Genomic DNA, 169,978 nt, shown 5'->3' with positions numbered 1-169,978 from the left:
GCAAACTCGTCGAACGACCCACCGCCGAGCCCGTCACGAGCACGGCCACGGCTGCCTAATCAAGATTTCTCATCCACAACTCTTGACTATTGCTCCGGCTACCAGCAGCAGGTCACTGTCGGCCAGGCCCAGCCCGGTGTCCGTGGGCGGGCCGAGATACAGCAGCTCGCCGGGGCGTACGTCGTGGACCAGGCTGGTGGACACTGTGCCGTCGGGGACGGCGCGGACGTGCAGCTCGATGGTGCCGTCGGGGCGCGGGGCGTTCGCGGGGCAGTACCAGCGCCACCGGCCGGGCCGGCGCGGCGTGCACACCGGCACCGCCTGACCCGGCAGGTACCGCAGCCGTCGCCACGGCCGTACCGTCAGCACCGCGACCCCACCGGCGGCCAGGTCGTGGTCGAGGACCTCGGCCGGCCACCAGGCCGGGCCGTCACCCACCCGCGCGGCGGCCCGCTCCACCTCCTCCCACGGCACCCCGGTCTGCAACGCGTCATCGATGACTGTGTGGTGGTCGGGGCGCAGGCCATAGCGGCGGTACGCGGCGCCGAGCACCGCCAACAGCGCCAACCTGTTCGGGCGGTCATCTTGGATCGCGAGCTGGTACAGGGCGGCCTGCAACAGCGGCGCCGCCGACTCGGGCAACAGGCCCCGGTAACGGTCCTCGACGAACTCCCAGAAGTCAGCGGCGCTCGGCCTCCGATACGGCCTCAGGACCCCCATCAGGTAGTCGACCGCCCGCCGGTGCTGCGCCTCCGACCAACCCAGACACGCGACCTCCGGCTCGCCGGTGGTCGCGCTGGTCACCGCCCGCGCCAGGTGCGCCTTCAACCGGTCCCAGTCCACCCCGATCAGGTACGCGGACAGCTCAACGTCCGCCGCCACCAGACTCAACCAGCGGGCGACCGCCTCGCGTATTTGCGGCTCGGTCATCGCGCCCGGTCCTTGGCCTCGCTCCTTTTTCCATTTGGAAAACGCTCCCCGGTGAGCTGCTCGGCGGTGAGGCCGGCGGCTTCGAGGGTGGCGTGCCCCCAGCGGGCCAGCCGACACGGGTACGGGACCCGCTCACTACGACACAGCACCCCCTGCGGCCACGGCTCAGGCGCGTGGACCCGGACCGCCTTCGCGGTGAGGGACAGGTCCTCGTCGGTGACCGGGGTGAGAACGGGAAAATCGGCGAGTACGACAGACATCAGCGGGCGCCTCCAGCGGTGCGATGCATGGAGCGGCACCGAGGCGGGCGGGGACGGCGAATCCACGACGGGGAACGCGGAACGACCGGGACCCAGCACCCGCCCCGGGCCATGCGCCCAGCTTTCGTGAGGAGTTGACCAGGAACTACAGCGCCGAAGAAGCCTGCATGAGGCAGAAATGAGGCGTCTGCGTACCCGCATCATGAACGGGCTGTTACTACAGTGGCGGCAAGACGAAGGGAGATCGGACGTGGCCCTGAAGCGACACCGGCTCTGTCAGCGACGCAAGGCCCTCGGGTACAGCCAGGAGCGGCTGGCCGAACTCCTCGGCGTCGAGCGGTCGACCGTGGTGCGCTGGGAGAACGCCGAGACCGATCCGCAGCCATGGCATCGAACCCGAATCGCCTCCGCGTTGGGGGTTACGCTCGAACAGCTCGACGGCATGCTCGTCGACGTGTCGGTGGCAGCGCATCGAGGGCAGGCCATGGGAAATGACGCTCGGAATCCCGCTTCCGCTGCTGCTCGTCCTGAGCTTCTGAGCGGCCTCCGGACGTTCCTCACCAACTACCTGGCGGCTTCCGATCGGCCGGCTCAGTCGTATGCCGAGGTTCGGCGATCGGTGGGCCGGGTCCACAACCTCTACCAGCGGGCGAGCTACACATCCGCTGCTCGGCTGCTGCCGGACGTGCTCAGCCAGGCAACGGACCTATCTAGCCGGTCGACTGGACTACATCGCTGCACTGCCTTTCGGCTGCTCGCCGCCGCGTACATCGCGGCGTCGAAGCTCGCCGCCAAGGTCGGTGACGGCGACACCGCCCTGCTCACCGCAGACCGAGCCTGCACCGCCGCCAGGCTCGCGGACGACCAGCCGCTGACTGCCGTCACGGCCTACCAGGCGGCTTGCGGTCTCAGGCGAGTGCCGGGGCGCGAGAGCGAAGCCGAGCACATCGTGCGGAGCAGCCTTGACCGCTTGGCCTCTACTGGCCCTGCCACCGATCCTGACCTGCTTTCCGCTCAGGGAGCATTGGTGCTGCTGGCCGCAGTGATGACGGCCCGGCAAGGCAAACCGAAGGAGGCAGCGCAGTTCCTGGCGCAGGCCGAGGGGTTGGCCTCGACGCTGGGCGGTGACCGCAACCGACTGTGGACCGGCTTCGGCCCAACGAACGTCGTCATCCACGCGGTCTCCGCTGCGGTTCGGGCAGGCAATCCGGACCAGGCCCTGGAGATCGGAACGCGCCTCGACACCTCGCGGCTGCCGACGGTGCTGGTTGGCCGCAGGGCACAGGTACACGTCGACCTTGCGGCGGCGGCGCTGATGTCGGCCGGCGACAGATCCGTATCAGTGCTGCACCTTCTGGAAGCCGAGCGGGTAGCCGCCGAGGTCGTGCACGCCAACGTTCAAGCCCGCACGCTCCTGCTCGACCTGCTGGCGAAGGAGCGGCGAGTGGCGACGCCGGGGCTGCGGCCACTGGCGGAACGGGCTGGGCTGCTGGCATGAGTCAGCGACGCGTCCTGGCCCTGGTCGTCTGTGCCGCACCTCCGGTGCTCCGCATCGGCGAACTGATCGAGCTATTGCAGGAAGACGACTGGACCGTCTGCCTCACCGCCACGCCGACCGCCGCGACCTGGATCGATCGCGAGGCGCTGGCACGGCAGACCGGCTACCCGGTCCGAGTCGAGTGGCGAATGCCCGGCGACCCCGAGCCGCACCCCCCGGCGACCACCGTCGCCGTTGTACCAGCCACGTTCAACATCATCAACAAGTGGGCCCAGGGCATCAACGACACCCTCGCGCTCGGCATCCTCAACGAAACACTCGGCGCTGGCATCCCGGTTCACGCCTTTCTGAACGTCAAGGCGCAGCTTGCCAATCACCCGAGCTATGGCCGACATCTGCGGCTGCTGCGGGGCACAGGCGTCATTGCGATACCACTGACGGCAGAGCTGGATTGGCGGATGGTCGCGGACCAGTTCCTAACTTCGCGCACGGTTGAAGAGCCGTAAAATCTGTGTGTGGCCCAGCCCCACCTGGCAGAGAGCTGCGGCGTTGACTCCCCCGCATTCGTCATTCGCCGAGATCTGCCCGACGCCGGGCTGTACCCGGTGTTCGAGCAGGTCTTCGAGTCGCAATGGCAGCGAGGGCGGGTCTTGTGACTGACTACCGGGGTCTGCTGCCGATTGCGGCGGAAGCCGTGAGTCGCGCGGCCAAGGCGATGCGGCAACAGTCACCGGGCACGCTGACGGTGAAGGGTGACCGCGACGTGGCCTCGCAGCTGGATTACGCGATCGAACGCGATGTGCAGACGTTCCTGGCTGCGGAGACGCCTGAGATCGGATTCCTTGGCGAGGAGCAAGGAGCCACCGGCCCGTCAGAGATGCGATGGGTCCTCGATCCGATCGACGGTACGGCCAACTTTGTGCGCGGGCTGCCAATGTGCGCCGTCTCGCTCGCCCTCGCGCACCGAAACGAGGCCGTTCTCGGCATCATCGAGTTGCCCTTCCTCGGCTTGCTCTACCGGGCTGCCAAGGGCGGTGGTGCCTACGCGAACGGACGCGAGATCAGGGCCAGCAGCACTAGCCACTTGAACGACGCGATCGTCGCCATCGGCGACTACGCAGTAGGCCCGGACGCCGAGGCCAGGAACCGGCTGCGGCTCGCCCTCACCGCGCAGCTCGCTGCCGAGGTCAACCGGGTACGCATGACCGGCAGCGCTGCGCTTGATCTGGCCTGGCTCGCAGAGGGCAGGCTGGATGCGGCACTGACCCTGTCAAACAATGCCTGGGACATGGCGGCAGGCGTAGTCATCGCACGGGAGGCAGGAGCGGCGGTCATCGACCAGAATGGCGCTGCCCATGATCTCGACTCCACCGTCACACTCGCAGTCGCGCCCTTGCTCGTGGAGGCGGTTCTAGGGGGCTACCGAAAATCCGTCGCGAAAGCTACAGAGGTTCGAATCCTCTACCCGCCACCAGGTGCGAGAACGGCCCCTGACCAGCACGAATGCTGATCGGGGGCCGTTGTCGTTTGTCCGGCGGAGTCCGGCTGCGTCCAGCGGTTGACGACTGGTTGTGGGCAGATCGTGGGCGGGTCGATCTTGCCCTCTGAGGGCACTTCTGAGGCTCTGAATTCTGGGGTTGGTCCTTTGTCGGGTCGCCTCGGGCCGTGCTTGTGGCGGCCGGCTGAGGGCTTCGCGGTAGGGCCCGCGCGGCTGTGGGAGATGGGCCGGGGGCAAGCCAGTCCCGGGGTTGGACTGGCGCGGCAGTCGGAAGCCCTGACCGGCGACCAGGCCGACCCGTTCGGCTTCCGTACGGCCTGGCGGTGATCGTGCTGCTCAGTGGATCAGCGGCTTTGGGGGCGGCGGTCCGGCGGCAGTCGGTGGCTCTCCGCCCCGGTGCCGAAGGCAGCCGGGGCGGCTTGCCGCCGGCCGGCTCACCGCCCCGCGCCGCGCGAAGCGCGGCGCCTTGATCCAGAACAGAAGAAATCGGCAACAGAGCAGGCCAGGTGGGGCGAGACATCTCGTTTACAAGTTCTGGATGCTTGGTTTGGCGGGATCCGTCCGCATCCGCGACCTCGGGTGGCTGTCTGTGCCAGACCACCGACTGCCCGCCTTGTTTCGGACGGTTGCCGTCGTTGCTGTCGACAGCCTCGATGACGTCTTCATCGGCGGCTGCGATACAGAGCAGATGGCTAGGTACTACGGAAGGATAGGCAGCCCTGGGTCATATTCTGGGTAGTGCGCTGGGCAAACCCAGAGCAGTTCCCCAGATGGCGCTTGCACTCGGCGTAGGCCACCAAAACCCTGCTGCGGGTCAGTTTTCAGTAGCCAGTATCTGAAGTTCCTGAGGGCAGCGCCTTGAGCGGGCGTCAGCTGGCCTGATGCCTCCGAAGTCGGAGCATCCTGCTCTAGTCGAATATCCGTGGGCAACTGATCGGTAAGAGCCTTCATTAATTCGAGGTCTTTTTGCGCCTGGGAACTCAGCTGTTCGTTCCATGTTGCGCCAGCCGCCGCTCCCGCGACAGGAACAACGAGGCATAGAGTCTTGGCGATCAAGTTTAGGTATGGGGCGACTTGGACCAGCCATTTTCGCGACTGCTGCATTGTGTACCCAGCATCCGGACAGATATGCCATTGTGCAGCATGCTCACACCAAAGCGTGAGTCGGTATGTGTCGTTCCAAAAGTTCAGCTTGTTGAGACCTGTGGGGGAGGCTTGCCGCAAAGTGAAAAGTCGTGGACAGTCAGCAACCTCGGTGTTAACGGCCTTAATTACGCGCCTTAGCGAACCGGCCGACTCAAGGGCTATGCGCTCAAGCTGCTTTATGTCCTCGGCTACATCGGCCAACTGCTCTTGGATCTGCTCAATCTCGTCAGAGACACCTGGTGGCGCGAACCCTGTCAAAAGAGTTGAGACATCATGCTCTGCATCGCATTCCAGGCAGTCGCACTCGCGCCTGTTGCGCTCGCGTAGGCGGATTAACCCTTCCAGGGGAAAGGAGTTGCCGCATGGCCCATCCGGCCCGACGGTAGGACACGGTACCTTGAGCCGGTATTCGAGCCCAGGCCAGCGCCGAGTTAAAAGGTCCTCCACGCTGTCACGGATCACATTGAAGAGCAGATCCGGCGAAGGCGCGCGTACTTCGATTGCTAGTTGGCGTTCCGACTGGAGTTCGATCAGAGCCTCGGCGTCGTACTCCTCGATGTTGTGTCGGAGGAATACCCCTGATCTCCAGTGCTTCCCGATGGAAAAACGATGATGCCGGACCGTTAGCCAGGCGATCACTCCTGGCACGGGATCACTAAGCTCGCATATAAGAGAGAGTTTACGCAGGGATTCCGCAAGGGGAGTCAGGTGCTGCCATTTCAAAGTCGGCCGTTCATGTGGAACCAGCTGCGCAACAAGACTGCTGTCTTCATCCGCTAACCGGTACGAGACGTCGAACTTCTCCATTAACCGGAGAAAGTAGGGGTGATACTTGGTTGGGTAGCTTCCGCCGTCTGGCCCGTTTAGCCAGATCTCCTTGAGTCGCCGATGCTCCAAGACGCCATGCTGTTCCCGCGTTATCCTGTCTTCGAGGACATATCCGATTGCCTTGGTGAGCCACTCGGGGTTAAGTACAACCACATCCCTTAGGCCCAGATCGTCGCCGTAGTAGACGATCAGTCCTAGGTCATGCAGCAGCTCGGCGAGCGTGTTTGCTTGATCCGCAGAAAGCCCGTTAATCTCGCAGACCTCGGCGTATTCCTCAAACGTGATCTGCGGCTCGCGCTGCGCCATCGAAAGGATCTCGTCGCGGGCGGCGATCCATCGCGAGTTCATGGCTAGACCCATTTGGGGAAGGCGGGCGGCCTCCGCTGCTATTGCTTTCCGGAGCGCCGATACCCCTTCAAACGTATAACTGTCGACGGCATAGTTGCCCTGAAGCATTTCTGGAAACATCGCCCGTAGCTTGGGATAGTCCAACTCCGGGTGACGCTCAGCACTATGCGTGGCAACGAGGAGTGTCGAGGCATCCTTTCCTACTCTAAGGCAGATCCTTCTGATCCAGCCTTCCACTTCATTCTGCTCCTGCCCTTCGCGGGCATTCCAGACCACCAAATAGAGTGCACGGCGACCGAAGAAGAATTGGTGGGTTATGCGATAGACCTCCTGGCCGCCGAAGTCCCAAGTCCGAAGGGTCAGCTGGAGGTCCTGCTTCGGGTGACGGACTTTGAGCGTCCGAATTTCGATACCGTGCGTTGTCGCCCTGTTGTGAACGAACCTTTCCCCTCTAAGAACGGCGGCGAGAGACGTCTTGCCAACGTTTCCCTCACCCAACAGCATGACCTTCGCCTCATACTGCGGTATGCCTTCTCGAAGGCTTTCCAGATATGCAGCAAGGTCCTTACTGCTCCGGCGTTGAAGCAGTTCGGGAAGAGGCGCCGCTAGAGGGTTAAGTTCCACGTCCACGAGCGTGCCTTGGCGCAACAGGATAGCCATCTCTGGTGGGAGGCTAATTATTCTATTGGCGCTCAGGTCGAGCTCTTTTAGGTTTCGCAGTGCTTCTAGGGCACCGGGCACGTACGTCAGTCTGTTAGACCGCATATCAAGGCGTTCAAGCTTCGTCAGCCTAAATACCTCGGTGGGGATGTGCTCGAAGGCGTTGTGGCTGAGGACGAGGACGGCAAGGTTGGGGATATCCCTCGCCTTGAAGGGAAGTTCCCTCAGATCCCTGCCGGCAAGGTTCAGGAAGCCAGTCCGCCTAGCATGACGTATCTCGTCGCTGTCAAGCCTGTTTGTCATCAACGGTTCTCCCACGTAACCGTCCCTATCTGATCCAAGGCATCAAACACGAGACCTGGCGACAACGTCGACTCCCGGACATCGGATGTCAAAAAGACGACAGCTGAAGTGGCTGTAATCCGACTAGAAGCGGCGATAAGGCATCGAATCGGTGCTACGTGTAGTCGTTCTGCCACCCCCGGAAGTTAGTTCATGCCCATGTCCATGGATCCTGCGCTCGCCGCGTGCGGCCGAGTCCTTGACCAAAAGGTTCGCGCCCCTCGCCTTGAATGACTGGTCTGTCAACAGCGCTGTCATTCTGGGCGGCCCTCAGGGCTCCCCACGTTCTGCACCAGCCGCCGGGCATCATGCGTTGACGGCCGCAGAGCGACAGCGGCGGCGGCCAGCGCGCGCCCAGGCGGCGGTGCGTGCGGCTCGTCAAGGGCCCGCCTTGAGGATGTAGTGAAAGTGCGCACGGAGTCTTACTGGCCAGCTGCGTTTACTGCCTAGTCCGGAATAGCCGGTAGGTCCTGACGACCTCCCCGATGGCGCCATTCGTCCGGATGGCGCTCTCTTGCTCGATCAAGGTCGTGCCCACCTCGACCGCAAAGAGGGCAGCAAGCTGCGGGTCTGCGGCCACTTGGCGCTGTCGCGTTTCCGGTTCGGAACGCTTGTCTGGCCCGCTCGCCTGCATGCGAGGGTTTGCGAAGGTGCCGCGGCCATGTTCGGTAGCGACCAAGCCCTCTTCACGTAAGAGTGCAATGGCCTGGCGGATTGTGCCGCGACTAGCCCGGAACTCGGCGGTGAGCGCGCTCTCGGTCGGCAGGAGGGCGCGGGGCGGGATGGCGCCGCTCTCGATGCGTTCTCTCAGCTCGTCGGCGATCACGCGGTAGCGGGGCTGTCCGTAGTGCGGGCGGGTGATCAAGCTCCCGAACGGGCAGCTTCGGGTTCGCCGGTCGGCGCTCGGGCAGTGGCTCGGTGAGCTGGAGCAGGACGCGGTGTGAAGAGCTACGAGGTCCAGATCTGGGAGATCGGCAAGCGCGCTGACCGGAAGGCTCGGCCCTGGCGGGTCCGCTGGGCGATAGCCGGCCGGCGCTTCGAGGAGATGTTCCGTACCAAGGCCCTGGCGCACTCGTTCCGCGCCGAGCTGGTCCAGGCGGCCAACGCGGGGGAGCCCTTCGACCCGGCAACCGGCCGCCCGGTGTCCGAGGCGAGAACCAAGAACCCCACCACCTGGTACGCGCACAGCCGCGCGTACGTCGAGATGAAGTGGCCCCGGGCGGCGGCCAAGACCCGGCGGTCGATCGTCGAGGCGCTGACCTCCATCACGGTGACCCTGACCCGGCAGACAAAGCGGGGCCGACCGGATGACGCCCTGCTCCGTGAGGCTCTTTACCTCTACGGGCTCAACCCGCGTCGCTGGTCCGAGGAGATCCCGGCCGAACATGTGGCGGCGCTGGCCTGGCTGGAAACCGCGTCCCTGCCGGTCGTCGAGCTGGACTCACCCGCGATGGTCCGCCGGGTCCTCGACAGCCTGTGCGTACGCCTCGACGGCAAGCCCGCGGCTGCCTCCACCGTCCAGCGGAAGCGGGCCACCTTCTATAACGCGCTCGGGTACGCAGTCGAGCTGGAGCTGATCGACTCCAACCCGGTCGACCGGGTTCAGTGGACGGCTCCCGAGGTGGCGCAGTCCATCGACCGGCGGGTGGTGGCGAGTCCCGCCCAGGTCGCCACGCTGCTGGAGGCGGTGAAGTCTCTCGGCAAACGGGCCGACAAGGTGACGGCGTTCTTCGGCTGCCTCTACTACGCGGGCATGCGCCCCTCCGAGGCGGCGGACCTACGGCGGGACGACTGCGACCTGCCCGGCCGGTGCGTCGAGTGCGGGACCGACTTCGACGACCTGGCGGCGGTCAAGCCGTCTGGGACCTGCGACCACGAGAAGATCGAATACCGCTGGGGTCGCCTGGTGCTCGCCGGCACCTCGCCGCGCGCCGGCTCGCACTGGACCGATGACGGCGGCTCGCACGAGCGGCGCGGCCTCAAGCACCGGGCGCGGCAGGAAACCCGAACGGTTCCGATCCCGCCCCGGCTCGTCGAGCTGCTCTTCGCGCACGTCGAGAACCACGGTGTTGGCCCGGATGGTCGCTTCTTCCGGGGTCTCCACGGCGGACCGCTATCCGAGTCGGTCTACGACCGGTGGTGGAAGCTCGCCCGCGAGAAGGCGCTGACCGAGGCTCAGGCAGCCTCGCCGCTGGCCCGTCGCCCCTATGACCTGCGTCACGCGGCGGCCTCGCTCTGGCTGAATGCCGGCGTCCCGCCGACCGAGATTGCCCGGCGCTTGGGCCACGGTGTCGCCGTCCTGCTCCGGGTCTACGCCAACTGCATCGACGGCGGCGACAACGCCGTGCTGGTGGGGCATGTGGACTCGACACCATGAACGACAAGATCGGCGAGGCTCTCGGCTGATGTTGAAGCGTTCTGCCAACATCGCTGGTATGGCAGGGAACCTCAAGCGCCGACGGAGAGTTGCCCGTGCCCCTCGTTGCGGCGGGCGGGACGTGGACGGCAGTGTCCGCTGGCTTCGCGGAAAGGCCATCAACGTTTCAACCGATCATGTCAAGTGTCGCTGCACTTTTGCTGCTGTGGCTTACTCCTCGGTTCTGATTGCCACCGCATGGTGTCAACTCCAAAAATTTCGATACTGCAAGGAGGGTGCTGCATGCCGGTATTCGTCTGAGGCTGAAGCGAAGACCCAGGTTGTGCAACAGCGCGTCAGTGCCAAGCTTGGACTGGCCGCATGGCGCGGTCCGACCCATTCGCTAGTTACAGCCGAAACTGGCCATCCTGGCAGGAGGCGACCCTGAAGGCGCTTTCCTACTCGCTCGCCTTTGCCGTCGCCATGCCTTTGGCAATCATGATTTGCGTGCTTCCGGCGCTGTTCTTCGCGCGCATCTACTTTTTCGTCGGCATGGAGCGGTTCCTGGAATACCCAGTCAATGTGCCGCTCGTGTTCGTTGCCAACATTCCCGCAGCGGTTCGGCGAGACTGGATTATTCGGTCCACCGTATGGCGCGTGATCTACACGGGCGCACTTGCGGGATCCACCATCTTGGCGGATGTGGCAATTACGGCTCTGTTCGGGGAAGTTCGGGTCACATTTTTTCCCTGGGTGTTCATCTTTCTGGTCATCTCCACGGGCTCCGCCCTAACCTTGAAGGCCGACGCGTACTGGATTGGCGATAAGGCGTGCCAAGAGCTCGACAGCAGTAGCGGAAATGACTGGCGGCGGGACTCTAGCAGGCTATGCCGGATGGCCGCCACGGACTGCGTTGTTCACGTAATTCTAGCCGTGCTGTTCAGCGCCGGGGTGCTCTCCTTCCTGAATTTGGCCGTATTTTCGAGTAGCTTCGATGGCGCCCCGGCGGGATTTATTGACAATGACTTACTCTTGGTGTATGCCGGAATAGCCTTCGAAATCTCTCTGCTGATTGGCAACAGGATAGTTTCAAGGTACCCCGAGTTCTTAGTGGTCGCTGAAATCGCCAAGATTCGCAATGGCCGGCGGGCACTCCTCCGAACCTCCCCGTATGATCCGCTAGGTGCAAGACGTAGGGACATATTTATGTTAGCGCGCTACGTCGAACGGGCAAGCGCGAAGCTCGAACGATCGATTTCAAGAGACGCTACATTCGCGCCATCGGTAGTATTGCGTGCCGGGGCGGCGGAGTTGCTCCGATTTTTGGCTAGTCGAGACTCGCTGGATGTCAACCCGCCGAAGAAACTCGATCGCAATCTGAAGTCCCTATTTGCGCTGGTGGTTGATACGCCGTCGCGTAGCTTCTACGACAACTTGGCTTACGAATGGAAAGCCTTCGACGAGAGTGGCCGGCCTGCAGGCCAGCCCGACCGCAGCGCGCCTAGGCGAATCGAAGAGTTCTTCTTGCAATATAGTCAACCGAGTGCCGCGTCATTGCAATTCCTGATTCAGGGCAGCCTCGCCGCGATTATTGTGGCACTTGCGCTGTTCGGGAGAGTCGATGTTATCGACTTTGTCAAAACGTTTATAAAGTAATGTTTGTCGAGTGGGTGCGCCCTGGCGAGTTGGTCTCTTTATCTCAACGCGTACCCTACGTCGGCGCATCTAGCCGATTGAGCCCGTCGCCTCAGGGCACTCGCCTTCGGCAACTCGGGACCAGCCAAGGATGGAGGGCTCGCCTGACTGGGGTTCCAGATGGATGGAAGCGTCCGCCCCGACCTCGCCCAGGTGCCGTTCGGTCCCAAGGCCTGCGATACCGCCAGTGCGGGCGTGGGCAGATGGTGGGCGGTCGGAACGTCATTGGGCAGGTTTCGAGGTAAAAGCGTAGCTCAGGCTACCTGTAGGCGGTGGGAGTTCGGACGCCCTGTAAATCCGTCTCGACGGTGGAGATCAGCCAGTGAGCGGCTAGCGGGCCGGAAGCCAGGACCACGTCGGCCCGCCGCGAGGGTTTCGACAGTGCTTCAGGACGAGAAGGGCCGACGATGCCTACCAGGCTGCAGGCATGACTCCGCCTCACGTGCTGTCCTTGGTCGTTTTGCGCCACCCCTCCCGTGCTGCGGGTCGGCGAGCTGATCGAGCTGCTCCAAAGAAGACGGCTGGACCGTATGCCTAACCACTACGCCAGCCGCTGTCTACTGGATAGACCGAGAGGCGCTGGCGCGGCAGACCGGGTATCCGGTTCGGGCCAAGTGGCGGATGCCCGGTGACCCGGAGCCGCATCCTCCGGCGACCGCCGTTGCCGTCGTACCGGCCACGTTCAACGTCATCAACAAGTGCTTACCGGGCCAGGAAGTGCCAGCCGAGCCAGAGCCAGACGCCCAGCACCAGCGCCCGGCCGGCGGTGGTGCGGATCGCGGCGGTCAGCGCCTCGCCCAGCGGCGCGCGGGCCGGCCCGACGCCCCGCCGCCCGGCCACGTCCACCACCAGCATCACCAGCAGGATCGCCAGGAAGCCGGCGGTGATCACGGCGCGCGCGGTCACCGGGTCACCAGCCAGGCGCCGGTGCCGAGCCACAGTAGGTAGCCGACCACCCGGCCCGGATAGGTGTCGAGCAGCGGATCGGTGAAGATGCTGAACGTCGGGTGCGCCTCGTCGTTGCCGGCCAGGAGCGCGCCCAGCTCCCACAGGCAGAACAGCACCCCGAGACCGAGCCAGACGACGGCGGCGCGTGGCCCGACCTGCCGCAGCCGGTCGGGCACGCGCCGCAGGCCCACGGCGAGGAGCGCACCGCCGGGCAGCAGCACGGCGCCCGCCGCCGGTCCGGTGAGCGGACGGGCGACGGCCGCGACGAGGGCGTACCCGATGACGGCCGGCCAGAGCAGCCGAACCCGGGCGACGGGAGCCGGCTCGTCCACCGGCCGGGGCGTCGGTGTCATGCCTTCCAGTGTGGAACGCCGGAGCGCCCGAGGCGAGGCCTGCCGCAGCGCCCGGCTCAGCCGAGCGGGCCGACCTCCCGTTCGATCGCCGTACGCAGCTCGGGGCCGCGCACCGTATCCCGAGCGGCCTCCATCAGCGGGGCGAGGAACACGTCCGGCCCCGGCTCGCCCACCGCGTCCGCCAGGGCGGCCAGCGCCGCCCGCCCGGCCGGCGACGGGGTCAGCGGGGCCCGCAGCTGGAGCCCGCGTACGGCGGCCAGCAGTTCCACCGCGAGGATGCTGGTCAGGTTGTCCAGCACGGTCCGCAGCTTCTTGGCCGCCGCCCAGCCCATCGAGACGTGGTCCTCCTGCATGCCGCTGGTGGGCAGCGAGTCCACCGACGCGGGCGCGGCGAGCCGCCGGTTCTCGGCGACGATCCCGGCCGCCGTGTACTGGGCGATCATCAGCCCGGAGTTGACGCCGGCGTCGGGGGAGAGGAACGCGGGCAGGTCCCGGGAGCGGGTGACGTCGAGCAGCCGGTCGACCCGGCGCTCCGCGATCGCGCCCACCTCGGCGGCGGCGATGGCGAGGTAGTCGGCGGCGAAGCCGAGCGGCGCGCCATGGAAGTTGCCGGTCGACTCGACCCGCCCGTCCGGCAGCACCACCGGGTTGTCGACCACGGACCGCAGCTCCCGCCCGGCCACGGTCTCGACGAAGTCGAGGGTGTCCCGGGCCGCGCCGGCCACCTGCGGCGCGCAGCGCATCGAGTACGCGTCCTGCACCGCGTGCGTGATGTCGTGGCGATGCGAGTCCATCACTGCCGAGTTCTGCAGCAGCTTGTGGATGTTCGCCGCCGAGGCCGCCTGGCCGGGGTGCGGCCGGATGGCGTGCAGCTCGGGCAGGAACGGCCGTTCCGAGCCGAGCATCGCCTCGATCGCCAGGGCGGCGGTCACGTCGGCCATGGCGAACAGGTGCTGGGCGTCGTGGACGGCCATCAGCAGCATGCCGAGCATCCCGTCGGTGCCGTTGATCAGCGCCAGCCCCTCCTTGGCGGCCAGCTCGATCGGGGCCAGCCCGACCCGGCGCAGCGCCTCGCCGCCGGGGATCCGCTCCCCGGCCGGGCCGAGCACCCAGCCCTCGCCGAGCAGCACCAGCGCGCAGTGGGCGAGGGGCGCCAGGTCGCCGGAGGCGCCAAGCGAGCCGTGCTCCGGCACCCACGGGGTGACCTCGTGGTTGAGCAGGTCCACCAGGGCCTCGGCGACCAGCGGCCGGACTCCGGAGCGGCCCAGGGCGAGCGAGCGTACCCGCAGCAGCATCATCGCCCGGACCACCTCGCGGGGCATCGGCGCGCCCACCCCGGCGGCGTGCGAGCGGATCAGCGCGTGCTGCAGCTCGGCCCGGCGCTCGGGCGCGACGAAGGTGTTCGCGAGGGCCCCGAACCCGGTGGAGACGCCGTAGACGGGCCGGCCGGCCGCCTCGATGCCGTCCACGATGGACCGGCTGGTCGCCATGGCGTCCACCGCTGCCGGGTCGAGGACGACCTTGGCGGTGCCGCGGGCGACGGCGAGCACGTCGGCGGGGGAGATCCCGGTGGGCTGGATGGTGACGGTCATGAGGGCACTCCGTTGTGCAGAACCTGGCGGATCAGGGGCACACCGGGCCGGTAGGCCAGGTGCAGGTGGGAGGGGGCGTCGAGGATCATCAGGTCGGCGCGCGCGCCGGGCTGTAGCCGCCCGACGTCGTCGCGGTGCAGGGCCGCCGCGCCGCCGGCGGTCGCGGCCCAGACCGCCTCCGCCGGGGTCATCCGCATCTCGCGTACGGCGAGCGCGATGCAGAACGGCATCGACGACGTGTACGACGACCCGGGGTTGCAGTCGGTGGCCAGGGCCACGGTGACGCCGGCGTCGAGCAGCCGCCGGGCGTCCGGGTACGGCGACCGGGTGGAGAACTCCGCCCCGGGCAGCAGCGTGGCGACGGTCTCCGACCCGGCCAGCGCGTCGACGTCGGCGTCGGACAGGTGGGTGCAGTGGTCGACGCTGGCCGCGCCGATTTCCACCCCGAGCTGCACGCCCGGCCCGGGGCCGAGCTGGTTGGCGTGCAGCCGTACGCCCAGACCGGCCGCCTGCCCGCTGGCGAGGATCGCCCGGGTGTGGTCCGCGTCGAAGGCACCCCGCTCGCAGAACACGTCGATCCAGCGGGCGTACGGGGCGGCGGCGGCCAGCATCGGACCGCAGACCATGTCGACGTAGTCGTCGGGGCGGTCCGCGTACTCGGCGGGCACGACGTGCGCCCCGAGGAATGTGGTGTCCGCGGTGAACTCGGCGGCGATCCGCAGCGAGCGGGCCTCGTCGGCGACGGTGAGCCCGTACCCGCTCTTGATCTCGATGGTGGTGGTGCCCTGCCGCATCGCCTCGGCGTGCAGCCGGCGTACGGTGGCCCGCAGCTGTTCGTCGGAGGCGGCGCGGGTGGCGCTGACGGTGGTGCGGATGCCACCCCCGGTGTACGGCTCGCCGGCCATTCGGGCGGCGAACTCGGCGGCCCGGTCCCCGGCGAAGACCAGGTGGGCGTGGCTGTCCACGAAACCGGGCAGCACTGCTGCCTGCTCGGCGTCGATCCGCCGGTCGGCGGCCGGGGCGTCCCGCGTCGGGCCGACCCAGGCGATCACGCCGTCCTCGACCAGCAGGGCCGCGTTCCGCTGGATGCCCAGCGGCCCGTCCCCGATCGGGGAGTTGGTGACCAACTCCCCGATGTTGTCCACCAGCAGACTGCTCATGGGTGGGTCACCTCCTCGATGGCCGCGTGCAGCTCGGCGGGCACGTCGACGGTCAGGTGCCGGCCGTCGGCCACGATCGTGCGCCCGTCGACCACCACGTGCGTGACATCGGCCGCGGTGGCCGCGAAGAACGCGCCGACCGGCGGCACCCCGGCCGTGCGGGCGCTGTCCAGCCGTACGGTGACCAGGTCGGCCCGGTCGCCGACCGACAGCCGGCCGGCGTCGTCCCAGCCCAGCGCGGCGTGCCCGCCGACGGTGGCGGCGGTGACCAGCTCGGCGGGGGTGAAGTGCCCCCGCTTGCGGGTCCGTAGCCGCTCGTCCAGCTCCACGGCGCGGGCTTCCTCGAACAGGTCGATTACCGCGTGGCTGTCGCTGCCGAGGCTGAGCGGGCTGCCCGCCTCGGCCATCCGGCGGGCCGGCCCGATCCCGTCGGCGAGGTCCCGCTCGGTGGTGGGGCAGAGGCAGACCCCGGTCCGGCTGTCCCCGAGCAGGGCGACGTCGGCGCTGGTCGGGTGGGTGGCGTGCACCGCGGTGGTGCGCCGGCCGAGCACCCCGTGGTCGGCCAGCAGCCGGGTCGGGCTGCAGCCGTGCACGGCCCGGCAGGCATCGTTCTCGGCCGGCTGCTCGGACAGGTGCACGTGCAGCGGCACACCGGCACGGTCGGCCAGATTGGCGACGGTGGCGAGCTGCCCCGCCGGCACGGCACGGACCGAGTGGATGGCTGCGCCGACGCGGGCGTGGTCGTCCTCCGGACGGAAGGCGGCCACCCGCTCCGCCCAGCGCAGCGCGTCCCCGTCGCCGAACCGCCGCTGCGGCCCGACCAGTGGGTCCCCGGCCACGGTCGCGGTCAGGTACGCGGTGTCCAGCAGCGTGATCCGGATGCCCGCGTGCGCGGCCGCCTCCACCAGCGCCGCCGACATCGCGTTCGGGTCGGCGTACGGGGTGCCGTCCGGGCCGTGGTGCAGGTAGTGGAACTCGCCCACGCAGGTGATCCCGGCGAGCGCCATCTCCGCGTACGCGGCCCGGGCCAGGGCCAGGTACGAGTCCGGGTCGAGCCGGGCGGCCACCGTGTACATGACGTCCCGCCAGGTCCAGAAGTCACCCCGACCGCCGTGGGTACGCCCGCGCAGCGCCCGGTGAAAGGCGTGCGAGTGGGCGTTGGCCAGGCCGGGCAGGGTGAGCCCGGGCAGCCGAACGGTGTCGCGCAGCACCTCCACCCCGGCGCTCGGGCCGCCCGCGCCGACCAGCGGGGTGACCGTGGTGATCCGGCCGCCCTCGGCCTCGATCAGCACGTCCGGCGTGGGTTCGGCGTGCTCGGGCAGCCAGGCGTACTCGGCCAGCCAGCGGGTGGCGGTCACCTCCCTCGCCTCCTTTCGAGCTGAGTCGTTCGCGATATCGCCCGGTCCCGGGTGGGCGGCCGACGGGTCGTCGCCACCACTCGACCATGCGACGGCTGAGTCGGCTGCGCCATCAGCTCGAAAGGCGTCGCGGACCCTCGTGTCGCCGTCGCCGTCGCCGCTGTCCGGACTGGCGCCGCTGTCTGGACCGGCGTCGCTGTCCGGACTGGCGCCGGCGTCGTCCTGCTCAGCGGCATGCCAGCTCCTCCAGCACCCGGGCCAGCGCGGTCACCCCGGCCGCGCAGTCGGCGTCGGTGGCGGATTCGGCGGGGGAGTGCGACACCCCGGTCGGGTTCCGGACGAACAGCATCGCGGTGGGCAGGTGTGCGGCGAGCACCCCTGCGTCGTGTCCCGCCCCGGTGGGCAGCACCGGCGCGTCCAGCAGCGTCGCCAGCCGGTCGGCCAGCCCGCCGTCGAACGCGACTAGGGGGGTCGCCGACTCCTCGGTGCAGGTCAGTTCGGTGCGGTCCCGCTTCGCCCGCTCGGCCGCCTTGGCCCGTACCGCCTCGACCAGGCCGTGCAGCGTCTCCGGCTCGGCCGCCCGGGCGTCCAGCCAGCCGGTCACCTGCCGCGGGATCGCATTCGTGGCGTTCGGCTCCACCGACACCCGGCCGACGGTGGCGTGCGCGTCGCGCAGCCGGGCCTCCTTGTTGGCCGCGAGCACCGTGAACGCGTACGTGAGCATCGGGTCGCGGCGATCGGCCATCCGGGTCGTACCCGCGTGGTTGCCCTCGCCGTGGAAGTCGAAGCGCCAGCGGCCGTGCGGCCAGATCGCGCTGGCCACCGCGACGGGCGCGGCGAGGTCGACAAGCGCGCGACCCTGCTCGACGTGCAGCTCCACGAAGGCCGCGAAGCGGCCGAGCAGCCCCGGGTCGGCGCCCGCCGGGCGCTCACCCAGCGCCTCGGCGAAGCTCACCCCGGCCGCGTCGCGCAGCCCGGCCGCGCGGTCCACCGCGATCTCCCCGGTGAGCAGCCGCGACCCTAGGCAGGGTACGCCGAATCGGGCGCCTTCCTCCTCCACGAACGCGGCCACCGCCACCGGCCGGGTCGGGGTGACCCCGGCCGCCCGTAGCTCGTCCACGGCGAGGAAGGCGCTGACGATGCCGAGCGGCCCGTCGTACGCGCCGCCGTGCGGCACCGAGTCGAAGTGGCTGCCGGTCAGCACCGCGTCCCCGGCATCCGGGTCGCCCCACCAGGCGAACAGGTTGCCGTTGCCGTCGCCGTGCACCGGCATGCCGCGCCGGTCGGCCTGCTCCCGGAACCACTCCCGCAGCGTGTTCTCCGGCTCGGTGAACGCGTACCGCAGGTAGCCGCCGCTGCCCGCGTCCCGCCCGACCGGCGCGATGTCGTCCCAGAGCTTCCGGAACCGGGCGACCAGGTCTGTCACGCCGCACCTCTGATGTTCGCGACTGCGGGGCTCCGCTGCGCTGCACTCCTCGCGCTCACGCCGTACCCTCCGCCATCGGCACCCGGACGCCGGTGCGGGCGGCGACCTCGCGGGCGTCGTCGTAGCCGGCGTCGACGTGCCGGATGACGCCCATCGCCGGGTCGTTGGTGAGCACCCGCTCGATCTTCTGCCCCGCGAGGGCGGTGCCGTCGGCGACGCAGACCTGGCCGGCGTGGATCGACCGGCCGATGCCCACCCCGCCGCCGTGGTGGATGGACACCCACGACGCCCCGCTGGCGGTGTTGACCAGCGCGTTCAGCAGCGGCCAGTCGGCGATCGCGTCGGAGCCGTCGGCCATCGCCTCGGTCTCCCGGTAGGGGCTGGCCACGCTGCCGCAGTCCAGGTGGTCCCGGCCGATCACCACCGGCGCGCTCAGCTCGCCCGAGGCGACCATCTCGTTGAACCGCACCCCCGCCTTGTCCCGCTCGCCGTAGCCGAGCCAGCAGATCCGCGCCGGCAGGCCCTGGAAGGCGACCCGCTCACCGGCCATCCGCATCCACCGGGCGAGGGACTCGTTCTCGGGGAACAGGTCGAGGATGGCCCGGTCGGTGGCGGCGATGTCGGCCGGGTCACCGGAGAGCGCCGCCCAGCGGAATGGGCCCTTGCCCTCGCAGAACAGCGGCCGGATGTACGCCGGCACGAAGCCGGGGAACTCGAAGGCCCGCTCGTAGCCGCCGAGCTTCGCCTCGCCCCGGATCGAGTTGCCGTAGTCGAAGACCTCCGCGCCCGCGTCGAGGAAGCCGACCATCGCCTCGACGTGCTCGGCCATCGACGCCCGGGCCCGGTCGGTGAACTCGGCCGGCTTCGCCGTCGCGTAGTCGCGGGCGTCGGCCAGCTCCACCCCCTCCGGCACGTATGACAGCGGGTCGTGCGCGCTGGTCTGGTCGGTGACGATGTCGATGGCGACGCCTCGGCGCAGCAGCTCCGGGAAGAGGGTTGCCGCGTTGCCGACCACGCCGACGGAGAGCGCCCGGCGGTCCCGCTTCGCGGCCAGCGCCCGCTCGACCGCGTCGTCCAGCGAGTCGGCGATCTCGTCCAGGTAGCGGTCGTGCGCCCGGCGCTCCAGCCGGCTGCGGTCGACGTCCACGATCAGGCAGGCGCCGCCGTTCATGGTGACCGCGAGGGGCTGCGCCCCGCCCATGCCGCCGCATCCGGCGGTCAGCGTCAGCGTGCCAGCGAGGGTGCCGTTGAAACGCTTCGCGGCCACGGCGGCGAACGTCTCGTAGGTGCCCTGCAGGATGCCCTGGGTGCCGATGTAGATCCACGAGCCGGCGGTCATCTGCCCGTACATGGTCAGGCCGAGCTGTTCGAGGCGGCGGAACTCCGGCCAGGTGGCCCAGTCGCCCACCAGGTTGGAGTTGGCCAGCAGCACCCGGGGCGCCCACTCGTGGGTGCGCATGACGCCGACCGGACGGCCGGACTGCACCAGCATCGTCTCGTCGTCGCGCAGCTCGGTCAGCGTCCGGACCAGCGCGTGGTACGACGGCCAGTCCCGGGCGGCCTTGCCGGTGCCGCCGTAGACCACCAGGTCCTCGGGGCGCTCGGCCACCTCCGGGTCGAGGTTGTTCATCAGCATCCGCAGCGCGGCCTCCTGTGGCCACCCCTGGGCGGTGCGTGCGGTGCCGCGGGCGGCGCGGACGGGCTGGTGCATCTCGTACTCCTCTCAGCTGAGGAACAACTGACGGCGGGCGGCGGACGACTCGAACGCCTCGAGTCGGGTCTGGGTCTCGGCCGGGGCGGCGTCGCAGATCGCCTGGAGCACCACCATGGCCAGGGTCATCGGGGCGGTGTGCAGGTCGAACACCAGGTCGGTGCCGACGGCGGCGGGTAGCACCACCTCGGCGTACTCGGTGGCGGGGCTGACCGGCGAGTCGGTGATCGCCACGACGGTGAGCCCGGCGTCGCGGGCCTCGCGCAGCGTATCGAGGGTCTCCCGGGGGTAGCGGGGTAATACGAACGCGAGCAGCGCGTTCGCTCCGGCGGCGGCGGCCTGCTCGAGCCGGTCGGCGAGGAGGCTGCCGCCGTCGTCGAGCACCCGCACGTCCGGGTGCACCTTCGCCGCGAAGTACGCGAAGTACGCGGCCAGGGGCGCGGCGGCGCGCAGCCCGAGGACCGGCAGCGGGCGGCTGGCCGCCAGCAGCTTCCCGACCTCGGCGATCCGGCCGGCGTCGGCGAGCTGCCCAGCGAGCCGGTCGAGGTTGCCCAGCTCGGCGCGGACCGCCCGTTGGAGGGCGTTCCCGCCGTCGGCCGGGTCGGCGCCGCTGGTGGCGGACAGTTCCCGCAGCCGGCGGCGCAGCGCGGGGTAGCCGTCGTGCCCGAGCGCCATCGCGAACCGGGTCACCGACGGCTGGCTGACCCCGGCCAGCTCGGCGACCTCCGCCGCGGACAGGTACGCCGCCGCGCCCGCTTGCTGCACCAGGCAGTGCGCGATCCGGCGCTGGGTGGGGGTGAGCCGCACGCCGTGGAACAGGTCGAGCAGGCGGTCGGGGGGTGCCGCACCGCTTTCATTCATGGCGGAACTCTATGCATGAAAACTTTCAGAACGCAACACCCGGCCGGTCCCGCCCACCGACCGGAGGACGTCTGGGCATGCTTCCTCTCTGTACTATCCGCACGGCGGGTGAGCAGAGGAGATGGGTCATGCAGTCGGTTGGTCCGTACAGGTTCACCGAGGTGCTCGGCGTCTGCCAGGTGGGCACGGCGTGGTGGGCCATCGACGGGCAGGACCGGCTGGCCACCGTCGCCGTGCTCGATCCGGCGGTGGCCCAGGACCCGGCCTGGCGACAGGCCTTCGCCGGCATGGCGGACACCCTCGCCTCGCCCGGCGGCAGCGGCCAGCCCTACCTGGCCGCCGACTTCGCGGCTCCGGCACCCTGGGTCGCGTACGCCGCCGACGGCGGGCCCGGGGCTGATCACCTCTTCTTCGCGCTCGGCCAGGAGATCCGTAGCGAGCAGGCGGACGAGGACGGCCCGACCGCCACGTCCCAGCCGCCCGCCGAGCAGCAGCCGCAGCTCGCGCCCTGGGCGTTGCAGGGCGACCCGAGGCAGGCGCAGCAGTTCACCTCGCCCCAGCAGCCGGCGGCCCCGCCGCACGAGCCCGCGCCGCCGCAGCCTGTGCTGCCGCAGCCGGTGTCGGCCCCGCCGCAGCCCGTGTCGGCTCCACCGCAGCAGGTTTCCGCGCCGCCGCAGCCGGTGTCGGCTCCACCCCAGCCGGTGTCGGTCCCGCCGCAGCAGGTCTCCGCGCCGCCGCAGGAGGCATACCCGCCCGCCGTGCAGCCGGTCAGTCCTCCGCCCGGGGATCCGTTCACCTCTCCGGTGCGCCGGATCCAGCCCTCCCCGCCGCGACCCCGGCGGCAGACCGGGCTCTGGGCCGCGCTCGCCGTGCTGCTGTTGGTCGCCGCCGTGACCGGCGGTGTGGGCATCTGGGCGGTCTCCGGCGACGACGCCGACGGCCGCACGACGCAGTCCACCGCCTCCCCCAGCCCCGCCGCGATCAACCCCGGCCTGAAGCCCTGGGCGCAGGCCGCCCTGCGCAGCCCGGAGGAGCGGGCCCTGGCGACCGTCGGACCGTCCATGGTGTTCGTCGAGGTCATCGTCACCGGGTATGTCCGCAACAGGCAGGACAACAGCCTGCTGCGCAAGACGCCGATCACCGTCAACCGGCGCTGTAGCGGTGTGGTCGTCAATCCCGACGGTCACGTCCTCACCAACACACAGTGCGTCCGCCCCACCCAGGACATCCTGCTCCGCAACGCGCTGGGTGCCCTGGCCAACGCGCTCGTCGCCGAACGCTCGCTCAACAACAAGGACGTCCCCGAGTTCACCAATACGCGGATGAAGACCGCGATCTTCACCGGCGCCGAGCCCGATGCGGAGCCCGAGGCCACGCTCTACGGCCAGCTGAACGTGGCCAAGGGGGCCGTCACGGACAGCCCAGCCATCCCCGGCAACGTCGTGCAGACGCTTGCCCTCGAAGCGGGGAATCTCGCCCTGGTCAAGCTTGAGCAGGGCAACCTTCCGGCTGCGGAGCTGAACCCCGCCGCCGACGTGGCCGTGGACACGCCTCTGCTCATCCTCGGCTACAGCACCACCGACACCAGCTACCGCTCCGCCAGCTACACCGTGGTTTCGAAGTCGGTGACCGTGACCACGATGGACACCCAGTCGCCGGTGAAGCCGTACCGGATCAACGACGACCTCGGCCTCTACTCCTGGGGCGGGATCGTCATCGACCCGAATGGCCGTGTCGTCGGCATGCTGGACAATGACAACCTGCGACCCGACAAGGCGAACCGGCTGGCCGTGCCGGCGTCCACGATGGCCGGTCTGCTCTCCACCGCCGAGGTGCCGAACACCCTCGGCGAGGCCGACAAGGTGTATCGCAGCGGGCTCGACGCGTATTTCGCCGGCCAGAACTCGACTGCGGCCGAGCGCTTCGGCAAGGCGGCCGAGAAGTCCCCCAGCAACCTGCTGGCCCAGGTCTACCGCCAGGCCGCGATCGACAGCGGTGGCGGCGGGAACTCGTCCGCCTCCCCCGGTTACGCGCTGCCGCTGTTCGGCACGGCCGCCGGGGCGCTCGCCGTCGGGCTCGTCGTCCTGGTGGTGATCCTGGTCAGGCGGCGTAGCACCACGGCGTAGCCCGTAGGCGGCGGCCGGTCACCGGCGACCGCCCCCGTTCGCGCCGAGCAGGTAGGGGCTGGCCGGGGTCCGGAGCGCCACCAACGCGAAGGCCCAGGGCGGCACCAGGGCGGCGGCCAGGTGCGACCAACCGCCGCTCGACGGGGTGTGCAGCACCCAGAGCACCGCGGCGTGGCTCAGCACCACCGCGATGCCACACACCGACAGCCGGTTGATCGTCCGGGCGGCCCCGCCGCCGATCCGGGTGTCCAGCGCCTCGGCGAGGAGGATCAGCCCGCCGCTGATAAGGACGGCGGTCAGCACCCCGAACCCGGGCGCACCGAAATTACCGGCCTTGATGTCCAGCGGGGTGCCCAGGCCGCTGACCACCAGCGCCGCACCGAGCGCGAGCAGGACCGCGCCCGCGCCCACCGACAGGTGCGGGCGCAGTTGGCGCAGCAGGCGGCCGGACAACACGAAGATCAGGCAGGCGGGAACGAGGAACAGACCGAGCGGCCCGGCGGTCACCAGCGGCGGTGCGAGGTAGGCCACGAGGAGTCCCACCAGGGCGACCGCCCAGGCCACCCCGGCCGGGAACCGCTCCAGCGCCCGGTATGCCAGCGCGAGCAGGAACAGCACCGAGACGAACCAGAACGCCGAGAACGGCCGGACTGCGGCAGTGCCCCCGTAGAGGGCGTCGCCGAACGTGCCGTCGGCGACCTCGCCGGTCACCGCGTCGGCGACCACCAGCAGCGCGATCAGCAGCGCGAGCCAGGTGAGGTACGGGACTCCCAGCGACCGCCAGCGCTTGCGGAACTCGTCGGCCATCGGTCGGCCGCGGGTCCAGAAGTATCCCGTCAGGATGAAGAAGAGCGGAACGTGCCAGGTGTAGATGGCGGCGCGGGCGATGCTGCCACCCCACACATGGCCGACGACCACCGCGGCGATGCCGATGATGCGAAGGAGGTCGATGCCGGCGGACCGGGTTCCCACCGACGCCGTTGTGCTCGTTACCGCCATGGCGCGCATCATGGCAGACAGCCGACGCCCGACACATCCCGCCCCGGCCCCCGCATTTCGGGCGCCCACTCTGCGGATCACCCATGGCATAACCTTTCCCGCGACGAGGCGGCGACCAGTATGGAGGTTCGAGGGTGACGCGAGCTCCCTCCGTGACGGGGCGCCTTCGGTCCGTGCCGCGTACGGCCTGGGTCGCTCTGGGATTGGTCGTTCTGCTGCTGCTTTCGATCGCCGTGGCCGTCTGGCCGTCAACCAGGTCGCCGAGGCCGGAGGCCGCCTGGTCGGCGCCGGAGGCGCGGCGCTCGACGTCGCCGGTCGTGCCCGTGGACGGCACGAGCTGCGCGGCCAACGTGGCCGGCATGGCGGGCTTCACCCCGGTCGCCGCGCTCGACCTGCCCGCTCAGGGGAACTGGCAAGCCCAGGCCCCGGCGTACGCCTTCGACGACACCACCGCGGTCGCCGGTGGCTTCGACCGGGTCGGCTACTGCCTGGAGCTGACCGGTCCCGCCGGCCCGCAGTGGGTCTGGACCGCGATGGAGCCCTTCACCACCGACGCCCGTCGGCTCGGTCCACCCACCCGGGCCGGGCAGATCGTCCAGCAGCGGGTCAACGACGTGGAGGTCGCCACCAACGTCAAGGGCCTGACCACGGGGACCGGCCTGCCCGGCTACCTGGAGATGTGGCCGAACAGCTACGGGCCGGACGGCACCGGCCAGATCTCCGGCGCCGTCGCCGACCGGTACGACGCGGACGACGAGATACACCCGGCCCTGGCGTACGGCTCGTTCCAGGTGCACCTGGTCGGGGGCACGCGCCCGTCCCCGACACCACCGCAGACCGTGTTGGCCATCAACGGCTTCACCTCGCCGAGCGGCCCGCTCTCGCTCGGCATCGGCTCCGCGCCCACCGGCAATCCCGACTGGACGCTCGCCGGGAACGCCGCCGAGTTCAGCCGGCGCCACCTGACCATCTACGCCCGTTCGTCAGTGCTCACCCTGACTCGGCATCCCCTTGATCGTCAGCTCTTCCCGAGGGACGCCGGAAACGGCGCCGTGGTCACCGTCGCCGGGGAGGTCAAGGACGCTCGGGTGCGCGCCGTGCAGCTCAAGGTGACCAGCGGCGCCGACGGATGGGAGTACAGCTCGCCGGCCACCGACGGGCGGGACTTCTCGTTCCGGTACCGGATCACCGCGGCCCTGCGGGAGTACCGGTTCGAGCTGCGTGTGCTGGGCGACGGCGTGAACCGCCGGGTCGGCCTCTGGGAGGGTGTCGTCGCCGGAGACGTCTACGTCATCCAGGGCCAGTCCAACGCCCTGGCCACCATGCAGCAGGGCTCGTCCGCTGCCGAGGAGTCACCGTTCATCCGCAGCTACGGCTCGCCCACGGACGACCCCACCCTCTCCTCCGGCCGGGGATGGAACTACGCGACCGGCGACCTGGTCCGGCAGCCGGGCTCGGTGGGCCAGTGGGGGATCCGGATGGCCCACCGGATCATGGACACCTACCAGGTGCCGGTGGCCGTCATCAACGGTGCGGAGAAGAGCCGGCCGATCAGCCACTTCCAGCGCGTCGCCGCCCGCCCGGACGACCCGCACACGAACTACGGCCGGCTGCGGCAACGGCTCACCGCCGCCGGCGTGATCGGCCACGTGCGCGCCGTCCTCTGGTACCAGGGCGAGTCCGACAACGACAACGTGACCGCCCACGTCGCCGGGTTCACCGCGCTGCTGCGGGACTGGCACGCCGAGATCGGCGACCGGAACACCCGCTACTACGTGTTCCAGGTGCGTACCTCGCCCTGCGACAACAGCACCACCGGCCGGCTGCGTGAGGCGCAGCGGCGGATGGGCGACACCCTCGGGGTGACCGTGCTGTCGACCAACGGGCTCTCCGGCCACGACGGGTGCCACTACGCCTGGGAACAGGGCTACCGCGAGCTGGGCGACCACACCTTCGCGGTGGTGGCCCGTGACCTGTACGGAGGCCCGAGCGGCGGCGTGGCGCCCCCCAACCCGCGGTCCGCCGCGTTCACCGACGCTCGGCGCAGCGAGGTGGTGGTCCAGCTACGGTCCGACGACCCGCTCACCGTGGACCCAGGCGTCGCCGGCGACTTCCGGATCGAGGGCAGTCCCGTCACCGTCGTCGGCGTCGCCTACCGGCCCGGCGGACAACTGGTGCTGGCCCTTTCCGGCCCGGCGGACGGGGCCACCGGCGTGAGCTACCTCAGCCACGTGGGAGCCGGGCCGTGGATCGTGAACGCGGCCGGTGCCGGCCTGCTGGCCTTCGCGAGTCTGCCGATCCGTGCCGCGCCGTGAGCCCGTGCCGATCGCCCGGGCAAACCGGGTAGGGGCGGGTCAGCCGCGCGGACCCGCGACCCGGTTGCCCCAGCGGGCGGTCAGCCGGCGTAGCGGGGCGAACCCGTCCGGCCGGGATACGGCGTCGACCGGGCCGGGGACGGGCAGCGGGTTGGCAGAGGCGGTGGCCGACCGGGTCAGCATCAGCGCCAGGAAGATCCAGGAGAGCCCGTCCACCGACAGCGGGTTCCAGACAACCTCGGTGAAGGAGTAGACGAGCAGCAGCACCATGGGCGTCTTCGCGGAGAAGGCCCGGCCGTCGAGAACGGCCCCGTGCAGCAGGCTGGCCGCCCAGGCGCTCCAGATCGCGAGCGCGATGAAGCCACCGGCGAAGATGGCCAGCACATAGCCGGAGTGGAAGAAGTGCGTCGGGGCCTCGCCGACGTCCCGCAGGTGGTACCACTTCGACACCCCGACTCCGGTCGCCTGCATGCCGGCGAGGTATTCCCGGGCGTGGATCCAGATGTTGCCCCGGTTGCTCAGCGTGGTCTTCGTCGCACTCCACATCAGGTAGGTGGCCGCCGTGACGGAGACCAGCACCAGGCCGGCGCAGACGGCGAGGTGGATCCGCTCGTACCGCCGCCGTCGCTCGATCAGGAAGCTGCCGAGCGCCCAGGCGCCGGCAGCGGCGACGGCGAGATAGCTGGTTCGCGAGCCGGTGGCCACGATGATCAGCAGGCAGAAGGCGCTCGCCCCCACCAGTTCGGCACGCCGCATCGCGACGAGGCAGGCGGCCAGGGTGAACGAGGCGACCATGGCGATGTAGTTCTCGGACTCGTAGAAGCTCTTGAACAACGCCCCGGCCACCGAGCACTTCTCGAGCTGCCCATCCGTGCAGGCCCGCCACGCCTGCCCGGAGAAGATGGTCGGAACGGACAGGACGGACAGCACGGTCAGCCCGGTGTACGCGAGGGCGCGTACGCTCAACGCCGCCCGCGCGGCGAGCAGCGCCCCGGCGAGCAGGAGCAGCGCGGCCGCCACGTATGCGACCAGCCGCGACCCGTAGAGCCCCGAGCCGACTAGGACGTCCACGCCGAGACACCAGACCAACAGCGCGGCGGCGGCCAGCCAGGAGATGCGCAGCCAGCGATCCGACGGGCCGAACCGGACCGGGCGACCGGCGCGGACCACCCAGGCCAGCAGGGCCAGCACCAGCACGCCGATCAGTGCGGAACTGCGTTCCCCGGCGAGCACCGGCGCGAGGTTGGCCAGCACCGCGAAGCCGACGAACACGAGCGCTGTCCTGCCACCGCCGAACGCGGTCGCGACCGTGCGCCGGACGGACAACAGCCAGATGCCCGTGGCGGCGGCGCTCGCCGTCACCAGGAAACCGAAGAGGCCGGTCAACTCATGCCCTTTCTATGGTGGTCGTCGGGTGCGGCAAGGAAACGGCAACGGGCGACGGATCACGCCGGATGGCGGCGATGAGGCAACTCCACAGCAGGACGCCGAGAAGCGCGTCGCAGACCAGGCTGGACGCGACCGCGCCCTGCCAGCCGTAGGCCGGGATCAGCCAGACGTTCAGCCCCGCGTTGACCACACCGACCGCGATCTGGCACACCGTGCGACGGCCCTGCAACCGGCTGCCCGACAGGGTGTCGGCCGCCAGGTAGTGGATCGCCTTCAGCACCAGCAGCGCGCTCAGCCCCTGCAATGCCGTGGTCGCCGGCGCGTACTCGGCGCCGAAGACGATCGGCATCAGCCAGGAGAAGGCCACCAGCAGCAGGGCCGCCGGCACGCTGAACATCAGGTACCGCGGTAGCAACCGGCGGGTCAGCCGCAGGGCGGCGCGCGGGCCGTCGCGGCCGGCCTCGAAGAAGCGTGGGTAGGCGACCGCCGCCATGGCGCGCCCCGGCGTGTACGCGAAGTCGACCACCCGGTACGCGGCGGCGTAGACGGCCGCGGCCTCCGGGCTGCCCAGCCTCGTCAGCATCACCTTGTCGAGGTCGTTGTAGACGGTCTGCGCCGAGAGCCCGACGGCGAAGAGCATGCCGGTCCGGACCTGCCCGAACGAGCCGCGTACGGCGGCCCGGCGCAGGCGCGCCCCGCGAAGGCCGTACCCAATCGCCAGCAGACAGACCACGGCGGAGAGCAGCATCGCGGTGATCGCCCACCCGTGCAGGGTCACCGGCCCGGCCGAGGCGGCCGCCAGCGCCACCGCCCCGGCCAGTCGGCACACGTGCAGCACGGCCGGTACCGCCGAGGCGACGAAGATCCGGCCGCGCGCCTGAACGGAGGCGGCCACGGCCTCGATCAGCCGCCAGGCCACGAGGTCGGCCACGGCGAGCGCGGCCACGTCGAAAAGGCTGACCTCTCCGGCCCAGATCGCCGCCCCGGCGGCTGTCACGAGTACGGACGCGCCGAGCCCGAAGGTGACCGTCAGCACCAGCCCCCGGGCGAGGTGCCGGCCCCAGTCCGCCGGCCGGTCGGCATGGCTCTGGAAGATCAGGCTCGGCGCGCCGGCCGACGAGAACGGCGAGACCACCGCCACGAGCGCGGTGACGCCAACGAACAGGCCGTACTCCTCGATCGGCATCTCCCGCGCCAGCAGGACGAACAGCGCGCCCTGGGCGACCGTACGCAGCAGGGTTCCGATCAGGAACGTGCCGGACTTGCGCAGGAAACCGTCGCCGCGGCCGGCGGAGGAACGGGCCGGCCGCGCGGAGGAAGGCTCCGTACCCGTCGGGTCGGCGGCGCGGTCCGCGAGCGTCACCGGTCCAACACCTCCACCCACCGGCGGCTCACCCTGGCCGGGTCGAGTGCCTCACACCGCGCGTGCCAGGCCTTCTCGAAGTCGGCGTGCGTGGGACGCGCATCGCCGGTCATCCGCAGGATCGCCTCGGCGAGCGCCTCCGGCGTCGGCTCGGCGGCCAACATGCCGGGCACCAGGGCCGGGATCAGCTCGTCCATCGCGGGCATCGGGAGGGTGGCGACCGGCAGACCGGCCTCGGCCGCCTCGACGAGGCTGAACCCGAAGGTCTCGGCACGGGACGGGTGCACCAGCAGGTCCGCCTCCGCGAGCAGCCCGGCCACTCCGGGCACCCGGCCCAGGAACGTCGTCCGATGCACGATGCCCAGCTCGCGTGCCCGGGCCTCCAGCATCCCCCGCTCCTCACCGTCACCGGCGAGGGTCAGGTGGTAGTTTTCCGGCAGCCGGGCCAGCGCCGCCAAAGCGCAGCGGTGATTCTTGTAAGGGCGGAATGCCGCGGTCGTGAGCAGCCCGACCCGCGACTGGTCGGCGACCTGGCGCGGCGGGACGAAACCGGTGAGTGGCATCGGATTGGTGATCGTGACGACGGATTGCCCCGGTGCCTGTTGCCGTACCGTCCGCGCCACCCCGTCGGAGACCGCGACGACCAGCCGGGGACGCAACGCGCCGACCCGGGTCATCCTGGCCAACGCGCGAACCCGCCGGTCGATGCGAAGCCGCTCGGGTAGCAGTGAATGCTCCCAGGCGACGAAGCCGCGCCCGGTGCCGGCCAGCGCGGCGCTGACGGGAACCGTCCCCCAGAGGCCGCTCGAAACTACCTGCGCGTCGGCCGGCAGGGCCCGCAACCGCCGGCGCAGCGGCGGAACGGCCTCCACCAGGCGGGTGATCCGGGTGCCCATGTCGAGGTGGTCGATGTCGAGGTCGTCGAGGCCCGGCGGGACGCCTCGGGACAGGACGGTAGCGGAGACCGCCACACCGTGTGCCCGCAGCCCCCGCATCAGGAGCACCGCGGCACGCTCCATGCCGTACAGCGGCTCCAGCTGGGGCAGTACGAAGTGCAGGCGCATCAGCGGGACCGGTCCGTCAGTCGGGGAGTGGTGGAATCGGTGGCGGCCCGCGACCGCCGCATCGCGACGCGCTCGAGGGTGGCCCGTGGCACCATACCGAGCGCGGCCAGCGCGGCGTTCCGGGCGGAGGGGGGCGAGTTCCGCCGGATCGCCCGTACCAGCTCCCGAACGCCGGCCCAGTCGCGGGCCTGGAGCGCGTACCGGAGGGTCTGCGCCGCGATGAAATCGGCGAAGGTCTCCCGGGCCCAGACGCCCTCCCACCGCTTCGCCCACTCCCACGAGGTACGCCAGTCCGCGCCCGCCGAGACCGACCCGGGGCTGCCGACGGTGTAGACGGCGGTGGCCTCCGGCACCTGGGTGATGGTGACGCCGGGCAGGCGGGCCGCGCGGACCAGCCAGTCCCAGTCCTGGTGCCGGGGCAACGTCTCGTCCCAGCGGCAGGCGGTGGCCAGCTCCCCGGTCGTCAGCAGGGTCGAGGTCGGCAGCGACTGGCGGCCGATGCCGAGCCGACGCCGGCGGAAGAGGTAGTCCTCGGGCCGGACGCCGTCGGCGATCAGGGTCTCCGGCGTCGCCGTCGGGAGCGGTTCGCCGCCCGCCGTCCGCTGCAGGATCCGGGACGACACGACGGGCCGGAAGCCCTGGGCGGCCAGCCGTTCCAGCACCGGCACCTGGGCGACCAACTTCCCCGGCAACCAGGCATCGTCGTCGTCCAGGAACGCCACGTGGCTGCCCGGGGCGGCGTGCGCGACGCCGAGGTTGCGCGCGTACGAGCCACGCCGACCCCCGCCCGTGCAGACCACCTCGTCCACCTCGCCACGCAGTTCCCGCACGGTGGCGGGCACCTCGGCGAGGTCGCAGACGACCACGACGTGCACGGACACCCCGCGCTGAGCGCGAGCGCTGCGCACCGCCTCGACGAGGCTGGGCCGGCCCGTCGTAGGGATGACGACCGAAACATTCGGCAAGGGATGCTCCAAGGGATGAGGGGTTCGTCGGGGCGCAGTAGATCCTCGTCCCGGCCGGCGTGGACCGGTCAGCGACCGCCGCCGCGGAACACCTCCCCGACCGTACGCAGCAGCACCTTGGCGTCCAGCCACAGCGACCAGTTCTCGATGTAGTAGTTGTCGAACCGGGCGCGGTCCGAGATTGGGGTGTCCCCCCGCAGGCCACTGACCTGTGCCAGCCCGGTGAGCCCCACCGGAACCCGGTGCCGCATGGCGTAGGCCGGGTATTCCGCGGAGAACTTCTCCACGAAATACGGGCGCTCCGGCCGCGGCCCGACCACGCTCATGTCGCCCCGCAGGACGTTCCACAGCTGCGGAAGCTCGTCCAGCGAGGTACGCCGTAGGAAGCGGCCGATCGGGCCGACCCGCCGGTCGTGCGCGATCGACCAGTTCGTCTGCGACTCGTGCTCGTCCGCTGGGCGCATCGACCGGAACTTGATGATGTGGAACGGCTTCCCGTGCCGGCCGATCCGCACCTGCCGGAAGAACACGCCAGGCCCGCCGTCGATGAGCACGGCGAGCGCGCAGAGCAGCAGGACAGGGCTCAGCACGAGCAGCGCCACCAGGGCAAAGATCACGTCCGAGGCGCGCTTGAGCGCCCACCGGGGGCCGGAGAGCGTGGTATCGCCAATCTTGACGATCGGAAACGCTCCAATATGGTCGCCGTGCGATCGGGAGCCCCAGAGCCGGGGCACCGCCCAGAGGTCGCAGGCTGCGGTCGCGGGTCGGCGCAGCACCTCCATCAGCATCGGCTCCGGGCAGTTCGGGTCGGCGATGATGAGGACCTCGCACTCGACCATCGCCACCAACTGCTCCAGCTCGTTCAGACCACCGATCAGCGGGTGAGTCGCCGTCCCGGTGCCCGGCGAGGTGTCGACGCAGCCGACGAAGCGCAGGCCGTACTGCGGGTAGCGGCGCAGCAACCGGGCAAGCTCCACGGCGGTCGGCCCGCCGCCGATGATGATGGCGTTGTGCTCCACCCACCTGCGCTTACGGGCGATGATGGCGAACTCCCGGGTGACCACCCGCCCCACGATCACCAGCCCGGCGGCGAAACCCACCCCCCGCACGAAGCCCAGGACATACTCCGCCGACTCGTGCCGCAGGGCCGCAATCATCGCCACCACCGCCGCCGAGGCGAGCAGTCGCCCGCAAAGACTCGGCAGCTCGTCCAGGATGCTCACGTGACGCCGCGCGTGGTAGAGCCCACCGGCCGTGAAGAAGGTGACCGTCAGGCCGGCCATGACCAGGGTCCCGTGCCAGTACCGATGCGTCGTCAGCAGCGGAGCCAGCAGTGCGGCGACATCGACCGGCCCGGTCATCATCCACGCCCGTAGCGCCCGGGTGCGCCGGGAGGCCCGGGATCCGGCGTACGGCAGTACCGCCGTGGTGTCCAACCCTGGCCTGGCGGAGCGGGGCGCGGACGACCTCCCTCGGGCCGCCGGGATCACCGGTGTGAGGCTTCGACTCTGGCCGTCGCCGCTCCCGGTCGACAGCGGCTCCTCGCCAGGTTCCTCCGTGCCGACTATGTGGTCGCCCACCGCCGGTTGCTGTGACACTGGTGTTCCTTCCCCCGTGGTGCCCTGGCTCGGCCATTCCCGCTGCCGGGGCGAACGCAGGATACGGCCGGGCAGACGAGGGCACCAGAGCCGGCCAGCCAGTCCGATGCCCTACTTCCCGCCGCTTATGATCATGGTGCGATGCCGACGGAAACGGGGCGGTGGATCGTTCGACCCGCCGCCCCGTCACGCCTCCGATCCGCCGTCTGGCGGGGTCACTTCCGGGCGTACAGCTTGATCTCCTCGACCGAGTCCCGGCGCACCGCGTCGTAGCAGGTCTTCACCCGGCCGGCGTCGGCGAACACCACGCTCTGGTCGCCGACCCAGCCGGTGCCCTTGGTCGGGCTGGTGAGGAACGACAGGTTGTTGCCCCGCACCCCGCGCATCTGGCTCGCCATGTCCAGCAGAGACATGTTCTTGTCCACCGACACCGACTTCGACGTCGCCTTGAGGAAATCGTTCAGCTTGGTGGGGCTGGTGAGAAGCCCGCCGGAGGCGGCCTTGTCCAGGATCGCCTTGATGACCTGCTGCTGGTGCCGAATGCGGGCGAAGTCGCCGTCCGCGAACTGCTTGCGCTGGCGGGAGTAGTCGAGTGCCTCCTCGCCGTTCATCAGCTGCGGCCCGGCCTTGAAGGCGCGGTACGGCGGGTGGATCGAGGTGAACGACTTCTCCACATCGACGTCCACACCGCCGAGAGCGTCGATGATCTCCTTGAAGCCGCCGAAGTCGATGAGCGCCACGTGGTCGATCCGGACCCCGGTGAACTTCTCCACCGTCTGCACCATCAGCGGAGTGCTGCCCCAGGCAAAGGCGGCGTTGATCTTCGCATCCTGGCCGCCGTGTCGGCCGTCCGCCGAGCGAGGGATCGGCACCCAGGTGTCGCGGGGGATCGAGATCAGCTGTGCGCTCGACCGATCCGCCGGGAGGTGGGCCACGATGATGGTGTCGGTCCGCGAACCGGCGGTTTTCTCCGGATCGCGGGAATCGCTACCCAGGATGAGCAGGTTCTGTGCTCCCGTGGCCCCGACCGCGGGGCGCTCCTCCTCCGGGACACCGGTGAAGGCGTCAACCCGGTCGATGCCCGACTCCACCGACTTCAGGTAAAACCCACCGGCGATGACGCCGCCACCGACGAGCAACACCACCACCAGCAGCACGATCAGGGCGATACGCCGGCCGCGGCGGCGACGCGGAGCCGGGGCGGACGACTGCTCCGTGCCATCGGGATCCACTTCGGACGCCGAGCGGTGCGTGTCGTAGTCGGCGAGCTGCTGTCCATCTGACATGTGCGCGATGCTACTGACTCGGCCGCCAGCCCGGTGACCCTCGTCCGGTCGGACAGCCCGACCATCCGACCGGAACCTGGCCCGCTCGCTGGCGGGGGCCCGCCCCGGCGGCACGCAGCAGCCAGAGCTTCCGCTCAGCCCGCTTGTCCGACGCTGTCTCGTCCGGCAGCATCGACCGGCGTGACCGAAGGTAGCGCTCGCAGCGGCCCGCCGCCCCCCGCCGTGGATGGCAACCGGCCCGCGCGGGTCGGGCCGGGCCGCCGCCGCGCCGCCCCCCGCCCCCGCCGCCGCTGGCTCGCCGCCGGCGCGGTCGGCGCGCTCGCCGCCCTGCTCGGCGTGGCTCTCGCCGTACGCGGTGGCGCCGCCCCCGCCTGCGCCGCGCCCCGCGCGCTGCCCGCAGCCCTGCCCGGGGCGCTCGCCGGACCGCCGCTCGGCGACACCGTGCGGACCGGCAAGGCGACCTTCTACGACTCCAACGGGGCCGGCGGCAACTGCTCGCGACCAACCGCGCCCGCCAACCAGCTCTACGTCGCCCTCGGCCCCAACGAGTACGCCTCCGGCGCGGCCTGCGGCGGCTTCCTCGACGTCACCGGCCCGAAGGGCACCGTCCGGGTCCTCGTCATGGACCAGTGCCCCGAGTGCGAACCCGGCCACCTCGACCTCTCCGCCCAGGCGTTCGCGCGGATCGCCGACCCGGTGCAGGGCATCGTCAAGGTCACCTACCGCGCGGTGGTGAACCCGCCCCTGCCCGGCCCACTCACCTTCCGCATGAAGGAGGGTGCCTCGCAGTGGTGGTTCGCCGTCCTCGTCGGCGACCACGGCAACCCGCTGCGCTCCGTCGAGGTACGGCAGGGCGGCAACTGGCGCGCGGCCGTCCGGCAGGACTACAACTACTGGCTGATCGACTCCGGCGCCGGCCCCGGGCCGTACACCATCCGGGTCACCGACGTGTACGGCCACCGCGCCACCGCCACCGGCCTCCGGATGCTCCCCGGCCAGGTCCAACACAGCACCGTCCGGATGTACGGCGGCGCCTCCGCCACCCCGTCCCGGTCGGCGACGCCCACCCGCTCGCCGTCCGCCCGGCCGAGCCCCCGGCCGTCCGCGTCGACCAGCCCGCCGACCCTCGCCGCGTCGGCCGTGGTGGACCCGCCCGTCGCCTCACCCACCGCCGCCGAGGTGGTACGCGCCGGCTGCTGAGGGTGTGCCGCCGGTGTCCTATGGACCTGATGGCGTAGCCGACTCACGCCGCATTCAGGTCGAGCCACATGAATACCTCGTCCCGGTCGTCGCCGGGGGCGAGGCGCAGCGCGGCGGGCAGCCGGCCCACCTCGCGGTAGCCGAGCCGGCCGTAGAAGGCGCCCAGGCCCAGGCCGTCCCGGACCGTCACGTGCAGCGCCGCCAGACCCAGCTCCCGGCCGATTCGCTCGGCCTCGCGCATCAGCGCGGCGCCGTACCCGCGGCCCTGCGTGTCCGGGTGCACCATCACCCGCTTGAGCGTCCGCCAGTGCGTCGTCAGGTGGAACCGGTTGTCGCAGATGACCAGGATGCCGACGAGGCGATCCCCCTCGTAGCCGACGAGCAGCCGGTCCGGGCCGTCGGCGATGCCCGCGAAGGCCTCCTCGGCGACGGGACGGACCTCGGCCGCGGTCACCGGGGCGACGAAGCCCACCGCGCCGCCGGCGTTGGTGACCTCCACCCAGAGGGCGACGATCTGCTCGCGCAGCTCGGGGGTGAGTACGGGGTCGAGGACGAAGCGCAGGTTCACGCCGGCCATCCTGGATCAGCCTGGTCCCGACGTCATGGGATCGTGACGCTCACGACAGGGCTGCTCTGGTGCGGGAGAGGGGATTCGAACCCCCACGTCCTTTCGGACAATAGGACCTAAACCTACCGCGTCTGCCCTTTCGCCACTCCCGCAGACCCGCTGATTCTAGAGCGTCGGGCCTCGGCGGTGGCGAGGCCCGCCTCCCGCAATATCAGCTGCACCGTCTGGTGGCTGATCACCGGCCCATCGTCCGACGCCTCCGTCAGTCGTCGCGCGATTTTCCGCGCACCAGACTCTGGGTGAGCGAGAGCTAAGCGGACGACAGCCTCCCGGAACCGTCGCCGGACCGGGCGGTCAGGAACGCGTGGTGGGGGCGCAGTGCTTCCCGTCGCCTCCCAGCGCCGTCGCATCCTGCTGACGATGTCGCGGGAGATTCCGAGGCGCCGGGCGGCCTCCGCTGAGGTGAGGTGGCCCGCCGCGACCTGGCTGATCAACGAGGCCACCTCCTGCTCGGCAAGTGGCGTGCTGGGCCTGGCCGGCCGGGTTAGCTCCCTCGTGATGTCATCCGCTTCCGAGTCAGGAGCATCGTGAGGCGGGTTCTGCGTCGCCAGATCCCAATTCTTTTTCCGCCCGGCATACGTGGCTGTCTGGCTGTGGCAGTTCGGGCAGAGCAGGCGCAGGTTGGGTGGGCGATTGTCGAGAAAGTCGCCGTTGATGTGGTCGACGTGCAGGACCAGCGGGGCCCCTTGCCACTCCGTGTCGACACCGCAGACCTCGCATTGCTCGGGAAGGCCGATGGACGCCAGCGCTCGCTTCAGGCGGAATCCCGGGGTCCTGCGGGCATCGGGTTCGAGTTTTCCCAGCACCGCCGCGGAGGGCCGGCGTGCTCCTATGCGCCCCTTGTTGTGCACGCTGCCGGTGAAGTGTGATGTGTCGATGCCGAAGAACTTGAGCTGTCGGCTGATGTGTGCATGGGACCCACCGCTGATTCGCACACCGAGCGCGCGCATCACTCCGGTGATGCTGTGTGCTTCGGCGGCAGCCTGGGCGAGCGCCTCCGGCGTGTACTTGTACCGAACCACGCACGGAACGTAGCGGCCCGGTGTGACAAGTTCAGTCCAGGCCGAGGTCGCGGCGGAGCTTGGCGACGTGCCCGGTGGCCTTGACGTTGTAGAGCGCCCGTTCGATCTTCCCGTCCTCGTCGATGACGAAGGTCGAGCGGATCACCCCGGTCACCGTCTTGCCGTAGAGCTGCTTCTCGCCGTACGCGCCGTACGCGGTCAGCACCGCCTTGTCGATGTCGGCGACCAGGGGGAAGGTGATGACGTCCCGGTCGCGGAACTTGGCCAGCTTCTCCGGCTTGTCGGGGGAGATGCCCACCACCTCGTAGCCGGCGGCCTGGAGTGAGGCGAGCGAGTCGCGGAAGTCGCACGCCTGCTTGGTGCAGCCGGGCGTCATGGCGGCCGGGTACGCGTACAGGATGACCTTGCGGCCGCGCAGGTCGGCCAGGGTGAGCGTGCCGCCGCTGTCGGTCGGGAGGCTGAATTCGGGGGCGGGGTCGCCGGGGCTGAGGCGGTCGGTCATGGCGCAGACGATACCGCCATGCCGCCGTCCAGAGGCGGTGGCGACGCGCCGCCCGCGTGATGATCACCATGGCTTGTTGCAAGGGATTGGCAACAACGGTCGGCCACAAATAAGCTCACCGGTGTCGGCGTGGAACGTCCCGCCGCGCCCCGGGAGGTCGCGTGGAAACCCTGGCGATGCACATCTCGAACGGGATCATCGACGGTCCCGTCGCCGCGATCTTCGCGGCGCTGGCGCTCGCCGTGCTCGCCTTCTGCGTACTGCGCGGGCGTCGCGACCTCGACGACCGGCTGGCGCCGATGGCCGGTCTGGTCGCCGCGTTCATCTTCGCCGTGCAGATGCTCAACTTCCCGATCTTCACCGCCGGGGTCAGCGGCCACCTGCTCGGTGGCGCCCTCGCCGCGCTGCTGGTCGGCCCGTGGGTCGGGGCGCTCTGCGTGGCTGTGGTCCTGGTCGTGCAGGCCCTGATCTTCGGCGACGGCGGGGTGGCCATGCTCGGCCTCAACATCACCAACATGGCGCTCCTCGGCACCGCCGCCGGCTACCTGCTGATCGCGCTGCTGCTGCGGGTGCTGCCGCGTACCCCGGCCGGCCTCGGCCTCACCGCTTTCGTCTCCGCGCTGGTCAGCGTGGTGGTCGCCAGCCAGGGCTTCGTCGTGGAGTACTGGCTGGGCGGCACCACCGACCTGGGCGGCAACCTGGTCGGGCTGGCCGGCACGATGGCCGGTGCCCACCTGTTGATCGGCATCGGCGAGGGCCTGATCACCGCGACCACCGTGGTCACCGTCGCCAAGGTCCGCCCCGACCTGGTGTACGCGCTGCGTGCCTTGAAGCCGGCCGCGCCGGCTCCCGTCGTCTCGGTCGCCGGAGGTGCCCGATGAGCAAGCGTTCCTGGCCCTTCCTTCTCGGCGGCCTGCTGGTCGCCCTGCTGCTCGCCGGCGTGGTCAGCAACTACGCGTCGTCGCACCCCGACGGGCTCGACGCGTCCCTGTTGAAGGGCTGCACGGTGAACGCCGACGACGAGATCACCGGCGGCAGCTGCCCGGCCCAGCAGGCGAAGGAACACGAGCTGGGCGGCCCGCTGGCCGACTACGGCGTCCGGGGCGTGACGAACGGCTTCCTCTCCACCGGCCTGTCCGGCGTGATCGGAGTGCTGCTCACCTTCGCCCTGGCCGGCGGCCTGTTCTGGCTGACCCGCCGCCGTGGCGCCGGCCCGCGGGCGACGTCCGACGCCGGTTCCGACGCGATGCCGCACCCGGCCCGCGCCAACCAGGCCGGCTGAGGAGGTACGTCGTCATGGGTGCCGGGCATGCGCACGTGCTCTACCGCGAGGCGACCTCCCCGGTGCACCGCCTCGCGCCCGAGGTGAAGATCGCCGCGATGGTGCTCTTCACCGTCGTCGTGGTCGCCACCCCCAGGGAGGCGTACTGGGCCTTCGGCGGGTACGCCCTGCTGGTCGCCGTCGTGGCGGCGCTGGCCCGGGTCGGGCCCCGCTGGCTGCTCAGCCGGGCGCTGATCGAGCTGCCGTTCGTGCTCTTCGCGTTCGCGCTGCCGTTCCTCGGCGCCGGGGAGCGGGTCGAGGTGGCCGGGCTGAGCCTGTCCGTGGACGGTCTGCACGGCGCGTGGAACATCCTGGCCAAGGGCACCCTCGGCGTACTGGCGTCGCTCCTGCTGGCGGCGACCACGACGACGCGGGACCTGATCGTCGGCCTGGACCGGCTGCGCTGCCCGCAGATCCTCACCCAGATCGCCACCTTCATGCTGCGCTATCTGGACGTGCTGGTGGGCGAGGCCCGGCGGATGCGGGTGGCCCGGGTGTCCCGGGGTGACGACCCGCGGTTCCTCTGGCAGCTGCGGGGCTTCGCCGCCGGGGTGGGTGCGCTGTTCCTGCGGGCCTTCGAGCGCGGCGAGCGGGTCTACCTGGCGATGGTCTCCCGCGGCTACACCGGGCGGATGCCGGCGGTTTGGCAGGGCGCGGGGGCGGCCACCGCCGGGCAGTGGGCCCTCGCCGCGACGGTGCCGCTGGCCGCGGCCACCATCGCCGCCGTCGCGGTCGTCCTGACATGATCGGAGATGTGCACCCGCCTGCCTCCCTGGACGTACGCGGCGTCCGGTACGCGTACCCGGACGGTCATGTCGCCCTGCACGGGGTGGACCTGAGCGTGGCGCGCGGGGACCGGGTCGCGCTGCTCGGGCCGAACGGCGCCGGCAAGACCACGTTGGTGCTGCACCTCAACGGCATCCTCACCCCGACCGAGGGCACGGTCAGCGTCGGCGGGCTGACGATCAGCCGGGACCGGGACACCCTCGCGGAGATCCGCCGCCGGGTCGGCATCGTCTTCCAGGACCCGGACGATCAGCTCTTCCTGCCCACCGTCGCCGAGGACGTCGCGTTCGGGCCGGCGAACCTCGGGCTGCGCGGGGCGGAGCTGGCGGCCCGGGTCGACGAGGCGCTCGCCGCCGTGGGGATGAGCGAGCACCGGGACCGGGCGCCGCACCACCTCTCCTTCGGTCAGCGCCGCCGGGTGGCGGTGGCCACCGTGCTCGCCATGCGTCCGGAGATTCTGGTTCTGGACGAGCCGTCGTCCAACCTCGACCCGGCGGCCCGGCGGGAGCTGGCCGAGATCCTGCGCGCCCTGCCGGTGACCCTGCTGATGGTCACCCACGACCTGCCGTACGCGGCGGAGCTGTGTGACCGTTCGGTGATCCTGGACGCGGGCCGGATCGTCGCCGACGCCCCCACTCCCGACATCCTCACCGACGAGTCCCTCCTGGCGAAACACCGCCTGGAACTCCCCTACGGCTTCGACCCCCGCACCGCCGCGCGCCCCTGCTGAGTGCCCGGGGCCTCAGGATTCCGACAACTTCACGGAACCTGCTGGCTCACCGGTTCGGGAGGCAGCATCTTCCCGGAACTTGCGCGGATCTTGAGCGCGCGCTGCGCGGGCGGGGCGGGCGGCGCGGGCGGCCGCGTGGAGGCGGAGGAGGCCGGCGGCGAGCGCGCCGGCGCCGGTGGCGAGCGCCAGCGTGACCATGACCCGGGCCAGGGGTGCCGGGCCGGCAACCGGGGCCACCGAGCGGGACAGCACGGCCAGGTTCGCCACTCCGGCGAAGAGGAGCAGCGCGGCCCCGGCCAGGGCGAGCGCGAAGTCGGCGGCTCCTCGGCGGGCCAGCGCGTACCCGCCGGCGGCCAGCGCGCCGAGCCCGGTGAGCAGCGTCCACAGCTGCCCGCCGACCAGCCCGAGCAGCACCCCGCCCACGCCCTCGGCGCCGGCGTCCAGCGCCCGGCCCACGGTGAGCGCCACCGTGGCGGCCCCGCCGAGGGCGAGCAGCGCGCCGGCCGCGCGCAGCGCACGTACGCCGGCCGTCGTGCCGGCCGGGACCGGCCCGGCCGCGCCGATGAGCAGGAAGCCGAGCGTGGCGGCCACCCACCAGGGGTACGCGTCCGGCGGCGGCACCCAGTCCAGGGTGCCGCGTACCTCGATCGTGTCGTCGCCGGCGCGCACCGGCACCACCCAGTCGCGGATCCGCTGCTGCCGGGTCGGGTCGGCGCTGACCTGCGCCGGGGGCGTCGACTCCAGCCAGAGCGTCCGCTGGTCGTGCCAGCGGGCCGTCGGCCCGTCGGAGATCCGCCGCCAGACCGGCGTCGCCGCCGGGTCGGCCTCCGGCGGCAGGATGTCGCCGGCGATGGTCCGGTTCAGGTACGTGGCGGGGGAGCGGCTGTTCTCGTAGACCCCGCCGGGTCCGATCCGCAGGTACGGCTCTCCGGAGTAGCCGTATACCTCGACGTCCCGCCCGGTGCGGTTGGTCAGCTCCAGCCGGGCCCCTGCCTCGATCATTCGGGCAGTGAGCCCGGGCGGGGCGGGGCTGATCGCGGTGACCTCGGCCCGGTAGTCGGTGCCGTCGGGGGCGTCCGCGGCGTGTGCCGCGGCCGGCGTGGCGGGGACGAGGAGCGCGGCGAGCGCGGCGGCGACCGCCAGCCCCGCCCGCCGCAGTGGGGCCGGGGTCACTTGCCGGCCGCCGCCACCGCCGCCTTGATCCCGTCGGGGTTGCGCTCGGTGTCCGAGAGTTCTCTGCCGTTGACCTTGATGGTCGGGGTGCCGGTGACCCCCGCCCGGCTGGCGTCGTCGGTGACGTGCGCGGTCCACGACTTGTAGGTGCCGGCCTTCACGCAGGAGCTCATCGCGTCCCGGCTCACCCCGACGCTCGCGCCGATGTCGATCAGCTCGTCGTCGCTCAGCCCGGCGCTGTTCTCCGGCGGCTGCTTCGCGAAGAGCGCGTCGGTGAACTCCTTGAACCGCGCGCCCTCGGCGGCGCAGCCGGCGGCGGCCGAGGAGCGGGTGGAGTACTGGGTGGTGGAGAAGCGGTTGAGGTAGGCGACCGGGTGGAAGATCACCCGCACCTTGCTTTCGTTGATCAGGTCAGTGAGGGTCGAGCCGTTGGTGTCCTGGAAATTCTTGCAGGCCGGGCACTGGTAGTCCTCATAAAGGTCGATGGTGACCGGGCCCTGGCCGATGACGATGCCGGTGCCCTCGTGGTTGGCGCCGGCCGGCGCGGTGTAGCTCTTCGACTGCTGGCTGTGGTAGACGGTCCAGCCGATCAGCCCGGCGACCACCAGCAGCGCCGCCGCGGCGACCGAAGTGATGATGGTGCGGGTGCGCCGCTTCTCCCGAGCGATCTGCTCGCGGACCACACGGGACGCGTCTTTACGCCCCTTGCGACTACTCATCCTCGTCCTCCACGGGTGGTTCGCCCGCCAGCCAGCCGTCCAGCGCGAACGGGGTGCGGGGCCAGATCAGCAGGAACCCGGCCAGCGCCAGGAATCCCAGGTCCCGGAGAATCTCCGGGAGATAGCTCGGGGCTTGGCCGGCGCCGAGTTGGCCGCCGCTGCCGAAGCACCCGCAGTCGATGGCCAGGCCACGGGCCCAGGCCGAGACGATGCCGGTGATGAAGATCACCAGCAGCGCCGCGGAGACGCCGGCGGCCAGCCGGGTGGCCAGGCCGACGAGCAGGAGTACGCCGAGCGCCAGCTCCACGAAGGGCAGCGCGGCGCCGATCACCTTCGCCACGTCGTACGGCATCACCTGGTAGGCGTTGACCGCCCGGCCGGAGGCGCCCAGGTCGCCGACCTTGCTGGCGCCGGCGAACAGCCAGACGGCGGCCAGCCCGAGCCGGACGGCGACGCCGAGCCAGGGCCGGAGGGCGGGCCAGCGGCCGGCCCGGGTGCTCGCTGCGATCATGATCATTAGTCGTCCCGGCTCCGAGGAAAGTTCCGTCAACCGGCCAGCGTGAGGTCCGTCGCCGGACCCCGTCCAGCGTCGTGCCCCACGGGAGCGGGGCCGGTGGAGGTGTCGCGCGGGACGGGGATCACGACAGACGAGGTTACGCGGCGTACCGGGGTCCGGCAGGGCCCTTCGGCCCTTTCTATGGTCCCGCCCACGTCGGGAACTTTTTCCCACCGCCCCGCGACTACCCCGTCATGACGTGCGACGACATACCCGTGGCGCGATCGGCGCGACGCCAGGTGCGGTGGCTGCCGGTCGCCCTCGCCGTGGGCCGCGGATGATCCGGGCTCGCCGATCGCCGCATGCGTCAGGAAGCATGTCGGTCATGACTGCTGCCGTACCCCCCCGGCCCGTGGCCGCCGCCGACCGTCGCCGGGCCGCCCGGTGGGCGACGCTCGCCGGCCTGCTGGTCACCCTCGTCGCACTGCTGCTCGCCCCGGCCACGCCGGCCAGCGCCCACGCGGTGCTGGCGAGCACCAGCCCCACCGCTGCCTCGGTGGTGTCCAGCGCGCCGTCGGAGGTGGTGCTGACCTTCAGCGAGGGCGTACGCCAGGTCCCCGGCAAGATCCGGGTGATCGCTCCCGACGGTTCCCGGGCCGACCGGGGTGAGCCGACGTTCAACGGCGCGGTGGTGACCATCCCGGTCGACTCGTCCGGCGCCCGCGGCACCTACCTGGTGAGCTACCGGGTGATCTCGGCCGACAGCCACCCGGTCTCCGGCGCGTTCACCTACTCGGTGGGCGCGCCCTCGACCCCGCCGACGGACTCCGGTACGGACAACCGCGCCAACCCGGTGGTCGAGAACGCGGTCAAGGTGATGAAGGGCGTCGGCTACCTGGGCCTGTTGCTGCTGGTCGGCCCGGCCCTGGTGCTGGCCGCGCTCTGGCCGCGCCGGCTGTCCCGACGGGCGCCGGTCCGGCTGGCCTGGTCGGGGCTGGGCCTGCTGGTCGCCGCCACCCTCGCCGAGCTGTGGCTGCAGGTTCCCTACACCGTCGGGGGCGGCCTGTTCGCCGGAACCGGCACCGCCTTCGGTGACGTGCTGGGCAGCCCGTACGGCATCGCGCACCTGGTCCGGCTCGGCCTGCTCGCCGCGGCGGCGTTCCTGCTCCGGCCGCTCTTCGCCGGAGCGGTCAGCCGTACCGACGGGATCATCCTGGCCATCCTTGCCGGGGCGACGTTGTTCACCTGGCCGCTGGCCGGTCACCCGGCCGCCTCGCCCGCCCCGGCGGTCTCGGTGGCGGTGGACGCGGTGCACCTGGGCAGCATGGCCGTCTGGCTGGGCGGCCTGGTGATGCTCGCGGGCTTCCTGCTGCCCCGGGCCGACGAGCGGGAACTGGACGCCATTCTGCCGATCTGGTCCCGCTGGGCCACCCTGGCGGTCGCCGCGCTGCTGCTCGCCGGCACCGTGCAGGCGCTGATCGAAGTGGCCACCCCGGCGGCCCTGGTCGACACCACGTACGGGCGCCTGCTGCTCGCCAAGATCGGGCTGTTCGTGCTGGTCATCGCGGTGGCGGCGTATTCTCGGTCCCTGGTGCGGCGGCGCGCCGCCGCGGGCCGTCCAGGGTCGATGCGGCGGGCGGTGGTGGCCGAGCTGGCGATCACCGCGGTGGTGCTCGGGGTCACGGCGACCCTGGTGCAGACCACCCCGGCCCGCACCGCCGCCAACGTGGCCGGCTCGTCCGACAACTACTTCGCCGCCACGCTGACCAGCCCGCTCTATTCGTTGCAGGTGGAGCTGGACCCGGCCCGGCGCGGCAGCAACTCGGTCCACCTGTACGCGTACACCTCCGATAATCGACCGCAGCCCGTGAAGGAGTGGAAGGCCACCATCGCGCTGCCGTCGGCCGGGATCGAGCCGATCGACATCCCGCTGCTGGCGCTGACCGACAACCACGCCTACGGAGAGGTCAACCTCCCCGCGGCGGGGGAGTGGCAGGTCCGCTTCACCCTCCGCACGTCCGACATCGACCAGGCCACGGTGACCGCCACCGTGCCGATCAAGTAACGGAAGGCACTAGATCCATGATCCGTCTCCGGCGTCCCGCCGCCGTCGCCACGCTCACTCTCGCGGCCGTCGCCACGGCTGTGCTCGGCCTCGCCGGACCGGCCTCGGCGCACGTCACGATCAACCCGAAGGAGGCCACCCAGGGCGGCTACGGCCGCTTCGCCTTCCGGGTGCCGAACGAGAGCGACACCGCGTCCACGGTCAAGGTCGAGGTGGTGCTGCCGGAGAACGCCCCGGTCGGCTCGGTCTCCACCATGCCGGTGCCCGGTTGGACGGTGCAGGTGGAGAAGCGCAAGGTCGACCCGCCGCTGGAGGTGCACGGCAGCCAGCTCACCGAGGCGGTCGCCAAGCTGACCTGGACCGCCTCCGCGAACAGCGGGGTCAAGCCGGGCGAGTTCCAGGAGTTCCCGGTCTCGATGGGGCCGCTGCCCCAGGTCGACCAGATGGTGTTCAAGGTCCTCCAGACCTACTCCGACGGGAATGTGGCCCGCTGGATCGAGGACCCGACGCCCGGCGGCGAGGAGCCGGAGAACCCGGCCCCGGTGCTCACCCTGACCGCCGCGTCGGCGTCCACGGCGCCGGTCGCGGAGGCTCCGGCGGCCGCCCCGGTCGCCGCGCGCGGTGACGACGACTCCGACGGCGGTGCCGGCACGGCCCTCGGCGTGGCCGGTCTGGTCGCCGGCCTGGCCGGTCTGGCGCTGGGCGGGGTCGCCTTCCTGCGTACCCGCCGGGAGCCCGCGTCGAAGTCCTGACCAGCCGACGTTCGCCGGCCCGACGGATCTTCCGTCGGGCCGGCGCGCTTTCTGCGGTCCTTTGGGTGCTTGCCGTGGATATCCGGCGTTCGTGCGGTTCGCGTCGGTAAGGTCGGCCGGGTAATTGGCTACCGAAGGGGACTACACGAATGCGGTTCGTGCGAACGATCGCCGGCATCCTGCTGTTGACCATGGGCATTCCGGCGCTGCTGGTGGGGGCCGTCCTCTGGACCGCCGCCCGGCACAGCGACCCCAACGGCGGCTTCGGCGCCCGCTTCGAGACGGTTCGCACCCCCGGCCAGGGCATCGTGGTCACCGACGTGGACGACCTGCTCCGCGCGGAGGCGCCCTTCGCCCGTACCGGGCAGGCCCACCTGCGGCTGACCGCGCGTACCCCCGACGGCCCGGCCTTCCTCGGCCTGGCCTCAACCGACGAGGTCGAACGCTGGCTGCGGGACGTCCCGCACGCCACCGTGCGCCGGGTCGCGCTGGCCCGTGGCCCGCTGCCGGTCCGCCTGGAGCCCGCCGGTCCGGCCGCCGCCGGTCCGGCCGCCGCCGTCCCCGCCGGGCAGAGCTTCTGGGTACGCGAGGGGACCGGGGCGCTGGACTGGACCCCGGCCGAGTTCGCCGGCCGGTCGCTGAGCCTGGTGGTGATGCGACCGGACGGTCGCGCCGACCTGACCCTGGACGTGCGCGCCGAGCTACGGGCCGGCTGGCTGCCCGAGATGACGTGGGCGCTGCTCGCCGGCGGCATATTGCTGGTGGTCTTCGCCGTGGTGCTGCTGCTGCGCCCGATCCGCCCGCGCGAGGTGGTCTTCGTGGTCGAGCCCGACCAGGTCCCGGTGCTCGCCGGGCGGCTCGGGGTCACCTCGCTCAGCGGGCTGGGCGCCAGCGCGGCACCGCGCACCCTGCCCGAGCGGCAACTGGTCTCCGTCGGATCGGCAGCCGCCGAGCGAGCCCGGCCGGCGATCGGACCGGTGCCCAGCCGGCGCGCGGAGACCCTCGCGGACCTGCCGGTCCAGCCGGCCTGGTCCTGGCCGTCCGCCTCGACGCCCGAGACACCCCGGCCGGTGGACGATCCCGCCGACGCCTGACGATCCCCGCCCGCGCAACGGCGGATGGCCCTCCGCGCTGCCGACGCGGAGGGCCACTGCCACCGGGGGAATTCGGTGCTACCTGGGAGAAAAATGAGGTAGTTGAGACCAGATTAGCGCCGAACCCGGCTAGTCGCGAGATCTGTCCATTTGGTGAAAGTTTTAGGAGATGCCGGCGCGATCCCCGTCCGGCCGCCGCGCCGGCAGCGCCACCAGCAGCAGCAGACTGAGCAGCACGTACGCGTTGCGGGCGACGAACTCGACGACGTTGCCGGTACGCGTCGGGGTGACCCCCCAGTCCAGGAACGTGACCACCCCGTAGATGCTCACGAAGCCGGTGCCGGCCGCCAGCGTGAACAGCCAGCGCCGCCGCCGGGCGCCCTCCACCGTGTCCCGCCGCTCGTCCAGCCCGGCGCCGACCAGCACCACCACCGCCGGGACGAACCAGTAGACGTGATGGGTCCAGGTGATCGGGCTGAACAGCCCGCCGACCAGACCGGTCAGCGTGAGGCCGGCCAGGGCGTCGCCGGCACGGGCGACGCGCGTGGCCCGCCACAACCCGTATCCGACGACCAACCCGACCAGCAGCAGCCAGGGCAGCTGGCTCGGCCGCTCCGGCGCGGTGAGCCGGCTGAGCAGGCCGAACAACGACTGGTTGCCGGTGTAGTCGGTGCGCCCCACCCGGTCCGTCGCCCACAGCTCGTGGGTCCAGAACCGCCACGAGTCGGCCGGTGCGACCGCCGCGGCCAGCAGGGTGGCCAGCGCCGCGGTCGCCGAGGCGATCACCGCTGCCCGCCAACGTCGGGTGGCCAGCAGGTACAGGATGAAGATGCCGGGAAAGAGCTTGAGCGCCGTCGCCAGCCCCACCCCCACCCCGGCCCAGCGCCGCCCTCCCGGTACGACGAAGAGCAGGTCCGTCAGGATCAGCACCACCAGCAGCATGTTGATCTGGCCGAAGGTGATCGTCTCCCGGGTGCTCTCCGCCGCGAAGACCAGCAGCACGGCCACGGTGACGCTGAACAACGGGGGCAGGTCGTGCCGCTCCACCACGGGCTTCAGCAGCCAACGGGTCGTCACCACCACGCCGAGCACAGTCAGCGCCGTGAAGATCGCCACTGTGGCGCCGAGCGGCAGCAGGGCGAACGGCCGCAGGAACAGTGCCGCGAACGGCGGGTAGGTGAAGTAGAGCGCCCCCTGCACCCGATCCGGCTGGACGTAGTCGTAGAGCGGGTGGCCGGCCGCCCACCAGTCCATCGCCCGCATGTAGATCTTCAGGTCGAAGAAGTCGTGGCCCAGGTTGGGGTGATAGAGCGCCGGTAGCAAGGCCGCGAGCGCCACCACCGTGACCAGGCGACGAGCCGTACGACCGCCCGGATCGTCCTCGGTGACGGCGGGTGGCGCGACGGGTTCGGCGGACACGCAAGAACAACGACGCTCCACCTCCGTCGGGTGCTCCAGGCGCGGGCGGTTCGGCGACGCGTAGTCTGTTCCGGTGGCTGATCTTCTCGTCTGGATCGATTGTGAGATGACCGGGTTGGACCTGGGTCGGGACGCCCTGATCGAGGTCGCCGCGCTCGTCACCGACCCCGACCTGAACGTGCTCGGTGAGGGCGTGGACGTGGTCATCCACGCCGACGAGGCGGCGCTGGACGGGATGCCGGAGATCGTCCGGACCATGCACGGCAAGTCCGGCCTCACCGAGGAGGTACGCCGCTCCACGGTCACCCTCGCCGAGGCCGAGGACATGGTGCTCGACTACGTCACCACGTACGTCAAGGACGCCCGCAGCGCGCCGCTGTGCGGCAACTCGATCGCCACCGACCGGGGCTTCATCGCCCGGGACATGCCCCGCCTCGACGCGCACCTGCACTACCGGATGATCGACGTCTCCTCGATCAAGGAACTGTGCCGACGCTGGTACCCGCGGGTGTACTTCGGGCAGCCGCAGAAGGGGCTGGCCCACCGGGCCCTGGCCGACATCCGGGAGAGCATCCGGGAGCTGGAGTACTACCGGCGCACCATCTTCGTCCCGCTGCCCGGCCCGGACATCGACAGCGCCAAGGCCATCGCCGCCCAGCTCTGAGCCGCCGCCGGCCAGCCCGGCCGAACCCGGTGGACGGGGCTCCCAGAGGTGTGGCTATTATTAGTCCGCGCCCGCCCGGGTCGACCGGCGCGGAGAGCATGGTGGCTGTAGCTCAGTTGGCAGAGCACCGGGTTGTGGTCCCGGGTGTCGTGGGTTCAATTCCCATCAGTCACCCCAGCAGTCAGGCCCCCTCACTTGAGGGGGCCTGACGCGTTGTAGGGGACTGGTAGGGGAAAACCGCGGGCGCCGGGGATCCGACTGATCCTCGGCGCCCGGCTCGAACGCTGCCCGGCTGATCCGGAGCGGTTACTTGCAGCCCAGGGCACTCTGGTACCCGGGCGGCATGTCACGGCCGCGCCGCCAGGCGACGAGAAAGGTCTCGGCGACCACGTCCGCCGCGTCCTCGGGTTGCGCGACGCGCGCTACCTTCCCCCGCGTTCGGGAAGGGCCCCCTCGATGACGAAGACCCGAGAAACGTAGGAGCCCTCTCCGTCCGGAGAGGGCTCCTACGTGACTACGCGCTGGTCAGGTGGTCGGCGTGGCGCTGGGCTCGCCCGTGGTGTCCGGGTCCGGGCTCGGGCTGAGATCGTCGTCCGGCTGCGTCGGCGGCTCGTACGGCAGGGCGCTGCCCTTGACGTACTCGTCCCAGCTCATGTTCCAGTCGGTCCAACCATTGCCGTTCTGGAGCTTGCGTTCGGTGCCCTTGACGGTGATCGGGTCGCCGATCCGGGTGTTGTTGAACAGCCAGGCGCCGTTCGCCATCGAGACGTTCACGCAGCCGTGCGAGACGTTCTGCCGGCCCTGCTGACCCTCCGACCAGGGGGCCGCGTGGATGAACTCGCCACCCCAGGTGAGTCGCTGGGCGTAGTCGATCTCCGCGACGTACCGGTTGTTCGGGTCCGGCTCGTTGCGGGTGTCGAAGACCGTGTGGCGCTTCTTCTCGATCACCACCATGGTGCCGCTGGACGAGGGGGTGGACGGCTTGCCGAGGCTCACCGGGATCGTCTTGATCACCTTGCCGTTCTTGGTGACCGTCATCCGCTTGTTGCTGTTGTCGACCGTCATGACGAGCGACGCGCCGATCTTGATGTCGACGGTCAGGTCGGCGCGGCCGTACCAGCCGTCGCCGAGGGGCAGCCCGCCCGCCTGCACCCGATAGGTCACCGTGCTGTTGGCCGCCCAGAACTCCTTCGGCCGGTAGTGCACCTCGGTCGGGCTCACCCAGTGCCAGATGCCCTCCTGGGCCGGCTTCGCGGTCACCGTCATCCGGCGCTGCAGGTCGGCCCGGTAGTCCTCCGGAATGGCCCGGCCGAACTTGACGATCAGCGGCATGCCCACGCCGACGACCTGGTTGTCGCCGAGGAAGCTGCTGATGTTGACCTGCTTGGCGGGCTTGGCCATGGTGGTGAAGGTGCTGGTCGCCGTCGCCGGCTTCCCGTCGTCGCCGGTCGCGGTCACCGTCGCGGTGTACGTCTGGCCGTACTTCAGGGCACCGGCCGGGAGCCAGCTCTTCCCGTCGGCCGCGAGCTCGCCCTTGACGGCCTTGCCTGCGGAGTCTTTCAGCTCGACCGTGGTCTCCGTCGCCTCCTGCGTGGTGAAGGAGATGGCGGTGGCGGCCGGCACGTCCGTGGAGTCGGCCTTGGGCTCGGCGATGGTGGCCGTCGCCTTCGGCGGGCTCTCGCTGGGGCTCTGCCAGCTGGACGGCTGGTCGCCGCCCTTGCTGCCGGTGCAGGCGGTCAGCGCCATCGCGGCGGCGAGCACCGCGGCCGCGAACATCCGGCGTCGCCCACGGCGGCGGGTGGCACCGGACCGGATCAGCTCGTCCTGGCTAGCTCGCATGATTCCCTCACAGTCGTGATCCCGGGCCCTCGTCCTCTACAGACGTGCGGGGATGGATACCCGTTGCCGGGAGTGAATCGAAACACTCAATCGCAGAGTAACGATTCCGATACGGTGCGACACGTCGCGAGCATCTCGCATCCAGCCCCGGCCGCCGGGGTGTGACCGGCGGCCCAACTGGATTCGACGACCCGCTCGGGCCGCGTCGCCCCAGCTTAGAAGGCCGGCTCGGCCCCGCCGTCGGGGACCGGCAGCGCGCTGCCCGCGACGAACTGCGACCAGCTCATGTCCCACGCCGTCCAGCCGTTGCCCGGCGCCAGTTGCCGCTCGGTGCCCTTGACGATGACCGGGTCACCGACCAGGGTCCGGCCGAACAGCCAGCGGGCGTTCGCCGTCGAGACGTTCACACAGCCGTGCGAGACGTTCTGCCGGCCCTGCTGACCCACCGACCAGGGCGCCGCGTGGATGAACTCGCCACCCCAGGTCAACCGCTGGGCGTACTTGATGATGTCCGTGACGTACCGGTTCCGTGGGTCCGGCTCGTCCCGGGTGTCGAAGATCGTCGACTCCTTCTTCTCCATCACGACCAGGGTGCCGCTGGAGGAGGGGGTGCTCTTCTTGCCCAGGCTCACCGGCATCGTCTTGACCAGCGCGTCGTTCTCGTACACGCGCATCTGCTTGGTCGCGTTGTCGACCTTCATCTCGAACTTGCGGCCGATCTTGGCGGTCGCGCTCCGGTCGACGTTGCCGTAGCGGCCGTTGCTCAGCGGAATCCCGGCCAACGCCACCCGTACGCTGATCGTCGTGCCCGGCTGCCAGTACTCCGGCGCCCGGTAGTACGCCTGGGTGCCGTTGTCGACCCAGTGCCAGGCGCCCGGCTGCGGCGGGTCGGTCTGCACGAACATCCGCTTCTGCACCGCGGCCCGGTCCTTCTTCGGGATGCCCGGCGAGAACTCGGCCACCACCGGCATCGCCACGCCGTACGTCACGTCGTCGAACAGGTACAGCCCCGAACCGATCATCGACTTCGGCTTGGCCATGGTGGTGAAGGTGCTGGTGCCCTCGTGGGTCTGGCCGTCCGTGCCGGTGGCGGTGACGGTGGCGGTGTAGCGCGTCGCGTACTTCAACGGCGCGGACGGCACCCACGACGAGCCGTCGCGGCGCATCCGGCCCTGGACCGTCTTGCCGTTCGCGGCGGTGAGGACGACCGTCGACACCGTCGCGCCGTCCGGGAGCTTCGCGCTGATCTCGCTGCTGACGGGGCGGCCGGCCGAGCCGTCCGCCGGGCTCACCGCCAGCGGCGGCGCGTCCGCCTGGGCCGGCCCGCTCGTCTCTGTGGGGCTGGTCGCGGGCGCGGTGGCGGACCCGGTGGCGACCGGGTCTGTCGACTGCCCGCCGGGCACGAACGCCGGCTTCTTCTGGTCGTCACCGCATCCGGTCAGTGCCAGCGACGCTGTGAGGACCAGAGCGCTCATTACCGCCCCGGCCCGCGCGAACCTGCCCATCCCCACCCCTGTCCTCGCGTGTCTGGCGCACATCGTGCCGTAACACCGCCATTGCCTCGGGCCCCTTGGCCGGCGTGCTGGGAGGTTCTGTGCCGGTTTCAACCGTAAAGCTCGACCGAAGAGGGGAGCCGAGGATCGGATTGGAACCCGGGTCGGGGAGCGTGCTAGTGTTCTCCCCGTTGCCGACGAGCGCCGCTAGCTCAACTGGCAGAGCAGCGGACTCTTAATCCGCGGGTTCGGGGTTCGAGTCCCTGGCGGCGCACCAGCAATCAAGGCTCTGGTCTGATGTCCTGCATCCGGCCAGAGCCTTTTTCGTATTCCCGGTTCCGACCCGGGCTGGCGACCAGAATGAGGGCGTCTTGCCCGCCCTGGCCCGACCGACGCCGTGGTCGACATGATCGGCGCCACCGTCTGCAGTCGGCGAGGCGCGCCGCATGCTGGAGCAGGGCGAGATCCGTGGACGGCGGGTGGTGATCCGCCCGTAGCGGGGGCGGGGGTGCCTCCCGGCAGGCCCCGGCAAGGGGCGTGTTAACGTTTCTCCCCGTTGCCAACGAGCGCCGCTAGCTCAACTGGCAGAGCAGCGGACTCTTAATCCGCGGGTTCGGGGTTCGAGTCCCTGGCGGCGCACCTGTGATAAGGCCCTGGCCTGGCGTTTCACGCCGGGTCGGGGCCTTCTTCGTGTCCACCGGTCTGGATGGTCGCTCGGTGGGTGCTCGGAAGCAGTTGGACCGGGTTGGCGTGGCCGGGACACGGCGCCGTCTCTCCTCGCAATCTCCAAGACGACCCGCGTGCACGAGCCCTTCGGGGTCATCAGCGCAGCCGATTACCTGCCCGGACGTCGAGGTGCTTCCGTCGAGCACCCACTCGGAGCCCGTCGTTGACGGTTACGCTGGCGGGGTGGTGGCGCAGTCGCGGGTTCGCGTGCAGGGGGACCTCTACCACCCGGTGGTACCGCCTGGTGCCGTCTACGTGGGGCGACAGGGGTTCGGGTTGCGGCGTTCTCCTTGGGCTAATCCATTCAGCCTCCGCAAGCATGATCGGGCTGAGGCGTTACGCCTCTACCGGCAATGGCTTGTGCGGCAGCCGGCGCTTGTTGAGCGGGCGCGTCGGGAGCTCACGGGAAAGCAGCTGGCGTGTTGGTGCCGCGTCGAGGATGCGTGCCATGCTGACGTGCTGACCGAGATCATCGGCTGACGTGCAATCGGTATCGAGCGGTGGGCCGCCTCGGTGCGTACACACCGCCAATGCTGAAGGACTGCGGTCTTGCTGCTTGATTGCCTACATAGAAGGCGATTTCGCGGTCGGCTGCGCAGAGTTGGGTGAGGAACTTGTGTCTCAGCTGATCCGCAGCATCCGCGTCGGTGAGCTGACTCAGACGACGTTGCAGGGCGATGAACTCCCAGTCCCAGAGCGTCTGCTGGTGACCGCGGCAATGGCGGTCTGCGCACCGGTAGCGGTAGGCGCCGGTGAATCGCGGTGCCTGAAGAGGGCTTCGCTTGGACGGCTCCAGTAGGTCGAGCTGGTTGAGGTAGCCGGCAATCTTCTTGCGCTCCTCCGCCGACCAGCCGGGATGGCGCTTGACCTGTAGGGCCGAGATGTCGGCGACGCGAATCAGCGCGATCGATCGTGCCCTCGGGTCGTCGCGGGTCTGCTTGTTGAGCCGGCACATGGAGTCTTCGATGAGTGGATCGAGGAGATTTCGACGGGACTGCTGGTTGGCAAGTTGCTGCTCGGTGGTGATGGTGTCCACGATCGGCTTCCAGCTCTCGCGGCGCTGGTCCTGCCGGGCCGGCAGTGCCTCGAGGTGGACAATGTCGTACTTGCGGAACTTGCTGTCGTCGGCCAGTTCTCGAAAGTGGATCGGGTAGAGCCGAATCCAGCCCGTCCAGGGCGGGTCCAGGCCGAGCGCGCCGACGCAGACTGTCTCCCCGTAGCGGGCGGAGGGGTTGGGCGCCGCCTTTACGGTGATCAGGAGGCGGAGTGTCGCCGGTCGTGCCAGGACTGGCTTCGACGGCGGACGCGCGTCCGCGCCCGGTCCCCACAACGGAAGTTGTCCCAACGGAACCACCAACATCGCTAAGTGTGACCGCCTGCGCACTCGACGTTGCATAGATAGCTTCGCATCTAAATTGGTGGGGCGCTAGTCCTCGGAGGCAGCCTGGCCGTCGCCTGAGGTCGTCTGAGGGTTGGAGTGCCCAAAGCCGTCAGGGCATCAAGATGCTTGCGGTGTTCCAGGACCTTGCGGGATGGGACAACTGGAACAAAAAGAAGTAGCCTACCCACCCGAGACGCGTGGGGTGGCGTGCCCGCCCCGCGCTTACACAGGTTGAGGACATATGCGCACCACCACGATCGGCGACGTGAGGATCTTGCTGCCTGACCTCGACCCGGACGACCTCGACAGCGTGACCGAATTGGGGGACGGCCTCGCCGACGCCATTGTCGAAGGCGGCTCCTGGCATGGCCTGCAGCTGGAGGATTGTCGTATCCGTAGCAGCCGGATCAGCGGTGGGGACCTCAGCGGGAGCACCTGGGAAGCGGGCAGCCTCTACGGCTGCGAGATCACCCGTACCGACTTCTCCGGCGCGAGCCTGACCGGCATCACCATCGACCGGTCCGCAATCACCGGCTCACGGTTCACCGGCACCAGACTCACCGACGTCCGCCTCAAGGACGTCCTATTCGACGGCTGCCGCTTCGACTACGCCACCTTCCAGCGCGTCACCGCCGCCGGCTCGGTCGCCTTCACCGACTGCACCCTCACCAACGCCACTTGGTCCTCCTGCCGGCTTCCTGGTATCGCGCTGCGGTCCTGCGGTGTCGACGGCTTGGAGTTGGACGCCTGTCATCTCGACGGCACCGACCTGCGGGGCAGCCGCCTTCACGGACTGAAGACACCCCTCGACAATCTGCACGGCGTCACCCTCACCGAGGATCAACTTCCTGACGTCACCCAACTGGCCGTCGACGCACTGGGCCTCACCGTGCGCAACGACTGACCCCGGAGGAGGCATCGTGTCCGTTGAAACCGTGCCCACCGGCAGCCCGGAAACGATCCTCGTGTGTGTCCGGGGCAACTCCGGCTCGGGCAAGAGCAGCATCGCCCGGCAGTTACGGCGCCGGCACGGCCGGGGCTGCGCCCTGGTCGAGCAGGACTACCTGCGCCGGATCGTGTTGCGGGAGCGGGACAAGCCCGGCGGCGCGGCTCCCGCGCTGATCGCGCAGACCGTTCGGTTCGCGCTCGACCACGGTTACCACGTGGTGCTGGACGGCATCATGCACGCCGACCGCTACCGAAGCATGCTGACCGCTCTCCGTGACGGCCACCGGGGTCGGTCGCTGTTCTGCTACCTCGACGTGTCCCTGCCCGAGACCCTGCGCCGGCATCTCACGCGTCCGCAGGCCAACGAGTTCACCGTCGAGCACATGAGCGGCTGGTACGCCGCCCACGACATGCTGGGCTGGCCCGACGAACTCGTCCTCCCAGAGACCACCACGCTCGAAGAGGCCGTCGAGACCATCGCCGCAGCCGCCGGGCTAACCCAGACCGGCCGTGACGACGACCTGCTTCCGATCGTTCCGTAACCCTGACCGGGAAGGGTGGTTGGCTTTACTTCTGGTGTCCGGCCCGGATGTGGGCGGCGAGGCGGTCGCTGAAGACGGTGACCCGGGGCAGATGGCTGTTGTCGTACCAGTCGGCCTTGTGTTTGCGAAGCAGTTGCTCACCGTGTTCGTGCCAGGTGAAGGCGGGCTTGCCGGTGGCCGCTCGTAGGACGCGATCGGCGTTGTCGGGGTGGCGGGCGGTGAGCCGCTGCAGCGGGACCGGGTCGACGCTGTCATCGTGGAGGTACGCCTTGATGACCTCCTTGTACCGGCGGCGGCGCATGAGATCCGGGTCAGCGAAGGCCTGCTGGGCGAGGTCGTAGTCGGCGTACATGCCGAGGCCGCTCTGCTGGTCGTAGATCACGCCGACGGATTCGACCGAGTCGTCGAGCCAGTCCAGGTCGGTCGGTGGGGCGGTGCCGGGTTTGCCGGAGTGAGTGTCCCAGTACTCGCGCATGGCCTTGTCGAGCCCGTCCACGCTCAGGGTGATCTCGTCGCTGCCGAAGTGCGCGACGAACGCGGCGTGTTGGGCGCGTTGCAGGTCCCACGCATGGGCGAGGCGCTGCGGGTTGTGGAAGACGAGTGCGGGCTGCTCGGCCGCGAGCCGGATCGCCATTTGATAGGCGCTGGCCTGTTGGTGGGCGGAGTAGACGGCGGTGCCGCCGCTGAGCAACCAGTCGTCGTGAACGGGGACGATCCGGCTGCCGAGATACGAGCCCGGCGGCATCCGGTCGAAGATCGACTCGTCGGCGTTGCTGCGAATGCGGTAGGGCAGATCGTCGACGAGGTTCACGGCGTGCAGGACGGAGCCATCGCGCCTGGTCACCTCGAAGACGCCTTCGCGTACGTCCCGCCAACCGAGGAGAAAGTCGCGCTCGGCGTCGGACAGCTTGGGATGTGCCTCGACGAACAGGTCGACGACGGTGCGCCCGTCGTGCAGGCGGTGCTCCTGAATGAACCAGTCGAAGAAGTTTGACAGCTCGCCCTCGTCTTCGACGACGACGACCCGCCCGAACCGGGCTCTGATCTCCTGCCGGAACGCCCGGTCGAAGCGCGGCTTCCGCGAGTAGTCGAGCAGCTCACGCTTCAACATCACGCTGCGCTGCACCAACTCGTCGATCGATGACACCCGGCCGCCCTTCGTCGTGACGAGACTTTGCCCGAGTCATGCGCTCGGCGTCGGCGGGCACGATACCCGCCGGGCGGTGCGTTCAGCCGGAGTGACGCGGCCTTCTGAGGTGGACGAGCACCGCGAGCACCCGTCGGTGGTCCTCATCGGAGGAGGCCAGGCCGAGCTTGGCCATGATCGAGCTGACGTGCGCCTCGACGGTCCGTTCGGTGAGCCACAGTCGGCGGGCGATCCCGACGTTCGTCAGCCCCTGAGCCATCAGCGCGAGGACCTCCCGCTCCCGGGCGGTGAGGGTGCTGAGCGGGTCGTCCGGCGGCCGGTGACCGATGAGCCGGGTGACCACCTCCGGGTCGAGTGCCGACCCGCCCGTGGCCACCCGCCGCAGCGCGTCGAGGAAGTCGTCGACGTCGAGGACGCGGTCTTTGAGCAGGTAGCCGAACCGTCCGCCGGTGACCAGGTCCACCGAGTGTCGGGTCTCGATGTGCTGGGAGAGCAGCACGATGCCGAGCCTCGGCTGCCGCGCGCGGATCTGCCGGGCCGCCCGGGCCCCGTCGTCGGTGTGGTCGGGCGGCATCCGGACGTCGATGATGACCAGGTCGGGCTCGGTCTCCTCGGTGACGGCCAGCAGGCTCGGCGCGTCGACCGCCTTGCCGACCACCTCGTGGCCGGCATCCGCGAGCAGCCGTGCCAGTCCTTCGCGGAACAGCGCCGAGTCCTCGCCGATCACGATCCGCACGGGAGCACCGCCTCGACGAGCGTTCCGCTGCCCGGCTGGTCGGCCACCGTGAGCGAGCCCCCGGCGGCGGCCACCCGGTCGCCGAGGCCCGCCAGCCCGCCGCCGGGCCGTGCGCGGGCGCCGCCGACGCCGTCGTCGCGGACCAGCACGGTCAGGTCGCCGTCCGCCCGGGACACCCGCAGGTGTACGGCGCTGGCGCCGGAATGCTTGACCACGTTCGCCAGTGCCTCGCTGGCCACGTAGTAGGCGGTGGTGGCGAGGTCCTCGGGCACCGGCTCGGGGCAGACGTCGAGCGTGACCGACAGCGGCACGGCGCGCACCAGCATCGTCAGCGCGTTGGCCAGCCCCTCGTCCAGGCTGGACGGCCGCAGCCCGTGCGCGATCTGCCGCAGCTCGGCGACCGCCGTGCCGAGCTCGGCGACGGCCTGGTCGAGCAGGCCGGCCACGTCGGTTTCGGGCAGGCGCCGCTGGGCGAGGCGCAGCGCCATGCCGAGTGAGACGAGCCGCTGCTGGGCGCCGTCGTGCAGGTCGCGTTCCAGCCGTAGCCGCTCGGCGTAGCCGGCGCGGAGCAGCCGGGCCCGGCTGGCCTCCACGTCGAGCAGGGCTCGGCGTAGCTGCAACCGCAGCCGGACCACCTCGACGAGCAGCGCGCAGGCGTCGGCGAGCTCGCGCATCAGCTCGCGGGTGGTGGCCTCGCCGCGCACGAGGACGCCGACCTGCTGGCCACCCAGCCGGATCACCGTCGCGTCCCCGGCCGCCGCGAGGCTTGCCCCGGTCGCGGTGACCAGCTCATTCGTCCCCGGCATCCGGTAGCCGACCCGTACCTCCGGATCACGTAACGCCTGTCGCAGTGCCTCTTCGAGCTGTTCCGGCGCCGCCTCACCGGCGTGCATCCGGTCCCGCAGGTCCTCGATCGCCGCGAGCGCGGCTCGGCGGGCGGGATAGAACCGGCGGTCCACCTGTTGCTGCAACCGGACGCGTAATGGGGACAGCGCGAGCGCGCAGACCGCGGTGGCGCCGGCCGCGGCCACCGGCGAGGTACGCCCGGCCGCCACGCCGGCGACGAACATGGCGACCGTGTAGAACGCCAGCAGCGCGGCGGTGACCAGCCCGTAGGTGACCGTGGCGCTCAGCGCCTTGTCCACGTCGTACAGGTCGTGGCGGAGGATGCCGATCGCGGTCGCCGTCGGGACCGCGATCAGGGTCGCGACGACCCCGACCAGGGCCAGGTCCGGCCGGTCGAGCAGCAGGTAGCTCAGCCAGCACAGCAGCAGCGTCGCGGGCAGGAAGAACGCACCGAGCGCGAACCACTTCACCTGCGCCCGGCGTACCGGGTCGGTGGCCCGCTTGTATCGCACCACCATCGCCGAGGCGGACGCGACGAGCAGGGCGAGGAGACCGAGCAGGAGGGCGATCCCGATCGGTTCCACCACCCGCGCCAGCGCCGGGGACGGGGTGCCGAAGGCGTGGTCGACGTCCGCGAACGGCGGTGGGAACGGGGCGGGGTCGAGACCGGCGAGCACGATGAACGCCCCCGGCACGACCACGAGGCCGGCGGCCGCCACCCGCCAGCGTCGGCCGGGCAGCAGCCGCCCGTCGGGGAAGAGGAGCATGAGCAGCGCCGCCGGCACGTAGTTGAGCATCCAGGAGCCCTGGCCGATGGTGACCTGGAGCGACGACACCGGCAGCCGCCCCGGATGATGCGCGACGGCGTACGCGTAGACGTCGGTCAGGGCACCCCAGATCGCGAGCAGCCCGAAGAACGTGAGCAGCGGACCGATCACATTGGTCGGACGCCTCGACGCGATCAGCATGCCCAGGACCACGGAGGCGGCGGCGAGCAGGCAGGCGCTCGCGAAGTAGCCGACCTGGGCGGCGTCGCCGCCGAGGGTCAGCAGCCAGCTTCCCGCGCCGACGAGCAGGACGGCGAGCGCCGTCATCGCGTACGCGACCAGCCGCGGCAGGGTCATGGCCCCCACCGTAAGCCCACCAGGACACCAACGGGTACGTGCCAGCACGGAGATCGTCTCCGTACCTCCCCGCACCCCGGGTCCCGAGCCCGCACCGATGCCCTGGACCGGGCAGCGGGCCAAGACTGCTGGTCAGAAACATTCGCTCAAGGGAGGGCAACCGTGACACATACCCGCACCTTCACCGTCGGTCTGGCCATCGCCGGCCTGCTCGGGCTCCTCGATCTGGCCACCTGGCTCTCCGGCGTGGGCGGGGAGGGGCAGCCGCCGGTCGCCGCGGCGGTGGTCATCACCCTGCTCGGCGCGATCACCCTCGCCGGCGCCGGGTTCGCCTGGCGCGGACGGCGTGGTGGCCTGGTGACGGTGATCGTCACCCGGATCCTGTCCGGGCTTGCCGCGCTGCCCGCCTTCGCCGACGACACCATCTCCACCGCGAACGAGGTGCTGATCGGCGTCGGTCTCGCGGTCACCGTCATCGCCCTGGTGCTGATCTGGCCGGGCCTGCGGCGGCCGGCGGTGGCCACATCATGACCGCCACCCTCGACCGCGACGTCACGCTCGCCCCGACCGACACGCCACGCCGCATCGGCACCGCACTCGCGATGGTGCTCGCTCCGTGGGGGTTCGTGGTCGCCAACGCCGCCTACGCCGTCGCCACCCGCAACGGTGGCAGCGACGAGACCGGCGCGGACAGTCTCGCGCTCTCCGCCGCGCATCCGACGCCGCTGCGGGTGAGCACCATCGCAGCCCTGATCGGCTGCCTGCTCATCATCCCGGCCACGCTCGGCGCCATGGGGTTCACCCGGACTCGGGCGAACCGGCTCGGCCTCATCGGCGGATCCCTCATGATCGGCGGGTACGTGGCGTACTTCGGCGCCGTGATGGGGGGCTTCGTCACCCTGGCCATGGCCGAGCGCGGCGGCCCCACCGGCGACTACGCCGCGGTGCTGGACGCCGGCTCCGAGGCCGCGATCCCGTTCCTGCTGCTCTTCGTGGCCGGAAACATCCTGGGCACGCTGCTGCTCGGCATCGCCCTGCTGCGCGCCCGGACCGTACCGATCTGGGCCGCTGCCGGGATCTGCGCCTGGCCGGTGCTGCACGTGACCGGCCTGATCGCCGGCACGGAGTGGTTCGAGGTCGCCGGCGCGACGCTGCAGGCCGTCGGCTTCGCCGCCCTCGCTCTTCGGCTGGCCCGGAGCAGCTGACCCGTGTTGACCCGTCGGGGCCACGCGTCCGTCAACTACTGGTTGACGGACGCTTCCCGTCAACCTATGGTTGACGCATGGCGGATCCATTGAAGATGACCCACCCGGTACGCCTCGACGACCTGATCGAGGGCATCAAGAAGACGCACGCCGACGCGCTGGACCAACTCGCCGACGCCGTGCTGGTCGCCGATCACCTGGGCGACATCGCCGACCACCTGATCGGGCACTTCGTCGACCAGGCCCGACGCTCGGGCGCCTCGTGGACGGAGATCGGCCGCAGCATGGGCGTCAGCAAGCAGGCCGCCCAGAAGCGGTCCGCCGCGAAGGCCGAGACGGCCGCCGCGGCGCTCGACCCGAACGCCGGCTTCAGCCGCTTCACCGCCCGGGCGCGCAACGTGGTGATCGCCTCGCAGGAGGAGGCGCGGGCCGCCGGCAACGCCGAGATCGGCCCGGAACACCTGGCCCTCGGTCTGCTCGCCGAGCCGGACGGGATCGCCGCGGCGCTGATCGTGGCCCAGGGCGTACCCCTGGAGCGGCTGCGGGAGGTCGTCACCGCGACTCTGCCGGCGAAGGTCGACCAGGTCCCGGACCTCATTGCCTACGACGCGCGGGGCAAGAAGGTCCTGGAACTCACCTTCCGGGAGGCGCTGCGACTCGGGCACAACTACATCGGCACCGAGCACATCCTGCTCGCCCTCATCGAGGAGGAGGCCGGCGACGGCGTCCTCGCCGGCCTGGGCCTGCGCAAGGACACCATGGAGGCGGCCGTCCTCGGGGCCCTCGAGATGGCGCGGCGGCGCTGACCCACCCGCGGGGGACCGGAATCCCCCGCAGGTGGGAGCCCGGGACGGCACCTGGCCGGCAGGGTCGGAGGGTGGCAGCGCCGGTGCCCACACGGGCACCGGCGACGACCCCCCGGCACCGCCGGCCGGGTACGCGGCACGGGGGCGCGTACCCGGCGGGGTGGGACGTCAGTCGGCGGTGGGGAAGCCGTAGCGGGCCGCGTGCTCCGGGTCGGCCGGGTCGACCTGGCGGATCCCGGCGTCGGCGAGGCGCTTGTTGACCTCGTCGAGGTGCTCGCGCACCAGCCGCGCCTCCTCCTCGTTCACCCGACCACGGTGCGGCTTGCCGGCGTGCTCGATGGTGCCGTAGTCGACCTTCTCGGCGCTCCGCCGCGCCTTCGGCAGCCTCACCCGCTCGGCGGTACGCAGCAGTTGCGCCATTGGCACGTCGGTGGCCATGGCATCGAACTCGCTGGCGGTCAGCACCACCCGCCGTGGCTCGCCCCCGCCGTGCTGGTCGTGGATCTCCACCACGGCCACGTCGAGCGCCGCGTCGTCGATGCTTTCCACCTCCAGCGGTGTGGCGTCCAACTGCACGGGCCCGGCGACGAGGTCAGGGTGTTCCAGCACGACGACCTTGACCGCCTCGTCGTCGGGGCGCAGCACCTGGCCGCTGAAGTCGGAGACCTGGATCGTCTTCTTGCCCATGCGCGGAGATTCTCCTGTCGTAGGCCGGAATTTCGGACCAGACGACGCTACCCGACACGTGTGCGACAGGTCGGGGTGGAGCACCCGCGTGTGTCGCGGCTTCCCTCTGGTGGGGCGGTGGAGCGATCGCGTCAGTGGCGAAGCGTGTGGATGAGGGTGAGCACCTGGCGGGTCACCGGGCGCAGCACGCGTAGCCGGGACAGCCCCACCAGCCGGTCGACCAGCGGGACCGCGCCATCGATCAGCTGCCGCGTCTTCAGCTGCCCCGGCGAGCGGTCGTGCACCCAGTAGAGCACCACACCCATGTACGCGAGCCAGAGCAGCTCCGGCAGCGCCGGGCGCAGCTCGGCGTCCACCCGGGCGGTGGACCCCTCCAGCGCCTCGCGGAAGAGCGCGATCGACGCCTCCCGTGGCTCCGACGACTCGGCCGAGAACGGGCTGAGCGGCGAGGTCGGCTCCGCCGCCGTCTTGAAGAAGGTGGCGGCGAATGAGTGATACGGCGTCAGCGCGTCCACGCCGGCGTGCAGCACCCCGGCCAGCCGGGCGGCGAAGTCCCGCTCCCGAGCGAGCACCGGCGCGGCCGTCGCCCGGTGCTCGTGCTGGGTGTCCGCGTAGAACTCCTGGATCAGGTGTTCCTTGGAGCCGAAGTAGTAGTAGGCGTTGCCCACCGCCACGCCGGCCTCCTGGGCGATCGCGCGCATCGTGGTACGCGTGTAGCCCCGCTCGCGGAACAGCCGCATCGCGGTGTCCAGGATCAGCTGCCGGGTCTGCTCACCCCGGGCCGTCGCCCCGGTGGGCGGGCCACCCGCACCGGTCGTCGACGCAGTCTGCTCGGTCATCATGGTCACCGTATCCCGGGTTCGGCCAGGGCTGGCGGACCAGTTCGCGTACCGAGGAGGCGGTCGCCACCACCCGCCGGGCCAGCGGCAGCAGGTCGCGGCGGGCCAGCCTTTCCGCGGTCCGGCGGTGGTCGGCCAGCGCCCAGAGGCAGGCGAACCAGGCGCCGTCGCCCGCGTACACCGCGCCCGTGTCCGCCACCACGGTCAGGTCCCGCAGGGTCGCGTCGTGGTCCAGCCCGGGGAAGCGCCGCCGGGCCTCCACCGAGCCGGCCGGCACGAACTCCAGGGGTACGAGCTGAGCGCGCGACGCGAGCCACTGCCGGGCGGCGCGACACAGCGGGCAGTGCGCGTCGTAGAGGACGGTGAACCAGCGGATCCCACCGGCCCCGTGCCCGGTGGGATCCGCCGGCTGCCCGGCGGGTACGACCGTCATCGCGCCGGCGGCATCGGGCCGGCTTGCGTGGGTCCGGCGTGCGTCGGGCCGGACTGGACCGGGCCGGCGGGGTTGACCGGCCGGCCACCGGGCTGTGCTGGCACATAGCCGACCGGCGCGAGCGGCGGGTGGCTGGCCGCCTGCTGGCGGAGCCGGCCGCGCCGGTACCGACCGAGCGCGAAGACGTTGAAGAAGTGCAGCGCGCCGAGGACCAGCAGCACCCAGCCCACCTTCATGGACAGTTCCTCGAGTGCCTGGCTGGTGGTGCCGACCGCGCGGGCCTCCTTCATCGCCACCGTCACGTAGCCGAGGTTGAGCAGGTAGAAGCCGACCACCAGCAAGCTGTTGATCGCGTCCGCCAGCCGCTTGTCGGTGAAGACATCCTCCAGGAAGACCAGCCCGTTACGGGACAGCGCCCGGGCCACCCAGATGGTCAGACCGATGCTGACCGCGAGGTAGGCCAGGTACATCCAGACCTTCACGTCCATCTCGTCGCCTTTCTTGAACGTGTTCAAATCGAAGTCGCCCTCAGCGTATGGCAGGACTTGAACGCGTTCAAGAGAGGGGCGGCGCGAGACCGGCGGAGCTGAATCGGCCGCTGCCGGCGGAGGTTGTCCTCGTCGGGCCCTTTCGAGCTGATGGCCTGAACGACTCGCCCAGGGCGAGTCGTTCACGCCATCAGCTCCAAAGGCAGCGAGAAGGAACCGGCCGGGTGCCAGGAACGCGCGCCGGGCCGGCCGCCGTTGACGGTGCGGGGCGGGTGGCGGGCTGGGGAGCGACGGGCGGCGCTTAGGGCGGCGGGTCAGCCGGTCAGGCCGAGCACCTGCGCCGCCGCGCGCCCGTTGGCGTGGCTGGCGCCGTACGTGGTGACGAACGCGCGGGCCCCGGCCGGACGCCAGGCACCCGGCCAGCCCATCTCCACCACGGTCACCGGGTGCGCGGCGGCCAGCGCCTCGGCCAGCCCTCTCGCCCCGGGCAGCCGGTGCAGGTGGCGGCCGACCAGCACGATCGGTCGTTCGCCGGCCCGCCGGCGCAGCTCGTCGGGGTCGGTCTCGCCGGCGACCACCCGGACCTCCTCGGCCCGGGCGAGGTGCGGCCCCAGCCCCCACGGCACCCGCCCCTCGGCGATGGTGGAGGCGGCGTGCACCTGCACCACCAGCGGCACGATCAGGCCGGTCACGTCGCCCTCGACGCGTACCGCGCGCAGCGCCGCGGCGTAGCCGAGGCCGTCGGCCGCGTCGGCCCCGGCCGCGTCGGCCCCGACCACGCCGACACCAGCCGCGTCGGCCCCGGTCCCGGCGGCCAGTTCGGCGGCCCGCCCGGCGGCCTCCTCGACCCGGGCCCGGTCCAGCCGGCCGTCGCCGAGCGCGCCGACGATCTCCCCGGCCACCAGTTCCACCAGATCGGCGTCGACCTTCGCGCCGATGCAGAGCAGGTCCGCCCCGGCGGCCAGCGCGCGTACGGCGGCCGGACCGACCCCGCCCGCGGCCAGCGCCGCGCCCTTCATCTCCAGCGCGTCGGTGATCACCGTGCCGGTGAAGCCGTACTCGTCGCGGAGTAGGTCGACCAGGACCGGTCGGCTGAACGTGGCCGGGCCCTCGCCGGTCAGCGCCGGGACCCGGATGTGCGCGGTCATGATCGCGCGTACCCCGGCGTCGATCACCGCGGCGAACGGCGGCAGGTCGCGCTCGCGGAGCACCGCCGGGGGCACGTCGACGGTGGGCAGTTCGTAGTGGGAGTCGGCGACGGTCGCGCCGTGCCCGGGAAAGTGCTTGGCGCAGGCGGCCACCCCGGTCGACTGGAGGCCGGCGACCGCGGCGGCCGAGTGGGCGGCCACCCGGGCCGGATCGGCGCCGAACGAACGGGTGCCGATCACCGGGTTCTCGTCGGCGCTGTTCACGTCGACGGTGGGGGCCAAATCGAGGCTGATGCCGAGCGCCCCGAGTTCCGCCCCGATCGCCGCGTACACCTGGCCGGTCAGCGTCACGTCGCCCACCGCACCGAGCGCGGCGTTGCCCGGGTACGGGCTGCCGGTGGCGTGCGCCAGCCGGGTGACGTCGCCGCCCTCCTCGTCGATCGCGATGATCGCGTCGGGGCGGCCGGCGCGCAGCGCGGCGGTGGCCGCCGCCACCTGGGCCGGGTCGTGGATGTTGGTGCCGAACAGAGTGTGCCCGGCGAGCCCCTCGGCGAGCAGGTCCACCGCCCAGTCGGGCGGGACCGGGCCCGGATACGCCGCCAGCAGTGTGCCCAGCGCCAGCCGCCGGAGTCCTGGATCCTGCCCCACGAGTCTCCCCTTTCCCTGCCGGGTCGTCCGACGAACCCGGATCGGGGTGGCCGATACGCTGACGGACACCCCCGTACAGGCGTTTTTGTGGTTAGCAAACTTTACTGAAAATAGAGGACGTGGCATGAGTGCGACCCGGCTGCCCGGCACCCCCCGCCTGCTACGCGCGCTCAACGACCGCGCGGCGCTGGAGCTGCTGCTCGAACGCGGGCCGCTCACCCGGGCTCGGCTCGGCGAGTTGACCGGGCTGTCCAAGGTGACCGCGTCGCAGTTGGTGGAGCGGCTGGAGGAGCGCGGCCTGGTCACCCGGGTCGGCGAGCAGGCCGGTGGGCGGGGCCCCAACGCCCAGCTCTACGCGGTCCGCCCGAGCAGCGCGTACGTGGTCGGCGTGGACGTCGGCGCCGAACGCGTGGTGGCGGCCTGCGCCGACATCACCGGCGCGGTTGTCGGCCGAGTGGAACAGTCCACCCGGGACACCGACGACCCGGTGGGCGTGGTGCACAACGCCGTGGTGCAGGCGGCGAGCAGCGCCGGCGCGGAGCTGTCGAGCGTGCGGCGCATCGTGCTGGGCACCCCGGGCCTGGTCGACCCGAGCACCGGCGACATCACCTTCGCGTTCAACCTGCCGCGCTGGCACCGCGGCCTGCTCGCCGCGCTCCGGGAGGACCTGCACACCCCGGTGGTCTTCGAGAACGACGTCAACCTGGCCGCCGTCGCCGAGGCCCAGTCCGGCGCGGCTCAGGGCGTGTCGGACTTCGTGCTGGTCTGGGTGGGCGCGGGCGTCGGTCTGGCCATTGTGCTCGGCGGGCGGCTGCACCATGGCAGCAGCGGGGCGGCCGGCGAAATCGGCTACCTGCCGGTGCCCGGCGCGCCCATCCCGCGGGACGTCTCGAAGCGGGCCAAGCCGGCGTTCCAGCAGCTCGCGGGCGCGGACGCGGTGCGCGCGGTGGCCGCCGAGCACGGTTTCGCCGCGGAGCGCGTCGACGAGGCCGTGCGCGCCGCGATCGCCGCCGGCACCGCCGGTGGACCGATGCTGGACGAGTTGGCCCGCCGGTTGGCCCTCGGCGTGGCGAGCACCTGCGTGGTGCTCGACCCGCCGCTGGTGGTGCTCGCCGGCGAGGTGGGTCAGGCGGGCGGGGCGGCGCTGGCCGAGCGGGTGCAGCACGAGGTCGCCGCGATCACGCTGGTCCGGCCGCGGGTGGTCAGCACCGGGCTGACCGAGGAGCCGATCCTGCACGGCGCGCTGCGTACCGCGCTGGACGCGGTCCGCGACGAGGTGTTCGGCTCGACGGTCGGCTGACGGGCCGGGTACGGCCCCGCTGGGCGGGGCCGTACCGGTCGCGTTCAGATCAGGTCGCGGCGGCGGAACGCGGTGAAGGCGCCCCCCACCAGTAGGACCGTCAACCCGAGCAGCACCGCCAGCCCCGATCCCCAGCCGAGCAGGTAGGAGCCGTCGCAGAAGCTGCTGTAGTCGTAGTTTCCCCGGCAGGCGTGGCGGTCCCAGAAGCTGACCTCGCCGTTGAGCCAGGCGGCCAGATAGCTGGAGAGCATCCACTGGTCCGGCCGGGCCGCGTCGAGGATGTCCAGCACCAGCCGCGCGCCCAGCTCCCACACCACCAGGTACGCGGCCACCGTGCCCAACGCCGCAGCGGTGTGTCGGCCCAGCGTGGCGATGGCGAAGCCGACCGCCCCAGCGAGCAGCACCAGCACCAGCCCACGCCCGTAGATGGCGCCCAGCGACGCCCAGAATGCTCCGTCCAGATACCCGGGGTGTCCCGCCGTCTGGCCGATCAACCAGAACACCGCCAGATACGCCGCCGACGCCACCGCGGAGAGCGCCAGCAGCGCGCCCAGCAGCGTACCCAGCTTGGCGCCGAGCACCGCCCAGCGGCGCGGCCGCCACAGCAGCAGGTTGACCACCCCGCCGGAGTTCAGGTCGGCGCCGATGTAGGAGGCACCGACCAGGAACCCGAAGAGCACCAGGAACGCGATGAGGAAGTAGAGCAGCGGCCGGGCCTCGACGGAGAAGGTGAACACGCCCTCGAGGTAATTCGCCGCGATAGGCAGCCGGTCCATCCGGCCCGGGTCGATCTCGGCGCAATCCGTCGGAACGTAGTCGGTCTCGGTCGGCGTCTCCTGCCCCGCCTTGATCCGGAGGCAGCGGTCGTGCGCCGCCTCCATCTGGCGTATCTCCGTGGCGGCCTGCTCCTGAGCGCCGCGCAGCTCAACCTCGGTGGGCCGGTGTGACCCGGCCAGCGTGGTCGCCGCGGTCACCGCGAAGGCGACCAGCAGCAGCACCACCATCAGTTGCACGAAACGGCGGGCGGTCAGCCGCTCCAGCTCGGCTCGGACCAGGTTCACGCGCCCACCTCCCGGTTCTCGCGCACGTCGAGGTCGATCACCACGTCGTCCGGCCCGTCGAGCTGACGGGGCACGCTCGGGTGCGGGGTGCTGCCGGTCAGCTCCAGGAAGACGCTCTCCAGGTCTGGGCGGAGCGGGACCAGCTCGCGTACCCAGAGGCCCTGCTCGCCCAACGTGCGGCTGATCAGCTCCGGCTCGTCGACCCCGGCGACCAGCAGGTGATCGGGTTGGGCGGTGACCGACAGGCCGGCCTGCCCGAGCAGTTCCACGGCCCTCTCCGGCTCGGCCACCCGGACCTGCCACTCGTGCTGGTCGAAGCCGGCCAGCACCTCGTCCACCCGGCCGTGCGCCACCCGCCGGCCCCGGCTGATGATCGTCACGTGGTCGCAGATGAGCTGGATCTCGGCCAGGATGTGGCTGGAGAGCAGCACCGTAACCCCGGCCTCGGAGAGCGACCGCATCAGGTCCCGCATCTCCCGGATGCCGGCCGGGTCCAGACCGTTCGCGGGCTCGTCGAGGATCAGCAGCTCCGGCTGCTTCAACAGCGCCGACGCCACCGCCAGCCGCTGCTTCATGCCCAGCGAGTAGCCCTTCACCCGCTCCTCGCCGCGGTCCCGCAGGCCGACCTGCTCCAGCACCTCGTCGACCCGGCTCGTGGGCACACCCCCGGCCACGGCCAGCAGCCGCAGGGTGCGACGGGCGGTGAAGTTGCCGAAGAACTGCGGGCTCTCCACGATCGCGCCGACCCGCCCCGCCACCTCGGGCAGGCGCTCTGGCGAGTCGGCCCCGAGCACGCTCATCCGACCGCCGTCGGCCCGGACCAGCCCGAGCAGGGCGCGCAGCGTGGTGGTCTTGCCGGAGCCGTTCGGCCCGAGGAAGCCGTGGACCTGCCCGGCTTCGACCAGCAGGTCGAAGCCGTCGACGGCGACGTGGCGCCCCTGGCGCAAGGTATGGAAGGTCTTTCTCAGACCGGAGATCTCGATGACCGCGCTCATCCGGACCACCATATGGCGGCGGCGCGACCCGTGGGGGGCAGGCTCGGCGCCTGCGTGGTTGGATGGACTGGTGACTGGTGACCTGGATCTGGTGGTCAGCCTCGACGGGGTCGGCGTCAAGCGGTCCGGCACCGCGCTGCTGCAGGACGTCGACTGGCGGGTCGAGCTGGACGAACGCTGGGTGGTGCTGGGCCCGAACGGCGCCGGCAAGAGCACCCTGCTCAACCTGGCCGCCGGCCGGCTGCACCCGACCACCGGCACCGCGCACGTCCTCGGCGAGCGGATTGGCCGCACCGACGTCAACGAACTGCGGACCCGGATCGGCCACTCCACCGCCACGCTGGCCGAGCGGATCCCCGCCGACGAGCGGGTCGTCGATGTCGTGGTCACCGCGGCCTGGTCGGTGGTCGGCCGCTGGCGGGAGAGCTACGACCGCACCGACGAGGCCCGCGCCCACGTGCTGCTCAGCCAGTTCGGCGTCGGTCACCTCGCCGAACGGGCGTACGGCACGCTGTCCGAAGGGGAGCGCAAGCGGGTGCAGATCGCCCGGGCCCTGATGACCGACCCGGAACTGCTGCTCCTCGACGAGCCCGCCGCCGGGCTCGACCTGGGCGGGCGCGAGGACCTGGTCGGTCGGCTCGCCGAGCTGGCGCACGACCCGGACTCGCCGGCCCTGGTGCTGGTCACCCACCACGTCGAGGAGATTCCGCCCGGCTTCACCCACGCGCTGCTGCTGCGCGACGGCGGCGTGATGGCGCAGGGGCTGCTCGCCGACACCCTCACCGCCGACAACCTGTCCAAGACCTTCGGCCTGCCCCTGATCGTCCAGCGCTCCGGCGACCGCTGGACCGCCCGCGCCGCCTGAGCGGAGGGTAACCACCGTGTCGCAGACCCGGGTCGCCGTGGTGGGCAGCGCCAACATGGACGTGGTCGGCACCGCCACCGCGCTGCCCCGACCCGGCGAGACCGTGCTCGGCAGCGACTTCGTGATGGTGCCCGGCGGCAAAGGTGCCAACCAGGCCATCGCCGCGGTCCGCGCCGGCGCGTCGTGCGTCTTCCTCGGCGCGATCGGCTCGGACGCCTTCGGGGTCACTCTCAAGGCCAGGATCACCGCCGCCGGGGTCGACACCAGCCAGCTCCGCGTGGTCTACGGTGCCTCCGGCGTCGCCCTGGTCATGGTCAACGCTTCGGGCGAGAACACCATCCTGGTGGTTCCCGGTGCCAACGGCGCGTTCACCGGCCTCACCCAGGAAGAGCTGCACGCCGTACGCGAGGCGGATGTGCTGGTCGCGCAGCTGGAGGTGCCGGTCGAGACGGTGACCGAGGCGGCGGTGGCGGCCCACGCGGCCGGCACCCGGGTCGTGCTCAACGCGGCCCCGGCCCGGCCGGTGCCGGCGGAGTTGCTCGCCGCGGTGGACCTGCTGGTGGTGAACGAGACCGAGGCCCGGACGCTCACCGGTCGAGGCCGGAACGAGCCGGAGGCGCTGCTGGACCTGGTGCCCCGAGCGGTGCTCACCCTCGGTGCCGAGGGCGCCCGCTACGTCGACCGGGACGGGACCTCGGTGCACGTCCCGGCGGTGAAGGTCGACGTGGTGGACTCCACCGCAGCCGGGGACGCCTTCACCGCCGCCCTCGCCGTGGCCTGGGGCGAGGGGCGGGAGTTGGTCGACGCGGTGCACTGGGCGGCGGCGGCCGGTGCCGCCTGCGCCCGCCGGCTCGGGGCCTCCGTGGCGCTGCCCCGTCGGGTCGAGATCGACGAACTGTACGTACCGCCGGCCTGACCGCTCAGGCCGTGGCGGCCCGGAACGCCCGCCGGTACGCCGATGGCGAGGTCCGCATGGCCCGGCCGAAGTGGTGCCGGTAGGTGACCGGACTGTCGAAGCCCACCGTGGCCGCGATCTCCGCGACCGGCGCGTCGGTCGTCTCCAGCAGGGCGAGGCTGGCCCGGACCCGTTGGTCGATCAACCACCGGATCGGGCTGGCCCCGGTGGCCCGGGCGAAGTACCGCAGGTAGCTGCGGGTCGACAGGTGCGCCTGCCGGGCCAGCACCGCCACGGTCAGCGGCTCGGCCAGGTGGCGGATCGCCCAGGCCATGCTCGCGGCGATGCGGTCGTCGTCAGGATCGACGCTCACCGGCGCCTCGATGAACTGGGCCTGCCCGCCGTCGCGGTGCGGTGGGATCACCAGCCGGCGAGCGACCGCGTTGGCGACCGTCGCGCCGAAGTCGCGCCGGACCACGTGTACGCAGAGATCCAGCCCGGCGGCGCTGCCGGCGCTGGTGAGGACGTCGCCGTCGTCGAGGTAGAGCACGTCCGGGTCGACCGTGACCACCGGGTAGCGGCGGGCCAGCAACTCCGCGTACCGCCAGTGGGTGGTGGCTCGGCGGCCGTCGAGTAGGCCCGCCCCGGCAAGGGCGAACGCGCCGGAGCAGATCGACATCAGCCGGGCGCCCCGGCGGTGGGCCCGGCGCAGCGCGGCCACCAGTTCCGGCGACGGGTCGACGGTCACGTCGGGGACCCCGGGCAGGATGACCGTGCCCGCCGCCGCCAAGGTCTCCAGGCCGTACGGGGTGTGCAGGGCGGCGCCGCCGACGACGGGCACAGGCCCGGGGCGTTCCGCGCAGACGGTGAGGTGGTACCAGTCGACCTCCAGTTCGGGCCGGGGCAGCCCGAACACCTCGGTCACGATGCCGATCTCGAAGACCGACATTCCCGGGTACGCGAGCACCGCCACGGTCCGGTCGACGAGAGCCATGGCGGGATATTAGCGGAGATCGGCAGTCACGCCACTTCTGCCGGTGCCTGCGCGGGCAGCAGGATCGGGGCATGACGTTCTCCGTACCGCCGGCCGATTCGACGACCGCCGCCGCCCACTTCCTCGCCCAGCTGAGCTTCGAGACCGATGTCAGTGACGTGCACGCCGCGCTGGAGGCCGGCACGCCCGGTTTGGTGGTGGTCGACTCGCGAGGCGTGGCCGCCTGGCGACAGGGGCACCTGCCCGGTGCGGTGCACCTGCCCACCGCCGAGATCGCCGCCCGGGCCGCCGACCTGGTGCCCGCCGGGTCGACAGTGGTGACCTACTGCTGGGGCCCGGGCTGCAACGGGGCCACCTGGGCGGCGCTGGAGTTCGCCCGGCTAGGCCGGCCGGTGAAGGAGATGATCGGCGGTTTCGAGTACTGGGCCCGGGAGGGGCTGCCGGTGGCCACCCCAGAGGGGATCGTCCGCCGCCGGGTGGACGAGCTGACCGCGCCCCGGGCGGCCGTGTCCTGCGATTGCTGACGCCCCCGCACTCGGCCCGGAGCCTCGGTCAGCGGCGTTCGCTCTGTTGCTCGATGGCGCGTTGCACGGCCCGGTAGATCTGCCCGAACCGGAGCGCGTTGGGAGTGCGCAGCAGCATCACCTCTTTCCCGTGGTGCTGCACCCACAGCTCGTGCACCTGGCTGCCGCGCTCGTACGAGCGGTCCAGCCAACCGAGCGGCACTTCCAGGAACGGGTGCAGCACCAACCCGCCGACCACGAAGGCGGCCAGGATGATCAGCGCCAACTTCCAGTTGCCCCGGTCCTGCGCGGCCCAGGCCAGGGAGAGCACGCAGACCAGCGCGACCAGCGGCGGCAGCGAGAGGAGCAGGACCAGCACGCCCCGGCCGAGGACCCGACCCCGGACCGCCAGGGTGGTCGCGCCGCGGGCGTGCCACGCGTACGTGATGTCGGCGAGCCTGACGACGTGCCCACCGGCGTGGATGGCCTCGGAGGTGACCTGTACCGCGTCGTCCCGGTAATAGAGGATCATCATTCAGCCTAACCACCTGGGTGCAAGGTGGACGATGCCCGTGACGTCCAGTGGCGCGAATGCCGCGCGCACAGAAATAGGTGGACACCGCCTTTGGAGCTGAATCGTCTGCGCTATCGCCACTGTCCGCCCGGCACGGTTCGGCACGCTCCGCCCCGCCGGCCAGTCGGACTGGACCGCCTGGGATCGCTCGGGTTGGGATCGCTCGGGCCGGGGGCACTCCGATTCGTTTGCGATATCAGCTCGAAAGGCGGTGAACAGGAGTCGCTGCGGTCGACCGGGCTCGGCGACGGCGGGGACCGATCCCTAGCGGGCGGCGGGGAAGGGCCGGGCCCGGTAGCGTCCCCGGCATGGCGGGCCGGCGTGGGACGGAAACCACCGAGCAGGAGCGCAACGTCGGGGTGGTCCGGCGATACCTGCGGACCTTCGTCACCAAGGACCTGGCCGAGGTGGTCGCCGAGGACGTGGCGATCTATGGGTCCGGCGCGGCGGTGCGCGGCCGGCACTACGTCGAGGCAGCTGTCGGACACCTACGGTCTGCTGCGAGGCCTCGGTCTGCTGCCGGACGAGCCGATCACGTTCTGACCCGGCGACGCCGAGGACCGCTCCATCGCCCGCTGCACCGCCCGGTAGATCTGGCCGAAGCGCAGCGCGTCGCCGGTGCGCAGCAGCCGCACCGGCCGGCCCCGCCAACGTGCCCACAGCTCCAGCTCCCGGCTGCCCCGGGCGTACGACCGGTCGAGGTGCTCGAAGAGGACGTCAGCGAGCGGCCCGACCCCGAGGCCGACCAGCACCGAGGCGCCGACGATGGCGATCGTGACCACGGCCGAGCGGTGCAGCCAGACCGCCAGCCCGACGCCGAGCGCGGCGGCCACCAGCGGCGCGGCGAGGGCCACGCCGATCGCGCCTCGGCCGGCGAGCACCCGCCACGAGCGGCTGCCACGCCGGTGCCAGACCTCGCTCAATTCACCGAGCGGATACGTGCGCCCGTCCACCCGTAGGGCGGTGGAGGTGACCTGCACCGACCGGTCGTCGTAGTAGGTGATCATGGCCTCACTCCGGGGCGTCGAGGCGGACACCACACTGTCTACCCCAACGATGCGGGCCGTAGGGTTGGCACGCGACTTCGACGAGGAAGTGAGGGCAGCGTGGGCGAGTTCGTCAGGCTGGAAGTGAAGGACGGCATCGGCACCATCCGGCTGGAGCGGCCGCCGATGAACGCGCTCAACGTCCAGGTGCAGGAGGAGTTGCGCGCCGCCGCGACCGCGGCCACCGCCGACGCCGAGGTCCGCGCGGTCATCGTGTACGGCGGCGAGAAGGTCTTCGCCGCCGGCGCGGACATCAAGGAGATGGCCGACATGTCGTACGTGGACATGGTCGACCGAGCGGGCGGCATCTCCAGCTCGTTGGGCGCTATCGCAGGCATCCCGAAGCCGGTGGTCGCCGCGATCACCGGGTACGCCCTGGGCGGCGGCTGCGAGCTGGCCCTGGCCTGTGACTGGCGGGTGGTGGCCGAGGACGCCAAGCTCGGCCAGCCCGAGATCAAGCTCGGCGTCATCCCGGGTGCCGGCGGCACCCAGCGGCTGGCCCGCCTGGTCGGGCCGGCGCGCGCCAAGGAGCTGATCATGACGGGCCGGATGATCGACGCGCAGGAGGCGCTGCGGATCGGGCTGGCCGACCGGGTGGTCCCGGCCGCCGAGGTTTACGAGGCCGCCGTGGCGCTGGTGAAGCCGTTCCTGACCGGCCCGGCGCAGGCGCTGCGGGCGGCCAAGCTGGCCATCGACGGCGGGCTGGAGATGGACCTCAACTCGGGCCTGGCCTGGGAGAGCCAGCACTTCGCGGCGCTGTTCGCCACCGACGACCGGCGCGAGGGCATGGCCGCGTTCGTCGAGAAGCGCAAGCCGGACTTCACCGGCCGCTGATCCACCGTCCGGGTCGGCGGCCCGCCCGTCGCCGACCCGGACGCGGTTCACATCCTGCCTACCGGCCAGTAGCGTGTGACTCCGGTCATGCGAACGAAGGGGAGCGGCGATGACGGAACGGGTCGAGGGGCACGGCGGCGAGTTGGTGCTGGCGGCGCTGCGCGCGCACGGCGTACGCGAGATGTTCACCCTCTCCGGCGGGCACGTCTTCCCGCTCTACGACGCCGCGCACAAGAGCGGCTTCCCGATCTACGACGTCCGGCACGAGCAGTCCGCCGTCTTCGCCGCCGAGGCGGTGGCGAAGCTTCAGCGCCGCCCCGGCCTGGCCGTGCTCACCGCCGGCCCCGGTGTCACCAACGGCATCTCCGGCCTGACCAGCGCGTTCTTCAACGCCTCTCCGGTGCTGGTGCTGGGCGGCCGGGCCCCGCAGTTCCGCTGGGGCTCCGGCAGCCTTCAGGAGTTGGACCACCTGCCGCTGGTCGCCCCGGTCACCAAGCACGCCGAGACGGTGTTCAGCGTCGACGACATCCCGCGCGCGGTCACCGCCGCGCTGACCGCGGCGCTCACCCCGCACCGGGGCCCGGCCTTCCTCGACTTTCCCCTCGAAGCGGTCTTCTCCGCCGGCGACGCCGACCTGCCGGCCGTCACCCCGATCGCCCCGATCGAGGCCGACCCGGACGAGGTCGCCAGGGCGGCCGTCCTGATCGCCGGTGCGTCCCGGCCGGTGATCATCGCCGGGTCGGACGTGTACGCGGGCGACGCGGTCGACGCCCTGCGCGCCGCCGCCGAGTCTCTCCAGGTGCCGGTCTTCACCAACGGCATGGGCCGGGGTGCACTGCCCCCGGGGCACCCGCTCGCCTTCGCCAAGGCCCGCCGGGTGGCGCTCAAGGGCGCGGACGTGGTCGTGGTGGTCGGCACCCCGCTGGACTTCCGGCTCGGCTTCGGCGACTTCGGTGACGCGCAGGTCGTGCACGTCGTCGACGCGCCCAGCCAGCGCGCCGGGCACGTCCAGCCGGCCGCCAGCCCCGCCGGCGACCTACGGCTCATTCTCACCGCCTTCGCCGAGCACGCCGGTGACCGGGCCGACCACGCTGACTGGGTCGCCCGGCTGCGCACCGCCGAGGATGCCGCGAAGGCCCGCGACGCCGAGGAGATGGCCGCCGAGACCGACCCGATCCGCCCGGCCCGGGTCTACGGCGAGCTCCGCAAGGTGCTCGCCGCCGACGCGATCACCATCGGCGACGGTGGCGACTTCGTCTCGTACGCCGGGAAGTACCTGGAGCCGGCGCAGCCCGGCACCTGGCTCGACCCCGGCCCGTACGGCTGCCTCGGCACCGGCATGGGCTACGCGATGGGGGCCCGGGTGACCCACCCGGACCGGCAGATCTGTGTGCTGATGGGCGACGGCGCGGCCGGCTTCTCACTGCTGGACGTGGAGTCCCTGGCCCGCCAGCAGCTTCCGGTGGTCATCGTGGTCGGCAACAACGGCATCTGGGGTCTGGAGAAGCACCCGATGCGCGCCATGTACGGCTACGACGTGGCCGCCGACCTGCAGCCCGGCCTGCGCTACGACCGGGTGGTCGAGGCGCTCGGCGGCGCGGGCGAGACGGTGGAGAAGGCGGCCGATCTCGGTCCGGCCCTGGCCCGCGCGTTCGACGCCGGCGTGCCGTATCTGGTCAACGTGCTCACCGACCCGGCCGACGCGTACCCCCGCTCGTCGAACCTGGCCTGACCTTCAGACCTCCGGGCGATCCCGGTCGCTCTCCTGGCGGCGCAGTTCCTCCTCGCGTCGGCGCAGGTCCTCCTCCCAGCGGCGCAGCCGTTCCTGGTCGTCCCGGCGGTTCCGGTCGGCGAGGGAGGACAGGAACGCCGGGTCGTCGTCCGGTGCCACCGGCCGGGGATGGGCCTGCTCGGAGAAGCCGGTACCCATCGGCCAGGCGGTGCGCGACCGCCGGGTGCTCGGCTCCCGCCCAGCGACGAACCAGACGATCGAGCCGACCAGTGGGAAGAACAGGATGATCAGCGCCCAGGCGATGCGGGGCAGCGCCCGGATCTCACCCTCCTCGGCGGAGAGGCAGCTGATCAGCGCGCAGACGGCGAGTACGACCTGGGCCAGGATGAGGAGCGCGTAGAGGCGAACCATGCGAACATCATGGACCATCCGAGCGGCTCAGCGCTGCCGGCGTAGCACCAGTAAGACGCCGAGCAGCGCGAGACCGGCGGTGGCCAGCGCCGTGAGCGGGAAGGACCAGCGCTGCGCCCGGCGGGGGCCGGCGCCGGTGGCCCGGCGCCAGGTGACCGCGAGCGTGCCGAGCCAGCCCAGTACGGCGAGCCCGGCCAGCGCGGCGCCGGCCCGACCGTCGGTGAGCGCCAGCCGGACCAGCAGCACGGTGACCCCGGTGAGCGCCAGCAACGTACGCCGCCAGGCCAGCCGGGTCCGCTCCGGCTGGAGCCCGGGATCGCCGGTCATCCGACACCTCGAACGAGGACCGCGATCACCAGCAACAGCGCGCCCACGGCGACGGCGAGGGCGAGGATCGCCGGAAAGCGGGACGCGGGCAGTTCCTCGCCCAGCCGGATCGCCCGCTCGGTCCGCGCCCAGTGGTCGACCGCCCGGACCGCGACCGCGGCGCCGAGCAGCAGCAGCGCGATGGCGATCGCCTCGCGGAGGTGGGCCAGCGGCAGCGGAGGCAGGAACTGCGCGGCGGCCAGCCCGCCGGCGACCAGCGCCAGCCCGGTACGCAGCCAGGCGAGGAAGGTCCGCTCGTTGGCCAGCGAGAAGCGGTAGTCCGGCCGCTCGCCGACCGATCGCAGCTCGCGCGGGTCGAACCAGCGCCTGATCGCCTGCCACACATCACCGATTATCCGCTTTGCCCGATGCTTATTCTGGGCGGGTGACTGATCTTGATGCACGTACCCTCCGCGACGCCTACGACTCCCAGATCCGTCCGGAGATCCCGGACCCGGTGCCGGCGGGAGTGACCATCGACCAGGACGGCCCGCTGTTTCGCATCGTCGGCCAGGACCATGGCGGCTTCCTCACCTACCGGACCCTCGACGGGCTGGCCGGCGCCGAGTTGGACGCGTTGATCGCCCGGCAGGTCGAGTTCTTCCGTGCCCGGGGCGAGTCGGTCGAGTGGAAGCTCGTCGGCCACGACGAGCCGGCCGACCTGGGCGACCGGCTGCGTGCCGCCGGTTTCGTGCCCGAGGAGCAGGAGACCGTCGTGGTCGGCCCGGTCGCGGCCCTGGCCGCCGCCGTCCCGCTGCCGCCCGAGGGGGTACGCCTGCGCGAGGTGACCGCCCGGGAGGACCTGGAGCGGATCCGCGCGATGGAGGAGGCGGTGTGGAACGCCGACCGCAGCCACCTGGTGACCGGGCTGGCCAGTGAGATCGAGGCGGACCCGCAGTCGATCACGATCGTGGTGGCCGAGGCGGGTGACACCGTGGTCAGCGCCGGCTGGGTGCGTTATGAGGGCGGGACCGGCTTCGCCAGCCTGTGGGGTGGCTCGACGCTGCCGGAATGGCGGAAGAAGGGCATCTACCGGGCGCTGGTGGCGTACCGGGCACGGCTGGCCGAGCAGCGCGGCAAGACGTTCGTGCAGGTGGACTGCTCGCCGGACAGTCGGCCGATCCTGGAGCGGCTCGGGCTCGTTGCGGTCACCACAACCACCCCGTACGTCTACACTCCGTGATCATGGAACCGTTGACGCCGGACGAGCGACTGGCTCTCAAGACTGGGGCCTTCGGCGCCGTCTTCCTGGTCTCCAACGCCGAGCCCGGCATGCTGGCCATGGTGCGGGAGAGCATCGCGGCGTCCGGCGCCTTCGGTGCGGCCAGCGGGGTGGTGAAGGAGGCGCTCACCACTGGTCCGCTGCCGGAACTGCCCCGAGACTCGGCGCTGGAGATCGAGGCGACCGTGCTGCCCGCGCTGACTCGGTCGGTGGCGATCCTGCGGGAGAAGTCGCCGCGGGATGTCGAGGCGTACCGGTCGGTGGTGCTCACCGCCGCCGACCGGGTGGCGCAGGCCCACCGCGGCGTGACGGCGGCCGAGGCGACGGTGCTCGACCGGATCAGGGATGCGCTGGCCGAGCCGGCCTGACCGGCTCGCCGGACCATAGCGACCGGATGCTGGCCCGGACGCAGCGGTCGCGGACCCGGCCGCAGGCGCACCGGTAGGTGTCCGGGACCGGCCGGCGGCAGGGGCGGCGGGAGGCGTGCGTGTCTTTGACCACGTCACGTGCGGCCGCCGGGGCTCCCGTTTCCGACATTTGCCTCACCTCCTGATTCGGGAGCTTACCCGCCCCTGCGGCCCTCGGTGACCTGTGTCACTCTGAGGCTCCCAAAACGGGTATGCTACCTGCGGGTAACATAGCCCGTGGGCAAGTGCACAGCAGCGCGCGGTTGACCGATCGTTAAGTTTCGCGCGAGGCTGCGCCCGTGACCGGGCGAGTTATCGCTACACCTAACAGGAGGGTCGTCGAAGCGCGATGAACATCGTCGTACTCGTCAAGCAGGTGCCCGATTCGGGCGCGGACCGCAGCCTGCGTTCTGACGACAACACCGTCGACCGCGGCTCGGCGAGCAACGTCATCAATGAGATGGACGAGTATGCCATCGAGGAGGCGTTGAAGATCAAGGAGGCGCACGGCGGTGAGGTCACCATCCTGACGATGGGTCCGGACCGGGCGACCGAGTCGATCCGCAAGGCGCTCTCCATGGGTCCGGACAAGGCCGTCCACGTGGTGGACGACGCCCTGCACGGCTCCTGCGCCCTGGCCACCTCGAAGGTCCTGGCGGCCGCGCTCGGTCAGTTGGGCGCGGACCTGGTGATCTGTGGCGCCGAGTCGACCGACGGTCGGGTTCAGGTGATGCCGCACATGATCGCCGAGCGGCTGGGTGTCGCCGCGCTGACCGGTGCGCGCAAGCTCACCGTCGACGGGCCGACCCTGACGGTGGAGCGGCAGACCGAGGAGGGCTACGAGGTGGTCACCGCCTCGACCCCGGCTGTGGTCTCCGTGTGGGACACCATCAATGAGCCGCGTTACCCCTCCTTCAAGGGCATCATGGCTGCCAAGAAGAAGCCGGTGCAGACGCTGTCCCTGGCCGACCTGGGTGTCGCCCCCACGGAGGTGGGCTTCGACGGCGCGACCAGTGCCGTGCTCGAGCACACCAAGCGCCCGCCGCGCTCCGGCGGCACCAAGGTCACCGACGAGGGCGACAGCGGCGTGAAGCTGGTCGAGTTCCTCGCCACCGAGAAGTTCGTGTGAGAGGTCTGGACATGTCTGAGGTTCTCGTCGTCGTCGAAGCCACTCGGGAGTTCGGCGTCAAGAAGGTCACCCTGGAGATGCTCACCCTCGCCCGCGAGCTGGGCAGCGCGAGCGCGGTCGTGCTCGGCGGCCCCGGTGCCGCCCAGGCGCTGAGCGCCAAGCTGGGCGAGTACGGCGCGGAGAAGATCTACGCCGCCGAGGGCGAGGAGATCGACGGCTACCTGGTGGCGCCGAAGGCGACCGTGCTGGCCGAGTTGGTCGGGCGGGTGCAGCCGGCCGCGGTGCTGCTGGCCTCGTCGCAGGAGGGCAAGGAGATCGCCGCCCGGCTGGCGGTCAAGCTGGACAACGGCATCCTGACCGACGTGGTCGCCCTGGCGGCTGACGGCACCGCGACCCAGGTCGCCTTCGCCGGCTCCACGATCGTCAAGTCCAAGGTCACCAAGGGGCTGCCGCTGGTCACCGTGCGGCCGAACTCGCTCACCCCGGCCCCGGCCCCGGCCACCCCGGCGGTGGAGCAGCTCACGATCACCGTCGGTGCGGCCGACAAGCTGGCCCGGGTGGTCGAGCGGGTAGCCGAGCAGAAGGGCACGCGTCCGGAGCTGACCGAGGCCTCGATCGTGGTCTCCGGCGGTCGTGGTGTCGGCAACGCCGACAACTTCAAGCTGGTCGAGGAGCTGGCCGACCTGCTCGGCGGTGCCGTCGGCGCTTCCCGCGCGGCGGTCGACTCCGGCTTCTACCCGCATCAGTTCCAGGTCGGGCAGACCGGCAAGACGGTGTCCCCGCAGCTGTACGTCGCGCTGGGCATCTCGGGTGCGATCCAGCACCGGGCGGGCATGCAGACCTCGAAGACCATCGTCGCGGTGAACAAGGACGCCGAAGCGCCGATCTTCGAACTGGCCGACTTCGGCGTGGTCGGTGACCTGTTCAAGGTCGTCCCGCAGGCCGCCGAGGAGATCCGCAAGCGCAAGTGAGCCGAGGAGCTGATCGGCGAGCCGGGGAGCTGAGCCGGCCCGCCGATCAGCCCGTCAGGATGCCCGTCCGCTCGGCCGTTAGGCTGAACAGCGATGGCATACCTGGATCACGCGGCGACGACCCCGATGCTCGACGAGGCACTCGAGGCGTACGTCGCCACGGCCCGCGAAGTGGGCAACGCGTCGTCGCTGCACGCGGCCGGCCGGCGCGCCCGGCGGCGAGTGGAGGAGTCCCGCGAGCGGGTGGCCGCCGTGCTCGGCGCCCGCCCCTCCGAGGTGATCTTCACCGGGGGCGGTACGGAGAGCGACAACCTCGCCGTGAAGGGCGTCTTCTGGGCCCGCCGCGCCGCCCGCGCCGACCGCACCCGGGTGGTCGCCAGCGCCGTCGAGCACCACGCCGTGCTGGACACGGTCGACTGGCTGGCCGGCCACGAGGGTGCCGAGGTCGGCTGGCTGCCGGTCGACGCCGCCGGCCGGCTCGACCCGGAGCTGCTGCGCGCCGAGCTGTCCACGCACGGCGACCGAGTGGCCCTGATCACCGCGATGTGGGCGAACAACGAGGTGGGCACGGTGCAGCCGGTGGCCGAGCTGGCCGCGGTCGCCGCCGAACACGGCGTGCCGTTCCACACCGACGCGGTCCAGGCGGTCGGCCAGGTGCCGGTCGACTTCGCCGCCAGCGGCGTCTCCGCGCTCACCGTCACCGGGCACAAGCTCGGCGGCCCGGCCGGCGTGGGCGCGCTGCTGCTGGCCCGCGACGTCGCCGCCAGCCCGCTGCTGCACGGCGGCGGCCAGGAGCGCGACGTCCGCTCCGGCACCCTCGACACCGCCGGCATCGTCGGCTTCGCAGTCGCCGTCGAGGCCGCGGTGAAGGGCCAGCAGGAGTACGCGACCCGGGTCGCCGCGCTCCGCGACGAACTGGTGGAGCGGGTCCGCCAGGCGGTCCCCGAGGTGGTCTTCAACGGCGACCGGGTCGCCCGGCTCCCCGGCAACGCGCACTTCTCCTTCCCCGGCTGCGAGGGAGATGCGCTGCTGCTGCTCCTGGACGCCCAGGGCATCGCCTGCTCGACCGGCTCGGCCTGCTCGGCCGGGGTGGCTCAGCCCTCGCACGTGCTGCTGGCGATGGGCGCCGATGACGACCGGGCCCGGTCGTCGTTGCGGTTCAGCCTCGGCAACACCAGCACCCGGGCGGACGTCGACGCGCTCATCGCCGCGCTGCCCGGCGCGGTGGAGCGGGCCCGGCGCGCGGCCGCTCTCCGCACCCCCCGTTGACCCGGATACCCTCGGTGGGGATGAGGGGAGTGGGCCGGTGAGGGTTCTGGCGGCGATGTCGGGCGGGGTGGACTCCGCCGTGGCGGCGGCGCGGGCGGTGGAGGCCGGGCACGACGTGACCGGTGTGCACCTGGCACTGGCCCGCAACCCGCAGACCTACCGCACCGGTGCCCGGGGTTGCTGCACCCTGGAGGATTCTCGGGACGCCCGGCGGGCCGCCGACGTGATCGGCATTCCGTTCTACGTCTGGGACATGGCCGACCGGTTCCACTCCGACGTGGTGGACGACTTCGTCGCCGAGTACGCGGCCGGTCGTACCCCGAACCCGTGCCTGCGCTGCAATGAGAAGATCAAGTTTGCTGCGGTGCTCGACCGGGCGGTGGCCCTCGGCTTCGACGCCGTGGTCACCGGCCACCACGCCCGGCTCGGCCCGGACGGCCTGCTGCGCCGCAGCGTCGACGTGGCCAAGGACCAGTCGTACGTCCTCGCGGTGCTGACCCGCGAGCAGCTCGACCGGTCGAGCTTCCCACTCGGCGACAGCACCAAGGCCGAGGTACGCGCGGAGGCCGCCCGGCGTGGCCTCGCGGTGGCCGAGAAGCCCGACTCGCACGACATCTGCTTCATCGCTGACGGCGACACCCGCGGCTTCCTCGCCCAGCGGCTCGGCGAGGCCCCGGGTGAGGTGGTCGACGGGCTCACCGGCGCGGTGGTCGGCAGCCACACCGGCGCATACCAGTACACCGTCGGGCAGCGGCGTGGCCTGCACCTGGACCGGCCCGCTCCGGACGGTCGCCCCCGTTACGTGCTCTCCATCACCCCGAAGACCAACACCGTGGTCGTCGGCCCGGCCGAGGCGCTGGAGGTCGCCCAGGTCCGGGCCACCCGCCCGGTCTGGACCGGCGGCGAGCGGCCCGCCGCGCCGATCGAGTGCGAGGTGCAACTGCGGGCGCACGGTGACGTGGTGCCGGCCACCCTGTCGCTGGACGCCGACGGGTTGTACGCCGAGCTGCGCCGCCCCGTGCGGGGGGTAGCCGCCGGGCAGGCGATCGTGGCGTACCGGCCGGACCCGGCCGGGGACGTGGTGCTCGGCTCCGCCACCATCACCGGCTGACCTCGCCGCTGCTTCGGCCTATTCGCCTGCCTTCGCCCCGCCCTTCCGCGTCCCGCGCCGAGGAAGCGAGGCTGTTGTCGTCGCCTTTCGAGCTGATGTCGCAAACGATTCAGTTTCCGCTGTCGCTGTCGCTGTCGCTGTCGCTGTCGCTGTCGCTGTCGCTGTCGCTCGCGGGAGCGGGGCGGGCGGGGGCGGGGGCGGGTATGGCGTGAGTCGTTTGTGATGTCAGCTCGAAAGCGGCTGTGGAGGCGTGTCCGGGCTGCGCGTCGGCGCTCTGGAAGAGGCGGACGGGTGGCTCTCACGGCAGATCAGCGCCGGCCGCCGCATGCCGGCGTCCGTGTCAGCAGACGGCCGGGCAGCGGATAGTCTGCGGCGGTGACTGATCAGCCTTGGCCCTGGCCCGCCGGGGCGGCGACCGGCATCGGTTCGCTGCCCGGCACCGACATCGCCGAGGCGCAGCGCATCGTGCTCGGCGAGCTGCCCGCCCTGCCGCACCTGCCGGAACTGCCTGCCCGGGGTCCCGGCGCGGACCTGATCGGCCGGACCGGCGGCCTCCTCGTCGAGCTGCCGGTCGAGCTGTACGCGGCCCGCTGGCGGATCGCCCCGCGTCCCGGTCGGGACCTGCGGCGCGCCCGCGACCTGATGGAACGCGACCTCGACCAGCTCGCCGAACAGGCCGAGGAGTACGCCGGCCCGGTCAAGGTCCAGGCGGGCGGCCCGTTCACCCTGGCTGCCTCGCTGGAGCTGCCGATCGGCGGGCGGCTGCTCCGTGACCCGGGCGCGGTCCGCGACCTCACCGGTTCGCTGGCCGAGGGGCTGCGCGGGCACGTCGAGGCGGTCGCCCGGCGACTGCCCCGCGCGTCGGTGCTGCTCCAACTCGACGAGCCGTCCCTGCCGGCGGTGCTGGCCGGCCGGGTACCCACCGAGAGCGGCTTCGGCACCCACCGGGCGGTGGAGCCGGAGGTCGCCCGAACGCTGCTGCGCGGCGTGATCGAGGCGGCCGGGGTGCCCACCGTCGTGCACTGCTGCGCGCCCGACGTGCCGCTGGAGCTGATCCGGACCGCCGGGGCGATCGGCGTCGCCCTCGACCTCGGCCTGGTCACCGACCTGGATCCGCTCGGCGAGGCGATCGACGCCGGGCTCGGGCTGCTGGCCGGCGCCGCGCCCGCGCTGCCCCCGCCCGCCGGCCGCGCGCCGACGTCGGCCCAGGTCGCCGACCGGGTACGACAGCTCTGGGACCAGCTCGGCTTCCCCCGCCGCCGACTCGCCGAGCAGGTGGTGGTCACCCCCGCCTGCGGCCTGGCCGGGGCCACCCCGACGTACGCCCGGGCGGTCCTCAGCGCCTGCCGGGACGCCGGCCGGCGGCTGTACGAGGAGTGAGCTTTCCTGTCGTACTCCCAGGGCACGATGGCCGGCATGATTGGACAACTGCGTTCCACGGTGATCGACTGCCCCGACCCGCGCGCCCTGGCCGGCTTCTACGCCGAGCTGCTCGGCCTACCGTTGATCGAGGACAATTCGGACGGCGACGAGTGGGTGGTGCTCGGCGGCCCGCCGGGGCACCAGCCCCGGGTCGCCTTCCAGAAGGCGCTCGACCTGCGCGCGCCGGACTGGCCCGACCCGGACCGGCCCCAGCAGTTCCACCTCGACGTGACGGTGGACGACATCGAGGCCGCGGAAAAGGCCGCGTTGGCGCTGGGCGCCCGGCGGCTGCCCGGCGAGGGCGAGGGCTTCCGCGTCTACGCCGACCCGGCCGGGCACCCGTTCTGCCTCTGCTGGGACTGACCGCCGGCGGCGCGGCTTGCCCCGGCAGTGCATGATCGCGACCGTGATCGACTCCGCGCCGCGCCGCGCCTCCGGTTCGCTCTTCGGCCTCGCCTACGGCGACGCCCTGGGCAAGCCCACCGAGTTCCTGACCGTCGCCGAGATCGTCCGCCGGTACGGTCCGACCGGCCCTCGCGAGCTGACGGGCGACCCGGCGTTGGTCACCGACGACACCCAGATGGCGCTCGCCGTCGCCTGGGCGCTGCATGAGGCGCCGGCGTTCACCCCGCAGGTGGTGGAGCCGCTGTTGCGGCAGCGCTTCCTGGACTGGGCGGCCAGTCCCGACAACAACCGTGCGCCCGGGATGACCTGCCTGCGGGCCTGTGCCGAGCTGTCCCTGGGCACCCGCTGGCAGGAAGCGACCATCGCCGGTTCGAAGGGCTGCGGCGCCAACATGCGGGTCACCCCGGTCGGGCTGCTCGACGTCGACCTCGACACCCTCGCCGGGCTGGCCCAGCTCCAGGCCGGCCTGACCCACGGCCACCCGACCGGCCTGGCCGCCAGCGAGCTGACCGCGTACGCGGTCCGGTTGCTGCGCGACGGCGCCGCGCTCGTCGAGCTGCCGGGCCTGCTCGCCGCGCGGGCCCGGGAGCAGCGGACCGTCTACCGGGCCGACTGGCTCGGCGACCTGTGGCAGCGCCCGGGCGAGTCGACGCCGGAGGAGTTCATCGCCCGGGGTTGGGACGAGTGCCGGCGCGCACTCGACCGGCTCGGCGCGGCGCTGGCCCGCCCGGACGACGGCGGCGACCCGTGCCGGCTCACCGGCGAGGGCTGGATCGCCGAGGAGGCCCTGGCCACCGCGCTGCTCTGTGCTTTGCGGCACGCCGACGACCCGGTCGGCGCGCTGGCCCGGGGCGCCACCACCGCCGGCGACTCGGACTCGATCGCCGCCCTGGCCGGCGCCTTCGTCGGCGCCGCCCACGGCCTGTCCGCCTGGCCCGCCGACTGGGCCGCCCGCATCGAGTACGCCGACCAACTCACCACCCTCGCCGCCCCCCACGACTGACCCGCCCGGCCGGTCCGATCACAGGTCAGGGCGGGTGGCGGGACGATTGTCAGCCCAGCCCGCTACCGTGCGGAGGTAGCACGAACACGGGAGGTCGACGCGGTGTCAGAAGGCGGCAGGGTGTCCGACGAAGCGGTTCCCCAGGCGATCAGCCCCGCGCAGGAGGCGGCGGCGGGCGCCGAGCCGACCCCGGAGGCGCGGGAGCGGCACGCCACACTGAGCCAGGAGCTCACCGAGCACCAGTACCGCTACTACGTGCTCGACGCGCCGACCATCACCGACGCCGAGTTCGACCGGCAGCTGCGCGAGCTGGAGGCGCTCGAAGCGGAATATCCGGCGCTGCGCACGCCCGACTCGCCGACCCAGCGGGTCGGCGGCACCTTCTCCACCGACTTCACCCCGGTCACCCACGCCGAGCGGATGCTCTCGCTGGACAATGCCTTCGCCGACGAGGAGCTGGCCGCCTGGGCCGAGCGAGTCGAGCGGGACGCCGGCGGCCCGGCGTCCTACCTCTGCGAGCTGAAGGTCGACGGCCTGGCCATCAACCTGACCTACGAGAAGGGCCGGCTGGTCCGGGCCGCCACCCGGGGCGACGGTCGCACCGGCGAGGACGTCACCGCCAACGTACGCAGCATCAAGGACGTGCCGGCCCGGCTGACCCCCGCCGACGACTTCCCGGACGTGCCGGAGCTCCTGGAGGTACGCGGCGAGATCTACTTCCCGGTCGCCGCCTTCGCCGACCTCAACGCCGGCCTGGTCGAGCAGGGCAAGGCGCCGTTCGCCAACCCGCGCAACGCCGCCGCCGGCAGCCTGCGCCAGAAGGACCCGCGGATCACCGCCTCCCGGCCGTTGCGCCTCGTGGTCCACGGCATCGGCGCCCGCCGGGGCTTCCAGCCGGCGACGCAGTCCGAGTCGTACGCGGCGCTGAAGGCGTGGGGGATGCCGACCAGCGACCGCTGGCGGGTGGTGCCCGACCTGGCCGGGGTGGCGGGATACATCGCCCACTACGCCGAGCACCGGCACGACGTCGAGCACGAGATCGACGGCGTGGTGGTCAAGGTCGACCCGGTCTCGATCCAGGGGCGGCTCGGCTCGACCAGCCGCGCGCCGCGCTGGGCGATCGCCTTCAAATACCCGCCGGAGGAGGTGACCACCAAGCTGCTCGACATCGACGTCAACGTCGGCCGCACCGGCCGGGTCACCCCGTTCGCCGTCCTCGAACCGGTCCGCGTGGCCGGCTCCACGGTCGCGCTGGCCACCCTGCACAACGCCCGTGAGGTGGAGCGCAAGGGCGTGCTGATCGGCGACACGGTGGTGCTGCGCAAGGCCGGCGATGTCATCCCCGAGGTGCTCGGCCCGGTGGTCGACCTACGCCCCGCCGACGCCCGCCCGTTCGTCATGCCGGACACCTGCCCGGCCTGCGGCACCCCGCTGCGGCCGGAGAAGGAGGCGGATGTCGACATCCGCTGCCCCAACAGCCGCAGCTGCCCGGCACAGCTGCGGGAGCGGGTCTTCCACCTGGCCGGCCGGGGCGCCTTCGACATCGAGGTGCTCGGCTACAAGGGCGCCGCGGCCCTGCTCGACGCCTCGATCATCCAGGACGAGGGCGACCTGTTCGCCCTCGACGCCGAGCAGCTCGCCCGTTCGCCGTTCTTCGTCAACAAGGACGGCAGCCTGGGCACCAACGCCACCAAGCTGCTGGACAACCTGGCCGTGGCCAAGGAACGGGACCTGTGGCGGGTGCTGGTCGCGCTCTCCATCCGGCACGTCGGGCCGACCGCGGCGCAGGCCCTCGCCCGGCACTTCCGCTCGATCGAGGCGATCAAGGACGCTGGCGAGGAGGAGCTGTCCTCGGTGGACGGCGTCGGCCCGACCATCGCCGCGAGCCTCAAGGAGTGGTTCGCCGTCGACTGGCACCGAGACGTCGTCCGCAAGTGGGCCGAGGCCGGCGTACGGATGGCCGAGGAGGCCGGCGAGGAGGGGCCACGCCCCCTCGAAGGGGTGACCGTGGTGGTGACCGGCACCCTGACCGGGTTCAGCCGTGACCAGGCCTCCGAGGCGATCCAGAGCCGGGGCGGCAAGGTCACCGGGTCGGTCTCCAAGAAAACCGGCTTCGTGGTGGTCGGGGACAACCCCGGTTCCAAGGCCGACAAGGCGGCCAGCCTGAAACTGCCGGTCCTCGACGAGGAGGGCTTCCGGGTGCTGCTGGAGTCCGGCCCGGAGGCGGCCCGAGAGGTGGCCCGCATCGAGAGCTGACCCGGGCGCAGAGTGAATCTTGGCGGGGCCGCGTCGCGTATACCAACTTAATTACGACTACGACCGGTTCGTGACTGTCGTGTGGGGAAATTCGGCGCCCAGGGCGTTTGATTGGCGTACGGCGTGTGGATGGCGCACGCCGGGGCCGTCCCCGGGAGGTGCGATGGAGACCGGCGACCCGCGCAACTCCGTTCCGCCCGGGCGCGGTGCGCCGTTCTTCGGGTTCGTCGTCGCGATCGGCGCCCTGGCCGTGCTCGTCTCGGCCGGCCCGCTGGCCCGGCTGCCCGACCGGCTGCCCGGTATGCCGGCCGCGTTCTGGACCATGGCGGTGCTCGCCGTCGCCTGTGACGCCCGGCCGTTCGTGCCACCCGGTCGGCGCCGGGCCTCGGCGGTCTTCCCGTCGACCTGCTTCACCTTCGCCATCCTGCTCGGCTGGGGGCTCGGCCCGGCGGTCGCCGTGCAGGCCGTGGCGGTGGCCGTCTCCGGCTGGCGGCTGGGATACGCCCTGTGGCGGACCGGCTTCAACGCCGCCCAGTACGCCTGCGCGCTCGGCGCCGCGTACCTGGTCACCCGGCTCGGTGCCGGCGACCTCTTCCACAGTGGGCAGCTGCGTTGGGCGGAGGTGGCAGCGGTGGGCGGCGCCGCGGCGGCCTGGTTCGCGGTCAACTACGGCCTGGTCACCACCGCGATCCGGGTGCGTTTCGGTGCCCGCTGGTGGCCCCGGGTCCGGCTCGGCCTGGGCTACGAACTGCTCTCCACCGGCTCGCTGCTGCTGCTCGCCCCGGTGCTGATCGCCGCCGCCCGGGCCAGCGCCGCGCTGATCCCGCTGGTGCTGGTGCCGCTGTTCGCCGTCTACCGGATGGCCCGGCTCTCCACCGAGCGGGAGCAGTTGGCCGCCCTCGACCCGCTCACCGGGCTGCCGAACCGCAAGGCGCTGCTGGCCGAGGTGGCCGAGCAGGTGCACCTGCACGCCGAGCGGGCCGCCCGCGGCGAGCCGGACGCCCACCTGGCCCTGCTGCTGCTCGACCTGGACCGGTTCAAGCACGTCAACGACGCCCTCGGGCACGCGGTGGGGGATCGGCTGCTGGTCGAGGTGAGCGCCCGGCTGACCGCCGTGGTGGGCGAGGGTGATCTGGTGGCCCGCCTCGGCGGCGACGAGTTCGCCATCGTCGTGCCCCGGCTCACCGGCACCGACCACGCGCGTGAGCTGGCCGACCGGGTGGTCGCCGCACTGGCCGAACCGGTCCCGCTGGACGGGCTGCCGCTGGACGTGGGCGGCTCGATCGGCATTGCGATCTTCCCCGAGCACGGCGAGGACTTCGTCACCCTGATGCGCCACGCCGACGTGGCCATGTACGACGCCAAGCACCGCAACGACACCGTCGCCGTGTACGCGGCCGAGTCCGACCACAACTCCGCGGAACGGCTCAGTCTCCTCGCCGACCTGCGCCGCGTCCTGGAGACCACGCCCGCCGTCGCCGCCCAGGAGCCGCCCGGCGTACGCGGGGGAGACGGCGCCACCCTCGCTCCCGCGCCCGGCCTGACCGGGCCCACCCGCGACGGCCGGGCCCTGCCCCGCAACGGTGGCCGCGCCGGCGGCGCCGCCCGGACGAGCGGCGGGTCGGGGCGGTGGCGGCTACGGCGGCGCGAACGCGTCGAGGCGCCGCACAACGACGAGCTGATCAACCGGATCGTCGCCAACGCCGATCCGATTCGTCGGCGGGCCCGGGCCACCGGCCCCGAGGCCGTCTCCCGCGTCCGCGTCGAGAGTTCGCCCGTGGCCGGCGGCGCGGACGACCCGGCCGGGGACCCGGGCGAGATCACGATGTATTACCAGCCGCAGATCGAGATCGCCACCGGTGAGGTGGTCGGGGTCGAGGCGTTGCTGCGCTGGTGGCACCCGCGCCGGGGCATGGTCGACCCGGGGGAGCTGATCCAGGTCGCCGAGCAGAGCGCGGTGATGCGGCTGCTCACCCGGCGGGTGGTGGACGACGTGGTGGAGCAGCTCGCCAAGTGGTCGGCGGCCGGCCTCACGCTGCGGGCCGCGCTCAACGTCAGCGTCCGGGACCTGCACACCGGCGAGATCGCCGACCAGATCGCCGACCGGCTCGCCGGCTACGGCGTACGCCCGGACCGGCTCCAGGTGGAGATCACCGAGGGCGCCCTGATGGCCGACCCGCGACGGGTGCTGGCCAGCATCTCGCAGCTGCACCGGATCGGCGTCGGCATCGCGCTGGACGACTTCGGCACCGGCTACTCGTCGTTGCAGCACCTGCGCCGGCTGCCGCTGTCCGAGGTGAAGGTGGACCGGTCGTTCGTGCTCGGCATGGCCGAGGACCCGGACGACGCGGCGATCGTCCGGTCGATGATCGAGCTGGCCGGGGCGCTCGGGCTGCGCGTGGTGGCCGAGGGGGTGGAGGACGAGCGCACCTGGCGGCTGCTGCACGCCGCCGGCTGCGACATCGCCCAGGGCTGGTTCCACGCCCGGCCGATGCCGGCCGGGGAGCTGGTCGCCTGGCTGTCCCGATACCGCCCGGTCCACCCGGTGGCGACCGCCGACGCGGACGGGCAGCGTAACCATCCGCGTGGTTGACCACCCGCCCGATGTGTGGGCCGGCCGCCTCGGGCGGTGGCCGCCGGGGAGCCGGAGGCACCGCCGGAGGGCCCGACCCATAGACTCGGCGCGTCACCACCTGCGCGGCACGCGGGCAGGTCGGCACGCAGCACTCAGCCAGGAAGGGGTCGTCATGGCCGCCATCTCCCGCGAGGAGGTCGCGCACCTCGCGCGACTGTCGCGGCTCGCCGTCACCGATGAGGAGCTGGACACCTTCGCCGGTCAGCTCGACGTGATCCTCCAGTCGGTCGCCCAGGTCGGCGAGGTCGCCGCGGCGGACATCCCGCCGACCTCCCACTCGGTGCCGCTGACCAACGTCCTGCGTGAGGACGTGGTGACGCCGTGCCTGACCCCGCAGGAGGCGCTGTCGGGTGCGCCCGACGCCGAGGAGCAGCGGTTCCGCGTCCCGCGGATCCTGGACGAGGATGTGGCCTCATGACCGACCTGACCAAGCTGAGCGCGGCCGAGATCGCCGGGCTGGTGGCGAAGGGTGAAACCTCTGCGGTTGAAGTGACCCGGGCCCACCTGGACCGGATCTCCGCCGTCGAGGACCGCGTGCACGCCTTCCTGCACGTCGACACCGAGGGCGCGCTGGCCGCCGCCCGCACGGTCGACGAACGCCGGGCCGCCGGCGACGAGCTGGGCCCCCTCGCGGGCGTGCCGGTCGCAGTGAAGGACGTGCTCACCACCAAGGGCGTGCCGACCACCGTCGGCTCGAAGATCCTGGAGGGCTGGCGCCCGCCGTACGACGCGACGATCGTGCAGCGGCTGCGCGACGCGGGCACGGTGATGCTCGGCAAGACCAACATGGACGAGTTCGCCATGGGCTCCTCCACCGAATACTCCGCGTACGGGCCGACGCATAACCCGTGGGACCTCGACCGCATCCCGGGCGGCTCCGGCGGCGGCAGCGCCGCGGCGCTGGCCGCGTACGAGGCGCCGCTGTCGATCGGCTCGGACACCGGCGGCTCGATCCGCCAGCCGGGCGCGGTCACCGGCACCGTCGGCGCGAAGCCCACCTACGGCGGCACCTCCCGCTACGGCCTGGTCGCGTTCTCGTCGTCGCTGGACACCCCCGGCCCGTGCGCCCGTACGGTGCTGGACGCCGCGCTGCTGCACCAGGTGATCGGCGGTCACGACCCGCGCGACTCCACCTCGATCCCGGCCCCGGTGCCGGACGTGGTCGCCGCCGCGAAGCTCGGCGCCACCGGCGACCTGACCGGCGTCAAGCTCGGCGTGGTCACCGAGTTCACCGGCGAGGGCGCCGAGCCGGGCGTGATGGCCGCGTTCCGCGAGTCGGTCGAGCGGCTGGCCAAGCTGGGCGCCGAGATCGTCGAGGTCTCCTGCCCGCACTTCAAGTACGCGCTGCCGGCGTATTACCTGATCGCGCCGAGCGAGTGCTCCTCCAACCTGGCCCGGTTCGACGGCGTCCGGTTCGGCCTGCGGGTCGGCGACGACGGCAACCGGTCGCTGGAGGAGGTCATGTCGCTGACCCGCGAGGCCGGTTTCGGCCCCGAGGTCAAGCGGCGCATCATGGTCGGCACGTACGCGCTCTCCTCGGGCTACTACGACGCCTACTACGGCCAGGCGCAGAAGGTACGCACCCTGATCACCCGGGACTTCACCGCGGCGTTCGAGCGGGTGGACGCGCTCATCTCGCCGACCACCCCGTTCGTGGCGTTCCCGATCGGGGCGCGCACCTCCGACCCGTACCAGATGTACCTGGCCGACCTGTTCACCATTCCGACCAACCTGTACGGCGGACCGGCCATCTCGGTTCCGTGTGGTCTCTCCGAGGGGCTCCCGGTCGGTTTCCAGATCATGGCGCCGACGATGGCCGACGACCGGATGTACCGGGTCGCCGCCGCCCTGGAGTCCGCGGTCGGCACGTTCACCCCGCCCGCGCTCTGACGCGCACGTATCGCCGGGCCGGCGTCGACGGGAGTCTCCCGTCGACGCCGGCCTTCTCTGCCAGGTTCGAGCTGTGGCACGACCGGCGACACGCGGTCACTGTTCGGTCCGTTGGGCCGCATCACTGGTCCTGATTGGATATCGTCGGATTCCACTGGCGACCACGAATGGCTTTATCGATCAATTCCTGGACGGGCGATGAAGAAGCTGCAGCCGATCATGATTTTCTCGGTGCTCCTGGCGCTGCTGTTCGGCACGGCGCAGCCGGCGGCTGCCGCGACCGTCACCATCACCTCGGGCACCCCCACCTCCCCGGTCACCGCCTATGAGGCGTATCCGACGCACACGTTCACGGCCTCGGGCGGCACCGCGCCGTACACGCTGTCGTTGCGGTCGGGTGCGTTGCCGGTGGGGATGGCGTTGGCGTCGCTGTCGCGGACCTTGTCGGGTACCCCGGAGAAGCCGGGCAGCTACTCGTTCGAGATCCGGATGACCGACGCGACCGGCCTCTACGCCGAGCAGGACGTGACCGTCGTGGTGGTCGCACCCACGATCACCATCACCTCGGGGACCCCCACCTCCTCGGTCACCGCCTATGAGGCGTATCCGACGCACACGTTCACCGGGTCGGGTGGCACCGAGCCGTACACGCTGTCGTTGCGGTCGGGTTCGTTGCCGGTGGGGATGGCGTTGTCGTCGCTGTCGCGGAAGCTCTCGGGCACGCCGACCAGCCCGGGCACCTTTTCGTTCCGGATCCGGCTGTCCGACGCGAACGGCTTCTACGCCGAGCAGGACGTGACCGTCGAGGTGGTGGCACCCACGATCACCCTGACCTCGGGCGTCCCCACCTCGCCCTGGTACACCGATCAGGAGTATCCGACGTACACGTTCACGGCCTCGGGTGGCACCGCGCCGTACACGCTGGCGTTGCGGGCCGGTGCGTTGCCGCCGGGCATGGCGTTGGCGTCGCTGTCGCGGACCTTGTCGGGTACGCCGGACAAGCCGGGCAGCTACTCGTTCGAGATCCGGCTGATCGACGCGAACGGCTTCTACGTCGAGCAGGACGTCACGGTCGTCATCGCCGACCCGGCAGTCAAGATCACGTCGGGGGCGCCGCCCAAGGGCACGGTCGGCAAGGCGTACTCGTTCCGGTTCACCGCCACCGGCGACTCGAACATCACGTTCGACGTGGTCGACGGCGATCTGCCCGGTGGGCTCCACCTCGGCAGGGACGGCGTGCTCAGCGGCACTCCGGCGGCCGAGGGCAGCCTCACCTTCACGGTCAAAGCAACCGGCACGGCGACGTTTGCCACGGCCGAGGTGACCGTCGTCATCGACGCCGCGCCCTCCCCGCCGACCCCGAACCCGACGGCGACCTCCACCCCGACCCCGGCCCCGACGTCGACCTCGCCGGGCACGCCGGGCACGCCGACGCCGTCGGCCACGGCCGGGCCCGGGCTTCCGGTCACCGGATCGAACCTGGCCACCACGCTGTTGCTGGGCGTCGCCGCGATCGCCATCGGTGGGATGGTCCTCCTCGCGGTCCGCGTCCGCCGCCAGCGGTTCACGGCGGGTGGGTGACGCCCCACCAAAGGCGGGACAGGCCGAGCGGCATGTGGTGTCTACTAACGTTCGCTGGGTTAGCCGCTGCGGAATTGTCGTAGCGATGGTGTTGGGTATGGTTCGTGCCTCGTCGTCGGGATCCTGCCGCGCCTCGGGTCGTGCATCGCACGGCGCGTGTCGCTCTGCGACTGACGCCGGGGCAGCGGCGGCGGTGTTTCGGGCTGATGCGTTCGGCCGGTGACGCGTGGGCGTGCGTTTTGGAGATCAACGAGTGGCGGCGCCGCCGCCGCGACGTGCCGCTGGCTGGTCATAAGGAGTTGTTTCGGGAGCTGTCCGGATCGGGGCCGGGCACCTTCGGCGAGTTGGACTCGGCGGGTGCCCGGTCGGTGTTGCGCCGGTTCTCGGATGCGTGGTTCGCCGCAGCGAAACGCCGCAGGGATGGTGATTCGTCGGCGCGGTTTCCGCGCCGACGCCGTGGGTTGATGCCGGTGCGCTGGTATCACGGCACGTTTGGCATTGACGGGCGGCGGGTGCGGATACCGGTGGCCAAGGGCAGACCGCCGTTGTGGGTGCGCCTGGCCCGGGAGGTGCCGTACCCGGTCGAGCAGGTTCGGTCGGTCACCCTGCTGTGTGAGGGTGGTCGGCTGTTTCTGGACGTGACCGCCGAAGTCCCCATGGCCAGCTACGCGTCGGGTGAGGGGCCGGACCCGGCCCGGGTGGCCGGTGTGGATCTAGGGATCATTCACCCCTACGCCGTCGCGGGCCCGGATGGTGCGGGATTGTTGGTGTCGGGGCGGGCGATTCGCGCCGAGCATCGTATGCACCTGGCCGACACCAAATCCCGCCGCCGTGCCGTCTCACGCCGCGCTCCGAAACCGGGCCAGCGGGGGTCGCGGCGGTGGCGCAAGTACCGCCGCCGGGCACGGCTGGTCGAGGGCCGGCATCGCCGCAGGGTCCGGCAGGCCCAGCACGAAGCCGCCGCCACGGTTGTGTCCTGGGCGGTCGAGCAGCGGGTCGGTGTGCTCCGGGTCGGTGACCCGCGGGGTGTGTTGGACCTGGATGCGGGGCGGCGGCACAACCTGCGGCTACGGCAGTGGCAGATCGGCCGCCTCATGCAAATCCTGGAAGACAAGGCCACCCTGGCGGGCATCGTCGTCGACCCCGTCAACGAACGCGGCACGTCGTCGACCTGCCCCGCCTGCGGGCGGCGGGTGCCGAAACCCCGTGGGCGGACCCTGACCTGCCCACACTGCCGCTTCACCGGGCACCGTGACCTGATCGCGGCTGCCATCATCGCCACCCGTACCCCGGGCGGCGGACCCACCACCCCCATCGCTGCCGTCGTGCTGCCGGAGGTGGTTACGCACCGTCGAGCTGGCCGACACCTACCCGGTGCCGGCCGGTCCCGGCGTGATCCCCGTCGCCCACCCGTGGCGGCGAGAGGATCAGTTGGCCTGCGGAGGCCCGCCCCACCACCATCCGGTGGTGGGGAGTCGCTCGCCATTCGGCGAGGATTCACAACGCCCACCGGACCCCCGGTGAACGTTAGTGAAGACCGCACTAGGCTTGGCCAGTTGTTTCCGGATGCCGCCGCGCGCCGGCTACCGCCCGAAAGCTGAGGTTCTCATGACCACGACGCTGCCCGCGTACGACGAGGTCGTCGCGCGGTACGAACCGGTGATCGGCCTGGAGACCCACGTCGAGCTGGGCACGAACACCAAGATGTTCTGCGGTTGCCCGACCGACTTCGGCGGCGAGCCGAACACCCGGGTCTGCCCGGTCTGCCTGGGCCTGCCCGGCTCGCTGCCGGTGGCCAACAAGGCCGCCATCGAGGCGACCATCCGGATCGGGCTGGCGCTGAACTGCTCGGTCGCGCAGTGGTGCCGGTTCGCCCGGAAGAACTACTTCTACCCGGACATGCCGAAGGACTTCCAGATCAGCCAGTACGACGAGCCGCTCTGCTTTGACGGCTACCTGGACGTCGAGGTCAACGGCGAGCTGGTACGGATCGGCATCGAGCGGGTGCACCTGGAGGAGGACACCGGCAAGACGCTGCACGTCGGCGGAGCCACCGGCCGGATCCACGGCGCGACCGAGTCGCTGGTCGACTACAACCGGGCCGGCATCCCGCTGGTCGAGATCGTCACCAAGCCGATCCCCGGCACCGCCGCGCTCGCGCCGGAGGTGGCCCGGGCGTACGTCACCGAGCTGCGCGACGTGCTCCGCTCGCTGGGCGTCTCCGACGTCCGGATGGAGGAGGGCTCGCTGCGCTGTGACGTCAACACCTCGCTGAACAAGCCGGGCGAGGAGTGGGGCACCCGCACCGAGACCAAGAACGTCAACTCGCTGCGCTCGGTCGAGCGGGCGGTCCGCTCGGAGATGCTGCGCCAGGCGTCGGTGCTCGACGCCGGCGGCAAGATCACCCAGGAGACCCGGCACTTCCACGAGGACACCGGGGACACCACGCCCGGCCGCTCCAAGGAGACCGCCACCGACTACCGCTACTTCCCGGAGCCGGACCTGGTCCCGCTTGCGCCGGACACCGCCTGGGTGGCCGAGCTGAAGGCCGCCCTGCCGGAGCTGCCCCGGCTGCACCGCCGCCGGCTGCAGCAGGAGTGGGGCCTGTCCGACCTGGACATGCAGTCCGTGCTGAACGCCGGCGCGGTCGAGCTGATCGAGGCCACCGTGGCCGCCGGCGCCACGCCGGCCGCCGCCCGCAAGTGGTGGCTGGGCGAGCTGTCCCGGCGGGCCAACGAGACCGGCGTGGAGCTGGCCGACGTCGGGGCCACCCCGGCGCAGGTCGCCGAGCTGCAGGGCCTGGTCGACGCCGGCAAGCTCAACGACAAGCTGGCCCGTACCGTCCTGGAGGGCGTGGTGGCCGGCGAGGGCTCGCCGACCGAGATCATGACCAACCGGGGCCTGGAGGTGGTCTCCGACACCGGCGCGCTCACCGCCGCCGTGGACGCGGCGATCGCCGCCAACCCGGACGTCGCCGACAAGGTCCGCAGCGGTAAGGTCGCCGCGGCCGGTGCCCTGGTCGGCGCGGTCATGAAGACCACCCGCGGCCAGGCGGATGCCAAGACCGTCCGCGAGCTGATCTTGGAGCGCCTCGGCGCCTGAGGTGTAAGGAAGGGCCCCCTCTCAACGCCTCGGGCGTAGGAGGGGCCCCTAATAACGCTCGTCCTCGGGAGGCCGCCGCCGTGACCCGGCGGCGGCCTCCAGCCATTCGACCAGGCGCGTGATCCGCGCCGTATTTCGCGTGGGCGTCAACGGCGACGCCCAGATGGAGCCACCGTGAACCAACACGACCTCGACGTCCTTGACGAGATCCAGCGGCGGGTGCTCTGGCTCGCCACCCGCATCGTGGACGCGGCCAACCACGACCGGAACGCCGGCGACGGGGTGAAGGTCGGCGGCCACCAGGCGTCCAGCGCCTCCCTGGCCACCGCGATGACCGCGCTCTGGTTCGCCCACCTGAACGGCGAGGACCGGGTGGCGGTCAAGCCGCACGCCTCGCCCGTCTTCCACGCCATCCAGTACCTGCTCGGCAACCTGGACCGGTCGTACCTGCCGAAGCTGCGGGCGCGCGGCGGGTTGCAGTCGTACCCGTCGCGGACCAAGGACCCGGACGAGGTGGACTTCTCCACCGGCTCGGTGGGCCTGGGCGCCGCCGCGCCGCTGTTCGCCGCGGTCACCCGCCGCTACGTCGACGCGCACTTCGGCGAGCGTCCGCACTCCCGGTTCATCGCCCTGATCGGCGACGCCGAGCTCGACGAGGGCAACATCTGGGAGGCCGTCGCCGACCCGGCCACCACCGGCCTGGGCAACGTGATGTGGCTGGTCGACTTCAACCGCCAGTCGTTGGATCGGGTCGTCCCGGGCATCCGGATCAACCAGTGGCGCGGCCAGTTCGAGGCCGCCGGCTGGCACGTCGTCGAGGTCAAGTACGGCCGCAAGCTCGCCGAGGCGTACGCCCGGCCGGGCGGCGAGGCGCTGCGCGACTGGATCGACCGGATGCCTAACGAGCAGTACCAGTCGCTGTTCGGGCTGGCCGGAGCGGACCTGCGCAAGCAGTTCCTCGACGGTGCCCCGGCCGAGGTGTCCGCCTTCGTGGCCGACATTCCCGACGGCGAGTTGGGCCCGCTCGTCACCGACCTGGGCGGGCACGACCTGGCTGCCATGCTCGACGCGTACGCCCAGTGCGACGCGGTCACCGACCGGCCCAGCGTGGTCTTCGCCTACACCGTCAAGGGCTGGGGGTTGCCGATCGCCGGCAACCCGCGCAACCACTCCGCGCTGCTCACCACCGAGCAGGTCGACGCGCTGCGCGTCGCGCACGGCCTGACGGCCGAGAGCGAGTGGGACCGCCTCGACCCGGCCTCCCCGGCCGGCGTCCGGACCGCGGAGCGTCGGGAGGCGCTGTCCCGCGCGCCGCGCGAGCGGGCGCTGGGGATCAGCGTTCCGGAGAGCACCAAGGTACGCGCGAACAAGCCCGTCTCCACCCAGGAGGTCTTCGGCCGGGTGCTGGTCGACCTGGCCCGGGACGCGAACGTGGCCCCCTACCTGGTCACCACCGCACCGGACGTGGCCACCTCCACCAACCTGGCCGGGTTCATCAACAAGACGGGCGTGTTCGCCCCGACCGAGCAGCGGTCCTGGACCGAGGACCGGATGCTGCGCTGGACGGAGAGCCCGGCGGGCCAGCACATCGAGCTGGGCATCTCCGAGATGAACCTGTTCCTGCTGCTCGGCCAGCTCGGCCTGTCGTGGGACCTGTCCGGGCAGCCGCTGCTGCCGGTCGGCACGGTCTACGACCCGTTCGTGCTGCGCGGCCTGGACGCCTTCCTCTACGGCACCTACTCCGGCTCCCGGTTCGTGGTCGCCGGCACCCCGTCCGGTATCACGCTCGCCCCGGAGGGCGGCGCCCACCAGTCCACCATCACCGCCTCGGTCGGTCTGGAGCTGCCCGGGGTCACCTTCCTCGAGCCCGCGTACGCCGGCAGCCTCGACTGGCTGCTCTGCGACGCGCTCGGCCAGATCGCACAGGGGGCGGCGCCCGCCACCACCGCCGCGCCCGTCGAGGACGGGGCGTACTACTTCCGGCTCAGCACCCGCCCCATCGACCAGGCGCCGTTCGAGGCGGCCCGGGCCCGGCTCGGTGACGCGGTGCTGCGCCGGCAGGTGGTCGCCGGGGCGTACCGGCTGGTGGATGCGCACGAGACGTACCCGCACCTGGTGGACGCCCCGGTCGTGCAGCTCGCCGCCTCCGGCGCGGTGCTGCCCGAGGTCCTTGCCGCCGCCGCCGAGCTGGCCGAGGAGGGCATCGCCGCGCACGTGATCGACGTGACGAGCCTGGACCGGCTCTACCGGGCCTGGCAGCGGACCCTGCGCCAGGGCGTCCGCACGGCGACCGTGCCGAGCGTGCCCGGCGCGCTGCGGTCGGCCTTCGTCGACCGGGTGCCGGTGGTGACCGTGCACGACGCCGCCTCGCACGCGATGGCCTGGATCGGTTCGGCCCTCGGCGTTCCGGCGGTGCCGCTCGGGGTGGACGAGTTCGGCCAGTCCGGCAGCGTCCGAGAGCTGTACGAGCTGCACGACCTGCTGCCCGGCAGCATCGTCAACGCCGCCCTCGCCGCGCTCGCGCTGCGCTGACCGGGGCCCGCCGGGCGGCTCCTCGCTTTCGCGGGGAGCCGCCCGGCCGGGGTCAGCGGGTGGCGGTCGGGGTCGGGGTCGGGGACTCGACCCCGCCCCGGCCGGGCGTCGGGGTGACCGGCACCTGGGCGCCCTTCTCCGGCTCCTTGATCACGTGCCGCTCCAGGCTGACCTGCGACTGGCCGGTGCCGCCCACGGTGATCTCGTCGTACGCCTGGAGCATCTTCTGCTGGTCGAAGTAGAGCACGGTCATCGTCAGCGGGGTGGGCTTCTCGCCCTCCAGGCCGCGCAGGCCGGCACCGCCGGTGGAGCCCTCCACCATCAGCGTGGTCGGCTCCTTGTCCGGCACCTGCGGCAGCTTCGCCACCTGCCGTTCGTGCAGGTGCCCGGCCAGCACCAGCGGGGTGATGCCGGAGAGCGGCCCGGCCGAGGCCGGGTCGTGCACCAGCGCGATGTCCACCTTCGTCGGCGAGTTCTGCACCGTGGTTGCCAGCTTCTCGCCGGCACCGATCACCTGGTCGGCGACCTGCGGGGTGAGGTCGCTGCCGGCCGGGGAGGTCTCCTTGTCGGGGGTGAACCGCGGGTCGGCGATGCCGGCGATGGTCAGCCCGGACACCGTGGTCGTCGAGTTGTCCAGCACGATCGCGTTCGGCTGCTGGGCCACCGCCGCGGCCGTCCGCGCCGAGTCGTGGTTGCCGCGGATGTAGACGTACGGCTTCTTGAGCAGGCTGATCGAGCCGACGTAGGACGCCTCGGGCTCGCTGCCCCAGTCGGTGATGTCGCCGGTGTCGATCACCACGTCGATGCCGAACTGCTCGACGATGGTGCGGATCAGCGACCAGCCGGCCGGGTTGAGGTGCATGTCGGAGACGTGCAGCACGCGGGTGGTGCCGGGGGCCGGCTCGTACACCGGCAGCGCCGAGACCGTGGTGTAGAGCTTGCTGACGTTCCCGACCATCCGCTGGAGTTGGTCGGCGTACTTGGTGTAGTCGTTGGCGATCCGCCGCGCGTCGCCGACAATCGCCGGCGCGTTGACCAGCAGCCCCTCGTAGCGGGGCTCCTCGATCGACTGCGGGCGGACGGTGGCGGCGGCCAGCCCGAGGCTGCCCGAGGTGATCGCCAGCGCCAGACCGCCGGCCCAGGCCGTCCGGCGTGAGTTCCGAAAGGTCAGCCCGGCCAGTAGCAGGGTGGCCAGCACCGTCCAGGCGAGCGTCTTGAGCCCGAGGCGCAGCACGCCGGCGCGGATGTCCTCGACGGCGGACTGGCTGGCCCGGCTGATGCTCGCCGGGTCGTCGAGCAACGCCTCGGTGCGCCCCTGGTCCAGCGAGCCCAGCCGCACGGTCAGGTAGGCCGGCCCGCTGTGGCTGTCCAACCGCAGCGCGCCCAGCGGCGGCACGTCGACGGTGGTGCCGCCGCCCAGCGACGGGCTCAGGCTCAGCTCGGCGCGGAACGGCCCGATGTCGGTGCCCTGATGCCCACCGGCGTACGTGCCGGCGACGACTCCGGTCAGGGCGACCACGAGTACGGCCAGCATGATGCCGAGCCGGCGCAGCCCGGCGACCCACTGTCCGGCCCGCGGCATGCGGAACGCCCGGCGGCGGGCGCGGCCGTTCTCCGGGGCCGCCCCGGCCCCGGTGCTGTGCTGTTCGTTCTCCTGGCCGTCCATGTTCAAGTCCTGACCTGCCCAGTGAGGGATCGTGGGAAACCCGAGGGGTGCCCGGGCCTGCTCAACTTTCCGGCCGTCCGACGGCCGGGCCTCAGCTGCGTCCGGCCCCGCCGTCGGCGAAGACCAGCCGCAGTATTCGGTCGTCCTCCGCGGCCGGTTTGCCCCGCCCGTCCCGGTTGGAGGTGCTCACCCAGACCGAGCCGTCCGGGGCGAGCGCGGCGGCCCGCAGCCGGCCGTATCTGCCGGTCAGCAGCTCGTGGGGCGCGCCGAGCACGGTGCCGTTCGCGGTCAGCTCGACCAGCCAGAGCCGCTGCCCGCGCAGGCAGGCGGTGACCAGCAGGCGCTCCGCCGCGGCCAGGCCGGAGCAGGAGGCATCGGCGGTGGGCCACTGCACGATCGGGTCGATGTAGCGCCGATCGTCGACGCGTCCCTCGGCCTGCGGCCAGCCGTAGTTGCCGCCCTTGGTGATCTGGTTGATCTCGTCCCAGGTGTTCTGGCCGAACTCCACCGCGTACATCCGTTTGTCGGGGGTCCAGGCGATGCCCTGCACGTTGCGGTGGCCCAGTGACCAGACCGGGGAGGCGGGGGTGGGGTTGCCCGGCGCGGGCTTGCCCTCCGTGGTGATCCGAAGGATCTTGCCGCCGAGGCTCTTCGGGTCCTGCGCGTTGGCCGCCTTGCCGGCGTCGCCCGTGCTGGCGTAGAGGTAGCCGTCCGGGCCGAAACCCAGCCCGCCGCCGTCGTGGTTCCCGGCCTTCGGGATGCCGGTGAGGATCGGGGTGGGCGGACTGCCCAGTCGTAGCTTGGCGATCCGGTTGTCCTGCGCGGTGGTGTAGTAGACGAAGACGGTGCGGTCGCTGGCGTACGACGGGGAGACCGCGATGCCCAGCAGCCCGCCCTCGCCGCCGGCTGCCACGTCGGGCACGGTCTGCACCACGCTGACGTTCATGCCGTTCGGCCCGGACGCCGGGCCGACCTGGAGGATCCGGCCGCTGTCCCGTTCCGTCACCAGCGCGCCGCCGTCGGGCAGGAAGGCGATCGCCCAGGGCACGGCCAGCCCGGTGGCCAGCACGGTGGCGACCACCTGCTGGTCCCCGCTGCCGGCACCGGCCGTCGCCGAGGGCGTCGGCAGGTTCGGCGGCGCGCCGGCCGGGTCGGGTTCCGGCTCGCCGAACGCGCAGCCGGCGGTGCCCAGCAGCAGCGCCGCGCAGGGTGCCGCCAGCGCCGTGCGGACTCGGCCGGTGCGAGGGTACGGGGGACGGGCGTTCACCCGCCCCAGGGTAGCCGGGCCACGGCCGGCCGGCCGGCACTGCGGGCGCGGCGACTATCGTCGGCGCTCGTGAAGGTTTGGATTCCGCACCGGGCCGGCTGTGCTCTCCTCGGCGAGCTGCCCCCGGGCGTCACCGTGGAGTTGCTGGAACACCCGGCCCGGCTTCCGTCGTCCCCGGCCGACGTGCGCTTCTGGGTGCCGCCGTTCCTCTCCGGCTCGGACGCCGGCACGCTGCTGGCCGAGCTGCCGGACCTGGCGGTGGTGCAGTTGCTGTCCGCCGGGGCGGACGCCTGGGTGGGGCGGGTTCCCGACGGGGTGACCCTCTGCGACGCCCGGGGCGTGCACGACTCGGCCACCGCCGAATGGGTGGTCGCCGCGATCCTGTCGGCGCTGCGCGGTTTCGGCCCGCTGGCCCGGGCCCAGGCCCGCCGGGACTGGGCGTACGACGAGGTGGCCCCGACCGACGAGCTGGCCGGCAAGCGGGTGCTGATCGTCGGGGCGGGGTCGATCGGCGGGGCGGTCCAGGCCCGGTTGGCCCCGTTCGAGGTGACCTTCACCCTGGTCGCCCGCAGTCCGCGTCCCGCGGAGGGGGTGCACGGGGTGGACGAGCTGCCCGCCCTGTTGCCGGAGGCGGACGTGGTGGTGCTGCTGGTGCCGTTGACCGAGCAGACCCGAGGGCTGGTCGACGAGAAGTTCCTCGCCGCGATGCCGGACGGCGCGTTGCTGGTCAACGCCGCCCGCGGTCCGGTGGCCCGGACCTCGGCGCTGGTGGCCGAGCTGGCCGCCGGCCGGCTGCGGGCCGCCCTGGACGTCACCGATCCCGAGCCGTTGCCCGCCGACCACCCGCTCTGGGAGCTGCCGAACGTGTTGCTCACGCCGCACGTCGCCGGCTCGGTACGCGGCCTGCTGCCGCGCGCGTACCGCCTGGTGGGGGAGCAGCTGCGGCGCTTCGCGGCCGGTGAACCGCTGGCGAACCGGGTGGTGGACGGCTACTGACCGGGCGGGCCGGTCTTCGCCGGCTCGGCTCAGTCGGTGCCCGCGGACAGTTCCTGCCCGGTGACGGAGACCAGCCGGGGCAGGTCGTCGGCGCGTACCGCGGGGAGCAGGAGCACTTCCCCGTCGTCGAGCCGGACGACCCCTCGGCCGCGTGGGTCGCCGGTCAGCCCGGCGACCTGCTCCCAGGGAATCCGCCGCTGCCCGGCGAGCGCCCGCAGCCGCAGCTCGCGGGAGTCCGCGTCGGTGCCGGCCCGCCACGCCCAGACCATGACCGTGAGCGGGATCAGCAGCAGCCAGAGCAGCCACCAGTTGGCGGTGGCCAGGGGCAGCGTGCCGGCGAACGCGACGATCGCGGCGACCAGGATGGCCTGGTTGTGGCGGAAGCGGATGGTGTCGGCGCGGGTCACCCCCCGATTTTCGCACTCCCGGTCGGCTTGGTTCGCGGCGGGCGCGACGCCGGTGATCGGCGACCTAGGTGTGATCGGCGTCACGTGAGGGGTCGCGTCACCGGGTAGGTGCGGAATCGTTCATAGGCATGGCCGTACCGGGTCCCCGGCCGGTCGTCCGTACGCCGTCCCACCCACCCGCTGCTGGCGCAAACCGCACCGCCCCGTGCCCCCTCACGAAGGCGACCGCCGTGCCCGTCAACCAACCCGTCGCTGGTCGACTCCGCCGACCGCCGCTGCCCGACCTCGTCGTGCCGATCGCCGGCACGGTCTTCGTCCTGGCCGGGGCCGCCGGCCTCATTCCGGCCCTCGCCGCGGTGGCGCTCGCCGTCGCCGCCGGCTCTGCGCTGGCCTGCGTCCGGCTCGCCTGGCTGGCCGGCGCCCCGGTTGCCCGCACCGCGCCGGACCGGCTTCCGCCCGCCGATTCGCCGCCCGCCGCGGGTGGGTCGCCGCCCGCCGATTCGCTGCCCGCCGCCGGTGGGTCGCCGCCGGCCGGTCGCCGGGCCCGCCGGGCCGCGTTGTTCGGCCGGTGCGCCGCGATCCTCGACGCGGCCGTGCTGGCCGCCGGGCTCACCGTCGCCGTGCTGCCGCTGGCCGATCCGCCGCACCGAGCGCAGGTCGCGCTCGTCGGCCTCGCCGTCACCGCCCTGCTGTACGGCGCCGCGCTGCTCCGGATTCCCGGCCGCTCCCGGCTCACCGTCGCCGAGCGGCTCGGCCGGACCGTCGACATTCTCGGCCTCGGCCTCGGTCTGTTCTTCGCGGCCTGGATGCTGCTGCCGCCCGGCCCGGTGCCACCGGTGGCGGCCATCGCGAGTGTCGCCGGAGCGACCGGGGTGGCCGTGCTGGTGGTGACCGCGGGGGCGGACCGGAGCCGCCGGCCGGGCGCGGCGCGCTGTTGCGCCGGAGCGGCAGCCACCCTCGCCGGGCTGGCCCTGCTCGTGGTGCTGCTCGACCACGGCGCCCCGGACCGGGCCGCCCTGGCCGTCGCGCCGCCGTTGCTGGCCGGCACGCTGCTCACCGCCGACGGCGCTCGGCGTACGGCCACCGGGGAGCGGTCCCGGCCCGACGGGTTCGCGGCCGCCTGGCCCGGGCTGACCGCGCCGGCCGGCATCGCCGCGCTCGCCGCCGGCCACCGTCTCTGGACGGTGGGGGAGATCGCCGCCCCCGCGATCGCCCTGGGGCTGGCGGTCATCCCGCCGATGGTGCTCCGCGAACTGCTCGCCCTCGCCGATCAGCGGCGCCGCGCCGACCGGCTGGCCCCGGAGGCCCGGCCGTGCCCGGTCGACGAGCGGCCGGACGCGGCCGACCCGCTCGCCGAGCTGGCAAGCCGGGACGACCTGGTGCGCGGGTTCGCCCGGCGGGTGGGCGGCGCGTTGCTCGTCGTCGACCTGGTCGGGATCGCCGACGGCGCGGCCGTGGACCGGTCCGTGCTGGTCGAGGTCGCTCGGCGGCTCCGGGCGGGCAGCGGCCCCGGCGACCTGGTGGCCCGCCTGGCCGATGCCGAGTTCGCCGTGCTCACCGACGTCGGGCCGGTGGTCGCGTACGCGCTGGGCAGCCGGTTGCTGTCCGCGTTGACCAAGCCGTACCCGGGGGCCGGCGGGGCGACCCGGATCCGGGTCAGCGTCGGGCTGGCCGAGACGAGCGGTGGTGATCCGGAGGACGTGCTGCGCCAGGCCGAGCTGGCTCGGCGGCGCGCGGTGCAGCTCGGCCGGGACCGGGTCGAGTGGTACGACGCCTATCTGGAGGAGCAGCTCGTCCGCCGGCTGGATCTGGAGCGGGAGCTGCCGGGCGCGCTCGCCCGGGGCGAGTTGGACCTGGTCTACCAGCCGGTGCTGGCGCTGGCCGACCGGCAGCCGGTGGGCACCGAGGCGCTGCTGCGCTGGCGCAGCCCGGCCCTGGGCACCGTGCTGCCGGACGAGCTGCTGCCCGTCGCGGCCGATCTGGACCTGCTCGGCGAGGTGGGGCGGTGGGTGCTGGACCGGGCCTGCCGGCAGCTCGCCGACTGGTCGGACGGGGGACGAAAGCTGTGGATGGCAGTCAACGTCACGCCCCGTGAGCTGACCGCGCCGGACTTCGTCGCCCGGACGGCGGCCGCCCTCGCGGCGTACGACGTGCCGCCGGAGTGCCTCGTCGTGGAGGTGGCCGAGCCGGCGGTCGGCGCGGAGCTGCCCACGGTGGTGGCCCGGCTCGCCGGCCTGCGTTCGCTCGGGGTGCGCACGGCGCTGGACGACTTCCGGGCCGAGCACGCCTCGCTGGCCCAGCTCCGCCGCCTGCCGATCGACCTGCTCAAGGTCGGTCCGCAGCTGGTCGGGCCGGCCCCCGACGGGCATCTCCCGCTGATCGAGGTGGTGGCCAAGCTGGGCGACCGGCTCGGCCTGGAGGTGGTGGTCGAGGGGTTGGAGTCCGACGCCCAGATCGCCGGCGCCCGCCGGGCCGGCTGCCGCTACGGCCAGGGTTTCGCCTTCGCCCGTCCGGCCACGGCCGAGCGGGTCGAGGCGTGGTTCGAGGAGTTCGGCTCCGCGCCCCGCTGAGTCGTTGGGAGCGCCGGCCGAGCCGATCTACCGGCTTCGGGGCGGCGCCGTGCTGCCGCGCGGCGTGAGGTGGGCGGTCTCGTCCTGGAGGCCGGTGACCGGCTCACCCGCGATCGCGGCGAGGAGCTGCCGTGCGGCGTGCGCACCGTACGCGGGGATGTCCCGGCCGAGGGCGGTCAGCGGCGGGTGCACCAGCCGGCACAGCGGAGAGTCGTCCCAGGCCACGATGGACAGGTCGCCGGGGACGGTGAGCCCCATCTCCTGGGCCACCGAGAGCCCGGCGACCGCCATCACGTCGTTGTCGTAGACGACCGCGGTGGGCCGGTGGGCGGAGCTGAGCAGTCGGCGGGTGGCCCGGGCCCCCTCCTCGCCGGTGTAGTCCGACCAGACCGTGGTGGCCTCGTCCAGCCCCAGTCGCCGGCACACCGCGCCGAACGCGTTGTCGCGGATCTCGGTGTGCAGCAGCTCGGGCAGCCCGCCGACCCGGGCGATCCGCCGGTGCCCGAGCGCGACCAGATACTCCACGGTCTCCACCAGGGCCGCCGCGTCGTCGGCCCAGATGCTGGCCAGGCTGCCGGTGTGACCGGGCCCGCCGATCACCACCGCGGGCAGTTGCAGCTCCTCCAGTGCCGGCACCCGCCGATCGTCGGTGCGCAGGTCGCAGACGAGGACGCCGTCCACCCGTCGCTCGGCCCACCACCGGCGGTAGACCGCGACCTCCGCCTCCTGGTCGGCCACCACCTGCAGGGTCAGCGCGTACGAGCGGGCCGACAGTTCGGCCTCGACGCCGCTGATCAGCTCCATGAAGAACGGCTCGATGCCCAGCGTCCGCGCCGGCCGGCACAGGGCCAGGCCGACCGCGTTGGCGGTGGCGCCGGAGAGCATCCGGGCGGCGCTGCTCGGGCTGTACCCGATCTCGGCGGCGATCGCCAGGATGCGCTGTCGGGTCGTCTCTGACACGCCGGGCTGCCCGTTCAGCGCGTACGACACCGCGCCCTTGGAGACCCCGGCCCGCCGGGCGACGTCGGCGATGGTCGGCCGCTTCACCGGCGCGCTCCTTCAGTTGTCCGCACCCCGTGGGGCGCCCCGTCACTTGCGCGGTTAAGCGTACGCCGAACGGGGCGTTGACAGTGTGGGGGGCACCCCGTACGGTGTGCTCACTTATCCGGTTCAGTCGACGCTCTTCGATCTTGGGAGCGTTCCCATTTTGGCGCGGAGGATGACATGAAGCGGTCCTGGACGCACTGGGCCCGGGCAGCCACCGTGGGTGCCGTCAGCCTGGTCATGGTCGCGGCCTGCAGCGGAAAGAGCACCACCGGCGGCTCGGATTCGGGCGACGGTCAGATCACTTTGAAGATCAATTTCTGGGGCGACTTCGGCCTCCAGGACCTCAAGACCAAGTACGAGGCCGAGCACAAGAACATCAAGATTCAGCTGAACTCCGGCGAATACAACGCCCAGCACGAGGACCTGCAGAAGAAGCTGGTCGCCGGCTCCGGCGCAGCGGACATCGCCGCGATCGACGAGGGCTTCGTCGTCCAGTTCCGCAGCCAGGCCGACAAGTTCGTCAACCTGCTCGACAAGGGCGCCGGCTCGTACGAGAGCAAGTACCTGCCCTGGAAGTGGAAGCAGACGCTGTCGGCCGACGGCAAGACCCAGATCGGCCTCGGCACCGACGTCGGCGGCCTGGCCATGTGCTACCGAACCGACCTGTTCCAGGCCGCCGGGCTGCCCACCGACCGGGACCAGGTCTCCGCGCTCTGGCCCACCTGGGACAAGTTCATCGAGGTCGGCCAGCAGTACACCGCCAAGACCAAGAAGAAGTTCGTCGACTCGGCCACCAACATGTTCAACCCGATCCTCGGCCAGCAGCCGGTCGGCTTCTACAACGACCAGGAGCAGCTCCAGATGGACGGCGGCCCGAAGGTCGCCTTCGACTACGCCGTCAAGGGGATCGAGGCCGGCCTGTCGGCCAACCTCGCCAGCTTCCAGGCCGACTGGGACAAGGGCTTCACCAGCGGCTCCTTCGCCGTGCTCGCCTGCCCCGCGTGGATGCTCGGCCACATCAAGGACACCGCCCCCGGCACCGCGGGCAAGTGGGACATCGCCGCGGTGCCCGGCGGTGGCGGCAACTGGGGCGGCTCGTTCCTGACCATCCCCAAGCAGGGCAAGCACGTCGACGAGGCGTACAAGCTGCTGGAGTGGCTGGTCCAGCCGGAACAGCAGATCGAGATCTTCAAGACGGTCGGTAACCTGCCCTCGCAGCCGGCGCTCTACTCCGACCCGGCGATCGCCGACTTCAAGAACCCGTTCTTCAACGACGCGCCGGTCGGGCAGATCTTCCCGAAGATGGCCGCGGGCCTGACCCCGCAGTACCTCGGCAAGAAGAACGGCCCGACCCGGGTCGAGGTGGAGAACGTCATCGGCCGGGTGCAGAACAAGAGCCTGAAGCCGGACGCCGCCTGGGCGGAGGCGGTCAAGGCGGCGGAGAAGGTGGCCAACTCCTGACGGCGGCCTTGCCGCAGTGACTCCTGTGCAGCACCGGTGACGGAGCGGGGTACCGCCCGCTCCGTCACCGTCCGTCCCGTCACCACCTCGGCCCTGGAGTGATCCGATGTCCACCACCCGTGCCGCAGCCACACCGTCGGGCCGCCGAGCCGCGCCGGAGCGCGGCCGTGGGGGCGGCGCCCAACGAATGACCTGGCGCGACCGGCTGTACCGCTTCGACCTGCGTTACCTGCCGTACCTGATGGTCGCGCCGTTCTTCCTGCTCTTCCTCGTCTTCGGGCTCTTCCCGATGCTCTTCAACGGTGTGGTCGCGCTACGTAACTACCGGCTCGACGACCCCACGCTGCCGTACTGGGCCGGGTTCGACAACTTCACCAAGCTCTTCGGCGACGAGTACTTCTGGAACGCGCTCTACAACACCTTCGGCATCTTCCTGCTCTCCAGCGTGCCGCAGTTGCTGCTCGCGCTGGTGGTCGCCTCGCTGCTCAACCGCAAGCTGCGGGCGCAGACCTGGTGGCGGGTCGGCGTTCTGCTGCCGTACGTGACGCCGATCGTCGCCTCGACCATGGTGTTCAGCGTCTTCTTCTCCCGCGACTTCGGCATGGCCAACTGGGTGCTCGGCCTGTTCGGCCTCGGCGGCCCGGACGACCCGATCGACTGGCGGGCCGACAAGCTGCATTCCTGGATCGCCATCGCGACCATGGTCAACTGGAAGTGGATCGGCTACAACGCCCTGCTCTATCTGGCCGCGATGCAGTCCATCCCGCGCGACGTCTACGAGGCGGCGGCGATCGACGGCGCCAGCCCGTGGAAACAGCTCTGGCGGATCACCGTGCCGATGATCCAGCCGGTGGTCGTGTTCACGGTCGTGCTCTCCACCATCGGTGGGCTGCAACTCTTCACCGAGCCGATGCTCTTCGACCTGAACGCACAGGCCGCCACAGGCGGTGCCGGCCGGGAGTGGCAGACCATCGCCCAGCTCATCTACAAGGTCGGGTGGAAGGAGCTCAACCTCGGCTACGCCGCCGCGATGTCCTGGGTGCTGTTCCTCATCATCCTGATTGTCGCCGGCATCAACACCCTGCTCACCAACCGACTGTCGGGAGGGCGCAAATGACCGCCGTGACCGCGCCGCCGCCCACCCCGCCGCCACCCACCTCGCCGACCCGGCGGAACCGGGCGCGGCTGATGGGACGGGCCCCGCAGGACACCGCAGCCGGCGTCGGGAGCTATCTGCTGCTGGCCGTGACGTTCCTGTTCGGGGCGTTCCCGCTCTACTGGATGTTCGTCATCGCCACCAGCACCGACGAGGCGCTGGCGAAGCTCCCCCCGGCGGTGGTCCCCGGCGACCAGTTCCTGGTCAACCTGCGGGAGGTCTTCTCCCTCCAGGACGTCTACTTCGCCGCCTCGCTGGTCAACAGCGTCATCGTCTCGACCGTGGTGACCGCCTCGGTGCTCTTCTTCTGCTCGCTGGCCGGCTTCGCCTTCGCCAAGCTGCGGTTCAAGGGCAGCAAGGCGCTGATGCTCTTCGTGGTGCTCACCCTCACCGTGCCCAACCAGCTCGGCATCGTGGCGTTGTACATCGTGATGGGCAAGCTCGGCTGGAACGGCACCCTGCTCGCGGTCATCGCGCCCGGCCTGGTCACCGCGTTCGGCGTGTTCTACATGCGGCAGTTCATCGTCAACAGCGTCCCCGACGAACTGGTGGAGTCGGCCCGGATGGACGGCGCCACCACCATGCGGGTGTACGCCACCATCGTGCTGCCGGCGATCCGCCCCGCCCTCGCGGTGCTCGGCCTGCTCACCTTCGTGGCCACCTGGAACGACTTCCAGTGGCCCCTCATCACGCTCAGCGGCAGCGACTACCCGACCTCGATGGTGGCGGTGTCCGACCTGGCCAGCGGCAACTACGTGATCTACCGCCGGGTGCTGGCCGGTGCGTTCGTCGCCACCATCCCGCTGCTGGTGATGCTGTTCGTCGGCGGACGCCAGATCGTTCGGGGGATCATGGAAGGCGCGGTGAAATCGTGAGCGAGCGGACCCTGCACGAGGGCTGGGCGTTGCGGGCCGTACCGGGCCCGCAGGTGCCGTCGGAGATCGCCGGCAGGTCGGTGCCGGCCACGGTGCCCGGCTGCGTGCACACGGACCTGCTGGCCGCCGGCCTCATCCCCGACCCCTACCTGGACGACAACGAGGACGCACTCGGCTGGATCGGGCGTACCGACTGGGTCTACCAGACCACCTTCGACTGGCAGCCGGGCGACGCGGACCGGGTCGACCTGGTCTGCGCCGGCCTGGACACGGTCGCCACGGTGACCCTCAACGGCACCGAGGTCGGTCGTACCGAGAACCAGCACCGTGGTTACCGGTTCGACGTCGGCGGGCTCCTGCGGCCGGGCGCGAACACGCTCACCGTCCGCTTCGACTCGGCGTACGGCTACGCGCAGGCGCACCGGGAACGGCTCGGTGACCGGCCCAACGCGTACCCGGAGCCGTTCAACTTCATCCGCAAGACCGCCTGCAACTTCGGCTGGGACTGGGGCCCCACCCTGGTCACCGCTGGCGTCTGGCAGGAGATCGGGCTGCACGCCTGGTCGACCGCCCGGCTGGCCACCGTCCGCCCGCTGGTCACCCTCGACGAGGACACCGGCCGGGTGGAGCTGCGCGTCGAGGTCGAGCGGGCGGCGGACGTACCGCTGGTCGTGCGGGCCGAGGTCGCCGGCGTCGCCGTCGAGGCCACCATCCCGGCGGGGGAGCGCACCGCCGTGGCGCGGCTCACCGTCCGCGACCCCGACCGGTGGTGGCCCGTCGGGTACGGTGAGCAGCCGCGGTATCCGCTGACGGTGACGCTGCACGCCGAGGACGGCCGGACACTGGACAGCTGGTCGCGGCGGATCGGCTTCCGCTCGGTACGCCTCGACACCACCCCCGACGTGGACGGCACCCCGTTCACGCTGCACATCAACGACGTGCCGGTGTTCGTCCGGGGCGTCAACTGGATCCCCGACGACGTCTTCCCCAACCGGGTCACCCGGCAGCGGCTGGCCGAGCGCCTCACCCAGGCGGTCGAGGCGAACGTCAACCTGATCCGGGTCTGGGGCGGCGGCCGGTACGAGTCGGCCGACTTCTACGACCTGGCCGACTCCCTCGGCCTGCTGGTGCAGCAGGACTTCCTCTTCGCCTGCGCCGCGTACCCGGAGGAGGAACCGTTCCGCACCGAGGTCGAGGCCGAGGCGCGCGAGCAGGTCAGCCGGCTGGCCGCCCACCCGTCGCTGGTGCTGTGGACCGGCAACAACGAGAACATCTGGGGCTGGCACGACTGGGACTGGCAGCAGGCCCTCGCCGGGCGGACCTGGGGGCGCGGCTACTACCTGGACCTGCTGCCCCGGGTCGTCGGCGAACTGGACCCGACCCGGCCGTACTGGCCGGGCAGCCCCTGGTCCGGTCGGGACGACGTGCACCCCAACGACCCGGCCCACGGCACCACGCACATCTGGGACGTCTGGAACACCGACGACTATGTGAAATACCGCGAGTACCTGCCGCGCTTCGTCGCCGAGTTCGGCTACCAGGCGCCCCCGGCGTACGCGACCCTGCGCCGGGCGCTCTCCGACGACCCCCTCGCGGCTGACTCGCCGGGGATGGCCCACCACCAGAAGGCGATCGACGGGGACCGGAAGCTCCGACGCGGGCTGGACGCCCACCTGCCGACGCCCGCCGACTTCGACGACTGGCACTACCTCACCCAGCTCAACCAGGCCCGAGCCATCCAGCTCGGCGTCGAGCACTTCCGGTCCCACCGGCCGGTGTGCATGGGCACGATCGTCTGGCAGCTCAACGACTGCTGGCCGGTCACCTCGTGGTCGGCCGTGGACGGCGACGGTCGCCGCAAGCCGCTCTGGTACGCGCTGCGCCGTGCGTACGCCGACCGGCTGCTCACCGTGCAGCCACGTGACGGCGGGCTGGCCCTGGTGGCGGTCAACGAGACCGCCGAGGCGTGGCGTACGCCGGCCACGGTCACCCGGTGCACCCTGGCCGCGGAGCCGAGGTCGAAGACCTCGGTGGAACTCGACGTCCCCGCGTACTCCTCGGTGGTGCTGGCGCTGCCCGCGGAGCTGGCCCGGCCAGACGAGGCGCGGCGGGAGTTGCTGGTCGCGGAGGCCGGCGACACCGCAGAGCGGGCGCTGTGGTTCTTCGCCGAGGACCGGGATGCCGACTGGCCGACGGCGGTGTACGACGCGACAGTGGAGGCGGTGGACGGTGGCCAGCGGGTACGGGTCACGGCCCGGACGATCCTGCGCGACCTGACCCTCTACCCGGACCGGCTCGACCCGGCGGCCGAGGTCGACGCCGCCCTGCTCACCCTGCTGCCGGGGGAGTCGGTCACCTTCACCGTGCGCGCCGACGCCCCGCTCGACCCGGCGGTGCTGACCGCGCGCCCGGTCCTGCGCTGCGTCAACGACAGCTGAGCAGGAGAGGCCCCTTTCACCGCCTAAGCGCGGCGACGAGTTCCCCGACAGAGGTGGAGGGGTTTCCGTCGGGAGGTGGATCGAGCCGTGCCGCCCGCAGGCAGGCGTCGGCGACTCCGTCGCGGAACCTGTCGAAGTCCAGCGCGGTCTTGTCCCAGTTCGGAATGTACTTCCGCAGCAGGTCACGGGCCTTTTTGGCATTCTCGACGTGGCCTGCATGGTTGCCCAGGTGCAGCAACAGCCACACCTCGAAGCAGGGATTGGACCAGGCCAGGCGCACCCCCGACCCCCGCGCCTCGGCCGACGCGTCTCCGGTTGGGTAGTCGTCGACGTCGCACACGGCCCACGCCTCGTCGTAGTCGTTCTCCTGCTGCCGGCGGGATGCGCCGCGTACCAGGTCGACGGGGGAGCCTCGCTCGAAAGCGACCACGACCTTGGCCCGGATCCACGACTCCCGCTTCAACGAGTCGAAATAGGTCCGCTCGGTGGACTCGCCGTTCGTGGCGACCAGCACCGTTCGCCGCTGCTCCCGGCTTGCCGGCCGCCTGCGCAGGTCGGTTTCCCGCCCACGCCCGTTACGCACGACGGGCCCCGGCTGACGCTCACCGCGCCGCGGCGTCATCCGCACCTCCACGAGCGGCGAGTGCTTGCTCAAACAGGTGGGTGGACAGGTCGGGAACAGCGCCGTAGTTGCCGTTCAGGTAGCGGCGCTGGCGGTTCTCGCCTTCCCGGCGGGGCTTGAAGTCGGTCAGCGGGTAGAGCGTGGAGGCTCCGTCAGCGCCTTTCTCGGTGAACCAGATCTCGTCTCGGTGAAGAATCTCCTCGGTGTCGATGGTGCCGAGGAGGGCCGCATCATGGCTTGTGAAGATGAGTTGGCTGTGCCGAGGGTTCGACGCGATTGACTGGAAAAGGCCGATGAGTTTCGCGGTGAGCAATGGATGCAAACTGGCGTCGATCTCGTCCACGCACATGGTGCCACCGCCACTGAGGACGTCGGCAGCTTCGATCGCGAGCCCGAGTAACTGTTGCGTCCCGGTCGACTCCTCGGCCAACTCGAACTGCACTTCGCCCGCCGGCCCCTGATGGGCGAACCTCAGCCGTTTCCGTTCCCGGCGACGGTTTCTGGTCATCGTCCGCTCGTTGCCGGGCTCCAGATCCGAAGGTCGGAAGAGTATCGGCTGCTCGTCCGTCACCGCGCTGGTCACCTCGACCACGTTGACGATTCCGACATCGGCAGCCCGCAGCAGCTCGACCAGGGTGCGCCTGCTGGCATCGCTCTCCGGCCAGCCGGCCCCATAGATTCCATTCAGCCGGTTTCCCAGATGTGGCTGGCTCCGACTGTGCATTTTTTGGAACCATTGATATGTATCCCGAAGTGGCTCGGGCTCGGTCCCGCCCGGTGCCGTGTGTCGGTGGTCGAAGCGGGCGATTGTGCTGAGAAAGAGAGCTGTGGGAGCGGTGACCTCAGCGATCCTTTCCAGTCCGACCCGTTGGCCGGAATCCTCGCCCCAGGTGTAGGAGTCTCCGGTGCGTTCGAACACCCGCCGCTTCCTCTTGCGTGGATAATGGTAGAGCCATTCCTCGAGCACACCGTCGTTGTCGAGGGTGTAGCCGTACGTGTGTCGAACCCCGCTCAAGTCGAGATCGACGACGTACTGAGAGGGGGCTTCGAGTGAGTCGGGTGTCATCCGGTACGGCTCGCGGGCCACGCCGAGGCCCGGCTCGACCTCCCGGTCGGAGAAGATCACGAAGCGGCGCATGAACGCCAGGGCGTGCAGGCAGTTTGACTTTCCGGAGGCGTTGGCACCGAAGATGCCCACCACTCGGACCGCCGGCTCGTGCTCGTCGCTGCGGTAGGCCGGCGTCAGGTTGAGTTGCTGCTCGTCCCGGAACGATCGATGGTTGGCGAAGCGGAAACTCAACAGCATTACTGTGCCCTCTGATCCCCAGGCCTTGCGGCCGTTCTCTGCGAGTAAACCACGCAGATGGGCCTGAGGCACCCGGCTCGCCGGGTGGAAGAGCTGCGTGGGCCAGGCGGCGTGGCAGCGGCCATGCCGTCCGCCGGCACGTTGAACGCCCGGTGCCGGGAACCCGCCCGGAGTCTCCGCTCAGGCTCGCCTCGGGTAGTACGGGCTCGGGTGTTCCAGCAGGTTGTCGATGGTTATCGCGGCGTTGATGAGGGAGAGGTGGCTGAGAGCCTGCGGGAAGTTGCCGATCTGCTTGCCGGTAGAGGCGATTTCTTCGGCGTAGAGGCCGAGGTGACTGCTGAAGGTGAACATTTTTTCGAGGGTGACGCGGGCTTCGTCGACGCGTCCGGAGCGGGCGAGGGCTTCGGCATACCAGAAGGTGCACATGTTGAAGGTGCCTTCGTCGCCGGACAGCCCGTCCGGGGTGACGGTCGGGTTGTAGCGGTAGACGAGGCTGTCGGAGACCAGGGTCTCGTCGATCGCGCGAAGCGTGGACAGCCAGATCGGGTCATAGGGGGCCACGAAGCCGACGGTCGGCAGGATGAGCAGCGCGGCGTCGAGGTACTCCTCGCCATAGCTCTGGACGAAGGAACGGCGGCCGGGGTGGTAGCCGCGTTCCATGACCTGGCTGTAGATGGCGTTCCGCTGCTGAATCCAGCAGGCGGTGTCGCCTGGGCGGCCGGTCTCAGCGGCGAGGCGGATGGCGCGGTCGAGGGCAACCCACGACATGACGCGGCTGTAGGTGTAGTCGCGGGGGTGGCTGCGGCTTTCCCAGAGACCCGCGTCGGGCTGGTCCCAGTTGTGGCACAGCCAGTCGATGAGCCTGACGGTGCTCTGCCAGGTCTGGTGAAAGGCGCGGATGCCACGCTCACCGGCAAGGTGCATCGCGTACAGCGCCTCACCTTGGATGTCCAACTGTGACTGCTCGGCCGCGCCGTTGCCGATCCGGACGGGAGCGGAACCGCAGTAGCCCTCGAAATGGTCGAGAACCTCCTCGGGGAGGTCGGACGAGCCGTCGACGCGGTACATGATTTTCAACGGGACGCTGTTGTCGTCGGCCTCGCGGATGCGCGCGGCGATCCAGTCCATGTACCGGTCGACCTCCTCGGTGAAGCCGAGCCCCAACAAGGCGTGCACCGAGAAGGCCGCGTCGCGGATCCAGGTGTAGCGGTAGTCCCAGTTCCGGGTGCCACCCACCGCCTCGGGCAGGCTGGCGGTCGGAGCGGCGATCAGGGCACCGGTCGGTGCGTACGTCATGAGTTTGAGGGTGATCGCCGAGCGTTCGACCATCTCCCGCCACCGTCCCCGGTATTGGGAACGGTCGAGCCAGCGGCGCCAGTATTGGAGGGTCTGCTCGAAGATTGCCTGGACCTCGTCGGCGGGGATGACACGAGGCCCTTGGGATGGGGCCGTCTCCAGGACCAGGCCGCCCTTGTCGCCCTCGTGCAGGGTGGTGAACGCGATCAGGTCGCCGTCGTCCTTGTGGACGTTCTGCTCGGGGAACAGCCGCTGCTGGATCCGATTGAGGTTGAATGTCATGGAGGGGCTGCGAAAGATGGCGCCGCCGGGTTGCTGTTCCAGGTCGTGGCGGTCGCGGCCGTAGTTGAACCGGGGCCGGCATTCCAATCGAAACGGCATGCTGCCCCGGATCATGTTGATCATGCGTACCAGGCGGTGCTGGTCGGTTGGCTGATCGCCGGTGACCGGCATGAAGTCGATGATCTCCGCGACGCCGTCGGGGCTGATGAACCGGGTGATCAGGATCGGCGAGTCGGGCAGGTAGAGCTGCTTGCTCTGGTAGTTGATGCCGTCGGGCGAGACGCGGAAATACCCGCCCCGCTGTCGGTCCAACAGCGCGGCGAAGATGCTGGGCGAATCGAAACGCGGCGCGCAGAACCAGTCCACCGTGCCGTCGCGAGTGACCAGAGCGGCGGTCTGAAGATCGCCAATGAGCCCGTGATCCTCGATGCCCGGATACGCCTGCACGCCCGCTCCCCGCCTCGCCCACCCTGCCCGCTATGAAGCTAGGCCGGGATGAGACACGGGCGCGGTGTGTTTGCGAAGGGTTCACACCGGCGAGAGAGGCTCCCTGTCAATCGGAAACTTGAAAGATTTCGCAAGTGCTAAAGTGTTCAGGTTGCCGGGAGGAGTCTCTGTGTCTGTGCCGTTGTACCAGGCGAAGGCGGAGCTGTTCCGCACCCTCGGGCATCCGGTCCGCATCCGGGTGCTCGAACTGCTCCAGGACGGGCCGAAGCCGGTCCGGGACCTGCTCGCCGTCATCGACGTCGAGGCGTCCAACCTCTCCCAGCAGCTCGCCGTGCTGCGCCGGGCCGGCATGGTCACCTCGTACCGGGACGGGTCGCTGGTCATGTACTCCCTCAGCACCCCCGACGTGGCCGACCTGCTGGCCGCCGGTCGACGGATCCTCGGCGCGGTCCTCACCGACCGGGACGCACTCCTCGACGAACTGCGTGCGACCAGGACCGACCGGTGAACGTGCTCGGGCTGCTGCCCGGCCCGGCCGACTGGGCGGCGGTGCGTCGGTCACCCCGCCGCGATCTGCTCGCCGGGCTGACCGTCGCGGTGGTGGCACTGCCACTGGCCCTCGCCTTCGGCGTTACCTCGGGGCTGGGCGCGCAGGCCGGGCTGATCACCGCCGTGGTCGCCGGAGCGGTGGCCGCCGTGTTCGGCGGCTCCAACCTCCAGGTCTCCGGCCCCACCGGGGCGATGACCGTCGTCCTGGTGCCGGTAGTGCAGCGGTTCGGCGCCAGCGGGGTGCTCATGGTCGGCGCGATGGCCGGGCTGGTGCTCATTGCGCTCGCCCTCGCCCGGCTCGGCCGCTACGTCCGCTACCTGCCCACCCCGGTGATCGAGGGCTTCACCGCCGGCATCGCCGTGGTCATCGCGCTCCAGCAGGTGCCCGCGGCGCTCGGCGTCACCGACGCGCACGGCGACAAGGTCTGGGCGGTGGCCGCGGACGCCGTCGCCCGGTTCGTCACGCATCCTCGACCGGCGGCCGTCGCGGTCGCCCTCGGTGTCGCGGCGCTCATGCTGCTCGGCTCGCGGTGGCGTCCCGGGCTGCCGTTCTCCCTGGTCGGCGTGGCCGGCGCGACGCTTCTCGCCGAGCTGGCCCCGATCGACCTGGCCCGGATCGGCACCCTCCCGCAGGGCCTGCCCGCGCCTTCGCTGAACTTCCTCGACCTCGGCGCGGTCGGAGCGCTGCTGCCCAGCGCGCTCGCGGTCGCCGCACTCGCCGCGCTGGAGAGCCTGCTCTCGGCCACCGTCGCCGACGGGATGACCGTCGGCCAGCGGCACGACCCGGACCGGGAGCTCTTCGGGCAGGGCCTGGCCAATCTGGCCTCGCCGCTGTTCGGTGGCATCCCGGCCACCGCCGCCATCGCCCGGACAGCCGTCAACGTCCGGGCCGGGGCCGCCTCCAAGCTGGCCGCGCTGACCCACGCCGTCGCCCTCGCGGCGATCGTGCTGGCCGCCGCCCCGCTGGTCGGCCGGATCCCGCTGGCCGCCCTGGCCGGCGTGTTGCTGGCCACCACCGTGCGGATGGTGGAGGCGGGCTCGCTCCGGGCGATCGCCCGGGCCACCCGTGGCGACGCGGTCGTGCTCGTGCTGACCTTCGCGGTCACCGTGATCTGGGACCTGGTCACCGCGGTCGCGGTCGGCCTCGCGGTGGCGATCGTCCTCGCCCTGCGCGCGGTGGCCCGCAGCGCCCGGCTCGAACAGGTTCCGCTCGACCCCGGCGAGCACAGCGCCGAGGAGCACGCCCTGCTGGCCGAGCACATCGTGGCCTACCGGCTGGACGGGCCGCTCTTCTTCGCCGCCGCGCACACCTTTCTGCTGGAACTCTCCGACGTCGCCGACGTGCGGGTGGTCATCCTGCGGATGTCCCGCGTGTCCACCATGGACGCCACCGGTGCGCGGGTGCTCGGCGACGCCATCGACCGCCTCCGGGCGCGCGGGATCGTGGTGCTGCTCTCCGGCATCACGCCCGGCCACGACCAGATGCTGGGCGTCCTCGGCGTGGCCGACGAGCTGCGCCGCGCGGGCCTGGTCTTCCCGGACACCCCGGCCGCCATCCGGTACGCCCGCGAGATCGCCCTGGCCGGTGCCAGCTGAGCGGCCGGGCTGCCACAAGTGGCTACGCGCCGCGCTGCCGCTGATCAAGGCTGACATGGGTAGCGACACCGGCGTGTCGCGGGCGAGGGGAATCCTTCCTTGAGGCCGATATGCCTCTGGGGAATATTTATGCCTCGGTGGCATATCACTTGTGCCTGTTCTTCAACGGGCAAGCACTACCGTCAGTAGCCGTTCGCCAGTTTCGTGACTCGGTACACCCGGGTGCGGCGGCCTCGTGCCCGCCGCACCCGGGCTGTTCGTCAGCGCATGTGCTTGATCTGGTGGGTGAAGGTGCGCGGCTCCTCGGTGACGTTCCGGAGGTGCTACCGGCCCTCCGGCCGTTTCCGCCACCGACCGGGCCGGTGGGTCGGATCGAGCGACGTGTCCTCGCCGAGGTCGAGTCGACCGACGGTACCGACCGGCCCGGTGCCCAGGCGGTGTGGCGGGACGGCCGCTGGTGGCACACGGGTCTGCGGTACGCCGTCGACGCGTCTTCCGACCGGTCCATGTTGTCGGTCGGTGGCCCTACCCGGCCACCGCTGCGACGGGTCGTCGACCCGCCCGGCCCGTCCCGGCTCGCCGAACCGGCACCCCGCCGTCCGCCCCGACGTGCCGCCGTTGGCCGAGCTGATCCGGCTCGTGGTCGGCCTGGACCTGGCGCTGCACGTCAGCCTCCTCGACCTGCGGCAGCACGCCGACCACCCGCTTCTGCCGGATGGTCGGTGCTGGTCGGTGGAAGTACGGTCGGGCAACGCCCAGGTGCACCCGGACGATCAGCCCACCCGGCCCAGCCTGGCGGCGGCGCCCGACGACTGCCTGACCCACCTGGCCGACGACCTGGCCGGGCTGATCCCGACCGACCCGGACGAGCCGCTGCCGGTGCCCAACTCGCCGGCCCGGTGCCCGTGCTGCTCCGGCTCGCCGCCGAACACGCGGGACGGGCGGTGAGCCTGCGCTTCACCCGCGCCGGGCACACCGCCCACCGCCACGACGACGACGGCGTACGCCGGTTGGATCTGCCGGGCGGCAAGATCTCAAGTGGCGGCTACCGTACTTAGCTCGGCAGTGCGCCAAGGCCGGCGAGCAGCTCCTCCCGTTCGTTCTCGGTGAGCACCGCGTACGCGGGTGCGTCGAGTCGGTCGGTCTCGGCCTCGATCGCCGCGCGGTCCGGCCCGTCGGGCAGCGCCTTGATCTGCTCGGCGGTCAGCCCGGCGGCCCGCCACGCGGCCCGGTGCGCGTCGGCCCGGTGGTGGCGCAGCGAGCCGAGCCGGCTGGTGAGCAGCATCGCCGGGGAGGCGTCGGCCGGCTCGTATGCCGGGGTCATGGCGCGGAACGCGGGCCCGCCGGTGGCCAGCCCATGTGTCAGCACCCGGCCGACCAGCTCGGCCAGCCGGGGCACCGACGCCAGGCCGGGCAGCATCGGGAGCCCGGAGGACCAGACTTCCTCGGCGGCCTCGGCGGTCGCCCGCTGCGCGAACAGTGCCAGCTCCCGGCCCAGCTCGGTGAGGTGCCAGGTGCCCTCGGCGTCCACCTTCAGCACGCCCTGGGCCAGCTCCCGGCTCATGTCGCCGTCGGTGTAGACCAGCCCGTCGGCGAGGGCGTCGGCCGGCATCGGCCGGGCCAGGACGCCGGAGAAGAAGCTGTTCTCGGCGCCGAGGTCCGCGCCCCGCTCGGCGTAGAACGCCTCCATCCTCGCCCGGGCCGCCCAGCGGGCACCCACGTACACCCGGTCGATGACCGGTCGGATCCGTCGCGCGTAGCTCTTCGTCGTCTCCACGGTGCGCGACCCTACCGAGGTAGGGCTGCGCCGTGGGGGCGGTTACTCCGGCACGCGGCGGTAGGCGCCGTCGCTGGCCGAGGTGGCCATCGAGGCGTACGCGCGCAGGGCCGCGGAGACCGGGCGCTGCCGGTTGGCCGGGGTGTACGGGCGGTCCCGCTTCTCCTCGGCGACCCGGCGGGCCTGGAGCACGTCGTCGGGCACGTCGAGGTGGATCGACCGGGCCGGGATGTCGATGACGATCTCGTCACCCGACTGGACCAGCGCGATCAGTCCGCCCGAGGCCGCCTCGGGGGAGACGTGTCCGATGGACAGGCCGGAGGTGCCGCCGGAGAACCGCCCGTCGGTGAGCAGCGCGCAGGAGCGGCCCAACCCGCGGCCCTTGAGGAACGAGGTGGGGTAGAGCATCTCCTGCATGCCCGGGCCGCCCTTCGGGCCCTCGTACCGGATCACCACCACGTCCCCGGCGACGACCTCCTTGGCCAGGATCGCCGAGACCGCGTCGTCCTGCGATTCGTAGACCTTGGCCGGGCCGCGGAAGGTCAGGCACTCCTCGGGCACCCCGGCGGTCTTGACCACGCAGCCGTCCGGCGCCAGGTTGCCGTGCAGGATGGCCAGCCCACCATCGGCGCTGTACGCGTGCTCCCGGTCCCGTAGGCAGCCGTCGGCCGCGTCGGTGTCCAGTGAGGACCAGCGGTTGGTGGTGGAGAACGGCTCGGTGGTGCGCACCCCGCCGGGCGCGGCGTGGAACAGTTCGACCGCCTCCGGCGTGGCCGAGCCGCCCCGCACGTCCCAGTCGGCCAGCCACTGCGCCAGGCTCGGTGCGTGCACCGCGTGCACGTCGCGGTGGAGCAGGCCGGCCCGGTCCAGCTCACCGAGGATGGCCGGGATGCCACCGGCCCGGTGCACGTCCTCCATGTGGTAGAGCGGCGAGTTCGGCGCGACCTTCGCCAGGCAGGGCACCCGGCGGGAGATCGCGTCGATGTCGGCCACGCCGAAGTCCAGCTCCGCCTCGCGGGCGGCGGCGAGCAGGTGCAGCACGGTGTTGGTCGAGCCGCCCATCGCCACGTCGAGCGCGACGGCGTTCTCGAAGGCGGCCCGGTTGGCGATCGACCGGGGCAGCACGGACGCGTCGTCCTGCTCGTACCAGCGTTTGGCGATGGCCACGGCGGTGCGGCCGGCCTCGACGAAGAGCGACCGGCGCGCGGCGTGGGTGGCCAGCGTCGACCCGTTGCCGGGCAGCGCCAGCCCGATCGCCTCGGTGAGGCAGTTCATCGAGTTGGCGGTGAACATGCCCGAGCAGGAGCCGCAGGTGGGGCAGGCCGAGCGCTCGATCTGGCCGAGCTGGTCGTCGGTGACCGCTTCGTTGGACGAGGCGATCATCGCGTCGATCAGGTCGATCTTGGAGTGCACGATTCCCTCGATCGCCACCGTCTTGCCGGCCTCCATCGGGCCGCCGGAGACGAAGACGGTCGGGATGTTGAGCCGTAGCGCGGCCAGCAGCATGCCCGGAGTGATCTTGTCGCAGTTGGAGATACAGACCAGGGCGTCCGCGCAGTGCGCGTTGACCATGTATTCCACGGCGTCGGCGATCAGCTCCCGGCTGGGCAGCGAGTAGAGCATGCCGCCGTGGCCCATGGCGATGCCGTCGTCCACCGCGATGGTGTTGAACTCCCGACCCACCCCGCCGGCCTCGGCCACCGCGTCGGCGACCAGGCCGCCGAGGTCCTTGAGGTGTACGTGGCCGGGCACGAACTGGGTGAAACTGTTGGCGATGGCGACGATCGGCTTGCCGAAGTCGTCGTCGGTCATCCCGGTTGCCCGCCACAGGGCGCGGGCGCCGGCCATCGTCCTACCGTGGGTGGAGGTCCTCGACCGCAGCTCAGGCATGAGAACCAGTGTGACACCGGCGCCCCGCCGGCCCCCGGCCGTGCGGGACGTGTCCCAACAGTTGCACACCCGGTACCCCTCGGGGTGCGCTCATCCGGCAAAGTTGAGGTCGTGCATTCGTCCCCGGGCGTGGTCACCGTCGCAGCCCTGAGCGGGCTCGCCGCCGCAGGCGCCACCGCGCTGCTCGCCGCCTCGGCCCGCCGCCGGGTCGGGCCGCACCGGCAGACCCACGTGCTGCTCGCCGTGGCCGCCGGGATCGCGCTGCTGAGCCTCCTCGTCGGGGTCACCGCCGTCCTGACCGCCGGCGACCACTGGGCCCACCGGCAGGGGCAGCGCACCGGTTGGGCGACGCTCGTCTCGGTGGGTGGCGCGCTCAGTGGGCTCGTGCTCGGCGCCGCCCTGCTCCGCCTGCCCGGCGCCACGGCCACCCGGGCCGCCACCGCCCGCTTGCTGCTCGACGGCGTGATCGTGGCGAGCGCGCTCTGGTTCGTCGGCTGGGTGGTGTTCAGTGAGCCGACCCGGCTGCTCGGCGCGCTCACCCCGGTGGCCTGCGTACCCGTCGTGCTGGCCACGCTGAGCGCGGCGCTCACCGCCGGGCTGACCCTGATCATGGTGTTGCGGGCGGCTCCGCCGCGCGGGCGGTTCGTCCTGCTCAGCGCCGGGATGACCGGGGTGACCAGCGGCGGGCTGTGCCTGTCCGCAGGGCTCTGCCAGGCCGGCCCGGTGATGGCCCTCACCGGTGCCGCGGTGCTGGCCGCGGGCCTGCTGGCCACCACTGCGGCGGCGCACCGGGTCGACCCGCCCGGGCAGATCGACGTGGACCTGATCCGCAGCGACGGCGAGTACGCCTTCGTGCCGATGTTCGCGATGGCCGCCTCGGCGATGTACCACCTGAGCCAGGGCGGCGGGTTCGACGCCTTCGGCATCGTCGCCGGCAGTGTCGAGGGCTTCGCCCTGGTCGCCCGGCAGTACCTGGCCCTCAACGACGTCCGGGGTTACGCCGGCCGGCTGGCCGCCCGGGAGGCCCACTTCCGCGAGCTGGCACACACCGACCCGCTCACCGGCCTGGCCAACCGGCGTGGGCTGCTGCGCGCGCTGCACCGCTGCGCCGAGGCCGGCGTGCCGTGTGTTCTGCTCGGGCTCGACCTGGACGGCTTCAAGAACGTCAACGACATGCGGGGGCACGACGTCGGCGACGCGGTGCTGGCCGAGGTCGGCCAGCGGCTGCGCAACAACCTGCGCCCGGGTGACCTGGCCGCCCGACTCGGCGGTGACGAGTTCGCGGTGCTGATGCACGGCGCGAGCGACGCCGGGCCGGTCGCGGAACGGCTGCTCGGGGTGCTCGGCTGCCCGTACGAGGAGGCGGACGGGCCGGTCTTCCTCTCGGTCAGCATCGGGGTGGCCGGCAACCACGGCGAGACCGATGTCGAGCTGCTGCTGCGCAACGCCGACCTGGCGCTGCGCTACGCCAAGCAGCGGGGCAAGAACCGGATCGAGCGCTACGACGCCAAATACGACGAGCTGCTGCGCCGGCGCACCCTGCTGGAGCACGAGCTGCGTGGCGCGATCGAGCGCGACGAGCTGCGCCTGGCTTTCCAGCCGGTGGCCTCACTGCCGTCGGTCCGCCCGGTCGGCGCCGAGGCGCTGCTCCGCTGGCACCACCCCAAGCTGGGCAACGTCCGTCCGGACGAGTTCATCCCCCTCGCCGAGGAGTGCGGGATGATCTCGAAGCTGGGCGCCTGGGTGCTGCACCAGGCCTGCTATCAGCTCTCTCGCTGGCTGGCCGACGGGCACGACGTCTGGGTGTCGGTGAACGTCTCGCCGCGGGAGCTGCACGCCCCGGAGTACGTGGTCCAGGTCGCCGACGCGCTGCGCGCTCACCACGTCCCGCCGCAGCGGCTGGTGCTGGAGGTGACCGAGCACGCGGTCGCCACCGACCTGGACGAGCTGATCCGGCGGCTGGCCGCGCTGCGGCTCACCGGGGTGCGGATCGCGTTGGACGACTTCGGCACGGGCTACTCGTCGCTGGGGCAGCTGCGCCGGCTGCCGATCGACATCCTCAAGATCGACCACAGCCTGGTCGCCGAGCACGAGCCGGTCCGCCCGGTCGGTCGGGACGGGCCGGCGTTCGCCCCGATGGTGGACATCGTCATGCGCCTCGGCCACCAGTTCGGCCTGGAGGTGATCGCCGAGGGTGTCACCAACCCCACCGAGCTGGCCGCGGTGGTCGCCGCCGGCTGCCGGTTCGGGCAGGGTGCGCTGTTCGGCTGGGGGGTGCCGGCCGAGCATCTGGAGGCGATGTTGGAGGCGGCCACCTCGCCGGGCGCGCGTCCCACCTCGGCCCCGCCGGTGCCCGTGCCGCGTCCCTCCAGCGAGGGATCTTCGCAGGTGAGGCCGGACGTGGTGGGTGCGTCGCGGGGTGAGATGCCGACGCCCGTTAACCAAAATGTGGGATCAGTTGACTCATCGCGTGAGATGCGTCAGGCTTAGCCACATGTCGTCGAACCGGTCGCTGCGAGTACTTACCTGAGCGCACTCTCCTCTGATCGAGAGTGCGCTGGCCCCGTGCATCTGCACGTGGGCCGTTTTTGTTGCCATCGGACCATCACCGGGACGCCCGCGTTCCATCCTGAGAAGCGCATCACCCACTCCAGCCGAAGGCCTGAACCGCCATGACGAGACCCACGCCAGAGACCCTCGCCCACTCCGTCCGGCGAGCCCGCCCGGCCGCCGATTCGGCCGGCGCCGCCGACCCCGCCTCCACCGCCCGTAACGGGGCCGTCCCGGCCGTAGGGGGAAGGGCTGCCCCGGCCGGCGCGGACGGAACCACCGCGACCGAACGGCGGCGGGCCGGCCAGGCCGGCGCGGACGGAACCGCGACCGAACGGCGCCCTGCCACGGCTCAGGTCTCGGGCGCCGGCTCGCTGGTGCGGTCACTCGAGGCGCTCGGTGTCGATGTCGTCTTCGGCATCCCCGGCGGCGCGATCCTGCCCGCCTACGACCCGCTCTACGACTCCACCGTCCGACACATCCTGGTCCGCCACGAGCAGGGCGCCGGGCACGCCGCCACCGGCTACGCGCAGGCCACCGGGAAGGTCGGTGTCTGCATGGCCACCTCCGGTCCGGGCGCGACCAACCTGGTCACCCCGATCGCCGACGCGTACATGGACTCGGTGCCGATCGTGGCGATCACCGGTCAGGTCGCGCGGCCGGCGATCGGCACGGACGCCTTCCAGGAGGCGGACATCCAGGGCATCACCCTGCCGATCACCAAGCACAACTTCCTGGTGCAGACCGGCGAAGAGATCCCGCAGGTGCTGGCCGAGGCGTTCCACCTGGCCGCGACGGGCCGGCCGGGCCCGGTCCTGGTGGACATCCCCAAGGACGTCCTGCAGGCGCAGACCACCTTCACCTGGCCGCCCACCCTCGACCTGCCCGGCTACCGGCCGACCCTGCACCCGCACGGCAAGCAGATCCGCGAGGCGGCCCGGCTGATGACCAGCGCCCGCCGCCCGGTGCTCTACGTCGGCGGCGGCGTGCTCAAGGCCGGTGCCACCGAGGGCCTGCGCCGGCTGGCCGAGCTGACCGGCATCCCCGTGGTCACCACCCTGATGGCGCTCGGTGCGTTCCCCGACTCGCACCGGCAGCACCTGGGCATGCCCGGCATGCACGGCACCGTCGCCGCGGTCTACGGCCTGCAGAAGGCCGACCTGATCGTGGCGCTCGGGGCCCGCTTCGACGACCGGGTCACCGGCCAGCTGGACTCGTTCGCGCCGGACGCCACCATCGTGCACGCCGACATCGACCCCGCCGAGATCGGAAAGAACCGGCACGCGGACGTCCCGATCGTCGGCGACGCCCAGCACGTGATCGACGAGCTGATCGCCGCCGTCACCGCCGAGCAGGCGGCCCGGCCGGCCGCCGACCTCGGCGACTGGTGGGTTCAGCTCGACGACCTGCGCCAGCGCTACCCGCTGGGCTACGAGGAGCCGGCCGACGGCACCCTCTCCCCGCAGTACGTGATCAAGCGGCTGGGCGAGATCGCCGGCCCGGACACGATCTACGTGGCGGGCGTCGGCCAGCACCAGATGTGGGCCAGCCAGTTCATCTCGTACGAGAAGCCCTACACCTGGCTCAACTCCGGCGGCCTCGGCACCATGGGCTACGCCGTCCCGGCGGCGATGGGCGCCAAGGTCGGCAAGCCGGACACCACGGTCTGGGCGGTGGACGGTGACGGCTGCTTCCAGATGACCAACCAGGAGCTGGCCACCTGCGCGCTGGAGGGCATCCCGATCAAGGTCGCCGTGATCAACAACGGCAACCTGGGCATGGTCCGGCAGTGGCAGACCCTGTTCTACGGGGAGCGCTACTCCAACACCGAGCTGGGCACCCACAAGCATCGCATCCCGGATTTCGTCAAGCTCGCCGAGGCGCTCGGCTGCGTCGGCCTGCGCTGCGAGAACGCCGCCGACGTGGACCGGACCATCGAGGCGGCCATGGCGATCAACGATGCCCCGGTGGTCATCGACTTCGTGGTCGGCAAGGACGCCATGGTCTGGCCGATGGTCGCCGCCGGCACCAGCAACGACGAGATCATGTTCGCCCGGGGCGTCCGCCCCGCCTTCGACGAGGACGAGCTGTAGTCATGACCGAATGCACCGAGCGCAGCGAGGGCCATGAGGGCATGACGAGGAAGGCACCGCAATGAACCTGCACACGCTGTCCGTGCTCGTGGAGAACAAGCCGGGTGTTCTGGCCCGGGTCTCCGGGCTGTTCTCCCGGCGCGGCTTCAACATCGACAGCCTCGCGGTGGGGGAGACCGAGAACCCGGACGTCTCCCGGATCACCATCGTGGTCAACGCCGAGTCGTCCCCGCTGGAGCAGGTGACCAAACAGCTCAACAAGCTGGTCAATGTACTCAAGATCGTCGAGCTGGACCCGCAGGTCTCGGTGGCCCGGGAGCTGCTGCTGGTCAAGGTCCGCGCGGACCGTAGCGCCCGCGCCCAGGTGCTGGAGACGGTGAACCTGTTCCGCGCCCGGGTGGTCGACGTCGCCCCGGACACCCTGACCATCGAGGCGACCGGCACCCCCGACAAGCTCGACGCGCTGCTGCGCGACCTTGAGCCCTTCGGCATCAAGGAGATGGTGCAGTCGGGCACGGTGGCGATCGGGCGCGGCTCGCGCGCGATCACCGCCGGCCCCTCGTTGCGCGCCGCCTGACCCACCCCGACCGGCGCCCGAGCGCCGCATCCACCGCACAAGTTCACGACGGGCCGCCGGGCACCGCCGTACGAAAGGGAATGCAATGAGCGTTGAGGTGTACTACGACGACGACGCCGACCTGGGCCTGATCCAGGGCCGCACGGTCGCGGTGATCGGGTACGGCAGCCAGGGTCACGCCCACGCGCTGTCGCTGCGCGACTCCGGCGTCGACGTGGTGATCGGCCTGCCCGTCGGCTCCAAGAGCCGGCCGAAGGCCGAGGAACAGGGCCTGCGCGTGCTCACGCCGGCCGAGGCGGCGGCCGAGGCCGACGTCATCATGATCCTGGCGCCGGACACCGCCCAGCGCGCCCTGTACACGGAGTCGATCGCGCCCAACCTGACCGCCGGCAAGGCGCTCTTCTTCGGCCATGGCTTCAACATCCGGTACGGCCTGATCAAGCCCCCGGCCGATGTGGACGTGGCGATGGTGGCCCCGAAGGGGCCGGGCCACCTGGTCCGCCGCCAGTACGTCGACGGCAAGGGTGTGCCCTGCCTGGTCGCCGTGGAGCAGGACGCCAGCGGTAACGCCTTCGGTCTGGCCCTGGCGTACGCGAAGGCGATCGGCGGCACCCGGGCCGGCGCGATCAAGACCACGTTCACCGAGGAGACCGAGACCGACCTCTTCGGCGAGCAGGCGGTGCTCTGCGGCGGTGCCGCCGCGCTGGTGCAGACCGGTTTCGAGGTGCTCACCGAGGCCGGCTACGCCCCCGAGGTGGCCTACTTCGAGTGCCTGCACGAGCTGAAGCTCATCGTCGACCTGATGTACGAGGGCGGCATCGCCCGGATGCGCTACAGCATCTCGGACACCGCCGAGTACGGCGACCTCTCCCGCGGTCCCCGGGTCATCGACTCGCGGGTCAAGGACGAGATGCGCAAGATCCTCGGCGAGATCCAGTCCGGTGAGTTCGCCCGCGAATGGGTGGCCGAGGACGAGGCCGGCCGGCCGAACTTCGCCAAGTGGCGGGCCGAGGGCGCGGCGCACCCGATCGAGGAGACCGGGCAGAAGCTGCGCGCCATGATGAGCTGGGTCGACCGGCCCATCACCGAGACGGCCTGAGCGGTCAGGCGGATGGTCGCGCCCGGCGCTCTCCCCGGCGCCGGGCGCGCCACCGCCGTCATTCGGTGTGTTGTTCGATCCTGGCGATCTCGTCGGCAATCCGGCCAGCCTCGTCGTGGTGGCCGAGCCGCTCCAGCGTGATCTCCAGGTTGCGGAGGGGTCGCAGAAGTTGCCCGGGCGGGATATCGGGGCCGCCGTCGCGCAGCAGCGCGACGCACTCTCGGTGCGCCTCCACGGCCTCGTCCAGCCGGTCGAGGACCTTCAACCGGTTGCCCAGGTTGCCCAGCGCCTCGGCCAGCCCCAGCCGGTGCTTCACTGGGTCGTTGCGAAAGAGGTCGCGGCGGATCGAGGCGCACTCCCGCAGCAACTCGCTCGCGCCGAGCGGGTCACCGGCGCCGTTGACCGCCCGCTCGAGGCCGAACAGGCAGCCGGCCAGCAGGTCGAAGTATCGCCCGTCGGCGCCGGCCAGCTTCCGGGCCAGCTCCACCGCCTCCCGCCCCGCCGTCAGGGCGTTCGCGGCGTTGTCGCTCGCCGCCTGCCCGTCCGGCTCGGCGGCTGCCCAGGCGACCGCGCCGGGCGGCGGGGGGAACGCCGACAGCATGCAGGTTAGCGCCAACGCGCAGGCCAGCCGGGGACGCCACACCTCCGGCAACTGCTCGGCGTAGGTCCGGCAGAGCGGGACAGCCTCGGCCAGCAGCGCCTCGGCCGCAGCCTTCCCGCCGCCGGCGACGTGCAGGTTGGCGAGGTCGAGCATGACGCGGGCCAGCAGGTCGTCGTCGACGCCCCGGGCCACGTCCACCGCCTCGGCGAGCCGGTCGGCGGCCTCGTCCCGGCGGCCGGCCCGGGCCAGCAGCATGCCGAGGGTGTGCAACGGATCACCCAGCCCTGCCCCGTACGCCGCCGGGGCAGCCAGGACAAGCCTGCGCTGGTGGGCGACCGCCTTCTCCGCCGTCCGGAGTGCCGCCTCCGGCTTGCCGAGGGCTTCCTGGCAGTGCGCCACCACACGCAGCAGCCGGTGCAGCAACAGCCGGGCCTGCCGAGGCTGCAGGCGCAGCCAGACTCGGCTTTCGAGCTCGCCGCGGAACTCCTCGGCCACGGCGAGCGCGTCTTCCCAGCGCCCCACCACGGCCAGGCTGTCCGCCAGTCCGGCCGCCGCGGCCTGGCCGGTCGGCGCCCACCGGGACTGCCCGAGCAGGGGCAGCGCCCGGTAGAGGTCCATCGCCTCCTGATGTGCGGCGAGCGCCTCTTCCGGCCGGCCCAGTGCGGCCCGGCAGTCCCCGATCACGATCAACGTCCGGGCCAACCCCATCCGTTCGGCTACTCCGACTGGTCGGCAACTCAGCCAGGTCGCCCGGGCCCGGAGCGCCAGTCGCAGCGCCTCCCGGGCCGAGCCGATGGAGTGCAGTGACGCGGCGACGAGCCGGCGGGCCTCGGCGAGCACGACCAACGCCTCGCGGTCGTCGGTGTCCTCGACATTGCTGATCGCCTCTCGGCCCTGCGCGATCGCGGTAGCCAGGGTGCGGTCGTCCGGGACGGCGGCCTGCGCGATCAGGGCCCGGGCGAGCCCGACGCGGTGCCGGCCCGGGTGATCGCTTTCGAGCCGGCGGTAAAGCTCCACCGCCTCCTCGGCGGCGGCCGTGCGCCGGGCGGTGAACGTGGGTCGGATGCTCACCTGCTGGGACCGGGTGACCAACGCCTCGGCCAGCCGCGGGTCGTACCGGAGCGGGGCGTGCCGGGCCAGTCGGCGCAGCAGCGCGATACGTACACCGAGTGGCAAGGCCGCTCCTTTCCCGCACGGACGCTGGCCTTCGTTGTACTGGTGCGCCTCGAAGCCGGGAACCGGGTGAACGGGGGATGAGCGGCCGACGGCACTGTGTGAGGGCACTCACCCCGCACTCTGGGACACACTGCCGGAACCGACCCCTACGATCCTTCCTAGGTGCGTAATCCGGCACTGACGGCCATGGCGCCGACCAGCGCGGGGCGCAGCGCGGCGTCCCGTCGCCGAAGGCCGACCACATACGAGCGTCTACGAGGACCGATGAATCCTGTCGTACTGATCGCCGAAGAACTCGCCCCCGCCGCCATCGAGGTGCTCGCGCACGACTTCGACGTGCGTCACGTCGATGGCACCGACCGCCCGGCCCTGCTGTCCGCGCTTTCCGAGGCCGACGCGGTGATCGTACGCAGCGCCACCCAGATCGACGCCGAGGCGATCGCCGCCGCGCCCCGCCTGAAGGTGGTCGCGCGCGCCGGCGTCGGCCTGGACAACGTCGAGGTGCCGGCCGCCACCGCGCGTGGCGTCATGGTCGTCAACGCGCCCACCTCCAACATCGTCTCCGCCGCCGAGCAGGCCGTCGCGCTGCTGCTCGCGGTGGCCCGCAACACCGCCAGCGCCAGCGCCGCGCTCAAGGCGGGGGAGTGGAAGCGGTCCAAGTACACCGGCGTGGAGCTCCAGGGCAAGACCGTCGGCGTGGTCGGCCTCGGCCGCATCGGTGTGCTGTTCGCGCAGCGCATCGCCGCCTTCGGCACTCGGCTGATCGCGTACGACCCCTACATCCAGCCGGCCCGCGCCGCGCAGCTCGGCGTCCGCCTGGTCGGGCTGGAGGAGTTGCTGCGGGAGAGCGACTTCATCTCGATCCACCTGCCCAAGACGCCGGAGACGGTGGGTCTGATCGGCGAGAAGGAGCTGGCGATCGTCAAGCCGGGCGTCCGGATCGTCAACGCCGCCCGCGGCGGCCTGGTCGACGAGCAGGCCCTGGCCGACGCGATCGCCGAGGGCCGGGTCGCCGGCGCCGGCGTGGACGTGTACGCCAAGGAGCCGTGCACCTCCTCGCCGCTGTTCGCCTTCGACAATGTGGTGGCCACTCCGCACCTGGGCGCCTCCACTCACGAGGCGCAGGACAAGGCCGGCCTGGCCGTGGCCAAGAGCGTCAAGCTGGCGCTCCAGGGCGAGTTCGTGCCGGACGCGGTCAACGTGCAGGCCGGCGGCGTGGTCGCCGAGGACGTCCGGCCGCTGCTGCCGCTGGCCGAGAAGCTCGGCCGGGCCTTCACCGCGGTGGCCGGCGGGGTGGCCGCCAGCGTCACCGTCGAGGTGCGCGGCGAGATCGTCACGCACGACGTGTCGGTGCTCAAGCTCGCCGCCACCAAGGGGCTGTTCAGTTCCGTCGTGGAGGAGCAGGTCACCTACGTCAACGCGCCGCACCTGGCCGCCGAGCGTGGCGTCGAGGTGGCCCTGGCCACGCAAACAGAGACGGTCGACCACGCCAACCTGGTGACCGTACGCGGCGCGCTGCCGGACGGCCGGACGGTCAGCGTCTCCGGCACGGTCACCCACACCGGCACCCGTGACGTCCTCAAGCTGACCGAAGTGGACGGCTTCGACGTGGAGATCGGCGCGGAGGGCATCCTGGTCTTCCTGCGCTACGCCGACCGGCCGGGTGTGGTCGGCACCGTCGGCACCCTGCTCGGCGCGGCGGGCGTGAACATCGCCGCCATGCAGGTCGCCCGTCGGGAGGCCGGTGGCGAGACGCTGATGACGCTCACCGTCGACCAGGCCCTCGGCGCCGACCTGCTCAGCTCGGCCGCCGAGTCGATCGGCGCGGTCGCGGCCAGCGCGGCCGACCTGCGCGACGAGTAGTCCACACCCGACGGATCTGGGGCCCGGCCGGCAGGCCGGGCCCCTCGTCGTATCCGCCCGCGTCGGTCAGGGGGTGACGCGAGCCGGCGGTGGATAGACCGTGCCGTCCTGGGCGTCGAAGAGCATCAGGTTGTGCTCGGCGGCCAGCCGTTCGATGTCGAGCAGCACCTGGTCCTCGCAGGTCGGGACGAGGTTCATCTCGATGTGGTCGCTGGCCGCGTGCAGTGGGGTGACTGCCCACGGGGTGCCCGGACCGGCCGGACGGTCGGGATACGCGGCGGTGATCGCCCGGTAGAAGCCGACCAGCCTCGGGTCGGGATGCCGCTCGCCGTGCCACCCCTCGCGGCACCGCTGCACCCCCGCCCGCACCTGGTCGGGTGTGGCCCCGGCGGGCAGGGCCCACACGCTCAGATCGAAACTCACGGCGGACAGCGTGCCATTCCCGGTACCGGTCCGTCATCCCTGCCGTGCCGCAGGTCGGTCCACCGACGGCGGATCCGGGAGCGATGACGGTCCGCTGTGGAGACTCTTGCGTCGAGTTGCGCCGATTCGCTAGCGTACTCGTGCGGTCACTGGCTGAGTTGAGACTTCGGCCCGTCTTCGGGTGGCGTGGTCGGGCGTCCGGCCTGCCGGCCCGCACCCCTCGGTTGCGCGAGCCACGCGCACTCGTCGCTGACCGGCCCTCACAGTCGTTGCCGCGATCGTGGGGGCCGATCGCGGATCGTGTCCCGGGTGCAAGGCGGGTTCAGCGCCGCCGGTCGGCGCAGAGCACCTGGTAGTCCGAGCCGGTGCGGAACCACGCCAGCCCGACCGGCCCGGCGGCGTAGAGGGCGGTGGCGTAGGCGTCGGCCATCGCGAGGTCCGGGCCCACCACGGTGGCGGCGACGAGTTGGTCGGCGGGCTCGCCGGTGTGCGGGTCGACCACGTGCCCCCGGCGTCCGGTCACCCCGGAGGTGCCCACCGCGCCGGCCGTCATCTCCAGCATCATGGGTGCGCGGCGTGCTTCCGTCGGGTGGTGCACGGCGACCCGCCACGGACCGCCGTGCGGCGCGTAACCGCGTACGGTGAGGTCGGCGCCGCTGAGCACGGCGTAGTCGTGGATGCCGGCGGCGCGCAGCCGGGCCGTGGCCCGCTCGACGGCCCAGCCGCCGAGCAGGCCGCCCGGGTCGAAACCGCCCGGCACCGCCCAGGCGTCGAACCACCCGTCGGTCGCCGCTCGCATCGCGGCGCAGCGGTCCACCAGGTCGGCCAACGGTGGGTACGACCCGGAGCTGATCTCGCCCCGGCGCAACTTCGACACCAGGCTGTCCGGTTGGTTCGGCCCGTACGTGAGGTCGATGGCGCGCAGTTCGGCGACCGCGTCCCCCAGCGCCTCCCCGACGCCTCGCCGGCCCAGCCAGGCGGGTGCGTTGAGCAGTAACGAGTACTCGGCGGTCGAGGTGCGTACGGTGTGCCGAACGCTGATCCGGTCGACGGCGGCGCCGCCGGCCCGGCCGAGCCGGTGGCTGCGGGCGCCGAGACGCAGGTCGGGACGGCTGGGGAAGGAAGGCTGGTCGATCCACCGGGTCCGGGGCTGCTCGCCGGCCCACTGGGTCCGTCGCCGCTCGTCGATCATTCTTCGACCCTAGGCAGCGGAGTTGTCCGCAACATGGATGCCGCCTGTGAGCCTGCTGAGACTCGCTCATCCCGAATGTTGGAAGAAGCGTACCGGGGGGCGGGACGGCGGCGTACCGTTGCGCGAAACGACGAGGTGAGGAGCGCAGGTGGCACGGATCGCGGTGGTGGCCGGGGACGGGATCGGGCCCGAGGTGGTCGAGCAGGCCCGCAAGGTCATCGACGCTGTGCTGCCCGGCGTGACCGCCACCGAGTACGACCTCGGCGCGGCCCGCTACCACCGCACCGGCGAGGTGCTGCCCGACTCGGTCCTCGACGAGCTGGCCGGGCATGACGCCATCCTGCTCGGCGCGGTCGGCGACCCGACGGTGCCGCCGGGCGTGCTGGAGCGCGGCCTGCTGCTCAAGCTTCGCTTCGCGTTCGACCAGTACGTCAACCTGCGCCCGTCGCGCCTCTGGCCGGGAGTGCCCGGGCCGCTGGCCGCCGTGAAACCGGGCGAGGTCGACCTGGTCGTGGTCCGCGAGGGGACGGAGGGCCTGTACGCCGGCGCCGGTGGCTCCCTGCACCGGAACACTCCGGCCGAGGTGGCCACCGAGGAGAGCCTGAACACCCGGCACGGCGTGGAGCGGGTGATCCGGGACGCGTTCGCCCGCGCCGGCCGCCGCGAGCGGCGCAAGGTCACCCTGGTGCACAAGACCAACGTGCTGACCCACGCCGGCTCGCTCTGGGCCCGCACCTTCGAGGCCGTCGCCGCCGAGCACCCCGACGTGACCACCGAGTACCAGCACGTCGACGCCGCCGCGATGTTCCTGGTCACCCAGCCGCAACGGTATGACGTGGTGGTCACCGACAACCTCTTCGGCGACATCCTCACCGACATCGCCGCCGCGGTGACCGGCGGCATCGGGTTGGCGGCCAGCGGCTGCATCAACCCCGAGGGGCGTTACCCGTCGATGTTCGAGCCGGTGCACGGCTCCGCGCCGGACATCGCCGGTCGTGGCCTCGCCGACCCGGTCGCCGCGGTGCTCTCCGCCGCGCTCCTGCTCGACCAGCTCGGCCATGCCGACGCCGCCGCCCGGGTCACGGCCGCCGTCGCCACGGAGCTGGCCGGCCGTACGCCGGGGGCGCCGCTGCGCACCGAGGAGGTCGGCGACCGGCTCGCCGGATACGCCGTAGCCTGACCTGGGCGGCCGCCGGCGTCGCTCGTTGCATCAGCATCGAATGATTTCGATCTGCTGGATGTACCCTATCCGCTGAACGACCGTTCGGGGTAAGTTTTCTGGCACCAGAGACGTCGGCGTGCGGTGGCGCATGCCGTAATGACCCGCAGGGAGGTCAGCGCGATGAGCGGTGGTGACAAGCTCGATTTCGAGACCCGTCCGAATCCCGCGCCGGTATCCGCCGCCGACCGGGCCGCCCTGCTGGCGAACCCCGGGTTCGGCCGTGTGTTCACCGACCACATGGTGACGATCCGGTACGCCGACGGTAAGGGCTGGTACGACGCCCGGGTGGAGGCACGCGCGCCGATCCCGATAGACCCGGCCGCCGCCGTCCTGCACTACGCGCAGGAGATTTTCGAGGGGCTGAAGGCGTACCGGACCGCGGACGGGGGCGTGACCCTCTTCCGGCCGGAGGCCAACGCGGCCCGCTTCAACGCGTCCGCCCGGCGGCTGGCGATGCCCGAACTGTCGCCGGAGACGTTCGTCGAGTCGCTGCGCCGACTGGTCGAGATCGACAAGGACTGGGTGCCGGAGGACGAGGACAGCAGTCTCTACCTGCGACCGTTCATGTTCGCCAGCGAGGTCTTCCTCGGCGTCCGGCCGGCCAACGAATACCTCTACGCGGTCATCGCCTCCCCGGCCGGCGCGTACTTCGCCGGTGGGGTCAAGCCGGTCACCGTCTGGGTCTCCCCGGACTACACCCGGGCGGCGCCGGGTGGCACCGGCGCGGCGAAGTGCGGCGGCAACTACGCCGCCTCGCTGGCCGCGCAGGCGGAGGCGATCGAGGCGGGCTGCGACCAGGTGGTCTTCCTGGACGCGGTGGAGCGGCGCTTCGTCGACGAGCTGGGCGGCATGAACGTCTTCTTCGTCTACGACGACAACACCCTGGTCACCCCGCCACTGACCGGCAGCATCCTGGCGGGCATCACCCGGGACGCGATCCTCACGCTGGCCGCCGAGTCCGGGCACCGGGTGGCGGAACGGCCGATCAGCTTCGCCGACTGGCAGGCGGACGCGGCCAGCGGCCGGCTGCGCGAGGTATTCGCCTGCGGCACCGCCGCCGTCATCACCCCGATCGGTGGGGTGCGCTTCCCCGACGGGGAGTTTCTCATCGGTGGCGGTGAGCCGGGACGCTCCACGATGGCGCTGCGGCAGCAGCTCGTCGACATCCAGCGCGGCCGGGCCGAGGACCGGCACGGCTGGGTGCAGCGGGTGGTCTGACGCTGAGTTGCCCATGACGGCCGGCATCGTCGACGGTGCCGGCCGTCTCACCTCATGCCCACCGCCGGGGTTTCAGTCGAGCAGGTGGGCGCGGAGGGCGGCGAGCTGCGCGTCGGTCAGGCCGGCGTGGCGCAGGTAGCCCTCGACCGAGCCGTACCCTTCGCGTAGCTCGGTGAGGAAGAGCAGCATCGCCTCCGTGGGGGAGGCGAGGAACGGGGGCGGCAGCTCCTCGGCCTCGGGCATGGTGGCCGCGACCCAGGCACTGAACCGGGCGGAGGCCTCGGTGCTCAGCGCGTAGTCGGCAGCGATGTCGTCGTCGGACACGCCGAGCACGGCCAGCGCGAGGCCGCAGACGATGCCGGTGCGATCCTTCCCGGCGACGCAGTGCACCACCACCGGTGCGTTGGCGCTGTCGGCGATCAAGCCGATCGCCTCGGCCAGCCCGGCGGTGCCGGTCCGGGCCAGGTCGGCGTACCGGTCGGCGAGGTAGCGGGTCAGGCTGGTGCCGGGCACGTACAGCTGCTCGGCCCACGCCCGGTGCTCGGGGTGGATGTGCCGGTAACGGAGACCGTCGTATGCGGGCACCCGGCCGTCGCGGGCCACTTCGGAGTGGCGGCGCAGGTCGATCACCGTGCGGATGCCGAGAGCGGTGAACGCCGTCCGGTCAGTCTCGTCAATCCGGTGCAGGGAGTCGGAGCGGTAGAGCCGGCTGCGGCGGACGGACCGCCCGTCGTGACCGGTCAGCCCGCCGACGTCGCGGAAGTTGAACAGGGCGGGGAAAGGGCTCCGGCCAGGGGTGTGAGTGACATCCATCCATGACACGGTAACGGCCGGCGGGGCCACGATGGGCCCCGCCGGCCGTACGACGCAGGTGCCTCCGCTATCGGGCGGTGCCCGGCGGGATCGACGAGTACGTGTCGTCGTAGTACCCGCCGAGCCTCTCCCGATACGCCGGATCCGCGTCGGTGGACACGTCGTACTCGGGCGCGGCCTTGATCTGGTCCTTGCTCCGGTCGACGTGGACCTTCCGTTCGTCGTGGTCGACGTGGTTGACGGTGCCGGCCGGCAGCATGACCTTCTTGCCGAAGATCCACGGCCCGGTGTCGACCACCAGGTAACTGGAGTTCACCTCGTGGCTGGCCCGGTCCACCTTGCCGATACCGCCGTCGCTCGCCTCCACTTTGTAGCCGACCAGGTCGATGCCGGTCACCCCGGCGTCGTCCGGGTAGCGCCACGGGTCGAAGCGCCCTGCGGGCGTCCGGTGGGTCGTTAGAGGGTCGAGCCGCTCCATCGCGTCCACTCCCTTTCTCGACTTTCTCGGGGGATGTGCCCTGTCGGACCCTTCGTACCCGGTTGTGGGGATCGCTACACCGGGCGACTCAGGCCAGCGCGGCCTCCGCGTCGAGGGCCACCGCGGCGGCGTGCACGACGGCCGCGATACGCAGCCCCTCGTGCACCTGCTCCCGGCTGAACCCGGCGGCGCGCAGGGTCTTCTCGTGCGACTCCAGGCAGACGCCGCAGCCGGTGATCGCCGAGACGGCGAGGCACCAGAGCTCGAAGTCGCCCTTGTCCACCCCCGGCCTGGCGATGATCTGCATCCGCAGCCGGGCCGGCAGCGAGGCGTACTGCTCGTCGCCGATCAGGTGCTTGGCCCGGTAGTAGATGTTGTTCATCGCCATGATCGTGGCCGCGCCCTTGGCCGCCTCGACCGCCTCCGGCGTGAGGTGACCGGCCGCCTCGGCGGCGATCTCCTTCAGCACCATCGGGTTGCGGGCCGCCACCGCGCAGGCCAGGGCGGTGCCCCAGGCCTGCTCCGGCTTGAGCGTCGAGGTGGCGATGGTGGAGCCGAGGTTGAGCTTGATGTCCTTGGCGTACTCGGGCAGCGCCGCCTTGACCGCGTCCAGGCCCATCGTCAGGCTCCGGCGCCGGCGAGCAGCGCGGTGGCGTCCAGGGTCGCGCCGCCCTTGTTCCAGTTGCACGGGCAGAGTTCGTCGGTCTGCAGCGCGTCCAGCACCCGCAGCACCTCGGAGACGTTCCGGCCGACCGAGCCGGCGGTCACCATCGCGAACTGGATCTCGTTGTTCGGGTCGACGATGAAGGTGGCCCGCTGGGCGACGCCGTCCTCGCCGAGCACGCCGCAGGCGGCGGTCAGCTCACGCTTGATGTCGCTGAGCATCGGGAAGGGCAGCTCGCGCAGGTCCGGGTGGTCCTTGCGCCACGCGTAGTGGACGAACTCGTTGTCGACGGAGACGCCGAGAACCTGGGCGTCCCGGTCGGCGAACTCGCCGTTGAGGCGGCCGAACTCGGCGATCTCGGTGGGGCAGATGAAGGTGAAGTCCTTCGGCCAGAAGAAGACCACCCGCCACTTGCCCTGGTGGGACTTGTGGTCGAGCGTCTCGAACGCCTTGTCGGCGTCCAGCGACACGCAGGCGGTGAGTTCGTACTCGGGGAAGCGGTCACCGACAGTGAGCACAGGTCCTCCTAGGGAGCGGATTGTCAACGGCGCGGGGCCGATAACTGGATCGGTTCCAAATTACCCCGCAGCCTTGTTTCCGCTTGTCGCCGGCCGGATGACTTGTGAAGTCGATCACCAGTGGCGCGTCCTGCCCAGGCTCCGTCCCTTGATCGGGTGACATCACCCTCCGTCATCGTCCCGATATGTGGATTGTGCCTCCCAGAACCGAGGCTGGGGTGGCAGAGTACGGATCGTGACCAGCTACGTCCTGATTATTTGCAGCTAGCGCGCCGGCTTCCCTCTCGCCGAGCGCGCAGACCTCCCGCATCCGCGGGGGGTCTTTTTGTTGCTCCCCTCAAGGCTCGAGAAGAGGACTCCCATGACCTTCCAGGTGTACGACACGACGCTGCGCGACGGCGCCCAGCGCGAGGGACTCAGCTACTCGGTGGTCGACAAGCTGGCGGTGGCCCGCCTGCTCGACGACCTCGGGGTCGGCTTCATCGAGGGCGGCTGGCCGGGCGCCGTCCCCAAGGACACCGAGTTCTTTCGGCGCGCCCGTACCGAGCTGCCGCTCAAGCACGCGATCCTGGTCGCCTTCGGTGCCACCCGTCGGGCCGGGGTAGCAGTCGAGACCGACCCGCAGGTACGCGGGCTGCTCGACGCCGAGACGCCGGCCGTGGCGCTGGTCGCGAAGGCGGACATTCGGCACGTCGAGCGGGCGCTGCGCACCACCGCGGCGGAAAACCTGGCGATGATCCACGACACGGTGCGGCACCTGGTGGAGCAGGGGCGGCGGGTCTTCGTCGACGGGGAGCACTTCTTCGACGGCTACCGGCACGACCCGGCGTACACCGCCGCGGTGCTGGAGACGGCGCTGAGCGCGGGCGCCGAGCGGTTCGTGCTCTGCGACACCAACGGCGGGATGCTGCCGTCCCAGGTGACCGCCGCCATCGCGGACGTCACCGCGCGCACCGGCGTGGCCCCGGAACTGCTCGGCATGCACGCCCAGAACGACACCGCCTGCGCGGTGGCCAACACCATCGCCGCCGTCGAGGCCGGGGTGCGGCACGTCCAGGGCACCGCCAACGGGTACGGCGAGCGCCCCGGCAACGCCGATCTCTTCGCGATCGTCGCCAACCTCCAGCTCAAGCTCGGGCTGCCCGTCCTGCCGGAGGGCTGCCTGGAACAGCTGGTGCGGGTCTCGCACGCCGTCGCCGAGATCGCCAACATCGCACCCGACACCCACCAGGCCTACGTCGGGGCCGCCGCCTTCGCCCACAAGGCGGGGCTGCACGCGAGCGCGATCAAGGTCGACCCGTTGCTCTACAACCACGTGGACCCGTCGGTGGTGGGCAACGACATGCGGATCCTGGTGACCGAGATGGCCGGACGGGCCAGCGTCGAGCTCAAGAGCCGCGAGCTCGGCCTGGACCTGTCCGGCCATCCGGAGACCCTGTCCACGGTCACCAAGCGGGTCAAGGAGCTGGAGGCCGGCGGCTGGTCGTTCGAGGCCGCCGACGCCTCGTTCGAGCTGCTCGTCCGCTCCGAGCTGCCGGGCCGGGCCGTGCCCCGGCCGTTCGCGCTGGAGTCGTACCGGGTGCTGGTCGAGCACCGCGAGGACGGCACGGTGATCTCCGAGGCCACCGTCAAGATCCGGGTAGGCGGCGAGCGGGTGATCGCCACCGCCGAGGGGAACGGCCCGGTCAACGCCCTGGACGAGGCGCTGCGGACGGGGCTGGCCCGGCACTACCCGCAGCTGCGTGACTTCGAGCTGGCCGACTACAAGGTCCGCATCCTGGAGGGCAGCAGCGGCACCGGCGCGGTGACCCGGGTGCTGCTGGAGACGGCCGGCGCGGGCCGCGACTGGACCACGGTCGGCGTCCACCCGAACGTGGTCGAGGCGAGCTGGCACGCCCTCGTCGACGCCCTCACCTACGGCCTGGACCGGGCCCGGGTGTAAGGAGGGGCCCCTGTAGACACGTCAGCCGGCCGGCAGGCGCAGCTCGGCGAAGACGGTCCGGTGGTCGCTGCCGGGCAGCGGGTGCACGGCCACCGAGCGGACCGCGATGCGCCGGTCGACCAGCACGTGGTCGATGGTGACCGGCGGGATCAGGTCGCTGTCGTAGGGGCCCCAGGTGCCGGCGAGCCCGGCGCCGGCTGAGTCGGCGGCGTCGACGTACCCGGTGGCGATCAGGTCCCGCAGCGGGGCGTGGTCGAGGGTGGCGTTGAAGTCTCCCGCCAGGATGCTCAGCTGCCCCTGGGGCGTGGCCGGCGGCTGCCCGCGCAGGTCGGTGCGCCACTCCGGCACCACCCTGACGGCGTACGGGGATGCCGGGTGCACCGACTCCACCCGCACGGGTGGCGCGCCCGGCACCGCCAGCGTCCCGTACGCCTGGGTGAAGGCGAAACCCTGGTTGCGCCGGATTCCGCTCTCGGCCAGCGGGAAGCGCGCGTACAGCCCGGAGCCGGTGGCGCCGGGCTCCGGGTTCAGCATCCGGTAGGGCAGCAGGTCGGCCAGCCCGAGGCGGTCCAGCTCGGTCGCGATGTCCGGGGTGAACTCCTGCACGGCCAGCACGTCCACCCGATGGCGGCGGACCAGGTCGACCAGCCGGCCCGGCTCGGCGCCGCCCAACAACAGGTTGGCGGTGAGCAGCCGCAGCGTCGGGCCGTCGGCTGCCGGCTGCGCACCGGCGACCGCGCGTGGCGCCACCGCACCGATCAGCGCCAGCGCCGCGGCCGCCGCGACCACCGCCGCCGCGCGCCGCCGCAGGGCGAGCGCCAGCCCCAGCGGCAGCAGAGAACCGGCGGCGACGTACGGCGTGAAGGCGACCGCCTGCACCAGCGGTCCCCGGTCCGACCCGACCATCCGGAATCCCACCCAGGCGGCCGCGGGCGCGACGCTGAGCCAGCACGCAGCCGTCGCGATCCGGCGGGTCCAGGCTCCGGTCCGCACCTCGTCCGTCGTCGTGGCCACGGCCGTCAACGTACCGTTCGGCGGCCCGTCGCGAGGTCCGGTACGGGCCGTACGCCGGGGCCGGGGCCCCCGCGCCCGCTGACAGTGCGGTCTGCGGCGAACTGCGCCGCCCGCACCCGCTCGTACCGTTGCCTTCCCCGGCCGGGGAGTTGTCCCGGTCCCGTCCGGAAACGACCTGGCAGGGATTGATAGTCCGACGTTTGTCCGACGGTCAGCACGGGAAGCAAGCACCGTGACGGACATCTCGGACACCCTGACCAGCGTGCCCAGCCCTGCCGACGCCGATGCCGGCGGCGTCGAGCTGGAACAGACCCTCTTCGAGGTCAAGCGCGTGATCGTGGGGCAGGACCGCCTCGTCGAACGCCTGCTCACCGCCCTGATCGCCGATGGGCACTGCCTGCTGGAGGGCGTGCCGGGCGTGGCCAAGACCCTCGCCGCGCAGACCCTCGCCACCGTCGTCGGCGGCACCTTCTCCCGCATCCAGTTCACCCCCGACCTGGTCCCCTCGGACATCGTCGGTACCCGCATCTACCGGGCCTCCAGCGAGTCGTTCGACGTCGAGCTGGGTCCGGTCATGGCCAACCTGCTGCTGGCCGACGAGATCAACCGGGCGCCGGCCAAGGTGCAGTCGGCGCTGCTGGAGGCGATGGCCGAACGGCAGGTCTCCATCGGCGGCCGGAGCTGGCCGGTCCCCGAGCCGTTCCTGGTGCTCGCCACCCAGAACCCGATCGAGTCGGAGGGCGTCTACCAACTCCCCGAGGCCCAGCGGGACCGGTTCCTCATGAAGGTCGTGGTCGACTACCCGAGCGACGCCGACGAACTGGCCATCCTCTACCGCATGAGCTGCGATCGGCCCACCCCCCGGCCGGTGCTCGACCCGGCCCGGCTGCGCGAACTCCAGCGCCGTGCCAGTCAGGTCTTCGTCCACCACGCGCTCGCCGAGTACGTCGTCCGGCTCATCCTCGCGAGCCGGGACCCCGGCCGGTTCGGGCTGGCCGACATCGCGCCCCTGCTGACGTACGGGGCCAGCCCCCGAGCGACCCTCGGTCTGGTCGCCGCAGCCCGCGCGCAGGCGCTGATCCGGGGCCGGGACCACGTGCTCCCGGAGGACGTCCGGGACCTGGCGGTGGACGTGCTGTCCCACCGGCTGGTGCTCTCCTTCGACGCGGTGGCCGACGGAGTGTCCGCCGACGCGGTGGTGCGCCGGCTGGTCGAGGCGGTGCCGCTGCCCCGGGTCGTCGCCGGTCGTCCCGAAACGGCGTCCGACCTGGCGGCGGCATGAGGCGCCGGGCCACCGCGACCCCGCCCGGGCCCGGTCTGGCGGATCTCGCCCCCGACCAGCGGCTGCGCCGGCTCGAACTGACCGTCACCCGGCGGCTGAACGGGTTGCTGCAGGGCCAGTACCACGGCCTGCTGCCCGGGCCGGGCAGCGAGATGGCCGGCAGCCGGGAGTACCGGCCTGGCGAGGACGAGGTACGCCGGATGGACTGGGCGGTCACCGCCCGGACCACCGTGCCGCACGTCCGCGAGGTCGACGCCGATCGGGAGCTGACCACCTGGCTGCTGGTCGATGCCAGCCCCAGCATGGAGTACGGCACCGCCACGCTGGACAAGCGCGAACTCGCGGTGGCCGCCGTGGCGGCGGTCGGGTTCCTCACCGCGGGCGTCGGCAACCGCCTCGGCGCACAGGTGCTCGCTCCAGACGGCGTACGCCGGTTTCCGGCCCGCAGCGGGCGGACCCACCTGCTCGGGCTGCTGCGCGCCCTGCTCGGCGCACCCCGGTTCGGCGCGGTTGACGCCGTGCCGCGAGCGGAAGCCCTGCCGGCCCTGGTCGACGGGCTGGCGGGCGTCGGGCGGGTGGCCACCCGGCGCGGTCTGGTGGTGGTCGTCTCCGACTTCCTGGACGGGCTGCCGGACGATCGGGACGCCGCCCCGCCCTGGGAGGCGGAGTTGCGCCGGCTCGCCGTCCGGCACCAGGTGCTCGCGGTGGAGGTGACCGACCCGCGCGAGTTGGAGCTCCCGGACGTCGGCCTGGTCACCCTGGTCGACCCGGAGACCGGGCGGCGCCGCGAGGTGTGGACCGGCGACCGGCACCTGCGCACGCGGTACGCCGAAGCCGCTGCCGCCGAACGCGACCAGGTACGCCAGGCGCTGCGCCGGGCCGGGGCGACCCACCTGGCGCTGCGGACCGACCGGGACTGGACCGCCGACATCGTGCGGCACGTGCACCACCAGCGCCGGCTGGCCACCGCGCCCGCCCCGGCCCGGGGAGGCGCCGCATGACCTGGCAGTCGCCCGCCCGACTCTGGCTCCTGCTCGGCGTCGCCGCCCTCGTCGTCGGCTACCTGGCGATGCAGCGCCGGCAGAGCCGGTACGCGCTCCGCTTCACCAACCTGCGCCTGCTGGACCGGGTCGCGCCGCGCCGACCGGCCTGGCGTCGGCACGTGCCGGCGGGCCTCTTTCTCGCCATGCTCGCGCTGCTGGTGGTCGGCTTCGCCCGGCCCAGCGCCGAGGTACGGGTGCCCCGGGAGCGTGCCACCGTGATGTTGGCGGTGGACGTCTCCACCTCGATGCTCGCCACCGACGTCGAGCCGGACCGGATGACCGCCGCCAAGCAAGCCGCCCGCCGGTTCGCCGACGGCCTGCCGAAGGAGTTCAATGTCGGGCTGGTCGCCTTCGCCGGCAGCGCGGCGGTGCTGGTCCCGCCGGGCACCGACCGGGACGCCCTGCACGAGGGGATCGGGCGGCTCGCCGACGGGATCACCGGCGTCCAGGGCACCGCCATCGGGGAGGCGATCAGCACCTGCCTGGGCGCGGTGAAGAGCCTGGACGCCAAGGCCGCCAAGGACCCGCCGCCGGCCCGGATCATCATCCTCTCCGACGGCGCGAACACCTCCGGGATGGACCCGATGGAGGCCGCCGCACAGGCCTTGGCGGCCAAGATCCCGGTGCACGCCATCTCGTTCGGCACCCCGTCGGGCTTCGTCGACCGCGGCGGGCGAGCCATCCAGGTGCCGGTAGACGGGCAGACCCTCAAGGCGGTGGCCGAGGAGACCGGGGGCCGCTTCCACGAGGCGGCCAGCAGCTCCGAGCTGCGCGCCGTCTACGAGGACATCGGCACGTCGGTCGGCTACCGCAAGGAACGGCAGGACATCTCGGCCCGCTTCATCGGCATGGGACTGGTGTTCGCCATGGGTGCGGCCGCCGGATCCCTGCGGTGGTTCTCCCGGCTGCCCTGATCCGCACCACTCACCCGGCATGTCGGCACGACACGTGAGGAGCCAGGTATGGCAGTGCAGACCGGACTCGGCGAGCCGCGCGGCCCGTGGTTCGTCTCGCCCGAGCTGGATCCGGACCGGCGCGGGCACTGGGCGGCACCCGGATCGGAGGGAGGCCCGGGGCGACCGAGCTGGCGCGGCCGGCTGCTCAGCGCGCTGGCGGTGGTGGCCCTCGCCACGCTCTCCGGGGCGGCGGCCGGCAGTTGGGTGGCCGGCCACGACGCGGCCGGGCCCGCCGCGGCTTCCGCCGCACCGGTGCCGGCCGAGCTGGTCACCGCCGCCGAGAAGACCGTGCCCGGGGTGGTCTCGGTGATGGTCGGCGGTTCGTCTGCGTCGTCGGCCAGCGGCTCGGGCTTCGCCATCGACCGTGAGCAGCACATCGTCACCAACGACCACATTCTGGCCAAGGGCGGCTCCGGCCCGGTGACCGTGGAGACCTCCGACGGCCGGCGGTTCAACGCCGAGGTGGTGGGGCGGGAGTCGAGCAGCGACCTGGCGGTGCTCAAGGTGCCCGCGTCGGCCGGGCTGACACCGCTGCCGTTGGCCAAGCCCAACTCCACCCGGGTCGGCGAGCCGGTGATCGCGGTCGGTTCCCCGCTCGGGCTGGCCGGCACGGTGACCGCCGGTATCGTCAGCGCGCTCAACCGGCAGGTCAAGATCGGCAACGGTCGGCACACCGCGGTGCAGACCGACGCGTCGATCAACCCGGGCAACTCGGGCGGCCCGCTGGTCAACGCGCGGGGCGAGGTGGTCGGCGTGAACACGGCCATCGCCACGATCGACGGCAACGGCTCGATCGGCATCGGGTTCGCGATCCCGATCGACCAGGTGCAGCAGACCGCCGACACGATCATCGGTCGGGGTGGCTGACCGGCCCTGACCTGCGCCGGTATACCGAAACATTCGGCAGGATCGGGTGAACTGTCGGATATCCGGCGTGGGACTATCGGGCCATGGAAATATTACGCTGAGTATGGATACTGGCGTGGGTGGAGCAAGCTGTCATCGCGGCCCTCCTCGTGGTGGGCCTGGTCATCGGCACCGGCATCGGCGCGGCGTACGCCCGCGCGAAGCGCGGCTGGAAGGACTACCGAACCGCCCGGAACACCGTTCCCGGCGCCCGGCGGACCGCCTGGCTGGCAACCCGTACGGTCATCACCAAGGTGGGCGTGATCGCCCTGCTGCTCGTCGGCGCGGCCGCGTACGCGGCGGTCGGGTCGGACGATGAGCGGACGGTTCCCGCGCCCACCCCGACCTCGACACCCACCCCGAGTCATCCGATGGGGCGTTAGCCTCACCGGGTGGACGACGGACTGCGGGTGACCGACCGGATCGTGGTGCCCGAAGGCGAGCTGCGGGAACGTTTCTCCCGCTCGTCCGGTCCGGGTGGGCAGGGCGTCAACACGGCCGACAGCCGGGTGGAGCTCAGCTTCGACCTGGCCGGTTCGCCGAGCGTGCCCGAGCCGCTGCGCGCCCGCGCGTTGGAGCGGCTCGCCGGCCGGCTGGTCGACGGCGTGCTGACCGTGGCCGCCAGCGAGCACCGGGCGCAACTGGCCAACCGGGAGGCCGCCCGCGACCGGCTGGTCGCCCTGCTGCGCGAGGCGGTCGCCCCGCCGCCGAAACCCCGCCGCCCGACCCGCCCGTCCCGGGCGGCGAAGGAACGCCGCCTCGCCGAGAAGAAACGCCAGTCCCAGCGCAAACGCGATCGCCGGGTGGACGGCGACTGACCGGCCGCGCCGGAAACGGTTTGTGGCCGAGCGGGGCGCTGCCCAGAATCCGCCGCATGCCCGCTGACTTCTCCGTCAAGCCCACCCTCACCGGCGACCGGGTCGTGCTGCGCCCGTTCGTCGACGACGACATCGCCGCCTTTCAAGCCATCGCGTCCGATCCGGAGGTGGCCCGGTTCACCGGCAGCCCGCCGGGCGAGGCGTTCGACCTCGGTCGGCTCCGGGCCTGGTACGGCACCCGCAACAGCCAGACCGACCGGCTCGACCTGGCGGTGGTGGACAGGGCGACCGGGGCCTGCGTGGGCGAGGTGGTCCTCAACGAATGGGACGGCCACAACCGCAGCTGCAACTTCCGTACGCTGATCGGCCCCGCCGGCCGCGACCGGGGGCTCGGCACCGAGGCGGTCCGGCTGATCGTCGGGTACGGCTTCGAGCAGCTCGACCTGCACCGGATCTCGTTGGAGGTGTTCGCCTTCAACCCGCGCGCCCGGCGGGTTTACGAGAAGGTCGGCTTCGTCGCCGAGGGGACGCTGCGCCAGGTGCTCCGCGACGGCGATCACTGGGTCGACGCCTCCGTCATGTCGATCCTCGCCGCGGAGTGGGCCGCGCACCGGGGCCACCCGGAGTCCGGCAAGCGGGACCGGGGTTGAGTTTGGAGCCGTCGAACCGCTTCAATGTACGCGGGAGCAAGGGCCGTCACCGACCACCACGTCACGTGACAGGAGTCCCCTCATCATGCTCCGTGCACCTCTGCGCGCCGCGCTGATCGCGGTCGCCGCCCTCGTTCCCGTCCTCGCCGTCGGGCTGGCCGTCGTCTCGACGGCGCCTCCGGCCACCGCTGCCACCACCCCGGTACGCATCATGCCGCTCGGTGACTCGATCACCGGCTCGCCGGGCTGCTGGCGGGCGCTGCTCTGGAACCGCCTCCAGTCCACCGGCTACACCGACATCGACTTCGTCGGCACCCTCGGCCCGCAAGGGTGTGGCGTTCCGTACGACGGGGACAACGAGGGCCACGGCGGCTATCTGGTGACCAATGTGGCCAACCAGAACCTGCTGCCCGGCTGGCTCTCCGCCACCCGCCCGGACATCGTGCTGATGCACTTCGGCACCAACGACGTCTGGAGCAACATCGCGCCGGCGACCATCCTGGCCGCGTACTCGAAGCTGGTGGACCAGATGCGGGCCAGCAACCCGGCGATGACGGTCATCGTCGCGAAGATCATCCCGATGGCCCCGAGCAGTTGCCCGGAGTGCGGCCAGCGGGTCGTCGCACTCAACGCCACGATCGACGGCTGGGCCGCGGGGAAGACCACGGCCGCCTCGCCGGTGGTGGTCGTCGACCAGTGGACCGGGTTCAACACCGCCAGCGACACGTACGACGGGGTGCACCCGAGCGCCTCCGGTGACCAGAAGATGTCCGATCGCTGGTACCCGGCGCTCACCTCGGCCCTGCGCCGGACCACCCCGACGCCCACCACGTCGCCCACCGGCAGCCCCACGCCCAGCACGTCGCCCACCGCCAGCCCCAAACCCACCACGTCGCCCACCGCCAGCCCCACGCCGACGCCGACGTCGACCGGGAAACCCGGCACAGGCTGCGCCGCCGACTACCGAATCGTGGGCGAGTGGCCAGGCGGCTTCCAGGGTGAGGTGAACGTCCGCAACACCGGCACCGCGTCGATCTCCGGCTGGACCGTCCGCTTCACCTTCGCCAACGGCCAACGGATCAGCCAGTCGTGGAGCGCCGACCTGACCCAGAGCGGCGCCCAGGTGACCGCGCGGAACGTGAGCTGGAACGGCGCGCTCGCCCCGGCCGCCCAGACCGCCTTCGGCTTTTTGGCCGACGTCACCGGCTCGAATTCCGTACCCACGGTGAGCTGCGCCGTGAGCTGAGCTCGCTCGGGGCGATCAACTCCGTGTGCGGCAACAGGTGGTCTCGCAGCCGCTTGTGACCACAACATGCCGCACACGGAGTTGATTAAGAGGCAGCGAGCAGCCGGGCCCGCAGGCGGGCGGCCCGCTCGGCGAAGCCACGCTGAGCGGCGACGTATTCGGCCCGGCCCTCCGGGGTCTCCACCCGCACCGGCGGGTAGCCCAGCTCCGCCAGGTCATAGGGCGAGGCCCGCATGTCGAGGGTGCGGATCTCCCGGGCCAGCGCGAAACAGTCCGCCACCAGCTCCGAAGGCACCAGCGGGGAGAGCTTGTACGCCCACTTGTAAAGGTCCATGTTGGCGTGCAGGCAGCCCGGCTGCTCCAGCGCGTGCTGGGTCTCGCGGGCCGGGGTGAGCACGTTCAGCGGCCGGGCCGGCGCGGTGAAGAACCGGTACGCGTCGAAGTGGCTGCACCGTACGCCCCGCTCCTCGACGACGGCGGAGGTGGCCTCCGGGCCGAGCCGCAGCGGCCAGGCGTTGTGGCGTACCTCGTCCTGGGTCTGCCGGTAGACCATCGCCCACTCGTGCATCCCGAAACAGCCGAGGTGGGCCGGGCGGCCGGCGGTCGCCGCGAGCAGCGTACGGATCCAGTCGATCGACTCGGCGCGCTGTGCGCGTACCCCATCGGTGTCGAGGGTGAGCCCGGCGGCGGTGGCGCGGTAGTCCCGGCCGAACTCGGCCGGATCCGCGTCACGCAGCACCACCCCGGCACCCGGATGCCAGCGGCGCAGCTGGGCCGGACGGTGCGAGTAGTAGGTGAAGAGGAAGTCCTCCACCGGGTGCTTCACGCCGCTGCGCCGGCGGGCCAGGTGCGGCGTCAGCCAGGCGTCCAACCGCTGCTCGTGGGCGCGCCGCCGGGCCTGCCAGTCGGGCGCGTCGAGCGCGGTGGCGGGGACGAGGGCGGCGGTCACGGCCCCAGGGTACGACCGCCGCCCGCGCTCTGGTCAGGGCACGTCCACCCGGACGCCGGCGGAGAAGACGCCGCTCCGTAGCTCCAACTGCTTGGGCTGGTCGCTGCCGTGCACCGTGAAGACCAGCGGAAGGAGCACCCGGCTGCCCGCGGCGACCGGCTGGGCGAAGATGTCCCGCCCGAGGTTGGCGACCCGGGTGGCGTCCTCGTCGGCGGCGACCCAGTTGCCGTTGGGCAGGTACGCCCGTTGCAGCTGCCCGTGCCAGGTCTGCTCGCCCGACGTGAGGTTGCGCACCCCCACCGTGGCCAGGCACTGCCGGCCGCCCGCCGAGGTCGATGGCAGTGTCCCGGCGCCGCAGGCCACCCGGTAGACGGTGAACTCGAACGCGGTCTCGCGCAGCGGGACACCGACCGCCCCGGTCACGCTCCGGCCCATCCAGGCGCCGCTGGTCGGCTGCTTGCCGGTGTCGATCGCGGCGACCCGCTGGGTGGCCGTCCAGGCCGCCGCGAGGACCACGCCGGCCAGCACCACCGCGGCGATCGGGATCACCAACCACACCGGCGGGGTACGCCGTCGCCCGGTCCGTGCCGGCATCGCCGGGCGCGAATAGACCGTGCCGCGTTGCGCCGGGTCGGCCGTTCCGCCGGCGAGCGCCGGGGCGCCGACGTCCGTCACCGCCGTGCCGGCCGACGCCGCCCCGGAGCGCCGCCGGCGGCGGCTCCACCACCAGGCGAGCACGCCGAAGGTGACGACCAGAAGCGCCGCCAGCGCGGCCAACAGGACCGGCAATCGCCGCCACACCGGTGGCGCCGCCGCCACCTGCGTACCGGGTGTCGCCGCGCCCGCCCAGGTCGCCGTGGCGCAGTCGTACGGCCGGGTGCCGTCGGTGCCGTACGCGCAGGCGGGTGCGGTCACCGACTGCCCGGGCGTGGTGGTGCTGAGGGCGGTGTTCAGGGTGGTGGTGCTGTGCGGCGGCAGCTTCAGCTGCCAGGTCACCACGCCAGTGGTGGACGCGCCCGCCGCCGGGGTGGCCCGGCCGCCGCCGGTCACCGTGGTCGCCTTCGACCCGGCCGGCAGCTCCTGCCGTACGGTCGTCTCGACCACGCTGTTCCCGCCGTTGCGCAGCTGGATCTGGTAGCCGGGCGCCGGGGTGTTGGCCGCGGTCATCGCCACCGTTACCGGCGGGTTCGACATCGGGACCGGGGCCGGCTTCGCGGGCGGCACCGCCGGTGGGGCCGCCGGCGCGCCGGTCGGGATGGATGTTTCGCGGGCCACCGGGGCGGCCTGCGCGGCCACCGGGTTCGCGGGTGCGGCCGTGGCCCGGGGCACCGCGGCGGGCAGGGCCGGTACGGCGGCGATGACCCCGAGACAGTTCACGATCAGGGCCAGGGATCTGTGGTGTCGCTTCGTTGCAGTCATGGCCGAACCTCCCGGACCCGAAGCTATGGTCCCCGGCCCGCCGTGCGGGTACGAAGTCGACATTCCCGCCCCGGTCGGCGCGGGGCAGCGTACTCTGCGCGTCCGCAGGCGGGTGCTGACGTGGCGTGGCCCGCGTCGGGCGTGGTTGGGCCGGTGGCGGCGATAGATTGGCCGGGTGCGTATCGCTCGTTTCGCTCATGCCAAGGGAATGTCGTTCGGGGTCGTCGAGGGCGAGCCGGGGGCCGGGCCGCAGGGCCTGACCATCGCCGAGATCGACGGCCACCCGTTCGGGCAGGTCACCTTCTCCGGCGCCCGCTGGGCGCTCTCCGACGTCCGACTGCTCTCGCCGATCCTGCCAAGCAAGGTGGTCTGCGTCGGCCGCAACTACGCCGAGCACGCCGCCGAACACGGCAGCGAGGTGCCCAAGGAACCGTTGCTCTTCCTCAAACCGTCCACGTCGGTGATCGGCCCACGGGACGCGATCCGCCTGCCGATCTTCTCCAAGCAGGTGGAGCACGAGGCGGAGTTGGCCGTGGTGATCGGTGCTCCGGGCGCGCGGCGCGCCGACCGGGCCGCCGCCGAGCGGGCCATCTTCGGCTACACCTGCGCCAACGACGTCACCGCTCGGGACCTGCAACGCTCCGATGGGCAGTGGACCCGTGCCAAGGGCTTCGACTCGTTCTGCCCGCTTGGTCCGTGGATCACCACGGGGCTGGACGTCACCGATCTGGAGATCCGGTGTGAGGTGGGTCGCAACCCGGAGGAGATGGAGGTACGCCAGCTCGGCCGGACCAAGGACATGGTTTTCGACGTGCCGGCCCTGGTGTCGTACATCTCCCACGTGATGACGCTGCTTCCGGGGGACGTGGTGCTGACCGGCACCCCGGCCGGGGTTAGTCCGCTCACCGACGGGGATACGGTCACCGTGCGGATCGAGGGGATCGGCGAGCTCACCAACCCGGTGGTCCCGGTCGCCTGATGCGTCCGACGTCTCGTTTCCGCTGGTCAGGGGTGGTGCGAGGGGTTGGATTTGGCCTGTCGGCACCGGGAGGGTAAAGTTCATTCCCGGCACCGCAAGGGGCCAATGGGGTATGGGGTAATTGGCAGCCCGACTGATTCTGGTTCAGTTAGTCTAGGTTCGAGTCCTGGTACCCCAGCGCAACCGCGGATTCGCGAGAATCCCGGGACGCTGGATTCTGGTGGAGTTCCGCTCCGCCCCTCTTCGGAGGGGCGGCAGGTGATCTCTGATAGAGTGCAGCTTCCTCGCCTCCGGGCAAGGGAGCACATTGGTTCTGGCCCCGTCGTCTAGCGGCCCAGGACGCCGCCCTCTCAAGGCGGTAGCGCCGGTTCGAATCCGGTCGGGGCTACATCGCATACAGCCCGTCCCGCCTTCGGTGGGGCGGGCTGTTCCGTATCTCGGCCCGTTGTTTCGCTCCGGGCGACCATGATCAACGCGGTGTGCGGCAAAACGTGGTCTTCTCGCCGACGGAGACCACCACTTGCCGTACATCGGGTTGATCGAGGAGCAGTGGCGACCGCGACCGCCAACGCCCCGGTCGGTGCCGCCCCCGCCGTTTGGCGCCTCGGGCGGTGCCGCCCCCGCCGTTGGGCGCCTCGGGCGGTGCCGCCCCCGCCGTTGGGCGCCTCGGGCGGTGCCGCTAGACTACTTCCCGCACCGCTCGCCAGGGCGGTGAAGCAGGAAAGTGCCTGGCCCCGTCGTCTAGCGGCCCAGGACGCCGCCCTCTCAAGGCGGTAGCGCCGGTTCGAATCCGGTCGGGGCTACCACGCTGATCGGCCCGGTCTCGCTCCGCGAGACCGGGCCGATTCCGTTTCCCGCCCGCCCGGTCCCCAATGTCGTTGATCATGAGGTTAGCGGCGTGCCAGGCTCTCGAACGGCCGCCAACCTCATGATCAAACGGGGTGGGAGGTTAGAGGCCGGAGAGGCGTTGGCCGGCGCGGACGACGGCCATGGCGTGGCGTTCGCCGGGGCGGCGGCCGACGCGTTCGATCGGGCCGGAGATGCTGATCGCCGCGATCACCCGGCCGGTGCGGTCACGGATCGGAGCTGAGACGCTCGCCACGCCCGCCTCGCGCTCGGCCACGCTCTGTGCCCAGCCACGGCGGCGCACCTCGGCCAGGGTGCGGCCGGTGAACTTCGAACGGGGCAGCAGCGGCATGACCGCCTCCGGCGGCTCCCAGGCGAGCAGGATCTGGGCTGCGGAACCGGCCGTCATGGGCAGCACCGAACCGACCGGCACGGTGTCCCGCAGGCCGCTGGCCCGCTCGGCGGCGGCCACGCAGATGCGCTCGTCGGCGCGGCGCAGATAGAGCTGGGCGCTCTCGCCGGTGGCGTCGCGCAGCGCGGAGAGCAGTGGCTCGGCCGCGGTCAGCAGCACGTCCGGCGCGGCGTTGGCCAGTTCGCCGAGCCGGGGGCCCGGGCGCCAGCGCCCCTGGGTGTCCCGGACCAGCATCCGATGGATTTCCAGCGCCTGTGCCAACCGGTGCGCGGTGGCCCGCGGCAGCTTGGTGCGTTCAACGAGCTCGGCCAGGCTGGCGCCGTCGACACAGGCGGCCAGGATGACCACCGCCTTGTCGAGAACGCCGACACCGCTCATACTGTGTCCCACAAGCCGAAATTTACCTCCCAGAATTTAGGATGTCCAGATGGTGGGAGTCACTCAACCGAGGACCCTGGCCGAGAAGGTCTGGGACGCGCACGTCGTTCGCTCCGCCGCCGGCGAGCCGGACCTGCTCTTCATCGACCTGCACCTGCTCCACGAGGTCACCAGCCCGCAGGCGTTCGACGGGCTGCGCCTGGCCGGGCGCCGGGTCCGGCGTACCGACCTGACGATCGCGACCGAGGACCACAACACCCCGACCGGGTACGACAATCCGGCCTTCCGGTCCCGGCGTGGCGACCTGCTGACCATCGCGGACCCCACCTCCCGCACCCAGATCGAGACGCTGCGCCGCAACTGTGCCGAGTTCGGTGTGCGGCTGCACCCGCTGGGCGACGAGAACCAGGGCATCGTGCACGTCATCGGCCCGCAGTTGGGCCTCACCCAGCCGGGCCTGACGATCGTCTGCGGCGACTCGCACACCGCCACCCACGGCGCGTTCGGCGCGCTCGCCTTCGGCATCGGCACCAGCGAGGTGGAGCACGTGCTGGCCACCCAGACGCTGCCGCAGGCCCGACCGAAGACCATGGCGGTCAACGTCACCGGCCGGCTCACCCCGGGCGTCACCGCAAAGGACCTGGTGCTGGCGCTGATCGCGCAGGTGGGCACCGGCGGCGGGCGAGGCCACATCGTGGAGTACCGGGGCGAGGCGATCCGTGACCTCTCCATGGAAGGCCGGATGACCATCGCCAACATGTCCATCGAGTGGGGCGCCAAGGCCGGCATGATCGCGCCGGACGAGACCACCTTCGCGTACCTGAAGGGGCGGCCGAACGCGCCACAGGGGGCCGACTGGGACGCCGCGGTGGCGTACTGGAAGACGCTGCCCACCGACGAGGGGGCGACCTTCGACGCGGAGGTGACCCTGGACGCCAGCCGGGTCACCCCGTTCGTCACCTGGGGCACCAACCCCGGCCAGGGCGCGCCGTTGGGCTCGGCGGTGCCGAACCCGGAGGACTTCGTCGCCGAGCCGGAGCGGGCCGCCGCCCGCCGGGCGCTTGAATACATGGACCTCACGCCCGGCACCCCGCTGCGCGACCTGGCCGTCGACGTGGTTTTCGTCGGCTCCTGCACAAACGGCCGGTTGGAGGACCTCCGCGCCGCCGCTGACGTGCTGCGCGGGCGTCAGGTGGCCGACGGCGTACGCATGCTGGTGGTGCCCGGGTCCGCCGCGGTCCGCGAGGCGGCCGAGGCGGAGGGGCTGGACAAGGTCTTCGCCGACGCCGGCGCCGAGTGGCGCTTCGCCGGCTGCTCCATGTGCCTCGGGATGAACCCGGACACCCTCTCGCCGGGCCAGCGCTCGGCCTCGACCTCCAACCGCAACTTCGAGGGCCGCCAGGGCCGGGGCGGGCGTACCCACCTGGTGTCCCCGCCGGTCGCCGCCGCCACCGCCGTGGTCGGCCGGCTGGCCGCCCCCGCCGACCTGTAGAAGGGCAGCCGAGAGATGGACAAGTTCAACACCCACACCGGCACCGCAGTGCCGCTGCGGCGATCCAACGTGGACACCGACCAGATCATCCCCGCCGTGTACCTCAAGCGGGTGACCAGGACCGGGTTCGCCGATGGGCTCTTCAGCGCGTGGCGGGAGGATCCGTCATTCGTTCTCAACGACCCCACCCATTTGGGAGCCTCGATTCTCATCGCCGGCCCCGAGTTTGGTACGGGTTCCTCCCGCGAGCACGCCGTCTGGGCGCTGCGGGACTGGGGCTTCCGGGCCGTCATCTCGCCCCGCTTCGGCGACATCTTCCGCGGCAACGCGCTCAAGGAAGGTCTCCTTCCGGTCGAGCTGGAATTGCAGGCCGTGGAGGAACTCTGGGATCTGGTGGATTCCGACCCCACCACCCCGATCACGGTCGACCTCGCCGCCCGCCAGGTCCGCGCCGGGGATGCCACCTGGGCCTTCCCGCTGGACGACCACAGCCGTTGGCGGCTGATGGAGGGCTTGGATGACATTGGACTCACCCTCCGGCACGCGGCCGAGATCGGCGCGTACGAGCGGTCCCGGCCGGCGTTTCTGCCGTCGGTCGCCTGACCGCAGATAGCTTTTCGCCCCCACCGGCCCGGCCGGTGGGGGCGAATCCGTTACGACACAACGCCTTTTTTCCACCGAATGTTTGTATCCCGGCATCACAGGGCATACCGTGCGCGCAGAATGGCTCGCGTAGTCAGTTGCACAATCGGGAGGAAGTCGTGAACAAGGCCGAGCTCATCGAGGCGCTCGCCGTTCGCCTGGGGGACCGGAAGACGGCGACGGCCGCGCTCGACGCGGTCCTCGCTGAGGTCCAGGCGGCGGTCACCAAGGGCGAGAAGGTGGCGATCACCGGATTCGGAGCGTTCGAAAAGCGCGTCCGGGGTGCCCGAACAGCGCGCAACCCGCGGACAGGCGAGGCGGTGAAGGTCAAGAAGACCTCCGTCCCGACCTTCCGCCCAGGCGCTGGTTTCAAGGAGATGGTGGCCAACGGCAAGGTGGCGAAGAACACCGCCGCCGCCAAGAAGATCACCGCAGCCGCCGCCAAGGCCGCCGCCGGCACGAAGGCGGCCGGGGCCAAGGCGGCCGCGGCGAAGAAGACCACCGCGGCCGGCGCCGCCAAGAAGACCACGGCGGCGAAGGCCGCCACGACCACCGCCGCGGCGAAGAAGGCCCCGGCCGCGAAGAAGACCACGGCCGCCAAGAAGGTCACTGCCGCCAAGAAGGCCGCGCCGGCGAAGAAGGTCACGGCGGCGAAGAAGACCGCGCCGGCGAAGAAGGCCACGGCGGCGAAGAAGACCACCGCGGCCAAGAAGACCACGGCGGCGAAGAAGACCACCGCCGCCAAGAAGGCGCCCGCGAAGAAGGCACCGGCCCGGAAGAGCACCACGCGGCGTTGACCGCACCGCCGAAAAGGGCGCCCACCGTCTGCGGTGGGCGCCCTTTTCGTGGGTACGCGTTGACCCGCCGCAGCGCTCGCCCGGCCCCTCCTTACAGGCGGTCGGCGGCGAGTAGGTGGTCGTTGGCGAAGGCGAGCAGCCAACCGCCGCCCTTGGGGGTGGTGAAGTCGTCCGCCCGGCCGGTGAGACGTTCCAGCAGGCCCGGCATCACCTTGCCCTGGCTGCACACCGCGACCGGGTCGCCGGCGGCGGCCAGGGCGGTGAGGCAGGTCGCTGCGGCGAGGACGCACTCGTCCGGCTGCTGGCCGGGCTTCGGCTCGTCCAGGTCGCCGGTCACCTCGATCGGCAGGTCCAGCAGCGCGGCCGCCGGATCGAGGGTCTGCACGCAGCGGCGGGCCGAGGCGGCGAGCAGTCGTACCGGACGGACCACGGCCACCAGCTCGGCCAGCGCCCGCGCCTGGGCCCAGCCCTGCGCGTCCAGCGGCCGGCCGGTGTCCGGGCCGGCCCAGGTGCCCCGCCTGCCGGCGTGCGCGTGCCGGAGCAGCAGCACGGTGTTGGTGACCGGCGGCAGCGCCGCGAACGCGACGATCACCTCGGCGTCGTGCGGGTAGCTGACCCGGCGTGCCGCCTCGTCGACCCCGAACCAGCGCACCTCGTCGACCTCGGTGCCCGGCTGGAATCCGCCGCTCGCGACGGCCCGCATCGACCAGTGGTCGACCGCCTTCGGCCGCCCCTCGCTGCGGTAGCGGACCGTGGGCAGGCGCACCTGCGGCACGGCCCGTACGTCGGTTTCCTCGGCGACCTCGCGGACGGCGGCCCGCAGCGGGTGTTCCCCGGCGTCCAGCTTGCCCTTGGGCAGCGACCAGTCGTCGTACCTGGGCCGGTGCACGAGACAGACCTCGACGCCACCGGCCCCGGGGCGCCAGACGACCCCGCCCGCCGCGCGGATGCCCACCGGCTCGTCGTCCGTCATCCGCTCACGGTAACGGTGTCGAGCGCACCGGTACGCGTGAACGCGGCCCTGCCGAGTTCACGCGTCGTCGCCGATTTCCGCCACGAGCGAGGCCGTCGGCGGGGCCGCGAAATGGCATGCCACGAACTGCCCCGCCGCTTTCTCCTCCAGTGGTGGCGCAGTGGTGGCGCAGATCTCCGCCGCCTTCCAGCACCGGGTGCGGAACCGGCAACCCGAGGGCGGATCGACCGGGCTGGGCACATCCCCGGCGAGCCGAATGCGTTGCTTCGGCGGTGTCCCGCGTACCAGGGCGAGGTCCGGCACGGCGGAGAGCAAGGCCTGGGTGTACGGGTGCCGCGGCGCGGTGTAGACCGATTCGCGTGGGCCGATCTCGGTGATCTGGCCGAGATACATCACGGCGACCCGGTCGCAGAAGTGCCGCACGACGCCGAGATCGTGGGCGACGAAGATGAATGCGATGCCGAACTCCTTGCGCAGATCCTCAAGGAGGTTCATGACCTGCGCCTGGATGGAGACGTCGAGCGCACTGACCGGTTCGTCGGCGACGATCACGCGCGGCCGGGCCGCCAGCGCCCGGGCGATGCCGATGCGCTGCCGCTGACCGCCGGAGAACTCGTGCGGGTAACGGTTGTAGTGCTCGGGGTTGAGCCCCACCACCTCGAGCAACTCCTGGACCCGGGGGATCTCCTTCCCCTTGGGCACGATGTCGTGCACTCGAAGGGCCGTACCCACGATCGTGCCGACCGTATGACGCGGGTTGAGCGACGAGTACGGATCCTGGAAGATCAGCTGGATCTCCCGCCGGTACGGGCGCAGCTGCCGCTCGTCCATATGGGCGATGTCGACCCCCTGGTAGAGGATCTGTCCGCTCGTCGGCTGCAGCAGCCGCGTGATCAGCCGGCCGGTGGTCGTCTTGCCGCAGCCGGACTCACCGACCAGGCCGAGGGTCTCCCCTTCGCGCAGGGTCAGCGAGATGCCGTTGACCGCCTGCACCGCGCTCGACCTACGCCGCAGCAGGCCACCGCCGCGAATGGGGAAGTGCATGACGAGGTCCTTGAGCTCCAGCAACGGGGCGCCCGGCACGGCCGGGATGCGGGCGCGGGCCGGGGGCGTTACGGGCTCGGTGGCAGTCGTGGTCATCGCGCTTCCCTCATGGCAGCCGAGGCAGAACCTCGGCCTCGAAGAGCTGGTCAGGTTGGTAGAGGTGGCATCGGGACAGCCGTTCAACATCTGCGGTGCGCGGCCTCAACTCCGGCAACTCCTCCCGGCAGGCCGCGTTCGGAACGCGCGAGACGTACTCGCAACGCGGGTGGAACGAGCAGCCCTTGGGGAGCGCGAGCAGGCTCGGCGGCGTGCCGGGGATGGGGCGCAGCCGGGCCGACGCCCCGGACACCGCCGGGATGCTGCCGAGCAGCCCCCAGGTGTACGGGTGCACCGGCGCTCCGAGGATCGAGTTCACCGGGCCGTACTCGACGCATCTGCCGCCGTACATGACGAGGATGTCGTCGGCGATCTCCGCCACGACACCGAGGTCGTGGGTGATGAACAGCACCGCGGACCCGAACTCCTGCTGCAGATCCATGATGAGGTCGAGAATCTGCGCCTGCACCGTGACGTCGAGGGCGGTCGTCGGCTCGTCGGCGATGAGGAGTTTGGGGTTGTTCACCAGTGCCATCGCGATCATGACGCGCTGGCGCATCCCGCCCGAGAACTGGTGGGGGAAGTCGTCCAACCGGCGCCGGGGGCTCGGGATGCCGACCATGCCCAGCATCTCGACCGCCCGCTCCCGCGCGGCGCGCTTGGACACGTTGTTGTGCTCCCGGTAGGCCTCCATGATCTGGTTGCCCACGGTGAAGAACGGGTGCAGCGAGGACTGCGGATCCTGGAAGATCATCGCGGCGTCGGCGCCGCGGTGGCGTCGCAGCCCCTCCTGGCTCATGCCGACGATCTCGATGCCGCCCAGGTTGATCGAGCCGGTCACCCGAGTGCTCTTGGGATCATGTAGACCCATGATCGCCATGCTCGACACGCTCTTGCCGGAGCCGGACTCACCGACGATGGCCACCGTCCGACCCAGCGGCACCGAATAGCTGAGCCCCTGGACGGCGTGCACCGGGCCGTCGGACGTCGGGAAGGTGACGGTGAGGTCCCGTACGGACAGGAACGGCTCATCGTCCGATCGGCCCCGAGCACGCCGGGTGCGGCCGATGGTCTCGGGCCCGGCCGAGGTGCCGGCGGCGTCATCGGCGGCTTCGCGAGCCGCCGGAACGCGGGCTCCCACGATCTCCTCAGCCATGCTGTCGCCTCGTCTCGAAAGTCCCGGTCGCTGTGCCGAACGCGTGCCGCCACGCGCGCCCTGTGTGGATCATCCAAGCCTCACCCGAGGATCGAGAATGGTGTAAACGATGTCGACGACCAGGTTCATGACGACCAGGGCGACGGCGCCGACCAGGACGGCGCCCATGAGCACCGGCAGGTCGAAGAAGGAGAAGGCCCGTAGCGTCAGCACGCCGAGCCCCGGCAGGCCGAAGATCGCCTCGGTGAAGATCGCTCCGGTCAGCTGGAACGCGAGGTCGAGCCCGAAGATCGTCGCGATCGGTGTGATCGCCGCCCGCAGCCCGTGCCGGTAGACGACCCGGCGCTCACTGATGCCCTTGGCCCGCGCCGTCCGCACGTAGTCCTCACCGAGCGACTCGATCATCGACGCCCGCGCATAACGCGTGTATCCGGCGGCGTTGGTGAGGCCCAGGATGAGCCATGCGGCGACCAGCCCGGACGCCCAGGCGAAGGGATTGTCGAAGAACGGGGTGTACTCGGATCTCGGCAGGAAAGTCCCGGCCAGGTACAGGGCCGCCAGCAGCGCCACGACGAAGTACGGGACCGAACTGATCCCCAACGACGCGCCGACGGCCAGCCGGTCCACCGAGGTGCCGCGCAGCCTCGCCGCGACCGTCCCGGCGAGCACGCCGATGAACAGATAGACCACCGCGCCGCCGATGACGATGGAGAAGGTCACCGGAAGTGCGTTGCCGATCAGCTTCGTGACCGGCTGGCCGAGCTGGTAGGAGTAGCCCAGGCAGGGGGCCGAGCATTCGACGGTGGTGCCACCGGAGGTGAAGGTGCGGCCGACGACGACGCCCTTCATGTATTTGGTGACCTGCGGGAGGAACGGTTCGTCGAGCCCGAGACTCCTGGTGATGTCCGCGATCCGCTCCGGGGTGCAGTTGCGGCCGCACATGGCGCCCGCCGGATCGGTGGGCGCGAGGAAGAAGAGCCCGAAGCTGGCCACCATCGTCACGACGATCACGGAGATCGCGGTAGCGATCCGACGCAGGATATAGCTCAGCACGGCCGGGCTCCTCACAAACTCACGCTGACGTCGGACCGCGGTCCGAGCGGGAAAGACTCGCAGATGACGGAAAGTGCCGCGCTGTGGGCCGCTCCCGGCCGATCCGCATCGGCCGGGAGCGACTCAATCACCAGCTAGCTCTTGAGGAACAGGTTCGGCAGGAACGGCATACCGACCGTGCCGTCGCCCTCACCGCCACCGACGTTGGTGCCGAACAGGATGGCCATCTTGTCGTAGTAGCGGGGGATCGCCACGTACATGTCCATGATCTTCTTGTCGAGCTCGCCCCACTTGGCCGCGGCATCCGCGGCGGGCAGGGCCCCGACGGCGTCGATCTCGGCGTCGAGCGCCGGGTCGCTCATCATGCCCCAGCTCAGGTTGTCCTTGAGGCTCTGGCTGCGGAACAGGACCGGGAACCAGCTACCACCGGTCGGCCAGTCCGAGCACCAGCCGCCGGGCGCCTGACCCATGTTGACCGGCGCGTTGTAGTCGTTGGCCTTGGAGCGCAGGTCGGCGGTGGCAACACCGATCGGCTTCGGCGTGAAGCCGGCCGCCTTCAGCGCGTCCGACCGGATCTGCGTGACCTGCTGCGGGATCGGCTTGGTGTTGTCGTAGTACCAGCTCACCTCGAAGCCGAGCTTGCCCGCGTCCTCGAGCATCTTCTTGGCCGCGGCCGGGTCGCCCGTACCGGTACCGTTCAGGTCGGGCGCCGGGGTGTACTTGTTGTAGCCCGGCACACTCGGCGGCAGGATCGTGGTGGCCGGCTCGGCGATGTAGTCGTTGAGGCCGGCGGCCTTCCAGATCTGGTCGTACGGCCAGGCCTTGGCGATCGCCTTGCGGACCTCCAGCGGGATCTTGCGGGTGTCCATCTGGTACACGATGGTGCACGGGCTGGCACCCCGGACCAGCTGGTTCATCTTGTCGCCGGTCAGCTGCGGGATCAGCGACGAGTCAATGTTCGCGTAGTTGATGGCGCTGGCGTCCGGGCCGGCGCTGTTGAGGACCTGCTGCTGGGTCTTGACGTCGTCCTGGCCCCACTTGAAGTCCCAGGCGTCGACGTACTGGTGGCGCGCCGGGTCGGTGTTGGCGTCCCAGTAGGTGTTCTTCTTGAGCTTGAGCTCCGTGCCCGGGGTGAAGGCGTCGAACTGGTAGGGGCCGGTCGCCATCGGGTTGTTCTTGTAGTCCTGCCGGTTGTCCTTCGCCTGCGGGATCGGCGTGAACATCGAGAAGGTCATGTAGAACGGCAGGTCGGCGAAGGGCTTGTCGAGGTGGATCACCAGGGTGTTGGCGTCCGGAGTCTCGACACCGGCGTAGTTTTCACCGGAGACGTACGGGCCCTTGTACTTGTCGGCGTCCTTGAAGTAGTCGGTCTGGTACGTCGGCCCGTTGATGAACACGTCGTGGGCGAACGAACGCTTGATCGCGTACGCGATGTCCTCGACCTTGACGTCCGTGCCGTCGGCGTACTTGATGCCGGACAGCATCTTGAACGTCCACGTCAGCTTGTCGTCGGAGACCGTCCCGAGGTCGGTCAGGTCCGGCACCAGCACCGGCATGCCCTTGCGGATGATGAACTGCGTGGGCGTACGGAACAGCAGCTTGCCGATCTCGTTCGAGTCGGTGTAGTAGATGTCGGTCGGGTCGAACGTGTTCGGCGTCGACTGCGAGTAGACCGTCAGCGTCCCGCCCTTGCGCGCCCCCGGAACCTCCGGGGCGGGCCCCTTGGCGTTCGGATCGGCCGCCATCTGGTCCTGGGCGATTTCGGACTTGTCCTGCGAGTTTCCGTCCTTGGACTTGGAGTCGCCACAGGCAGTCACGCTCAAGGTGGCCAGGGCGGCCACCGCGACGATAGCCGTTAGTTTCCTCACGACCTCTCACTCCTCTCAGTTACTTGCTGGATGACACCGTCAGCGACGGGTCTTGGGGTCGAAGGCGTCGCGGACGGCGTCTCCGAGGAGGCTCAGGACGAGCACCAGGATCGTGATGCCGAGGACCGGCAGCCACAGGTAGAGCGGCACGGCTCGGTAGTAGGTCTGGGCGGCGGCGATGGTGACGCCCCAGGACGGTGTCGGCTCGGTCAGCCCCACGCCGAGGAAGGTCAGCCCCGCCTCGGCCACGATGTAGCTGGGCAGGGCGAGCGACATCGATACGACGATCGGCGCGACCAGGTTGGGCAGCAACTCCTTGAACAGGATCGCGCGGCTCCGCACGCCCAGCACCCTGGCCGCCGCGATGAACTCCCGCTCGCGTAGCGACAGCACCTGCCCGCGGATCAGGCGGGCGAGGCTCGCCCAGCCGAAGAAGGAGAGCACCGCGATCAGGGAGAAGATGCGGACCTGGCCGACCTGGTCCGGGTCGGTGTTCTCGACGGCGCCGTAGATGACGGAAATGATCACGGCCGGCATCGCGATGGCAAAGATCAGGTAGGGCAGGCTCAACACGAAGTCGATGACCCAACCGAACACCCGGTCGATCCAGCCGCCGAAGAAGCCCGAGATCAAGCCCACCACCACACCGACGATCGTCGTGATGACGGTGACCAGGCCGGCGACCATGAGCGACGGGCGGGCGCCGTAGACCCAGCGGGCGAACAGGTCGCGGCCCAGCCGGGGCTCCACCCCGAACCAGTGCTCGCTGTTGGGGCCATCGATCGGGTAGCCGTAGCGGTCGGTCAACTCGAAGTGGTTCGTGTACGGGTCCTGGCCCTCCAGTTTGGCCAGCAGGGGCGCGAGGATCGCGATCAGGATGTAGACGATGAAGATGGCGAGGCAGACCATCGCCACTTTGTCCTGTCGCAGCCGGATCAGAGCGATCCGTAACGGTGACTTGCTCGTCGTGGCCGGCTTCCCGTCCGGCCCCAACCGCGGTCTCGGCGCCCGCGACTCGGAACTGACCACGACGAAAGGCTTCTCGGCCTCGCGGGAATCGCCGGCACTGCCGAGCTTCCCTTGTGCTGCCGCCCCTGACCCATCCACGCCCTGAAACCTAGTGAGCGTTCAAGGGTGTGGGAATACCTTTGGCGGCCCCATCGATAACAGATAAGTTACATCATTTGCCCGCAGGGGAAAACATCATGATCAATTGGCGGCGATGTACGTCCTGACCTTAACACCCATGCGTAGGCGACGATTGCAAGCAATTTTCGTTGCGGTTCAATAACGACTGACCTAAGAGGACACCGCGCCTACTCAGCCGGCCGTCGCGCCGATTCGGCGTAGCAGCAGATCCTGCAGGTGGGTCAGCGGCTCGTCTCCGCTGCCGGTGCGCCGGCTCCAGCTGCCGTCCGCGGCCAGCTCGAACGCATCCACCTCCGGGCTGAAGGCGGCGGTCAGCACATAGTCGAGTTCGGCCCGGGCCACCGGGTCGCTCACCTGCACCAGCGCCTCCACCCGGCGGTCCAGGTTGCGGTGCATCAGGTCGGACGAGCCCATCCAGACCTCGCCGTCGCCGTTGTTGCCGAACCGGAAGATGCGCGAGTGTTCCAGGAATCGGCCGAGGATCGAGCGGACCCGGATGTTCTCCGACAGCCCCGGCACCCCGGGGCGCAGTGTGCACATGCCCCGGATCAGCAGGTCGACGTGGACGCCGGCCCGGGAGGCCCGGTAGAGGGCGTCGGTTACCTCCTCGTCCACCAGCGCGTTCACCTTGATCTGCACCAGGCCCGGCATGCCGAGCCGGACGTGCGCGATCTCCCGTTCGATCCGCTCGATCAGGCCACCGCGGATGCCCTGCGGGGCCACCAGCAGCCGCCGGTACGCGGTCTGCCGGCTGTAGCCGGTGAGCACGTTGAACAGGTCGGTCAGGTCGGCGCCGATCTCCGGGTCGGCGGTGAGCATGCCGAAGTCCTCGTAGGTCCGGGCGGTCTTCGGGTGGTAGTTGCCGGTGCCGATGTGGCAGTAGCGGCGGATCTGGTTGCCCTCCTGGCGTACCACCAGGGCGGTCTTGCAGTGCGTCTTCAGACCGACCAGGCCGTAAACGACGTGGCAGCCGGCGCGTTCCAGGGTGCGGGCCCAGCCGATGTTCGCCACCTCGTCGAAGCGCGCCTTCAGCTCGACCAGCACCACCACCTGCTTGCCGGCGGCGGCCGCGTCGACCAGTGCGTCCACGATCGGGGAGTCGCCGCTGGTGCGGTAGAGGGTCTGTTTGATGGCCAGCACGCCCGGGTCGGCGGCGGCCTGCTCGATGAAGCGCTGCACGCTGGTGGCGAACGAGTGGTACGGGTGGTGCACCAGCACGGCGCCGTCGCGCAGGGTGGCGAAGACACTGCGCGGCACCTCGCCCTCGGTGAGCCGGGGATGGGTGGCCGGCACGAACGGCGGGTCCTTCAGCTCGGGGCGATCGGCCTCGCCGTAGACCTGCCAGAGCGCGGAGAGGTCCAGCAGGCCGGGCACCCGCAGCACCTCCTGGTCATGCATGTCCAGCTCGCGGACGAGCAACTCCAGCATGCGGTCGGAGATCGAGGCGGCGACCTCCAGCCGGACCGGCGGGCCGAAACGGCGGCGGGCCAGCTCCCGTTCGAGCGCCTGGAGCAGGTCCTCGTCGCGGTCCTCGTCCACCTCCACCTCGGCGTTGCGGGTGACCCGGAACAGGTGGCACTCCACCACCTGCATCCCGGAGAAGAGCTGCCCGAGGTGCACCGAGATGAGGTCCTCCACCGGGATGAACCGGACGCCGGGGGCGTCCCGGGACACCCGGACGAAGCGCGGCACGTTGTTGGGCACCTTCACCCGGGCGAACAGCTCCGAACCGCCGTCCGGGTCGCGTACCGAGACGGCGAGATTCAACGACCGCCCCGAGATGTACGGGAACGGGTGCGCCGGGTCCACCGCGAGCGGGGTGAGCACCGGGAAGATGTGCTCCCGGAACCAGGTGCGCAGCCGTTCCCGTTCCGGATCGTCCAGCTCACCCCAGCGCAGGATCCGGATGTCCTCCTCGGCCAGCCTCGGCAGCACGTCCTCGACGAAGCAGGCGGCGTGCCGGGCGACCAGGTCGGCGGCCTTCTCCGCGATCAGCTCCAGCTGCGTCCGCAGCGGCAGCCGGTCGCCGCCGCGGATCGGTAGGCCGGCGGAGAGCCGCCGCTTCAGCCCGGCCACCCGCACCATGTAGAACTCGTCGAGGTTGCTGGCGAAGATGGCCAGGAACTTCACCCGTTCCAGCAGCGGCGTACGCGGATCCTCGGCCAGCGCCAGCACCCGGGCGTTGAAGTCGAGCCAGGAGAGCTCCCGGTTGAGGAACCGGTCCTCGGGCAACGGCTGCGCCCCCACGCGTTCGGCGTACGGGCCGGGGCCCTCGACCGGGTCGAGCGACTCCTCCAGGCCGGTGGAGGCAGCCGCGGCGTCCAGGTCGGTCGGGTCGACGGCGAGGTCCTCCTCCGGCGCGCGGACCCGGCGGAACCGGCCGTCGGTGTCCCGGGGGCGGACGCCGTTGCGGGGCGCCGCCGGCCCGGGAAGGTGCTGCGTGCTCTCGGGGTGCTCGCGAGGGGTGCTCACCACCTCATGATTCCCCGATTCGGGTGAACCGAAAATGAACTCGGGGCAGCTTGCTCAGGCCATCGTCGGCAACGTCACGCGGATGATCTCGCCCGCGGCGTCCCGCTCGATCCGGACCCGCTGGCCGAGCCGGAGCAGCCGCAGCCCGGAGGCGTCGAAGGCGCGGGCCGGGAAGGGCAGCTCGGTGCCGTCGTCGAGCAGCAGCACCCCGCTACGGGTCGACGCGTCGTAGGTGGCCACCGTGCCCTGCATGCCAGCACCGTACCCGACGGCCTGGCTGAGCAGTGCCGCCGTGCGTGGACCCGCCCCCAGCCGCGCGGCGGCGGCCAGGTCGGCGGGAGTGTCCACGTCCCGGCGCAGGGTCGGCCAGTCGCCACCCAGCGGCAGCGCCCCGCTCGCCGCGTGCGCCGCCGCCGAGCCCACCCCGAACCGGGGGTCCAGCGGCACGCCGGCCGGGGCGGCGAGCAGCACGGTGCCGCTGGCCGGGGCGTCGGCCACGAACCCGCGTACCCCGGGCGGACCGGCTCCGACGGCCCGCAGCGCTGCGACGAGCTCGGCCGGGCGCAGCGCCGGCAGGTCGGCGGTGAGGCCGGCCACCGCGGCGTTCGGACCGGCGACCGCCGCGCCGTGCCGGAAGGCCGCGTTCAGCCCGGCGCCCGGGTCCGGCGCCACCCGCGCGCCGGCCGCCGTCGCCTCGGCCGCCACCCGCGCGTCGTCGCTGACCACCAGGACCTCGCCCACCGCCGGGCAGGCCCGCACCGCGCGGACCGTGTCGGCCGCCAGCGCCAGCGCCAGCGCCTCATGGGGTATGCCGGGCAGCGCGCCCCGCAGGCGACTCTTCGCCGCCCCGAGGCGCTTCACCGGCACCACGACGGTCCAGGTCGGCTCGGGCACGAGACCATCCTGCCAGTCGGACGGCGGTACCCTCACTGGCCGGACTCAGGGCGAGCAGGCATGATTTCGTCGCGGGCGTGGCGTGCGGGTCGGGGCACTACGAGGAGGCAGGGTGGCACCGCGGAGGCTGGGATTCTGGCAGTGGCTGGCCGTGGTGCTGGTCAAGCCGGTGCTGTTCGTCTGGACCCGGCGCACCTGGCGGGGCATGGAGCACCTGCGCCACCCCGGCGGCATCATCATCGTGCCGAACCACATCTCGCACGCCGACCCGCTGGTCTCCGCGCACTTCATCCACGACGCCGGGCGCTGGCCGCAGTTTCTCGCCAAGGCCAGCCTGTTCCGGGTGCCGGTGATCGGCTGGATCCTGCACCGGTGCAAGCAGATCCCGGTGGAGCGCGGCAGCATCGAGGCGGCAAGGTCGCTGGACAAGCTGGTCGCGGCCTTGCGGGAGGGCGGCGCGGTGGTGATCTACCCGGAGGGGACCACCACCCGCGAACCGGACCTTTGGCCGATGAAGGGCAAGACCGGGGCGGCCCGGCTGGCGCTGGCCACCGGCGCGCCCGTGATCCCGATCGCCATGTGGGGGCCGGAGCGGATGTTCAACCCGCGCACCGCCCGGCTCGGGCTGCGCCCGCGGACCCCGGTGACGGTGGTGGCCGGGCCCCCGATCGACCTGAGCAAGTGGGCGGGCGCCACGCCGACCCGGGCCACCCTGGAGGAGATGACCGACGTGATCATGCTGCGGATCCGCGACATGGTCGCCGAGATCCGTGGCGGCACCCCACCGCCGCTGTGGGAGCGTCCCGCCACCCGGCGAGGCAGCCGTGAGGCCGGACAGTGAGCGGGCATGTCGCGGTGCTGGGGGCGGGGTCGTGGGGGACGGCGTTCGCCAAGATCCTCGCGGACGCCGGTCGGGAGGTGACGATCCTGGCCCGGCGGCGGTCGGTGGCCGAGGCGATCCGGACCGAGCGCCGCAACCCGGAATACCTGCCCGACGTGCGGTTGCCCGACCGGGTCACCGCGACCGGTGACGCCGAGGAGGCGATCGCCGGGGCCGAGGTGGTGGTGCTCTCCGTGCCGTCGCAGACACTGCGCGGCAACCTCGCCGCGTGGACCCCGTACCTGGACCCCGACGCCACGCTGGTCTCCCTGATGAAGGGCATCGAGCTGGGCA

At 71.5% G+C, this 169,978-nt stretch carries 149 protein-coding genes, 7 tRNA genes and 2 pseudogenes (1 of these 158 cut by a window edge); 83 read left to right on the top strand and 75 right to left on the bottom strand.

Going from position 1 to position 169,978, the window contains the following annotated elements:
• Positions 1-69: 69 nt before the first annotated feature.
• Together AB0C02_RS09240 and AB0C02_RS09235 are read right to left on the bottom strand one after the other, a co-directional pair.
• Positions 70-930, bottom strand: a complete 861-nt coding sequence (locus AB0C02_RS09240; protein WP_357542862.1) for an FAD-binding oxidoreductase — start codon at positions 928-930, stop codon at positions 70-72.
• A complete protein-coding gene (locus tag AB0C02_RS09235) occupies positions 927-1,190 on the bottom strand; it encodes a hypothetical protein (protein ID WP_357542860.1) in 264 nt (87 codons plus the stop codon). Before AB0C02_RS09235 ends, AB0C02_RS09240 begins: the two co-directional genes overlap by 4 nt.
• A gap of 250 nt (positions 1,191-1,440) precedes the next feature.
• Between AB0C02_RS09235 and AB0C02_RS09230 the strand changes: the two genes are divergently transcribed.
• The 3 genes from AB0C02_RS09230 to AB0C02_RS09220 all read left to right on the top strand — a co-directional run bounded on the left by AB0C02_RS09230 (position 1,441) and on the right by AB0C02_RS09220 (position 4,198).
• Complete coding sequence (locus AB0C02_RS09230) at positions 1,441-2,688, top strand: helix-turn-helix transcriptional regulator (protein WP_357542858.1); 1,248 nt, start codon at positions 1,441-1,443, stop codon at positions 2,686-2,688.
• Complete coding sequence (locus AB0C02_RS09225; protein ID WP_357542856.1) at positions 2,685-3,194, top strand: flavoprotein; 510 nt, start codon at positions 2,685-2,687, stop codon at positions 3,192-3,194. Before AB0C02_RS09230 ends, AB0C02_RS09225 begins: the two co-directional genes overlap by 4 nt.
• A 146-nt stretch (positions 3,195-3,340) precedes the next feature.
• A complete protein-coding gene (locus AB0C02_RS09220) occupies positions 3,341-4,198 on the top strand; it encodes an inositol monophosphatase family protein (RefSeq protein ID WP_357542854.1) in 858 nt (285 codons plus the stop codon).
• A 687-nt stretch (positions 4,199-4,885) separates the two neighbouring features.
• Here AB0C02_RS09220 and AB0C02_RS09215 read toward each other — a convergent pair.
• Positions 4,886-7,486 carry a COR domain-containing protein gene (locus AB0C02_RS09215; RefSeq protein WP_357542853.1) on the bottom strand — a complete coding sequence of 867 codons (2,601 nt, stop codon included), beginning with the start codon at positions 7,484-7,486 and terminating at the stop codon, positions 4,886-4,888.
• A gap of 463 nt (positions 7,487-7,949) precedes the next feature.
• Entirely contained in the window at positions 7,950-8,336 is a 387-nt protein-coding gene (locus tag AB0C02_RS09210; RefSeq protein ID WP_357542851.1) for a GntR family transcriptional regulator, read from the bottom strand.
• A gap of 114 nt (positions 8,337-8,450) precedes the next feature.
• Here AB0C02_RS09210 and AB0C02_RS09205 point away from each other — a divergent pair, with 114 nt between their 5' ends.
• Positions 8,451-9,887 (top strand): site-specific integrase, encoded by a 1,437-nt coding sequence (locus AB0C02_RS09205; protein ID WP_357542849.1) that lies wholly within the window; start codon positions 8,451-8,453, stop codon positions 9,885-9,887.
• A 360-nt stretch (positions 9,888-10,247) separates the two neighbouring features.
• On the top strand, positions 10,248-11,522 hold the full coding sequence (locus AB0C02_RS09200) for a hypothetical protein (protein ID WP_357542847.1): 1,275 nt from the start codon (positions 10,248-10,250) through the stop codon (positions 11,520-11,522).
• 741 nt (positions 11,523-12,263) lie between these two features.
• On the opposite strand, the gene AB0C02_RS09195 is transcribed toward AB0C02_RS09200, so the two are convergent.
• The 8 genes from AB0C02_RS09195 to AB0C02_RS09160 form a co-directional block, all read right to left on the bottom strand.
• A complete protein-coding gene (locus tag AB0C02_RS09195; protein ID WP_357542845.1) occupies positions 12,264-12,467 on the bottom strand; it encodes a DUF6186 family protein in 204 nt (67 codons plus the stop codon).
• Positions 12,464-12,862 carry a hypothetical protein gene (locus AB0C02_RS09190; RefSeq protein WP_357542843.1) on the bottom strand — a complete coding sequence of 133 codons (399 nt, stop codon included), beginning with the start codon at positions 12,860-12,862 and terminating at the stop codon, positions 12,464-12,466. The genes AB0C02_RS09195 and AB0C02_RS09190 overlap by 4 nt, the downstream gene beginning before the upstream one ends.
• Positions 12,863-12,918: 56 nt before the next feature.
• On the bottom strand, positions 12,919-14,454 hold the full coding sequence (gene hutH / locus AB0C02_RS09185; protein WP_357542842.1) for a histidine ammonia-lyase: 1,536 nt from the start codon (positions 14,452-14,454) through the stop codon (positions 12,919-12,921).
• Positions 14,451-15,614, bottom strand: coding sequence for an imidazolonepropionase (gene hutI / locus AB0C02_RS09180; RefSeq protein ID WP_357542840.1), 1,164 nt, complete (start codon positions 15,612-15,614; stop codon positions 14,451-14,453). The genes hutH and hutI overlap by 4 nt, the downstream gene beginning before the upstream one ends.
• Positions 15,611-16,972 carry a formimidoylglutamate deiminase gene (locus AB0C02_RS09175; protein ID WP_357542838.1) on the bottom strand — a complete coding sequence of 454 codons (1,362 nt, stop codon included), beginning with the start codon at positions 16,970-16,972 and terminating at the stop codon, positions 15,611-15,613. Before AB0C02_RS09175 ends, hutI begins: the two co-directional genes overlap by 4 nt.
• A 226-nt stretch (positions 16,973-17,198) precedes the next feature.
• Positions 17,199-18,398, bottom strand: coding sequence for an allantoate amidohydrolase (locus tag AB0C02_RS09170; RefSeq protein ID WP_357542836.1), 1,200 nt, complete (start codon positions 18,396-18,398; stop codon positions 17,199-17,201).
• Positions 18,399-18,453: 55 nt separating this feature from the next.
• Positions 18,454-20,109: a urocanate hydratase gene (hutU, locus tag AB0C02_RS09165; RefSeq protein WP_357542834.1), complete on the bottom strand. Its 1,656-nt coding sequence runs from the start codon at positions 20,107-20,109 to the stop codon at positions 18,454-18,456.
• 12 nt (positions 20,110-20,121) lie between these two features.
• Positions 20,122-20,970, bottom strand: coding sequence for a MurR/RpiR family transcriptional regulator (locus AB0C02_RS09160; RefSeq protein WP_357542832.1), 849 nt, complete (start codon positions 20,968-20,970; stop codon positions 20,122-20,124).
• Positions 20,971-21,098: 128 nt separating this feature from the next.
• Here AB0C02_RS09160 and AB0C02_RS09155 point away from each other — a divergent pair, with 128 nt between their 5' ends.
• Entirely contained in the window at positions 21,099-23,096 is a 1,998-nt protein-coding gene (locus AB0C02_RS09155) for a trypsin-like peptidase domain-containing protein (protein ID WP_357542830.1), read from the top strand.
• A gap of 18 nt (positions 23,097-23,114) precedes the next feature.
• Here the strand turns inward: AB0C02_RS09155 and AB0C02_RS09150 are convergent, their stop codons facing one another.
• On the bottom strand, positions 23,115-24,068 hold the full coding sequence (locus AB0C02_RS09150; protein ID WP_357542828.1) for an acyltransferase: 954 nt from the start codon (positions 24,066-24,068) through the stop codon (positions 23,115-23,117).
• A 179-nt stretch (positions 24,069-24,247) separates the two neighbouring features.
• On the opposite strand from AB0C02_RS09150, the gene AB0C02_RS09145 reads away from it, so the two are divergent.
• Positions 24,248-26,410: a sialate O-acetylesterase gene (locus AB0C02_RS09145; RefSeq protein ID WP_357542826.1), complete on the top strand. Its 2,163-nt coding sequence runs from the start codon at positions 24,248-24,250 to the stop codon at positions 26,408-26,410.
• 39 nt (positions 26,411-26,449) lie between these two features.
• Here AB0C02_RS09145 and AB0C02_RS09140 read toward each other — a convergent pair whose 3' ends face one another.
• From AB0C02_RS09140 to AB0C02_RS09115, 6 genes are all read right to left on the bottom strand, one after another.
• On the bottom strand, positions 26,450-27,796 hold the full coding sequence (locus AB0C02_RS09140; protein WP_357542824.1) for an O-antigen ligase family protein: 1,347 nt from the start codon (positions 27,794-27,796) through the stop codon (positions 26,450-26,452).
• A gap of 1 nt (position 27,797) precedes the next feature.
• Positions 27,798-29,162 carry a lipopolysaccharide biosynthesis protein gene (locus AB0C02_RS09135; RefSeq protein WP_357542822.1) on the bottom strand — a complete coding sequence of 455 codons (1,365 nt, stop codon included), beginning with the start codon at positions 29,160-29,162 and terminating at the stop codon, positions 27,798-27,800.
• On the bottom strand, positions 29,159-30,226 hold the full coding sequence (locus AB0C02_RS09130; RefSeq protein WP_357542820.1) for a glycosyltransferase: 1,068 nt from the start codon (positions 30,224-30,226) through the stop codon (positions 29,159-29,161). The genes AB0C02_RS09135 and AB0C02_RS09130 overlap by 4 nt, the downstream gene beginning before the upstream one ends.
• Entirely contained in the window at positions 30,226-31,191 is a 966-nt protein-coding gene (locus AB0C02_RS09125; protein ID WP_357542818.1) for a glycosyltransferase, read from the bottom strand. Before AB0C02_RS09125 ends, AB0C02_RS09130 begins: the two co-directional genes overlap by 1 nt.
• A 68-nt stretch (positions 31,192-31,259) precedes the next feature.
• Positions 31,260-32,555 (bottom strand): sugar transferase, encoded by a 1,296-nt coding sequence (locus tag AB0C02_RS09120; protein WP_357542884.1) that lies wholly within the window; start codon positions 32,553-32,555, stop codon positions 31,260-31,262.
• A gap of 449 nt (positions 32,556-33,004) precedes the next feature.
• On the bottom strand, positions 33,005-34,075 hold the full coding sequence (locus tag AB0C02_RS09115; protein WP_357542816.1) for an LCP family protein: 1,071 nt from the start codon (positions 34,073-34,075) through the stop codon (positions 33,005-33,007).
• Between the two features lie 180 nt (positions 34,076-34,255).
• On the opposite strand from AB0C02_RS09115, the gene AB0C02_RS09110 reads away from it, so the two are divergent.
• Positions 34,256-35,275, top strand: coding sequence for an expansin EXLX1 family cellulose-binding protein (locus tag AB0C02_RS09110; protein WP_357542814.1), 1,020 nt, complete (start codon positions 34,256-34,258; stop codon positions 35,273-35,275).
• A 43-nt stretch (positions 35,276-35,318) separates the two neighbouring features.
• Here the strand turns inward: AB0C02_RS09110 and AB0C02_RS09105 are convergent, their stop codons facing one another.
• The 4 genes from AB0C02_RS09105 to bcp all read right to left on the bottom strand — a co-directional run bounded on the left by AB0C02_RS09105 (position 35,319) and on the right by bcp (position 37,427).
• The gene (locus tag AB0C02_RS09105; RefSeq protein ID WP_357542812.1) at positions 35,319-35,852 is read right to left on the bottom strand and encodes a GNAT family N-acetyltransferase; all 534 of its coding nucleotides are present in this window, start codon (positions 35,850-35,852) and stop codon (positions 35,319-35,321) included.
• 57 nt (positions 35,853-35,909) lie between these two features.
• Positions 35,910-35,995: transfer RNA gene (locus tag AB0C02_RS09100), tRNA-Leu, on the bottom strand.
• Complete coding sequence (locus tag AB0C02_RS09095; protein WP_357542811.1) at positions 35,966-36,925, bottom strand: helix-turn-helix domain-containing protein; 960 nt, start codon at positions 36,923-36,925, stop codon at positions 35,966-35,968. Before AB0C02_RS09095 ends, AB0C02_RS09100 begins: the two co-directional genes overlap by 30 nt.
• Before the next feature lie 31 nt (positions 36,926-36,956).
• Positions 36,957-37,427: a thioredoxin-dependent thiol peroxidase gene (bcp, locus tag AB0C02_RS09090; RefSeq protein WP_357542809.1), complete on the bottom strand. Its 471-nt coding sequence runs from the start codon at positions 37,425-37,427 to the stop codon at positions 36,957-36,959.
• A gap of 161 nt (positions 37,428-37,588) precedes the next feature.
• Between bcp and AB0C02_RS09085 the strand changes: the two genes are divergently transcribed.
• From AB0C02_RS09085 to AB0C02_RS09070, 4 genes are read left to right on the top strand one after another with little or no spacing between them, the layout of a single operon-like run.
• Positions 37,589-38,308 carry an energy-coupling factor ABC transporter permease gene (locus tag AB0C02_RS09085; RefSeq protein ID WP_357542807.1) on the top strand — a complete coding sequence of 240 codons (720 nt, stop codon included), beginning with the start codon at positions 37,589-37,591 and terminating at the stop codon, positions 38,306-38,308.
• Positions 38,305-38,709 carry a PDGLE domain-containing protein gene (locus tag AB0C02_RS09080; protein ID WP_357542805.1) on the top strand — a complete coding sequence of 135 codons (405 nt, stop codon included), beginning with the start codon at positions 38,305-38,307 and terminating at the stop codon, positions 38,707-38,709. The genes AB0C02_RS09085 and AB0C02_RS09080 overlap by 4 nt, the downstream gene beginning before the upstream one ends.
• A 14-nt stretch (positions 38,710-38,723) precedes the next feature.
• Positions 38,724-39,494: a cobalt ECF transporter T component CbiQ gene (gene cbiQ, locus AB0C02_RS09075; protein WP_357542803.1), complete on the top strand. Its 771-nt coding sequence runs from the start codon at positions 38,724-38,726 to the stop codon at positions 39,492-39,494.
• Positions 39,491-40,264: an ABC transporter ATP-binding protein gene (locus AB0C02_RS09070; RefSeq protein WP_357542801.1), complete on the top strand. Its 774-nt coding sequence runs from the start codon at positions 39,491-39,493 to the stop codon at positions 40,262-40,264. The genes cbiQ and AB0C02_RS09070 overlap by 4 nt, the downstream gene beginning before the upstream one ends.
• A gap of 12 nt (positions 40,265-40,276) precedes the next feature.
• Here AB0C02_RS09070 and AB0C02_RS09065 read toward each other — a convergent pair whose 3' ends face one another.
• Genes AB0C02_RS09065 through AB0C02_RS09055 form a run of 3 tightly spaced genes read right to left on the bottom strand, consistent with a single transcriptional unit; the run spans position 40,277 to position 42,673 of the window.
• On the bottom strand, positions 40,277-41,437 hold the full coding sequence (locus AB0C02_RS09065; protein WP_357542799.1) for a hypothetical protein: 1,161 nt from the start codon (positions 41,435-41,437) through the stop codon (positions 40,277-40,279).
• Positions 41,434-42,156 (bottom strand): thioredoxin domain-containing protein, encoded by a 723-nt coding sequence (locus AB0C02_RS09060; RefSeq protein WP_357542797.1) that lies wholly within the window; start codon positions 42,154-42,156, stop codon positions 41,434-41,436. The genes AB0C02_RS09065 and AB0C02_RS09060 overlap by 4 nt, the downstream gene beginning before the upstream one ends.
• Positions 42,149-42,673, bottom strand: coding sequence for a MauE/DoxX family redox-associated membrane protein (locus AB0C02_RS09055; protein WP_357542795.1), 525 nt, complete (start codon positions 42,671-42,673; stop codon positions 42,149-42,151). The genes AB0C02_RS09060 and AB0C02_RS09055 overlap by 8 nt, the downstream gene beginning before the upstream one ends.
• Before the next feature lie 364 nt (positions 42,674-43,037).
• Here AB0C02_RS09055 and AB0C02_RS09050 point away from each other — a divergent pair, with 364 nt between their 5' ends.
• The 3 genes and pseudogenes from AB0C02_RS09050 to AB0C02_RS09040 form a co-directional block, all read left to right on the top strand.
• Entirely contained in the window at positions 43,038-44,717 is a 1,680-nt protein-coding gene (locus AB0C02_RS09050) for a copper resistance protein CopC (protein WP_357542793.1), read from the top strand.
• A gap of 17 nt (positions 44,718-44,734) precedes the next feature.
• Positions 44,735-45,469: a YcnI family protein gene (locus AB0C02_RS09045; protein ID WP_357542791.1), complete on the top strand. Its 735-nt coding sequence runs from the start codon at positions 44,735-44,737 to the stop codon at positions 45,467-45,469.
• Between the two features lie 671 nt (positions 45,470-46,140).
• A pseudogene (locus tag AB0C02_RS09040) lies at positions 46,141-46,434 on the top strand (hypothetical protein); the annotation flags it as partial.
• Between the two features lie 291 nt (positions 46,435-46,725).
• On the opposite strand, the gene AB0C02_RS09035 reads toward AB0C02_RS09040, so the two are convergent.
• Complete coding sequence (locus AB0C02_RS09035; protein ID WP_357542789.1) at positions 46,726-47,982, bottom strand: glycosyltransferase family 87 protein; 1,257 nt, start codon at positions 47,980-47,982, stop codon at positions 46,726-46,728.
• Between the two features lie 73 nt (positions 47,983-48,055).
• On the opposite strand from AB0C02_RS09035, the gene orn reads away from it, so the two are divergent.
• Complete coding sequence (gene orn / locus AB0C02_RS09030) at positions 48,056-48,646, top strand: oligoribonuclease (RefSeq protein WP_357542787.1); 591 nt, start codon at positions 48,056-48,058, stop codon at positions 48,644-48,646.
• Between the two features lie 101 nt (positions 48,647-48,747).
• A tRNA-His gene (locus AB0C02_RS09025) sits at positions 48,748-48,823 on the top strand.
• 348 nt (positions 48,824-49,171) lie between these two features.
• Here AB0C02_RS09025 and AB0C02_RS09020 read toward each other — a convergent pair.
• Together AB0C02_RS09020 and AB0C02_RS09015 are read right to left on the bottom strand one after the other, a co-directional pair.
• A complete protein-coding gene (locus AB0C02_RS09020; RefSeq protein ID WP_357542785.1) occupies positions 49,172-50,485 on the bottom strand; it encodes an Ig-like domain-containing protein in 1,314 nt (437 codons plus the stop codon).
• 215 nt (positions 50,486-50,700) lie between these two features.
• A complete protein-coding gene (locus tag AB0C02_RS09015) occupies positions 50,701-51,990 on the bottom strand; it encodes an Ig-like domain-containing protein (RefSeq protein WP_357542783.1) in 1,290 nt (429 codons plus the stop codon).
• Positions 51,991-52,179: 189 nt separating this feature from the next.
• On the opposite strand from AB0C02_RS09015, the gene AB0C02_RS09010 reads away from it, so the two are divergent.
• The 3 genes from AB0C02_RS09010 to AB0C02_RS09000 all read left to right on the top strand — a co-directional run bounded on the left by AB0C02_RS09010 (position 52,180) and on the right by AB0C02_RS09000 (position 53,184).
• A tRNA-Lys gene (locus tag AB0C02_RS09010) sits at positions 52,180-52,255 on the top strand.
• A gap of 289 nt (positions 52,256-52,544) precedes the next feature.
• Positions 52,545-52,617, top strand: a tRNA-Lys gene (locus tag AB0C02_RS09005).
• A gap of 3 nt (positions 52,618-52,620) precedes the next feature.
• Entirely contained in the window at positions 52,621-53,184 is a 564-nt protein-coding gene (locus AB0C02_RS09000; protein ID WP_357542781.1) for a DUF4326 domain-containing protein, read from the top strand.
• Here the strand turns inward: AB0C02_RS09000 and AB0C02_RS08995 are convergent.
• Complete coding sequence (locus AB0C02_RS08995; RefSeq protein ID WP_357542779.1) at positions 53,174-54,064, bottom strand: hypothetical protein; 891 nt, start codon at positions 54,062-54,064, stop codon at positions 53,174-53,176. The two genes, AB0C02_RS09000 and AB0C02_RS08995, sit on opposite strands and share 11 nt — an antisense overlap.
• Positions 54,065-54,326: 262 nt before the next feature.
• On the opposite strand from AB0C02_RS08995, the gene AB0C02_RS08990 reads away from it, so the two are divergent.
• A complete protein-coding gene (locus tag AB0C02_RS08990; protein ID WP_357542777.1) occupies positions 54,327-54,989 on the top strand; it encodes a pentapeptide repeat-containing protein in 663 nt (220 codons plus the stop codon).
• Between the two features lie 16 nt (positions 54,990-55,005).
• Positions 55,006-55,575, top strand: a complete 570-nt coding sequence (locus tag AB0C02_RS08985) for a kinase (RefSeq protein ID WP_357542775.1) — start codon at positions 55,006-55,008, stop codon at positions 55,573-55,575.
• A 25-nt stretch (positions 55,576-55,600) separates the two neighbouring features.
• Here AB0C02_RS08985 and AB0C02_RS08980 read toward each other — a convergent pair whose 3' ends face one another.
• The 3 genes from AB0C02_RS08980 to AB0C02_RS08970 all read right to left on the bottom strand — a co-directional run bounded on the left by AB0C02_RS08980 (position 55,601) and on the right by AB0C02_RS08970 (position 59,428).
• On the bottom strand, positions 55,601-56,722 hold the full coding sequence (locus tag AB0C02_RS08980) for a hypothetical protein (protein WP_357542773.1): 1,122 nt from the start codon (positions 56,720-56,722) through the stop codon (positions 55,601-55,603).
• Positions 56,723-56,804: 82 nt separating this feature from the next.
• Positions 56,805-57,458 (bottom strand): response regulator transcription factor, encoded by a 654-nt coding sequence (locus AB0C02_RS08975; protein WP_357542771.1) that lies wholly within the window; start codon positions 57,456-57,458, stop codon positions 56,805-56,807.
• A complete protein-coding gene (locus tag AB0C02_RS08970) occupies positions 57,446-59,428 on the bottom strand; it encodes a histidine kinase (protein WP_357542769.1) in 1,983 nt (660 codons plus the stop codon). The genes AB0C02_RS08975 and AB0C02_RS08970 overlap by 13 nt, the downstream gene beginning before the upstream one ends.
• Positions 59,429-59,590: 162 nt before the next feature.
• Between AB0C02_RS08970 and AB0C02_RS08965 the strand changes: the two genes are divergently transcribed.
• The 3 genes from AB0C02_RS08965 to AB0C02_RS08955 all read left to right on the top strand — a co-directional run bounded on the left by AB0C02_RS08965 (position 59,591) and on the right by AB0C02_RS08955 (position 61,439).
• Positions 59,591-59,959 carry a hypothetical protein gene (locus AB0C02_RS08965; protein ID WP_357542767.1) on the top strand — a complete coding sequence of 123 codons (369 nt, stop codon included), beginning with the start codon at positions 59,591-59,593 and terminating at the stop codon, positions 59,957-59,959.
• Positions 59,956-60,633, top strand: coding sequence for a hypothetical protein (locus AB0C02_RS08960; protein ID WP_357542765.1), 678 nt, complete (start codon positions 59,956-59,958; stop codon positions 60,631-60,633). The genes AB0C02_RS08965 and AB0C02_RS08960 overlap by 4 nt, the downstream gene beginning before the upstream one ends.
• A 77-nt stretch (positions 60,634-60,710) precedes the next feature.
• Positions 60,711-61,439: a Clp protease N-terminal domain-containing protein gene (locus tag AB0C02_RS08955; protein ID WP_357542763.1), complete on the top strand. Its 729-nt coding sequence runs from the start codon at positions 60,711-60,713 to the stop codon at positions 61,437-61,439.
• Between the two features lie 168 nt (positions 61,440-61,607).
• On the opposite strand, the gene AB0C02_RS08950 is transcribed toward AB0C02_RS08955, so the two are convergent.
• From AB0C02_RS08950 to AB0C02_RS08930, 5 genes are all read right to left on the bottom strand, one after another.
• Positions 61,608-62,126, bottom strand: a complete 519-nt coding sequence (locus tag AB0C02_RS08950; RefSeq protein ID WP_357542761.1) for a hypothetical protein — start codon at positions 62,124-62,126, stop codon at positions 61,608-61,610.
• Positions 62,127-62,257: 131 nt separating this feature from the next.
• A complete protein-coding gene (locus tag AB0C02_RS08945; RefSeq protein WP_357542759.1) occupies positions 62,258-62,965 on the bottom strand; it encodes a TetR family transcriptional regulator in 708 nt (235 codons plus the stop codon).
• Complete coding sequence (locus AB0C02_RS08940) at positions 62,898-63,398, bottom strand: DCC1-like thiol-disulfide oxidoreductase family protein (RefSeq protein ID WP_357542757.1); 501 nt, start codon at positions 63,396-63,398, stop codon at positions 62,898-62,900. The genes AB0C02_RS08945 and AB0C02_RS08940 overlap by 68 nt, the downstream gene beginning before the upstream one ends.
• Positions 63,395-63,886 (bottom strand): hypothetical protein, encoded by a 492-nt coding sequence (locus tag AB0C02_RS08935; protein WP_357542755.1) that lies wholly within the window; start codon positions 63,884-63,886, stop codon positions 63,395-63,397. The genes AB0C02_RS08940 and AB0C02_RS08935 overlap by 4 nt, the downstream gene beginning before the upstream one ends.
• A gap of 314 nt (positions 63,887-64,200) precedes the next feature.
• A complete protein-coding gene (locus AB0C02_RS08930) occupies positions 64,201-65,682 on the bottom strand; it encodes a glycoside hydrolase family 3 N-terminal domain-containing protein (RefSeq protein WP_357542753.1) in 1,482 nt (493 codons plus the stop codon).
• Between the two features lie 124 nt (positions 65,683-65,806).
• On the opposite strand from AB0C02_RS08930, the gene AB0C02_RS08925 reads away from it, so the two are divergent.
• Positions 65,807-66,982, top strand: coding sequence for an ROK family transcriptional regulator (locus tag AB0C02_RS08925; protein ID WP_357542751.1), 1,176 nt, complete (start codon positions 65,807-65,809; stop codon positions 66,980-66,982).
• A 44-nt stretch (positions 66,983-67,026) separates the two neighbouring features.
• On the opposite strand, the gene AB0C02_RS08920 is transcribed toward AB0C02_RS08925, so the two are convergent.
• Both AB0C02_RS08920 and AB0C02_RS08915 read right to left on the bottom strand, forming a co-directional pair.
• Complete coding sequence (locus AB0C02_RS08920) at positions 67,027-68,043, bottom strand: ABC transporter permease subunit (RefSeq protein ID WP_357542749.1); 1,017 nt, start codon at positions 68,041-68,043, stop codon at positions 67,027-67,029.
• Entirely contained in the window at positions 68,040-69,038 is a 999-nt protein-coding gene (locus AB0C02_RS08915) for an ATP-binding cassette domain-containing protein (protein ID WP_357542747.1), read from the bottom strand. The genes AB0C02_RS08920 and AB0C02_RS08915 overlap by 4 nt, the downstream gene beginning before the upstream one ends.
• A gap of 70 nt (positions 69,039-69,108) precedes the next feature.
• On the opposite strand from AB0C02_RS08915, the gene AB0C02_RS08910 reads away from it, so the two are divergent.
• Together AB0C02_RS08910 and AB0C02_RS08905 are read left to right on the top strand one after the other, a co-directional pair.
• The gene (locus AB0C02_RS08910) at positions 69,109-69,903 is read left to right on the top strand and encodes an ABC transporter ATP-binding protein (protein WP_357542745.1); all 795 of its coding nucleotides are present in this window, start codon (positions 69,109-69,111) and stop codon (positions 69,901-69,903) included.
• A 16-nt stretch (positions 69,904-69,919) separates the two neighbouring features.
• Positions 69,920-70,819: a ribokinase gene (locus AB0C02_RS08905; protein ID WP_357542743.1), complete on the top strand. Its 900-nt coding sequence runs from the start codon at positions 69,920-69,922 to the stop codon at positions 70,817-70,819.
• A gap of 4 nt (positions 70,820-70,823) precedes the next feature.
• Here the strand turns inward: AB0C02_RS08905 and AB0C02_RS08900 are convergent, their stop codons facing one another.
• The gene (locus AB0C02_RS08900) at positions 70,824-71,792 is read right to left on the bottom strand and encodes a helix-turn-helix domain-containing protein (RefSeq protein WP_357542741.1); all 969 of its coding nucleotides are present in this window, start codon (positions 71,790-71,792) and stop codon (positions 70,824-70,826) included.
• A gap of 71 nt (positions 71,793-71,863) precedes the next feature.
• On the opposite strand from AB0C02_RS08900, the gene AB0C02_RS08895 reads away from it, so the two are divergent.
• The gene (locus AB0C02_RS08895) at positions 71,864-72,316 is read left to right on the top strand and encodes a rhodanese-like domain-containing protein (RefSeq protein ID WP_357542739.1); all 453 of its coding nucleotides are present in this window, start codon (positions 71,864-71,866) and stop codon (positions 72,314-72,316) included.
• 28 nt (positions 72,317-72,344) lie between these two features.
• Here the strand turns inward: AB0C02_RS08895 and AB0C02_RS08890 are convergent, their stop codons facing one another.
• On the bottom strand, positions 72,345-72,827 hold the full coding sequence (locus tag AB0C02_RS08890; protein ID WP_357542882.1) for a DUF6232 family protein: 483 nt from the start codon (positions 72,825-72,827) through the stop codon (positions 72,345-72,347).
• Positions 72,828-73,357: 530 nt separating this feature from the next.
• Positions 73,358-73,876: a DUF6232 family protein gene (locus AB0C02_RS08885; RefSeq protein ID WP_357542737.1), complete on the bottom strand. Its 519-nt coding sequence runs from the start codon at positions 73,874-73,876 to the stop codon at positions 73,358-73,360.
• Between the two features lie 99 nt (positions 73,877-73,975).
• On the opposite strand from AB0C02_RS08885, the gene AB0C02_RS08880 reads away from it, so the two are divergent.
• The gene (locus tag AB0C02_RS08880) at positions 73,976-74,749 is read left to right on the top strand and encodes an enoyl-CoA hydratase-related protein (RefSeq protein ID WP_357542735.1); all 774 of its coding nucleotides are present in this window, start codon (positions 73,976-73,978) and stop codon (positions 74,747-74,749) included.
• Between the two features lie 109 nt (positions 74,750-74,858).
• The gene (locus AB0C02_RS08875; protein WP_357542733.1) at positions 74,859-76,481 is read left to right on the top strand and encodes an acetolactate synthase; all 1,623 of its coding nucleotides are present in this window, start codon (positions 74,859-74,861) and stop codon (positions 76,479-76,481) included.
• Positions 76,482-76,484: 3 nt separating this feature from the next.
• Here AB0C02_RS08875 and AB0C02_RS08870 read toward each other — a convergent pair whose 3' ends face one another.
• The 3 genes from AB0C02_RS08870 to AB0C02_RS08860 are packed head-to-tail and all read right to left on the bottom strand — an operon-like array spanning position 76,485 to position 77,602.
• Positions 76,485-76,892, bottom strand: a complete 408-nt coding sequence (locus tag AB0C02_RS08870) for a PLDc N-terminal domain-containing protein (protein ID WP_357542731.1) — start codon at positions 76,890-76,892, stop codon at positions 76,485-76,487.
• A gap of 27 nt (positions 76,893-76,919) precedes the next feature.
• Positions 76,920-77,219: a DUF202 domain-containing protein gene (locus AB0C02_RS08865; RefSeq protein ID WP_357542729.1), complete on the bottom strand. Its 300-nt coding sequence runs from the start codon at positions 77,217-77,219 to the stop codon at positions 76,920-76,922.
• A complete protein-coding gene (locus AB0C02_RS08860; protein WP_357542727.1) occupies positions 77,216-77,602 on the bottom strand; it encodes a DUF202 domain-containing protein in 387 nt (128 codons plus the stop codon). Before AB0C02_RS08860 ends, AB0C02_RS08865 begins: the two co-directional genes overlap by 4 nt.
• Positions 77,603-77,643: 41 nt before the next feature.
• Between AB0C02_RS08860 and AB0C02_RS08855 the strand changes: the two genes are divergently transcribed.
• The 18 genes from AB0C02_RS08855 to AB0C02_RS08770 all read left to right on the top strand — a co-directional run bounded on the left by AB0C02_RS08855 (position 77,644) and on the right by AB0C02_RS08770 (position 100,193).
• Entirely contained in the window at positions 77,644-78,441 is a 798-nt protein-coding gene (locus tag AB0C02_RS08855) for a GNAT family N-acetyltransferase (protein ID WP_357542725.1), read from the top strand.
• 2 nt (positions 78,442-78,443) lie between these two features.
• The gene (locus tag AB0C02_RS08850) at positions 78,444-78,848 is read left to right on the top strand and encodes a hypothetical protein (protein WP_357542723.1); all 405 of its coding nucleotides are present in this window, start codon (positions 78,444-78,446) and stop codon (positions 78,846-78,848) included.
• Between the two features lie 388 nt (positions 78,849-79,236).
• Positions 79,237-80,016 (top strand): electron transfer flavoprotein subunit beta/FixA family protein, encoded by a 780-nt coding sequence (locus AB0C02_RS08845; RefSeq protein WP_357542721.1) that lies wholly within the window; start codon positions 79,237-79,239, stop codon positions 80,014-80,016.
• Positions 80,017-80,027: 11 nt separating this feature from the next.
• Positions 80,028-80,987: an electron transfer flavoprotein subunit alpha/FixB family protein gene (locus tag AB0C02_RS08840; RefSeq protein WP_357542719.1), complete on the top strand. Its 960-nt coding sequence runs from the start codon at positions 80,028-80,030 to the stop codon at positions 80,985-80,987.
• Positions 80,988-81,080: 93 nt separating this feature from the next.
• Positions 81,081-82,256 (top strand): cysteine desulfurase family protein, encoded by a 1,176-nt coding sequence (locus AB0C02_RS08835; protein ID WP_357542717.1) that lies wholly within the window; start codon positions 81,081-81,083, stop codon positions 82,254-82,256.
• Positions 82,257-82,293: 37 nt separating this feature from the next.
• On the top strand, positions 82,294-83,367 hold the full coding sequence (gene mnmA, locus AB0C02_RS08830) for a tRNA 2-thiouridine(34) synthase MnmA (RefSeq protein WP_357542715.1): 1,074 nt from the start codon (positions 82,294-82,296) through the stop codon (positions 83,365-83,367).
• Positions 83,368-83,441: 74 nt separating this feature from the next.
• On the top strand, positions 83,442-83,579 hold the full coding sequence (locus tag AB0C02_RS08825) for a hypothetical protein (RefSeq protein ID WP_357542713.1): 138 nt from the start codon (positions 83,442-83,444) through the stop codon (positions 83,577-83,579).
• Positions 83,580-83,742: 163 nt separating this feature from the next.
• Positions 83,743-84,747, top strand: a complete 1,005-nt coding sequence (locus AB0C02_RS08820; protein WP_357542711.1) for a methionine synthase — start codon at positions 83,743-83,745, stop codon at positions 84,745-84,747.
• A gap of 36 nt (positions 84,748-84,783) precedes the next feature.
• A complete protein-coding gene (locus tag AB0C02_RS08815; protein WP_357542709.1) occupies positions 84,784-85,152 on the top strand; it encodes a VOC family protein in 369 nt (122 codons plus the stop codon).
• Positions 85,153-85,183: 31 nt separating this feature from the next.
• Positions 85,184-86,197 (top strand): ADP-ribosylglycohydrolase family protein, encoded by a 1,014-nt coding sequence (locus AB0C02_RS08810; RefSeq protein WP_357542707.1) that lies wholly within the window; start codon positions 85,184-85,186, stop codon positions 86,195-86,197.
• A gap of 120 nt (positions 86,198-86,317) precedes the next feature.
• Entirely contained in the window at positions 86,318-88,453 is a 2,136-nt protein-coding gene (gene ligA, locus AB0C02_RS08805) for an NAD-dependent DNA ligase LigA (protein WP_357542705.1), read from the top strand.
• A gap of 163 nt (positions 88,454-88,616) precedes the next feature.
• Entirely contained in the window at positions 88,617-91,046 is a 2,430-nt protein-coding gene (locus AB0C02_RS08800; protein ID WP_357542703.1) for a bifunctional diguanylate cyclase/phosphodiesterase, read from the top strand.
• Between the two features lie 154 nt (positions 91,047-91,200).
• Positions 91,201-91,506, top strand: a complete 306-nt coding sequence (gene gatC, locus AB0C02_RS08795) for an Asp-tRNA(Asn)/Glu-tRNA(Gln) amidotransferase subunit GatC (protein ID WP_357542701.1) — start codon at positions 91,201-91,203, stop codon at positions 91,504-91,506.
• Positions 91,503-92,978 (top strand): Asp-tRNA(Asn)/Glu-tRNA(Gln) amidotransferase subunit GatA, encoded by a 1,476-nt coding sequence (gene gatA / locus AB0C02_RS08790; RefSeq protein WP_357542699.1) that lies wholly within the window; start codon positions 91,503-91,505, stop codon positions 92,976-92,978. Before gatC ends, gatA begins: the two co-directional genes overlap by 4 nt.
• 198 nt (positions 92,979-93,176) lie before the next feature.
• Complete coding sequence (locus AB0C02_RS08785) at positions 93,177-94,559, top strand: putative Ig domain-containing protein (RefSeq protein ID WP_357542697.1); 1,383 nt, start codon at positions 93,177-93,179, stop codon at positions 94,557-94,559.
• A gap of 206 nt (positions 94,560-94,765) precedes the next feature.
• Positions 94,766-96,160 carry a transposase gene (locus tag AB0C02_RS08780; protein ID WP_357542695.1) on the top strand — a complete coding sequence of 465 codons (1,395 nt, stop codon included), beginning with the start codon at positions 94,766-94,768 and terminating at the stop codon, positions 96,158-96,160.
• 7 nt (positions 96,161-96,167) lie between these two features.
• Positions 96,168-97,661, top strand: a complete 1,494-nt coding sequence (gene gatB, locus AB0C02_RS08775; protein WP_357542693.1) for an Asp-tRNA(Asn)/Glu-tRNA(Gln) amidotransferase subunit GatB — start codon at positions 96,168-96,170, stop codon at positions 97,659-97,661.
• A 174-nt stretch (positions 97,662-97,835) separates the two neighbouring features.
• Positions 97,836-100,193 carry a transketolase C-terminal domain-containing protein gene (locus tag AB0C02_RS08770; RefSeq protein ID WP_357542691.1) on the top strand — a complete coding sequence of 786 codons (2,358 nt, stop codon included), beginning with the start codon at positions 97,836-97,838 and terminating at the stop codon, positions 100,191-100,193.
• Positions 100,194-100,245: 52 nt separating this feature from the next.
• Here AB0C02_RS08770 and AB0C02_RS08765 read toward each other — a convergent pair whose 3' ends face one another.
• Complete coding sequence (locus AB0C02_RS08765; protein ID WP_357542689.1) at positions 100,246-101,859, bottom strand: metallophosphoesterase; 1,614 nt, start codon at positions 101,857-101,859, stop codon at positions 100,246-100,248.
• A gap of 91 nt (positions 101,860-101,950) precedes the next feature.
• Positions 101,951-103,126, bottom strand: coding sequence for a PQQ-dependent sugar dehydrogenase (locus AB0C02_RS08760; RefSeq protein ID WP_357542687.1), 1,176 nt, complete (start codon positions 103,124-103,126; stop codon positions 101,951-101,953).
• A gap of 69 nt (positions 103,127-103,195) precedes the next feature.
• Here AB0C02_RS08760 and AB0C02_RS08755 point away from each other — a divergent pair, with 69 nt between their 5' ends.
• The gene (locus tag AB0C02_RS08755) at positions 103,196-104,122 is read left to right on the top strand and encodes a 2-hydroxyacid dehydrogenase (protein ID WP_357542685.1); all 927 of its coding nucleotides are present in this window, start codon (positions 103,196-103,198) and stop codon (positions 104,120-104,122) included.
• A gap of 29 nt (positions 104,123-104,151) precedes the next feature.
• Here the strand turns inward: AB0C02_RS08755 and AB0C02_RS08750 are convergent, their stop codons facing one another.
• Positions 104,152-104,529 carry a PH domain-containing protein gene (locus tag AB0C02_RS08750; RefSeq protein WP_357542683.1) on the bottom strand — a complete coding sequence of 126 codons (378 nt, stop codon included), beginning with the start codon at positions 104,527-104,529 and terminating at the stop codon, positions 104,152-104,154.
• Between the two features lie 230 nt (positions 104,530-104,759).
• On the opposite strand from AB0C02_RS08750, the gene AB0C02_RS08745 reads away from it, so the two are divergent.
• Positions 104,760-107,099 carry a bifunctional diguanylate cyclase/phosphodiesterase gene (locus tag AB0C02_RS08745; protein WP_357542681.1) on the top strand — a complete coding sequence of 780 codons (2,340 nt, stop codon included), beginning with the start codon at positions 104,760-104,762 and terminating at the stop codon, positions 107,097-107,099.
• Positions 107,100-107,126: 27 nt separating this feature from the next.
• Here the strand turns inward: AB0C02_RS08745 and AB0C02_RS08740 are convergent, their stop codons facing one another.
• Complete coding sequence (locus AB0C02_RS08740) at positions 107,127-108,146, bottom strand: LacI family DNA-binding transcriptional regulator (protein ID WP_357542679.1); 1,020 nt, start codon at positions 108,144-108,146, stop codon at positions 107,127-107,129.
• Between the two features lie 177 nt (positions 108,147-108,323).
• Here AB0C02_RS08740 and AB0C02_RS08735 point away from each other — a divergent pair, with 177 nt between their 5' ends.
• The 4 genes from AB0C02_RS08735 (at position 108,324) to AB0C02_RS08720 (ending at position 114,076) form a co-directional block, all read left to right on the top strand.
• Complete coding sequence (locus AB0C02_RS08735; RefSeq protein WP_357542677.1) at positions 108,324-109,607, top strand: extracellular solute-binding protein; 1,284 nt, start codon at positions 108,324-108,326, stop codon at positions 109,605-109,607.
• Positions 109,608-109,713: 106 nt separating this feature from the next.
• Entirely contained in the window at positions 109,714-110,724 is a 1,011-nt protein-coding gene (locus AB0C02_RS08730; RefSeq protein ID WP_357542675.1) for a sugar ABC transporter permease, read from the top strand.
• Between the two features lie 71 nt (positions 110,725-110,795).
• Complete coding sequence (locus tag AB0C02_RS08725) at positions 110,796-111,638, top strand: carbohydrate ABC transporter permease (protein ID WP_357542880.1); 843 nt, start codon at positions 110,796-110,798, stop codon at positions 111,636-111,638.
• Complete coding sequence (locus tag AB0C02_RS08720) at positions 111,635-114,076, top strand: glycoside hydrolase family 2 protein (RefSeq protein ID WP_357542673.1); 2,442 nt, start codon at positions 111,635-111,637, stop codon at positions 114,074-114,076. Before AB0C02_RS08725 ends, AB0C02_RS08720 begins: the two co-directional genes overlap by 4 nt.
• 16 nt (positions 114,077-114,092) lie before the next feature.
• On the opposite strand, the gene AB0C02_RS08715 is transcribed toward AB0C02_RS08720, so the two are convergent.
• The 3 genes from AB0C02_RS08715 to AB0C02_RS08705 all read right to left on the bottom strand — a co-directional run bounded on the left by AB0C02_RS08715 (position 114,093) and on the right by AB0C02_RS08705 (position 118,029).
• Entirely contained in the window at positions 114,093-114,698 is a 606-nt protein-coding gene (locus AB0C02_RS08715; RefSeq protein WP_357542671.1) for an RloB family protein, read from the bottom strand.
• Positions 114,679-115,998 carry an ATP-binding protein gene (locus tag AB0C02_RS08710; RefSeq protein ID WP_357542669.1) on the bottom strand — a complete coding sequence of 440 codons (1,320 nt, stop codon included), beginning with the start codon at positions 115,996-115,998 and terminating at the stop codon, positions 114,679-114,681. Before AB0C02_RS08710 ends, AB0C02_RS08715 begins: the two co-directional genes overlap by 20 nt.
• A gap of 186 nt (positions 115,999-116,184) precedes the next feature.
• Entirely contained in the window at positions 116,185-118,029 is a 1,845-nt protein-coding gene (locus AB0C02_RS08705; RefSeq protein ID WP_357542667.1) for a glycoside hydrolase family 15 protein, read from the bottom strand.
• A 169-nt stretch (positions 118,030-118,198) separates the two neighbouring features.
• On the opposite strand from AB0C02_RS08705, the gene AB0C02_RS08700 reads away from it, so the two are divergent.
• From AB0C02_RS08700 to AB0C02_RS08690, 3 genes are all read left to right on the top strand, one after another.
• Positions 118,199-118,537, top strand: a complete 339-nt coding sequence (locus AB0C02_RS08700) for a metalloregulator ArsR/SmtB family transcription factor (protein ID WP_357542665.1) — start codon at positions 118,199-118,201, stop codon at positions 118,535-118,537.
• Positions 118,534-120,174: a SulP family inorganic anion transporter gene (locus AB0C02_RS08695; protein ID WP_357542663.1), complete on the top strand. Its 1,641-nt coding sequence runs from the start codon at positions 118,534-118,536 to the stop codon at positions 120,172-120,174. The genes AB0C02_RS08700 and AB0C02_RS08695 overlap by 4 nt, the downstream gene beginning before the upstream one ends.
• 519 nt (positions 120,175-120,693) lie before the next feature.
• A complete protein-coding gene (locus tag AB0C02_RS08690; RefSeq protein ID WP_357542886.1) occupies positions 120,694-121,122 on the top strand; it encodes a hypothetical protein in 429 nt (142 codons plus the stop codon).
• 106 nt (positions 121,123-121,228) lie between these two features.
• Here AB0C02_RS08690 and AB0C02_RS08685 read toward each other — a convergent pair whose 3' ends face one another.
• Positions 121,229-121,951: a hypothetical protein gene (locus tag AB0C02_RS08685; RefSeq protein WP_357542661.1), complete on the bottom strand. Its 723-nt coding sequence runs from the start codon at positions 121,949-121,951 to the stop codon at positions 121,229-121,231.
• A 42-nt stretch (positions 121,952-121,993) separates the two neighbouring features.
• Positions 121,994-123,841, bottom strand: coding sequence for a dihydroxy-acid dehydratase (gene ilvD / locus AB0C02_RS08680; protein WP_357542660.1), 1,848 nt, complete (start codon positions 123,839-123,841; stop codon positions 121,994-121,996).
• Positions 123,842-123,952: 111 nt separating this feature from the next.
• On the opposite strand from ilvD, the gene AB0C02_RS08675 reads away from it, so the two are divergent.
• The 4 genes from AB0C02_RS08675 (at position 123,953) to ilvC (ending at position 130,160) form a co-directional block, all read left to right on the top strand.
• Positions 123,953-126,331 carry a bifunctional diguanylate cyclase/phosphodiesterase gene (locus AB0C02_RS08675; RefSeq protein WP_357542658.1) on the top strand — a complete coding sequence of 793 codons (2,379 nt, stop codon included), beginning with the start codon at positions 123,953-123,955 and terminating at the stop codon, positions 126,329-126,331.
• A 182-nt stretch (positions 126,332-126,513) separates the two neighbouring features.
• A complete protein-coding gene (locus tag AB0C02_RS08670) occupies positions 126,514-128,484 on the top strand; it encodes an acetolactate synthase large subunit (protein WP_357542656.1) in 1,971 nt (656 codons plus the stop codon).
• 61 nt (positions 128,485-128,545) lie between these two features.
• Positions 128,546-129,061 (top strand): acetolactate synthase small subunit, encoded by a 516-nt coding sequence (gene ilvN / locus AB0C02_RS08665; protein ID WP_357542654.1) that lies wholly within the window; start codon positions 128,546-128,548, stop codon positions 129,059-129,061.
• 85 nt (positions 129,062-129,146) lie between these two features.
• Positions 129,147-130,160, top strand: coding sequence for a ketol-acid reductoisomerase (gene ilvC, locus AB0C02_RS08660; RefSeq protein ID WP_357542652.1), 1,014 nt, complete (start codon positions 129,147-129,149; stop codon positions 130,158-130,160).
• A 58-nt stretch (positions 130,161-130,218) separates the two neighbouring features.
• Here ilvC and AB0C02_RS08655 read toward each other — a convergent pair whose 3' ends face one another.
• Positions 130,219-131,937, bottom strand: coding sequence for a tetratricopeptide repeat protein (locus AB0C02_RS08655; RefSeq protein ID WP_357542650.1), 1,719 nt, complete (start codon positions 131,935-131,937; stop codon positions 130,219-130,221).
• 264 nt (positions 131,938-132,201) lie between these two features.
• Here AB0C02_RS08655 and serA point away from each other — a divergent pair, with 264 nt between their 5' ends.
• Positions 132,202-133,800, top strand: a complete 1,599-nt coding sequence (gene serA / locus AB0C02_RS08650) for a phosphoglycerate dehydrogenase (protein ID WP_357542648.1) — start codon at positions 132,202-132,204, stop codon at positions 133,798-133,800.
• Between the two features lie 66 nt (positions 133,801-133,866).
• Here the strand turns inward: serA and AB0C02_RS08645 are convergent, their stop codons facing one another.
• Both AB0C02_RS08645 and AB0C02_RS08640 read right to left on the bottom strand, forming a co-directional pair.
• On the bottom strand, positions 133,867-134,223 hold the full coding sequence (locus AB0C02_RS08645; RefSeq protein WP_357542646.1) for a hypothetical protein: 357 nt from the start codon (positions 134,221-134,223) through the stop codon (positions 133,867-133,869).
• Between the two features lie 322 nt (positions 134,224-134,545).
• Positions 134,546-135,415, bottom strand: coding sequence for an FAD:protein FMN transferase (locus tag AB0C02_RS08640; protein ID WP_357542644.1), 870 nt, complete (start codon positions 135,413-135,415; stop codon positions 134,546-134,548).
• A gap of 148 nt (positions 135,416-135,563) precedes the next feature.
• On the opposite strand from AB0C02_RS08640, the gene AB0C02_RS08635 reads away from it, so the two are divergent.
• Positions 135,564-136,595 carry a 3-isopropylmalate dehydrogenase gene (locus AB0C02_RS08635; protein ID WP_357542642.1) on the top strand — a complete coding sequence of 344 codons (1,032 nt, stop codon included), beginning with the start codon at positions 135,564-135,566 and terminating at the stop codon, positions 136,593-136,595.
• A gap of 162 nt (positions 136,596-136,757) precedes the next feature.
• On the top strand, positions 136,758-137,855 hold the full coding sequence (locus AB0C02_RS08630) for a branched-chain amino acid aminotransferase (RefSeq protein WP_357542640.1): 1,098 nt from the start codon (positions 136,758-136,760) through the stop codon (positions 137,853-137,855).
• Positions 137,856-137,927: 72 nt separating this feature from the next.
• Here AB0C02_RS08630 and AB0C02_RS08625 read toward each other — a convergent pair whose 3' ends face one another.
• From AB0C02_RS08625 to AB0C02_RS08610, 4 genes are all read right to left on the bottom strand, one after another.
• On the bottom strand, positions 137,928-138,668 hold the full coding sequence (locus AB0C02_RS08625; protein WP_357542638.1) for a tyrosine-protein phosphatase: 741 nt from the start codon (positions 138,666-138,668) through the stop codon (positions 137,928-137,930).
• A 67-nt stretch (positions 138,669-138,735) separates the two neighbouring features.
• Positions 138,736-139,146 (bottom strand): PRC-barrel domain-containing protein, encoded by a 411-nt coding sequence (locus AB0C02_RS08620; RefSeq protein WP_357542636.1) that lies wholly within the window; start codon positions 139,144-139,146, stop codon positions 138,736-138,738.
• 88 nt (positions 139,147-139,234) lie between these two features.
• Positions 139,235-139,765, bottom strand: a complete 531-nt coding sequence (locus tag AB0C02_RS08615; RefSeq protein ID WP_357542634.1) for a carboxymuconolactone decarboxylase family protein — start codon at positions 139,763-139,765, stop codon at positions 139,235-139,237.
• A 2-nt stretch (positions 139,766-139,767) separates the two neighbouring features.
• On the bottom strand, positions 139,768-140,328 hold the full coding sequence (locus tag AB0C02_RS08610) for a peroxiredoxin (protein WP_357542632.1): 561 nt from the start codon (positions 140,326-140,328) through the stop codon (positions 139,768-139,770).
• A gap of 361 nt (positions 140,329-140,689) precedes the next feature.
• Here AB0C02_RS08610 and cimA point away from each other — a divergent pair, with 361 nt between their 5' ends.
• Complete coding sequence (gene cimA / locus AB0C02_RS08605; RefSeq protein WP_357542630.1) at positions 140,690-142,270, top strand: citramalate synthase; 1,581 nt, start codon at positions 140,690-140,692, stop codon at positions 142,268-142,270.
• A 21-nt stretch (positions 142,271-142,291) separates the two neighbouring features.
• On the opposite strand, the gene AB0C02_RS08600 is transcribed toward cimA, so the two are convergent.
• Positions 142,292-143,176, bottom strand: a complete 885-nt coding sequence (locus AB0C02_RS08600; RefSeq protein ID WP_357542878.1) for an endonuclease/exonuclease/phosphatase family protein — start codon at positions 143,174-143,176, stop codon at positions 142,292-142,294.
• A 340-nt stretch (positions 143,177-143,516) separates the two neighbouring features.
• Here AB0C02_RS08600 and AB0C02_RS08595 point away from each other — a divergent pair, with 340 nt between their 5' ends.
• From AB0C02_RS08595 to AB0C02_RS08560, 8 genes are all read left to right on the top strand, one after another.
• The gene (locus tag AB0C02_RS08595) at positions 143,517-144,566 is read left to right on the top strand and encodes a MoxR family ATPase (protein ID WP_357542628.1); all 1,050 of its coding nucleotides are present in this window, start codon (positions 143,517-143,519) and stop codon (positions 144,564-144,566) included.
• On the top strand, positions 144,563-145,567 hold the full coding sequence (locus tag AB0C02_RS08590) for a DUF58 domain-containing protein (protein ID WP_357542626.1): 1,005 nt from the start codon (positions 144,563-144,565) through the stop codon (positions 145,565-145,567). Before AB0C02_RS08595 ends, AB0C02_RS08590 begins: the two co-directional genes overlap by 4 nt.
• A complete protein-coding gene (locus tag AB0C02_RS08585) occupies positions 145,564-146,523 on the top strand; it encodes a VWA domain-containing protein (protein WP_357542625.1) in 960 nt (319 codons plus the stop codon). The genes AB0C02_RS08590 and AB0C02_RS08585 overlap by 4 nt, the downstream gene beginning before the upstream one ends.
• Positions 146,524-146,571: 48 nt before the next feature.
• Positions 146,572-147,432, top strand: a complete 861-nt coding sequence (locus AB0C02_RS08580; RefSeq protein WP_357542623.1) for a trypsin-like peptidase domain-containing protein — start codon at positions 146,572-146,574, stop codon at positions 147,430-147,432.
• Between the two features lie 119 nt (positions 147,433-147,551).
• Positions 147,552-147,854, top strand: a complete 303-nt coding sequence (locus tag AB0C02_RS08575; protein ID WP_357542621.1) for a hypothetical protein — start codon at positions 147,552-147,554, stop codon at positions 147,852-147,854.
• Positions 147,855-147,863: 9 nt separating this feature from the next.
• Positions 147,864-148,289, top strand: a complete 426-nt coding sequence (gene arfB / locus AB0C02_RS08570; RefSeq protein ID WP_357542619.1) for an alternative ribosome rescue aminoacyl-tRNA hydrolase ArfB — start codon at positions 147,864-147,866, stop codon at positions 148,287-148,289.
• Positions 148,290-148,345: 56 nt separating this feature from the next.
• Positions 148,346-148,939, top strand: a complete 594-nt coding sequence (locus tag AB0C02_RS08565; protein ID WP_357542617.1) for a GNAT family protein — start codon at positions 148,346-148,348, stop codon at positions 148,937-148,939.
• 85 nt (positions 148,940-149,024) lie between these two features.
• Entirely contained in the window at positions 149,025-150,185 is a 1,161-nt protein-coding gene (locus AB0C02_RS08560) for a cellulose binding domain-containing protein (RefSeq protein WP_357542615.1), read from the top strand.
• A gap of 85 nt (positions 150,186-150,270) precedes the next feature.
• Here AB0C02_RS08560 and AB0C02_RS08555 read toward each other — a convergent pair whose 3' ends face one another.
• Together AB0C02_RS08555 and AB0C02_RS08550 are read right to left on the bottom strand one after the other, a co-directional pair.
• Positions 150,271-151,134 (bottom strand): 3-methyladenine DNA glycosylase, encoded by an 864-nt coding sequence (locus tag AB0C02_RS08555; RefSeq protein WP_357542613.1) that lies wholly within the window; start codon positions 151,132-151,134, stop codon positions 150,271-150,273.
• A 33-nt stretch (positions 151,135-151,167) separates the two neighbouring features.
• Complete coding sequence (locus tag AB0C02_RS08550) at positions 151,168-152,553, bottom strand: hypothetical protein (protein ID WP_357542611.1); 1,386 nt, start codon at positions 152,551-152,553, stop codon at positions 151,168-151,170.
• A gap of 175 nt (positions 152,554-152,728) precedes the next feature.
• Here AB0C02_RS08550 and AB0C02_RS08545 point away from each other — a divergent pair, with 175 nt between their 5' ends.
• The 4 genes from AB0C02_RS08545 to AB0C02_RS08530 all read left to right on the top strand — a co-directional run bounded on the left by AB0C02_RS08545 (position 152,729) and on the right by AB0C02_RS08530 (position 154,338).
• Complete coding sequence (locus AB0C02_RS08545) at positions 152,729-153,532, top strand: fumarylacetoacetate hydrolase family protein (RefSeq protein ID WP_357542609.1); 804 nt, start codon at positions 152,729-152,731, stop codon at positions 153,530-153,532.
• Between the two features lie 106 nt (positions 153,533-153,638).
• Positions 153,639-153,710 (top strand) — tRNA-Gln (locus AB0C02_RS08540).
• 137 nt (positions 153,711-153,847) lie between these two features.
• A tRNA-Glu gene (locus AB0C02_RS08535) sits at positions 153,848-153,920 on the top strand.
• 342 nt (positions 153,921-154,262) lie between these two features.
• Positions 154,263-154,338, top strand: a tRNA-Glu gene (locus tag AB0C02_RS08530).
• 143 nt (positions 154,339-154,481) lie between these two features.
• On the opposite strand, the gene AB0C02_RS08525 is transcribed toward AB0C02_RS08530, so the two are convergent.
• Positions 154,482-155,168, bottom strand: a complete 687-nt coding sequence (locus AB0C02_RS08525) for an IclR family transcriptional regulator (protein WP_357542607.1) — start codon at positions 155,166-155,168, stop codon at positions 154,482-154,484.
• Between the two features lie 49 nt (positions 155,169-155,217).
• On the opposite strand from AB0C02_RS08525, the gene leuC reads away from it, so the two are divergent.
• The 3 genes from leuC to AB0C02_RS08510 all read left to right on the top strand — a co-directional run bounded on the left by leuC (position 155,218) and on the right by AB0C02_RS08510 (position 158,099).
• Complete coding sequence (gene leuC, locus AB0C02_RS08520; protein WP_357542605.1) at positions 155,218-156,660, top strand: 3-isopropylmalate dehydratase large subunit; 1,443 nt, start codon at positions 155,218-155,220, stop codon at positions 156,658-156,660.
• A 15-nt stretch (positions 156,661-156,675) separates the two neighbouring features.
• On the top strand, positions 156,676-157,263 hold the full coding sequence (gene leuD, locus AB0C02_RS08515; protein ID WP_357542603.1) for a 3-isopropylmalate dehydratase small subunit: 588 nt from the start codon (positions 156,676-156,678) through the stop codon (positions 157,261-157,263).
• A 158-nt stretch (positions 157,264-157,421) separates the two neighbouring features.
• The gene (locus AB0C02_RS08510) at positions 157,422-158,099 is read left to right on the top strand and encodes an HU family DNA-binding protein (RefSeq protein ID WP_357542601.1); all 678 of its coding nucleotides are present in this window, start codon (positions 157,422-157,424) and stop codon (positions 158,097-158,099) included.
• Positions 158,100-158,190: 91 nt separating this feature from the next.
• Here the strand turns inward: AB0C02_RS08510 and AB0C02_RS08505 are convergent, their stop codons facing one another.
• The 9 genes and pseudogenes from AB0C02_RS08505 to cofC all read right to left on the bottom strand — a co-directional run.
• A complete protein-coding gene (locus AB0C02_RS08505; protein ID WP_357542599.1) occupies positions 158,191-159,072 on the bottom strand; it encodes an NUDIX hydrolase in 882 nt (293 codons plus the stop codon).
• 57 nt (positions 159,073-159,129) lie between these two features.
• Positions 159,130-160,212 carry a dipeptide ABC transporter ATP-binding protein gene (locus tag AB0C02_RS08500; protein ID WP_357542597.1) on the bottom strand — a complete coding sequence of 361 codons (1,083 nt, stop codon included), beginning with the start codon at positions 160,210-160,212 and terminating at the stop codon, positions 159,130-159,132.
• 10 nt (positions 160,213-160,222) lie between these two features.
• Complete coding sequence (locus tag AB0C02_RS08495; RefSeq protein WP_357542595.1) at positions 160,223-161,368, bottom strand: ABC transporter ATP-binding protein; 1,146 nt, start codon at positions 161,366-161,368, stop codon at positions 160,223-160,225.
• 69 nt (positions 161,369-161,437) lie between these two features.
• Positions 161,438-162,421 (bottom strand): ABC transporter permease, encoded by a 984-nt coding sequence (locus AB0C02_RS08490; RefSeq protein WP_357542593.1) that lies wholly within the window; start codon positions 162,419-162,421, stop codon positions 161,438-161,440.
• Positions 162,422-162,555: 134 nt separating this feature from the next.
• Positions 162,556-164,289 carry an ABC transporter substrate-binding protein gene (locus AB0C02_RS08485; protein ID WP_357542591.1) on the bottom strand — a complete coding sequence of 578 codons (1,734 nt, stop codon included), beginning with the start codon at positions 164,287-164,289 and terminating at the stop codon, positions 162,556-162,558.
• A gap of 39 nt (positions 164,290-164,328) precedes the next feature.
• Entirely contained in the window at positions 164,329-165,318 is a 990-nt protein-coding gene (locus tag AB0C02_RS08480; protein WP_357542589.1) for an ABC transporter permease, read from the bottom strand.
• A gap of 291 nt (positions 165,319-165,609) precedes the next feature.
• Positions 165,610-167,910 carry an RNA degradosome polyphosphate kinase gene (locus tag AB0C02_RS08475; protein ID WP_357542587.1) on the bottom strand — a complete coding sequence of 767 codons (2,301 nt, stop codon included), beginning with the start codon at positions 167,908-167,910 and terminating at the stop codon, positions 165,610-165,612.
• 54 nt (positions 167,911-167,964) lie between these two features.
• Positions 167,965-168,162 carry a cold-shock protein gene (locus AB0C02_RS08470; RefSeq protein ID WP_357542876.1) on the bottom strand — a complete coding sequence of 66 codons (198 nt, stop codon included), beginning with the start codon at positions 168,160-168,162 and terminating at the stop codon, positions 167,965-167,967.
• Between the two features lie 30 nt (positions 168,163-168,192).
• Positions 168,193-168,804, bottom strand: a pseudogene (gene cofC / locus AB0C02_RS08465) (2-phospho-L-lactate guanylyltransferase); the annotation flags it as partial.
• Between the two features lie 112 nt (positions 168,805-168,916).
• On the opposite strand from cofC, the gene AB0C02_RS08460 reads away from it, so the two are divergent.
• Together AB0C02_RS08460 and AB0C02_RS08455 are read left to right on the top strand one after the other, a co-directional pair.
• Positions 168,917-169,645 (top strand): lysophospholipid acyltransferase family protein, encoded by a 729-nt coding sequence (locus tag AB0C02_RS08460; RefSeq protein ID WP_357542585.1) that lies wholly within the window; start codon positions 168,917-168,919, stop codon positions 169,643-169,645.
• On the top strand, positions 169,642-169,978 hold the beginning of the coding sequence (locus AB0C02_RS08455) for an NAD(P)H-dependent glycerol-3-phosphate dehydrogenase (RefSeq protein ID WP_357542583.1). It continues 671 nt past the right edge of the window; only the first 337 of its 1,008 coding nucleotides appear in the window; its start codon is at positions 169,642-169,644; the stop codon falls past the right edge of the window. The genes AB0C02_RS08460 and AB0C02_RS08455 overlap by 4 nt, the downstream gene beginning before the upstream one ends.

This window comes from Micromonospora sp. NPDC048999, from assembly GCF_040649295.1.
Classification (GTDB): domain Bacteria; phylum Actinomycetota; class Actinomycetes; order Mycobacteriales; family Micromonosporaceae; genus Micromonospora.
The sequence above is the reverse complement of the archived record's forward strand: the minus strand, read 5'-3'. Positions and strand labels throughout refer to the sequence as shown.

Excerpts from the sequence above, each read along its gene's own strand:
- AB0C02_RS09240 (WP_357542862.1), bottom strand. The coding sequence starts at position 930 with ATGACCGAGCCGCAAATACGCGAGGCGGTCGCCCGCTGGTTGAGTCTG.
- AB0C02_RS09235 (WP_357542860.1), bottom strand. The coding sequence starts at position 1,190 with ATGTCTGTCGTACTCGCCGATTTTCCCGTTCTCACCCCGGTCACCGAC.
- AB0C02_RS09225 (WP_357542856.1), top strand. The coding sequence starts at position 2,685 with ATGAGTCAGCGACGCGTCCTGGCCCTGGTCGTCTGTGCCGCACCTCCG.
- AB0C02_RS09200 (WP_357542847.1), top strand. The coding sequence starts at position 10,248 with ATGGCGCGGTCCGACCCATTCGCTAGTTACAGCCGAAACTGGCCATCC.
- AB0C02_RS09190 (WP_357542843.1), bottom strand. The coding sequence starts at position 12,862 with ATGACACCGACGCCCCGGCCGGTGGACGAGCCGGCTCCCGTCGCCCGG.
- hutH (WP_357542842.1), bottom strand. The coding sequence starts at position 14,454 with ATGACCGTCACCATCCAGCCCACCGGGATCTCCCCCGCCGACGTGCTC.
- hutI (WP_357542840.1), bottom strand. The coding sequence starts at position 15,614 with ATGAGCAGTCTGCTGGTGGACAACATCGGGGAGTTGGTCACCAACTCC.
- hutU (WP_357542834.1), bottom strand. The coding sequence starts at position 20,109 with ATGCACCAGCCCGTCCGCGCCGCCCGCGGCACCGCACGCACCGCCCAG.
- AB0C02_RS09160 (WP_357542832.1), bottom strand. The coding sequence starts at position 20,970 with ATGAATGAAAGCGGTGCGGCACCCCCCGACCGCCTGCTCGACCTGTTC.
- AB0C02_RS09155 (WP_357542830.1), top strand. The coding sequence starts at position 21,099 with ATGCAGTCGGTTGGTCCGTACAGGTTCACCGAGGTGCTCGGCGTCTGC.
- AB0C02_RS09130 (WP_357542820.1), bottom strand. The coding sequence starts at position 30,226 with ATGCGCCTGCACTTCGTACTGCCCCAGCTGGAGCCGCTGTACGGCATG.
- AB0C02_RS09120 (WP_357542884.1), bottom strand. The coding sequence starts at position 32,555 with ATGATGACCGGGCCGGTCGATGTCGCCGCACTGCTGGCTCCGCTGCTG.
- AB0C02_RS09115 (WP_357542816.1), bottom strand. The coding sequence starts at position 34,075 with ATGTCAGATGGACAGCAGCTCGCCGACTACGACACGCACCGCTCGGCG.
- AB0C02_RS09105 (WP_357542812.1), bottom strand. The coding sequence starts at position 35,852 with ATGGCCGGCGTGAACCTGCGCTTCGTCCTCGACCCCGTACTCACCCCC.
- bcp (WP_357542809.1), bottom strand. The coding sequence starts at position 37,427 with ATGACCGACCGCCTCAGCCCCGGCGACCCCGCCCCCGAATTCAGCCTC.
- AB0C02_RS09080 (WP_357542805.1), top strand. The coding sequence starts at position 38,305 with ATGAGCAAGCGTTCCTGGCCCTTCCTTCTCGGCGGCCTGCTGGTCGCC.
- cbiQ (WP_357542803.1), top strand. The coding sequence starts at position 38,724 with ATGGGTGCCGGGCATGCGCACGTGCTCTACCGCGAGGCGACCTCCCCG.
- AB0C02_RS09070 (WP_357542801.1), top strand. The coding sequence starts at position 39,491 with ATGATCGGAGATGTGCACCCGCCTGCCTCCCTGGACGTACGCGGCGTC.
- AB0C02_RS09060 (WP_357542797.1), bottom strand. The coding sequence starts at position 42,156 with ATGAGTAGTCGCAAGGGGCGTAAAGACGCGTCCCGTGTGGTCCGCGAG.
- AB0C02_RS09055 (WP_357542795.1), bottom strand. The coding sequence starts at position 42,673 with ATGATCATGATCGCAGCGAGCACCCGGGCCGGCCGCTGGCCCGCCCTC.
- AB0C02_RS09050 (WP_357542793.1), top strand. The coding sequence starts at position 43,038 with ATGACTGCTGCCGTACCCCCCCGGCCCGTGGCCGCCGCCGACCGTCGC.
- AB0C02_RS09045 (WP_357542791.1), top strand. The coding sequence starts at position 44,735 with ATGATCCGTCTCCGGCGTCCCGCCGCCGTCGCCACGCTCACTCTCGCG.
- AB0C02_RS09020 (WP_357542785.1), bottom strand. The coding sequence starts at position 50,485 with ATGCGAGCTAGCCAGGACGAGCTGATCCGGTCCGGTGCCACCCGCCGC.
- AB0C02_RS09015 (WP_357542783.1), bottom strand. The coding sequence starts at position 51,990 with ATGGGCAGGTTCGCGCGGGCCGGGGCGGTAATGAGCGCTCTGGTCCTC.
- AB0C02_RS08995 (WP_357542779.1), bottom strand. The coding sequence starts at position 54,064 with ATGTTGGTGGTTCCGTTGGGACAACTTCCGTTGTGGGGACCGGGCGCG.
- AB0C02_RS08990 (WP_357542777.1), top strand. The coding sequence starts at position 54,327 with ATGCGCACCACCACGATCGGCGACGTGAGGATCTTGCTGCCTGACCTC.
- AB0C02_RS08970 (WP_357542769.1), bottom strand. The coding sequence starts at position 59,428 with ATGACCCTGCCGCGGCTGGTCGCGTACGCGATGACGGCGCTCGCCGTC.
- AB0C02_RS08960 (WP_357542765.1), top strand. The coding sequence starts at position 59,956 with ATGACCGCCACCCTCGACCGCGACGTCACGCTCGCCCCGACCGACACG.
- AB0C02_RS08955 (WP_357542763.1), top strand. The coding sequence starts at position 60,711 with ATGGCGGATCCATTGAAGATGACCCACCCGGTACGCCTCGACGACCTG.
- AB0C02_RS08950 (WP_357542761.1), bottom strand. The coding sequence starts at position 62,126 with ATGGGCAAGAAGACGATCCAGGTCTCCGACTTCAGCGGCCAGGTGCTG.
- AB0C02_RS08945 (WP_357542759.1), bottom strand. The coding sequence starts at position 62,965 with ATGACCGAGCAGACTGCGTCGACGACCGGTGCGGGTGGCCCGCCCACC.
- AB0C02_RS08940 (WP_357542757.1), bottom strand. The coding sequence starts at position 63,398 with ATGACGGTCGTACCCGCCGGGCAGCCGGCGGATCCCACCGGGCACGGG.
- AB0C02_RS08935 (WP_357542755.1), bottom strand. The coding sequence starts at position 63,886 with ATGGACGTGAAGGTCTGGATGTACCTGGCCTACCTCGCGGTCAGCATC.
- AB0C02_RS08925 (WP_357542751.1), top strand. The coding sequence starts at position 65,807 with ATGAGTGCGACCCGGCTGCCCGGCACCCCCCGCCTGCTACGCGCGCTC.
- AB0C02_RS08915 (WP_357542747.1), bottom strand. The coding sequence starts at position 69,038 with ATGAGCGCGGTCATCGAGATCTCCGGTCTGAGAAAGACCTTCCATACC.
- AB0C02_RS08900 (WP_357542741.1), bottom strand. The coding sequence starts at position 71,792 with ATGGCTCTCGTCGACCGGACCGTGGCGGTGCTCGCGTACCCGGGAATG.
- AB0C02_RS08895 (WP_357542739.1), top strand. The coding sequence starts at position 71,864 with ATGACGTTCTCCGTACCGCCGGCCGATTCGACGACCGCCGCCGCCCAC.
- AB0C02_RS08890 (WP_357542882.1), bottom strand. The coding sequence starts at position 72,827 with ATGATCCTCTATTACCGGGACGACGCGGTACAGGTCACCTCCGAGGCC.
- AB0C02_RS08885 (WP_357542737.1), bottom strand. The coding sequence starts at position 73,876 with ATGATCACCTACTACGACGACCGGTCGGTGCAGGTCACCTCCACCGCC.
- AB0C02_RS08875 (WP_357542733.1), top strand. The coding sequence starts at position 74,859 with ATGACGGAACGGGTCGAGGGGCACGGCGGCGAGTTGGTGCTGGCGGCG.
- AB0C02_RS08870 (WP_357542731.1), bottom strand. The coding sequence starts at position 76,892 with ATGGTTCGCCTCTACGCGCTCCTCATCCTGGCCCAGGTCGTACTCGCC.
- AB0C02_RS08865 (WP_357542729.1), bottom strand. The coding sequence starts at position 77,219 with ATGACCGGCGATCCCGGGCTCCAGCCGGAGCGGACCCGGCTGGCCTGG.
- AB0C02_RS08850 (WP_357542723.1), top strand. The coding sequence starts at position 78,444 with ATGGAACCGTTGACGCCGGACGAGCGACTGGCTCTCAAGACTGGGGCC.
- AB0C02_RS08845 (WP_357542721.1), top strand. The coding sequence starts at position 79,237 with ATGAACATCGTCGTACTCGTCAAGCAGGTGCCCGATTCGGGCGCGGAC.
- AB0C02_RS08840 (WP_357542719.1), top strand. The coding sequence starts at position 80,028 with ATGTCTGAGGTTCTCGTCGTCGTCGAAGCCACTCGGGAGTTCGGCGTC.
- AB0C02_RS08835 (WP_357542717.1), top strand. The coding sequence starts at position 81,081 with ATGGCATACCTGGATCACGCGGCGACGACCCCGATGCTCGACGAGGCA.
- AB0C02_RS08815 (WP_357542709.1), top strand. The coding sequence starts at position 84,784 with ATGATTGGACAACTGCGTTCCACGGTGATCGACTGCCCCGACCCGCGC.
- AB0C02_RS08810 (WP_357542707.1), top strand. The coding sequence starts at position 85,184 with ATGATCGCGACCGTGATCGACTCCGCGCCGCGCCGCGCCTCCGGTTCG.
- AB0C02_RS08800 (WP_357542703.1), top strand. The coding sequence starts at position 88,617 with ATGGAGACCGGCGACCCGCGCAACTCCGTTCCGCCCGGGCGCGGTGCG.
- gatC (WP_357542701.1), top strand. The coding sequence starts at position 91,201 with ATGGCCGCCATCTCCCGCGAGGAGGTCGCGCACCTCGCGCGACTGTCG.
- gatA (WP_357542699.1), top strand. The coding sequence starts at position 91,503 with ATGACCGACCTGACCAAGCTGAGCGCGGCCGAGATCGCCGGGCTGGTG.
- AB0C02_RS08785 (WP_357542697.1), top strand. The coding sequence starts at position 93,177 with ATGAAGAAGCTGCAGCCGATCATGATTTTCTCGGTGCTCCTGGCGCTG.
- AB0C02_RS08780 (WP_357542695.1), top strand. The coding sequence starts at position 94,766 with ATGCGTTCGGCCGGTGACGCGTGGGCGTGCGTTTTGGAGATCAACGAG.
- gatB (WP_357542693.1), top strand. The coding sequence starts at position 96,168 with ATGACCACGACGCTGCCCGCGTACGACGAGGTCGTCGCGCGGTACGAA.
- AB0C02_RS08765 (WP_357542689.1), bottom strand. The coding sequence starts at position 101,859 with ATGGACGGCCAGGAGAACGAACAGCACAGCACCGGGGCCGGGGCGGCC.
- AB0C02_RS08735 (WP_357542677.1), top strand. The coding sequence starts at position 108,324 with ATGAAGCGGTCCTGGACGCACTGGGCCCGGGCAGCCACCGTGGGTGCC.
- AB0C02_RS08730 (WP_357542675.1), top strand. The coding sequence starts at position 109,714 with ATGTCCACCACCCGTGCCGCAGCCACACCGTCGGGCCGCCGAGCCGCG.
- AB0C02_RS08725 (WP_357542880.1), top strand. The coding sequence starts at position 110,796 with ATGGGACGGGCCCCGCAGGACACCGCAGCCGGCGTCGGGAGCTATCTG.
- AB0C02_RS08715 (WP_357542671.1), bottom strand. The coding sequence starts at position 114,698 with ATGACGCCGCGGCGCGGTGAGCGTCAGCCGGGGCCCGTCGTGCGTAAC.
- ilvD (WP_357542660.1), bottom strand. The coding sequence starts at position 123,841 with ATGCCTGAGCTGCGGTCGAGGACCTCCACCCACGGTAGGACGATGGCC.
- AB0C02_RS08670 (WP_357542656.1), top strand. The coding sequence starts at position 126,514 with ATGACGAGACCCACGCCAGAGACCCTCGCCCACTCCGTCCGGCGAGCC.
- ilvN (WP_357542654.1), top strand. The coding sequence starts at position 128,546 with ATGAACCTGCACACGCTGTCCGTGCTCGTGGAGAACAAGCCGGGTGTT.
- ilvC (WP_357542652.1), top strand. The coding sequence starts at position 129,147 with ATGAGCGTTGAGGTGTACTACGACGACGACGCCGACCTGGGCCTGATC.
- serA (WP_357542648.1), top strand. The coding sequence starts at position 132,202 with ATGAATCCTGTCGTACTGATCGCCGAAGAACTCGCCCCCGCCGCCATC.
- AB0C02_RS08640 (WP_357542644.1), bottom strand. The coding sequence starts at position 135,415 with ATGATCGACGAGCGGCGACGGACCCAGTGGGCCGGCGAGCAGCCCCGG.
- AB0C02_RS08630 (WP_357542640.1), top strand. The coding sequence starts at position 136,758 with ATGAGCGGTGGTGACAAGCTCGATTTCGAGACCCGTCCGAATCCCGCG.
- AB0C02_RS08625 (WP_357542638.1), bottom strand. The coding sequence starts at position 138,668 with ATGGATGTCACTCACACCCCTGGCCGGAGCCCTTTCCCCGCCCTGTTC.
- AB0C02_RS08620 (WP_357542636.1), bottom strand. The coding sequence starts at position 139,146 with ATGGAGCGGCTCGACCCTCTAACGACCCACCGGACGCCCGCAGGGCGC.
- AB0C02_RS08615 (WP_357542634.1), bottom strand. The coding sequence starts at position 139,765 with ATGGGCCTGGACGCGGTCAAGGCGGCGCTGCCCGAGTACGCCAAGGAC.
- cimA (WP_357542630.1), top strand. The coding sequence starts at position 140,690 with ATGACCTTCCAGGTGTACGACACGACGCTGCGCGACGGCGCCCAGCGC.
- AB0C02_RS08600 (WP_357542878.1), bottom strand. The coding sequence starts at position 143,176 with ATGGTCGGGTCGGACCGGGGACCGCTGGTGCAGGCGGTCGCCTTCACG.
- AB0C02_RS08590 (WP_357542626.1), top strand. The coding sequence starts at position 144,563 with ATGAGGCGCCGGGCCACCGCGACCCCGCCCGGGCCCGGTCTGGCGGAT.
- AB0C02_RS08585 (WP_357542625.1), top strand. The coding sequence starts at position 145,564 with ATGACCTGGCAGTCGCCCGCCCGACTCTGGCTCCTGCTCGGCGTCGCC.
- AB0C02_RS08580 (WP_357542623.1), top strand. The coding sequence starts at position 146,572 with ATGGCAGTGCAGACCGGACTCGGCGAGCCGCGCGGCCCGTGGTTCGTC.
- AB0C02_RS08565 (WP_357542617.1), top strand. The coding sequence starts at position 148,346 with ATGCCCGCTGACTTCTCCGTCAAGCCCACCCTCACCGGCGACCGGGTC.
- AB0C02_RS08560 (WP_357542615.1), top strand. The coding sequence starts at position 149,025 with ATGCTCCGTGCACCTCTGCGCGCCGCGCTGATCGCGGTCGCCGCCCTC.
- AB0C02_RS08550 (WP_357542611.1), bottom strand. The coding sequence starts at position 152,553 with ATGACTGCAACGAAGCGACACCACAGATCCCTGGCCCTGATCGTGAAC.
- AB0C02_RS08525 (WP_357542607.1), bottom strand. The coding sequence starts at position 155,168 with ATGAGCGGTGTCGGCGTTCTCGACAAGGCGGTGGTCATCCTGGCCGCC.
- leuC (WP_357542605.1), top strand. The coding sequence starts at position 155,218 with ATGGTGGGAGTCACTCAACCGAGGACCCTGGCCGAGAAGGTCTGGGAC.
- leuD (WP_357542603.1), top strand. The coding sequence starts at position 156,676 with ATGGACAAGTTCAACACCCACACCGGCACCGCAGTGCCGCTGCGGCGA.
- AB0C02_RS08505 (WP_357542599.1), bottom strand. The coding sequence starts at position 159,072 with ATGACGGACGACGAGCCGGTGGGCATCCGCGCGGCGGGCGGGGTCGTC.
- AB0C02_RS08500 (WP_357542597.1), bottom strand. The coding sequence starts at position 160,212 with ATGACCACGACTGCCACCGAGCCCGTAACGCCCCCGGCCCGCGCCCGC.
- AB0C02_RS08495 (WP_357542595.1), bottom strand. The coding sequence starts at position 161,368 with ATGGCTGAGGAGATCGTGGGAGCCCGCGTTCCGGCGGCTCGCGAAGCC.
- AB0C02_RS08470 (WP_357542876.1), bottom strand. The coding sequence starts at position 168,162 with ATGCAGGGCACGGTGGCCACCTACGACGCGTCGACCCGTAGCGGGGTG.